General features: G+C 70.7%; 213 protein-coding genes, 3 pseudogenes and 1 riboswitch (2 of these 217 running past the window's edge). Of the genes and pseudogenes, 93 read left to right on the top strand and 123 right to left on the bottom strand.

Translation table 11 applies throughout. The annotated features are described in order from the left end of the window. Nucleotides 1-281 carry the 3' end of an ABC transporter ATP-binding protein gene (locus LJ657_RS08235; protein WP_232647728.1) on the top strand. It extends 406 nt beyond the left edge of the window, so only the last 281 of its 687 coding nucleotides appear in the window; its start codon lies off the left edge, out of view; the stop codon is at nt 279-281. Next, nucleotides 278-2,611, top strand: a complete 2,334-nt coding sequence (locus tag LJ657_RS08230) for an ABC transporter permease (RefSeq protein ID WP_232647727.1) — start codon at nt 278-280, stop codon at nt 2,609-2,611. Before LJ657_RS08235 ends, LJ657_RS08230 begins: the two co-directional genes overlap by 4 nt. Before the next feature lie 54 nt (nt 2,612-2,665). Here LJ657_RS08230 and LJ657_RS08225 read toward each other — a convergent pair whose 3' ends face one another. The 7 genes from LJ657_RS08225 to LJ657_RS08195 form a co-directional block, all read right to left on the bottom strand. Then, complete coding sequence (locus LJ657_RS08225; RefSeq protein ID WP_232647726.1) at nt 2,666-3,094, bottom strand: hypothetical protein; 429 nt, start codon at nt 3,092-3,094, stop codon at nt 2,666-2,668. Nucleotides 3,095-3,098: 4 nt separating this feature from the next. Then, complete coding sequence (locus LJ657_RS08220; RefSeq protein ID WP_232647725.1) at nt 3,099-3,491, bottom strand: roadblock/LC7 domain-containing protein; 393 nt, start codon at nt 3,489-3,491, stop codon at nt 3,099-3,101. A gap of 58 nt (nt 3,492-3,549) precedes the next feature. Further along, entirely contained in the window at nt 3,550-4,362 is an 813-nt protein-coding gene (locus LJ657_RS08215) for a MarR family transcriptional regulator (protein ID WP_232647724.1), read from the bottom strand. Nucleotides 4,363-4,498: 136 nt separating this feature from the next. Beyond that, nucleotides 4,499-5,827 carry an AI-2E family transporter gene (locus LJ657_RS08210; protein ID WP_232647723.1) on the bottom strand — a complete coding sequence of 443 codons (1,329 nt, stop codon included), beginning with the start codon at nt 5,825-5,827 and terminating at the stop codon, nt 4,499-4,501. 159 nt (nt 5,828-5,986) lie between these two features. Then, entirely contained in the window at nt 5,987-6,673 is a 687-nt protein-coding gene (locus tag LJ657_RS08205) for an aggregation-promoting factor C-terminal-like domain-containing protein (protein WP_232647722.1), read from the bottom strand. 428 nt (nt 6,674-7,101) lie between these two features. Further along, nucleotides 7,102-8,427 carry an RNA 5'-3' helicase PhoH2 gene (gene phoH2, locus LJ657_RS08200; protein WP_232647721.1) on the bottom strand — a complete coding sequence of 442 codons (1,326 nt, stop codon included), beginning with the start codon at nt 8,425-8,427 and terminating at the stop codon, nt 7,102-7,104. 310 nt (nt 8,428-8,737) lie between these two features. Next, the gene (locus tag LJ657_RS08195) at nt 8,738-9,511 is read right to left on the bottom strand and encodes an isoprenyl transferase (RefSeq protein WP_232647720.1); all 774 of its coding nucleotides are present in this window, start codon (nt 9,509-9,511) and stop codon (nt 8,738-8,740) included. Nucleotides 9,512-10,195: 684 nt separating this feature from the next. Here LJ657_RS08195 and LJ657_RS08190 point away from each other — a divergent pair. Then, nucleotides 10,196-11,350: a winged helix DNA-binding domain-containing protein gene (locus tag LJ657_RS08190; protein WP_232647719.1), complete on the top strand. Its 1,155-nt coding sequence runs from the start codon at nt 10,196-10,198 to the stop codon at nt 11,348-11,350. 3 nt (nt 11,351-11,353) lie between these two features. Here the strand turns inward: LJ657_RS08190 and LJ657_RS08185 are convergent, their stop codons facing one another. From LJ657_RS08185 to LJ657_RS08170, 4 genes and pseudogenes are all read right to left on the bottom strand, one after another. Next, nucleotides 11,354-12,145 (bottom strand): class I SAM-dependent methyltransferase, encoded by a 792-nt coding sequence (locus LJ657_RS08185; protein WP_232647718.1) that lies wholly within the window; start codon nt 12,143-12,145, stop codon nt 11,354-11,356. Nucleotides 12,146-12,263: 118 nt separating this feature from the next. Continuing rightward, nucleotides 12,264-13,136 (bottom strand): LLM class flavin-dependent oxidoreductase, encoded by an 873-nt coding sequence (locus tag LJ657_RS08180; protein WP_232647717.1) that lies wholly within the window; start codon nt 13,134-13,136, stop codon nt 12,264-12,266. A gap of 74 nt (nt 13,137-13,210) precedes the next feature. Further along, nucleotides 13,211-13,372 (bottom strand): annotated as a pseudogene (locus LJ657_RS08175) (dihydrofolate reductase family protein); the annotation flags it as partial. A gap of 97 nt (nt 13,373-13,469) precedes the next feature. After that, on the bottom strand, nt 13,470-14,264 hold the full coding sequence (locus LJ657_RS08170; RefSeq protein ID WP_232647716.1) for a prepilin peptidase: 795 nt from the start codon (nt 14,262-14,264) through the stop codon (nt 13,470-13,472). A gap of 135 nt (nt 14,265-14,399) precedes the next feature. Here LJ657_RS08170 and LJ657_RS08165 point away from each other — a divergent pair, with 135 nt between their 5' ends. Next, nucleotides 14,400-14,774: a DUF192 domain-containing protein gene (locus tag LJ657_RS08165; protein ID WP_232647715.1), complete on the top strand. Its 375-nt coding sequence runs from the start codon at nt 14,400-14,402 to the stop codon at nt 14,772-14,774. 50 nt (nt 14,775-14,824) lie between these two features. Here LJ657_RS08165 and LJ657_RS08160 read toward each other — a convergent pair whose 3' ends face one another. Further along, the gene (locus LJ657_RS08160) at nt 14,825-15,673 is read right to left on the bottom strand and encodes a LysR family transcriptional regulator (RefSeq protein ID WP_232647714.1); all 849 of its coding nucleotides are present in this window, start codon (nt 15,671-15,673) and stop codon (nt 14,825-14,827) included. A gap of 104 nt (nt 15,674-15,777) precedes the next feature. Here LJ657_RS08160 and LJ657_RS08155 point away from each other — a divergent pair, with 104 nt between their 5' ends. Then, the gene (locus tag LJ657_RS08155; RefSeq protein ID WP_232647713.1) at nt 15,778-16,503 is read left to right on the top strand and encodes an SDR family oxidoreductase; all 726 of its coding nucleotides are present in this window, start codon (nt 15,778-15,780) and stop codon (nt 16,501-16,503) included. Nucleotides 16,504-16,696: 193 nt separating this feature from the next. Here LJ657_RS08155 and LJ657_RS08150 read toward each other — a convergent pair whose 3' ends face one another. From LJ657_RS08150 to LJ657_RS08125, 6 genes are all read right to left on the bottom strand, one after another. Further along, complete coding sequence (locus tag LJ657_RS08150; RefSeq protein WP_232647712.1) at nt 16,697-17,227, bottom strand: GNAT family N-acetyltransferase; 531 nt, start codon at nt 17,225-17,227, stop codon at nt 16,697-16,699. A 92-nt stretch (nt 17,228-17,319) separates the two neighbouring features. After that, nucleotides 17,320-17,712, bottom strand: a complete 393-nt coding sequence (locus tag LJ657_RS08145) for a PIN domain-containing protein (protein WP_232647711.1) — start codon at nt 17,710-17,712, stop codon at nt 17,320-17,322. Further along, on the bottom strand, nt 17,709-17,993 hold the full coding sequence (locus LJ657_RS08140; protein ID WP_232647710.1) for an Arc family DNA-binding protein: 285 nt from the start codon (nt 17,991-17,993) through the stop codon (nt 17,709-17,711). The genes LJ657_RS08145 and LJ657_RS08140 overlap by 4 nt, the downstream gene beginning before the upstream one ends. A 128-nt stretch (nt 17,994-18,121) precedes the next feature. Continuing rightward, complete coding sequence (locus LJ657_RS08135) at nt 18,122-18,661, bottom strand: Uma2 family endonuclease (RefSeq protein ID WP_232647972.1); 540 nt, start codon at nt 18,659-18,661, stop codon at nt 18,122-18,124. Between the two features lie 94 nt (nt 18,662-18,755). Continuing rightward, nucleotides 18,756-18,950, bottom strand: coding sequence for a hypothetical protein (locus tag LJ657_RS08130; protein ID WP_232647709.1), 195 nt, complete (start codon nt 18,948-18,950; stop codon nt 18,756-18,758). 232 nt (nt 18,951-19,182) lie between these two features. Further along, nucleotides 19,183-19,521: a hypothetical protein gene (locus LJ657_RS08125; protein ID WP_232647708.1), complete on the bottom strand. Its 339-nt coding sequence runs from the start codon at nt 19,519-19,521 to the stop codon at nt 19,183-19,185. 161 nt (nt 19,522-19,682) lie between these two features. Between LJ657_RS08125 and LJ657_RS08120 the strand changes: the two genes are divergently transcribed. Beyond that, the gene (locus tag LJ657_RS08120; protein WP_232647707.1) at nt 19,683-19,970 is read left to right on the top strand and encodes a GntR family transcriptional regulator; all 288 of its coding nucleotides are present in this window, start codon (nt 19,683-19,685) and stop codon (nt 19,968-19,970) included. A gap of 78 nt (nt 19,971-20,048) precedes the next feature. Here the strand turns inward: LJ657_RS08120 and LJ657_RS08115 are convergent, their stop codons facing one another. The 14 genes from LJ657_RS08115 to LJ657_RS08050 form a co-directional block, all read right to left on the bottom strand. Then, nucleotides 20,049-20,702, bottom strand: coding sequence for an OmpA family protein (locus tag LJ657_RS08115; protein WP_232647706.1), 654 nt, complete (start codon nt 20,700-20,702; stop codon nt 20,049-20,051). 8 nt (nt 20,703-20,710) lie between these two features. Then, nucleotides 20,711-21,292 carry a hypothetical protein gene (locus tag LJ657_RS08110; RefSeq protein WP_232647705.1) on the bottom strand — a complete coding sequence of 194 codons (582 nt, stop codon included), beginning with the start codon at nt 21,290-21,292 and terminating at the stop codon, nt 20,711-20,713. Nucleotides 21,293-21,326: 34 nt separating this feature from the next. After that, on the bottom strand, nt 21,327-21,926 hold the full coding sequence (locus LJ657_RS08105; RefSeq protein ID WP_232647704.1) for a pilus assembly protein TadG-related protein: 600 nt from the start codon (nt 21,924-21,926) through the stop codon (nt 21,327-21,329). Beyond that, nucleotides 21,923-22,123: a Flp family type IVb pilin gene (locus LJ657_RS08100; protein ID WP_232647703.1), complete on the bottom strand. Its 201-nt coding sequence runs from the start codon at nt 22,121-22,123 to the stop codon at nt 21,923-21,925. The genes LJ657_RS08105 and LJ657_RS08100 overlap by 4 nt, the downstream gene beginning before the upstream one ends. A gap of 160 nt (nt 22,124-22,283) precedes the next feature. Then, a complete protein-coding gene (locus tag LJ657_RS08095) occupies nt 22,284-23,225 on the bottom strand; it encodes a response regulator transcription factor (RefSeq protein WP_232647702.1) in 942 nt (313 codons plus the stop codon). 65 nt (nt 23,226-23,290) lie between these two features. Then, nucleotides 23,291-24,844 (bottom strand): sensor histidine kinase, encoded by a 1,554-nt coding sequence (locus LJ657_RS08090; protein WP_232647701.1) that lies wholly within the window; start codon nt 24,842-24,844, stop codon nt 23,291-23,293. Nucleotides 24,845-24,905: 61 nt separating this feature from the next. Then, entirely contained in the window at nt 24,906-25,793 is an 888-nt protein-coding gene (locus tag LJ657_RS08085) for a DUF5936 domain-containing protein (protein WP_232647971.1), read from the bottom strand. 46 nt (nt 25,794-25,839) lie between these two features. Then, nucleotides 25,840-26,784 carry a type II secretion system F family protein gene (locus LJ657_RS08080; protein WP_232647700.1) on the bottom strand — a complete coding sequence of 315 codons (945 nt, stop codon included), beginning with the start codon at nt 26,782-26,784 and terminating at the stop codon, nt 25,840-25,842. 10 nt (nt 26,785-26,794) lie between these two features. Then, nucleotides 26,795-28,132, bottom strand: a complete 1,338-nt coding sequence (locus tag LJ657_RS08075; RefSeq protein ID WP_232647699.1) for a TadA family conjugal transfer-associated ATPase — start codon at nt 28,130-28,132, stop codon at nt 26,795-26,797. A 23-nt stretch (nt 28,133-28,155) separates the two neighbouring features. Further along, nucleotides 28,156-28,533 (bottom strand): TadE/TadG family type IV pilus assembly protein, encoded by a 378-nt coding sequence (locus tag LJ657_RS08070; RefSeq protein WP_232647698.1) that lies wholly within the window; start codon nt 28,531-28,533, stop codon nt 28,156-28,158. Between the two features lies 1 nt (nt 28,534). After that, the gene (locus LJ657_RS08065) at nt 28,535-28,933 is read right to left on the bottom strand and encodes a pilus assembly protein (RefSeq protein ID WP_372487828.1); all 399 of its coding nucleotides are present in this window, start codon (nt 28,931-28,933) and stop codon (nt 28,535-28,537) included. Nucleotides 28,934-28,938: 5 nt separating this feature from the next. Beyond that, a complete protein-coding gene (locus LJ657_RS08060) occupies nt 28,939-30,186 on the bottom strand; it encodes a CpaE/TadZ family protein (RefSeq protein WP_232647697.1) in 1,248 nt (415 codons plus the stop codon). 9 nt (nt 30,187-30,195) lie between these two features. Beyond that, entirely contained in the window at nt 30,196-30,903 is a 708-nt protein-coding gene (cpaB, locus tag LJ657_RS08055; RefSeq protein WP_232647696.1) for a Flp pilus assembly protein CpaB, read from the bottom strand. Nucleotides 30,904-30,996: 93 nt separating this feature from the next. Beyond that, complete coding sequence (locus LJ657_RS08050) at nt 30,997-31,857, bottom strand: hypothetical protein (protein ID WP_372487827.1); 861 nt, start codon at nt 31,855-31,857, stop codon at nt 30,997-30,999. Between the two features lie 265 nt (nt 31,858-32,122). Here LJ657_RS08050 and LJ657_RS08045 point away from each other — a divergent pair, with 265 nt between their 5' ends. The 3 genes from LJ657_RS08045 (at nt 32,123) to LJ657_RS08035 (ending at nt 35,834) form a co-directional block, all read left to right on the top strand. Continuing rightward, nucleotides 32,123-33,835 carry a chitinase gene (locus tag LJ657_RS08045; RefSeq protein ID WP_232647695.1) on the top strand — a complete coding sequence of 571 codons (1,713 nt, stop codon included), beginning with the start codon at nt 32,123-32,125 and terminating at the stop codon, nt 33,833-33,835. A gap of 160 nt (nt 33,836-33,995) precedes the next feature. Further along, nucleotides 33,996-34,508, top strand: coding sequence for a SigE family RNA polymerase sigma factor (locus tag LJ657_RS08040; protein WP_232647694.1), 513 nt, complete (start codon nt 33,996-33,998; stop codon nt 34,506-34,508). Nucleotides 34,509-34,583: 75 nt separating this feature from the next. Next, the gene (locus tag LJ657_RS08035; RefSeq protein WP_232647693.1) at nt 34,584-35,834 is read left to right on the top strand and encodes a hypothetical protein; all 1,251 of its coding nucleotides are present in this window, start codon (nt 34,584-34,586) and stop codon (nt 35,832-35,834) included. Nucleotides 35,835-35,858: 24 nt separating this feature from the next. Here the strand turns inward: LJ657_RS08035 and LJ657_RS08030 are convergent, their stop codons facing one another. The 8 genes from LJ657_RS08030 to LJ657_RS07995 form a co-directional block, all read right to left on the bottom strand. Beyond that, on the bottom strand, nt 35,859-37,181 hold the full coding sequence (locus LJ657_RS08030) for an Nramp family divalent metal transporter (protein WP_232647692.1): 1,323 nt from the start codon (nt 37,179-37,181) through the stop codon (nt 35,859-35,861). A 60-nt stretch (nt 37,182-37,241) separates the two neighbouring features. Then, nucleotides 37,242-37,724 (bottom strand): ATP-binding protein, encoded by a 483-nt coding sequence (locus LJ657_RS08025; RefSeq protein ID WP_372487826.1) that lies wholly within the window; start codon nt 37,722-37,724, stop codon nt 37,242-37,244. 77 nt (nt 37,725-37,801) lie between these two features. Further along, the gene (locus tag LJ657_RS08020; protein ID WP_232647691.1) at nt 37,802-38,713 is read right to left on the bottom strand and encodes an anti-sigma factor RsbA family regulatory protein; all 912 of its coding nucleotides are present in this window, start codon (nt 38,711-38,713) and stop codon (nt 37,802-37,804) included. 52 nt (nt 38,714-38,765) lie between these two features. Further along, complete coding sequence (locus tag LJ657_RS08015; protein WP_232647690.1) at nt 38,766-41,201, bottom strand: ATP-binding protein; 2,436 nt, start codon at nt 41,199-41,201, stop codon at nt 38,766-38,768. Nucleotides 41,202-41,823: 622 nt separating this feature from the next. Continuing rightward, nucleotides 41,824-42,378, bottom strand: a complete 555-nt coding sequence (locus tag LJ657_RS08010) for a hypothetical protein (RefSeq protein WP_232647689.1) — start codon at nt 42,376-42,378, stop codon at nt 41,824-41,826. 254 nt (nt 42,379-42,632) lie between these two features. After that, nucleotides 42,633-43,043: a RidA family protein gene (locus tag LJ657_RS08005; RefSeq protein ID WP_232647688.1), complete on the bottom strand. Its 411-nt coding sequence runs from the start codon at nt 43,041-43,043 to the stop codon at nt 42,633-42,635. Nucleotides 43,044-43,082: 39 nt separating this feature from the next. Further along, nucleotides 43,083-43,844, bottom strand: a complete 762-nt coding sequence (locus tag LJ657_RS08000) for an IclR family transcriptional regulator (RefSeq protein WP_232647687.1) — start codon at nt 43,842-43,844, stop codon at nt 43,083-43,085. Beyond that, nucleotides 43,841-45,130: a sugar kinase gene (locus tag LJ657_RS07995; protein ID WP_308117017.1), complete on the bottom strand. Its 1,290-nt coding sequence runs from the start codon at nt 45,128-45,130 to the stop codon at nt 43,841-43,843. Before LJ657_RS07995 ends, LJ657_RS08000 begins: the two co-directional genes overlap by 4 nt. Nucleotides 45,131-45,267: 137 nt before the next feature. On the opposite strand from LJ657_RS07995, the gene LJ657_RS07990 reads away from it, so the two are divergent. Next, a complete protein-coding gene (locus LJ657_RS07990) occupies nt 45,268-46,533 on the top strand; it encodes an amino acid deaminase (protein WP_232647686.1) in 1,266 nt (421 codons plus the stop codon). A gap of 26 nt (nt 46,534-46,559) precedes the next feature. Then, the gene (locus tag LJ657_RS07985; protein ID WP_232647685.1) at nt 46,560-48,191 is read left to right on the top strand and encodes an N-acyl-D-amino-acid deacylase family protein; all 1,632 of its coding nucleotides are present in this window, start codon (nt 46,560-46,562) and stop codon (nt 48,189-48,191) included. Nucleotides 48,192-48,200: 9 nt separating this feature from the next. Here the strand turns inward: LJ657_RS07985 and LJ657_RS07980 are convergent, their stop codons facing one another. Beyond that, on the bottom strand, nt 48,201-49,070 hold the full coding sequence (locus tag LJ657_RS07980; protein ID WP_232647684.1) for a S1 family peptidase: 870 nt from the start codon (nt 49,068-49,070) through the stop codon (nt 48,201-48,203). Between the two features lie 931 nt (nt 49,071-50,001). Here LJ657_RS07980 and LJ657_RS07975 point away from each other — a divergent pair. Next, complete coding sequence (locus LJ657_RS07975; RefSeq protein ID WP_232647683.1) at nt 50,002-51,213, top strand: pyridoxal phosphate-dependent aminotransferase; 1,212 nt, start codon at nt 50,002-50,004, stop codon at nt 51,211-51,213. Nucleotides 51,214-51,260: 47 nt separating this feature from the next. Beyond that, on the top strand, nt 51,261-51,677 hold the full coding sequence (locus tag LJ657_RS07970) for an SCO4983 family protein (RefSeq protein ID WP_232647682.1): 417 nt from the start codon (nt 51,261-51,263) through the stop codon (nt 51,675-51,677). Nucleotides 51,678-52,021: 344 nt separating this feature from the next. Here the strand turns inward: LJ657_RS07970 and LJ657_RS07965 are convergent, their stop codons facing one another. Next, nucleotides 52,022-53,845 carry a phosphoenolpyruvate carboxykinase (GTP) gene (locus LJ657_RS07965; RefSeq protein ID WP_232647681.1) on the bottom strand — a complete coding sequence of 608 codons (1,824 nt, stop codon included), beginning with the start codon at nt 53,843-53,845 and terminating at the stop codon, nt 52,022-52,024. A gap of 342 nt (nt 53,846-54,187) precedes the next feature. On the opposite strand from LJ657_RS07965, the gene trhA reads away from it, so the two are divergent. From trhA to LJ657_RS07945, 4 genes are all read left to right on the top strand, one after another. After that, nucleotides 54,188-54,934 carry a PAQR family membrane homeostasis protein TrhA gene (trhA, locus tag LJ657_RS07960; protein WP_232647680.1) on the top strand — a complete coding sequence of 249 codons (747 nt, stop codon included), beginning with the start codon at nt 54,188-54,190 and terminating at the stop codon, nt 54,932-54,934. 113 nt (nt 54,935-55,047) lie between these two features. Continuing rightward, nucleotides 55,048-56,595: an MFS transporter gene (locus LJ657_RS07955; protein WP_232647679.1), complete on the top strand. Its 1,548-nt coding sequence runs from the start codon at nt 55,048-55,050 to the stop codon at nt 56,593-56,595. 11 nt (nt 56,596-56,606) lie between these two features. Further along, a complete protein-coding gene (locus tag LJ657_RS07950; RefSeq protein ID WP_443735551.1) occupies nt 56,607-57,242 on the top strand; it encodes a TetR/AcrR family transcriptional regulator in 636 nt (211 codons plus the stop codon). A 33-nt stretch (nt 57,243-57,275) separates the two neighbouring features. After that, nucleotides 57,276-57,992 carry a Mut7-C RNAse domain-containing protein gene (locus LJ657_RS07945; RefSeq protein WP_232647677.1) on the top strand — a complete coding sequence of 239 codons (717 nt, stop codon included), beginning with the start codon at nt 57,276-57,278 and terminating at the stop codon, nt 57,990-57,992. Between the two features lie 11 nt (nt 57,993-58,003). On the opposite strand, the gene LJ657_RS07940 is transcribed toward LJ657_RS07945, so the two are convergent. The 5 genes from LJ657_RS07940 to LJ657_RS07920 form a co-directional block, all read right to left on the bottom strand. Next, nucleotides 58,004-60,409, bottom strand: a complete 2,406-nt coding sequence (locus LJ657_RS07940) for a galactose oxidase family protein (RefSeq protein WP_232647676.1) — start codon at nt 60,407-60,409, stop codon at nt 58,004-58,006. Between the two features lie 9 nt (nt 60,410-60,418). Next, the gene (locus LJ657_RS07935; RefSeq protein WP_232647675.1) at nt 60,419-61,654 is read right to left on the bottom strand and encodes a glycosyltransferase; all 1,236 of its coding nucleotides are present in this window, start codon (nt 61,652-61,654) and stop codon (nt 60,419-60,421) included. Further along, complete coding sequence (locus LJ657_RS07930; RefSeq protein WP_232647674.1) at nt 61,651-63,309, bottom strand: ArnT family glycosyltransferase; 1,659 nt, start codon at nt 63,307-63,309, stop codon at nt 61,651-61,653. The genes LJ657_RS07935 and LJ657_RS07930 overlap by 4 nt, the downstream gene beginning before the upstream one ends. Beyond that, nucleotides 63,306-64,574, bottom strand: coding sequence for a glycosyltransferase (locus tag LJ657_RS07925; protein WP_232647673.1), 1,269 nt, complete (start codon nt 64,572-64,574; stop codon nt 63,306-63,308). The genes LJ657_RS07930 and LJ657_RS07925 overlap by 4 nt, the downstream gene beginning before the upstream one ends. A gap of 191 nt (nt 64,575-64,765) precedes the next feature. Beyond that, nucleotides 64,766-66,799: a thioredoxin domain-containing protein gene (locus LJ657_RS07920; protein WP_232647672.1), complete on the bottom strand. Its 2,034-nt coding sequence runs from the start codon at nt 66,797-66,799 to the stop codon at nt 64,766-64,768. A 194-nt stretch (nt 66,800-66,993) separates the two neighbouring features. Here LJ657_RS07920 and LJ657_RS07915 point away from each other — a divergent pair, with 194 nt between their 5' ends. Continuing rightward, on the top strand, nt 66,994-70,194 hold the full coding sequence (locus tag LJ657_RS07915; protein ID WP_232647671.1) for a tetratricopeptide repeat protein: 3,201 nt from the start codon (nt 66,994-66,996) through the stop codon (nt 70,192-70,194). A 26-nt stretch (nt 70,195-70,220) separates the two neighbouring features. Here LJ657_RS07915 and LJ657_RS07910 read toward each other — a convergent pair whose 3' ends face one another. Continuing rightward, nucleotides 70,221-70,469 (bottom strand): hypothetical protein, encoded by a 249-nt coding sequence (locus LJ657_RS07910; protein ID WP_232647670.1) that lies wholly within the window; start codon nt 70,467-70,469, stop codon nt 70,221-70,223. Beyond that, nucleotides 70,462-71,343, bottom strand: coding sequence for a mycothiol conjugate amidase Mca (gene mca / locus LJ657_RS07905; protein ID WP_232647669.1), 882 nt, complete (start codon nt 71,341-71,343; stop codon nt 70,462-70,464). Before mca ends, LJ657_RS07910 begins: the two co-directional genes overlap by 8 nt. A 112-nt stretch (nt 71,344-71,455) precedes the next feature. On the opposite strand from mca, the gene LJ657_RS07900 reads away from it, so the two are divergent. Both LJ657_RS07900 and greA read left to right on the top strand, forming a co-directional pair. Further along, nucleotides 71,456-71,854, top strand: coding sequence for a DUF4307 domain-containing protein (locus LJ657_RS07900; protein ID WP_232647668.1), 399 nt, complete (start codon nt 71,456-71,458; stop codon nt 71,852-71,854). 261 nt (nt 71,855-72,115) lie between these two features. Further along, entirely contained in the window at nt 72,116-72,616 is a 501-nt protein-coding gene (gene greA, locus LJ657_RS07895; protein ID WP_232647667.1) for a transcription elongation factor GreA, read from the top strand. Nucleotides 72,617-72,706: 90 nt separating this feature from the next. On the opposite strand, the gene LJ657_RS07890 is transcribed toward greA, so the two are convergent. From LJ657_RS07890 to ilvA, 3 genes are all read right to left on the bottom strand, one after another. Next, entirely contained in the window at nt 72,707-73,564 is an 858-nt protein-coding gene (locus tag LJ657_RS07890) for an ABC transporter permease (RefSeq protein WP_232647666.1), read from the bottom strand. Further along, entirely contained in the window at nt 73,561-74,577 is a 1,017-nt protein-coding gene (locus tag LJ657_RS07885) for an ATP-binding cassette domain-containing protein (protein ID WP_232647665.1), read from the bottom strand. Before LJ657_RS07885 ends, LJ657_RS07890 begins: the two co-directional genes overlap by 4 nt. A gap of 190 nt (nt 74,578-74,767) precedes the next feature. Then, nucleotides 74,768-75,997, bottom strand: a complete 1,230-nt coding sequence (gene ilvA / locus LJ657_RS07880) for a threonine ammonia-lyase (RefSeq protein WP_232647664.1) — start codon at nt 75,995-75,997, stop codon at nt 74,768-74,770. Nucleotides 75,998-76,160: 163 nt separating this feature from the next. Here ilvA and LJ657_RS07875 point away from each other — a divergent pair, with 163 nt between their 5' ends. From LJ657_RS07875 to LJ657_RS07865, 3 genes are all read left to right on the top strand, one after another. Then, a complete protein-coding gene (locus LJ657_RS07875; RefSeq protein ID WP_232647966.1) occupies nt 76,161-76,667 on the top strand; it encodes a MarR family winged helix-turn-helix transcriptional regulator in 507 nt (168 codons plus the stop codon). Between the two features lie 172 nt (nt 76,668-76,839). After that, the gene (locus LJ657_RS07870; protein WP_232647663.1) at nt 76,840-77,343 is read left to right on the top strand and encodes a sigma factor-like helix-turn-helix DNA-binding protein; all 504 of its coding nucleotides are present in this window, start codon (nt 76,840-76,842) and stop codon (nt 77,341-77,343) included. Between the two features lie 25 nt (nt 77,344-77,368). Continuing rightward, nucleotides 77,369-77,617 (top strand): hypothetical protein, encoded by a 249-nt coding sequence (locus LJ657_RS07865; protein WP_232647662.1) that lies wholly within the window; start codon nt 77,369-77,371, stop codon nt 77,615-77,617. Between the two features lie 13 nt (nt 77,618-77,630). Here the strand turns inward: LJ657_RS07865 and LJ657_RS07860 are convergent, their stop codons facing one another. Beyond that, nucleotides 77,631-78,785 carry a cystathionine gamma-synthase gene (locus tag LJ657_RS07860; protein ID WP_232647661.1) on the bottom strand — a complete coding sequence of 385 codons (1,155 nt, stop codon included), beginning with the start codon at nt 78,783-78,785 and terminating at the stop codon, nt 77,631-77,633. Nucleotides 78,786-78,947: 162 nt separating this feature from the next. Here LJ657_RS07860 and LJ657_RS07855 point away from each other — a divergent pair, with 162 nt between their 5' ends. From LJ657_RS07855 to LJ657_RS07845, 3 genes are all read left to right on the top strand, one after another. Beyond that, entirely contained in the window at nt 78,948-80,066 is a 1,119-nt protein-coding gene (locus LJ657_RS07855) for a hypothetical protein (RefSeq protein WP_232647660.1), read from the top strand. Between the two features lie 125 nt (nt 80,067-80,191). Then, nucleotides 80,192-80,863 (top strand): HEAT repeat domain-containing protein, encoded by a 672-nt coding sequence (locus LJ657_RS07850; protein WP_232647659.1) that lies wholly within the window; start codon nt 80,192-80,194, stop codon nt 80,861-80,863. Between the two features lie 3 nt (nt 80,864-80,866). Next, complete coding sequence (locus LJ657_RS07845) at nt 80,867-81,874, top strand: MerR family transcriptional regulator (RefSeq protein ID WP_232647658.1); 1,008 nt, start codon at nt 80,867-80,869, stop codon at nt 81,872-81,874. A gap of 27 nt (nt 81,875-81,901) precedes the next feature. Here the strand turns inward: LJ657_RS07845 and msrA are convergent, their stop codons facing one another. Then, nucleotides 81,902-82,414, bottom strand: a complete 513-nt coding sequence (gene msrA, locus LJ657_RS07840; protein ID WP_037683774.1) for a peptide-methionine (S)-S-oxide reductase MsrA — start codon at nt 82,412-82,414, stop codon at nt 81,902-81,904. Nucleotides 82,415-83,081: 667 nt separating this feature from the next. After that, nucleotides 83,082-84,221 carry a winged helix DNA-binding domain-containing protein gene (locus LJ657_RS07835; protein WP_232647657.1) on the bottom strand — a complete coding sequence of 380 codons (1,140 nt, stop codon included), beginning with the start codon at nt 84,219-84,221 and terminating at the stop codon, nt 83,082-83,084. Nucleotides 84,222-84,529: 308 nt separating this feature from the next. On the opposite strand from LJ657_RS07835, the gene LJ657_RS07825 reads away from it, so the two are divergent. Continuing rightward, nucleotides 84,530-85,636 (top strand): serine hydrolase domain-containing protein, encoded by a 1,107-nt coding sequence (locus LJ657_RS07825; protein WP_232647656.1) that lies wholly within the window; start codon nt 84,530-84,532, stop codon nt 85,634-85,636. Between the two features lie 19 nt (nt 85,637-85,655). On the opposite strand, the gene LJ657_RS07820 is transcribed toward LJ657_RS07825, so the two are convergent. After that, the gene (locus LJ657_RS07820; protein WP_308117016.1) at nt 85,656-86,240 is read right to left on the bottom strand and encodes an SDR family oxidoreductase; all 585 of its coding nucleotides are present in this window, start codon (nt 86,238-86,240) and stop codon (nt 85,656-85,658) included. Between the two features lie 300 nt (nt 86,241-86,540). Further along, on the bottom strand, nt 86,541-86,924 hold the full coding sequence (locus LJ657_RS07815) for a VOC family protein (RefSeq protein WP_232647655.1): 384 nt from the start codon (nt 86,922-86,924) through the stop codon (nt 86,541-86,543). Here LJ657_RS07815 and LJ657_RS07810 point away from each other — a divergent pair. Then, nucleotides 86,812-87,327: pseudogene (locus LJ657_RS07810) on the top strand (iron chelate uptake ABC transporter family permease subunit); the annotation flags it as partial. The gene LJ657_RS07815 and the pseudogene LJ657_RS07810 overlap by 113 nt on opposite strands. Nucleotides 87,328-87,567: 240 nt before the next feature. Here the strand turns inward: LJ657_RS07810 and LJ657_RS07805 are convergent. Beyond that, nucleotides 87,568-88,608, bottom strand: coding sequence for an NAD(P)-dependent alcohol dehydrogenase (locus LJ657_RS07805; protein ID WP_232647654.1), 1,041 nt, complete (start codon nt 88,606-88,608; stop codon nt 87,568-87,570). Nucleotides 88,609-88,779: 171 nt separating this feature from the next. Here LJ657_RS07805 and LJ657_RS07800 point away from each other — a divergent pair, with 171 nt between their 5' ends. After that, on the top strand, nt 88,780-89,691 hold the full coding sequence (locus LJ657_RS07800; protein WP_232647653.1) for a helix-turn-helix domain-containing protein: 912 nt from the start codon (nt 88,780-88,782) through the stop codon (nt 89,689-89,691). A gap of 134 nt (nt 89,692-89,825) precedes the next feature. On the opposite strand, the gene LJ657_RS07795 is transcribed toward LJ657_RS07800, so the two are convergent. From LJ657_RS07795 to LJ657_RS07780, 4 genes are all read right to left on the bottom strand, one after another. Next, complete coding sequence (locus tag LJ657_RS07795) at nt 89,826-90,509, bottom strand: ABC transporter ATP-binding protein (RefSeq protein WP_232647652.1); 684 nt, start codon at nt 90,507-90,509, stop codon at nt 89,826-89,828. A gap of 307 nt (nt 90,510-90,816) precedes the next feature. Beyond that, nucleotides 90,817-92,277: an ABC transporter permease gene (locus LJ657_RS07790; protein WP_232647651.1), complete on the bottom strand. Its 1,461-nt coding sequence runs from the start codon at nt 92,275-92,277 to the stop codon at nt 90,817-90,819. A 147-nt stretch (nt 92,278-92,424) separates the two neighbouring features. After that, nucleotides 92,425-93,672 carry a L,D-transpeptidase gene (locus LJ657_RS07785; protein ID WP_232647650.1) on the bottom strand — a complete coding sequence of 416 codons (1,248 nt, stop codon included), beginning with the start codon at nt 93,670-93,672 and terminating at the stop codon, nt 92,425-92,427. A gap of 206 nt (nt 93,673-93,878) precedes the next feature. Beyond that, entirely contained in the window at nt 93,879-94,232 is a 354-nt protein-coding gene (locus LJ657_RS07780) for a hypothetical protein (RefSeq protein ID WP_232647649.1), read from the bottom strand. A gap of 109 nt (nt 94,233-94,341) precedes the next feature. Between LJ657_RS07780 and LJ657_RS07775 the strand changes: the two genes are divergently transcribed. Together LJ657_RS07775 and LJ657_RS07770 are read left to right on the top strand one after the other, a co-directional pair. Then, nucleotides 94,342-94,656: a hypothetical protein gene (locus LJ657_RS07775; protein ID WP_232647648.1), complete on the top strand. Its 315-nt coding sequence runs from the start codon at nt 94,342-94,344 to the stop codon at nt 94,654-94,656. Nucleotides 94,657-94,798: 142 nt separating this feature from the next. Next, nucleotides 94,799-95,125, top strand: coding sequence for a hypothetical protein (locus LJ657_RS07770; RefSeq protein ID WP_232647647.1), 327 nt, complete (start codon nt 94,799-94,801; stop codon nt 95,123-95,125). 60 nt (nt 95,126-95,185) lie between these two features. Here the strand turns inward: LJ657_RS07770 and hutH are convergent, their stop codons facing one another. The 3 genes from hutH to LJ657_RS07755 all read right to left on the bottom strand — a co-directional run bounded on the left by hutH (nt 95,186) and on the right by LJ657_RS07755 (nt 98,987). After that, the gene (hutH, locus tag LJ657_RS07765) at nt 95,186-96,724 is read right to left on the bottom strand and encodes a histidine ammonia-lyase (protein ID WP_232647965.1); all 1,539 of its coding nucleotides are present in this window, start codon (nt 96,722-96,724) and stop codon (nt 95,186-95,188) included. A 149-nt stretch (nt 96,725-96,873) separates the two neighbouring features. Further along, the gene (locus LJ657_RS07760; RefSeq protein WP_232647646.1) at nt 96,874-98,022 is read right to left on the bottom strand and encodes a GGDEF domain-containing protein; all 1,149 of its coding nucleotides are present in this window, start codon (nt 98,020-98,022) and stop codon (nt 96,874-96,876) included. Between the two features lie 170 nt (nt 98,023-98,192). Continuing rightward, a complete protein-coding gene (locus LJ657_RS07755) occupies nt 98,193-98,987 on the bottom strand; it encodes an enoyl-CoA hydratase/isomerase family protein (RefSeq protein ID WP_232647645.1) in 795 nt (264 codons plus the stop codon). Between the two features lie 177 nt (nt 98,988-99,164). Here LJ657_RS07755 and LJ657_RS07750 point away from each other — a divergent pair, with 177 nt between their 5' ends. Further along, nucleotides 99,165-99,725, top strand: a complete 561-nt coding sequence (locus LJ657_RS07750) for a hypothetical protein (RefSeq protein WP_232647644.1) — start codon at nt 99,165-99,167, stop codon at nt 99,723-99,725. A gap of 127 nt (nt 99,726-99,852) precedes the next feature. On the opposite strand, the gene LJ657_RS07745 is transcribed toward LJ657_RS07750, so the two are convergent. Beyond that, nucleotides 99,853-100,968 (bottom strand): adenylate/guanylate cyclase domain-containing protein, encoded by a 1,116-nt coding sequence (locus tag LJ657_RS07745; protein ID WP_115906251.1) that lies wholly within the window; start codon nt 100,966-100,968, stop codon nt 99,853-99,855. Nucleotides 100,969-101,090: 122 nt separating this feature from the next. After that, a complete protein-coding gene (locus LJ657_RS07740) occupies nt 101,091-101,951 on the bottom strand; it encodes a biotin--[acetyl-CoA-carboxylase] ligase (RefSeq protein WP_232647643.1) in 861 nt (286 codons plus the stop codon). 111 nt (nt 101,952-102,062) lie between these two features. Between LJ657_RS07740 and LJ657_RS07735 the strand changes: the two genes are divergently transcribed. The 4 genes from LJ657_RS07735 (at nt 102,063) to LJ657_RS07725 (ending at nt 104,840) form a co-directional block, all read left to right on the top strand. After that, nucleotides 102,063-103,655 carry an acyl-CoA carboxylase subunit beta gene (locus LJ657_RS07735; RefSeq protein ID WP_232647642.1) on the top strand — a complete coding sequence of 531 codons (1,593 nt, stop codon included), beginning with the start codon at nt 102,063-102,065 and terminating at the stop codon, nt 103,653-103,655. Nucleotides 103,656-103,663: 8 nt separating this feature from the next. After that, complete coding sequence (locus LJ657_RS07730) at nt 103,664-103,873, top strand: acyl-CoA carboxylase subunit epsilon (protein ID WP_232647641.1); 210 nt, start codon at nt 103,664-103,666, stop codon at nt 103,871-103,873. Nucleotides 103,874-104,032: 159 nt separating this feature from the next. Further along, nucleotides 104,033-104,161, top strand: coding sequence for a morphogenic membrane protein MmpB (gene mmpB / locus LJ657_RS48065; protein ID WP_269786181.1), 129 nt, complete (start codon nt 104,033-104,035; stop codon nt 104,159-104,161). A 61-nt stretch (nt 104,162-104,222) separates the two neighbouring features. Next, complete coding sequence (locus tag LJ657_RS07725) at nt 104,223-104,840, top strand: Maf family protein (protein ID WP_232647640.1); 618 nt, start codon at nt 104,223-104,225, stop codon at nt 104,838-104,840. Here LJ657_RS07725 and LJ657_RS07720 read toward each other — a convergent pair. After that, the gene (locus tag LJ657_RS07720) at nt 104,809-105,324 is read right to left on the bottom strand and encodes a hypothetical protein (protein WP_232647639.1); all 516 of its coding nucleotides are present in this window, start codon (nt 105,322-105,324) and stop codon (nt 104,809-104,811) included. The two genes, LJ657_RS07725 and LJ657_RS07720, sit on opposite strands and share 32 nt — an antisense overlap. Before the next feature lie 383 nt (nt 105,325-105,707). Here LJ657_RS07720 and LJ657_RS07715 point away from each other — a divergent pair, with 383 nt between their 5' ends. Beyond that, on the top strand, nt 105,708-107,480 hold the full coding sequence (locus LJ657_RS07715; RefSeq protein WP_232647638.1) for an acetyl/propionyl/methylcrotonyl-CoA carboxylase subunit alpha: 1,773 nt from the start codon (nt 105,708-105,710) through the stop codon (nt 107,478-107,480). A 263-nt stretch (nt 107,481-107,743) separates the two neighbouring features. Continuing rightward, nucleotides 107,744-108,292: a TetR/AcrR family transcriptional regulator gene (locus tag LJ657_RS07710; RefSeq protein WP_232647964.1), complete on the top strand. Its 549-nt coding sequence runs from the start codon at nt 107,744-107,746 to the stop codon at nt 108,290-108,292. A gap of 153 nt (nt 108,293-108,445) precedes the next feature. Here the strand turns inward: LJ657_RS07710 and LJ657_RS07705 are convergent, their stop codons facing one another. Continuing rightward, entirely contained in the window at nt 108,446-109,393 is a 948-nt protein-coding gene (locus LJ657_RS07705; protein ID WP_308117015.1) for a DeoR/GlpR family DNA-binding transcription regulator, read from the bottom strand. 166 nt (nt 109,394-109,559) lie between these two features. Then, on the bottom strand, nt 109,560-111,008 hold the full coding sequence (locus LJ657_RS07700; protein WP_232647637.1) for an NAD(P)H-quinone dehydrogenase: 1,449 nt from the start codon (nt 111,006-111,008) through the stop codon (nt 109,560-109,562). Nucleotides 111,009-111,114: 106 nt separating this feature from the next. On the opposite strand from LJ657_RS07700, the gene LJ657_RS07695 reads away from it, so the two are divergent. The 3 genes from LJ657_RS07695 to LJ657_RS07685 all read left to right on the top strand — a co-directional run bounded on the left by LJ657_RS07695 (nt 111,115) and on the right by LJ657_RS07685 (nt 114,290). Then, on the top strand, nt 111,115-111,552 hold the full coding sequence (locus LJ657_RS07695; RefSeq protein ID WP_232647636.1) for a gamma-glutamylcyclotransferase family protein: 438 nt from the start codon (nt 111,115-111,117) through the stop codon (nt 111,550-111,552). 144 nt (nt 111,553-111,696) lie between these two features. Then, nucleotides 111,697-112,521 (top strand): purine-nucleoside phosphorylase, encoded by an 825-nt coding sequence (locus tag LJ657_RS07690; RefSeq protein ID WP_232647635.1) that lies wholly within the window; start codon nt 111,697-111,699, stop codon nt 112,519-112,521. A 137-nt stretch (nt 112,522-112,658) separates the two neighbouring features. Then, the gene (locus LJ657_RS07685) at nt 112,659-114,290 is read left to right on the top strand and encodes a phospho-sugar mutase (RefSeq protein WP_232647634.1); all 1,632 of its coding nucleotides are present in this window, start codon (nt 112,659-112,661) and stop codon (nt 114,288-114,290) included. Between the two features lie 580 nt (nt 114,291-114,870). Here the strand turns inward: LJ657_RS07685 and LJ657_RS07680 are convergent. Beyond that, a complete protein-coding gene (locus LJ657_RS07680; RefSeq protein ID WP_232647633.1) occupies nt 114,871-115,572 on the bottom strand; it encodes a PH domain-containing protein in 702 nt (233 codons plus the stop codon). Between the two features lie 203 nt (nt 115,573-115,775). Between LJ657_RS07680 and deoC the strand changes: the two genes are divergently transcribed. From deoC to LJ657_RS07655, 5 genes are all read left to right on the top strand, one after another. Then, the gene (deoC, locus tag LJ657_RS07675) at nt 115,776-116,735 is read left to right on the top strand and encodes a deoxyribose-phosphate aldolase (protein ID WP_232647962.1); all 960 of its coding nucleotides are present in this window, start codon (nt 115,776-115,778) and stop codon (nt 116,733-116,735) included. A gap of 5 nt (nt 116,736-116,740) precedes the next feature. Beyond that, complete coding sequence (locus LJ657_RS07670) at nt 116,741-118,204, top strand: aldehyde dehydrogenase family protein (RefSeq protein WP_232647632.1); 1,464 nt, start codon at nt 116,741-116,743, stop codon at nt 118,202-118,204. Beyond that, nucleotides 118,197-119,102: an aldehyde dehydrogenase family protein gene (locus LJ657_RS07665; RefSeq protein ID WP_232647631.1), complete on the top strand. Its 906-nt coding sequence runs from the start codon at nt 118,197-118,199 to the stop codon at nt 119,100-119,102. Before LJ657_RS07670 ends, LJ657_RS07665 begins: the two co-directional genes overlap by 8 nt. A 127-nt stretch (nt 119,103-119,229) precedes the next feature. Next, nucleotides 119,230-119,478: a type II toxin-antitoxin system Phd/YefM family antitoxin gene (locus tag LJ657_RS07660; protein WP_208782558.1), complete on the top strand. Its 249-nt coding sequence runs from the start codon at nt 119,230-119,232 to the stop codon at nt 119,476-119,478. Further along, entirely contained in the window at nt 119,479-119,730 is a 252-nt protein-coding gene (locus LJ657_RS07655; RefSeq protein ID WP_232647630.1) for a type II toxin-antitoxin system RelE family toxin, read from the top strand. 77 nt (nt 119,731-119,807) lie between these two features. On the opposite strand, the gene LJ657_RS07650 is transcribed toward LJ657_RS07655, so the two are convergent. Next, on the bottom strand, nt 119,808-120,209 hold the full coding sequence (locus LJ657_RS07650) for a hypothetical protein (protein ID WP_232647629.1): 402 nt from the start codon (nt 120,207-120,209) through the stop codon (nt 119,808-119,810). A gap of 126 nt (nt 120,210-120,335) precedes the next feature. Between LJ657_RS07650 and LJ657_RS07645 the strand changes: the two genes are divergently transcribed. Then, nucleotides 120,336-120,971, top strand: a complete 636-nt coding sequence (locus LJ657_RS07645) for a uridine kinase family protein (protein ID WP_232647628.1) — start codon at nt 120,336-120,338, stop codon at nt 120,969-120,971. Between the two features lie 196 nt (nt 120,972-121,167). On the opposite strand, the gene LJ657_RS07640 is transcribed toward LJ657_RS07645, so the two are convergent. Continuing rightward, the gene (locus tag LJ657_RS07640) at nt 121,168-121,911 is read right to left on the bottom strand and encodes a SigE family RNA polymerase sigma factor (protein ID WP_232647627.1); all 744 of its coding nucleotides are present in this window, start codon (nt 121,909-121,911) and stop codon (nt 121,168-121,170) included. Nucleotides 121,912-122,165: 254 nt separating this feature from the next. On the opposite strand from LJ657_RS07640, the gene afsQ1 reads away from it, so the two are divergent. The 5 genes from afsQ1 to LJ657_RS07615 all read left to right on the top strand — a co-directional run bounded on the left by afsQ1 (nt 122,166) and on the right by LJ657_RS07615 (nt 125,985). After that, entirely contained in the window at nt 122,166-122,843 is a 678-nt protein-coding gene (gene afsQ1, locus LJ657_RS07635; RefSeq protein ID WP_030929935.1) for a two-component system response regulator AfsQ1, read from the top strand. After that, nucleotides 122,840-124,405, top strand: a complete 1,566-nt coding sequence (locus LJ657_RS07630; protein WP_232647626.1) for an ATP-binding protein — start codon at nt 122,840-122,842, stop codon at nt 124,403-124,405. The genes afsQ1 and LJ657_RS07630 overlap by 4 nt, the downstream gene beginning before the upstream one ends. After that, nucleotides 124,402-125,004 (top strand): hypothetical protein, encoded by a 603-nt coding sequence (locus LJ657_RS07625; protein WP_232647625.1) that lies wholly within the window; start codon nt 124,402-124,404, stop codon nt 125,002-125,004. Before LJ657_RS07630 ends, LJ657_RS07625 begins: the two co-directional genes overlap by 4 nt. A 130-nt stretch (nt 125,005-125,134) precedes the next feature. Then, nucleotides 125,135-125,686 (top strand): VanZ family protein, encoded by a 552-nt coding sequence (locus LJ657_RS07620; protein ID WP_232647624.1) that lies wholly within the window; start codon nt 125,135-125,137, stop codon nt 125,684-125,686. Nucleotides 125,687-125,781: 95 nt separating this feature from the next. Beyond that, nucleotides 125,782-125,985 carry a PspC domain-containing protein gene (locus LJ657_RS07615; RefSeq protein ID WP_232647623.1) on the top strand — a complete coding sequence of 68 codons (204 nt, stop codon included), beginning with the start codon at nt 125,782-125,784 and terminating at the stop codon, nt 125,983-125,985. Between the two features lie 80 nt (nt 125,986-126,065). Here LJ657_RS07615 and LJ657_RS07610 read toward each other — a convergent pair whose 3' ends face one another. Together LJ657_RS07610 and LJ657_RS07605 are read right to left on the bottom strand one after the other, a co-directional pair. Next, nucleotides 126,066-126,419, bottom strand: a complete 354-nt coding sequence (locus LJ657_RS07610; RefSeq protein ID WP_232647620.1) for an ATP-binding protein — start codon at nt 126,417-126,419, stop codon at nt 126,066-126,068. Nucleotides 126,420-126,559: 140 nt separating this feature from the next. Beyond that, nucleotides 126,560-127,717 carry an adenosine deaminase gene (locus LJ657_RS07605; protein ID WP_232647618.1) on the bottom strand — a complete coding sequence of 386 codons (1,158 nt, stop codon included), beginning with the start codon at nt 127,715-127,717 and terminating at the stop codon, nt 126,560-126,562. Between the two features lie 113 nt (nt 127,718-127,830). On the opposite strand from LJ657_RS07605, the gene LJ657_RS07600 reads away from it, so the two are divergent. After that, on the top strand, nt 127,831-128,592 hold the full coding sequence (locus LJ657_RS07600) for a prolyl oligopeptidase family serine peptidase (protein ID WP_232647617.1): 762 nt from the start codon (nt 127,831-127,833) through the stop codon (nt 128,590-128,592). Nucleotides 128,593-128,678: 86 nt separating this feature from the next. Here LJ657_RS07600 and LJ657_RS07595 read toward each other — a convergent pair whose 3' ends face one another. Then, nucleotides 128,679-129,650, bottom strand: a complete 972-nt coding sequence (locus LJ657_RS07595) for a LysR family transcriptional regulator (protein WP_232647615.1) — start codon at nt 129,648-129,650, stop codon at nt 128,679-128,681. Nucleotides 129,651-129,713: 63 nt separating this feature from the next. Here LJ657_RS07595 and LJ657_RS07590 point away from each other — a divergent pair, with 63 nt between their 5' ends. Then, the gene (locus tag LJ657_RS07590) at nt 129,714-131,018 is read left to right on the top strand and encodes an MFS transporter (RefSeq protein ID WP_232647613.1); all 1,305 of its coding nucleotides are present in this window, start codon (nt 129,714-129,716) and stop codon (nt 131,016-131,018) included. 174 nt (nt 131,019-131,192) lie between these two features. Further along, on the top strand, nt 131,193-132,197 hold the full coding sequence (locus tag LJ657_RS07585) for a sigma-70 family RNA polymerase sigma factor (protein ID WP_232647612.1): 1,005 nt from the start codon (nt 131,193-131,195) through the stop codon (nt 132,195-132,197). On the opposite strand, the gene LJ657_RS07580 is transcribed toward LJ657_RS07585, so the two are convergent. After that, a complete protein-coding gene (locus LJ657_RS07580) occupies nt 132,081-132,467 on the bottom strand; it encodes an STAS domain-containing protein (protein ID WP_232647610.1) in 387 nt (128 codons plus the stop codon). The two genes, LJ657_RS07585 and LJ657_RS07580, sit on opposite strands and share 117 nt — an antisense overlap. 144 nt (nt 132,468-132,611) lie before the next feature. Here LJ657_RS07580 and LJ657_RS07575 point away from each other — a divergent pair, with 144 nt between their 5' ends. Beyond that, complete coding sequence (locus LJ657_RS07575) at nt 132,612-133,532, top strand: AEC family transporter (RefSeq protein WP_232647608.1); 921 nt, start codon at nt 132,612-132,614, stop codon at nt 133,530-133,532. A gap of 7 nt (nt 133,533-133,539) precedes the next feature. On the opposite strand, the gene LJ657_RS07570 is transcribed toward LJ657_RS07575, so the two are convergent. The 8 genes from LJ657_RS07570 to LJ657_RS07535 form a co-directional block, all read right to left on the bottom strand. Beyond that, nucleotides 133,540-134,133: a Uma2 family endonuclease gene (locus tag LJ657_RS07570; RefSeq protein ID WP_232647606.1), complete on the bottom strand. Its 594-nt coding sequence runs from the start codon at nt 134,131-134,133 to the stop codon at nt 133,540-133,542. 94 nt (nt 134,134-134,227) lie between these two features. Continuing rightward, complete coding sequence (locus LJ657_RS07565) at nt 134,228-135,511, bottom strand: thymidine phosphorylase (protein ID WP_232647604.1); 1,284 nt, start codon at nt 135,509-135,511, stop codon at nt 134,228-134,230. Nucleotides 135,512-135,591: 80 nt separating this feature from the next. Next, nucleotides 135,592-135,993 (bottom strand): cytidine deaminase, encoded by a 402-nt coding sequence (locus LJ657_RS07560; RefSeq protein ID WP_232647602.1) that lies wholly within the window; start codon nt 135,991-135,993, stop codon nt 135,592-135,594. Further along, nucleotides 135,990-137,276: an ABC transporter permease gene (locus LJ657_RS07555; RefSeq protein WP_232647600.1), complete on the bottom strand. Its 1,287-nt coding sequence runs from the start codon at nt 137,274-137,276 to the stop codon at nt 135,990-135,992. Before LJ657_RS07555 ends, LJ657_RS07560 begins: the two co-directional genes overlap by 4 nt. Next, on the bottom strand, nt 137,276-138,400 hold the full coding sequence (locus tag LJ657_RS07550) for an ABC transporter permease (RefSeq protein WP_232647598.1): 1,125 nt from the start codon (nt 138,398-138,400) through the stop codon (nt 137,276-137,278). Before LJ657_RS07550 ends, LJ657_RS07555 begins: the two co-directional genes overlap by 1 nt. Continuing rightward, nucleotides 138,397-139,911, bottom strand: a complete 1,515-nt coding sequence (locus LJ657_RS07545) for an ABC transporter ATP-binding protein (RefSeq protein ID WP_372487824.1) — start codon at nt 139,909-139,911, stop codon at nt 138,397-138,399. The genes LJ657_RS07550 and LJ657_RS07545 overlap by 4 nt, the downstream gene beginning before the upstream one ends. 231 nt (nt 139,912-140,142) lie before the next feature. Next, nucleotides 140,143-141,201, bottom strand: a complete 1,059-nt coding sequence (locus LJ657_RS07540; RefSeq protein ID WP_232647596.1) for a BMP family lipoprotein — start codon at nt 141,199-141,201, stop codon at nt 140,143-140,145. 288 nt (nt 141,202-141,489) lie between these two features. Next, on the bottom strand, nt 141,490-142,710 hold the full coding sequence (locus LJ657_RS07535) for a M20 family metallopeptidase (protein WP_232647595.1): 1,221 nt from the start codon (nt 142,708-142,710) through the stop codon (nt 141,490-141,492). 247 nt (nt 142,711-142,957) lie between these two features. On the opposite strand from LJ657_RS07535, the gene LJ657_RS07530 reads away from it, so the two are divergent. After that, entirely contained in the window at nt 142,958-143,626 is a 669-nt protein-coding gene (locus LJ657_RS07530; RefSeq protein WP_232647594.1) for a class I SAM-dependent DNA methyltransferase, read from the top strand. Nucleotides 143,627-143,751: 125 nt separating this feature from the next. Here the strand turns inward: LJ657_RS07530 and LJ657_RS07525 are convergent, their stop codons facing one another. The 4 genes from LJ657_RS07525 to LJ657_RS07510 all read right to left on the bottom strand — a co-directional run bounded on the left by LJ657_RS07525 (nt 143,752) and on the right by LJ657_RS07510 (nt 149,026). Beyond that, entirely contained in the window at nt 143,752-144,834 is a 1,083-nt protein-coding gene (locus tag LJ657_RS07525; RefSeq protein ID WP_232647593.1) for a hypothetical protein, read from the bottom strand. Between the two features lie 51 nt (nt 144,835-144,885). Further along, entirely contained in the window at nt 144,886-145,824 is a 939-nt protein-coding gene (locus LJ657_RS07520) for an N-acetylneuraminate synthase family protein (RefSeq protein ID WP_232647592.1), read from the bottom strand. A 14-nt stretch (nt 145,825-145,838) separates the two neighbouring features. Beyond that, nucleotides 145,839-147,104 (bottom strand): acylneuraminate cytidylyltransferase, encoded by a 1,266-nt coding sequence (locus tag LJ657_RS07515; protein ID WP_232647591.1) that lies wholly within the window; start codon nt 147,102-147,104, stop codon nt 145,839-145,841. A 581-nt stretch (nt 147,105-147,685) separates the two neighbouring features. Continuing rightward, nucleotides 147,686-149,026: a DUF6716 putative glycosyltransferase gene (locus LJ657_RS07510; RefSeq protein ID WP_232647590.1), complete on the bottom strand. Its 1,341-nt coding sequence runs from the start codon at nt 149,024-149,026 to the stop codon at nt 147,686-147,688. A gap of 197 nt (nt 149,027-149,223) precedes the next feature. Here LJ657_RS07510 and LJ657_RS07505 point away from each other — a divergent pair, with 197 nt between their 5' ends. Together LJ657_RS07505 and LJ657_RS07500 are read left to right on the top strand one after the other, a co-directional pair. After that, nucleotides 149,224-150,210 carry a glycosyltransferase family 2 protein gene (locus LJ657_RS07505; RefSeq protein ID WP_232647589.1) on the top strand — a complete coding sequence of 329 codons (987 nt, stop codon included), beginning with the start codon at nt 149,224-149,226 and terminating at the stop codon, nt 150,208-150,210. Continuing rightward, nucleotides 150,210-151,541, top strand: coding sequence for an alpha-2,8-polysialyltransferase family protein (locus LJ657_RS07500; RefSeq protein ID WP_232647586.1), 1,332 nt, complete (start codon nt 150,210-150,212; stop codon nt 151,539-151,541). The genes LJ657_RS07505 and LJ657_RS07500 overlap by 1 nt, the downstream gene beginning before the upstream one ends. Before the next feature lie 258 nt (nt 151,542-151,799). On the opposite strand, the gene LJ657_RS07495 is transcribed toward LJ657_RS07500, so the two are convergent. Beyond that, the gene (locus LJ657_RS07495; protein WP_232647585.1) at nt 151,800-153,398 is read right to left on the bottom strand and encodes an acyl-CoA mutase large subunit family protein; all 1,599 of its coding nucleotides are present in this window, start codon (nt 153,396-153,398) and stop codon (nt 151,800-151,802) included. Between the two features lie 243 nt (nt 153,399-153,641). Here LJ657_RS07495 and LJ657_RS07490 point away from each other — a divergent pair, with 243 nt between their 5' ends. Then, nucleotides 153,642-154,469: a L,D-transpeptidase family protein gene (locus LJ657_RS07490; protein WP_232647584.1), complete on the top strand. Its 828-nt coding sequence runs from the start codon at nt 153,642-153,644 to the stop codon at nt 154,467-154,469. 209 nt (nt 154,470-154,678) lie between these two features. On the opposite strand, the gene LJ657_RS07485 is transcribed toward LJ657_RS07490, so the two are convergent. The 3 genes and pseudogenes from LJ657_RS07485 to LJ657_RS07475 all read right to left on the bottom strand — a co-directional run. Then, nucleotides 154,679-155,752, bottom strand: a complete 1,074-nt coding sequence (locus tag LJ657_RS07485) for a hypothetical protein (protein WP_232647582.1) — start codon at nt 155,750-155,752, stop codon at nt 154,679-154,681. Continuing rightward, nucleotides 155,752-156,414, bottom strand: coding sequence for an RNA polymerase sigma factor (locus tag LJ657_RS07480; RefSeq protein ID WP_232647581.1), 663 nt, complete (start codon nt 156,412-156,414; stop codon nt 155,752-155,754). Before LJ657_RS07480 ends, LJ657_RS07485 begins: the two co-directional genes overlap by 1 nt. A gap of 637 nt (nt 156,415-157,051) precedes the next feature. Then, nucleotides 157,052-158,398: pseudogene (locus LJ657_RS07475) on the bottom strand (AAA family ATPase); the annotation flags it as partial. A gap of 2 nt (nt 158,399-158,400) precedes the next feature. On the opposite strand from LJ657_RS07475, the gene LJ657_RS07470 reads away from it, so the two are divergent. Then, entirely contained in the window at nt 158,401-159,678 is a 1,278-nt protein-coding gene (locus tag LJ657_RS07470; protein WP_232647579.1) for a hypothetical protein, read from the top strand. A 70-nt stretch (nt 159,679-159,748) separates the two neighbouring features. On the opposite strand, the gene LJ657_RS07465 is transcribed toward LJ657_RS07470, so the two are convergent. Further along, nucleotides 159,749-161,221 carry an MFS transporter gene (locus tag LJ657_RS07465; protein ID WP_232647577.1) on the bottom strand — a complete coding sequence of 491 codons (1,473 nt, stop codon included), beginning with the start codon at nt 161,219-161,221 and terminating at the stop codon, nt 159,749-159,751. 74 nt (nt 161,222-161,295) lie between these two features. Beyond that, nucleotides 161,296-161,682: a hypothetical protein gene (locus tag LJ657_RS07460; RefSeq protein ID WP_232647576.1), complete on the bottom strand. Its 387-nt coding sequence runs from the start codon at nt 161,680-161,682 to the stop codon at nt 161,296-161,298. A 167-nt stretch (nt 161,683-161,849) separates the two neighbouring features. Between LJ657_RS07460 and LJ657_RS07455 the strand changes: the two genes are divergently transcribed. Beyond that, on the top strand, nt 161,850-162,344 hold the full coding sequence (locus LJ657_RS07455; protein ID WP_232647575.1) for a DUF1877 family protein: 495 nt from the start codon (nt 161,850-161,852) through the stop codon (nt 162,342-162,344). Between the two features lie 311 nt (nt 162,345-162,655). Here LJ657_RS07455 and LJ657_RS07450 read toward each other — a convergent pair whose 3' ends face one another. From LJ657_RS07450 to LJ657_RS07440, 3 genes are all read right to left on the bottom strand, one after another. Beyond that, nucleotides 162,656-163,213, bottom strand: coding sequence for a hypothetical protein (locus tag LJ657_RS07450; RefSeq protein WP_232647574.1), 558 nt, complete (start codon nt 163,211-163,213; stop codon nt 162,656-162,658). 96 nt (nt 163,214-163,309) lie between these two features. Continuing rightward, the gene (locus tag LJ657_RS07445; RefSeq protein WP_232647573.1) at nt 163,310-163,813 is read right to left on the bottom strand and encodes a hypothetical protein; all 504 of its coding nucleotides are present in this window, start codon (nt 163,811-163,813) and stop codon (nt 163,310-163,312) included. A gap of 117 nt (nt 163,814-163,930) precedes the next feature. After that, nucleotides 163,931-165,595: a beta-N-acetylhexosaminidase gene (locus LJ657_RS07440; protein WP_372487823.1), complete on the bottom strand. Its 1,665-nt coding sequence runs from the start codon at nt 165,593-165,595 to the stop codon at nt 163,931-163,933. Between the two features lie 164 nt (nt 165,596-165,759). Between LJ657_RS07440 and LJ657_RS07435 the strand changes: the two genes are divergently transcribed. From LJ657_RS07435 to LJ657_RS07395, 9 genes are all read left to right on the top strand, one after another. Further along, nucleotides 165,760-166,275 carry a 2-oxo-4-hydroxy-4-carboxy-5-ureidoimidazoline decarboxylase gene (locus LJ657_RS07435; protein WP_232647572.1) on the top strand — a complete coding sequence of 172 codons (516 nt, stop codon included), beginning with the start codon at nt 165,760-165,762 and terminating at the stop codon, nt 166,273-166,275. 255 nt (nt 166,276-166,530) lie between these two features. Continuing rightward, entirely contained in the window at nt 166,531-166,911 is a 381-nt protein-coding gene (gene sdhC / locus LJ657_RS07430; RefSeq protein WP_037884595.1) for a succinate dehydrogenase, cytochrome b556 subunit, read from the top strand. A gap of 5 nt (nt 166,912-166,916) precedes the next feature. Then, nucleotides 166,917-167,399, top strand: coding sequence for a succinate dehydrogenase hydrophobic membrane anchor subunit (locus tag LJ657_RS07425; protein WP_123967080.1), 483 nt, complete (start codon nt 166,917-166,919; stop codon nt 167,397-167,399). Between the two features lie 22 nt (nt 167,400-167,421). Further along, nucleotides 167,422-169,176, top strand: coding sequence for a succinate dehydrogenase flavoprotein subunit (gene sdhA / locus LJ657_RS07420; RefSeq protein WP_232647571.1), 1,755 nt, complete (start codon nt 167,422-167,424; stop codon nt 169,174-169,176). Beyond that, on the top strand, nt 169,176-169,949 hold the full coding sequence (locus tag LJ657_RS07415; RefSeq protein WP_232647566.1) for a succinate dehydrogenase iron-sulfur subunit: 774 nt from the start codon (nt 169,176-169,178) through the stop codon (nt 169,947-169,949). The genes sdhA and LJ657_RS07415 overlap by 1 nt, the downstream gene beginning before the upstream one ends. 194 nt (nt 169,950-170,143) lie before the next feature. Beyond that, nucleotides 170,144-170,554 carry a VOC family protein gene (locus tag LJ657_RS07410; protein WP_232647564.1) on the top strand — a complete coding sequence of 137 codons (411 nt, stop codon included), beginning with the start codon at nt 170,144-170,146 and terminating at the stop codon, nt 170,552-170,554. A 130-nt stretch (nt 170,555-170,684) separates the two neighbouring features. Further along, on the top strand, nt 170,685-171,080 hold the full coding sequence (locus LJ657_RS07405; protein ID WP_232647562.1) for a hypothetical protein: 396 nt from the start codon (nt 170,685-170,687) through the stop codon (nt 171,078-171,080). Continuing rightward, nucleotides 171,077-171,562 carry a thiol-disulfide oxidoreductase DCC family protein gene (locus LJ657_RS07400; protein ID WP_232647560.1) on the top strand — a complete coding sequence of 162 codons (486 nt, stop codon included), beginning with the start codon at nt 171,077-171,079 and terminating at the stop codon, nt 171,560-171,562. Before LJ657_RS07405 ends, LJ657_RS07400 begins: the two co-directional genes overlap by 4 nt. A gap of 11 nt (nt 171,563-171,573) precedes the next feature. After that, the gene (locus tag LJ657_RS07395; protein ID WP_232647556.1) at nt 171,574-172,308 is read left to right on the top strand and encodes a TetR family transcriptional regulator; all 735 of its coding nucleotides are present in this window, start codon (nt 171,574-171,576) and stop codon (nt 172,306-172,308) included. A gap of 5 nt (nt 172,309-172,313) precedes the next feature. Here the strand turns inward: LJ657_RS07395 and LJ657_RS07390 are convergent, their stop codons facing one another. Next, nucleotides 172,314-174,719, bottom strand: coding sequence for an MMPL family transporter (locus tag LJ657_RS07390; protein WP_232647959.1), 2,406 nt, complete (start codon nt 174,717-174,719; stop codon nt 172,314-172,316). 166 nt (nt 174,720-174,885) lie between these two features. Here LJ657_RS07390 and LJ657_RS07385 point away from each other — a divergent pair, with 166 nt between their 5' ends. Both LJ657_RS07385 and LJ657_RS07380 read left to right on the top strand, forming a co-directional pair. Beyond that, nucleotides 174,886-175,575 (top strand): response regulator transcription factor, encoded by a 690-nt coding sequence (locus LJ657_RS07385; RefSeq protein WP_232647554.1) that lies wholly within the window; start codon nt 174,886-174,888, stop codon nt 175,573-175,575. Beyond that, nucleotides 175,572-177,020 carry a sensor histidine kinase gene (locus tag LJ657_RS07380; RefSeq protein ID WP_232647553.1) on the top strand — a complete coding sequence of 483 codons (1,449 nt, stop codon included), beginning with the start codon at nt 175,572-175,574 and terminating at the stop codon, nt 177,018-177,020. The genes LJ657_RS07385 and LJ657_RS07380 overlap by 4 nt, the downstream gene beginning before the upstream one ends. Before the next feature lie 15 nt (nt 177,021-177,035). Here LJ657_RS07380 and LJ657_RS07375 read toward each other — a convergent pair whose 3' ends face one another. The 4 genes from LJ657_RS07375 to LJ657_RS07360 all read right to left on the bottom strand — a co-directional run bounded on the left by LJ657_RS07375 (nt 177,036) and on the right by LJ657_RS07360 (nt 180,838). After that, nucleotides 177,036-177,437 carry an ATP-binding protein gene (locus tag LJ657_RS07375; RefSeq protein ID WP_232647552.1) on the bottom strand — a complete coding sequence of 134 codons (402 nt, stop codon included), beginning with the start codon at nt 177,435-177,437 and terminating at the stop codon, nt 177,036-177,038. A gap of 96 nt (nt 177,438-177,533) precedes the next feature. Further along, nucleotides 177,534-179,090 carry an ABC transporter substrate-binding protein gene (locus tag LJ657_RS07370; protein ID WP_232647551.1) on the bottom strand — a complete coding sequence of 519 codons (1,557 nt, stop codon included), beginning with the start codon at nt 179,088-179,090 and terminating at the stop codon, nt 177,534-177,536. Nucleotides 179,091-179,305: 215 nt separating this feature from the next. Then, nucleotides 179,306-180,547: a metallophosphoesterase gene (locus tag LJ657_RS07365; RefSeq protein WP_232647550.1), complete on the bottom strand. Its 1,242-nt coding sequence runs from the start codon at nt 180,545-180,547 to the stop codon at nt 179,306-179,308. Between the two features lie 51 nt (nt 180,548-180,598). Then, on the bottom strand, nt 180,599-180,838 hold the full coding sequence (locus LJ657_RS07360) for an SCO4848 family membrane protein (protein WP_232647548.1): 240 nt from the start codon (nt 180,836-180,838) through the stop codon (nt 180,599-180,601). Nucleotides 180,839-180,929: 91 nt separating this feature from the next. Here LJ657_RS07360 and LJ657_RS07355 point away from each other — a divergent pair, with 91 nt between their 5' ends. Next, the gene (locus LJ657_RS07355; RefSeq protein WP_232647547.1) at nt 180,930-182,207 is read left to right on the top strand and encodes a D-alanyl-D-alanine carboxypeptidase family protein; all 1,278 of its coding nucleotides are present in this window, start codon (nt 180,930-180,932) and stop codon (nt 182,205-182,207) included. Here LJ657_RS07355 and LJ657_RS07350 read toward each other — a convergent pair. Then, the gene (locus LJ657_RS07350; RefSeq protein ID WP_232647545.1) at nt 182,155-183,198 is read right to left on the bottom strand and encodes a YihY/virulence factor BrkB family protein; all 1,044 of its coding nucleotides are present in this window, start codon (nt 183,196-183,198) and stop codon (nt 182,155-182,157) included. The genes LJ657_RS07355 and LJ657_RS07350 overlap by 53 nt on opposite strands. Nucleotides 183,199-183,417: 219 nt before the next feature. Here LJ657_RS07350 and dprE1 point away from each other — a divergent pair, with 219 nt between their 5' ends. Both dprE1 and dprE2 read left to right on the top strand, forming a co-directional pair. Next, entirely contained in the window at nt 183,418-184,779 is a 1,362-nt protein-coding gene (dprE1, locus tag LJ657_RS07345; RefSeq protein ID WP_232647544.1) for a decaprenylphosphoryl-beta-D-ribose oxidase, read from the top strand. Between the two features lie 121 nt (nt 184,780-184,900). Continuing rightward, nucleotides 184,901-185,656, top strand: a complete 756-nt coding sequence (dprE2, locus tag LJ657_RS07340) for a decaprenylphospho-beta-D-erythro-pentofuranosid-2-ulose 2-reductase (RefSeq protein ID WP_232647543.1) — start codon at nt 184,901-184,903, stop codon at nt 185,654-185,656. A gap of 33 nt (nt 185,657-185,689) precedes the next feature. Here dprE2 and LJ657_RS07335 read toward each other — a convergent pair whose 3' ends face one another. Together LJ657_RS07335 and trpS are read right to left on the bottom strand one after the other, a co-directional pair. Beyond that, nucleotides 185,690-186,268: a 2'-5' RNA ligase family protein gene (locus LJ657_RS07335; RefSeq protein WP_232647542.1), complete on the bottom strand. Its 579-nt coding sequence runs from the start codon at nt 186,266-186,268 to the stop codon at nt 185,690-185,692. Nucleotides 186,269-186,405: 137 nt separating this feature from the next. Continuing rightward, nucleotides 186,406-187,419 (bottom strand): tryptophan--tRNA ligase, encoded by a 1,014-nt coding sequence (gene trpS / locus LJ657_RS07330; protein ID WP_232647541.1) that lies wholly within the window; start codon nt 187,417-187,419, stop codon nt 186,406-186,408. A 131-nt stretch (nt 187,420-187,550) separates the two neighbouring features. Here trpS and LJ657_RS07325 point away from each other — a divergent pair, with 131 nt between their 5' ends. The 3 genes from LJ657_RS07325 to LJ657_RS07315 all read left to right on the top strand — a co-directional run bounded on the left by LJ657_RS07325 (nt 187,551) and on the right by LJ657_RS07315 (nt 189,871). Continuing rightward, the gene (locus LJ657_RS07325; protein ID WP_232647538.1) at nt 187,551-188,111 is read left to right on the top strand and encodes an RNA polymerase sigma factor; all 561 of its coding nucleotides are present in this window, start codon (nt 187,551-187,553) and stop codon (nt 188,109-188,111) included. Beyond that, nucleotides 188,098-189,060, top strand: coding sequence for a hypothetical protein (locus tag LJ657_RS07320; RefSeq protein ID WP_232647536.1), 963 nt, complete (start codon nt 188,098-188,100; stop codon nt 189,058-189,060). The genes LJ657_RS07325 and LJ657_RS07320 overlap by 14 nt, the downstream gene beginning before the upstream one ends. A 97-nt stretch (nt 189,061-189,157) precedes the next feature. Continuing rightward, nucleotides 189,158-189,871, top strand: a complete 714-nt coding sequence (locus LJ657_RS07315) for a hypothetical protein (protein ID WP_372487822.1) — start codon at nt 189,158-189,160, stop codon at nt 189,869-189,871. A gap of 55 nt (nt 189,872-189,926) precedes the next feature. Here LJ657_RS07315 and LJ657_RS07310 read toward each other — a convergent pair whose 3' ends face one another. Further along, on the bottom strand, nt 189,927-191,378 hold the full coding sequence (locus tag LJ657_RS07310; protein ID WP_232647533.1) for a glycine hydroxymethyltransferase: 1,452 nt from the start codon (nt 191,376-191,378) through the stop codon (nt 189,927-189,929). 43 nt (nt 191,379-191,421) lie between these two features. Continuing rightward, nucleotides 191,422-191,511, bottom strand: a riboswitch (ZMP/ZTP riboswitch). Between the two features lie 103 nt (nt 191,512-191,614). Between LJ657_RS07310 and rocD the strand changes: the two genes are divergently transcribed. The 8 genes from rocD to LJ657_RS07270 all read left to right on the top strand — a co-directional run bounded on the left by rocD (nt 191,615) and on the right by LJ657_RS07270 (nt 202,232). Further along, nucleotides 191,615-192,820, top strand: coding sequence for an ornithine--oxo-acid transaminase (gene rocD, locus LJ657_RS07305; protein WP_232647532.1), 1,206 nt, complete (start codon nt 191,615-191,617; stop codon nt 192,818-192,820). 241 nt (nt 192,821-193,061) lie between these two features. Then, nucleotides 193,062-193,904: a DMT family protein gene (locus tag LJ657_RS07300; protein ID WP_232647958.1), complete on the top strand. Its 843-nt coding sequence runs from the start codon at nt 193,062-193,064 to the stop codon at nt 193,902-193,904. 206 nt (nt 193,905-194,110) lie between these two features. Continuing rightward, complete coding sequence (locus LJ657_RS07295) at nt 194,111-194,689, top strand: putative antibiotic biosynthesis monooxygenase (protein WP_232647531.1); 579 nt, start codon at nt 194,111-194,113, stop codon at nt 194,687-194,689. Between the two features lie 40 nt (nt 194,690-194,729). Then, a complete protein-coding gene (gene pabB, locus LJ657_RS07290; RefSeq protein WP_232647530.1) occupies nt 194,730-197,018 on the top strand; it encodes an aminodeoxychorismate synthase component I in 2,289 nt (762 codons plus the stop codon). After that, entirely contained in the window at nt 197,015-198,625 is a 1,611-nt protein-coding gene (locus LJ657_RS07285; protein WP_232647528.1) for an AMP-binding protein, read from the top strand. Before pabB ends, LJ657_RS07285 begins: the two co-directional genes overlap by 4 nt. A 23-nt stretch (nt 198,626-198,648) precedes the next feature. After that, nucleotides 198,649-200,211, top strand: coding sequence for a class I adenylate-forming enzyme family protein (locus tag LJ657_RS07280; RefSeq protein WP_232647527.1), 1,563 nt, complete (start codon nt 198,649-198,651; stop codon nt 200,209-200,211). Beyond that, nucleotides 200,208-201,386, top strand: coding sequence for an FAD-dependent monooxygenase (locus LJ657_RS07275; protein ID WP_232647525.1), 1,179 nt, complete (start codon nt 200,208-200,210; stop codon nt 201,384-201,386). Before LJ657_RS07280 ends, LJ657_RS07275 begins: the two co-directional genes overlap by 4 nt. 51 nt (nt 201,387-201,437) lie before the next feature. Further along, entirely contained in the window at nt 201,438-202,232 is a 795-nt protein-coding gene (locus LJ657_RS07270) for an aminotransferase class IV (protein ID WP_232647523.1), read from the top strand. Nucleotides 202,233-202,283: 51 nt separating this feature from the next. Here the strand turns inward: LJ657_RS07270 and LJ657_RS07265 are convergent, their stop codons facing one another. Then, the gene (locus LJ657_RS07265) at nt 202,284-202,784 is read right to left on the bottom strand and encodes a carboxymuconolactone decarboxylase family protein (protein ID WP_232647522.1); all 501 of its coding nucleotides are present in this window, start codon (nt 202,782-202,784) and stop codon (nt 202,284-202,286) included. A 49-nt stretch (nt 202,785-202,833) separates the two neighbouring features. After that, the gene (gene pdxR, locus LJ657_RS07260; protein ID WP_232647521.1) at nt 202,834-204,234 is read right to left on the bottom strand and encodes a MocR-like pyridoxine biosynthesis transcription factor PdxR; all 1,401 of its coding nucleotides are present in this window, start codon (nt 204,232-204,234) and stop codon (nt 202,834-202,836) included. Nucleotides 204,235-204,281: 47 nt separating this feature from the next. On the opposite strand from pdxR, the gene LJ657_RS07255 reads away from it, so the two are divergent. Together LJ657_RS07255 and LJ657_RS07250 are read left to right on the top strand one after the other, a co-directional pair. After that, complete coding sequence (locus LJ657_RS07255; protein WP_232647519.1) at nt 204,282-204,779, top strand: carboxymuconolactone decarboxylase family protein; 498 nt, start codon at nt 204,282-204,284, stop codon at nt 204,777-204,779. 94 nt (nt 204,780-204,873) lie between these two features. Beyond that, a complete protein-coding gene (locus LJ657_RS07250) occupies nt 204,874-205,602 on the top strand; it encodes an isocitrate lyase/PEP mutase family protein (RefSeq protein ID WP_232647518.1) in 729 nt (242 codons plus the stop codon). On the opposite strand, the gene LJ657_RS07245 is transcribed toward LJ657_RS07250, so the two are convergent. The 8 genes from LJ657_RS07245 to LJ657_RS07210 all read right to left on the bottom strand — a co-directional run bounded on the left by LJ657_RS07245 (nt 205,603) and on the right by LJ657_RS07210 (nt 216,192). Further along, a complete protein-coding gene (locus LJ657_RS07245) occupies nt 205,603-206,568 on the bottom strand; it encodes an ABC transporter substrate-binding protein (RefSeq protein ID WP_232647517.1) in 966 nt (321 codons plus the stop codon). 1 nt (nt 206,569) lies between these two features. Beyond that, nucleotides 206,570-208,513, bottom strand: coding sequence for an ABC transporter permease (locus LJ657_RS07240; RefSeq protein ID WP_232647515.1), 1,944 nt, complete (start codon nt 208,511-208,513; stop codon nt 206,570-206,572). Beyond that, complete coding sequence (locus tag LJ657_RS07235; protein ID WP_232647957.1) at nt 208,513-209,556, bottom strand: quaternary amine ABC transporter ATP-binding protein; 1,044 nt, start codon at nt 209,554-209,556, stop codon at nt 208,513-208,515. The genes LJ657_RS07240 and LJ657_RS07235 overlap by 1 nt, the downstream gene beginning before the upstream one ends. Before the next feature lie 8 nt (nt 209,557-209,564). Next, nucleotides 209,565-211,094: a GMC family oxidoreductase gene (locus tag LJ657_RS07230; RefSeq protein ID WP_232647514.1), complete on the bottom strand. Its 1,530-nt coding sequence runs from the start codon at nt 211,092-211,094 to the stop codon at nt 209,565-209,567. 157 nt (nt 211,095-211,251) lie between these two features. Next, nucleotides 211,252-212,781: an aldehyde dehydrogenase family protein gene (locus tag LJ657_RS07225; RefSeq protein ID WP_232647513.1), complete on the bottom strand. Its 1,530-nt coding sequence runs from the start codon at nt 212,779-212,781 to the stop codon at nt 211,252-211,254. 181 nt (nt 212,782-212,962) lie between these two features. Beyond that, nucleotides 212,963-214,048: a serine/threonine kinase C-terminal domain-containing protein gene (locus LJ657_RS07220; protein ID WP_232647512.1), complete on the bottom strand. Its 1,086-nt coding sequence runs from the start codon at nt 214,046-214,048 to the stop codon at nt 212,963-212,965. A gap of 10 nt (nt 214,049-214,058) precedes the next feature. Then, nucleotides 214,059-214,424, bottom strand: coding sequence for a hypothetical protein (locus LJ657_RS07215; protein WP_232647511.1), 366 nt, complete (start codon nt 214,422-214,424; stop codon nt 214,059-214,061). Next, nucleotides 214,414-216,192 carry an AbeC-like domain-containing protein gene (locus LJ657_RS07210; protein ID WP_232647509.1) on the bottom strand — a complete coding sequence of 593 codons (1,779 nt, stop codon included), beginning with the start codon at nt 216,190-216,192 and terminating at the stop codon, nt 214,414-214,416. The genes LJ657_RS07215 and LJ657_RS07210 overlap by 11 nt, the downstream gene beginning before the upstream one ends. 140 nt (nt 216,193-216,332) lie before the next feature. Here LJ657_RS07210 and LJ657_RS07205 point away from each other — a divergent pair, with 140 nt between their 5' ends. Beyond that, on the top strand, nt 216,333-217,268 hold the full coding sequence (locus LJ657_RS07205; RefSeq protein ID WP_232647508.1) for a helix-turn-helix domain-containing GNAT family N-acetyltransferase: 936 nt from the start codon (nt 216,333-216,335) through the stop codon (nt 217,266-217,268). Between the two features lie 23 nt (nt 217,269-217,291). Here the strand turns inward: LJ657_RS07205 and LJ657_RS07200 are convergent, their stop codons facing one another. The 6 genes from LJ657_RS07200 to LJ657_RS07175 form a co-directional block, all read right to left on the bottom strand. After that, nucleotides 217,292-218,215 carry a serine/threonine kinase C-terminal domain-containing protein gene (locus LJ657_RS07200; RefSeq protein ID WP_232647506.1) on the bottom strand — a complete coding sequence of 308 codons (924 nt, stop codon included), beginning with the start codon at nt 218,213-218,215 and terminating at the stop codon, nt 217,292-217,294. 149 nt (nt 218,216-218,364) lie between these two features. Then, nucleotides 218,365-219,354 carry a malate dehydrogenase gene (locus LJ657_RS07195; RefSeq protein WP_232647505.1) on the bottom strand — a complete coding sequence of 330 codons (990 nt, stop codon included), beginning with the start codon at nt 219,352-219,354 and terminating at the stop codon, nt 218,365-218,367. A gap of 342 nt (nt 219,355-219,696) precedes the next feature. Then, on the bottom strand, nt 219,697-220,959 hold the full coding sequence (locus LJ657_RS07190; protein ID WP_232647504.1) for a helix-turn-helix domain-containing protein: 1,263 nt from the start codon (nt 220,957-220,959) through the stop codon (nt 219,697-219,699). Between the two features lie 365 nt (nt 220,960-221,324). Next, nucleotides 221,325-221,810: a helix-turn-helix domain-containing protein gene (locus LJ657_RS07185; protein ID WP_232647503.1), complete on the bottom strand. Its 486-nt coding sequence runs from the start codon at nt 221,808-221,810 to the stop codon at nt 221,325-221,327. Nucleotides 221,811-221,983: 173 nt separating this feature from the next. Then, nucleotides 221,984-222,418 carry a DUF3017 domain-containing protein gene (locus tag LJ657_RS07180; RefSeq protein WP_232647956.1) on the bottom strand — a complete coding sequence of 145 codons (435 nt, stop codon included), beginning with the start codon at nt 222,416-222,418 and terminating at the stop codon, nt 221,984-221,986. A gap of 76 nt (nt 222,419-222,494) precedes the next feature. Beyond that, a complete protein-coding gene (locus LJ657_RS07175; RefSeq protein ID WP_232647502.1) occupies nt 222,495-223,349 on the bottom strand; it encodes a bifunctional methylenetetrahydrofolate dehydrogenase/methenyltetrahydrofolate cyclohydrolase in 855 nt (284 codons plus the stop codon). 245 nt (nt 223,350-223,594) lie between these two features. Here LJ657_RS07175 and LJ657_RS07170 point away from each other — a divergent pair, with 245 nt between their 5' ends. The 3 genes from LJ657_RS07170 to LJ657_RS07160 form a co-directional block, all read left to right on the top strand. Beyond that, nucleotides 223,595-224,209: an RDD family protein gene (locus tag LJ657_RS07170; protein WP_232647501.1), complete on the top strand. Its 615-nt coding sequence runs from the start codon at nt 223,595-223,597 to the stop codon at nt 224,207-224,209. Nucleotides 224,210-224,246: 37 nt separating this feature from the next. Then, nucleotides 224,247-224,777, top strand: coding sequence for a hypothetical protein (locus LJ657_RS07165; RefSeq protein WP_232647500.1), 531 nt, complete (start codon nt 224,247-224,249; stop codon nt 224,775-224,777). A 131-nt stretch (nt 224,778-224,908) separates the two neighbouring features. Further along, a protein-coding gene (locus LJ657_RS07160; RefSeq protein WP_232647499.1) for an FHA domain-containing protein crosses the window boundary here: on the top strand, nt 224,909-225,369 show its 5' portion. 286 nt of this gene lie beyond the right edge of the window; 461 of the gene's 747 nt are visible here — the first part of the coding sequence; its start codon is at nt 224,909-224,911; its stop codon lies off the right edge, out of view.

Raw genomic sequence — 225,369 nt, 5'->3', positions numbered from 1 at the left:
TCGCGAAGAAGCGGCCCGGCGAGGTCTCCGGCGGGCAAGGGCAGCGCGTCGCCGTGGCCCGAGCCCTGGTCACCAGCCCCCGGGTGCTCTTCGCCGACGAGCCCACCGGCGCGCTCGACTCCCTGAACGGCGAGCGCGTGATGGATCTGCTCACCGAGGCGGCCCGCTCCACCAACGCCGCCGTCGTACTCGTCACGCACGAGGCCCGGGTCGCCGCCTACTCCGACCGCGAGATCGTCGTACGCGACGGCAAGTCCCGGGACATGGAGCGCATCGTATGAAGATGCGGCAGTGGGCCGACGATCTGGCCATGGGGGTTCGGTTCGCCTTCACCGGCGGACGCGAGGGATGGGTCCGGGCCCTGCTGACGGCCGTCGGCGTCGGGCTCGGGGTGGCGCTGCTGCTGCTCACCACGGCGGTTCCGAGCGCGCTGCACCGGCGCGACGAGCGCTCGACTGCCCGGGACGACTTCACGTACAGCCAGAAGACGCTGCGTAAGGCGGACAACACGCTCGTCATCGCCTCCGCCGACACGACGTTCCGCAGCAAGGACGTGCGCGGCCGGCTCCTGGAGCGCGAGGGCGCGCGGGCGCCCATACCGCCGGGCGTGGCGACGTTCCCGGCGAAGGGCGAGATGGTGGCCTCGCCGGCACTGAAGAAGCTGCTCGAGTCCGGCTCCGGCAAGCTGCTGCGTGAACGCATCCCGTACCGGATCACCGGCACCATCGGGAACTCCGGGCTGATCGGGCCCACCGAGCTCTCCTACTACGCGGGCGCGACGGGACTCGGGGATCATCTCGAAAACGGACGCGTCGAGCGCATCAACTACTTCGGCCCCTCACCCGGGCACCAGCAGAACCAGCTGGATCCGATCCTCATCCTGCTCATCCTGATCATCTTCGTGGTGCTGCTGCTGCCGGTCGGTGTGTTCATCGCCGCGGCCGTGCGCTTCGGCGGCGAGCGCCGGGACCGCAGGCTCGCGGCACTCAGGCTGGTCGGCGCGGACGGGGGGATGGCCCGCCGGATCGCGGGCGGCGAGGCCCTGGCCGGGGCCCTGCTCGGCCTCGTCCTCGGCACCGTCTTCTTCCTGGTGGGGCGTCAGCTGGCGGCCCTGCTGGACGTACGGGACATCAGCGTGTTCCCGAGCGACCTCAACCCCGCGCCCGCGCTGGTCGCCCTCGTCGCGGTCGCCGTGCCGACCGCGGCCGTCCTGGTGACGCTGTTCGCGCTGCGCGGGGTCGTCATCGAACCGCTCGGCGTGGTCCGTACGGCGAAACCGCCGCGGCGGCGCCTGTGGTGGCGGCTGCTGCTGCCGCTGGGCGGTCTCGCGCTGCTGTACCCGATGACGGGCCAGGGCAACCACAACGGGCAGTTCAACCAGTGGATGGTGATCGGTGGCACCGTGCTGCTGCTGATCGGCGTGACCGCGCTGCTGCCGTGGGTCGTCGAGGCCGTGGTGGCCCGGCTGAACTCCGGCTCGGTCTCCTGGCAACTGGCAGTCCGCAGGCTGCAGTTGAGCAGTGGCTCGGCAGCCCGCATGGTCAACGGCATCGCCGTCGCGGTGGCCGGGGCGATCGCCCTGCAGATGCTGTTCGCCGGGGTCGAACACGACTACACCAAGCGGACCGGCAACGACCTGAACCGGGCTCAGCTGCAGGTCATGGTGCGCGGCGACGTCCCGCTGAGCGAAGTCGGCCGGCAGCTCGCCCGGACCAAGGGGGTACGCCATGCGTCGGCCTTTTCGCAGGGCTCCGTCGGAGACCGGGCGAAGGATCCCAACACCACGCTGGAGGTCGCCGTCGGCAGCTGCGCCGAGCTGCGCGAGGTGTCGCGCCTGACGTCCTGCCGGGACGGCGACGTCTTCCGGATCCTCGGCGGCGAGTACGACAGCGACACGAAGAAGGCCACCAAGCCGGGCGGCACCCTGTACTTCGACCCGGCCTACAGCGGGACGACGAGCCACCCGGTGGCGTGGAAGGTGCCCTCGGGCATGAGGACGGCGGGACAGCACCAGGATCCCACCGGCTACGCGCGCAGCGGCCTGCTCTTCACGCCGGGCGCGCTGCCCGAGGCCGCGGCGGCCGGTCTGCGCCAGCAGGTGTACCTCTCGATGGACGAGTCGGTGCGGGACGCGTACGACTACGCGCGCAACACCGCCGCACGGCTGGACCCGCTGGCGGACGTGTACACGCTGGCGAGCAGCGAGCAGTCGCTGCAGTTCCGGTCCATCCGCAACGGTCTGTTCGTCGGCGCGACCTGCGTGCTGCTGCTGATCGGCGCGAGCCTGCTGGTCTCCCAGCTGGAGCAGCTGCGCGAGCGCAAGAAGCTGCTGTCCTCGCTGGTCGCCTTCGGTACCCGGCGCCGCACGCTGAGCCTGTCGGTGCTGTGGCAGACGGCGATCCCGATCGCGCTGGGCCTGCTGCTGGCGTCCGCGGTCGGGCTGACGCTGGGCGCGGTGCTGCTGCGGATGACCGGCGAGACGGTGACCGTGGACTGGGCGAGCGTGCTGTCGATGACGGGGATCGGCGCGGCAGTCGTCCTCGCTGTGACCCTGCTCAGCCTGCCCCCGCTGCTGCGGCTGATGCGCCCGGACGGGCTGCGCACCGAGTAGCGGGAACAAGCGGGCCCAGGGCCCCTCCCCGTTGCGGGGAGGGGCCCTGTCCGTTCACAGGCCGTACTCCCGCACCACCCGCCGTACCTGCGCGAACAGCATGCCCACGTTGACCGACTTGCGGCAGACGACGACGGCGACGACGTCCTGCTGCTCGTTCATGCGCACGAACAGATGCGTGAGGTTGTCGCTGTTGACCAGGATCTCCTGGAAGAAGTGGTTGTCGCTCTGGATCCCGCGGCGCTCCTTGAAGACGTCCTCGATCATCGCGACCGTGCGTCCCTGGAACAGGTCGAGGGTCGCGCCGGCCAGCAGGTCCAGGACCTCGGGCGGGTGGTTGTCGACGGTCTCGTACGAGAGCAGCATGCCGGTGGACATGTCGACGACGCCCGAGGCGACACAGTCGGGGGCATCGGTGCGGAGGGACTTGACCAGGCCCATCACCTGGTCGGAGAAACCTGGGGTCATACGCTTCGTCGCCATCCCTTCAGACTCCTTCAGCTGTCTTGTTCTGGTGCGTGAGGATCGAACCGATGCGGTCCAGGGCGGGCCCGCTCGCCCGGTGCAGGCGGTCCACGTCCATGCCCTCGTCGCCCAGCACCACCATCAGGGCGGTGTCGCCGACCGCGTAGAAGGCGGCGCAGCCGTGGCTGCCGTACGTCACGGTCTGGCGCAAAGTGCCGCGGGCGGTCGCCTGGGCGGTGCGGCGGGCGAGGCCGAGTCCGGCCGCGGCGAGGGCGGCGAGACCTTCGGGGTCGATGGAGTCGGCGGTGTCGGCCGCGATCAGCAATCCGTCCGCCGCCGCGACCGCGGTGTCGGTGATTCCGGTCACCTGCTCCCGCAGGCCGCGCATTTCGAGCGCCAGAGCTTCGCGATCCATATGATCAACTCCCCTATTTCTCTTGGTATTTGCGGTACTGAGCGGCTGCTGGGCCGGCTCATTTCGGGGTTCCGTTCCGCAGGCGGAAGAAGCCGCCAGGTCTGCGGCGGGGCAGGTCGACGGGTGTCTGCGGCTGCGGCGGGGGTGGCGGGGTGCGGTGGCGGATCCCGTCGGGAGCTGTCCGGACCGGGATCGGCGTGAGTACGGCGGGGCACTCCAGGAGCCCCTCGGCGAGCATGCGCGCCACCTCGACGGTGACGGTGTAGACGCCACGCCCGGCACGGAAGGCGAGGTCACGGGCTGTACGGCGGCCGTCGGCGTGGTCGAGCAGCGCCCGTTGCAGCGCGGTGAGCGGGCCGTCGGACCGCCGGGCGGGGACGGGCCGTTCACGGTCGGGGTGGACGGGGCGGGGCAGGGCCGCGAGGGCGGCGAGTTTGCGGGCCGCGTCCTCCAGGAGCCGGGCGGGCGGCTCGCCCACGGCGACCGGAGCGGGCGGTTCGGCGCCGTCCACGGCGCGCTCGCAGCCGTCGACGCGGCCCGCGACGATGGCGAACGCCGCGTCCTGCAGCGCCATCACGCACACCACGGTGAGCTGGGCGGCACCGGCGTACCCGTGGGCGATCAGCCCGGCAGCGGGCCAGCGCGCGCCCCCGGCCTCCCGGACCAGCCCGGCCCACTGTTCACCGTTCACCCGCCCGGACCGCAGCAGCAGCGTCTCGGGCCCCGGCGCGCCGGGCGACTCGGCGGCCACGACGAGCCCGTCCCTGAGGTGCAGGGCGCCGCCGGGCGCCCCGGACACACGCAGGACACCGGTCCACCCGTCACGCCCGCAGGCGGCGAGGGCCCGCGTCAGCAGGTCGTAGCCCGACATCACGCGGAAGGTGTATCAGTCCGAACGCATATTCCGGACGCAGATTTCCGACCTGTTCCCAGGTGACGGAAGTTGAGCCCCGGGATCGTTCAAATCGCTTTGTTCGGTGCGCATTTGATCGAGCGGTGCGCTTGTTTCAGGGGCTGTCGCTGGGGGCCGCGCCCTCAGGACCCCCTTCGGCCTGAACGACCGCGTCCTCGGACGCCGGACGGGCCGGATGGGCGTAGGAACGCAGATAACCGACGACCGTGTTCGACACCGCCACCAGCGGTACGGCGACCACCGCGCCGCCGATCCCGGCCACCATCCCGCCCGCGGCGACCGACAGGACCACCGCGAGGGGGTGGACGCGGACCGCGCGGCCGAGGATGAACGGCTGCAGGATGTGGCCCTCGATCTGCTGGACCGCGAGGACCACGAGGAGCGTCATCACCGCCGTGAACACGCCCTGGGTGACCAGCGCGACGACGACCGCCAGCGCGCCGGAGGCCACCGCGCCGACGAGCGGGATGAAGGAGAACAGGAAGATGAAGACGGCCAGCGGGACGGCCATGGGGACGTTGAGGAAGTAGATGCCCAGGCCGATGAAGATGGCGTCGATCAGGGCCACCAGCACCGTGCCGCGCACATAGGCGGTCAGCGTGCGCCAGGCCCGCGGGCCCGCGCCCGCGACACCGGGGCGGGCCGCCGCCGGGACCAGCTTCAGCGTCCACTCCCAGATGCGCCGGCCGTCGTAGAGGAGGAAGAGGGTCGAGAAGAAGGTCAGCAGGATGCCGGTGAGTGCCTCGACGACGACCTGGACGCCTTCCAGTCCGAAGGACGTGATCTGGTCGGTGTTCGCGCCGACCGCCTCGCGCAGGTTCTTGGCGATCTGGTTGATCTGCTTGTCGGTGACGTGGAAGGGGCTCTTCAGCAGCCAGTTGCGCAGGTCGTCGATGCCGTTCTGGATCTGGTTGGAGAGGTTGTCGATGTTCTCCATGATCTGCCAGGTCACGAACCAGCCGATCAGTCCCAGGACGACGAAGCCGAGGATCGCGGTGAGGGCCGTGGCGGGGCCGCGCGGCACGCCATAGCCCTTGAGGCGGGCCACCGTCGGCTGCAGCAGCGCGGTGATGAGCAGGGCGACGACGAAGGCGAAGACGACGAGCTGTACGGCGCTGATGATCCGCATCAGCACCCAGACCGTGCCCGCGAGCACCAGCAGCCGCCAGCCGGCCTCGGCGGCGACGCGCACGCTCCACGGCACGGCCTGCGCCGGGTCCGGGCGGACGGCGGGCGGGGGCGGCGGCAATTCGGCCGTGTGGTCCGGGGGCGGCGGAGGGTTCGCGGTGTTCTTGCGGGACGGACCCGGCGCGTCGTCCCCGGCGGTCTCGCGTTCCACCTCGGCGCGGCGCTCGTCCAACCGTTCACTCACCTCGGTCAGGCCGGCGCCGATACGGCCGAGCCACCCTGGCACTCGCGACATGATCCGTCCTCTTCCCCCGCGTCCCCGGGTGTTCCACACCACTCCCCCCTGGAGTCGTCGCATCGACCGTACAGGGCAACAGCCCCTCCCCCTATGACGGGGAGGGGCTGCACAAGGTTGAGAGGCGAGACCGTGGGTCTCGGCGGCTCCGCGCCGGGCCTAGTACCAGTGGTTCGCGGCCCAGAACGACTGCGCCTCGCACGGGCTGCCGTAGCGGCTGTTCATGTAGTTCAGGCCCCACTTGATCTGCGTGGCCGGGTTGGTCTGCCAGTCGGAGCCCGCCGAGGAGTACTTCGAGGCGGGCAGCGCCTGGAAGAGGCCGTAGGCGCCGGAAGAGGCGTTGACCGCGTGGTAGTTCCAGCTGGACTCGTGGTCCACGATGTAGCTGAAGCACTGGAACTGGCCGCTCGGCACCATCTGCCGGGCCATCGCCTGGATCTCGGCGGTGGAGTACGAGCTCTGGATCGGGAAGTCACCGGCGCTGCTGCGGCTGGCCTTCTCCTTGGCGTCGGCGCGCTCCTTGGCCTCCTTGGCTGCCTTTTCCGCCGCTGCCTTCTTGGCGATGGCGGTGTCGGCGGCAGCCTTGCGGGCGGCCTCCTCGGCGTCCTTCTTGGCGCTCGCGTCGGCCTGGATCGCCTGGGCGTCGGCCTGCTGCGTCAGGGAGGCGGTCTGGACGTGGGCCTGCTGGCCCGCGGGTATGTCCGCCAGGAGCGTCGCGTCGCTTGCCGTCGCCTCGGCGTCGTTGGGCACGGCGGTGCTGCCCGAGGCAACTCCGACAACGCTTCCGACGGCGGTGACCGCGGTGGCCGAGGCCACTGCGAATCCCCGGACCGAAATCCGGCTCACACGGTTTCCTTCCAGCATCGCCCGCTTCGGTGACCCTGGCGGACGCAATCTTGCCCCTGGCTCTGGCCTCCCAACTACGGGGTCACGGGAGGCGCTGACCCGGTGGGCAACTCCCGCGAGGGAGCGCCGCATGGTGCTCGGGCGGCATACGACGACGCTGTGGAGTTAGGGGTGGTGCTTCTGTGGTGCCGTACCGCTGGGGGTACAGATGTGTCGTATGCGGGGCCTGACAGGAGTGAGACTCTGCCGCACCTGGACGCCGGGTGGCAATTCCGAGTTGCGTGTGAAAGCTCACATCCCGTTTGACCCCAGGGATTTTGAGAAACAGCAACACGCGAAGGCGCCGCCCCGCTAGGCTCACGGCCTTTGCGGAACGGCGCCAACTGGCCTCTGTGCGGCCCCAATTGCCTCAGACTTGGCGGTCTGCCTCAGATCTGTCCGTCTTCCAGCATTTCGGTCACAAGCGCCGCGATCTGGGACCTCTCGGACCTGGTCAGCGTCACATGCGCGAAGAGCGGATGCCCCTTCAGCTTCTCGACCACGGCGACGACACCGTCGTAGCGACCGACGCGCAGGTTGTCCCTCTGTGCCACGTCATGGGTGAGAACCACCCGTGAATTGGCGCCGATTCGGGACAGAACGGTCAGCAGTACATTCCGTTCCAGTGACTGCGCCTCGTCCACGATCACGAACGCGTCGTGCAGCGAGCGCCCGCGGATGTGGGTGAGCGGCAGGACCTCCAGCATCCCGCGCGCGGTGACCTCCTCGATGACCTCGCGGCTGGTGACCGCGGACAGCGTGTCGAAGACCGCCTGCGCCCAGGGGCTCATCTTCTCGGCCTCGGAGCCGGGCAGATAGCCGAGTTCCTGCCCGCCGACCGCGTACAGCGGCCGGAAGACCATCACCTTCTGGTGCTGGCGCCGCTCCAGCACCGCCTCCAGGCCCGCGCACAGCGCCAGCGCCGACTTGCCGGTGCCGGCCCGGCCGCCCATGGACAGGATCCCGACGTCCGGGTCGAGGAGCAGATCGAGCGCGATCCGCTGCTCCGCGCTCCTCCCCTTGATGCCGAAGGCCTCCCGGTCGCCGCGGACGAGGCGGATGTTGCCCTCGGCGGTGACCCGGCCGAGCGCCTTGCCGCGCTCCGACTGGATGGTCAGCCCCGTGTGCACGGGCAGGTCGGACGCTTCGGGCGCGTACACATGCCCTTCCTCGAAGAGGATGTCCACCTGCTCGCCGGACAGGGTCAGTTCGGACATTCCGGTCCAGCCGGAGGAGTCCGTGATGGCGAGTTCCGCGCGGTACTCCTCGGCGAGGAGACCGACGGACGAGGCCTTGATCCTGAGCGGCAGGTCCTTCGACACGACGGTGACGTCGAACCCCTCGGCCTGCAGATTGCGGGCGACCGCGAGGATACGGGAGTCGTTGTCCCCCAGGCGGTAGCCGCTGGGCAGCACGCTGGGGTCCGAGTGATTGAGCTCGACACGGACGGTGCCGCCGAGTTCGCCGATCGGGATGGGGGCGTCGAGGCGACCGTGCCGGACCCGGAAGTCGTCCAGCAGGCGCAGCGCCTGCCGGGCGAAGTAGCCGAGTTCGGGATGGTGCCGCTTGGCCTCCAGTTCCGTGACCACGACGATCGGGAGCACCACTTCGTGCTCCTCGAAACGGGTCAGGGCGCTCGGGTCGGCCAGCAGAACGCTGGTGTCGAGAACATAGGTGCGCCGGTCTGGCTTGTGGCGCTTTGTGCTGGTCACCACGGAAGGACGTACCCCCTCGGATGAGGTCGGGGAGCGACGGAGTGGAGCTGGACCGGTCGACGGCCACGATGCACGGGCCGAAAACCGGCCCTCCGCCTGTTCTTCCGTGCTGGAACCGCACGGTCGGGCTGGTGCAAAGGGCCTCCCGGGCGGACGGCCCCGTGCCGCCCGCTGAGATCCGACACCCGTGGTTCGGGCATCGACCTGACTGGCTTATGCCCTCGAACACGCGGTGCCATGCCGACGCGTATGACGGCGCCCTGGTGAACTCCTTGTTACGTGCGCCCCAAGCGCATGGTCCCGACGCCCGTCAGCCGCCGTAACGCCGGTGGCGCGCCGCGTAGTCACGCAGGGCGCGCAGGAAGTCGACCTTGCGGAAGGCCGGCCAGAAGACCTCACAGAAGTAGTACTCGGAGTGCGCGGTCTGCCAGAGCATGAATCCGGACAACCTCTGCTCACCGCTGGTACGGATCACCAGGTCGGGGTCGGGCTGGGCGCCGGTGTAGAGGTGGCGGCCGATCATGTCGACGTCGACGGCCTCGGCGAGGTCCTCCATCGAGGTGCCCTTGTCCTGGGCGTCGAGGAGCATCGAGCGCACCGCGTCGGCGATCTCCTGGCGACCGCCGTACCCGATGGCGACGTTGACCAGTATTCCGTCGATGCCCGCGGTGGCCTCCTCGGCCTCCTTCAGGGTGGTCTGCATCTGCGGCGGGAGCAGGTCGGGGGTGCCGACGTGGTGCACCCGCCAGCGGCCGTCGCCGGCGAGGGTCCTCACGACGTCCTCGATGATGCCGAGGAGCGGGCCGAGCTCGTCCTGGGGCCGGTCGAAGTTGTCCGTCGAGAGCAGCCAGAGGGTGACGACCTCGACGTCCGTCTCGCTGCACCAGCCGAGGAACTCCTCGATCTTCTCGGCACCGGCTCGGTGGCCGTGCACGGTGGAGGAGCCCGCGGCCTTCGCCCAGCGTCGGTTGCCGTCCATGATGACGCCGATGTGCTTGGGCACCTGAGCGTGGTCCAGGTGGCCTTCCACCCGGCGTGCGTACAGCCTGACCAGCAGGCCGCGCAGCTTGTCGCGCAGGTTCACGTGATTGTCAGCCCCTCCGTACGGATCGGACAGGCGCGGCCCAGGAGTGTGGAGGGCGATCCTGTCCGTATGGCGGTCCCCGGACGCGAAGCCTACCCCCGGCTCCGCCACGGCTCCCCCAAGGGGCGGTTGGGCGCACAGAAAACGGGCCGGTCCGTGGGGGGGAGACGGACCGGCCCGAGGGGGGGTTTCCACCATAACCCTTTGTAAGTGCCGCTGGGTGCATCGGCGTGCCACAACTACTCTCCGAATTCGAACGGCGACGCGCCGATGCCCACGGAGAGGCACTTTCATGGCCGACTCATGGCCGGATCACAGCCGATTCCCAGGGAAATCGGGTGGATAGCGGAGTGATCCGGCGGTTTTGCCACACCTTGGGCCCCACTCGGCGAGTTGCCCCCGCATCCCCCAGCCGGGTGACCCGACCCGCGAACGCCGATTTGACGCGAATACGGCACCGCGCAGCCCCCTCCACCGCGCGGTGCCGCCGCGCCGCTTTGCTCACGCGAATTGCATTGGTCTGAACTTACGTGACGCATGGGGCCGGAATCGACTCGAGGGGATAACGATGTGAGAACCACCCGCGTCAGCACCCGTCAGCCCCGCCGGCCCCGGAACGGCGATCCAGGACAGGAGCCGCGATCTAGGCCAGAAACCGTCCTCATTCAGTCCTACGGTCGTCCCATGACCCTGAGGATCAGCTGGAACGAGGCGAGCGCGCGCCGACTGGAACGGCAGTTCCTGGCCACCCCCGCCGACCGGGGCACGGCGGTCGCCGATGTCGTCGACGCGATGCTCGCCGCCCATGCGCAGGTGCTGTCCGCCGCCGAGGTGTCGGTGGGGGTGCGGGCGGCCGGGACGACCCGGGCCGAGGTGCGCGCCGCGCTGTGGGACGAGCAGGCGCTGGTGAAGACGCACGGCCCGCGCGGGACCGTACATCTGCTGCCCGCGCGCGAGCTGCCCCTCTGGTGCTCGGCGCTGCCCGCCGTACCGTCGGCCGCGAGCCGGTCCGCACCGGACGTGCGGGTCACCGAGGAGCAGGCACGGCAGATCGTGGCCGCCATCGGGGAGGCCCTGGAAGGCACGTGCCTGACCGTCGACGAGCTGGGCGAGGAGGTCGTCGCACGCACCGGTTCCTGGGCCGGCGACCGGGTGATGCCCGCCTTCCAGGACCTGTGGCCGCGCTGGCGGCAGGTGCTGCACCGGGCCGGCCAGTCCGGCGCCCTCTGCTTCGGACCGAACCGGGGCCGCAAGGTGACGTACACCCGCCCGCCGCACTTCACGCCGCTGCCGCCGGACGAGGCGGTGCGCGAGCTCGCACGCCGTTACCTGCGCGCCTACGGCCCGGCGACGCCGCAGAACTTCGCCAGGTGGCTGGCGGCGCCCGGGGGTTGGGCCGTCAGGCTGTTCGGCACGCTCGCCGGGGCGGGGGAGATCGAGGAGGTCGTCTTCGAGGGGGCGACGGGGTGCTGGGTCGTGGCGGGCGACACGGAGTTCCCGCTGGGGCGGGTGCGCGGGGTCCGGCTGCTGCCGTACTTCGACGCGTACGGCATCGCCGCACAGCCGCGGGAGTTGCTGTTCCCGGGGGCCGCGTACCGACGTGCGCTGGCGGGCGGCCAGGCGGGCAACTATCCGGTGCTGCTGGTGGACGGCGTGGTGGCGGGGGTATGGCACCAGCGGCGCCGTGGACGTCGTACGACCGTCACCGTGGAGCCGCTCGGGCGGCTGACGGCGCGGCAGGAGCGGGAGGTGGGCGAGCAGGCGGAGCGGGTGGGTGAAGTGCTGCAGGCACAGGCCGAGTTGGTGGTGGGCGAGGTCGTGTCGGGCGCGCACGCGTAGGGCTCACCGGTGGTGCGGCTTGCGGGCCTCGACGAGGTGACGGGTGCTGTAAGCGACGAACGGACCGTCGGCCTCGATCTTTTCGTGCAGCGTGCGGAGCCGGTCGTCGTACGCCTCGGCCGTGAAGTCCGGGACCATCCAGATCACCTTGCGGAGGAAGTGGACGACGGCTGCGATGTCGTGGAACTCGATACGGAGCCGCTCGGCGCGCAGGTCGACGATCTCCAGGCCGGCGGCCTCGGCGCCGGCGCGTTCGCGGTCCGGGTGGCGGGTGCTGCGGGACGGGCCGGGCTGGGGGCCCAGGAAGTACTCGACGAGTTCGAAGACGCTGTTCGGGCCGACGTGCTGGGCGAAGTACGTGCCGCCGGGCTCCAGGACGCGGGCGATCTCCGTCCAGTGCGGGGTCACCGGGTGCCGGCTGCTGACGAGGTCGAAGGCGCCGTCCGCGAAGGGCAGCGGCGCGTCCTCGGGCACGGCGACGACCACCGTGCCGCGGGGGCGGAGCAGGGCGGTGGCCTTGGCGACGTTCGGCGGCCAGCCCTCGGTCACGGCGGTGACCAGCGGTGCCTTCTCGGCCCGGCCGAGCGCGAAGTGCAGGACCTCGCCTCCGCCGGTCTGGACGTCCAGCGCGGCGGTGGCCCCGGCGAGGCGGTCGGCGAGCGAGACGGCGTAACCCCATGACGGCCGCTGCTCCGTGGCGCGGCCCTCGAACCAGGAGAAGTCCCAGCCGTCGGTGGGGACGGTGGTGCCTTCGGCGAGGAGGGCCTCGAAGCGGCGGTTTTCCCTGCGGGGCATGAGTGATCTGTCCTGTCGGAGGTCTTGGGTCAGCTGCGGCGCCTTCGTGGCTGGTCGCGCCCGCGTGGCGGAGCCGCATATCGATGCAGCCCCGCGCCCCTTTCGGGGCGCGGCTCGGTCACGGGACCAGCGGTCTGACCTCTTGCGCCGCGAAGCGTACGAAGTCCTCGGGGTCGGGCTCGTCGGCCGTCGGCTGCAGGATCACGCTGTCGGCGCCTGCGTCCGCGAGGCGTTGTACGGCCTTGGCGACGGCACCGGCGTCTCCGGCGACCCCGACGTCGGGGACGGACTCCAGCCCCTCGTCGACGAGTTCGGCCCGGAGCCGGGCGGCGGCGTCGGGGCCGGTGGCGGTGAGGAGGTACACCACCACCTGGTGCGGATCGGTGCGCCCGGCCGTCTCCCGCCCCTCGTCGATGAGCCGACGGGCCCGCCGTACGCCGTCCGCCGTGGTCGACGCGGTGAGGACCGTGCCGTCGGCCGCCTCCCCGGCCAGCCGCAGCGAGCGCGGCCCGGTGGCACCGGCGAGCACGGGCACGGGTCCGGCGGGCGGCCAGTCGAGCGCGACGTCGTCGAGCCGGACGTACCGGCCCTCGGCCGTCACCCGCTCACCGCCCAGCAGGGCCCGCAGCGCGACAAGGTGCTCACCCAGCAGCGTGACGGGCGACTCGACCCGCGCCCCCACCTGCCCCATCCAGTCCTGCACCCCGTGCCCGACTGCGACGACCGGGCGCCCCGGGAACATCCGGTGCAGCGCGGCGGCCTCCATGGCGGTGATCGCGACGTTGCGCAGCGGCACGGGCAGCAGCCCGACGCCCACCCGCAGTCGCTCCGTCCAGGCGAGGGCGGCAGCGGCGGTGGAGATCCCACCCTCCCGGAAGCAGTCCTCCCAGAGCCAGAGTTCCTCGAGACCGCTCTCGTCCGCGAGGCGGGCGACGTCCCGAAGGCGCTCGGGGGGCAGTTGGGGTCGGAACACAGCGCCGAGTCCAGTCATGGCTTCTTCCTACCGGGGCGGGAACGAAACGGACAACTCCTTTATGCACCATCGCCGTTGGTGCCCGGCTCGTAGTACTCGTCGACGAGCCCGAGCCGCAGGAACTCCCCACCGAGCCCGAGATCCCCGCCCGACCGCTCCTTGAGCGCCCTGACCTCCTCGGGTACGACGTCCCGGACGACGGTGGTGTTCCACTCGGCGTGCTGGAGCGTCCGCGAGTACACGACCTTCGCCATCGGCCACCTCGCCCTGAGCTGTTCCCGGGCTGTCCCTCAGCGGTCGTCGCTGCTCACCGTACGCGGGGACCGGTCGTCCGCGCGGTGCCCCGCGCGGTCAGGCCGTCGCGAATGCGCCCAGCAGCAGCCCGGTGAACGCCCCGCCGATCATGAACGGGCCGAACGGAATGACCGACTTGCGGCCCGCGCGGCGTGCGACGACCGTGCCGAGGCCGTAGACCGAGCCGTAGAGAAGACCCGCGAAGGCCCCCGTCAGCAGGATCTGCCAGCCGTACCAGCCGAGGGCCGTGCCCAGGGCGAGGGCCAGCTTCACATCGCCGAAGCCCATGCCGGACGGGTTGACCAGGAAGAGGAGGAGATAGGCAGCGCCCAGGGCCAGGCCGCCGAGGAGGGCCGTGGGCCAGGAGCCCGTGGCGGAGGGGAGGGCGGCGGCGATACCCAGGAGCGCGGCGGTCGCAGCGGCCAGCGGCAGCGTAAGGACGTCGGGGAGGCGGTGCACCCGGTGGTCGACGAGGGTCAGCAGAACCGCCACGGGGGTGAGGAGCACCCAGACGGCCGTCTCGGGGTGGGGGCCGGCTGCGGCGGCAAGGACCGTACAGGTGAGGGCCGTCGTGGTGACGACGGCGACGGTGCTCGGACCGTACGGGCCGCACAGCCCTGTCCCCTCCGTCCCTGCCATTTCCCCGCCCTGTCGGCAGTCCGCTTCCCAGCCCTGTCGGCAGTCCGCTCTGCCGAGCCAGCCGGCGAAGGTGCCCGTGATCCGGTGTCCTGCCGGGCAGCGGTCGCTCCACGGCTGACCCGGGTCGACCGAGAAGCGGTGGGCCGCGCGGGGCACGAGCAGGCCCGCTCCCGTGCCCCACAGGGCCGCCACGAGGGTGAGGAGTGTGCGCACGGCGGGACCTTATGCCCGGCGCGGGCCCGGCGGCATGGGTCTCCGGGCCCATGCGGGGCCTACTCCCGTGCGCGGTGGAGCCGATACGTTCGGGACGGCCAGGAGACGGTGGCGGCGGTGGGAGGTGGCCTCGGGATGGGGCGGCAATGGCGGGACGGGCAGGGCAGGCTGATCGTGCGTACGGGGGGTGGGGCGGGCGCTGTCGCCGTTCCGCTGGAGGTCGCCACCTCCTACCGTGCCCGCACCAAAGGGCTGTTGGGGCGGGACTCGGTGGACGGGGCGATGCTGCTCTCCCCCGCGAACAGCGTGCACACCTTCCGGATGCGCATTCCCATCGACGTCGCCTACCTCGACCGCGACCTGACCGTGATCGCCGTACACACCATGAAGCCCTGGCGGTTGGGGCTGCCCAGGCTCCGCTCGCGGCATGTGCTGGAGTCGGCGGCCGGGGCGATGCAGGGGTGGGGGGTCAGGGTGGGGGTGCGGGTGGAGGTGGCGGTGGACGCCTGATTGAAGGGCCCGTGGGCCCGAATCCGCGCCCCGTCAGAACGTGCCGTCCGCTAGAGACGTGTCGCGGTACGGACGAGGCCGGCGACGGCCCGGGAGCGGCTGTGCGGTGGCCAGGCGATGACCGTAGTGACCGTCGGAGCGTCCAGGACCGGCACGGCGACGAGATCGTCGCGCAGTTGGGCCCGGCACGACTCCGGCGCGATCCAGCAGGCGCGGCCGAGCGCGATCAGCTGGAGCAACTGCGCATGGTCCCGGGCCTGCGGACCGGGACCGTCGGGGTACTTGCCGTCCCGGCCGGGCCAGCGCGGCATCGGCAGGTCGGGCAACCCGGTGACTTCCGCCATGTGCACGTGGGGCCGGCCGGTGAGAGGGTGCCCGGCCGGCAGGATCGCGACCTGTCGCTCCGTGCAGAGTTCTTCGGTGTCGAGCCCTGCCGTCGCGTCGAACGGCAGGTGCAGCAGAGCCACGTCGGCCCGGCCGTCGCGCAGCAGTCGTTCCTGCTCGCCGATTCCGCACAGGAGCACCTCGATGGTGACCGCGTCGGGTTCGGCGGCGTAGCTGTCGAGCAGTTTCGCCAGCAGTTCGCTGGACGCGCCGGCCTTCGAGGCTAGGACCGCGCCGGCCCGGCCGCTCGCGGCGAGCGCGGCGCGGCGGGTGCGACGCTCGGCGGCCTCGACCGCGTCCAGTGCGGCGCGGGCCTCCCGCAGGAGCACCGCTCCGGCCTCGGTCAGGCTGACCGTGCGGCTGGTGCGTTCCAGGAGCACCGCTCCGAGGCGCCGTTCGAGTTGGCTGATCGTCCGCGACAGCGGGGGCTGCGCGATCCCGAGCCGCTGTGCGGCCCTGCCGAAGTGCAGCTCCTCGGCGACGGCGACGAAGTACCGCAGCTCACGCGTCTCCACGGCGCCAGCGTACCGGCCCCGACCGGGATCGATACCCCTGCGGTATCGCTGGGCACCCGATCGGTGTTGGCCCGCTCCCGCCGGGCGCGGACAGGATGGGCCGTATGAGCGAACAGACGATCGCGCTGGTGACCGGCGCGAACAAGGGGATCGGGTACGAGATCGCGGCCGGGCTGGGTGCCCTCGGCTGGAGGGTCGGTGTGGCCGCCCGGAACGAGGAGCGGTGCGAGGCCGCGGTGGAGAAGCTGCATGCGGCCGGCGTCGACGCGTTCGGTGTACCGCTCGACGTGACCGACGACGCGAGCGTTGCCGCAGCCGCCGAGCTGATGGAGGAGCGCGCCGGACGACTCGACGTGCTCGTCAACAACGCCGGGATCACCGGCGGCATGCCGCAGACACCCACCACGGTCGACCCCGACACGGTGCGGGCGGCCGTGGAGACCAACGTGATCGGCGTCATCCGCGTCACCAACGCGATGCTGCCGTTGCTCCGCCGGTCGGCGTCGCCGCGGATCGTGAACATGTCCAGCAGCGTCGGCTCCCTCACCCGGCAGACCACTCCCGGCAGCGAAACGGGCCCGATCGCCGTCGCATACTCACCGTCGAAGACGTTCCTGAACGCCGTCACCGTCCAGTACGCCAGGGAGCTGCGCGACACGAACATCCTGATCAACGCCGCCTGCCCCGGTTACTGCGCGACCGACCTCAACGGCTTCCGCGGCGTACGCACCCCGGAACAGGGCGCGGCGATCGCCATCCGCCTCGCGACCCTGCCGGACGACGGCCCGACCGGTGGGTTCTTCGAGGACGCGGGGGAGGTGCCGTGGTGACGTGACCCGAACGTCCGGCTGGATCGGCGCCGCCGGGCACCGGCTCGACGGCGCTGCATGGCGGCGACGAGAACCGCGCCGAGGATGCCGCCGTTGGACCCTTCGCGTCAGCACGACGCAGCGGGTGGCTGCCTACGAGGCGAGGAAGCCATATGCTCCCGCCTCCGGCATGAGAGACCCCCAGCTCAGGTGCTCAGGCCGAGGGACTCAACTCAAGGCGCATGCGGACGTAGTTCGCGTCAGCCGGACCGGGCCGGTGGTGCCCGTCGGGCTTCCATCCGTGCCGGGTGTAGAAGGCGTGGGCCCGGCTGTTGCGCTCCCACGCTTCGAGCACGCCGGTCGTCAGGGACGCATCGCGAAGCCCCTGCACGAATGCCGCGTGCAGCCGGCTGCCGATCCCCTGTCCCCAACTCCCGGGGCGCACGTGGATCTGGTAGAGCTGGCCGGCAGTTGCGGCGTCCACGTCAGGATCCAGGGGCGGGCCCATCGCCAGGATGCCTACGGCCTCGCCTCCGCTCGCTGCGCACAGCACCGTGGTGGTGTCGTTCTCGAGGGCGCGCATCCACATCTCCCGCCGCCTGGAGCGTGCCTCAGGAGAGGTGAGCTCCGGCTCCGAGAACCCGCCTGCCTGGTAGTACGCGGTGCGTGCCTGGGTGTGCAGGTCGGTGATCCGGTCCAGGTCGTCGAGGCTCGCAGTTCGCAGCAGAATCCGGGAAGTCGTCACGATCGGACGACGTGGCCGGCCCGACTCATGGTTCCGCCGGAGCGCGTTGCCACCGGGGCCGCCCGGCGACAACGCAACATACCGGCAGTCCGTCAGCGATTCAGGTCCATGACTCCGACGCCGAGCCCCGAATAGGCCTCCGGCGCGACCGTGGCCACCACCGCACCCTCAGGGAGAGTCGGGTTCGGCCGCGCGGAATGTACGGCTGCCGCAACGCCGAAGCCGACGCCGTCCCGACACAGCTCGGCCACGGTCACCGCCATTGCGTAGTCGTCATCGATGACGCGAAGCACGTCCAGCAGCACCCCCGCGTGAGCGACGATCCCCGCGCGCTCGCGCTCAGCCTCCAGCAGACACAGGACCGGCACCCACAGGTAGACGTCATCGCTGGCCGCCGCCGCATGGATGAGACCGGAGACCTGCTTGTTGCCGCCCATTGCCTGCAGCGTGGCGCTGTCAAGGACATAGTGCTCGGCGAAGTTCAACGCGCCGACTCCTCCGCCTCTGCGTGCGCGGCCCGATGAGCGGCGGTGGCTTCTCGCATCTTGCGTCGCATTTCCGCGGACTCCTCGTCCGTCACGTAATGCCCGAACCGTTCGGCAAGCAGAGCACGGGTACGGTCGGCCCGCTCCTTGATCTGCTCCGGAGTCAGCGTCTGAGCAGCTATCTCCTGCATGAGGGCACGGAGACTGGTCCCCCTCGCCTCCGCCACGGCGGCGAGCTGGTCACGGACTTCTGCAGGTACGCGGATCATGACATCGGACACGCCGGGAGTATACGTCGCGTATACGCCTAGCGTCGAGACGCCCTCACCCTCTCTGCTCGTGAGTCAGCGTCCTGCTCAGTAACGGAGCTCTTGTACTGGAAGCCGTCTTCCGCCGGGTGAACCCGACTTCATCGCCCATCTGCGGCACGCGTGGGGAAAGTACCGGTGTCGATCTTCACCCGCTCCCCGGTGGCCAGTGTGAAACCGACCGGCTGCCCGTACGGGATCTCGATGACCCGCCCATACCCCGAGGCGTGCGGCTCCGACATCAGCGTGACCGTCTGCTTGAACGGGTCGGCGATCATGTAGAAGTCGACCCCGAAACGCCCGTACTTCCGGACGTTCCGCACGTAGTCCTTCTCGTCCTCCGGCTCGGACGGGACCTCGACCACCGCCAGCACGTCGATGCACGAGTAGCTGTTCTTCCGCCGCTCGGCGTCGAATCCGATGATCGTCAGGTCCGGCGCGGCGTCGTTCTCGCCGGGAAACGTGATGAGTACGTCGCCGAAGACCCGCTCACGAGCGATGCCCGCGGCCGAGACCGCACTCTCGACATCCCTGACGGTCCAGTGCCGCTCCGGACTCTGCGGGGTCATGATCACCCTTCCGCCGAAGACCTCGACCTTGAAGCCCTCGGGGATACCGCCCCGCTCGATCAGGTCGCTCATGATGGACACGGCCGTTCACCTCCTACCGGCATTATGGGTGGCCGGGCACGAGCCGCCCGTCCCCTTCCTCCACGGGACGAAAAGCCAGTGGCTGTCACCGCTCGCCCTCCCCGGTCAGGGGATGACAGTCGCAGCCGCACCGGCTTTCCAGCAGCAGCCCCGGACTGTGCGGGAGCACCACGTCCCGCAGCTGACGGCAGGCGCCGTGTACGTCCTCGTATCCGGGCCGCCCTGCCAGGGCGCACTCCGCCGACAGCACAGTCGCGTCCGCCGTACTGCGCGCCGTCACCGTTCACCCCCTGCTCGGGCTGACACGTCCGACGGCGGGAAGTACGAGGCGCACGCCCGACAGGCGTACACGGTGAAACCGGGCCCCGAGTTCTGGTGCACCACGCACACCACTACCGGGTTTTCGGTGGTCACCTGGCAGCGCACGCACATCCGTACGGGCGGTCGCGTCCCTGCCTGCCGCGCGGTGGTCGGACCCGGCTCCCGCTCTGCGCCCGGGTCTCGCGTCCCCATCACGCCGCCCTCTCCGCGCCGACCACGTGCCGGTCGAGGTCGATACCGAAGTCCGCCGCCAGGACCAGGGTGATCCGGCGCCGCCGGGCACACTCCCGCTCGTGGTCCCGTTCGGCCGCCAGCACGTATGGGCGGATCGGGGCGGTCGCTCGGCCGTCGAGAGGTACGGGCAGGCCGTACGGGGAGCGGTGAGTGGGAAGCGGCACGGATGTGGGGCGGGGCGGCTTCGCGGCTCGGGCGGGGGCCGGTGCGGCGGGGCGTCCGGTCGCTCGGCGGGTCCCGGTGCCGGGCGCGAGCACGCCCAGGATCCAGCGGGCCATCGCGTGGATAATGCTCACTGTCGTCAACCTCCATGGGGTTGGTGGCCAATGCCCCCGGACCGGTCGGACGGTCGCGGGGGTTCTTGCGTGAGCCAACGATAGCGTGACGCAGCTTGATGCATCTAGCTATAGCTAGAGCTGGAGATGCCGAGCATGGCACACCTACCTATGTTCGAGACATGTCTCTTGACCCCGAATCCGGCCGACCGCTCTACATGCAGCTCGCCGACGTGATCGATTCCAGGATCCGCAGCGGGGAATACGCTCCTGACCGCATGATTCCCGCATCACTCCGGCTCGCCGAGGAATACGGCATCGCCCATATGACCGTGCGCCGCGCCATGCGGGAGCTACGAGAGCGCGGCCTGATCTACACCGTGTCCGGTAAGGGGTCCTACGTGGTCCCCAAGCTGCCGACCGGTACCTCCGAAGCCGACGCAGCCGAGATCGACAAGGCCGACGGTTGACGGGACAACCGGGTCCGTCACTCGCACGCAACAGGGTGCGGCAAGCTCAGTTCGTTCCCGTATCTCGTGTGGTCTGCGTCAGTTACGGCTCTCACTCCGCGGGAACGTGACCTCGACCCTGCGGTTCTTCCTGCGGCCCGCCTCCGTCGAGTTGTCCGCGATCGGGTACTGCTCGCCGTAGCCGCGTACCTCGAAGGTGATGTTCGGGTCGTTCAGCTCCTGGTCCAGGACGTCCTGTACGGCGTTGGCGCGCTGCCGGGAGAGGACGTCACCGTGGGCGGAAGAGCCCAGGTTGTCCGTGAAGCCGAAGACGCGGACCTTCGTCGCGTTCTGCTTCTTGATCTCCTCCGCGATCCCGGCGATACGGGACTTCGCCTCGTCGCTCAGCTTCGCGCTGTCCTTGCTGAACAGGACCTCGGCCTGGAGGGCGAACTTGACGTCGGAGTTGGTGTCCTCACGGCGTTCGTCGCCGCTCTGGTCCTCTACGACGGACTTGATGTCGAGGACTTTGGGGGCGGCGAGGGTGGCGCCCTCGGGGAGTTTGAGGTCGGGGTCGTTGGGGTCGACCTTGACCGGGGCCGAGGCCGATGGTTCGGTGCCGGGCGGGATGCTCGGGGTGTCGTCGGCGCGGGCGGTCACGGCGCCGACGAGGTTGGTGGCGACCATGAGGGAGGCGGCGGTGATGACCAAGGCCAGTCGCGGCGCCCCCGCTCGCGGTGAAGTGTGGGTCATTGTGCGCCTCACCCGGAGATCTCGATCGAGGCGGAAGCGAACGTCGGCAGCTGGAAGGTGACTTGGGTGGTGCTGGTCGGCGGTGCCGGGAACTGCATGAACACGGCCATCGATTCGCCCGCCTTGAGCGAGGTGAAGCCCGTCGTCGTAAGGGGCCGCCCTTCCGTGTCACGCAGCACGTAGTAGCGCTTCTTGCTCTGGCTGTCGACGAGAGTTGCCCCGCCGAACGACATTCCGTTCCGGATGATCTCGGTCTCGTTGCCCCGCACTGCTGCGGGCACCGTGACCCTCTGAGCACCATCGTTCTTCAGGGTGCCGCTCACAGTGACGAAGCCGCCGGAATCTCGCTGGGCAGAGGTGATCTGCAGAAGCAGCCCCTCCGAGCCCTTCAATTCGGCCAAGGGCGTGTCCGATTGCCCCTGCTGAGCGCTCGGCTGAGATCCGCTGTTGTGAGAAGCGGAGGCCGACGACTCCGGCTTCTTGCCGTCGTCTCCGCCTCCGCCGCAGCCGGCCACACCGACGGCCAGTCCCGCCGCAACGGTCAACGCGACCATCCCCCTGCGGGCCTTCGTTGTGAACCGAATGCTCATGCCTCTGCTTCCTTCGTCACTCGTCGTTCGCTTGTCAGTCGGCCAGATGGACGTCGAAGAGGTCCTTGGGCTCTGGTAGACCAGCAGGGTCGTCCGGTTTCAGAACCCAATTCCTGTCCTTACAGGTGAGCCCCGGCAAAACAGCATCCCCGGCGTGCTCACCGGGGAGGTCGAACGTGCAGAGTGGCTCGATCACGGCCTTGGCGGATGCCGTGGAGTGCTTGTTCTCCGTACCAGGGACGATCGACTCTCCGACGGACTTGTCCGTCTTGACCTGGACCGTGTAGCTCAGGTTCGACAGTTGCCCGTCGCAACCGAGCATCTGCGCGTCGTTCTGCGCCGCAAGCTGGTCCGCACGCGGACAGCCGTCGAGAACCGCCGCTCGTCCGTCAAGGATGTCCTGCCACTTCGTGGGGTCGCGTACGACGTCCAGCCACTGTCCTGCGAGTGTGTCCCGGGTGTCCTGCGCCGCCGCGAGAGCAGCCGCGTCGGCTGCCGTCTGGGCCCCGTTCCGATTTGCCGCGGCCTGGCCGACCGCAAGGTACGCGAACGCGAGAAAGAGCAGGCCCGCCACCACTGTGATGTAGATGGGGAAAGCCTGCCCTGCGTCGTCGTACCTACGAGGCAACTTCATCCATTGCCGATGACCTGGTTGATCTTGTCCGTGATCGCGGTGTAGATCGTGTTGCCGATGTCCGTCCCCGTAATGGCCAACACGATCGCCACAACCACCGCGATGATCCCCAGATACTCCACCGCCGTCTGCCCCTTGTCGTTGCGGGCGGCGCGGGTCTGCAGGTAGGCGACAGTGGTGTTGATCCAGTTGCTCATGGTGTTCCCCTCCGGGTCGGATCTCCGTGCCGCTCTCGGCACGAGAACCGTACGGTGCAACACCCCTCCCGTTGAAGGGCCCCAGGGCCCAATCAAGGGCCCAGAGCATGGTCCGGCCACGACCTCGTGGCTTCCCGTTCCCCCCTGCCGTCACCTCTGGTCACCCCACCCCTCGGCCTGAACCGGGCGCGGTGCCGAGCCACTTGGCGGCCGCCTCCGAGCGGCTGGTGCTGTGGAGTTTCGCGAAGATGCGGTTGATGTGGTTCTTGACCGTCTTCTCGCTGATGAAGCAGGTGGCGGCGATCTGCTGGTTGTTCATTCCGGACGCGATGAGGTCCATGATCTCCGCCTCCCTCGTGCTCAGTTGGAACCTTGCTCTGTCGGGAGCAGCCGCAGCACGGCCACTCGACCACCCAGACGACGACTGTCCCATATGCGGTTGCATCTGCGAAAGGTTTTTTGAAGAAATAGTGGAGGTCGGAGTGGGAGGTGCAGCTAAGTCTGCTGGTGGGATGGGATTTTGAGTAGGCGAATGCGAATGTGCTGGGTGCTCATCATCGTATGCAGTTGCACTACCCAGACCCTCTGGAAGCGGCGGGCCTCCTTGCCCCTGGCGCAGCTGCTCCAGCAGAGCCCCCGCCGCTGTCGGGGTGAAGTGGGCCCTGCCCTCCTTGATGCCCCATACCGCCGCGACCAGTTGGTCCGCCGTGAACTCGCCGTGGACCAGGTAGCCGCCGGCGCCCCGGCGCAGGGCCTCCTCGACGATCTCCGACTCCCTGCTGTACGTCAGCATGACGACCGGCGCGATCCGCACCAGGTACGGGAGCGCCGAGATGCCGTCCACCCCGGGCATGCGCACGTCCAGGAGGACGATGTCCGGGTGGTGCTGCAGGGCCGCTTCGTAGGCCTGGCGGCCGTCGGCCGCTTCCGCCACCACGGTGATGTCGGCGCGGCCGGAGAGGAGAGCCGTCAGGCCCGCTCGGACGACGGGGTTGTCGTCCGCCACCACGACCTTGAGCGGCGCGGGCGGCGGGGATGCCTCGAACGGGTTGTGGGGTGGCGTCTGTTGGGGACCTGGGTGGGGAGTCGTGGGGTCCGGCATCGGGCGGCCTCCTCTCTCGTCTTTTCGTCTGGTCGTGTGTGGGGGGATGGGTGCGGAGGCGATGTCTACGTCGTCAGCGCCGCCAGCGGGAGTTCCAGGCAGACCTCCGTGCCGTTGGGGTGGGCGCCGCGGCCGATGCTGATGTGGGCGCCGACGGTCGCCGCCCGTTCGACCATGCCGACCAGGCCGAAGTGGCCTGCCCGGCGTAGTTGTTCGAGGGTGGTGCCGGGGGGCAGGCCGCGGCCGTCGTCCTGGACGGTGATGCGGAGGATGCCGCCGTGGACGCCTGCGCGGACGTCCACCCGGGTCGGGGCGGCGTGGCGGTGGGCGTTCTCCATGGCCTCCGAGGCGATGGTGAGGAGCTGGCGGGCGACTGCGGGCGGGACGGGCGGGACGGAGTCGTCGCCGGTGAGGCGGTACGCGGCCGGGACGCCGGTGCGGCTGCTGAAGTCCCTTGTGCAGGCGGCCAGTTCGACCAGTACGTCGGTGGCGTGGTCCGGGTCGGATTCGCGGCGCAGGTCGGCCAGGAGCTCGCGGGACTCGGCGGCGGCCCGGCGGGCCGAGCGGGCGACCAGTTCGGCTTGTTGTTTGACGAGCTTCGCGTCCAGGTGGGGGCTGCCCGCCGAGCCCGCCAGGGCGTCCGCGGCCAGCGCCACGCCGTGGAGGGTCTTCGCCACGGAATCGTGCATCTCCCTTGCCAGGCGCGCCCGTTCGGCGCCGATCGCCTCCGTCACCGCCAGGCGGGCCTGCACGGTGGTCAGGGCCTGGGTCGCTGCGCCGAAGCGGAACATGAGGTTGCGCAGGGCCGAGCCGACCGCGCCCGCGATCACACAGAGTCCGGGCAGGAGCAGGGTCTCCGCGGGGCCGGTGTGCAGGTGCTCCTTCGACGCCGCGTGCACGAAGAGGAGGATCAGGGACTGGAGGGACGCGAAGACCGCGGCACCTCGCCAGCCGTAGACGATGCCGGCCAGGAGCGGGGTGCAGACGCTGACGTAGGCGAGGGTGGTGTCCGGGCCCGCGGAGACGAGGAGCAGGGAGCCGAAGAGCATGTCCAGGGCGAGGAGCGTGGGGTGCCGTAGGAGCAGGGGGCCGAAGCGCTCCCAGTCCCTGAAGAGGACGTAGGAGCCCATGAAGGTGACCACGACCGCCGCGCCCACGAGGCGGGTGGCCAGGCCCGGTGCGGCGTTGAGGAGGGCGGCGGGAGCGGCCAGCGCGATCATGGCGAGGCGGAAGCCGAACACCTGCCTGCACATGGCCTGGAGGGCGTTGACCTGGAGGGGGATGGTGATGTCGCCGGGCGCGGGTTCCGGTGCGGGTGCCTGTGCGGGTGCCCCTGCGGGTGCGTGGGTGGGTGCGTGGGTGGGCGCCCGGCCTTCGGACGGGCTCGGGTTCCCAGCCGCACCACCCGTACTGCTTTCCTCGTCGAGTGCGAGTGGCCCCTGTGGGGGTTGACCGCCATCGGCGACTACCGGTCTCCGGGTGTGCGGTTGCGCGGGCAGGGCAGGCAGAGGGGCGTGGGGCGGCAGGGCCGTGCCCGCCGGTGGGGTCGTGATCGCCGGGGACTTCCGGCGTCGTCGTAGCAGCCGCGTGCGTCCCTCGCGTTCCTCTGTCGTCGCCATGGCTCTCGTCCGTCCCTCGCGTTCCTCTGTCGTCGCCATGGCTCTCGTCCGTCCCCCGTCCCTACTTGCCCGTGAGCGAGCCGAAGTCGGTGCCGGAGCCGAGGATCAGGCCGGCGCCGAGGAGGATCATCGTGGCCGGGACCATGAAGGTGGTGATCATCATGGTGGCCTTGGGGACCGCGCGGGCCGCCTTGCGCCGGGCGTTCTGTGCGTCCGTGCGGCGCATGTCCTTCGCCAGGGCCACGAGTGTGTCGACGATCGGGGCGCCCAGTTCCTCCCCCTGCTGCAGCGCCGACACGAACATCGCGACCTGTTCGGAGTCGTTGCGGCGACGCAGTTCCGCGAAGGCCTGGCGGCGGCTCATGCCGAGGTCCATCTGGCGCAGGGTGATGCGCAGTTCGTCCGCCCAGGGGCCCTCGTACTTCGAGGCCACCCGGTCCAGTGCCTGACGGAAGCCGAGGCCCGCGCTCACCACGACCGCGAGCACGTCGAGGAAGTCCGGCAGCGTGCGCTCGATGACGTCCTTGCGGATGCGGATCGCCGACCAGATGCCGACCTCCGTCCAGAAGGCGCCGAAGGCGAACAGGACGACGGCCAGGATGAAGTTGCCCTTCATCAGGAACACCAGGCCGCCCACGGCGCCCAGGAAGCCGTAGACCGCCCGGCGGGCCGCATAGCGGTCGATGGTCAGGCCGCCGGGGTTGCCCGCGAGGTCGATCTTGCGGCGGTACCTGGAGACCAGCTTCGGGCCCATCAGGCGCAGGACCGCGGGCGCGTACCGCATGCCGAGGCGGTCGATGAGCGAGTCGACCGCGCCGGTGCGGGTCGAGCCCACCTCCAGGGCGAGCAGCAGGTCGCCGGGCAGCTTGACGTCCGCGCGGTACATGCGGATGCCGGCGAAGATGCCCCAGACGCTGAGGCCCATCACCAGTGCCAGCAGAAGTCCCAGTCCCATGGCCGTCCTCCCTCCAGAGTTCTCGGAACGCTCGGGCGTCTCAGACGTCGATGCGGGACAGGCGGCGGATGAGGATGAATCCGACCGCGTAGAGCGCGAAGGCGATGATCACCGCGGCCTGGCCGACGGGGGAGCCCGTCATCCGGTCCAGGGCGCCGTGCTTGACGCCGTTCATCAGGAACAGGGAGCCCACGCCGAGCACCGGCACGGCGTACGACGTCATGTTGACCTGGGAGAGCTGGGTGCGGACCTCACGTCGCGTCTCCTTCCGCTCCTCCAGCGTGTCCGTGAGGTTGCGCAGGGCGGTGACCACCTGGCCCCCCGCCCGGTTCGACAGCACCAGCGTCGTCACGAGTACGACCAGCTCGCGCGAGGGCAACCGCTCGGCCAGCTCGCCCAGGGCGTCGTCCATGGACGCGCCGAGCGCCAACTGGTTGGCGACCTTGGCGAGTTCCTCACCCGCGGGCGCCTCCAGCTCCTCCGCCGCCATCCCGATCGCGGTGCGCAGCGCCAGACCGGCCTGGGTGGCGTTGGCCATGATCCGGGCCAGCTCCGGCAGCTGGTTGATGAACTTCTCGATCCGCTTCTGCCGCTGCCAGTTCAGGAACTGCAGCGCCAACCAGATGCCCAGCAGCCCGGCCAGCGGTCCGAAGAAGGGCGCCAGGGACGCCTGGCCGATCAGCCACAGGCCCGCCACCGTCGCCAGCATGTAGACGAAGAACTCGCCCGGCGTGATGTCCAGGCCCGTCGCCGCCAGCCGCAGTTCCAGCTTCTTGCCGAGTCCCGTACGGCGCAGGCGGCGGTCCAGGTTGCGGAAGCGCCGCCGACGGCCGCCCACCGGTATCTGCCCGGCGGCAGAGAGGCGGTCGACCAGTGCCTGGCGCTGGGCCTTGCCGGTGGCGTAGGAGTGCAGGCCCATGACCGCCAGGACGCAGGTCAGCAGGGTGATGCCGGTGGTGAGCAGGACTAGGGTGTGCAGATCCATCGGACGGTTCCTACCTGGCTTCTCGGATGGCGAGCTGTGCTGCGGAGTCGGCGACTCCGAACGCCTGAGGGACCGGCTGGCTCGCCATGTAGAGGCGGTCCGCGGTGCGGCGTGGGAGCGGGAAGTATTCGAAGGCGCCGTAGACGCGGCCGTCGGCGGCCATCGGCTGTGCGTTGAACCGGGCCACCGTCGCCAGGCGGTACGGCTCGCTGCCGTGGCTGTCGAGGATCGCGATCTCGGTGATGCGGCGGGCGCCGTCGGCGAAGCGGGTGAGCTGGATGATCACGTCGATGGCGCTGTTGATCTGGTCGTGCAGCGCCTCGAAGGGGACCTCGACCTCGGACATCGATGCCAGGGTCTTCAGCCGCATCAGCGCGTCCTCCGCGCTGTTCGCGTGCACCGTGGCCAGCGATCCGTCGTGGCCCGTCGACATCGCCTGGAGCATGTCCAGGGACTCGCCGCCTCGGACCTCACCGACGACGATGCGGTCGGGGCGCATACGCAGCGAGTTGCGCACCAGGTCGCGGATGGTGACCTGGCCCTTGCCCTCGACGTTCGGCGGGCGGGACTCCAGCCGGATCACATGCCCCTGCTGCAGCTGGAGCTCCGCCGAGTCCTCGATGGTGATGATGCGCTCGGTCTCGGGGATCAGGCCCGACAGCGCGTTCAGCAGTGTCGTCTTGCCCGTGCCCGTCGCGCCGGACACGATCACGTTGCACTTCGCCTGCACCAGGCCCGCCAGCAGATACAGGATGGGCTCGTCCAGCGAGCCGAAGCCGATCATCTCCTGGAGCGTGAAGGAGCGCGGGAAGCGGCGGATGGTGAGGGTGGCGCCCGTGAGGGACAGCGGCGGGATGATCACGTTCACTCGCTCGCCGGACGGGAGGCGCGCGTCGACCATGGGGTTCGATTCGTCCACGCGCCGGTTGACCGTCGACACGATCCGCTCGATGGTCTGCATCAGCTGGTCGTGCGAGGGGAAGCGGAGGGGCAACTGCTCCACCCGGCCGCCTCGTTCGACGAAGATCGCGTCCGGGCCGTTCACCATGATCTCCGTGATCGACGCGTCTTCGAGCAGCGGCTCCAGGATGCCGAGGCCCAGGGCCTCGTCCACCACCCTGCGGATCAGCTGCGAGCGTTCGACCGTGGACAGCACGGGGCCCTCGCGGCTGATGATGTGCCCGAGCACCCGCTCCAGCCGGGCGCGGCGCTCGGCCGCGGCCAGCGCGCTCATCTCCGCGAGGTCGATCTCCTCCAGGAGCTTGGCCCGGTAGGAGGCGACCAGGTGGCCGTCCTCGCCCCGATGACCGTTCTCCTCGGGGGTGTTGATGCGTGCGCGCAGGCTCATCGTCGGTGCTCCTTGTTCCCGCGTCAGCCGGTGGTCGAGTGGGTCGAGTCGAGCGGCATGGTCGCGGTCTTCCTGGCGGGGTCGAAGTCCCAGCCGGGGACGATCGACGGGATCTGGACGGTGGCGGTGACGGTGACCGTGTCGGCGTTCGGCGCGGCGGTGCAGGAGACGGACAGCCCGCCGCTGATCGCGTTCACACAGCCGTCCTGAGCCGTCCCCGGGTTCAGCGACTCCGCCCGCGCCCCGGCCCGTGCCGCCGTACCGGCCTGCTGTGCGGTGTACGCGATCAGCCCGAGCTGCACGACCGCCATGCCGACGATCAGGAGGACGGGCAGGAATCCCAGGTACTCGATGGCGACTTGGCCGCGGTCGCGGACGCGCACTCTGCGGGCGTACGGCATGTCAGTTCTTCGCCTCCTCTACGGCACCCGCGTGGCCCCGCACGGTGAACGGGAGGCTGATCGCGCCCGGGAAGAGGACGGGGACGTGGATGCTGACGTCGGCTTTGACATAACCGTTCCCGGTCGTGCAGCCCGCCTCGGCACCCTCGCTCCATGCGCCCCCCAGCTTGGCCAGCCCCGCCTGCCGGCACTTGCCGTCACGGTCGACCTTCGCCGCCGTGCCCGCCCGTACCGCCTCGTCCGCAGCATTCCCCGCGAGGATGAAGGCGTACCCCACCAGCACGAGCTGCCACAGCACCACCAGCGTGATGATGATCGTCGGCATCATGCCCAGGAACTCGATGGTGACCTGCCCGCGGTCCCGGTCCCGCTCTTTGGGCAGCAGCCTCCGCATCCCCATCCCCATCAGTCCCTGCGCCGCCGGAAACTCACCGACCCGCGGTCCCCCCGGAACCGCCCGCCGCCCCGCTGCGCCCCCTCCGCCGCCTTGACCAGCCCCAGCTCCCCCGCCAGCGCCCACAGCGCCTGCTTCACCGCACCCCTGCTGTCCAGCTCGTGGACCCGGCCCGCGTCCACCGCCCCCTGCAACTCCTTGAAGTTGGCGGGGACGACGGTCCCGGCGACCGCCGTGCCCGTGATCTTCTGGATCAGCGGCGGCTGGATCTCCGTACCGCGCGAATGCCGGTTGACGACCACCGTGGTCTCCTCGGCCTTGCGGATCTGCAGCCGGTCCCACATCCGTACGGTCCGCTTGGCGCCGCGCACCGCGACCACGTCCGGTGTCGCGACCAGCAGCGCCGTGTCGGCCATCTCCACCGCGGCCGCCCCCGCCCCGCCCAGCTGGGCACCGCAGTCGACGACGACGACCTCGTAGCGGGAGCGCAGGGCGCTGACGATCTGCCGGGCCGCCCGGTCCGTCACCTCCTCGCCGCGTTCGCCCTCCCCCGGGGCGAGCAGCAGCGCGAGGCCCGTGTCATGGCGGAAGACCGCGTCGGCGAGCACGCGCGGCGAGATGTCGGTGATCGCCGCCAGGTCCACCACCGAGCGGCGGAACTGGACGTCCAGATACGACGCCACGTCCCCGGCCTGCAGATCCATGTCCACCAGCACGGTGCTGCGCCCCGAGGCCTGTGCCGCCAGCGCCAGTTGGACGGCGGTCAGGGTCGCGCCCACGCCGCCCTTCGCGCCGCTCACCGTGACGACGGTGCCGCCGACGCCGGTGAAGACGTCGCCGCCGGAGCCGAGATGACGCCGTACACCCACCGACCACTGCGCGACGGCCTGGACGCGGCTGGCCAGCTCCTCGTAGCTCAGCGGTAGGGCCACCAGGCCCCGGGCGCCGTAGTCCATCGCCGCCTGGAAGAGGCCGGGGCTCGCGTCCGAGGTGACGAGGATGACTCCGACCGCGGGAAAGCGCAGGGCCACCTCGCGGATGAGCTCCAGTGCCGGGACCGGGCCGATCCGTTCGTGCACCACCACGACCTCGGGCAGCTCGTCGACGGACTCGGCGGCGAGACGTGCGAGGGTGTCGACGAGCTGCGTCGAGTCGACGACCGGGGTCACCGGCTCGGCGTCCGGGAGCTGGCTGAGCAGTGTCGTGATGGACCGGACCGCGTCCACGTCACCGACTGCCGGGAGGATCCTCGTGGGCATAGGGGCCTCTCACTTGTCCTTGGCGAGTTGGTACGTGCGGTCCTGCTCGGGGATGGTGCCGGTCTCGCTCGGCGCGACCAGCGCGAGCCGGACCCGCTTGGCGAAGGACTCCGCGTACGTCAGGCGCTGGGCGTCCAGCGCGGAGAGCGCGAAAGTGATGGGGACGGCCTTGGTGAACTGGCCGGTGCGGTTGTCGGCGTCGGGCTGGAGCGAGGTGAGGTCGCCGACGTCGAGGACCCTGGCGTTGGTCACGATGATCTTGGACAGATCGGGGTCGCCCTGCTTCTGTCCCTCGAAGGTGGCGTAGACGTTGACCTTGGAGTCCGGCGTTATCTTGCCGGCGACGCCGGTCGCCGCATCGATCATGATGGCGACCTCCTGCTGGCCGGGCTGCAGAGCGGGCTGATCGGCGATCATGTCGCTCTGCAGCAGGGAGCCCTTCTTGAGCGTCGTCATGGCGACCTTGCCGCGGATGCCGGCGAGATCGGTGACCGCGTTCGCCGACAGCCACCGCTTGGGCATCTCGGTCTTCACGAACTGGTCCGCGCGGAGGCCGGCGTACGGCTTGATGTCGCTCTTGACCTCGTACGCCGTGACCTTGGGCCCGACCTGGGACTTCACGTCACTGATGACGGACAGGACGCCGACGAACGCGCCGAGGGCGCAGACGACCGACAGAAGCAGGAGTAGCACGCCACGGCGCTGACGGGAGTTCATGAACCGTACAACCTCATTGGGGGATATCGGTCGAGCGGACGGGATGGTGCGGGCGGTACGCCTACGGCGGGGCGGGCCGCCGGTTCATGCCGTTCAGGAGCCTCTCCCCGCGGGGAGTTGGTTCTGGTTCTCCAGGACGGGTGGTGGGCCGGCGGAGCAGAAGACACAGCGGTCGCCGATGACGTCGATGCCGCACCAGTGGCAGGAGCCCTGCCGTACCGAGGTGACCAGCTGGTACAGCACGGACAGGTCGGGCAGGAAGGCGGCGAACTCGATCAGCTTGCCCGTCCCCCACCAGGCCGCGGACTCGGCCGGCAGCACCGTCTCGCGCAGCCCCTGGGCGTTCCACTGCGGGACGAGGCTCGCGGTGACCCAGTCCGACTGCAGCTGCCCCTTGGCGACCAGCATCGAGGTGCCGAACTCCGGGCCCGCCAGGGTGATGCCGGGGGCGAGCTTCACCAACTGCGGTTCGGGATGGGCGAGGACGGCGAAGTGCTGGCCCGGCACCCAGGACTTGGCGTGCTGCCTGAGTCCGACGTGGACGCGGTCGAGGCGGGCGACCGAGCCGAGCAGCGCTCCGGCGTGGATGTAGTGGGTGAGCAGACGGCCGGCGGAGGCGAGCACGCCGGGGCCGAGGTCGCAGGAGGCCAGCTGCCGCAACTGGCGGGCCAGGACGGCCAGTCCGAGTGGTGGCAGAGCAGGGCGGAACAGGGCGATACGGTCGGTTTCCAGGAGAGAGCGGATCGTGTGGAGCCGTCGGCCCGTCTCCGGCGAGACCGCCTGTGAGCAGACGACGATCAGATGCCCGTGCTGGTCGATCAGACCCTGCACACCCGCCAGCGCCTGTTCCAGCGGCTGCTTGTCCAGGTCCTGCAGGACGACGGCAGGCAGGGTCCGCTCGTCCTGCGGTGGCAGCGCCATGTCGGCACTGGTCACGGCGATGGCAGTTGGCACGCGCAGCTCCCCGTGGTACGCCCGTCGGCGAACCGGCCGCGTTACTCCGGTACACCGAGGTGACTTCACTCCGTGACTACCTCAGCACTGTATCCACGCCTCTGTGGCCGGAGAACAGCGTTTGTGTAGCTGATGGGCAACTGCCGATTCACAAGTTGCGTCAAAACGGGGCAGGTTCGAGCATCTCGCCGATCCCGAACCGAACCCCGGGACCGTTTGGTCTGGACCTCTTGACAGGCGGATTGGTCTGGACCAACTTGTTGTCATGTCCCCACAGAGACGATCGGCAGCACGGCTGTCGACAGCGCGGCTCCTGTCAGGAGCCGTCACCGCCGCCCTCGCCCTCACCTTCGCGGGCACGGGCCAGGCGTCCGCAGCGGACGTCAACAACGCCAGGAACGCCGGCTTCGAGTCCGGCCTCGGCAGCTGGACCTGTTCCGCGAGCAGCGGTACGACGGTCTCCTCCCCCGTGCACGGCGGCGCGGCCGCGCTCAAGGCCACCCCGGCCGGGCAGGACGACGCCCAGTGCAGCCAGACGGTGGCGGTGAAGCCCAACTCGACGTACTCGCTGAGCGCCTGGGTGCAGGGCGGCTACGCCTTCCTGGGCGTGACCGGCACGGGCACCACGGACGTGTCGGCCTGGACCCCGGACTCGTCCTCCTGGAAGCAGCTGACGACGAGCTTCACGACGGGGTCCGCCACGACCTCCGTGACGGTGTACACGCACGGCTGGTACGGCCAGGCCGCGTACTACGCGGACGACGTGTCGGTGTACGGCCCGGACGGCGGCGGAGGCGGCGACCCGGCACCGACGGTCCCGTCCACGCCGGGCGGTCTGTCGGTGTCCGGTACGACCTCCTCCTCCGTCTCCCTGGCCTGGAACGCGGTCTCGGGCGCGACCGGCTACAACGTCTACCGGGACGGTGCGAAGGTGACGGCGGTGACGGGGGCTTCGGCGACCGTGACCGGCCTCGCGGCCTCGGCCTCGTACTCCTTCCAGGTCAGCGCGACCAACTCGGCGGGTGAGTCGGCCAGGTCGACGGCGGTGACGGGCACGACGACCGCGTCCTCCGGGGGCGGCGGTGGCACCGCACTTCCCAAGCACGCGGTCACCGGCTACTGGCAGAACTTCAACAACGGCGCCACGGTCCAGAAGATCTCCGACGTCCCGTCCCAGTACGACATCATCGCCGTGGCCTTCGCCGACGCCACGACGACGCCGGGTGCCGTGACCTTCAACCTGGACTCGGCGGGGCTCGGCGGCTACACGGTCGACCAGTTCAAGGCGGACATCAAGGCCAAGCAGGCGGCGGGCAGGAAGGTCGTCATCTCCATCGGCGGTCAGAACGGCACGGTGTCGGTGAGCGACTCGACGTCGGCGACGAACTTCGCGAACTCCGTGTACTCCCTGATGCAGACGTACGGCTTCGACGGCGTCGACATCGACCTGGAGAACGGTCTGAACGCGACGTACATGTCCCAGGCGCTGCGGTCGCTGTCGTCGAAGGCGGGCTCGTCCCTCGTCATCACGATGGCTCCGCAGACGATCGACATGCAGTCGACGTCGAACGCGTACTTCCAGACCGCACTGGACGTGAAGGACATCCTCACGGTCGTCAACATGCAGTACTACAACAGCGGTTCGATGCTGGGCTGCGACGGAAAGGTGTACAGCCAGGGGTCCGTGGACTTCCTGACGGCACTGGCCTGCATCCAGTTGGAGGGCGGCCTGTCGCCGTCCCAGGTGGGCCTGGGCCTTCCGGCCTCGACGAGCGCCGCGGGGAGCGGCTACGTCTCCCCGACGGTCGTGAACAACGCCCTGGACTGCCTGACGGCCGGCACGAACTGCGGCTCCTTCAAGCCGTCGAAGACGTACCCCGGCCTGCGGGGCGCGATGACGTGGTCGACCAACTGGGATGCGGCTGCGGGGGATTCGTGGTCGGGCTCGGTGGGCGCGCATGTGCATGGGCTGCCGTAGCAGCCTTGGACTGAGGTGTCTTGGTGCGGCGCCGCCGAACGTGCGGCGCCGCAGCCGGGAGCAGCCGCCGCGAAACATTTCCCCGGTCCCACCGCGTCAATGAAGTGAGGACAATGAAGCGGGCGGTGCCGGGCACGGGGCCGTGGGCAGGGGGACGTGGATGAGACAGGCACGTGCGGACGAGTACGCGGAGTTCGCTGCGGTGCGTGCCGGGCATCTGTACCGGTCCGCCTGTCTGCTGACCGCCGGTGACACACATCTGGCCGAGGATCTGGTGCAGGAGACCCTCGGGCGGCTGTACGTCAGTTGGAGGCGCGTGGCCCGCGTGGAGAATCCCGCGGGCTACGCGCAGACCGTTCTCATGCGTACGTTCCTCACCCATCAGCGCAGGCGCAGCAGCACCGAGCGCGCCACCGACGTGCTGCCCGACGTGCCCGACGACGGGGCGGGCCGTGACATGCCGCTGCGGCTGACCCTGCTGGAGGCCCTGGCCCGGCTGCCCGCCAAGGACCGGGCCGTGGTCGTTCTGCGGTACTGGGAGGACCGCTCCATCGAGGAGACCGCCCAGGCCATGAACGCCAGTTCGGCGGCCGTGCGCACGCGGTGCGTCCGTGCCCTGGGGCGGCTGCGGGAGCTGCTCGGCGAGGACCTCGGCGAGTACGCCCGCCCCTGAACGGCACCTGTACCGCCCTGTGCAGCCGCCCTCTTCATCCTCTTCTTCATCCTCTTCGCGAAACGGTGGTCCGTCATGCCCTTCGACCAGCACGGCACTCCCTTCGAGGAACGGCTCTCAGCCGATCTGCGGCAGGCCGTCGACGCCTTCGACACCGACCGGCTCGCGCTCGTCACCGCCGGTGAACTGCGGGGGCGGCGGCGCCTGCTGCTGCGGCGGCGGGCCGCCGTCGCGGGCGGGGTCGCCTCGCTCGCCCTGGTCGGCGTGGGCGGCGCGTTGCTGGGGCCCGGCACCGGATCGTCGGCCCACCGGGACGGAGCCTCGGTCGGCACCGGCAGACACACCGCCACCGCCGCACCCACCCCCTCGCCCGTCTCCGGCGACCAGATGATCCGCACCCTCGAAGGTCTGCTTCCCAAAGGCAGGTTCAGCAAGGCGGAGGCACGCGGGACGAACGACCGGCCGGGGCCGTACGTGCAACTCGTGTACGACGACGGAAAGGGCGCGGCGGCCATCAGCGTCGGCCTGGGGCGGGTCGAGCCGGGGAGTGACGAGGCGCGCGCGACCACCGAGTGCCCGCGGAAGGTGTTCGTCCACTACGACGCCTGCAGCACGACCCGGCTCACGGGCGGCTCGGTGGTCATGGTGCTGCAGGGCTACGAGTATCCGGACCGACGGGTGGACACCAAGTGGTGGAGCGCCGAGCTCGTCACGCCGGAGGGCCACCACGTCAGCGTGAGTGAGTGGAACGCGGCGGCCGAGAAGGGCGCGCCGATCAGCCGGGCCGAACCACCGCTGTCCGCAGCGCAGTTGAGGAAGCTCGCCGCCGCCGGTGCCTGGCGGGACGCCATCGACGCGATGCCGCCGGACACGCACAAGCCGGCCCCGCAGCCGACCGCGACGGCCGACTCCGTGGCGATCGCCCCGACCCTCAGTTCACTGTTGCCGAAGGGGGTTTTCAAGGTGTCCGAAGACAGCGGTGACGACTCCGGATACGGCTACCTCGTCCTCGACGACGGCAAGGGCAAGAACTTCGTCCAGGTCAACGTCCAGGCCGACATGTCGGACGCCGAGGGCGACCTCTTCGGCTCCGACGCGGAGGTGCTGGCCGACGGGACGAAGGTCGCGACGCACCAGGTCCCGAGTGAGAAGGGCGGCGCCGGAGCCGTGATGTGGACCGTCGACACCATCCGGACCGACGGCAGGCGGGTGGTGATCGGCGAGCTGAACTCCGGCGCCCCGAACGAGGACGCGACCCGCAAGACCCCCGCGCTGACCATGGGACAACTCCGCGAGATCGCGCTCAGCCCGAAGTGGTGGCTCTGAGGGTGCTCGGCGACTTTGACGGCCTCAGAGGAACTCCCCCCACGGCTGGTCCCAGACCTGCTTCACACACAGGATCAGGAACAGCAGCCCCGCGAGGGCCAGCATCGCGTTGCTCAGCGGACCGTTGCGCCACTCGCGGGGGGTGCGGACGGAGTTGAGGAGCCAGATCAGGGTCAGGGCGAGGAAGGGGAGGAACGCCGCACCCAGGACGCCGTAGAGGATGATCAGGCGGAAGGGCTGGCCCTGGAAGAGCAGGACGATCGGCGGGAAGGTCAGCCACAGCAGGTACGCGCGGAAGGGCCAGGAGCGTTCCCGCTCCCCCGAGGCGACCTCCTCGCCGCTCGCTGCCGCGCGACCCCGGTACCGGGCCACGAAGTCCGCGAACATCAGGCTCACGCCGTGCCACACGCCGATCAGCGAGGTGAAGGACGTCGCGAAGAAGCCGATCAGGAAGAACTTCGCCGTCCCCGAGCCGTACTCCTTCGCCAGGATGTCGCTGAGCTGGATCAGGCCCTTGTCGCCGCCGGCGATGGCCACGTTCGCGGAGTGGAGCAGTTCGGCGCCGACGAAGAGCATGGCGACGACGAAGACGCCCGTGGTGGCGTACGCGACGCGGTTGTCCAGCCGCATCACCTTCATCCAGCCGGTGTTCGTCCAGCCCTTGGCATTGACCCAGTAGCCGTACGCGGCGAGGGTGATGGTGCCGCCGACGCCGCCGATCAGGCCCAGGGTGTTGAGGATCGAGTCCTTCTCGTCCGGGAGGACCGGGAGCAGGCCCGCCAGCGCGTGCGGCAGGTTCGGCGTGACCCTGATGGCCAGGTACACCGTCACCACGAACATGACGCCCACCAGGACCGTCATGACCTTCTCGAAGACCTCGTACTTGTTGAACCAGACGAAGACCAGGCCGACCAGGCCGCAGACGATGCCCCAGCCCTTCAGGTCCAGCAGGTCCGGGAAGAGCGCCTGGAGCGGGAGCGCGCTCGACGACATCGCCGCGGCGCCGTAGACGAAGCCCCAGATCACCGCGTAGACGACGAAGAAGTACGTCGTCCAGCGGCCGAGGCTCGCCCAGCCGTCGAACAGCGTGCGCCCGGTGGACAGATGCCAGCGGCCGGCCGCCTCGGCGAGCGAGATCTTCACCAGGCAGCCGAGGACCGCGGCCCAGAGCAGGGTGTAGCCGAAGTTGCTGCCCGCGATGAGCGTGGCCACGAGGTCACCGGCGCCGACCCCGGTGGCGGCCACGACGATTCCTGGGCCGATGTGGCGCCAACTGGATTTGCGGGGGATCCGGTTCGTGTCGGATGGGGCCTCGGTGTCAGTGGGGTGTCCCGTGGTGTCCGCCACGAAGGTCAACAAACCGCAAAGAGACGGTAATGACAAGAGGGCGGCCTGCGCGGCCTGCCCCTACGGGTCCCGCTGGCCGCAGCCGTCCGCCTTGCAGGTGCCGAGTTCGAACCAGACCGTCTTGCCCTGCCCGTCCTGGTGGCAGCCCCAGCGTCCGGCAAGCGCGTTCACCAGGAACATTCCGCGACCGCTCTCCGAGGCGCCCGCCTCCAGCACCTGCGGAGTGCGCCGGCCGCCGTCCCGCACCTCGCAGCGCAGGACGCCGTGCGCGGCGGACAGCGTGAGCCGGAAACGGCTCGCGGCGTGCAGCAGGGCGTTGGTGGCCAGCTCGCTGACGAGGAGTTCGGCGACGTCCACCAGGTCGTCCCGGTCCGTCAGCCCCCACACCTCCAGCTGCCTTCGGACCTCCGCACGGGCCTCGCGGACGGCCGTCGGGCGCGGATCGTACTCCACGCTCGAATGACCTGCCCGCAAGGGCGGCTGGGGGTAAGCGGCGAATTGAGGGTCCGAGTCCGGGTGGGGGGTCCCGGAGAGATCCAGCATGGTTTCAGAGTGTCCTCCCCGGCGCCGCGGCAAACGGGGAGGACTACCTGTTTCCATACCTGCGTACGGGCAAGCGGTTACCCGTACTGCAGCCGTACGGTCGTCCCCGCTCCCTCGTCACGGACGTCGACGTAGGCGCACACCTGTCGGGTGAACCAGAGGCCCTGGTCCGGTTCCAGTTCGGGGGTGGGCGGGGGGACGAAGCCGGCCAGCGGATCGTCGAGGCGATGCGGCGCGCGGAGTTCGCAGACGCAGGCGGGCGCCCGGCCCCACATCAGGGCGTCGGTCACGGAGCCGAGGGCGGTGGCCGCAGCGGTGACCGCCTCGGCGAACAACTCCGCGTCCGCGGGCGCCAGTCCACGGGCGGCGGCCCCCGCGCGAACGGCCTCCGGGTACGGCCGTGCGAGCGGTTCCGCGGCGGCCGGGGGCAACGACAGCGGTACGGAGTCCAGTTCGGCCGTGAGACGGACCGGGTCCTCGTAGACGGCGGTGTCCGGGTGGGCGCGGCGGGCCGCCTCGATGATGGCCGCGCCGGCGGTGCGGGTGTCGTAGGCGCACAGGGCCGTCGTCGCCAGCGGGGCGAAGAGGAGGTTGGCGAGGGCCTCGTAGCGGATCCACTCGGTGGTCTCCCGGACGGAGCGTCCTGCGCGGCCGTTCCACACGGGTTCCATGAGGAGGTGGATACGGCCGCCGGGGCCTGCGTGCGCCGCGAGGTAACCGGCGCCCTGGGCCACGGCGTTGGCGGCCGAGCCGGTGTACCACTCGGTGTGGGGGACGAAGGTGACGCTCGACGCGTCACCGCCGAGGGCGTCGCGCAGCAGGTCCAGCTTGTCGGGGGCGGCGATGGCCACCGGCGGGGGTTCGCCGGGGGCGCCGAGGCCTTCGACGAGGAACGGCAGCGCGGCGGCCACGAACTCGTCGTCCGCGCCGTACACGGCCATGCGGTGGTCGAACGGGGTGGGGGTGGGGCCGTGATGTGTGCTGGTCATGGTTCTCCTCTCTGGGGGGCGTGGAGGTCCTGGAGGGGAGCCTGGACGGGGCTCAGTTCTGGGCGGTCACCCAGGCGGCGATCTGGCTGCGGTTGCTGAAGCCGAGTTTGCTGAGGATGCGTTCGACATGGCCTTCGGCGGTACGGCGGGCGATGAAGAGCCGGTCGGCGATCTGCTGGTTGGCGAGGCCCTGGGCGACGAGTGCGGCGACCTCGGTCTCGCGGCGGGTGAGCGTGCTGCACTGCGCGGGCCGGGATCTGCGGCGGCCATTCATCTCCCCCGCGGCGGTGGAGTGTTGGGGCTCTTTGCCCTCCGTCGCGTACGCGACGAGCTCCGCGAGACCGAGGGCGCCTCCTTTCTCGTACGACCGCTCGAAGCCGGCCCGTCCCAGGGCGGCCAGCGCCCGCTCGCCGCTGCCGCGGCGGATGGCGCCCAGGGCGGCTGAGCCCCAGCGCTCCCGGTCGATGTCGGCCCAGGTGCGGTCGGCGCCGCCGAGCAGCGCGGCCGCGTGGTCGTGGGTGCCCTCCCGGGCCGCGATGTGGGCCAGCAGGTCGAGGGTGAGGGCGATGCCGGTGACGTCGTGCACGGCGAGTTTCAGGCGCAGCGCCTCGCGGGCGTGCCGTCCGGCCTCAGTCCAGTCCTCCTTCACGGTGTGGGCGAGGGCCAGCATCCGCAGCACATACGAGCGCACCCACTCCTCGCCGTGCTCCTCGCACAGCCGGCGGGCGCGCTCGCAGACCTCGACGGCGCGGTCGGCCTCGCCCAGGAAGCCCAGCGCGCAGGCGAGTTCGACCTGGTCGAGGCCGTGCAGGCTGAGGTGCTGGCCGGGGACGGGCCCGCGGGCGACGGTGGCCTCGAAGTGCTCCAGGGCGGCCGGCAGTTCGTTGCCGAACAGGCGGATGACGCCGATGACGTATGCGGCGTGCGCGGCCTCGGCCCTGTCACCGAGGTGCTCGGCCAGTGCGTGGGCGTCCCGTGCGCGGCGCAGGCCTTCGCTCATGTCCTGGGTGGCGGCGGCGAGGAGTCCGGCCACCCACAGTCCACGGGCCCGCTCACCCGTCGGTTCGGGGTTGGCGTCCAGGGCCCGTTCCATCCAGTAGCGGCCCTCGCGGGGTGCCCCGCAGGCGTGCCAGTAGAACCACAGGGTGCCCGCGAGGCGCAGCGCGGCGAGGCGTTCGCCGGGGGTGGTGAGGCTGAAGTCGAGGGCGGCGCGCAGGCCGTCCTGGTCGGCCCGCAGCCGGGCGACGATCTCCCGCTGCCCGGGCCCGAACCAGGCGCGTTCGCAGTCCGCGGCCCGCCGCTGCATCCAGTCGCGCTGACGGCGCCGGGTGGCGTCCTCCTCCCCCTCCAGCTGCCGCAGCCGGTCGAGGCCGTAGTGCCGCAGTGTGTCCAGCAGCCGGTAGCGCACCCCGTCCGGCCCCGTCTCCCTGCCCAGCACGGACTTGTCGACCAGCCCCGCGACGGCCTCCAGGACGTCGTACGGCCGTACGGACGCCCGGCCTCCAGCCGGGGGGACCCCCGTCTCGCTTCGCTCGCCGTCCGCGCAGACCGCCTCCGCCGTCTCCAGGTCGAAGCCGCCGGACAGGACGGAGGCCCGCGCCCACACCAGCTGCTCCTGCCCGGTGCAGAGTTCGTGGCTCCAGTCGACGGCGGCGCGCAGGGTCTGGTGGCGGGGCAGGGCCGCGCTGCTGCCGGCCGTGAGGAGGCGGTAGCGGTCGTCGAGGCGCTCCAGGAGCTGTTCGACGCCGAGGACGCGCATGCGTACGGCGGCCAGCTCGATGGCGAGCGGGAGTCCGTCCAGGCGGCGGCACAGGCGGGCCACGGCGGCCCAGTTGTCGGCCGTGATGCGGAAGCCGGGGACCACGGCGGCGGCGCGGTCGGCGAAGAGGGCGAGGGCCGGGTAGCCGTCGGCGGCGGTGAGCGCCTGTCCGGGCGTCGCGGCGCAGGCGGGGGTCTGCGGACGGGCCCCCAGGTCGCCGTCCGGGTCGGGGACGGGTAACGGCCTCACCTCCATGAGGTGTTCCTCGGTGAGCGCGAGGCGGTGCCGGCTGGTGGCGAGGAGCCGGACGCCGGTGGTGCCGCGCAGCAGGGCGGCGGCAAGTTCGGCGCAGGCCTGCAGCAGGTGTTCGCAGTTGTCCAGGACCAGCAGCAGGCGCCGGTCCCGTACCTGCTCGACCAGGGCGTCCAGCGGCGGCCGCGCGGAGTGGTCGTGCAGGCCGAGGGCCTCGGCGGCGGCGAGGGGGACGAGCGCCGGGTCGTGCAGTCCGGCCAGGTGCACGAAGCGCACACCGTCGGGGAAGGCCCGTTCGACGCGGGCCGCGAGCCGTACGGCGAGCCGGGTCTTGCCGACGCCGCCCGGTCCGGTCAGCGTGACCAGGCGCGCCCTGGCGAGCAGTTCGCGGCCCGCGGCCTGTTCGCCGCGCCGGTCGACGAAGCTGGTGGTCTCGACCGGCAGGCGACGGTCCCGTCGCGGCGCTGATCCGCCCATGATCAGCCTCCCTTGCTGCATTTTTCCGGGGGCCGCCCCCGGGCCCCCAGCAGAAAAGCAGGCCGGCCAGCGCGACCGGCGCAGACATCGCTAGGCGAACCTGAGTGAAGCGGAACATCACTCTTCTCCGTAATCGGCATATATGCACGTTCAGGTCACACCCGCGAGTGCACTTCGCCGGAGGGCGCCTCCGCGGTGACGGCTGCGCGTACACTCCGCAACCCGCCACATCTTGACGTGTCCATGCCATTACATGACGATGACGGCACCCGTCTCGGCCACCGCCAGCAGTGTCCACAAGCCGACGCCTTCGGCCGACGAGGGCGGCGAGGGCGGCGAGCAACCAGCGCACAGAGAGCTGGTACTGGTCCTCGCCGGCCCTGGTCATGACTCCGGCTCAGCGGGACGAGCACACAGCGGTGAGCGTCTTTTCCCGCTCAGCCCGCCGGTTCTCCTCGACCCTGACCTTTCCGATGCGGACGCGTTCAGCGAGATCGGCCCGCTGGTGGCGCCCGCTGTCTCATGATCCCGGGAACCGGCCCCGTTCACCCATACCAGAGACAGGGCGGCCAACCATGGCCAACAACTGCTCACCCGCCGACCAGGCCGACCAGTACTGCGGTTAGCCGGCGTTCTCGTCGAAGTAGGCGTCCAGCACCGCGTCCAGCTGCTCTTCCCACTCCGTGAAGAGACTCCTGGCCGTCGCCTCGATCTCGATCGGGTACCAGCGGCGGTCAGGGGTGTGGACCGTGATGGTGAAACGCTTGCCGAAGCGGGGGGACTCCGTCTCGACGGCGCCGATCTCGTCCCAGCGGAACTCGCACTCCTGGTCGTCCAGGGTGAGGCGGACGCCCTTGTGGTCGGCGACGACCTTCGCGCGACGGTCGGAGGCCTCGAAGACGGGGCCTTCGGGGGCCTCTTCCTCGTCATCGGCAGAGTCCTCGCCGTCGTACGCAGAGGCCTCGTCCTCCGCGGCCGGCTCCTCGGTCTCCGCGTCCCCGGACTCGACGTGCTCGCCGTCGGCCTCGTCCTCGGCCACGGCGTCTTCCGCCTCGACCTCCTCCGGTTCCTCGGACACGGGTGGGGTGAGCCCGGGAATGAAGGCCGGGTCGAATCCGGCACCGGTCACGGGCTCGCCCTTCAGGGGCTGGCTGCTCGATCCTATGCGCTGCTCCACAGCGGGCAGTATGGCTGACAACTCTGTGCCGGGCACAGCCAGCCCCAACTTCGTTTTGGCTTCCTCCCCACAACGTTATGGTGCGGGGATTCCAACCAGCGGTGACGCCGATTGGTGCGGTCCCCTCGCGGGGCCGCTGGTTCCTGCCTCTACGCATACGGCTTTCGGGCAGGGGGTATCGCGGTACGGCGTCCCGGGGATGACGGGCGGCGCCGTACCGTGAGTGCTTACGGTGTGCGGGAGTTGAGGGGGTGTCAGCCCAGAACGGCCAACGCGTCGATCTCGATGAGGAGACCCGCGGGCAGACCGACGTAGACCGTCGTGCGCGCGGCGGGCGGCTGGGTGAGGCCCTGCTCCTCGAAATAGGTGTTGTAGATGCCGTTCATCTCGGCGAAGTGGTCGACGTCCGCGAGATAGACACGGATCATCATCACGTCGTCCCAGCTCGCGCCGCCCTCCTCCAGGATCGCCTTGACGTTGGCGAGGGTCTGGAGGGTCTGTTCGCGCAGGGTCGGGCCGGCGGGTGTGGGGGGCCTGCCCTCCTCGGCGGGCAGGAAGCCGACCTGGCCGGCGACCTGGAGGATGTTGCCCTTCCTGACGCCGTGGGAGAACTTCGCGGGCGGGGTGGTGTGGGTCTTGGGGGTGAGTGCGATCTTCTCGGTCACGGGCTGTCCTTCACTGACTTGTCCTTCACCGGCTGTCCTTCACCGGCTGTCCTTCACCGGCGTTCTTCCGGAGTACTCCCCGCTGATCGCGTCGGCCGTGCGGCGCACCAGGGGGAGCAGGGTGAGGAGTTCCTCGGCGGTGACGACGACATTCGGCGCGGAGACCGACATCGCGGCGACGACGCGGCCGTCGGCACCGCGGATCGGCGCGGCGACGCAGTTGATGGACTCCTCGTGGCCGCCGAGGTCGGTGGCCCAGCCCTGTTCGCGCACCTTGTCCAACTCCCGTAGGAAAGCAGGGGCGTTGGGGGTGGAACGGGAGGTGTACATGGGGTAGTCGAGCTTGTCGGAGAGCGCCCGGCGCTCTCCTTCGGGGAGGTCGGCGAGGAGCAGCTTCGCCACCGCGGCGACGGTGATCGCGACCGGCTTGCCGATCCGTGAGTACATCCGGACCGGGTACCGGCTCTCCACCTTGTCGATGTAGAGGACCTCGGACTCCTCGTACACGGCGAGGTGGACGGTGTGCCCGCACTGCTCGTTGAGGCGTACGAGGTGGGGGTGGGCGATCTCGCGGATGTCGAGGTTCTCCATGGCCTCCTGGGCGAGTGCGATGAGGCGGGCGCCGAGGCGGTAGCGCTGGTCGGACTGCCGGTAGACGAGGCCGTGCTCGTGCAGTGTGCGCAGCAGGCGCAGGGCCGTGGACTTGTGCACGTCCAGGCGGTCGGCGACCTGGCCGAGGTCGGCGGGGCCCTCGGCGAGCAGCGGCAGGATGCTGAGCGCGCGGTCGACGGTCTGGCTCATGGCGTACGTACCTCCTCGTCGGCCCGATCGACGGCTCGCTGCACGGCGTGATCATCGGCATGCGTCCAGCCGGGGCCGAGTCGAAGTCTCCCCCACGCGTCGTCGTCGAGGGCGGCGAGGCGGTCGGCGTGGGCGCGGGCGGGGGGTGGGGCGAGGTCGCCCGGGGCGGTGAGGGCGGCTGCCGCCGTGAGGTGGCCGTGGCGTAGGCAGGTTGCCGCCGGGAGGCCGCGCAGGGCTGCCGACAGGAAGCCGGCGGCGAAGGCGTCTCCGGCGCCGATGGTTGCCACGACGTCCACGGTGAGGGCGGGGACGAAGGTGCCCGGCGTCGGGGCTGAGGCAGGGGCGGTGTCGCCGGCCCGCGCTTGCGGGGTGCCGCCTCTCTTCGGGTCGGGAGCCGCCCCAGCGGCACGACTGCCCGCAGGCGGCACGGCGTGGCCGCCGGGGGACCCGAGGGGCGCGGGACGGTGACATGTGCGGCTCCGCCGCGTGGGCGCGACCAGCCCACGACCGCCCGCGGCCGACACGAAAGCCGTAGCCCCCGCTCCTCCTTGTTTGACCACCAACACCCCCGGCTCGGGGAGTGCGGCACGAACCGCCTCCGGTCCGCCCGTCACTCCCCACGCTTCCTGCGCCTCGTCCTCGCCCACGAACACGACGTCGGCGCCACGCGCCAGCTCCAGCAGCACCCCCGATCCGTCGGCGTCCGCCCACAGCCCCGCCCGGTAGTTCACGTCGAACGAGACCAGCGGCCTCCCGGAACCCGGCGCGGTCAGCTCGCGCAGCAACCCCCGGCAGCCCTCCGACAACGCTGCCGTGATCCCCGACAGATGCAGGACCCGGCCCGCGCGCACCGCGTTCAGGTCCGTGTTCTCGACGGTCATCGCGGAGGCGGCGGAGCCGGTCCGGTAGTACGCCACCTCGTGGGCGTCGGTCGCCCGGTCGCCGGCCGTACGGAAGTAGATGCCGGTCGGGCGCGCCGGGTCCCGTCGTACGGCGGTGACGTCGACGCCGTACGCGCCGATCGCCTCGACCAGGTGGTCGCCGAACCCGTCGGCGCCGACCCTGCTCACCCAGCGCGCGGAGTGCCCGGCGGCCGCCAGGGTGCATGCCACGTTGGATTCCGCGCCGCCGATGGCGCGGTCGAAGGAGGGGACGTCGGCGAGGCGGCCGGGACGCGAGGGCAGGAACGTGACCATGGACTCGCCGAGCGTGACGACATCGACGGCATCGACGGCGTCGACGGCCTCGGCGCCGTCTGGGGCATTGCGAGGTCCGGTCGCGGTCACGATCGTCGTAACTCCTCGATGTCCTGGCGGGTACTCGGTTGTCGTTGACCCAGCATTGGCCGAGATGTTAGACAGCGAAAAGCGATATACGCAACGAGCATTGCAACTAATGCAACGCACCTGATCAGGGAGGCCTCATGGGCACGGAAGCCCTCGCGCGGCTCGCCGGGGAACGCGTCGACCACCGCTTCAAGGGCCTCCCGCCGGACGCGGACGGTCTGACCGTCGGCGAGCTGGCGGCCCAGCGCCGCAACCTCTTCACCGGCGGCTTCGCGACCCCCGTCCTCGCCCTGTCGGCCGAGCGACTGGAGCACAACCTCGCGCTCATGGAGACGTATGCGACGCGCCACGGCCTCGCCTTCGCCCCGCACGGCAAGACCACCATGGCGCCCCAGCTGTTCCGGCAGCAGACCGAGCGCGGCGCCTGGGGCATCACGCTCGCGGTGCCCCACCAGGTGCGCGTGGCGCGGGCGTTCGGGACCCAGCGGGTCTTCCTCGCCAACCAGCTCGTCGACCCGGCCGCCCTGCGGTGGATCTCGGCCGAGCTCGATGCCGACCCCGGGTTCCGTCTCGTCTGCTACGTCGACTCCGTGCGCGGGGTGGAGCTGATGGACGCGGCGCTCCAGGGCGCCTCGCGTCCGCTGGACGTCGTCGTCGAGCTCGCCGCCGGTGAGGGCGCCCGTACCGGCGTCCGTACGGAGACGGAGTGCGCGGCGGTCGCCGATGCGGTGTCCGGTACGCGGACGCTGCGGCTCGTCGGTGTCGCGGGCTACGAGGGCGAGGTCCCGCAGGCCGACCCGGAGCGTGTGCACACGTATCTGCGCCGTCTGGTCGCGCTGGCCGCGGACTTCGACAAGGCGGGGCGGTTCGCGGGGCTGGACGAGATCGTCGTGAGCGCGGGCGGCAGCGCCTGGTTCGACGCGGTGGCCGACGTGTTCGCGGAGATCCCCGGGCTCTCCGCCCCGGTACTGAAGTTGCTGCGCTCCGGCGCCTACGTCTCCCACGACGACGGCCACTACCGCAAGCTCACCCCCTTCAACCGGGTCCCGGAGGAGGGTGCCCTGGAGCCCGCCTTCCGGCTCTGGACGCAGGTCGTCTCCCGTCCCTCCGCCGAGCAGGCCTTCGTCAACGCGGGCAAGCGGGACGCGGCCTACGACCTCGACCTGCCCTTCGCGCAGGTCGTCCGGCGGAACGGCGCCGAGCGCCCGGCCACCGGCATCTCGGTGACCGCGCTGTCGGACCAGCACGCCTGGTTGCGGACGACCGAAGAGGCGGATCTGGAGGTCGGGGACTGGCTGGGCCTGGGTCTGTCCCACCCGTGCACGTCCTTCGACAAGTGGCAGCTGATCCCGCTGGTCGAGGCGGACGGCACGGTCGTCGACTACATCCGCACCTTCTTCTAGGAACAGCCGGGGACAGGAGGCCGATCGTGGAGGAGCTCGTCATCCGGGACGCGGACGTCGTGGACGGCAGTGGTGAGCCGTCGTACCGCGCGGACGTGGTGGTCGACGGCGGCAGGATCGTCTCGATCGTCAAGGAGGCGGCCGCCGCGGGCTGCCTACGCCCCAAGGCGCGGCGGGAGCTGGACGCGGAGGGGCTGGTCCTCTCCCCCGGCTTCATCGACATGCACGCCCACAGCGACCTGGCGGTGCTCCGCGACCCGGACCACAGCGCCAAGGCCGCGCAGGGGGTCACGCTGGAGGTCCTGGGCCAGGACGGGCTGTCGTACGCCCCCGTCGACGACCGCACGCTCGCGGAGGTGCGCCGCGCGATCACCGGCTGGAACGGCCACGGCGACGACATCGACTTCGACTGGCGTTCGGTGGGCGAGTACCTGGACCGGCTGGACCAGGGGGTCGCGGTGAACGCCGCCTATCTGATCCCCCAGGGGACGGTCCGCATGCTCGCCGTCGGCTGGGAGGAGCGCGAGGCGACCCCGCAGGAGCTCGACCGGATGCGGCAGTTGGTCGCCGAGGGCATGGAGCAGGGCGCGGTCGGCATGTCGTCCGGGCTGACCTACACGCCCGGCATGTACGCCAAGGACGCCGAACTGACCGAGCTGTGCCGGGTGGTGGCGGAGTACGGCGGCTACTACTGCCCCCATCACCGCTCGTACGGGGCAGGCGCCCTGGAGGCGTACGAGGAGATGGTGACCCTGACCCGGGAGGCGGGCTGCTCACTCCATCTCGCCCACGCCACCATGAACTTCGGCGTGAACGAGGGCCGGGCACCGGAGTTGCTGTCCCTGCTGGACGAGGCGCTGGCGGCCGGGGCCGACATCAGCCTCGACACGTACCCCTACACGCCCGGCTGCACAACTCTCGTGGCGCTGCTGCCGAGTTGGGCGAGCGAGGGCGGACCCGAGGCGGTCCTGAAGCGGCTGGCGGACGACGAGACCGCCGAGCGGATCCGGCACCACATGGAGGTCGTGGGCGCGGACGGCTGCCACGGCGTCCCGATCGAGTGGGACACGATCGAGATCTCCGGCGTGGCGGACGCGGCGCTGGGCGATTTCGTCGGCCGTACGATCCGGCAGTCGGCGCAGGCGCGCGGCGAGGCCCCGTGGGCCACCGCCCGTCATCTGCTGCTGGCGGACCGGCTGGGCTCGACGATCCTCCAGCACGTGGGCCACGAGGAGAACGTCCGGGCGATCATGCGGCACCCCGTCCACACCGGCGGCTCGGACGGCATCCTCCAGGGGACGAAGCCCCATCCGCGCGCCTACGGCACCTTCCCGCAGTATCTCGGCCGGTACGTACGGGAGCTGGGTGTGCTGTCGCTGGAGGAGTGCGTCGCCCATCTCACCTCGCGGCCCGCCGCCCGGCTGCGACTGCCGGACCGGGGACTGGTCCGCGAGGGCTGCAAGGCCGACCTGGTCCTGTTCGACCCGGAGACGGTCGCGGCCGGGGCGACGTACGAGAATCCGCGCACGCTCCCGACGGGCATCCCTTATGTCCTCGTCGGCGGCCGGTTCGTCATCGAGGACGGCCGGCGGACGGATGTGCTGGCGGGTCGGGCGGTCCGTCGCAGTCCCGTGCGACGGAACGCCACCCGGCGGTGAGCTACGGGACTACGGCTTGGGCAGCGTGCAGCCGGCGGCGCTCAGGTCCAGCTTGTTGCCGGCTCCGAAGCAGGCCGGGATCTGGTAGGTCTCCTCGGCGTAGTTGATGCCCTGGCGGACGGTCACGTTGCCGCTCGCGTCGACCTCGCAGGGGTTGTTCTCGGTGCAGCGTTCGCCGTCCTCGTTGCCGGTGTTGTTGACGGCGACGACCTTGCCGGTGGCGTTGTCGACGACGGGCGAGCCCGAGGTGCCGCCGATGGTCTGGCAGGCCGAGGTGTAGCGGAGCGAGTCCTTCCAGGTCCAGTCGCCCTCCTTGAGGCGGTAGACGAACCCGTCGACATTGCAGGCGTACGTCTTCTTCCAGTAGCCGGAGACGACCGTGATCGCGGTGCCCGCGGTCGGGTGCGTGTCCTGCACGGTGAGCGGGCTGATGCCGTACGTGCTCTTGATCTTCGCGTAGGTGGTGGTGAGCTGGTAGATCGTGACGTCCGTGTCCGTCATCGTCGAGTACGCGACCTTGCTGGCGCGCAGCGTCCCGACCTTGGTGGCCGAGGCGTTGAGCAGACTGAAGCTACGGCTGGAGGCCTGGTCGACGATGACCTCGCCCGCCGCCGGGAACCCGGTCTCCAGGCAGTGGCCGTTGGTCATGACGAGCGCCGGGTCGGTGTCCGCGGAGTTCGGGAAGCGGATGACGGAGCCGGAGCAGTTGCTGAGCGCCACGGTGCCGGCGAAGTTGACGGCCTTGATGGTGGGCGTGGCCGCCTTGGTCGTCGTCTTCGTGGCCGCGCCGTCCGTGAGCAGGGGCGCCGCGACCGCGGGTGCCATGCCCGCCCCGGTTATCACCAGGGCCGAGAGCACGGCGAGGAGAGGCTTCTTCATGTGGGGGTCCCCTCTTGCGACTTGGGCGACCGGAGATTTTCCGGCCGCCCATAGATTTGACATGTGCATTCTGAGGGGAGAGGGGTGGTTGGGCAAGAACCTATCCAGCCCTACGGCTGCTTGGGCCCCTTCGTGCCACCCTGCCCGTGCCCGGGGTTACCGCCGGAGCGACCCGGACCCGACGCACTCGCGGTGGGGGCGGGTGTCGCCGTGACAGCCGTGGTGGAAGTCCCGGCGGAGGGCTCCCGGGTCCCGCCTTCGGACGCGGACGCGGTGCGGCTCGGAGAGACGCTCGGGCTCGGGGAGGCCGCCGGGGCCGATTCCGCGCCACTGCCGGAGGACGGGCCGGCAACCACCCCGGCGGAGGACTCCGAAGGGGGCGCCTTCGGGGCAGTGCTCTCCTTCTTGCCCTGCGCACCACCGGAGGGCGAGGAGGAAGACCCGGCGAACGAGAACCCGACAATCAGGGCGCCCACGACACCCCCGGCAACGACAGCCCCCTTGAGGGGCGCGGGGAACTGCGCGACCAGCCCCCACGGACCGCCGGACGACCGACGACCATTCCCCCGCCTCCCCGCGGCGCGTTTGGGTTTCCGCCGGGAAGGCCTGTCCGCCAACGGAGGGGCCACATACGTCTCGTCCACCACCGGAGACATCTCCCGCGTCTCGTCATACGCGTTCAGCCACCCGTGCGCGACGGCCGGGTCCGCGTACTCCTCGTACGAGGGGGCCGGATCCGGCTGCGGGTGGTACACGTTCGGCGGACCCTGAGGTGTCCCGTGCTCGTACTCGGGTGGCCTGGACATGACCGCGCATTGTAGAGACGGGCGGGACCCGTGGGACAGCTACCGGCGATAACAGCCCAAACCGCATGTCTCACGTGGCGGATAACACGGGCCAAGACGCGTTACCGGGCCGTAAGCTCCCAGACATGCAGGTGATCCAGTCGACGAAGCTCGCCAACGTCTGTTACGAGATCCGGGGCCCGGTGCTCGAGGAGGCGATGCGGCTGGAAGCGGCCGGGCACCGCATCCTCAAGCTGAACACCGGCAACCCGGCGGCGTTCGGCTTCGAGTGCCCGCCCGAGATCCTGGAGGACATCCTCCGCAACGTGTCGACGGCGCACGGCTACGGCGACGCGAAGGGCCTGCTGGCCGCCCGCCGGGCGGTCGTCATGCACAACCAGACCCTCGGCATCGAGACGGACGTCGAGCACGTCTTCGTCGGCAACGGCGTCTCCGAGCTGATCGTCATGGCCATGCAGGGCCTGCTCGACGACGGCGACGAGGTCCTCGTACCGTCGCCCGACTACCCCCTGTGGACCGCAGCCGTCTCGCTCTCCGGCGGCACGGCCGTGCACTACCGCTGCGACGAGCAGGCCGACTGGATGCCCGACCTCGCGGACGTCGAGCGCAAGGTCACCGACCGCACCAAGGCGATCGTCATCATCAACCCCAACAACCCGACGGGGGCCGTGTACGACGAGGCGATGATCAAGGGGCTCACCGACATCGCACGCCGCCACAACCTGCTGGTCTGCTCGGACGAGATCTACGACAAGATCCTCTACGACGGCGCCACCCACACCCCGACCGCGAAGGTCGCCCCGGACCTGCTGACGCTCACCTTCAACGGCATGTCGAAGGCGTACCGGGTGGCGGGCTACCGGGTGGGCTGGATGTCGATCTCCGGGCCGCGCGCGCACGCGGACTCGTACATCGAGGGCCTGACGATCCTGGCGAACATGCGCCTGTGCGCGAACATGCCGGGGCAGCACGGCGTGGTCGCCGCACTGAGCGGGCGGCAGACCATCAAGGACCTGGTGCTGCCGGGCGGCCGGCTGAAGGAGCAGCGGGACGTCGCGTACGAGCTGCTCACCCAGATCCCGGGCGTGAGCTGCGTGAAGCCGAAGGGCGCGCTGTATCTCTTCCCGCGCCTGGACCCCAAGGTGTTCAAGATCAAGGACGACCGGCGGATGGTCCTGGACCTGCTGCGCCGCGAGAAGATCATGGTCGTGCAGGGGACCGGGTTCAACTGGTCCGAACCCGACCACTTCCGGGTCGTGACCCTGCCGTCGGTCGGGGATCTGCGGGACGCGGTCACCAGGATCGGGAACTTCCTCGATGGCTACAGCCAACTTTAGACGAAATCTAAGCTAGGATGGTTTCCTGACAGCACAGGAGGCCATCCATGTACGAACCGATCCGCACCAAGTCGGTCCACAGCACGATGGCCGGCCCCGCCTCCGACTTTCCGCACCGGTCCCGTGAGGAGGAGCTGGACATCCAGCTCGCGGGTCACCTCGCCGCGCTGCTCGCCGTCACGGACGAGCTGCGCGCCGCGAGTCCCTCCGGGGATCTGGACACCACGGCCGAACGGCTCGCCGCGGAGGTGACGCGGCTGCGGGGCGGACACCCGCCGGTTCGCATGTCCGCGGCACCGGCCGACGAAGACGCCATGACCCTGCACCGGCGGGCCCATGCGCTTGCCGGGCGGGCGCTGCTCGTGGCGGCGTCGCGTGCGGACACGGCGGCTGCGATTCTCGCCGCCGAGCAGATGGACGTGCATGCGGCGGCGCTCGAGCCGCGCGAGCTCGCGTCCCACTGAGCCCTCCGGGCTCCCTTGACGGCCCCGGTCCGCGTGCACCCGCAGCGACGCGCGGACCGGGAGCCACAGCACTGCGCCGGCTTGGGCGGGGGCGCTTGATCGCCTCGGGGTTCGCCATATCCAGCGGCTGCGGGTCGTGTGTGGCTGAGCGCGCACCCGGCAGATCACAGACACCCGACGACGAAGGCCTGTCTTCACCTGTCCGTCGGGGCGGACGGACAGGCGACGACAGGCCAGGAGCCACGTACGTCGTTGTACGCGGCCTCGCCGAAACACACCGCGGCCGGCCGTGACGATCACTGGTCAGGGCATCCGTGCCGACCGCGGAGTCTGCGGGGTGGGGCTCAGCCCAGGCGCTCCACCAGCGCGCGGTACTCGTCCCAGAGTTCCTTCGGGGTGTGGTCGCCGAAGGTGTTGAGGTGCTCGGGGACCAGGGCGGCCTCCTCGCGCCAGACCTCCTTGTCGACCGTGAGCAGGAAGTCCAGGTCGGAGTCGGACAGGTCGAGGCCGCGCGTGTCGAGGGCCTCCTTGGTCGGCAGGATGCCGATGGGGGTCTCGACGCCCTCCGCCCGGCCGTCGAGGCGGTCGACGATCCACTTCAGGACGCGGCTGTTCTCGCCGAAGCCGGGCCAGACGAACTTGCCCTCGTCGTTCTTGCGGAACCAGTTGACGTAGTAGATCTTCGGGAGCTTCGACTGGTCCTTGTCCTTGGCGACGTCGACCCAGTGACCCATGTAGTCGCCCATGTTGTAGCCGCAGAACGGCAGCATGGCGAAGGGGTCGCGGCGCAGCTCGCCGACCTTGCCCTCGGCGGCGGCGGTCTTCTCGGAGGCCACGTTGGCACCGAGGAAGACGCCGTGGTTCCAGTCGAAGGACTCCGTCACCAGTGGCACCGCGCTGGCGCGGCGGCCGCCGAAGAGGATCGCCGAGATCGGCACACCCCGCGGGTCCTCCCACTCCGGCGCGATGATCGGGCACTGCGCGGCGGGGGTGGTGAAGCGGGCGTTCGGGTGGGCGGCGGGCGTTTCGGACGCCGGCGTCCAGTCGTTGCCCTTCCAGTCCGTCAGGTGGGCCGGAGTCTCCTCCGTCATGCCCTCCCACCACACGTCGTTGTCGTCGGTCAGCGCCACGTTGGTGAAGACCGAGTTGCCCCACAGCGTCTTCATCGCGTTGGCGTTGGTGTGCTCACCGGTGCCGGGCGCGACGCCGAAGAAGCCGGCCTCGGGATTGATCGCGTACAGGCGGCCGTCCGCGCCGAAGCGCATCCAGGCGATGTCGTCGCCGATCGTCTCGACCGTCCAGCCGGAGACCGTGGGCTCCAGCATGGCGAGGTTCGTCTTGCCGCAGGCGCTCGGGAAGGCTGCGGCGACGTACTTGGACTCACCGGTCGGCGGGGTGAGCTTCAGGATCAGCATGTGCTCGGCCAGCCAGCCCTCGTCGCGCGCCATCACCGACGCGATGCGCAGGGCGTAGCACTTCTTGCCGAGCAGGGCGTTGCCGCCGTAGCCGGAGCCGTAGGACCAGATCTCGCGGCTCTCGGGGAAGTGCGAGATGTACTTGGTGGGGTTGCACGGCCACGGCACATCCGCCTCGCCCTCCGCGAGAGGGGCGCCGAGGGTGTGCACGGCCTTGACGAAGAACCCGTCGGAGCCGAGCTCGTCGAGGACCGGCCGGCCCATGCGCGTCATCGTGCGCATGGAGACCGCGACGTAGGCGGAGTCGGTGATCTCGACGCCGATCGCGGAGAGGTCCGAGCCGAGCGGGCCCATGCAGAACGGGACGACGTACATCGTCCGGCCCTTCATCGAGCCGCGGAAGACGCCCTTCTCACCGGCGAAGATCTCCCGCATCTCCGCGGGGGCCTTCCAGTGGTTGGTGGGGCCCGCGTCCTCCTCCTTCTCGGAGCAGATGAAGGTGCGGTCCTCGACGCGCGCGACGTCGGTCGGGTCGGAGGCCGCGTAGTAGGAGTGCGGGCGCTTGATCGGGTCGAGTTGCCGGAAGGTGCCCTTCTCGACGAGCTCCCCGCACAGGCGCTCGTACTCGGCCTCGGATCCGTCACACCAGACCACGTTGTCCGGCTGGGTCAGTGCTGCGATCTCGTTCACCCACGAGACCAGTTCCTGATGTTTGGTGGGAACGACGGGGGGAGCCGCGATGTCGCGCGCCACGATTGCTCCTAAATGAGGGATTTTTGTTTTTGGAGGCCCCGTGGGGGCTGCGACCCGGATGCTTCGTGGCTGGATCATCAGCGCTCATCCGGTGCCGACCGCACTCATTTGATCATCCGTCGCGAGCGCCCATCTGTCCAGAGGGCCTCACAGGTGAGCGGAGTGGGGATCGTCACGCAGCAGAGTGTTTCCAAGCGTGTTTTTGCGTGCACGTTGAGTTCACCTGAAGGTTCTTTTGCCTGGCGGCCGGGACACCAACTCCCGTGAGATGATGGCCACTCTTGGCCCGTTCTCGGCCCGCGCTCATCCGCAACTTACGGGTCCGTAGGTACGATGCGAGGCATGACTGCGCCCGTCCCCGACGCGCCAATGGACACGCCGGCCGCCGGCCGCGGTTCCGATGCGTCCTCCATCCCGCACCAGATCAAGCAGCACGCCCAGCAGCTCGCCGAGCCGATCAAACCGAAGCTGCGCGGCTGGCTGCACCTCGGCATGTTCCCCGCCGCACTGATCTCGGGCCTGGTGCTCACGGCCCTCGCGGACTCCACCAGAGGGCGCATCGCCTGCGGGATCTTCGCTCTGACGGCCTGCCTGCTGTTCGGTGTGAGCGCGCTGTACCACCGGGGCAACTGGAGCCCCCGCATGGACGGCATCCTGCGCAGGCTCGATCACGCCAACATCTTCCTGATCATCGCGGGCACGTACACACCACTGACGATGCTGCTGCTGCCGGGCGCGAAGGGGCAGTGGCTGCTGTGGGGCATCTGGGGTGCCGCGGCGGCGGGCATCGTCTTCCGGGTCTTCTGGGTCGGCGCCCCACGCTGGCTCTACACCCCCTGCTACATCGCGATGGGCTGGGCGGCCGTCTTCTTCCTGCCGGACTTCATGCGCGCGGGCGGCATCGCGGTGCTGGTCCTGGTGATCGTGGGCGGTCTCCTCTACAGCGCGGGCGGCGTGATCTACGGCATCAAGCGGCCGAACCCGTCACCGCGCTGGTTCGGCTTCCACGAGGTCTTCCACTCGTTGACGCTGGCCGCGTTCGTCGTCCACTACATCGGTATCTCGCTGGTGGCGTACCAGCACGGGTAGTCAGCACCTCGCGACACCCAGCAGCCCCCAGGGCCACGGCTTCAGAGCCGTGGCCCTTTTTGCATGTCCAATCCGATTGACACCACCTACATTTTGAGAGTTACTCTCATTTTATGGTTACTTCCACTTCTACCCTGGACCCGCGCCGCTGGTGGGCCCTCGGCGCCCTGGTCGCGAGCATGCTCACGCTCGGCTTCGACATGACGATCCTCAACGTGGCGCTGCCGACCATGGCCGGCGAGCTCGGCGCGACCACCGGCCAGCAGCAGTGGATGGCGGACGCGTACGTCGTCGTCTTCGCGGCACTGATGCTCCCCGCCGGCCTGCTCGGCGACCGCTTCGGACGGCGGCGGATGCTGATCGCCGGGCTCGGCGTCTTCCTGGTCGGCTCGCTGGTCGGCGCACTGGCCGGGGATGTGAACTGGGTCATCGCGGCCCGGGCGTTCATGGGCATCGGCGGTGCGCTGATCACCCCGCTGGCCCTCTCCGTGCTGCCCTCGCTGTTCGGCCCCGACGAGCGCACCAAGGCCGTCGGCATCATCTCCGCCGCCTCCGCGCTGGGCCTGCCGCTCGGCCCGATCATCGGCGGCTGGCTGCTGAACCACTTCTGGTGGGGCTCGGTCTTCCTGGTCAACGTCCCGATGGCCGCGATCGGCATCGCCGCCTGCGTGTTTCTGCTCCCCGAGACCAGCGACCCCGCCTCTCCCAGGGTCGACGCCCTGTCCACCGCGCTCACTGCGACCGGACTCGGCGCCCTGATCTACGCGATCATCGAGGCGCCCGACCGCGGCTGGGGCGACCCCCTGGTGCTGGTCATGTCCGCCGCGGCGGTGGTCCTGATCGCCGCGCTGGTGCTGCGCGAGCGGCGTGCCGAGCGGCCGATGCTCGACATGACCCTGCTCGCCCACCGCGGCTTCCTGTTCAACACACTCGCCGCGACCCTGGTGATGTTCGTCCTGTCGGGCCTGCTGTTCGTGCTCCCGCAGTACCTCCAGGCCGTTCTCGGGCACGACGCCTTCGGCACCGGTCTGCGGCTCCTGCCGATGATGGGCGGTCTGATGGTCGCCGCGCGGGGCGCGGGGCCCGTCGTCGCCAGGTTCGGTCCGCGCGCGACGGTGAGCGCCGGTCTGGTGGTGCTGGCCTTCGCCGCGCTGCTCGGCAGCCGTACGACGGTCGGCTCCGGCTACGGCTTCACGGCGCTGTGGCTGTCGATCACCGGATTCGGCTTCGGTTTCTCCGTCGTGCCCGCGATGGACGGCGCCCTCGGCACCCTGCCCCGCGACCGCGCGGGCAGTGGCTCCGGGCTGCTCATGACGCTGCGCCAGGTCGGCGCCGCGATCGGCATCGCCCTGCTGGGCAGTCTGCTCTCCGGCATCTTCCGCGACCGGCTCGACGTCACGGGGCTGCCCGCACAGGCCGCCGACACGGCCGGGGACTCCGTGGTCGCGGCGCACATCGTCGCCGAGAAGGCGCACTCCGCCCACCTGGCAGCCTCCGCGAACAGCGCGTATGTCCACGGCATGAGCGTCGTCCTGCTGGTGTGCGGTGTCGCCGCCCTGGTCTCCGCACTGCTGGCGGCGGCCCTGCTGCCGCGGGGGACCGCCGAGCGGCAGGCGGACAGCACCGAACCCGGCTTGGTCGCCACCGCGGAGGATGCCTGACAATGAACCCCATGACGGCCGCACGCTCCCCCTACTCCTCCCCCGCCGACCGACCCCAGCTCGGTCTGCGGGAACGCAAGAAGATCAAGACCCGTGAGGCGATCCGCGCCGCGACCTACGGGCTGATCAAGGAGCAGGGCTACGACGCCACCACGATCGAGCAGATCGCCGACCGGGCCGAGGTGTCGCCGTCGACCGTCTTCCGGTACTTCCCGGCCAAGGAGGACATCGTCCTCACGGACGAGTACGACCCGCTGATGGCCGAGGAGTTGCGGGCACGGCCGGCCGGTGAGTCGTGGATCGACTCGGTGCGGCACGTCATGCACCTGGCCATCGACGCGAACAACCGGGAGGACCCGGAGGTGGCCCGCATGCGGGCCCACCTCGCGGCCCAGGTCCCCGCCGTCCGCTCCCGCATGGTCGAGAGCATGTCGCAGACCGGCCGCCTGCTGCGCGAGGCCATCGCCGAGCGCCACGGCCTGGACCCGGACAGCATCGAGGTCCGCGTCTACGCGATGTCCTTCATCGGTGGCCTCATGGAGACCTCCATGTACTGGGCCGAGAACGGCTTCAAGGGCGAGCTGAGCGACCTCGTGGACCGCGCCCTGGACGTCCTGGAGCATGGCCTTCCCACCGAAAAGCCCTGAGCCCCGCGCTCCCACTCGTGACATCCTGACCGGGTGAACGGTCCCGAGATCCACGTCGAGTTCGCCCCCGACCTGGCCGTGTTCGTCCAGCGCGGGCCGCACCGGACGCTCGTCACCGACGGCGCCTCCTCCCTCGGCCATGTCGTCGAGTCCGCCGGCGTCCCGCTCACCGAGGTCGGGACCCTCTGGGTCAACGGCCGCGAGGTGCCGCGCTCGTACGTAGCCGTGGCGGGTGACACCGTGGAGGTACGTCCGGTCGAGCGCCCCCAGCAGGTCCCCGGCGCCCCCCTGCGCTTCCTCCTCGACGTCCACCTCGGCACCCTCGCCCGCCGGCTGCGGTTGCTCGGGGTGGACACGGCGTACGAGTCGACGGACATCGGCGACCCGGCCCTCGCGGCCCGCTCGGCCGCCGAGCAGCGGGTCATGCTCAGCCGCGACCGGGGCCTGCTGCGCCGCCGCGAGCTGTGGGCCGGGGCGTATGTCTACAGCACCCGGCCCGAGGACCAACTCCGGGACATCCTCGACCGGTTCCGGCCCGAGCTGCGGCCCTGGACACGGTGCACCGCCTGCAACGGGCTGCTGAGGCAGGCCACCAAAGAGGAGGTGGCCGACCAGCTGCACGGCGGCACGCACCGGTCGTACGACGTCTTCGCGCAGTGCCGCGACTGCGGGCGCGCGTACTGGAAGGGCGCGCACCACGAGCAGCTGGTGGCCATCGTGACGCGCGCCCTGGAGGAGTTCGCGAGTTAGCCTCCGGACAGTCAGCCCTTTCTGACGTCCGCCTTTCCGCAGGCCAGCCCGTCCTTGTTGGGGTCGAGGCCCAGCGGGTCGTCCCTTCCGTTGACCTTCAGACGGCCGTAGTGGTTCGTCCTCAGCCAGCCGCACCGTGAGGCCGTCGTCTTCTTCACGCCCTTCGGGAAGACCGTCGGCACGCACACGTTGACCGAGCCGTAGTGCCGGTCGCAGCCGGAGATGGTGACGGGGACCTTCACCGAGGTGCGCTTCTTGCCGGGCCCGGTGACCTTGCCCGACAGGGAGTCCGCGAAGGCGTGGACGTGCGCGTCGGCGGTGTCGGCGCTCAGGGCCTGCGGGCCCTGGAGGTGCACCCACTTGGCCACCGAGGGGACGCCGTTGGCGTCGACGGCGAAGAGCATGTACCAGCCGGGCGGGGCCACGTTCGGGTTGCTCGTCACGTTCAGGTCGACGTTGTCGCCGTCCACCGACAGCGGCAGGTCGACGAACCGCTGGTTCGGGTCGGAGGAGTGGGTGACGGCGGCCGGGCGGATCAACTCGGCCTTGACGACGGGGTGATCGACCGTGATCCGCTGGGTGTCGCCGTAGTGCCACTCCGTGTTGATCATCGAGGTGATCGTCGGGCGCTCGCCCTTGAGCAGATAGGGCGGCGTGTAGATCGACACGTTGTGGTTCCAGGTGCCGTTGCCCGGGTTGTCGCCGGTGGCCATCACCCGGCCGTCGGGCAGCAGGAACGCGGAGGAGTGGTAGCCGCGCGCCTCCGGGTCGGCGGCCACCGGGTCGAAGGTGTTGGTGTCCGGGTCGTAGAGCGAGGCCTCGTGCACCGGGTTGGCCCGGTTGTGCAGTCCGCCGCCGGTCTCCAGGACCTTGCCGTCGGGCAGCAGGACCGCGGAGACGTACATCTTGCCCTGGTTGCCGGTCTCGGGGACCGGGCCGCTGCCGAGGTCGACCGTGCCCTGCGGGATCGGGGGCCCGGCGACGTACGACGGGTTGGCCTGCTTGAGGTCGATGACGTCGGTGAGGCGGCCCGCCTCCGGGTTGGAGTCGATGTTGCCGCCGCCGAGGGTGAGGACCTTCTGGTCCTGCGCCGGGGGCAGCAGCACGCTCGCGGACTGGTCGCGCTCGTCCTTGTTCTGCAGGCCGGGGACCTGCGTGATCGTGTTGGCGTTGTAGTCGTAGATCGCCGAGCCGGTCCCCGGGATGTTGTTGCCGAAGACATGGCTGCCGGTGTAGAAGAGGCGGCCGTCCTGCATGAGGATCATCGACGGGTACAGGCCCCAGTACGACCAGGTCTGGTTGACCTGCCACAGCGCCAGCCACTTCTGCTGGGCCTGCGACCAGTACTCGGCGGTCACCGACCCGGTCGAGTCCTCGCGCAGCCCGCCGAAGGAGACGACGTCACCGTTGCCGAGCTCGGTCGCCGACGGGTACCAGTGGCCGTCGTTGAGGTCGTTGGTCCTGCTGTAGGTCTCGGTGGCCGGGTCGAAGATGTACGAGTCCTTGTAGCCCTCGTAGCCGTGCGAACCGTCGGCCGCCGGGAACGCCTTGTTGCCGCTCAGCACCAGCACCCGGCCGTCCTGGAGCTGGATGTGGCCGGAGCAGAACATGTCCTTCGGGGTCGGGATGACCTTGTAGGAGCCGTCGGCGGGGTTGTAGACGGCGGAGGTGAAGGTCCCCGCGTTGAAGTTCTCCTCGCTGTTGCCGGAGCCCGCGATCAGCAGCACCTTGCCGTTGTTGAGGACGACGGAGTGCATGGAGCGGACCGGGTTCTGCGTGGGCAGCACGTCCCAGCGGCCGTTCGCGCACTCGTCCGCCGTGCCGGTGCAGGTGGCGGGCGGGGTGACGTCGGGGACCTGGTCCATCGTGTAGTCGTCGGTGGTCGCCGAGCCGGTGCCGTAGACGGAGACACCCCAGGTGATGCGGTCGGTGCCCGCCGGGACCTCGGGGGTGCGGACCGTCGCCGGCGTCCAACTTCCCTGCATCTCAAGCGTCTTGAGGTCGGTCCAGTACTGCCAGCCGGCCGTGGCGTCGTGCCGGAACAGGGTGATGTTCGCGTCCGGAGTGGTCGTCTTGTACCAGAGCGAGAGGTCGTACTGCTTGCCCGCGCTCACCACGGGCGCGCAGTCCGTCGACTCGGTGATCAGCGCCTTGCGGTCGCCGTCGACGCGGCGGGTCAGCGACACCTTCATCGCCTTGGACCCGCTGTGGGCGTCGCTCGTCGTCTCGAAGGTGAAGTCGTTGTCGCCCCAGCCGGACTTCTCCCAGCAGTACGGCATCCCTCCCGTGCCGTCCGTCTCGAAGCCAGGGTTCTTCACGAGGTTGGCGGCCTCGGCGGGCTGGGGTGTGGTGAGGAGCAGACCGGCGGTCAGGGCCCCCACCCCGAGCAGTGCGGTTCTCCTGCGGTGCTTTTTCACACGGCTCTCCTAGCTGCGGTGCTCTTCCCGCGCGCTGTACTGGATTTTTCGGCCTCCGGGGCGCTTGAGCCGGGGTCGAGCCCCTTTGGCCCTGCGTGGGAGGTAGACCAGCGCTTCGGTCCCGACGAAGCGCAGGACGAACGTCGTGACCAGCGCGAGCGCGGTGGCGGTGAGCGCCCCCATCCCGAACCGGTTCACGAACAGCGCGATCAGCGGGATGCGCAGCACCAGGTCGGCGTTGGCGAGCAGCGCGAACCGGCCGACGCGGTCCCACCAGCGCCGGTGGGCGCGGCGGTCGCGGAACAGCAGATGCTCGATGAGCACGAAGTTCCAGGCGACACCGAACTGGTTGGCGAGGATCTCGGCGGGGACGTAGTGCAGACCGGCGGCCATCAGGGCCCACAGGCCGACCAGGTTCGGCAGGAAGCCGCTGGCCCCGATCAGGCCGAAGGCCACCATGCGGGCGAGGGGCGAGGCGGTGCGCAGTCCGACGAGGTGGCGCAGGAAGCGGAAGCCCTCCTGCGCGGACGACTTGGACTCCCCCGCGAAACGGTCCTGGAAGACGAACGGCACCTCGGTGACCTGGCGGGGGCGGCTGCGTACCGCCAGCTCCAGGAGGATCTTGTAGCCGAGGGGCTTGAGAGCGTCCGCCGCGATGTCGCTGCGGCGGATCGCGAAGAAGCCGCTCATCGGGTCGCTGATGCCGCGCAGTCTGCGCGGGAACAGGGACTTCGTCAGCCAGGTGGCCCCGCGGCTGACGGCCACCCGGTAGCTGCCGGCCAGTCCCGCGCGGCTGCCGCCCTCGATGTACCGGGAGGCGACGACCAGCCCGGCGTTCGTGCGCTCGCCGGTGGCCACCAACTCCGGTACCAGGGACGGCGGATGCTGGCAGTCGCCGTCCATGACGACGATCCAGTCCGACGCCGCCGCCTTCATACCCTCGACGACCGCGCCCCCGAGCCCGCCGACCGGCTCCTCGCGGTGCAGGACGGTGACCGGGAAGGGGCAGTCCTTGGCCGCCTCGTGGATCACCTCGGGGGTGTCGTCGGTGGAGTCGTCGACGAAGACGACCTCGCAGGGCAGGCGGGACGGCACCGACTCGGTGATCCGGTGCAGGAGTTGGCGGACGTTCGCGGACTCGTTGTACGTCGGTACGACGATCGTGACCGCGCCGGGCTCGGCGACCTCGGCGGCCCGTACGGCCGGGTCGTTCAGCTCACCGGGAGCGGTGTACTCGTGGGTCATCGGACGCCTCCCACTGCCGTACCGGTCGTCTTGATCCGCCGGATCTCGATGCGGTCGGGTCCGGTGCCGAACGTGGCGACCGGCTTGGAGTGCTCGATGGCCGCCTTGACGTTGGGCAGGTCCACCGCGTCGCGCCGCACCGTCGGCGAGGCGACCACGTAGTCGAGGTCCTTCCAGCCGTGCGGCAGGGTCTTGGTGACGGCCGGGTCGAGGTCGGCCTTGTAGAACCAGATGACGCCGAGCCCGGGCCGGTACCCGTCGTGCACGAGGTCCAGCCAGAGCGCGTCGTCGACCAGGACGCGGGTGTCCTTCGGGTCGGCGACCTCGGTGGACAGCCACTTGGAGGCGGACCGGTAGGGGGCGTTGGCGTCGGCGGTGACGGCGGTGCGGTCGCCGTCGTACCAACGCGGGAGGACGTACGCTCCCGCGGCGAGCGCGAGGACCGCGGCGAGCGCGTAACGGCCACCGGTGAGATACCGCTTCTCGCCGTCCGCCCGCCATCTGCGCAGCACCACCTGGGCGACGGAGGCGGTGCCGCCGGCGAGGACCAGGGCGAGGAAGGGCAGCGCCTGGATCACGTACATCGCGGGCAGATAGCCGCTCGGCCGCAGGGCCAGCCCGGTGAGGATCGCTACCGTGAGGGCCGGTCCGGCCAGCGCCCGGGCGGTGACCGACCAGCGCCAGGTGGCCACCAGCAGCAGCGCGCCGGCGAGGCCGCCCAGCGGCAGGACGCGGTCGTAGTACAGCCATGAGTGCAGTACGCCGTACGAGCCGGAGCCCTGGTCGAGGATGGAGCCCGAACCCGGCCTGGTCATCTGGTAGGTGATGCCCTCCCAGAGCGAGACGTGGCCGCCGCCGGGGAGCAACTCGCCCTTGAGCAGGGCGAAGAGCGGGTAGCTGAAGCCGATCAGGGCGCAGGCCGTGACGGCTCCGGTCATCGCGAACTTGCGGGTGTCGCGGTGGCTGTGCCGCCACATGGTGACGAACAGCGCCGGGAGGACGACGAGCATCGTCTCCTTGGTGAGCACGGCCGTGGCGGCGGCGAGTCCCGCGCCGAAGTGGTGCCAGAGGTGGCGGCTCGGGGAAGCGGCGAGGGTGAAGGCGAGGAGCGTCCACATCACCGCGAGGTTGTCGAGGAAGATCTCCCGCTGGAGCACCACGGACAGCGGCGAGAGGCCGAACAGCGCCATCGCCAGCCCCGCGGCCCAGCGCGGCAGCGAGAGGCGGCGGGCGAGGACGTAGACGAGGACCGCGCTGGCCGCGGAGACGATCAGCATCACGACACGCATGGAGCCGACGGTCATCGAGCCGGGGCTGAGCCAGGACGGGATCCAGGTCAGCACGGCTATCTGGATCCAGCCGAGGGGCGGATGGTCGTACCAGTAGGTGTAGTGGGCCAGGCCCCGGCCCTGCTGGACCGCCCAGGCCTGGGCGAGGTAGGTGCCCTCGTCGTCGCTGAGCGTCGGGTAGTCGGCGATGTTCCAGCCCTGCACGGCCAGGATCGCCACGAGCAGCGCGCCGCACAGCAGGAGGTCGGGGCGGGAGGAGCGGAGGCGTCGGGGGGTCACTGTTCGACCGGTCGAACCGGTCGTGGGCGCAGGCTGCCGCTGCGCGGGGACCTTCTCAGTGGTCACCGCGGGAAGGGTGGAGGTCACGCAGGGACGTCCTCTCGGATTGCCGCTGTGTCGTTCAGATGCGCGCCGACGTGGCTGGTCAACTCCCAGTCGTTGCGGCCGCGTTGCTCACGCCATACGGCGCGGATCGCGGCCCCGGCGAGGAGGACCTGGTAGAAGGGGCCGCCCACGACCAGCTTGAGGTAGTGGACGAGGCGGACGCGAAGCCCGTACTGCTTGCCGAAGTCGTGCAGTCCGACGATCTCGAAGACGAAGGTGACCGCCGCGGTGACCAGTGGGAGGAAGGTGAGGAAGGCGATCCCGACAGGCACGTCCAGGAAGAGCGCGACCGCCGCGTTGAGCGGGATCACCACCCCGGAGAAGGCCTGCAGGAACGGGGTCATGAGCGTGTACCGGGCGAGCAACCGCTGCCCGAAGCCCGGGAGTTGCCGCCAGTCCTTCTTCCGGTAGACCTGAAGGAAGCCCTGGTTCCAGCGGGTGCGCTGCTTGAGCAGCGACATCAGCGAACCCGGGGTCTCCTCGCGGGTCACCATGTCGGAGTCGTAGGCGACGACCACCTTCTTGCCGACGGACGACAGCCGCACGCCCAGGTCGCAGTCCTCGGCAAGGCAGTCGGGATCCCAGCCGTCGGCCTCCCTGAGCACGTCCGTCCGTACGAAGACGGTGTTGCCGCCGAGCGGGATGAACCCCTTCTGGGCGTGCAGGTGCAGCCGGGAGCGGAACCAGAAGAAGTACTCCAGGCAGTTGCGCAGGGAGTACCAGCTGGAGTGGAAGTTGATGAGCTGGACGCCGCCCTGCACCACGTCCGCGTGCGTGGTGCGGAAGGCGTGGTCGACGTGCGCGAGGAGCTCGGGGTGGACCTGGTCCTCGGCGTCGAAGACCCCCACGACGTCGCCGCGGCAGTGCGGCAGCGCCGTGTTCATGGCCTTGGGCTTGTTCTTCTTCTCATGGGTGTCGACGACGACCCGGACGCGCGGGTCGCGTTCGGCGGCGGCCTCGGCCACCGCCGTGGTCTCGGGGTCGTCGTGCCCCACGATCACGATGATCTCGAAGTCGGTGTGCGTGGACTCCAGCAGCCGCTGGATCGTGTGGTCCAGCACGGCCTGCTCGTGCCGCGCGGGCAGCAGCAGCGAGAAGGAGACGTGCTCGTCCCCGTCCGGCCTGCTGAAGCGGGTGGAGGCGAGCACTTCGGGCGTACGCCACGCGTGCATCTGCCACCACAGGGTGAAGGCCGCCATCCAGAACAAGGCCAGCGAGACGGCAGCGATGAAGACAGACGTCAGCAACAGATCCCCCCAGATCCCCAATGCCCCCTGCCGCGACAGCACGTCACATCTGTCGCGGAACTGTGTAGACGTTAGGGGCGATCTGTGAAGTCCGCAGGCCGTTTCAATGAAGAACACATTTCTTCACAACGCGTCCCGAGAGTGAACAATTCGAACACCGCTTACGTAACTGCCCCTTACCGGCTGTCGTTTCAGCTGGTCAGCGCGGTCCGCAACCGTTCAGGATCGGTGGTCGGCGCATCACAGGTGAAGTTACGGCAGACGTAAGCCGCAGGTTGACCGCCGACCAGCGGACGATCGGCGAGCAGCGGGAACTCGCCACTCTCCGCAGCACCCACCGCGACGACGGCGCCCGGGGCACCGCCCAGAAGCGCCGTGCGGTGCAGGGCCCTTGTGGCGGGGTCGTCGAGCGCCGGTCCGACGATCGCGACCTCTCGCGGCCCGTCGAGGCCGGCCTCGGCCACCGCGAGCCCCCAGCCGATGAACCGCGGCACCCGCGGGCCGAGCGCCTTGACCACGCCCAACGCCCTTTCGGCAGCGGTGCGATGAGCCTCCGACCCGGTGTGGGCGGCGTAGCTCAGCAGGGCGCCCGCGGCGGCGGTCCAGCCGGACGGCGTGGCGTTGTCGGTGGGGTCCTGCGGCCTGCGGATCAGCTTCTCGGCGTCGGCGGCGGTGTCGTAGAGGCTGCCGGACTCCACGTCGACGAAGCGGGCCAGGACGTGGTCGAGCAGGAACCCGGCGAACTCCAGCCAGACGCCCTCGCCGGTGACGGACGCGAGCGCCAGGAAGCCCTCGGCGACGTCGGCGTAGTCCTCCAGCACACCGGTGTGCGCGCCGACCCTGCCGTCCTTGCTGGTACGGGCGAGGCGGGCCTGCTCGTCCAGATGCAGCCGTACGAGGAGATCGGCGGCGCCGACCGCGGCCTCGACCAGGTCGGGGCGGTCGAAGTAGGCGCCGGTCTCGGCGAGGGCGGCGATGGCGAGACCGTTCCAGGCGGCGACCACCTTGTCGTCGCGGCCGGGGGCGGAGCGCTCGTCGCGGCTGTCGAGCAGTCGCTGACGGATGGAGGCGATCTTGTCGGCGTCGAACAGGCCGTCGTGCTGCGGCAGTTGGAGGACGGACTGGCCGTGCTCGAAGGTGCCGTCCTCGGTGACGCCGAAGTAGTGGGCGGCGAGCTGGGCGTCCTCCTGGCCGAGGACGTCGGTCAGCTGCTGGGGAGTCCACGCGTAGTACGCGCCCTCGACATGCCTGCCCGTCCCGTCGTCGCTGTCGGCGTCGAGGGCGGAGGCGAACCCGCCCTCGCCGGTGCGCAGTTCACGGACCATGAAGTCCGCGGTCTCCAGGGCGACGCGGCGGGCGAGTTCGGAGCCGGTGGTACGCCACAGGTGCGCGTACACGCGGCACAGCAGGGCGTTGTCGTAGAGCATCTTCTCGAAGTGCGGAACGACCCAGTCACGGTCGACGGAGTAGCGGGCGAAGCCGCCGCCGAGCTGGTCGTAGATGCCGCCGCGGGCCATGCGTTCGCAGGTGTCCACGGCCATCTGCAGGGCGCCCTCGGCGCCGGTCCGGGCATGGTGCCGCAGCAGGAACTCGATCACCATGGACGGCGGGAACTTCGGCGCGCCGCCGAAACCGCCGCGCTGCGGGTCGTACTCGCGGGTGAGCCCGAGCAGCGCCTGCGCGAGCTCCTCCTCGCCCGGGACGCGTGCGTCGCCGTACGAGATCTCCCGCCCGGCGAGGTCCCGCACGATCTTCCCGGCGACCTCGGCGACCTCGTCCCGCCGGTCGGACCACGCGGACCGGACGCCCTCCAGGACCTGCCGGAAGGAGGGGCTGCCGTGGCGCGGGACGGGCGGGAAGTAGGTGCCGAAGTAGAAGGGCTCGGCGTCCGGCGTGAGGAACACGGTCATGGGCCAGCCGCCCTGGCCGGTGGCGGCCTGGACGGCTTCCATGTAGACGGCGTCGACGTCGGGGCGTTCTTCGCGGTCGACCTTGATGTTGACGAAGTGGGCGTTCAGGAAGTCGGCGGTGGCCTGGTCCTCGAAGGACTCGTGAGCCATGACGTGACACCAGTGACAGCTCGAATAACCGACGCTCAGCAGAACGGGCTTGTTCGCCTCCCGGGCCTCATCGAAGGCCTCGGGCGACCAGGGCCACCAGTCGACGGGGTTGTCGGCGTGCTGGAGCAGGTAGGGGGACGTCTCATGAGCCAGTCGGTTCGGCATGAGGTCCATCCTGCCGCAGTACCCCTGGCATCGGACGTCAGGCATGTCCCGGGCGGGTGACGTCGGGTTTTCCGGTGCCCGCGCCCGGAACAGGTCCGGCTCGACGGAGGCCGGTGATCGCGGCCCTCTCGCGCTGACGGCTTCCCCGAAGGACACTCATAGGCAAAGGAGTTGCCGCCGGAGGGGGACGTGACATGCGGGACAGCCATCGGGCGGACGCCGAACGGCTGTTGGCCCGGGCCGTGGAGGAAGAGGTGCGACGCTCCGGCGGACGCACCGACGGGACGGTGCTGCTGTCCCGGTCGCGCGGCGCGCTGGACTCGATGGCGGAGACGGCCGCCGAGGAGTACGAGGCCTATATACACGCCCTGGACGAGGCGGAGGGTGACCGGCTCACCTTCGGGCAGCGATACGCCAGGGAGGGGTCCGGGACTCCCTTGCTGGTGGCGGCCGTTGCTGCCGTCGCGGCGGCACTGGCCGACCTGGCCTTCGGCACGGACACCGGCACGGCGGTGGGAGTGGGCGTCACGGTCGGCGTGGTCGGCGCCGCGGCGACCGTGATCAAGGTGGCCGGCTCCCATCTGCCCGCCGCGCACCAGCGGGCCGGCGCCGCGAGCCAGCCCGGCGGGCCGGAACAGCTGCGGCTGCAGTGGATGACGGCACTGGAGGTACGCGGCATCCGCCCGTTCCTCGACCAGCAGCGGGTGCGCGCCGCGTCCACCGGCCCGAGGAAGCCGGGCCCGCAGCTGCGCGGCACGGACAAGAGCGCGGCGGCCCGCGGGCGGAATGTGCTGGCCCAGTCGTTCGCCCAGCTCCCGGAGCCCGCGGGGGCGTTCGCGGGGCGGCGGCAGGAGATGGCGCGGATCCGGCAGTGGGTGCAGGCGTCTCGCGCGACCACGGACACCCGCCCGACGGTGGTGATCCTGCACGGGACGCCGGGCAGCGGCCGTACGACCCTCGCGATGCGCGCCACGCACGACCTGAAGGACTACTTCCGCGGCGCCTGCGTGGTCGACCTGCGCGGCGGCAGCCCGGAAGAGCCGCCGCTGTCCACCCGGGACGCCCTGCTGCATCTGCTGAACCGGCTCGGCGCACCGCGCGAACAACTGCTGTTCCGTGAGCGGTCCTCCCCCGAGCAGCAGGTCAAGCGGCTTGGCGAGCTGTACCACCAGCACCTGACGGGCCTGCCCGTGACCGTCGTCCTCGACGACGCCTCGGACCCCGAACAGATCCGTACGCTCGTCCCCGAGCGCTCCGACAGCCTCGTGCTGGTCACCGCCCGCGAGCCCCTGGAACTCCCCTCCGACCTGCAGGCCCATGTCCACGCACTGCCGGTCGAGGCGCTGGATCCGGCGGGCGCCGAGGAACTGCTGGACGCGGCGGCGCAGGACAGCTCCGGGCCGTACGACGCCGATTCGGCGGACCGGATCCGGGAGTTGTGCGGCGGGCTGCCGCTGGCACTGAGCATCGCGGGTTCGTCGCTGGGCCCGCGCTCACCGCGGCAGCTGGCCACGGATCTGGCGGCGTACGGCCCCGTCGAACCGAGCGAGCGCGTGCTGTGGCTGCGTTACACCGACCAGTCGGAGGCGGCCCGCCGGCTGCTGCGCCGGCTGGCCCTGGCCGGCCGTGCCTCCCTCGGCGCCGCCGCGGCCGCCTCCCTGCTGGCGACGGACGAGACGGAAGCCACCCGCCACCTGGTGGCGCTCTCCCGGGCCGGCCTGATCGACCATGTGCGCGGCAGCCGCTACCGCCTGCACGACCTGGTGCGGGCCTTCGCCCAGGCCCGGCTCCTCGACGAGGAGGAGGCGACCGAGCGCACGGCCGCGCAGGAACGCCTGATCGTGAACTACGCCGACCTGGCGGACTCGGTGCTGCGGCTGGTCGACGGCAACATGTCGACCCGCTCGGACCGCTTCAGCCCGCACGGCTTCACCTCCCTGGACGAGGCGCTGCGCTGGCTGGACGACGAGTCGAGCTTCATCACCTCCACGCTGCGGCACGCGGAGGGCGTGAACCAGGCGGCTGTCCTGAACCTGCTGGGCGCACTGTGCGACTACTGCCTGCTGCGCGGCGACCTCTACCGCCTGGGCGAGATCAGCGAGCTGGCGCAGGCCGTCGACCAGGGCCTGCTGGTCCGCTCGGTGCAGTGGCGCACGGGCATCGCGGCCCGTCAGCTGGGCGAGCTGGACAAGGCGCGTACGACGCTGACGTCGGTGGTCGACCTGTACATGGAGGCCCACCACGACGCGGGCGCGGCCCGCGCCCTGTGCTCCCTGGGCATCACCCTGCACCACCAGGGCAATCTCACGGAAGCGGCGGCCAAGCTCCGCGAGGCACTCGACCTCCAGGCGGCCCCCGAGCTGGCGACGGACCGCGGCTGGACGATGCACGCCCTGGCCGCCGTGGAGCGCGACCAGGGCCATGTGTCCGAGGCACTGCGGCTGCTCGCCGAGTCCCTGGTCCTGCATCGCGCCGGGGAGTCCGTGCACGGGGAGGCCTGGGCCCACTTCCAGCTGGGCCAGCTGTCGCTGCGCATGGGCGACGTGCCGCGCGCGGAGTCCGAGCTGAACGCGGCCCTCGACCGCTACAGCCGCACCCGCGACGCCCGCGGCGAGGCCTGGGCCCTCACACAGCTGGCCCGCGCCCGCCTGGTTGCCGGCGACCCGTCCCAGGCGGTGGACGGCCTGCGCCAGGCGGCGTCCCGGCACCGGGAGAACGAGGACGCCCGCGGCGAGGCCTGGACGGTCTACTACCTGGGCCAGGCCCTGGAAGAGACCGGCAACCTCGACCACGCGGTCCGCGAACTGGAACGCTCCCGCACGATGTTCTCCCGTATGCGCGATGTCTACGGCCTGGCCTGCGCCCGCCACCACTCGGCCAGGGTCACCCGCGACCAGCGCGCCGCCCAGACGGGCTCACTCAGGAACTCCGGTTTCGCCCGCCAGCTCCTGGTCGACGCCCGGGCCGACTTCCAGCGCATCGGCGTCGCCCACGGCGAGGCGTGGACCTGCCTGGAACTGGCGGTCGTGGACGCGGGCAATGCCCGTAACCCGCAGGCGCTGGCACTGTGCGACGAGGCGGTGGACCTGTTCACGTCGTACGGCGACCACCGCGGCGAGGACTGGGCCCGCTTCCTGCGCTGCACGCTGCTCCCCTACGCGGCCCCCGGCGGCGTGGAGATCGGCGCGGCGGTCGCCCAGGAGGAACTGGCCCAGCTCTCCCGCGCCGGCCATCCCCTGCGGGACCGGAAGCTCGACGACTACGTGGAGGCGTATCAGCTGCTGCTGGAGCGGGGCGTCGACCTGGAGGAGGGCTGGCAGGCCTGGCGGCTCGGGATGGTGCCGAGCCGGCATGCACGGGAGGTGATGGGGGTGGCGGTACCGGCCGGTCACTGACCGCCGGCCACCCCCGTCCCCCTGCGTCAGCTCCGGCGCGCCTCGGAGTCGGCTGCGGACTCCGCGGACGTGGTGTCCGCGTCGGCCGGCTCCTTGAACTTCACCTTGCCCATGTGCCGGTTCATGGACTTCATCAGGCCCCACACCGCCAGGGCCATCGCCGCGAAGACGATGAAGCCGAGGACGCCGGGGGTGACCTTGTTCTCGTCCACCTCCTTGGCGAGGGGGACGAGGTGCGTCATTGCCAGGCTCACGCTTGCGCTCATGTCAGGCATTCTCGCGGACGCCCGCGAAGAGGTCGTCCTCGGGGAGGGAGGTATCGACGAGGGACTTCGCGAGCTCGTACTCCTCCGTCGGCCAGACCTCCTTCTGGATCTCCATCGGGACCTTGAACCAGCCCCCGTCGGGGTCGATCTGCGTGGCGTGCGCGATCAGCGCCTTGTCACGGATCTCGAAGAACTCGGCGCACGGAACGTGCGTGGTCAGCGTGCGCTCGACGCGCTCGAACTCGCTCCAGCGCTTGAGCCAGTCCGCGTACGGCGACTCCAGGCCGCGATCGAGCAGCGCGTTGTGCAGCGCCTCCGTGCGGGGGCGGTTGAAGCCCTGGTTGTAGTAGAGCTTGAGCGGCTGGTAGATGGGGCCGAACTCGGACTCCGGGTACTTCTCGGTGTCCGCCGCGCCCTCGAACGCCACCATCGAGATCTTGTGGGTCATGATGTGGTCGGGGTGCGGGTAGCCGCCGTTCTCGTCGTAGGTGGTGATCACCTGGGGACGGAAGGAACGGATCTGCCTCACCAGCTCTCCGGCCGCCTTGTCGACGTCCTCCAGGGCGAAGCAGCCCTCGGGCAGCGGGGGCAGCGGGTCACCCTCGGGCAGACCGGAGTCCACGAAGCCGAGCCACTCCTGGCTCACCCCGAGGATCTCGCGGGCCTCGTCCATCTCCTTCTTGCGTACCTCGTGGATGTGCTCCTCGATGTACTTGTCGCCCTGCAGCTTGGGGTTGAGGATGGAGCCGCGCTCCCCGCCCGTGCAGGTCACGACCAGCACGTCCACCCCCTCGGACACGTACTTCGCCATGGTGGCCGCGCCCTTGCTCGACTCGTCGTCGGGGTGGGCGTGCACGGCCATCAGTCGCAGCTGGTCAGTCAAGACTCAATCCTCGGTAAGTCGGCGCCCGGTGTGAAGCGGCGCAATCGGCGCTTCTATAGTGACCGAACCGGGGGGCGAAAAATTCCAGGGTCCGGTTTCCGAGGGGATGATCATGAGTACGGCGAGCACGCGGCTGCCCGAGGGCCGCTACGGCCGCTCCTCGGACGAACGCGCCGACCGCAAGCTCAAGATCGCCGGGACCGTGCTCGGTGCCTTCCTGCTCGTGCTGATCGGCTACTTCGCCTACCACTACGTCGCCCAGAACAAGATCAGCGCCGAGGTGATCACCTTCGACCCCAAGAAGGACTCGGTGCAGGTGCATCTGGAGGTCCGCAAGGACGCCGACGCCACGGGCTACTGCACCATCCGCTCCCAGGCGAAGGACGGGTCCGAGGTCGGCCGGGCCGACTTCCGCTTCGGTGGACACGCCACACGCATCGACCGGCTCGTCACGCTCCGTACGACAGCCGAGGGCACCACGGCGGAACTGCTCGGCTGCCACGCCGACTGACGCCGGCCACGAGCCGGGCCCACACGGACCTGAAACGGGCTGGAGCGGGCAGGAGCGGGCAGGAGCGGGCTGACCCACGTCGGCGCCGTCCCGTCTCGGCCGGAATACACCCGCCGTGACCTGCATTGACGTAATTCTGATGGCTTATGTCCTCCCCCTTCAGCCGCTGAATTGTTAGGCTCGTGGTTTCGCCCATCCGTGAAGGAACATTCTTCTGGGTAGGGCGATGCTTTGTATTCCCAGTACCTACGAGGAGCACCTGTGACCCAGACCAGCGAGAACGTCACCTGGCTGACCCAGGAGGCGTACAACCAGCTCAGGGCCGAGCTGGACTACCTGTCTGGTCCTGCGCGCACGGAGATCGCCGCCAAGATCGCGGCCGCGCGCGAGGAGGGCGACCTGCGTGAGAACGGCGGGTACCACGCGGCCAAGGAAGAGCAGGGCAAGCAGGAGCTCCGTGTGCGCCAGCTGACCCAGCTCCTGGAGAACGCCAAGGTCGGCGAGGCCCCGGCGTCGGCGGACGGCGCCGTGGCACCCGGCATGGTCGTGACGATCGCCTTCGACGGCGACGAGGACGACACGATGACCTTCCTGCTCGCCTCGCGCGAGTACGCGAGCTCCGACATCGAGACGTACTCGCCGCAGTCCCCGCTGGGTTCCGGCGTGATCGGCCACAAGGTCGGCGAGGACGCGGAGTACGAGCTGCCGAACGGCAAGAAGGCCTCCGTGACGATCCTCAAGGCCGAGCCCTACAACGGCTGACCCTGGCCGCCGAGCCGAGCCCGGCAGCCCGCACGTCCTTGGCGAGCCCCCGGCGTCCTGGTGACGCCGGGGGCGTCGTCATGCTGTCGGTCATGCGGTCGCCGAGCGGTACTTCCGTACCGACAGCGTCCTGAATATGACGATGATCAGGGCCGAGTAGATCAGTGAGGCCCACACCGGGTGCACCATGGGCCAGGCGTCCGACGGCGACTGCCCCGGGTTTCCGAAGAGCACACGGCAGGCCTGGACCGTGGCGCTGAAGGGGTTCCACTCGGCGATGTGGCGCAGCCACGGGGTCATATGACTGGTGTCCACGAACGCGTTCGAGATGAACGTCACCGGGAACAGCCAGATGAGCCCGCTGGACGTGGCCGCCTCCGGGGTACGGACGGACATGCCGATCAGGGCGCCGATCCAGGTGAACGCATAGCCGAGCAGGAGCAGCAGGCCGAAGGCGGCGAGCACCTTCGCGGCGTTCGTGTCGCCGTCCGTCCCGACACGCCAGCCGACCAGCAGGGCCACCAGCGCCAGGACGACCAGAGTCAGCGCCGTCTGCACCATGTCCGCGAGCGTGCGCCCGGTCAGCACCGCGCCGCGCGCCATGGGCAGGGAACGGAAGCGGTCGATGAGGCCCTTGTGCATGTCGTCGGCGATACCCGCACCGGAGCTTGCGGTGGCGAAGGTGACGGTCTGCGCGAAGATGCCCGCCATCAGGAAGTTCTTGTAGTCGACGGCGCTGGTGCTGCCACCGATCTGCATGGAACCGCCGAAGACGAAGGTGAAGAGCACCACGAACATGATCGGCTGGATGAGGCCATAGATGATCATTTCGGGGATGCGGGACATACGGATCAGGTTGCGTTTCGCGACGACCATCGAGTCCCGGAAGGACTGACTGAGGGGGTTCGTGGTCGGCGCGACCCGCAGGGCGTCGGGAACGGCGCTCACTTGGTGGCCTCCTTCTTGTGCTTGCGGTCCTTGGCGGCCGCGCCCGCCGTCTCGCCGTTCTCCTCGGGCTTCTCCTCGGCCACATGTCCGGTCAGGGACAGGAAGACGTCGTCGAGGGTGGGGCGGCGCAGGCCGATGTCGTCGATCTCGACGCCGCGGGTGTCCAGCTCCCGGATGATCTCGGCGAGCAGCTTCGCGCCGCCGGTGACGGGCACCGTGAGCCTGCGGGTGTGCTCCTCGACGGTGAGCTCGCCCTTGCCGTAGCCGGTGAGGACCTCGCCGGCGGTCGTGATGTGCTCGCGCTCGTGCACCACGACCTCGACGCGCTCGCCGCCGGTGCGGGCCTTGAGCTGGTCGGAGGTGCCGCGGGCGATGACATGGCCGTGGTCGACGACCACGATGTCGTGCGCGAGGTGGTCGGCCTCCTCCAGGTACTGGGTGGTGAGCAGCAGGGTCGTGCCACCGGAGACGAGCTGTTTGATGACCTCCCACAGCAGCTGGCGGTTGCGGGGGTCGAGGCCGGTCGTCGGCTCGTCCATGAACATCACGGGCGGTGAGACGACCAGGGCCGCCGCGAGGTCGAGCCGGCGGCGCATGCCTCCGGAGTAGGTCTTCGCGGGTCGGTCGGCGGCGTCCGCGAGGTCGAACTGGTCCAGCAGCTCCCCGGCCCGGGCCTTCGCAGCCTTGGCCTTCATCTGGTAGAGCTGCCCGACCATCTGGAGGTTCTCTCGTCCGGTCAGGTATTCGTCGACCGCGGCGAACTGGCCGGACAGGCCGATGGAGCGCCGCACCTCGTTGGGCTGCTTGAGGACGTCGAGGCCGGCCACGACCGCCCTGCCGCTGTCGGGGCGCAGCAGAGTGGTCAGGCAGCGGACCGCCGTCGTCTTGCCCGCGCCGTTCGGCCCGAGCAGGCCCAGCACGGTGCCCTCGGGGACATCGAGGTCGACGCCGTCCAGAGCCCTTACGTCGCCGAAGGTCTTGACCAGGCCTTCGGCATAGATGGCGCCTGGCATGTGAGTCTCCACGTCGTCGGGGATTCTTCGGAAGCCTTGGTTTGCGCACTTGCTCCGCCTGGCGGTGACGCGGCAGACGGCCACGACACTCACCATAACGCGATGTATCGCGTCTCTCAACGCATTTGTCGGTTCGAGTGACACAGAGCCCTGAGCTGGGGTTCTCGCTGAAACCGGGTCGCCCGGCGGCTCAGTCGATGACCGTGTAGCCCGCCTCGCGCAGCGCCCGGCCGACCTCGGCGCAGTGCTCCCGCCCCTTCGTCTCCAGGTGCAGCTCGACCTCCGCCTCCGTGAGCCCGAGCCGTGGATCGGTCCGTACGTGACTCACATCGAGGACGTTAGCGTCCACCACTGACAACACCCCGAGAAGCGTCGCGAGCGCCCCCGGCCGGTCCGTCAGCCGCAGGCGTACGGCCAGGTAGCGGCCCTGCGCCGCCATGCCGTGGCGCAGGACGCGCTGCATCAGCAGCGGGTCGACGTTGCCGCCGGACAGCACCGCCACCACCGGGCCCTCGAAGGCTCCGGGCTCACTCAGCAGCGCCGCCACCGGACTCGCACCGGCCGGTTCGACGACCAGCTTGGCCCGCTCCAGGCACAGCAGCAGCGCGGTGGACAGCGCGTCCTCGGAGACCGTGCGGACCTCGTCGACCAATTCGCGGATGATGCCGAACGGCACGTCGCCGGGCCGCCCGACCTTGATGCCGTCGGCCATGGTCGCCGGGTTCTCGACTGACACCGGGCGCCCGGCCGCGAGCGAGGGCGGATACGCCGCCGCGCCCTCCGCCTGCACGCCCACGATCCGCACGTCAGGGCGCAGCGCCTTCACCGCGATCGCGATACCGGCCGCGAGGCCTCCTCCGCCGATGCCGACGACGACGGTGCGCACCTCCGGGCACTGCTCCAGGATCTCCAGCCCGACCGTGCCCTGGCCCGCGATGATGTCGGAGTGGTCGAAGGGGTGGATGAACACCGCGCCGGTCTCGGCCGCGTACGCCTGCGCGGCGGCCAGCGTCTCGTCGACGACCTGTCCGTGCAGGCGTACCTCGGCGCCGTACTCGCGGGTGGCGCTGATCTTCGGCAGCGGGGCGCCCTGCGGCATGAACACCGTCGCCCGCACGCCGAGCAGCGAGGACGCCAGGGCGACGCCCTGCGCGTGGTTGCCGGCGCTCGCCGCCACCACCCCGGCGGCCCTCTCCTCGGGCAGCAGTCCGGCGATACGGACGTAGGCGCCGCGCAGCTTGAAGGAGCCCGTCCGCTGGAGGTTCTCGCATTTGAAGTGCACCGGCGCGCCCACCAGCTGGGACAGGTGCCTGCTGCCCTCCATCGCCGTCACCCGCGCCACGCCCGAGAGCATCTTCTGGGCGCCCCGCACGTCGTCGAGGGTCACGGGCCGAAAGGAGTCAGCCGTGCTGTAGCTCATGACTCAAGCATCGCAGTTCACAGGGGCCCGCGGCCGGTGTGACCAACGTCCGAGACTGGTTTGCGCAGCGCCGGTACGGCTTGCCCCCCGGCCGCGTACTCTGTCCCCCATTCACAGACCACCTTCATGAAGCGAGCCTCCGGCCATGCCCACAACACCTGAAATGTCGATGGACATGACGACCGTCGGTGACACCGGTCTCCTCGACACGCTGCAGCACGAGGTGGCGGTCTTCGCCCGCCGTGCCGAACAGACCCGGCTCGGCGGCGTCGGGCAGGTGCGCAACTCCATGGACCGCGCCGCGTACCTGCTGCTCAACCGCCTCGACAAGGAAGGCCCGATGGGCGTCAAGGCGCTCGCGGCGAGCATGGGCATCGACTCGTCGACGGTCACCCGGCAGGTGGCCCCGCTGGTGGACACCGGGCTCGTCAAGCGCACCTCGCACCCCGAGGACGGCCGCGCGGTGGTGCTTCAGCTGTCCCCGCGCGGGCAGTCCCGGCTGGAGGAAGTGCGCTCCTCGCGGCGTCAGTTGATGGCCGAGTTGACGGAGGACTGGGCGCCGGAGGAGCGCAAGGCGTTCTGCACGCTCCTCACGCGCTTCAACACCGCGCTCTCCTCCCGGATGACGGCCCCGGGGATGCCGGGGCCGGAGGCTTCGTCGGCCTCGTAGCCGCCGTCCGCACACCTGCTCGCCGGACTCGGTACGCGCGCGTGCCGCGCAGCTCTTGACCGAAAGGCCACCCCTGGCCTCAGATGAGACCGGGTCCCCGTCGTACGCGGTTCCGCATCGCGTACGCGGCCGGGTCCCGTTCCGTCAGGGGCGCGTCAGGGCGGGAGGCGCGGTGAGACAGCGGCAGACGTTCCAAGGCGCCCGCCGCGCCCGGGAGTTCGAAGCGTTCGTCGCGGGCGCGGCAGGGCGGCTGCTGCTTGCCGCCACGCTGCTCACGGCGGAGGCCCCGGACGACAACCCGCGCGCGCGGCGCCTGCTGACGCTGGCCCTCGCGCACACGTACGCGTACTGGGACCGGCTGCGCGGGGAGGACCCGTACGACCGCACCCGTCAGTACCTGGCGACCCGCTTCGCGCGCGGGGCATGGCACCAGTACGGCGGTTTCGGCCGGGCCCGCCCGCATCCCGGCAGTCCGCTGGCCCGGCTGGCACCGCAGGAGCGCCTGATCCTGGTCCTCAGGTTGTACGAGGGCGTCGCCGAGGAGCAGACGGCGGCGCTGCTCGGCCTGCCGGCGGAACGCGTCCGGACGATCTGCGAGCGGGCCACGGCGACGCTGCTGCATCCGCCGCGGAACCCGGCGCCGGCGGTCGGCGGGGCGAAGGTGGCGCCGTCATGAGGCGCCCGGGCGGAGGGGGCCGCGCATGAACCGGGCCCAGCGCGAGGCCGCCGCACGACGGCTCCTGGAGCAGGTGCCGCCGCCGGTGCCGCCGGACCTGTACGGGGAGGTCATCCGCCGCGGTGCCCGCAGCCTGCGCCACAGGACGCTCGCCCGCCGCCTGATGTGGCTGCTGCTGTGCGCCGCGAGCCTGGCGTTCCTGGTGTGGGCCCTGACGGCCCGCCCGTGGGTGGAGCCGCCCTCGCAGACGACTCCCCCGTACACGGGCTGGTGAGCGGGCCTTTCGGCTAGCCGAGCGCCTGCTGCAGGTCCTCCAGGAGGTCGTCGACGTTCTCGATGCCCACGGAGAGGCGTACGAGATCGGCGGGCACCTCGAGGGCGGAGCCGGCCACGGACGCATGGGTCATGCGCCCGGGGTGCTCGATCAGGGACTCGACGCCGCCCAGGGACTCGCCGAGTGTGAACACCTTGGCGCGGTTGCAGACCTCGACGGCCGCCTGCTCGCCGCCCTCGACCCGGAAGGAGATCATGCCGCCGAAGGAGCGCATCTGCTTCGCGGCGACCTCGTGCCCGGGGTGCTCGGGCAGGCCCGGGTACAGGACGCTCGTCACGCGTGCGTGCCGGGTGAGCATGTCCGCGACCTTCGTGGCGTTCTCGCTGTGCCGGTCCATGCGCACGGACAAGGTCTTCGCGCCGCGCAGCACCAGCCAGGAGTCGAAGGGCCCGGCGACCGCGCCCATCGCGTTCTGGTGGTACGCCAGTTCCTCGCCGAGCGCCTCGTCGGCGACGACCAGCGCACCGCCCACGACGTCGGAGTGGCCGCCCATGTACTTGGTCAGCGAGTGCACGACGACGTCCGCGCCGAGCGCCAGCGGCTGCTGCAGATAGGGCGTGGCGAAGGTGTTGTCGACGACGAGCTTCACGCCCGCGTCCCGGGCGATCTGGGCGACCGCGGCGATGTCGGTGATGCCGAGCAGCGGGTTGGAGGGGGTCTCCACCCACACGGCCTTGGTCTTCGGGGTGAGGGCGGCCCGTACGGAGGACGGATCGCTGGTGTCGGCGACCGACCACTCCACCCCCCACCGGGCGACGACCTTCGCGAACAGACGGAACGTGCCGCCGTACGCGTCATTGGGGATGACCACGTGGTCGCCGGGGCTGAGCAGCGTACGCAACAGGCAGTCCTCGGCCGCCAGTCCGGACGCGAACGCGAGGCCGCGACGGCCGCCCTCAAGGGCTGCGAGGTTCTCTTCAAGGGCGGTCCTGGTGGGGTTGGCGCTGCGGCTGTACTCGTAGCCGCCGCGCAGTCCGCCGACGCCGTCCTGCTTGTAGGTCGAGACCTGGTAGATCGGCGGGACGACCGCGCCGGTGAGGGGATCGGCGGTGTTGCCCGCGTGGATCGCGAGGGTCTCGAAGTGCTGACTGATGTGCCTGTCGCTCATGGGCACCGAGGGTAGTGCGCTCGCGGCGCGGGCGCCGGACGGCGAGGCGCGGGAGGCCGTACTGCCGGGTTTTCCCTCGGTTCCGGGTCCGGGCTCAAGGAGTTTTCCACAGGCCGCCGACCGGGTTCGCCAATTGTCGGCGGCGTCTGGAACGCTTGAGCCATGGAATTTCTCTGGGTCCTGATCGCGGCCGTCATGCTGGGCTTCGTGCTGCTCCCCGTCATGCGGCGCAGGCGGGGCATGATCGAGCAGGTCCCGGCCGGCCACCCGGACGCCGCCGACCCCGCGAACTACGGGTTCGTGCGGGAGGAGGAGCTGGACGTCCGCATGCCCGGCCCCGACCAGGACCTGCTGGACGTCCTGGACCTGGTGCAGCGCACCCAGGAGCACCGCGCGGCCTCGCAGCTGCTGGCGGGCACGGAGTCGGAGGGCGAGCTGCGCTGGCAGCGCGTGCAGGCCTTCGCGGGCGCCGCGTCGCTGGAGCTGCAGCAGCGGCCCGGCGGGGTCAGCGAGACGCCTGGCGGTCAGTGGCTCAGGGTGTGGCGGGCCGAGCAGCCCAAGGACGCGGGCGGCGCGGCGGTGCACGCCGAGTTCCTGGTGCAGCAGGCGTGGCGGACGTCGACGCGGGGCACGGACGAGTTCCGGATCATCATGGAGGAGGCGAGGGCGGCCTGCGGGGACGCGGCACTGCTGGCGCCGGGAGACCCGGTCCCGTACATCGTCGAGCTGTCGGTGGCCCGCGGGCTGGCGTACTCCCAGCCGGAGTTCGAGCAGCTCTGGCTGAAGATCCTGGACCGCGCCCCGGCCCACATGGGTGCCCACCTGGCCGCCCTGCACTACTGGTGCGAGAAGTGGCACGGTTCCCGTGAGCTGGCGTACTCCTTCGCGGAGGCGGCGGCAGCGCGCGCCCCCCAGGGTTCCCTCCTCGCCGCCATGCCCCTGTTCGCGGTCTTCGAGCACCTCCCCGAGGTGAACCTGGTCAGCAGCTTCTACCGGAGCGAGGTCGTCACGAAGGCGATCCACGGAGCGCTGCACGCCGTCCACTCGGCCCGCCCCGACGACCCGATGCTCGCGCACGTACGCCATCTGCTGGTCTTCTTCCTGGTCCGCTCGGAGCGCTGGGCGGAGGCCATGAACCAGCTCATACACATCGACGGCCATGTCGGCGCCCTGCCCTGGACGCTGTCCGCCGACCCGGCGGCGGAGTTCGCGGTCTACCGGGCGCTGGCCGTCGCGGGCTACGAGGCGAACGGCGGCAGCCCGGCGACGCTGCCGCACTGAGCGGGCATCGCCGCGGCTCCCCGGCCGGCCGGCGGGGTGCCGACGAGGAGGGGAAGCCGCCCCGGTGAGCATTTGACCTTGACACGGTGACAAGGCCTTCACTGCTTGCCGAGGAGGTGGTCTCGATGACCACGGGACAGGACACGGATGCGATACGAGCGCTCCAGGGCCACCTGGAGGACGGCCGTTCGTCGGTGCGGCTGCGGGCGGCTCTGGCGGCCGGGACGACACCGGAGCCGCGCTTCGTCGACAAGCTCGTCGAGCGATGCGCGGTCGAGCCCGACTTCTTCGTCCGCGAGATGCTGACCTGGGCACTCACCCGGCACCCGGTGTCCGTGACGCTCCCCGGGCTGCTCCGCGAACTCCGCTCGGAGCAGGCGCAGGCACGGAGCCAGGCACTGCACACGCTGTCGAAGATCGGGGACCGGCAGGCGTGGCCGGCGATCACCCGGGCACTGCTGACCGACGCCGACGACGAGGTGGCGCGGAGCGCCTGGCGGGCCGCGGTCGTGGTCGTGCCGGAGGGCCAGGAGTCCGGACTGGCCTCGCTGCTGGCGACGCAGCTCGGGCGCGGTGAGCGGGAGACGCAGCTGAGTCTCAGCCAGGCGCTGGTCGCGCTCGGCGAGGTCGTCCGGCCGGTTCTGCGTACTGCGACGACGGCTCCTGCCCAGCGGGTCCGCACGCACGCGCTCGCCACCGAACGGCTGCTGCGCGACCCGGACGCCGGATTCGAGTTCGCGATCGAGGAGGCGAAGCGCTTCGTGGCCCTCGGCGGGGCCGGCCAGGAGGGACGGTAGGACGTGCTGATCGGTGAGGTGGCGCGACGGTCCGGGGTCAGTGCCCGCATGCTCAGGCACTACGAGTCGCTCGGCCTGCTGCGGCCTTCGGGTCGTACGGGCTCCGGCTATCGGGAGTACTCCGGCGAGGACATCAGGCGGATCCTCCACGTCGAGAGCCTGAGGTCGCTGGGGCTGTCGCTGCGGGAGATCGGACGCGCGCTGGACGATCCCGGCTTCACGCCCTCGGCGCTCGTCGACGACCTCATCCGTCAGACGCGCGAACGCATCGCGGCCGAGACCGAGTTGCTCACGCGGCTGTGCCGGATCGGTGCCGCGGAACCCGCCGGCTGGGAGGACGTCCTTCAGGCCGTCGCGTTCCTCCGGGCGCTGGGGTCGAAGAGCGCCGCCGCGCGTCAGCGTGCGGCGCTTTCCTCGGCTTCCTCGGTCGACGAGGTCCCGGTGGAGGCCCTGGCCGAGGCGGTGCTCAGGGAGGCGGATCCGAACGTCGCCGGAGCCCTTCGGTGGGCCCTGGCGCGATCGGGCGACGGCGGCACGGCACTGCTGGCGGAGGGCCTCTCCTCACCGGAGGCCGCGGTGCGGGAACGTGCCGTTCAGTCCCTCGCGGAGCTGCCCGGGGGCGAGGCGGCCGCCCGGCTGCGGGACGCACTCGCGCACCCCGATGCCGTGGTCCGCGGCCATGCGGCCCTGGCGCTCGGGACACAGGGGGTGGCCGACGCGGCCCCGACGCTCATCGACATGATCGTGGCGGGCAGGAACGACACCGATGCGGCCGACGCACTGAGCATGCTGGCGAGCGACAGGGCGACGGCGGACCGGATCGCCACCGGGCTCGTCGACCACCTGGCCCACGACACCACTGAGGCACCGGCCCGCGTACGGCTGACCCAGGCGCTGGCGGACATCCCCGGGAGCACGGCGTCACGTGCCCTCGTGGAGCTGTCGGGCGACGGGGACCGAGCCGTCGCGCTGACTGCGACGTACCTTCTTCAGCTGCGCGACGGACGGTGACGGTCTTCCGAGGTGCCTCGTACGAGGTCAGCCCTCGGCGCGGGCGGGCAGCCGCCATCCCGGGCGCGGGAAGTGGCAGGTGTAGCCGTCCGGGTAACGCTGCAGGTAGTCCTGGTGCTCGGGCTCGGCCTCCCAGAACGGACCCACCGGCTCCACCTCGGTGACGACCTTGCCCGGCCACAGACCGGAGGCGTCCACATCCGCGATCGTGTCCTCGGCGATCCGCTTCTGCTCGTCGTCGACGTAGTAGATCGCCGAGCGGTAGCTGAGGCCGATGTCGTTGCCCTGGCGGTTCTTCGTGCTCGGGTCGTGGATCTGGAAGAAGAACTCCAGGAGCGCGCGGAAGTCGGTCTTCGCGGGGTCGAAAAGGATCTCGATGGCCTCCGCGTGCGTGCCGTGGTTTCGGTACGTCGCGTTCGGCACGTCACCCCCGGTGTATCCCACCCGGGTCGCCGTCACGCCCGGAAGCCGGCGGATCAGCTCTTCCATCCCCCAGAAGCATCCGCCCGCCAGCACGGCCCTCTGCGTCTGCGCAGCCATTGCAGCCCTCCTCTGTCTGTCAGCCGGGGCACTCGGGCGACGCTGCTCGCACGCCCCGGCATCCCGTGCCCACCCTGCTCAACGCGCGAGGGTTCCAGGCGATTCCGCGCCCGTCCGTCCGGGCGCGCGGGGGTGGGCCCCGCCATGCTGCCGGGTAGCTGTCTCCGACCGTGCGTCAGCCTCTCGATTCGTGTCCGACCTGCCCGAACACTCCAGTGCGATCACCGACGCGGGGGTCGATCACGGCGGCCCTCACCCTGCGCCCCGCGCTGTGCGCACCCGGGATGAGCGCTGAGAAGCTGATGATGCGCGACTTGCATCCGCGCCGCCTTGACAGCCTTCCCGCCGAACAGCACGTCAGCCCCGGAGGGGGCCGGAACCGGTCCTCGGACAGGCGGGCAGAAGCGGCGCTGGTGGCGGCGACGCAGCTCGCCGCACACCACCGCCGGGCCACGAACAGGCTGAACGCCGCTGGCCGGAAAAGGCCGTGAACACGGCTTGACGTGGGTCATCAAGCCACGTTGGCAGACGACCGCCGCCGGCAGCGTCCGGACGCGGGCTGATCCACTCCGCGTCGATGCCATGGTCCCGGATGATCTCTTTCAAGCCGCCGTACGTCTCACCGCGGACGAAGTCCCGGAGGCAGACGGGCAACCCGGCAGCGCCGTCAGCCCGTGACCGTCATGCTCTCGACAGCGGGAAACCCCTTGTCCCACCAATGTCCGTAACGCCGGTAGACAGACGGATCGCGGTTGACGAGAAATGCCGACAGCCTCTGCGCCTCCTCCGTCAGACCTTGCCACGCTGCCTTGTCGAGTTTTCGGAAGGTGGTCAACTCCAGCCCGCCGCCCACGGCACGCCATACTCCGGCGACCTGCCCGTCGACGAGCAGACAGGGCAGCACGTCGCCATTGCGCCGGACGACCAGGGGCCGGTATTCCTCGGGCATGACACGACCGGGGACCACGTGGGCCAACAGCGTGCTGTCCCACATCGGCAGCAGCCTCGCGGGCGCCGGGGTGTCCTCCGCGGGCAGGGTGGCGTCCACAAGGTCGAACAGGGCGGCGCGGCCGGGCCCGGCCACTGGTACCACCCGGTCGCCGAGCTTGTGCAGCGCCTCGGTTATGACGGGACTCGTCAGCAGGGTGAACCGGGCGAAGTCCCGGGCCGACGCCGGCCCGAACGCCCGTAGGTAGGACAGCAGCAGTCGCTGAACCCCAGCGTCCGATTCTGCCGGAACGGGTCCAGGGGCGGTTGGGGAGACCCGGTAGCTGTTCGGCGTGGTGAACGACCACGGGCCGCCCGTGGGCACATGATGCACGGGCGCGTACGTGCGCAGCGCCCACCACACACGGTGCGCGTGCTCGCCGAACGTCCCCTTGACGTGGTCCTCCACCTCGGCGCCGGTGCGGGGCTGCTCCAGGAACCCGGCGAGTTCGTGGAGCAGCGCGTCGGCGTCGGTGGGGGACAGTCCTGTCGCGGTGAAACGCCGGTCGTACAGCCGCGACGCCCGCAGAGTGCTGAGCATGGCGGAGCGATAGGGCGCGTAGTCCTCGGCATGGACGGCATGCAGCGTGAGCCGCATGAGGGTTGCCTTCACGATCCGGCGGTCCGTGAACGCCGCGTCGAGATCCTCGGGCGCGAAGTCCTGCACGCGATTCCACAACGCCAGATACGGCGATGCCGGCGTCTGCGCCTGGAGAGCACAGATCCGGCGAACCGTCTCCGTCACATCGAGGCGTTGGCGTTCGAGCAGGAGCTGACGGTCCAGGGTGGCCAGGGCGAGCTGCCGGGCAGTGACTGTCACGCCCGGATTATGTCTCTCCCCCGGCGCCCCGGGGATACAGGTGAGGCCGTACGACGGTATGCGGACGAGTGGACGGTCTCCTTCAGTGATGTGACCCCACTCGCACGGGAGACAGACGCGTACGCAGACAGCGGCGGCCTCGATGCGGCGGCCCGGCTGATCCCGCAGGAGTGCCCGTACCCTGCGGCGGACGGACTCCCGGCCCATCCGCGTCCGTCGGACGCATCCGGCCGCCCGCTCGACGAGCGCCGGCGGACGGCCGCAAATTCAGTTGCCGCGTCGTGTGCCGATGCGGGCTAATGCCACGCATGGCTGACATTCAGGGCTCGTACGACGGTCTGTTCGCCGCGGTGCCGAATGCACTGGCGGAGCTGCTGGACGCCGGGGACACAGGCGGCTCGGTGGCCGTCTTCGTGGACGGCGAGCCGGTGGTGGACGTGTGGGGAGGGTTCGCCGACACGGAGCGGACGGTGCCCTGGGAGCGGGACACGATCGTCAACGTCTACTCCGTCACCAAGACCATGACGGCGCTGTGCGCGCTCGTCCTGGCCGACCGTGGCGAGCTCGACCCGGATGCGCCCGTGGCCGTGTACTGGCCGGAGTTCGCCGCGGCGGGCAAGGAGCGGGTCCTGGTACGGCATCTGCTCTCGCACACCGCGGGCCTGCCCGACTGGGACGGGCCCGTCGAGGAGATCTACGACTGGCCGGCCGCCACGGCGCGGCTCGCCGCGCAGGCGCCGCAGTGGGAACCGGGCAGCGCGGCCGGCTACCACTCGCTCACCCAGGGGTTCCTCGTGGGCGAGGTCGTCCGGCGGATCAGCGGGCGGAGCGTGGGGGAGTTCCTCGCGGACGAGATCACCGGGCCGCTGGGGGCCGACTTCCACATCGGGCTGGCCGCCGAGCACGACCGGCGCGTGGCGCTCACGGTGCCGCCGCCGGGACACGACGAGGAGTACACCGCGAGCGCGCCCGGCAGGGGGTCGGCCCCCGCCGCCGGGACCCCCCTCCGGGTCCGGGACGGCAACAGCGTGGCCTGGCGCCGTGCGCAGATCCCGGCGGCGAGCGGATTCGGCAACGCACGGTCGGTCGCGCTCGTGCAGTCGGCGATGGCCTGCGGCGGGACGCTGCGCGGAGTGCGGCTGCTGTCGCAGGCAGGGCGCGACCGCGCCTGGGAGGAGCAGTTCAGCGGCGACGACCGGGTGCTGGGCATGCCCGTGCGCTGGGGCCTGGGCTACGGGCTCTTCGGCAACACCTACGGATGGGGCGGTTGGGGCGGCTCGCTGGTGATGATCGAACCCGAGGCCCGCCTGGTGGTGGCGTACGTGACGAACCAGATGCGCGAACCCGCCCATGACAACCGGGGGTTGGAGATCGTCATGTCCGCCTACGACGGTCTCGTGGGGCTGCGGGCTTGAGAGAACCGATCGGTACGGATCACAGTCGCTCCGCCAGGAATTCCTCCCACGTCCGCTTCCCGACCTCCGCGCCCACCAGTGTGAGGTTCTCCCCCGCCCGGTACGCCCGCCCCGCCTTCCCCGGGATGCGGACGGGCAGCTTCGGACGTGGGCGCCTGCCGCGGAGTTCGAGGTACGGACGGACCAGGGCGGGGAGGTCGTAGAGCCTGGGGCCTGCCATGTCCGGGACCAGGCCGGCGGGCTCGCCCAGGGTCAACTCCACCAGTCGGGCGGCCACTTCGCGGGAGTCGACCGGCTGGAGGCGAAGGCCGCCCGGGGCCGGGAGCACGGGCAGCCTGGTCAGCTTCTCCGCCATCGTCGGAGTGAGGTCGTGGGTGCCGTACGCCCGAAGCCTGCGCCGCCCGTAGGAGGTTGCGGGTCGCCGGTCGTCTCCCTTCTGACCGCCCGCGGGGTGCAGGACGGTGTCCGTGCCGGAGACGGCGGCCTCGATGCCCTCCCCCTCCAGGAGGTCGGCGCTGACGTACTCGACGCCGTCCGCGGCGGGACGGGCGCTCCGGCTCAGCACCCGCACCCCGCGGCCGGCCGACTGCAGAAGGGGGACCACATGGCCAGAAGGGGGACCACATGGCCGCCCAGGGTGCCGGTGCCGCCCGTGACCAGGGTGGGGGCCGTCATGATGCACTGCTCCAGATCCCGTGACGCCCGGAGCCGCGGTTCCGAAGCGTCTGCCGTCTTGCCTTCGCCGCTATGACGCGGTGCGGCGCGGTGATGTGACAGGCGCTTCTGGTTTGTGGTGGGCTGACGCCCGCTCATCAGGAGGCGTTCACCGCATGCCTGGACCAACTGCCGTCTGTTCCCGCCGAGTTCGTCATCCCGCACGCAGGTTTCTCGGCCGGGGCCGAGGTCAGCTCCCGCTGCCGTACGGCCTGGTGATGATCTCCAGGTTGTGGCCGTTGGGGTCGTCGAAGTAGGCGCCCCGCCCGCCGTCGTTGTGGTTGATCTCGCCGCGGCGGTGGTGGTACGGGTCCGCCCAGTAGGGCAGTCCCGCGTCCTGGATGCGGCTGAAGATGGTGTCGAAGTCGCCCTCGGACACCAGGAACGCGTAGTGCTGCGGCGTGATGTCGCCGTCCGTCTCCATGTAGTCGAGGGTCACGCCGTTCGGGATCTCGACGGGGATGAAGGGGCCGAACTGCGGGCTCGGTTCCAGCCCCAGGATGTCGGCGAGGAACTGGGCCGAGGCCTTCTTGTCGTGCGCGGCGACGATGGTGTGGTTCAGCTGCACGTTCATCGTGTGGGCCTCCTCATGCCCAAGATACTCCGACGGGCAGATAGGTAAGGCTTGCCTTCTGACCGGGCGGGGCCGGGAGCAAGCGGGGCCCCTGGGCGCCGTACCGCTGGTGTCGTTGCCCGCGCCGGTGTGGGCGGGCCGGGTGCGGCGGCCGCTGGGGCTCGACCCCGGCACCGCGGCCGGCCTCGGGGTGCGGGTGGACCGGGTGCGGCTCGGTGTCACCGTGCCCGGTGTCGTGCTCGGTGTCGTGCTCGCCGCTACGGCCACGGGGGTGGCGGGGCCGATCGGGTTCGTGGCGCTCACCGCCCCGCTGGCCCGGCGGTTCACCCGTACGCCCCGACTGCCGCTTCTTGACGCCGCGTTGACCGGGGCGGTCGTCCTCGTCGCCGCCGATCTCGTCGCGCGCACCCTGCTGCCGCCGCTGGAGATCCCGGTCGGCGCGCTCACTTCGCCAGTCGGCGGGGGGGTATCGGCTGTGGTCGCTGGGGCGGCGCACCGCCACACGCCGAGGGGCCCCGGCGTAACCCTGCGCCGGGGCCCCTCGATCGCATCGATCAGAGTGTCTGAGCTGTCAGAACTGACAGAGCTGTCAGGGCTGTCAGGGCTGTCAGGGCTGTCAGGGCTGTCAGGGCTGTCAGGGCTGTCAGATCGTCTCCGTGTCGATCACGAAGCGGTACCGGACGTCGCTCGACAGCACCCGCTCGTACGCCTCGTTGATCTGGTCCGCACTGATCACCTCGATCTCGGCGCCGAAGCCGTGCTCGGCGCAGAAGTCGAGCATCTCCTGGGTCTCGGCGATACCGCCGATCATGGAGCCGGCGAGGGTCTTGCGGCCGGCGATCACCGAGAAGAGGTTGAGGGCGATCGGCTCCTCGGGGGCGCCGACGTTCACCAGCGCGCCGTCCCGCTTCAGCAGCGACAGGAACGCGCCGAAGTCGAGCGGGGCCGAGACCGTGGAGAGGATCAGGTCGAAGGAGCCCTGCAGGTCCTTGAAGGTCTGCTCGTCGCTGGTCGCGTAGTAGTGGTCGGCGCCCAGCTTGAGGCCGTCGTCCTTCTTGCGCAGGGACTGCGAGAGCACCGTGACCTCGGCGCCGAGCGCGTGGGCGATCTTGACGCCCATGTGGCCGAGACCGCCCATGCCGAGGACGGCGACCTTCTTGCCGGGGCCGGCGTTCCAGTGCTTCAGCGGGGAGTAGGTGGTGATGCCGGCGCACAGGAGCGGCGCGGCCACGTCCAGCGAGAGGGCGTCGGGAATGCGGACGACGAAGTTCTCGTCGACGACGACCTTCTCCGCGTAGCCGCCGTAGGTGGGCTCGCCGTCCTTGCCGATGGAGTTGTACGTGCCGACGTTGCCGCCGGTGCAGTACTGCTCCTCGCCGGCCTTGCAGCTCTCGCACTCACGGCAGGAGTCGACCAGGCAGCCGACGCCCACCCGGTCGCCGACCTGGTGCCTGGTCACGCCCGCGCCGACCTCGGAGACGATGCCCGCGATCTCGTGGCCGGGGACCATCGGGAAGATCGCCTCGCCCCAGCCCTCCCGTGCCTGGTGGATGTCGGAGTGGCAGATACCGGCGAACTTGATGTCGATCAGGACGTCGAACTCACCGACCTCGCGGCGCTCGATGGTGGTGCGCTCCAGCGGAGCCTTCGCGGCGGGGACGGCGTAAGCGGCGACAGTGGTCATGCCGAGGGGTCTCCTAGCAGTGGTTACGCGCCCGGCTGCCTTCTGACCGGGCGTGTTGTCCAGCATGCCGGACCGTACGGACTTCACCCAGCCCACGCTCGTGCGTACGTCCGCTGTGCCTACCACTGGCGGGGTCAGGATGGTGTGCGTACGACGGTGAATACTTGAGGCATGGACGAACAGCCCGAACCCGCACACGAGCCCGCCGGGGCTCTGGACCGGCGTGCCGAGCTCAGCGAGTTCCTGCGCACCCGGCGGGCCCGGCTGAAGCCGGAGGACGTGGGGCTGCCGGACTTCGGGCGGCACCGGCGGGTGCCCGGGCTGCGCCGCGAGGAGCTGGCGCAGCTTGCGGGGGTCTCGGTGGCGTACTACACGCGGCTTGAGCAGGGCAACGGGCGGAACGTGTCGGCGGAGGTGCTCGACTCCATCGCGCGGGCGCTGAGGCTGTCGGACGCCGAGCACGCGCACCTGACGCACCTCGCGAAGCCGAAGCAGCACAAGAAGAAGCCGGCGGCGCGGTCGCAGCAGGTGCGGGGGACGCTGCTGCAGCTGCTGGACTCGATGGACGGGGTGCCGGCGTACATCTCCGGGCGGCGCTCCGACATCCTGGCGTGGAACCGGATGGCGGCGGCCGTCTTCGGCGACTGGGGGGAGCTGCCGGCGCAGGAGCGGAACTGGGCGCGGCTGGTGTTCCTGAGGCCGCAGTACCGCGAGCTGTTCTTCGACTGGGAGCAGAAGGCGAGCGACGTGGTCAGCTTCCTGCGGATGGACGCGGGCTGCTATCCGGACGACCCGCGGCTGTCCGCCCTGGTGGGCGAACTGTCCGTGAAGAGCGAGGAGTTCAGACGGCTGTGGGCCACGCACGACGTCAAGGAGAAGGGCTACGGCGTCAAGCACCTGCACCACCCCCTGGTCGGCGACCTGACGCTCAACTTCGAGTCGTTCCGGTCGGCGGACGACGACGGTCAGGCGCTGCTGACGTACCACGCCGAGCCGGGGTCCGCGTCGGCGGACGCGTTGCGCCTGCTGGCCAGCTGGGGCGCCGACGCCACCAGGGCGGGGCATTCGGCGCCGTCGGCCTGAACGGCCTCGTCCTCCAGGTCTGCGGAGCATTCGTCGACTGCTCCGGCTGCGCGGACGCCGGGCCGGTCATGCCCTCCCCCGGGGCCACGCGGCCGCCGACACAACGGTGGCCGCGTCCGTGCCGTCCCGCGCGGTCACGCGCCCGCGTTCTCCTTGACGGTGAGCCTGCCCTTGCGGATCGTCGCCAGCCGCGGGGCCTTCTTCGCGATCGCGGAGTCGTGCGTGACCATGATGAACGTCAGCCCGAGCTCCTTCCACATGCGCTCCAGGACCTCCATGATCTCGTCGCGCATCGACTCGTCGAGATTTCCGGTGGGTTCGTCGGCGAGCAGTACCTTCGGCTGCTTGACGAGTGCTCTGGCTATGGCGACGCGCTGCTGCTGTCCTCCGGACATCTCGCCGGGCAGGTGTCCCAGCCGCTCGCCGAGACCGACCGAGGTCAGCGCCTCGGCGGCGCGTTCGCGCCGCTCCTTCGCCTTCACCCCGAGGGGTACGAGGGCTGTCTCGACGTTCTCCTGGGCGGTGAGCGTCGGGATGAGGTTGAAGCTCTGGAAGACGAAACCGATGTTCTCGCTGCGGACGTTGGTGAGCTTGGCTTCGGAGAGCCTGGCCAGGTCGGTGCCGTCGAGGACGACTTCACCTTCGGTGGGCCGGTCAAGGCCACCGAGCATCTGGAGGAGGGTGGACTTGCCGCCGCCGGTGGGGCCTTGGATGACCAGCCGGTCGCCGTCGGCGATGGAGAGGTCGACGCCGTCGAGGGCGTGGACGGTGTCCTTGCCTCGGGTGTAGCGCTTGGTGACGTTTCTGAGTTCGTACATGGTGACTCCTGGGTGGTTTTTCCGGCGGGCGTGCGTGTCGTGTTCGGCTGCGGGTGAGTGGGGGCTGATCGCGCAGTTCCCCGCGCCCCTCAGGTCCGGCTGCAGCCAGGTCGGCCGCGACTGCGGGCACTCGTCCCGTCAGCCGCGGGCATTCGTGCCGCCTAGGCGGCACGGGTGGGCGCGGGCGGCATCCCGTGGCGCCGGGCTGCGCGCCCCATCCGGCCATCGGCGAGTACGCCCGTGCCGGCCGCCTCTTCCTGAGCCGTGCCGTGCGTCATCCCACCCCTCCGCCACAGCCGACGCCGGGCTACTCGACGCGGCGAAGCGCGTCCGCCGGCCGCAGCCGCGACGCCCGCCAGCCGCCGAAAGCCCCCGCGATCAGCCCGCCAGCCACCGCAAGAGCCACCGCCAGCACGATCGTCGTCACGCTCACCGGCGCGGTCAGCGCAACCTCCAGCGTCTTCGCCGCCCGCCGGCCGGGCCCATCGAAGCCGCCACCAGCGCCACCGAAACCGCCCGTGCCGCCCCCGCCGCCCAACTGCGCCTGCAGCGTCGGACTCACGCTGGTCACGGCATACGCCCCCGCCAGCCCCAGCCCTATCCCCAGCGCACCGCCCAGCAGCCCGTTCACCATGGCCTCACCCACGACCTGCCGGGTCACCCGCCCCGACCTCCACCCCAGCGCCTTCAGCGTGCCGAACTCCCGCACCCGCCGCGAGACGGCGGAGGACGTCAGCAGCCCCGCGACCAGGAAGGCGGCCACCAGCACCGCGATCGACAGCCACTTGCCGACATTCGTGGCGAGTGACGACGCCGTGGACAGTGAGCCGGAGACCGTCTTCGCGAGGTCCGTCGACGTCGTGACCGTCGTACCCGAGACGTTCTTCTGGATGGTCGACTTGACGGAGTCGATCTGCTGGGAGTCGGTCGCCTTGACGTAGACCGTCGTGATCTTGTTCTGCTCGCCGGCCAGGGTCTGCGCCTGCTGCAGCGGGATGTACAGGTTGGCCGCCGCGTCACCGCTGTCCGCGGTCGCGATGCCGATCACCTTGAACTTGACGCTCTTGACGGTGACGGTCGAACCGACCTTGTACTTCTTCTCCTTGGCGTACGCGGAGTCCGCCACGACGACCCTGGCATCGGTCTCGGTCGCCTTGAAGGTACGGCCGCTGGTGATCTTCGACGAGGTCAGCGGGCCGAGCGCGGACTTCGTGACGTCGGTGCCGTACACCGTGTACTGGTTGATGTCGAAGTTGGCGCCGCCGCCGCGCACTTCGCCCTGCGGCTGCCCGGTGCCACCGCCCGCGCCGCGACCGCCCTGGCCGTTGCCGGAGTTCTGGTTCTGCCGGAACTGCCCGCGGGTGAACTGGCCGTCGACCTTCACGACGTTGAGGCTCAGCCCGCCCACCGCGGACGAGACGCCCTTCTGGCCCGCGACCTTGCTGACGGTCGAGGAGGCCAGGGTCGTGAAGCCCTGCACGATGACCCGGTCGCTGCTCTGCGTGGAGTCGTCGCCGTTGTTCCGCGCGTCGAACTGGAAACGCGGACGCTGGGAGTTGCTCGCCGTCGGCGTCGCGGCCTTGGTGACCGTCATGTCCGTGCCCAGCCCGTACAGCGACTGGAGGACCTTGTCCTGCGCCCTGCCCATGCCGGACGACACGGAGCTGACCACGATGACGAGCGCGATGCCGAGGGCAAGACCGGAGGCGACGACGAGGGCCGCCTTTCTGCGGCGGCGCAGTTCGCGCCTCAGGTAGGTGAAGAACATGCGCCGCAAGCTAGGGACGTCCCGTGATGACTCGATAAGGCCGGCATAAGAGCTGCATGAGAAGCCTGTGGCGGGAGGGGGAAAGGGCTGGAAAACACCGATGCCGCCCCTGGGGGCGGCATCGGAAAGCTGTGAACCGACAGTGGGTCAGACGGCCGAACCGGCCTTCCAGTCCGCCCAGCTGAGGTTCCAGCCGTTGAGGCCGTTGTCCGGCTGGACCGTCTTGTCGCCGGTGTTGGAGATGACCACGACGTCACCGACGATCGAGTGGCTGTACATCCAGTAGCCGGCCGTGCCCGTGTCGTTGGCGCCCTTGGTGTCCGAGAGGCCCACGCAGCCGTGGCTGGTGTTCACGGAGCCGAAGATGGACTTCGCGCCCCAGTAGTTGCCGTGCAGGAAGGTGCCGGAGTTGGTGAGGCGGATGGCGTGCGGCACGTCCTTGATGTCGTACTCGGCCTTGCCGTCGTTGTCCGTGAAGCCGACGGTCGTACCGTTCATCCGCGTCTGCTTGTACTTCTCGGACATCACCATGACGCCGTTGTACGTCGTGTGCTCCGGCGAACCGGCCGAGATCGGGATGGTCTTGATCGTCTTGCCGTCCTGCGTGACCTTCATCTGCTTGGTCTTGGCGTCGACGTACGAGACCTGGTTGCGGCCGATGTGGAAGGTGACCGTCTTCTGCTGCACGCCGTAGACCCCGGAGGCGCCCTCGACACCGTCGAGCGCGAGCTTCAGCGTGACGGTGGAGTTCTCCTTCCAGTAGTTCTCCGGGCGGAAGTCGAGGCGGTTGGCGCCGAACCAGTGTCCGACGACCTGCTGGCCGCTGCTGGAGGAGACCGTGATGCCCTTCTGGACCGCGGCCTTGTTGGCGATCGCCTTGTCGAAGTTGATCGACACCGGCATGCCCACGCCGACGGTGGTGCCGTCGTCCGGTGTGTAGGTGCCTATGAAGCTGTTGGCCGGGGCGACCGTGGTGAACGAGGCGTTCTCGTGCGCGACGCGACCGCCGGAGTCCTTCGCCACCGCCGCGACCTTGTAGGTGGTCGAGCGCTCCAGCTGGGCGTTCGGCTTCCAGCTGGTCTTGTCGGCGGAGAGCGTGCCGGCGACGGCGGTGCCGCTCTCGGTGGTCATGGTCACGCCCGTGAGCGTGCCCTTGCTGACGGTGACCGCCGCTGAGTTGTTGATGGAGGCGTTGTCGGAGCCATCCTTGGGCGTGATCTTGATGTCGGCCTCGGACGACTTCTTGGCCGCCGCCTCGTCGGCCTTGGCCTGCGAGGTGTCGTTGTTCCCGCCGGAGGCCTTGTCGCTGCCGCCCGAGCACGCCGAGAGCACCAGAACCCCGCCGAGCAGTGCGGACGCGGCCGCCAGGCCCTTGCGCCGCTTACTGTTCGTCATCACACGCTTCTCCATCGTCGCCGTATCCCCAAAAAACCCCGAGAGTCCCCGTTAACGAACTTCAACGCTACGACCGGTTGGTCCCGTTCCACATATCCCGTAGGTGTGGGGCACACCACGTCCGCCGAGACGGGTGGGTGCACGGCTCGGGACGCAGAAAACCCCGGACGGCGGTCGCCACCCGGGGTCACGTTTTCCCAAGCCGCTCAGGAGACGCCGTCGGCCCCCTCGTCTTCGTCGTCTTCGTCGACATCATCCTCGTCCAGGTCCCAATCCGGCGAATCGGGGTCGTAGTCGACGGGCTCGCTCGACCAGGAGGCCTGTGCGAGGTCGACCCCCGGCACCTCACTCACCAGGTCGAACGGGTCGACGAGATACGCGAGGGCCTCCGCCGTGTCTTCCGTCACAGCACCCTCGACGCGCACCCGCTCGTCGGCCGGCAGGTCGGTGTCGGCGGCCAGGCGCCGCAGCGCCGCCTTGGTCACGGCGCCGGCGTCCTCGATTTCAAGGACGAGTTCCACCCGAAGGCGGACAAAACGTGATGTCTCTTCAGTGTTCATGCCCGGAGCGTAAGGCCCGGGGCTCCCGTGACTTTCCTGTGACCCGCGCCTTTCACTAACATCGCCCCACACGGCCAATTCGCCAGCGCCACAAGGGGATCGATATTCCGTGTCATCCGCTCGTCGTCCGTTGCTGACCGCCACCGCCGCAGGCACCGTCCTGTGCGCCCTGTGGTTCGTTCCCTCCGCCAAGGCGACCGGGGACGAGCCGGCGAGAACAGCGCACTCCGCGACCCCGACGTCGCAGGTCACAGCGCAGGCGCGGGCCGTTACGGAGACCACGGACAACTCCGGTCCCGGGACCCAACTGGCCGACACGGGAAGCCCCGACACCACTCCGTACGTCGTCGGCGGCACCCTCTTCCTCGGGATCGGCGCCGGGTTCGTGGCGTATTCGGTGCGCCGGGAACGCCTCGGTTTTTGAATTCGCTCGGCGTTTCCCTGACGCGGCCCGCCGCGGTGGCAGCCCAGCAGACACGGCACAGTCCGCGCTTGAAGAGATCATCGAGGGTGCGTGCGGGCGCCACGGTTGCCGTGAGCGCGCTGTCGCTCGCCCTCATCACGGGTTGCGGAAGGCGCTCGGCGCGGCCGAGCTGAAGAAGCGCATCACCAGCGGGGCGGCCCTCGACGCCGCCAAGGGCCAGGACACCCAGAACTTCACGAAGGTCGCCGGGGCGAAGTCCGCCGGCAGCGGTGACGGGTCGGCGGCGTTCGCCGTGACCGGCAGGACCGAGGGCGACACGACGACGGTGCACGGCGAGGTGGTGCGGCACGGCGCCACGGTCGCCACGTACTACTCGGTCAGCCTGGCGGCCCTGGCGGGCAGGAAGGACAGGTACGGCGTCCCCGCCGAGACCGTCAAGGCGCAGGCGGCCGTGCTCCGCCGGAGCTGACGCCCGGGGAGGGCCGCCGCCGGGGGGAGGCAGCGGCGGCCCTCGTACCCGTAAGAGCGGTCAGGCGAGCGGTCCCGTCACGCGCTCCACCGCGGCGACCAGACGCCCGTCGCGCACGAAGGCGTCCGCGGCGGCGAGGTCGGGGGCGAGGAACCGGTCCGGGCCGGGCCCCTGGACCCCCGCCGCCCGTACGGCCGTGATGGCCGCCTGCGAGGCGGCCGCGGGGGTCAGGCCCTCGCGCAGTTCGATCGCGCGGGTGGCGGCGTACAGCTCGATGGCGACCACGCGCGTGAGGTTGTCGACGGCCGTACGCAACTTGCGGGCGGCCGACCAGCCCATGGAGACGTGGTCCTCCTGCATGGCGGAGGAGGGGATCGAGTCCGCGGAGGCCGGTACGGCCAGCCGCTTCATCTCGCTCACCAGCGCCGCCTGCGTGTACTGGGCGATCATCAGCCCCGAGTCGACCCCGGCGTCGTCGGCCAGGAACGGCGGCAGGCCGTGGCTGCGGTTCTTGTCGAGCAGCCGGTCGGTGCGCCGCTCGGCGATCGACGCGAGGTCCGCGGCGGCGATCGCGAGGAAGTCCAGGACGTACGCCACCGGAGCGCCGTGGAAGTTGCCGTTGGACTCGACGCGCCCGTCGGGCAGCACGACCGGGTTGTCCACGGCCGACGCCAGCTCGCGCTCGGCGACGAGCCGGGCGTGCGCCATGGTGTCCCGTCCGGCACCGGCGACCTGCGGGGCGCAGCGCACCGAGTAGGCGTCCTGGACGCGCGGGGCGTCGTCCTGGTGGTGCCCGGTGAGCTCTGAACCCTTCAGCACGGCCAGCATGTTGGCGGCGGAGGCGCCCTGCCCCGGGTGCGGGCGGATGGCGTGCAGCTCGGGTGCCAGCACCTTGTCGGTGCCGAGCAGCGCCTCCAGCGACAGGGCCGCGGTGATGTCGGCGCACTTGTAGAGGGCGTCCAGGTCGGCGAGGGCCATGACCAGCATGCCGAGCATGCCGTCGGTGCCGTTGAGGAGGGCGAGGCCCTCCTTCTCGCGCAGCTCCACGGGGGCGATCCCGTGCTCGGCGAGCAGCTCACCGGCCGGGCGGACGCTCCCGTCCGGCCCTTCCGCGTCCCCTTCGCCCATGAGCGCGAGGGCACAGTGGGACAGGGGCGCGAGGTCACCGGAGCAGCCCAGGGAGCCGTACTCGTGGACGACGGGCGTGATCCCCGCGTTGAGCACGTCGGCCATGGTCTGCGCGACCTCCGGCCGCACCCCCGTGTGCCCCGAGCAGACGGTCTTGAGCCGCAGGAACATCAGGGCCCGTACGACCTCCCGCTCCACCCGCGGCCCCAGGCCGGCGGCGTGCGAGCGGACGATGTTGCGCTGCAGCTGAGCGCGCAGCTCCTGGCTGATGTGCCGGGTCGCCAGCGCACCGAAGCCGGTGCTGACGCCGTAGACGGGCTCGGGCTTGGCCGCCAGCGCGTCCACGATCTCGCGGGCGGCGGCGAGGGCCGCCACGGCCTCCGCGGAAAGCTCGACCCGGGCGCCGCCGCGTGCCACGGCGAGAACGTCGGACGCGGTCACCCCGGACGTCCCCACCACCACAGTGTGCATATCCATATTCAGGAGCGTACGCAGTGAAGACGAAGATGTCACTACCGGGTCGCGGGTAAGCCCCTTACAGCGCCCTCCGGCCCGTCCGGCGTTTGAGGGCGAGGCCGTTCAGGCCGATACGGGGGCCTGGGGGCGGGGCCCCCAGCACGTCACCCCGGACGCCCCCGGAACCGCCGCCGCTCGGCCGGCACCCGCGGCGAAGGCTCGTCAGCCAGCCGCACGACCGGATCGTCGGGACCCTCCCGCCCCGCCACGACCGGCTTCCCCGAGCGGAGCGCCTTCGCCCGGTACTGCGCGGCGTCCGCCAGCCGGAACAGCCGCCGGGAGGACCGCACGGGCCCGATGGGATCCTCGGTGGAAGCGACCCCGCAGGCGACCCCGTCGCCGAGCTCCAACTCGGCGGCGCGACGGCAGAGTTCACCGGCGGCCTTGACGGCCTCGTCGGCCGACGGACCGACGGAGAGCAGACAGAACTCGTCGCCGCCGAGGCGGGCGGCGAGCGCGCCGGGGAGCATGGCGCCGCACAGGGAGAGGACGGAGCCGAAGCGTTCGAGGAGACGGTCGCCGACGGCATGCCCCTGGGTGTCGTTGACGCGCTTGAGGCCGTTGAGGTCGCAGACGACGAGGCTGACGACGGTGCCATCGGTGCGGTGCCGCTCGACGGCCTCGTCGAGCTTCACATCGACGGCGCGGCGGTTGGCCAGGCCGGTGAGGGCGTCCGTGTAGGCGAGCCGCCTCGCCTCCTCCAGCCGCTCGGCCTGGGCGATCCCGGCGGCGACCACGGCGGCCAGAACGGTCGCGAAGTCGGCGTCGCCCCGGTCGAAGACGGGAGCACCGGCGGGACGGGCGACGTAGAGCTCGCCCCAGGCGCGCCCGTTCAGCACGATCGGGGCGACGACGCAGCAGCCCCGGCCGCGGCGGCGCAGGGCGGCGACGCGCTGGTGGACATAGCCGGGGCGGCCGCCCGCTGCGGGCCCGTGCGCCGTCTCGACCCATGCGTCGGGCTCGCCGCCGCCGGCCCACCGTTCGTGCAGGAACTCGGTGATCTCGGGGAACTGGTGCACGGGGTACGACTCGTCCTCCGGGAACTCCTCCTCCCCCTCGACCCGCTCCCCCACGTTGGCGAGGACCCGCAGCCGGCCGAGCTCCCGCTCCCACACCGACAACGCGGCGAAGCTCCCGCCCAGCGCCCGGCACCCCCCGGCCGCCGCCGCACGCCACGCCTCGCGCGAGCCGTGGGCTGCCGCCATGCCCTGCGCGAGCGCGACGACGGCCGCGAGCCGTTTGTCATCACCCATTACTCCAGGTTAGGGAGGTTTCCACTGGTTTGTTCTCTTGATACGGCGGTGGGGTGACCGGCCCTCGGGGCTCTGCCCCCAGGGCCCGGATCGACCCTCGATGGGCCTCGTCCTCAAACGCCGGACCGGCTGAGTGATGCCGACCGGCGCTCAGAAGCCGCTCCCCGGTTTCACTCCCCGGGCCACTGCGGCTTCCGCTTCTCGTTGAACGCCGCCACTCCCTCCGCCCGGTCGCCCGAGAAGGCCACCGACCGCCACGCCGCATCCTCGACCTCCAGCCCGGCCCGCAGATCGAGCCCGTGCCCCAGGCGCAGCGCCCGCTTGGCGGCCCGCAGGCCGACCGGTGAGTTCGCGGCGATACGTGCGGCCAGGTCGAGCGCCGCCTCCCGGTCCCGGCCCTCCTCCACCAGCTCGTCCACGAGCCCCAACTCCCGTGCCTCCGCGGCCGGCAGACGCCGCGCGGTGAAGACGAGCTCGGCCGCCCGCGCGGCCCCCACCCGCCGCGGCAGCAGCTGCGTACCGCCGCCGCCCGGGATGACGCCCACCGACACCTCCGGCAGCCCCACCACGGCGGTCCGGTCGGCCACGATCAGGTCGCACGACAGCGCCAGCTCGAAGCCCCCGCCCAGGGCGAACCCGTGCACCGCCGCGATCGTCGGCACCGGCAGCTCCAGGACGCCGGTGTAGGCGCCCCGCGCGACCGGCCGCTGCCGCAGCAGATCGGCGTCGGTGAAGGAGTTCCGCTCCTTGAGGTCCGCCCCGACGCAGAACGCCCGCTCGTGCGTGGACGTCACCACGACCACCCGTACGTCACGGTCCGCACCGAGCGCCGCGCAGGCCCCGGCGATCGACCGCGCCATCTCGCTCGACACCGCGTTCATGGCCTTGGGCCGGTCGAGGACGAGCTCCGCGACATGCCCGTGCCGCCGCACCACCACGAACTCCCCGAACCGCTCCTCGCTCATGACACCCTCCGGTTAACGCGGGTTAACAACCTTCGGCCCGATCATCGCAGGGTTTCGTCCCGTTGTCCCCGTTCGGGTGACATCCCACCCAACTCCCTCCGCACCGCCCACGGGAGCGCATACCGTGCGTCCGCCACGGCGCACAGGGGAGCGCGGGCGCAACGGGGAGGGGTCACGATGACGGAGACGGCGGAGACATCGGTGAGGCGCGGCCGGCATCGCAGGCCCCGCCCCCGCAAGGTGCTGTTCGCCGTCAGCGGGCTGGCCCTCGCCGCCGGCGCGCTGAGCCTCGTACGGATGGCACCGGATCCGGCGGGCGGCGGACTCGGCACCGCGGAGGCGGACCCCCACCAGGACCCGGCCACCGACACCGACCGGTCGAGCAAGGCCGTGGCAGCCGTCGAGGCCCTCCCCCGGGTGAGCCCGTCGGCGACCTACGCGATGGGCGGCGCGAACACGAAACCGACGACGCGTGCCACCCTCGTACCGCCCGAACAGGCAGCACCGTCGGCGAACCGGGCGACCACTGCGGGCACCACGACAATCCCGGTCACGCCGAACGCCCCGGCGCCCACGACCACTCGACAACCGCCTACGACGACGACCCCCGCCCCACGGCCGACACCGACACCCGGCCGGACGACACCCCCGCCGCCGCAGCAGCCGGGCGAGACGGACGAGCCCGGCCTGTGCGTACCGGTCATCGGCCTGTGCGTGGACCACCCCGCCGCCGACTGAGAACGTGTACGGGGCCTCGACCTTGCCCTGAAGGGGCGCGGGGCTGTGCCGGTATGCGGCTCCGCCGCGTGGGCGCGACCAGCCACGACGGCGCCGCGGACAACCAACGCCCCACCCGGAGGGACCCTCAGCCCCGCCGCGTGAGCAGCCACGGCTCAACCACACCGAGCCCCCGCACCGGCCGCTGCCACATCGGCTGCAGGGCAAACCGGTACACCGGAGGCTCCTCCCCCTCCTTCTCCGCCGCCGCGGCGGCTTCCGCCGCCTCGGCCTCGGAGGCCGGTGCCTCCCCGGTGCGGATGAGTTCCTGGGCGAAGTCGGCGTCGACCAGGACGGCGTCGCGCGGAGCTATGGACGTCAGCCGGGAGGCGAGGTTCACCGTCGTACCGAAGACATCGCCCATACGAGTGGTCACGGTGCCGAAGGCGATGCCGACGCGCAGCTCCGGCATCGTCTCGTCGTTCGCCATGGTCTCTATGAGACGCAGCGCGATCTCGGCGGCGATCCCGGCGTCGTCGGCCGCGTAGAGCACTTCGTCACCCAGCGTCTTGACCAGCCGGCCGCCGTGCGCGGCGACCAGGTCGGCGGCGGTGGTCTCGAAGGCCTCGACGAGCTCGCCGAGTTCCTCCTCCTCCATACGCCGGGTGAGGCGGGTGAAACCGACGAGGTCCGCGAAGCCGACGGCCAGGCGCCGGTCGACCATCTCCTCGTCGTCGGCGGCCTGCACGACCCGCCCGGCCGAGGCGGCGAGCTGGCGCCGCCAGACGTAGACGAGGAACTCCTCCAGCTCGGGCAGGAGCAGTTCGACGATCGGGTACGTCACCTCGGTGCGGGTCATCCCGGGTTCCGGGGGCTCGGTCAGGCCCTCCAGGAAGGAGTCGATCTGCCACTCCGCCAGACGGGCCGTGGTCTGGCCGGTGGAGCGGGCCACCTGCACGGCCATCGCCTCACTCAGCAGCCCGGCCTCGACGAGGCCGGACAGGCGGCGCAGCGCGAGCACGTCGGCCTCGGTGAGCGCCTTGGCCTGCCCGATGTCGGCGAAGCCCATGGCCCGCCAGAAACGGGTGGCCAGCTCCACCGAGACACCCGCGCTGCGGGCCGCCTGGAAAGGGGTGTAGCGCCGCTCGGCGCCGAGGATCAGGTGTTCCAGGCGCAGGGCGAGCGGGTCCTCGCCGGGATCGGCGGCGTGGGGGTCCACCCGGCCGTCCGCGCCCGTGCCGGAGCCCGTGTCGTCGACGGTCACGCCTGCTGCCCTTCCGATCTGCCACGGTCAGGTATCGACCGGCCTCAACTGTACGGCAGGTGTGCCCTAGCTCACTCCCGGGAGTCGTGCACAGCTGCAGGCAGCCGTGCATCCACCCTCGGTCACAGGGGCCTCAGATGCACGATGTCCCCGGCACCCACCGGCTCCTGGACGCCGTCCTCCGTCGCGATCACCAGCCTTCCGTCGCCATCCACCGCCACCGCCTCCCCGGTGATCGACCGGTCGCCCGGCAGCTCGGCCCGCACTGTCTTCCCCAGCGTCGCGCAGCCCGCCGCGTACGTCTCCTGCAGCCCGCTGACCGCCGGATCGCCGCCGGCCTCCCTCCAGCGGCCGTACCACTCCTCCAGGGAGCGCAACATCGCCCTCAGCAGCGGATCGCGGTCCGTGCTGACCGCTCCGGCGAGCGCCAGCGAGCCCGCCTGGGGAACCGGCAGTTCGTTCTCACGCAGGGTGACGTTGATACCGACGCCGACGACCACTCCGCCGTCCCCGGCCCGCTCGGCGAGGACGCCGCCGGCCTTGCGCTCCTCGCCGCCGATGGACACGAGCAGGTCGTTGGGCCACTTGAGTGCCGTGTCGACGCCCGCGGAGCGGGACAGCCCGGTCGCCACGGCGACCCCGGTGATCAGCGGCAGCCAGCCCCAGCGGGCGACCGGCACCTCGGCCGGGTTCAGCAGCACGGAGAAGAAGAGGCCGGAGCGGGCCGGAGCGGTCCACTGGCGGTCCAGGCGGCCCCGCCCCGCGGTCTGCTCCTCGGCGACCAGGACCGAACCCTCGCCCGCCTTGCCCGCGCCCGCCAGGGCGACCAGGTCGGAGTTGGTGGAACCGGTGCTCTGCACCACCTCCACCTCGCGCCACAGGCCGCCCTCCTGCACGAGCCCGCGCCGCAGCGCGGCGGCATTGAGCGGAGGCCGGTCCAGATCGGACCAGCGGCTGTCGTCTGAAGCATCTCGCGGCGTCATGCAAGCCACCCTAGGTGTGTGAAACGCCGCACTGCTGATTCGTAGCGCCGCCACTACTCTACGGATGAGTAACCGTCCCCCCTTTTGAGCAGGCAGGGAGCCGCGATCCCGATGTCGGAGCCGGAAGAGATCGATATTCACACCACCGCGGGCAAGCTCGCGGATCTCCAGCGTCGTATCGAGGAAGCGACGCACGCCGGCTCGGCACGCGCCGTCGAAAAACAGCACGCCAAGGGCAAGTTGACGGCCCGTGAGCGGATCGAGCTCCTGCTGGACGAGGGCTCCTTCGTCGAGCTGGACGAGTTCGCCAGGCACCGCTCGACGAACTTCGGTCTGGACAAGAACCGTCCGTACGGGGACGGCGTGGTCACCGGATACGGCACGGTCGACGGCCGCCCGGTCGCCGTCTTCTCCCAGGACTTCACCGTCTTCGGCGGCGCGCTGGGCGAGGTCTACGGCCAGAAGATCGTCAAGGTCATGGACTTCGCGCTGAAGACCGGCTGTCCGGTCATCGGCATCAACGACTCCGGCGGCGCCCGCATCCAGGAGGGCGTGGCCTCCCTGGGCGCGTACGGCGAGATCTTCCGCCGCAACACGCACGCCAGCGGTGTCATCCCGCAGATCAGCCTGGTCGTCGGCCCCTGCGCCGGCGGTGCGGTCTACTCCCCGGCGATCACCGACTTCACGGTCATGGTCGACCAGACCTCGCACATGTTCATCACAGGGCCGGACGTCATCAAGACGGTCACCGGTGAGGACGTCGGCTTCGAGGAGCTGGGCGGCGCCCGCACCCACAACTCCGCCTCCGGCGTGGCCCATCACATGGCCGGGGACGAGAAGGACGCCATCGAGTACGTCAAGCAGCTGCTGTCGTACCTGCCGTCCAACAACCTCTCCGAGGCCCCGGTCTTCCCGGAGGAGGCGGACCTGGCGGTCACGGCCGAGGACCTCGAGCTGGATGCGATCGTGCCGGACAGCGCGAACCAGCCGTACGACATGCACACGGTGATCGAACACGTCCTGGACGACGCCGAGTTCTTCGAGACGCAGCCGCTGTTCGCCCCGAACATCCTCACCGGGTTCGGGCGGGTGGAGGGACACCCGGTCGGCATCGTCGCCAACCAGCCGATGCAGTTCGCGGGTTGCCTCGACATCGACGCGAGCGAGAAGGCGGCGCGCTTCGTGCGCACCTGCGACGCCTTCAACGTCCCGGTCATCACCTTCGTCGACGTGCCGGGCTTCCTCCCGGGCGTCGACCAGGAGCACACCGGCATCATCCGCCGCGGCGCCAAGCTGATCTACGCCTACGCCGAGGCGACGGTCCCGCTGATCACGGTCATCACCCGCAAGGCCTTCGGCGGCGCCTACGACGTCATGGGCTCCAAGCACCTCGGCGCGGACATCAACCTCGCCTGGCCGACCGCCCAGATCGCCGTCATGGGCGCCCAGGGCGCGGTCAACATCCTGCACCGCCGCACCATCGCCGAGGCCGAGGCGAACGGCGATGTGGAGGCGACCCGCGCCCGTCTGATCCAGGAGTACGAGGACGCGCTCCTCAACCCCTACATCGCGGCCGAACGCGGCTACGTCGACTCGGTGATCATGCCGTCCGAGACCCGCCGGCACGTCGTGCGCGGCCTGCGTCAACTGCGCACCAAGCGGGAATCCCTGCCTCCGAAGAAGCACGGCAACATCCCCCTCTAGGAGTCGATGTGACGATCAAGGTCGTACGGGGCAACCCGACCCCGGAGGAGCTGGCCGCCGCCCTGGCGGTGGTCCGCGCCCGCGCCGCGGCGGAGGCCTCCGTCCCGCCCGGCGCGACACGAGACAGGGACTCCTGGTCGGACCCGGCCAGGATCGCGTCCCACCGCTTGCCGAAGCCGGGCCCGACGGCGTGGACCCGCACCTACTGGCCGGGGTAAGGACCTGTAGGGGCTCGGGGAACTGCGCGATCTTTCAGGGGCGCGGGGAACTGCGCGACCAGCCCCCACCGGGCCCGCAGACGAACAACAACGTCTGCGGGCCAAACTTGAGTACGCGTACTCAGGCACGGCCCCCCGCCCTGGCCGCACGCTGGTGGCATGCTGTGGTCCGACCCTGAGAACGAGCCCCCCAAGGAACTCCGCGACACCCAGGAGATGCTGCGGCGGCTCGGCCTCCTCATGGCGTTGGCCATGATCCTCGCGATGGTCGTGATCGGCCTGAGGTGACCCCCGCCGCCGCATCGATGTGCGGCTCCGCCGCGTGGCACCGCGCGGCTACGCTGACCGCATGACAGACGCGCCCCGCCGCCTCATCCTGGCCTCCCAGTCCCCCGCCCGGCTGAACCTCCTGCGCCAGGCAGGCCTCGCACCGGAGGTGATCGTCAGCGGCGTGGACGAGGACGCCGTCACCGCCCCCACTCCGGCCGAACTCGCCCTCGCCCTGGCGGAGGCCAAGGCTTCCGTCGTCGCCGCCAGGCCGGAGGCACACGGCGCTCTGGTGATCGGCTGCGACTCCGTGCTGGAGCTGGACGACGAGGCCCTGGGCAAGCCCGCGGACGCCGAGGAGGCGACGGCCCGCTGGAAGTCGATGCGCGGCCGGGCGGGCATTCTGCAGACGGGGCACTGCGTCTGGGACACGGCGAACAAGCGGTACGCGTCCGCCACCGCCTCCACGGTCGTCCGCTTCGGCGACCCCACCGACGAGGAGATCGCCGCCTACGTCGCCTCGGGCGAACCCCTCCATGTCGCGGGGGCGTTCACGCTCGACGGCCGCAGCGCGCCGTTCATCGAGGGCATCGACGGCGACCACGGCAATGTGATCGGCATCAGCCTGCCCCTCGTGCGCCGGCTGCTCGCCCAGCTGGGCGTCGGCATCACGGAGTTGTGGGCGCCGGCGGAGAAGTGACGGGAGAGCCCCCTTCGTCCTTGCCGCCCTCGTCCCTGCCGCCGTCGTTCTCGGGGCCGGGCGCCGCGGGCGGGACCGCGTCGCTGGGTTCGGCCGGGCTGTCGTACGTCATCAGGAGCAGCACTATGAGGGCCAGCACGACCACCATGAACAGGAACGCGGTCCAGCCCACCAGCCCCCACGCGAACGCCCCCAGCAGCCCGTGCACGACCGCCGCGCTGATCAGCAGGATGCGCCCGAAGCCGGCCGGCGGGCGGTCACGGACCGCCACGAGGAGCGCGACCAGGCCGCACAGGGCGAAGTAGAGGCCGAAGACGACGCCGCCGATCTTCGAGGACGCCGACATCATGTCCGGGTCGAGGCCGGCCAGGGACATGTCCTGCCGGTCGACGACGACCCCCAGGAACCAGTTCAGCGCCGCGATGCCGAACGCCTCCGCGAAGAGCACGACCGCCACGACCCATGCCACCGGTCTGCGCACCACCGGTCCCACCCACTTTCGACTGCCGCCCGAGCGGGTCGGACAACCCTGTTGTCACCTCGAGTACGTACGAGACATCGCGAACGCTACTAACGGGTAAACCCTGGGACAAGGGTTCGGCGGGCGGCAAAGATTCGTTGGGCCATTCGTAGGGACTCCACAAAGAAACCGAGTGGCCCGCAGCACGCTCTCACAGAGACCTTGACCACATGGGAGAGCTAGGGTTTCCGAGAGGAGTCCTGCGTACCGAGGTGCGACAAGGGATTTCCCGGGTCGAGCAAGCCTCGCATCACGCTCCGTGTGGGCAAGCTCACCACTGGGGACGGGTCGTAGTGCCGTGTAGCCAGTCCCTAAACTCGGCTTGTTTCAAGGAGGGAGCCTCAATCGTGCGCAAGGTGCTCATCGCCAACCGTGGCGAAATCGCTGTCCGCGTGGCCCGGGCCTGCCGGGATGCCGGGATCGCGAGCGTGGCCGTCTACGCGGACCCGGACCGCGACGCTCTGCATGTCCGCGCCGCGGACGAGGCGTTCGCCCTGGGCGGTGACACCCCGGCGACCAGTTACCTGGTGATCGACAAGATCCTGAACGCGGCCAGAGAGTCCGGCGCGGACGCCATCCACCCCGGATACGGCTTCCTCTCCGAGAACGCCGACTTCGCGCAGGCGGTCCTGGACGCCGGGCTGATCTGGATCGGCCCGCCGCCGCAGGCCATCCGCGACCTGGGTGACAAGGTCGCCGCCCGGCACATCGCCCAGCGCGCCGGCGCCCCGCTGGTGGCCGGCACGCCCGACCCGGTCTCCGGCGCGGACGAGGTCGTCGCCTTCGCGGAGCAGCACGGCCTGCCGATCGCCATCAAGGCCGCCTTCGGCGGTGGCGGCCGCGGCCTGAAGGTCGCCCGCACCCTGGAAGAGGTCCCCGAGCTCTACGACTCCGCGGTCCGCGAGGCCGTGGCCGCCTTCGGCCGCGGCGAGTGCTTCGTCGAGCGCTACCTGGACAAGCCGCGGCACGTGGAGACCCAGTGCCTGGCCGACAGCCACGGCAACGTGGTCGTCGTCTCCACCCGTGACTGCTCGCTCCAGCGTCGCCACCAGAAGCTGGTCGAGGAGGCCCCGGCGCCGTTCCTGTCCGAGGCGCAGGTCGCCGAGCTGTACTCCTCGTCCAAGGCCATCCTCAAGGAGGCCGGCTACGTCGGCGCCGGCACCGTGGAGTTCCTCGTCGGCCTCGACGGCACGATCTCCTTCCTGGAGGTCAACACCCGCCTCCAGGTCGAGCACCCGGTCACCGAGGAGGTCGCCGGCATCGACCTGGTCCGCGAGATGTTCCGCATCGCCGACGGCGAGGAACTCGGCTACGACGACCCGGAACTGCGCGGCCACTCCTTCGAGTTCCGCATCAACGGCGAGGACCCGGGCCGCAACTTCCTCCCGGCCCCCGGCACCGTCACCACCTTCGCCCCGCCCACCGGCCCGGGCGTCCGCCTGGACGCGGGCGTCGAGTCCGGCTCGGTCATCGGCCCGGCCTGGGACTCCCTGCTCGCCAAGCTGATCGTCACCGGCGCCACCCGCGAGCAGGCCCTGCAGCGGGCGTCCCGCGCCCTGGAGGAGTTCCAGGTCGAGGGCATGGCGACGGCGATCCCCTTCCACCGCGCGGTGGTCAAGGACCCGGCCTTCGCGCCCGAACTGACCGGCTCCGGCGAGCCGTTCACGGTCCACACCCGCTGGATCGAGACCCAGTTCGTCAACGAGATCCCCGCGTTCGCCGCCCCGGCCGAGACCGAGGCCGAGGACGACTCGGACCGCGAGACGATCGTCGTCGAGGTCGGCGGCAAGCGCCTGGAGGTCTCACTCCCGTCCTCGCTGGGCATGTCCCTGGCCCGCACCGGCCTCGCCGCCGGCGCCAAGCCGAAGCGCCGCGCCGCCAAGAAGTCCGGCCCGGTCGCCTCGGGCGACACCCTCGCCTCCCCGATGCAGGGCACGATCGTCAAGATCGCCGTCGAGGAAGGCCAGGAGGTCAAGGAGGGCGACCTGGTCGTCGTCCTGGAGGCGATGAAGATGGAACAGCCGCTCAACGCCCACAAGTCCGGCACCATCAAGGGCCTGTCCGCCGACGTCGGCGCGTCCGTCAGCTCCGGCGCCGCGATCTGCGAGATCAAGGACTGACGCAGCACGGTCGTTCCGTACGACATCCCGAGGCGCCCGGCGGACTGGAGCAGTCAGTCCGCCGGGCGCCTCGTTCTTCCCGTTGCTTCTCCCGCCCGGCAAGACGGGTACGGCCTGCGGGAGGCCCGCTCGCGCATCCTCGATGGCATGCTGGAGGCAGACAGGGACGCGCGCGAGGGCAGGTGGGAGGCATGGTGGGCACGACGGCGGCGGGGACCGCGGCGAACGGCGGCGCAGAGGTGACGCCGGCGCCCCCGCGTGTCATGCGTGCCGACGCCCGCCGCAACTACGAGCGGCTGCTCACCGAGGCCCGCGCCGCGTTCGCCGCGCACGGCACGGACGCGTCCCTGGAGGACGTGGCCCGGCGCGCGGGCGTCGGCATCGGCACCCTGTACCGCCACTTCCCCAACCGCCACGCCCTGTTGAGCGCCGTCTTCGAGGAAGCGGTGAGCGACCTCCTGGACCGCTCCCACGCACTCCTGGGCGCCCCCGAGCCGTGCACGGCCCTGGTGACCTGGCTCCGCGAGATCATCACCCACGCCGGCGAGTACCGCGGCCTGGCCCTGGCCCTGATGTCCGTCACCTCCGACGACACCTCGGCACTGGCCAACTGCAGCGGCCCGATGCACGAGGCGGGCGCGGCCCTTCTCAGTCGCGCACAGCAAGCGGGCAACGTCCGCGAGGACGTCACGATCACCGACCTTCTCCAACTGACCAACGCGATCGCCTTGGCAGCGGAGGAATCACCGGCAGACCCGGACTTGGCGGACCGCTTGCTGACCCTCACCCTGCGGGGCCTGAGGGCCGGTTGAGCCATAGCCGACCTGAGGGCAGCGGCCTTCAGGGGCCGCGGGGCTGTATCGATTTGCGGCTCCGCCGCGGGGGCGCGACAAGCCACAACCAACCCGCACCCGCACCCGCACCCGCCCAACATGACGAACCCCTACGGCGAATGGGCAGAAACCCTAACGCCGCCGCAGATCCGCAACCCGAGCCCGCTCCCGCTCCCCCCCGGAGGGGTCAAGCACGGTTGCCGCCCGAAGGCCGGAGGCCTGACCGCGCCGCGGCCCAGGCAGCGCCACGTCCCGGCGCGGCTGGCGCGGGGGGACGGAATCACCGCCCGAGTTCCCGGCCGCCCCGGCCACCGCGATCTGCACGCCCTGGTCGGCGAGAGCCTGCAACTCCGTGCCGGCCCGGTCGTCATGAGGCGGCGGCTCGTCCGTCACAAGACGGGTGATCACATCCGTGGGCACGGTCTGGAACATCGTGTCCGTACCGAGCTTGGTGTGATCGGCGAGGACGACGACCTCCGCGGCCGCCTGCACCAGTGCCCGGTCCACGGACGCCGACAGCATGTTGGACGTGGACAGCCCGCGCTCGGCGGTGAGCCCGCTCCCGGACAGGAAGGCCCTGGACACCCGCAACCCCTGCAGTGACTGCTCGGCACCGCTGCCCACGAGGGCGTAGTTGGAGCCGCGCAGGGTGCCGCCGGTCATCACGACCTCCACGCGGTTGGCATGGGCCAACGCCTGGGCGACCAGCAGGGAGTTGGTGACGACGGTCAGCCCGGGGACCCGGGCGAGCCGGCGGGCCAGCTCCTGGGTGGTGGTACCCGCCCCGACCACGATGGCCTCGCCCTCTTCCACGAAGTTGGCGGCGAGGTCGGCGATGGCCGTCTTCTCGGCGGTCGCGAGATGTGACTTCTGCGGAAAGCCGGACTCCCGCGTGAACCCGCCCGGCAGTACCGCACCGCCGTGCCGGCGGTCGAGGAGTCCTTCTGCCTCCAGTGCGCGCACGTCCCGCCGTACGGTCACTTCGGAGGTCTGGACGACGCGGGCGAGCTCACGGAGCGACACGGCCCCGTTCGCTCGCACCATTTCGAGGATCAATTGGCGACGTTCTGCAGCGAACACGAAACTGACAGTAACCCCAACGACCGTCTGCTTTCAGCTGTTTGCGCCGAATAGCAGAAGTTGTTCGCACACAAGGGCGGGAAGTGGTATAGGGCCTACCCGCCCCGCCTATGCCGTACGCATGCTCGACAACTCCCTGTGACCAGCTAGGAGTCGGTTTCGGCCGTCAGACTTCGCCGCCGGTCTTGCGCGTGTGGAGCTGCCGGGCGACCTCCGCGATCGACCCCGAAAGGGAGGGGTACACGGTGAATGCGTTCGCGATCTGTTCGACCGTCAGATTGTTGTCGACGGCGATCGAGATCGGATGGATCAGTTCCGAGGCGCGCGGGGAGACGACCACACCGCCGACCACGATGCCCGTGCCCGGACGGCAGAAGAGCTTCACGAAGCCGTCGCGAATGCCCTGCATCTTGGCGCGCGGGTTGCGCAGGAGCGGGAGTTTGACCACTCGGGCGTCGATCTTGCCCGCGTCGACGTCGGCCTGTGTGTAGCCGACGGTCGCGATCTCGGGGTCGGTGAAGACGTTGGACGAGACGGTCTTCAGATTCAGCGGGGCCACCGCGTCGCCGAGGAAGTGGTACATGGCGATGCGTCCCTGCATGGCGGCCACCGAGGCGAGGGCGAAGACGCCCGTCACGTCACCGGCGGCGTACACGCCCGGAGCGGTCGTCCGCGAGACCTTGTCGGTCCAGATGTGCCCGGACTCGCGCAGCCTGACGCCGGCCTCCTCCAGGCCCATGCCCTCGCTGTTGGGGATGGCGCCGACGGCCATCAGGCAGTGGGATCCCGTGATGACACGGCCGTCGGAGAGGGTGACCTCGACGCGGTCGCCGACCCGCTTGGCGGCGGCGGCGCGGGAGCGGGCCATGACGTTCATGCCGCGGCGGCGGAAGACGTCCTCCAGGACGGCGGCGGCGTCCGGGTCCTCACCCGGCAGCACGCGGTCCCGGGAGGAGACGAGGGTGACCTTCGAGCCCAGGGCCTGGTAGGCGCCGGCGAACTCGGCACCGGTCACACCCGAACCGACCACGATGAGCTCCTCGGGGAGCTCGTTCAGGTCGTACACCTGCGTCCAGTTGAGGATGCGCTCGCCGTCGGGCTGGGCGTCGGGCACCTCGCGCGGGTGGCCGCCGGTCGCGATCAGCACGGCGTCGGCGACGAGGGTCTCCTCGGTGCCGTCGGCGGTGGAGACGATCACCTTGCGGGAGCCGTCGAGGGCCTGCATGCCCTCCAGACGGCCGCGGCCGCGCATGACCCGGGCGCCGGCGCGGGTGACGGAGGCGGTGATGTCGTGGGACTGGGCGAGGGCGAGCCGCTTCACACGGCGGTTGACCTTCCCGAGGTCCACGCCGACCACCCGGGCCGCCTGCTCCAGCGGCGGGGTGTCGTCGGCGACGATGATGCCGAGCTCTTCGTACGACGAGTCGAAGGTGGTCATCACCTCGGCCGTAGCGATAAGGGTCTTCGACGGTACGCAGTCGGTCAGCACCGACGCCCCGCCCAGACCGTCGCAGTCGACGACGGTCACCTCCGCGCCGAGCTGGGCGGCCACCAGGGCCGCCTCGTATCCGCCGGGTCCGCCACCGATGATCACGATCCGAGTCACGTACCCCATTGTCCCGCACCGCTCAAGGTGCCACTGCCTCGGGGCGGGGCAATGGGTTGGCAAGGTGCCCTTGATACGTCAGGGGCGCCCGTGCCGACTGCCGTACCCTCGACCCATGTCGCTCTACGCCGCGTACGCCGGCAACCTCGACGCGCGGCTGATGACCCGCCGCGCTCCGCACTCGCCGATGCGCGCCACGGGCTGGCTGAACGGCTGGCGGCTGACGTTCGGGGGCGAGCACATGGGCTGGGAGGGTGCCCTGGCGACGATCGTCGAGGACCCGTTCTCGCAGGTCTTCGTCGCGCTGTACGACATCGCGCCGCTGGACGAGGAGTCCATGGACCGCTGGGAGGGCGTCGGCCTGGGCGTCTACCGCCGGATGCGGGTGCGGGTGCACACGATGGAAGGCGAGGAGTCGGCGTGGACGTACGTCCTCGACGGCTATGAGGGCGGGCTGCCGTCTGCGCGGTATCTGGGCGAGATCGCCGATGCCGCCGAGTCCGCGGGCGCTCCGCACGACTATGTGATGGAGCTACGGAAACGCCCCTGCTGAAGCGCGGCAGGTTCACAGTCGGACCACAGGGGCCGCAAAGGTCCCGTTGTGTCACGTGCTTCGTTGGAAACGACAAGACAACGATCGCCATCCCGTGAGCTCTGCCATCTACGCGCGTAGGCGTTGAGCGGCTACTCTCGACGCGTGAACGCATCTCTTCTTCCGGACGACATCCAGGGCGACCCTCACGCCGCCGCCGACGCCGCCGCCGCGCGCCTGCGCGAACTGACCGGCGCCGAGACCCACGACGTCGCCCTCGTGATGGGCTCCGGCTGGGCACCGGCCGTGGACGCCCTCGGTGCACCCGACGCCGAGTTCCACGTCACCGAGCTGCCCGGTTTCCCGCCGCCGGCGGTGGAGGGGCACGGCGGCAGGATCCGCTCGTACAAGATCGGCGAGAAGCGGGCCCTGGTCTTCCTGGGCCGTACGCACTACTACGAGGGCCGCGGGGTCGCCTCCGTCGCGCACGGCGTCCGCACCTCCGTCGCCGCCGGCTGCAAGACCGTCGTGCTGACCAACGGCTGCGGCGGGCTGCGCGAGGGCATGCGGCCCGGGCAGCCGGTGCTGATCAGCGACCACATCAACCTGACGGCGACCTCGCCGATCGTCGGCGCGAACTTCGTCGACCTGACGGACCTGTACTCGCCGCGGCTGCGCGCCCTGTGCAAGGAGATCGACCCCAGCCTGGAGGAGGGCGTCTACGCCCAGTTCCCCGGCCCGCACTACGAGACGCCGGCCGAGATCCGGATGGCCCGGGTGATCGGGGCGGACCTGGTGGGTATGTCGACGGTGCTGGAAGCCATCGCGGCGCGGGAGGCGGGTGCCGAGGTGCTGGGTATTTCTCTCGTGACGAACCTCGCCGCGGGGATGACGGGTGAACCGTTGAACCACGAGGAGGTTCTGCAGGCCGGGCGGGACTCGGCGACTCGGATGGGGTCGTTGATCGCTCAGGTGCTCGGCCGGTTGTAAGGGCGGTACTGCTCGGGGCGGTGCGGCATTTTCAGCCCGTCCGGCGTTTGAGGACGAGGCCCTTCGGGCCGAAGGGGGGTCCGGGGGCGCGGCCCCCAGGGACCCGCACCACGAGACAACGAGAGGCTGACCCGGACGTGCACGACGAACTGCTCACCCGCGCCAACGCATGGCTCGCCGAGGACCCCGACCCGGAGACCCGCGACGAGCTCGCCAAGCTCATCGAGGCCGGCGAGGCCGCGGAGCTCGAAGAGCGATTCAGCGGCACCCTCCAGTTCGGCACCGCGGGTCTGCGCGGTGAGCTCGGGGCGGGGCCGATGCGGATGAACCGTGCGGTCGTCATCCGTGCCGCCGCCGGTCTGGCCGCGTATCTCAACGCCAGGGGAGAGCGCGGCGGTCTCGTCGTCATCGGCTACGACGCCCGGCACAAGTCCGCGGACTTCGCCCGCGACACGGCGGCCGTGATGACGGGCGCGGGCTTTCGCGCCGCGGTACTGCCCCGGCCGCTGCCCACCCCCGTGCTCGCCTTCGCGATAAGGCATCTCGGCGCGGTCGCGGGCGTGGAGGTCACCGCCAGCCACAACCCGCCGCGCGACAACGGCTACAAGGTCTATCTCGGCGACGGTTCGCAGATCGTGCCGCCGGCCGACGCGGAGATCGCCGCCGAGATCGACGCGATCGTCTCCCTGGACGACGTGCCGCGTCCGGAAGCCGGCTGGGAGATCCTCGACGACAGCGTCCTGAACGCCTATCTGGCCCGCACGGACGCGGTGCTCGCCGCCGGTTCCCCGCGCACCGCCCGCACCGTCTACACGGCGATGCACGGCGTCGGCAGGGACGTCCTGCTCGCCGCGTTCGCCCGCGCCGGTTTCCCGGCGCCCGTCCTGGTCGCCGAGCAGGCCGAGCCCGACCCGGACTTCCCCACCGTCGCCTTCCCCAACCCGGAAGAGCCGGGCGCCATGGACCTCGCCTTCGCGCAGGCCCGCGCGACCGACCCGGACCTGATCATCGCCAACGACCCCGATGCCGACCGCTGCGCCGTGGCCGTGAAGGACGGCGGCGACTGGCGGATGCTGCGCGGCGACGAGGTGGGCTCGTTGCTCGCCGCCCACCTCGTCCGGCGGGGCGCCCAGGGCACCTTCGCGGAGTCGATCGTCTCGTCGTCCCTCCTCGGCCGTATCGCCGAGAAAGCAGGCCTGCCGTACGAGGAGACGCTGACCGGCTTCAAGTGGATCGCCCGCGTCGAGGGCCTGCGCTACGGCTACGAGGAGGCCCTCGGCTACTGCGTCGACCCGGACGGGGTGCGCGACAAGGACGGCATCACCGCCGCGCTGCTGATCACCGAGCTGGCCTCCGAGCTCAAGGAGGAGGGGCGGACCCTGCCGGATCTCCTCGACGACCTCGCCGTCGAGCACGGGCTGCACGCCACCGACCAGCTCTCGGTCCGGGTGGAGGACCTCACGGTCATCGGCCGTGCCATGGAGCGGCTGCGCGAGCAGCCGCCGACCGAGCTCGCGGGCCTCGCCATCACCAGGGCCGAGGACCTCACCCGGGGCACCGACAGGCTGCCGCCCACCGACGGGCTGCGCTACACGCTCGACGGCGCCCGCGTCATCGTCCGCCCGAGCGGCACGGAGCCCAAGCTGAAGTGCTACCTGGAGGTCGTGGTCCCCGTCGCCGCGCACACCGGTCTTCCGGCGGCCCACGCCACCGCGAACGACCTCCTGGCGGCGATCAAGCGGGACCTGTCGGCGGCGGCCGGCATCTGAGCCACGCCGCAAGCAGGATCACGCGCTCGGTCACCCGCACGGGTGCGCCTGCCTCCGGCGGCGGGTGTGCGTGCCTTCCCGCGGCGGGCGGGCAGCCGTCGGGTACCGCGGCAGCGGGCGACTGCCGCGAACGCGCAGTCGCCGTTTCCCGGCCCCTCAGGACCACCGAGCCGGCAGTGGCCCCTGGTTTCCGTCGGGGTAGGGGATGGCCGTCGTGGCCGAGGTATGAGCTGAGCATGCCGAATGAAGCCGCGAAGCGGTAGCCCGGAGCCCACGGCCGGGCTTTACCGCACCTGGGGCCTGAGCGGGGCCGGGCCCGGACTGGGCCCGGCAATCCGAGCCAGAAACCAGCGGCCCAAGCCGAATCCCAGCTGCCCAGGCCAACGACCAGCCGCACAGGCCAGCAACCAGCAACCAGCAACCAGCAACCAGCAACCAGCAACCACCCAAACAAACCCCAGGCCATCCGGCCAGAAACCAGCAGCCCAAGCCGAATCCCAGTTGCCCGGGCCAAAGCCCGGCGGTCCACGTGGCCTCGTCAGCCCCGGGCCGGGCCCCGGACCGCCGTATCAGGTGCGGGTCAGCCCGTCGCCGCGAGGATCGCCAGCAGTACCGCCCCGGCCAGCGCGGGCCCCGCGATCTCGTACGCCCAGCGCACCGTCACCTCGCCCTGCGCCGTCTCCGCCTGCTCATGGGCTTCGAGCAGCTCGCGCAGGTCGTCCATGACCTTGTCGCTCTCGGCTCGCGGGGACCCCTCAGGGACCGCGGCACCGCCCGAGAGCCCGCTGGGCCCGAAGACACCGCCCAGACGGCCCCGCCGGCCCCCTCCGCTCGCATCCGCGGCCCGGTCCGCCTTCGCCCTGGCCCCCTGCCGCGCCGCCCTCTTCCGCGCCCGCAGCGAGACGGGGACGGCCCACAGCTGGTACTTGCCGCCGGACTTCACGACGACCTCGTTGGAGTAGCCGGACCGCAGCGTGGCGGCCTCCCCCCAGGGCACCACGACGATGCGGAACGGGTTGCGGATGCGCAGCCGCTCCTCGTTGGCGTGGACGGCGGGGCGCAGCGTGAAGGCGACGATCAGCGGCACGACGAGGATCAGGGTGGCGAGGGCCAGCCATGGGGTGCGGCCGTGCCCGGAGACGATCGCGTCGATGCCCAGCCAGCCCGCGAGGGCAAGCAGCAGGACCCCGCCGGCGATGCCCCCGGACGACCGGTACGCCCGGTCCTTGAACTGGGAGGCCGGGGGCGGCGGTGCTGGGGAGTCGTGGTCCGGGGTCGTCATGCTGCCGATTGTGCCTCAGGCTGTGGGCGGGGTGGCGCCCAGGCACCGTGGGGGGACACGCCATGCGCGGGCGCGGCTTGTCTGTGGCTGGTCGCGCAGTTCCCGGCGCCTGTTGAGGGGCGGGCCGCTCCCCCGCGTCGCACAGAGCCGTTCCTTCCGGGGTGTACAGCCGCTACGCGCGTAGATATGCTCGTCTGGTGACCATGCCCACCACTGCACCCACAGCACATGCTCTCGCTGACGTCGCCGCGTCCGACAGCACGCTGCGCCGCTTCCTCCACGGGCTGCCCGGCGTCGACGCGGTCGGCCTGGAGGCGCGCGCCGCCTCGCTCGGCACCCGTTCCATCAAGACGACCGCGAAGGCGTACGCCATCGACCTCGCCATCTCGATGGTCGACCTGACGACGCTGGAAGGCGCGGACACCCCGGGCAAGGTCCGGGCACTCGGCGCCAAGGCGGTCCACCCCGACCCCACGGACCGTACGACCCCCGCGACCGCGGCCGTCTGCGTCTACCCCGACATGGTGCCCGCCGCGAAGGAGGCCGTCGCCGGCTCCTCCGTGAAGGTCGCCTCGGTCGCCACCGCCTTCCCGGCGGGCCGCGCCCCGATCGCCGTGAAGCTGGCCGACGTGCGCGAGGCCGTCGCCGCGGGCGCCGACGAGATCGACATGGTCATCGACCGCGGGGCGTTCCTCGCGGGCAACTACGTGAAGGTGTACGACGAGATCGTCGCCGTACGCGAAGCCTGCGGCACGGCGGCCCGCCTCAAGGTCATCTTCGAGACCGGCGAGCTGTCGACGTACGACAACATCCGCCGCGCGAGCTGGCTCGGCATGCTGGCGGGCGCGGACTTCATCAAGACGTCCACCGGCAAGGTCGCGGTCAACGCCACCCCCGCCAACACCCTGCTGATGCTGGAGGCCGTGCGCGACTTCCGCGCGCAGACCGGGGTGCAGGTGGGTGTGAAGCCCGCCGGCGGCATCAGGACGACCAAGGACGCCGTGAAATTCCTCGTACTGGTCAACGAGACCGCCGGCGAGGACTGGCTGGACAACCACTGGTTCCGCTTCGGCGCCTCCTCGCTCCTGAACGACCTGCTGATGCAGCGTCAGAAGCTGGCCACCGGCCGCTACTCCGGCCCCGACTACGTGACGGTGGACTGATCACCATGGCATCGGCATTCGAATACGCACCCGCACCCGAGTCCCGCGCGATCGTCGACATCGCGCCCTCGTACGGCCTGTTCATCGACGGCGAGTTCACCGACGCGGCCGGCGGCAAGGTCTTCAAGACGGTCTCCCCGAGCACGGAGGAGGTGCTGTCGGAGATCGCCCAGGCCGGTTCCGAGGACGTCGACCGCGCGGTGAAGGCCGCCCGCAAGGCCTTCGAGAAGTGGTCGGCGCTGCCCGGCTCGGAGCGCGCCAAGTACCTGTTCCGCATCGCGCGGATCATCCAGGAGCGCAGCCGTGAGCTGGCGGTCCTGGAGACCCTGGACAACGGCAAGCCCATCAAGGAGACCCGCGACGCCGACCTCCCCCTGGTCGCCGCGCACTTCTTCTACTACGCGGGCTGGGCGGACAAGCTCGACCACGCTGGGTTCGGCCGGAGGACGACGAATGGACACAGCGGCCCCGCCCCGCGCCCCCTGGGCGTGGCCGGCCAGGTCATCCCCTGGAACTTCCCGCTCCTGATGCTGGCGTGGAAGATCGCCCCGGCGCTCGCCACCGGCAACACGGTAGTGCTGAAGCCCGCCGAGACGACCCCCCTGTCCGCCCTGTTCTTCGCGGACATCTGCCGCCAGGCCGGCCTCCCCAAGGGCGTCGTGAACATCCTTCCCGGCTACGGCGACACGGGCGCCGCGCTCGTCGCCCACCCGGACGTCAACAAGGTCGCGTTCACGGGGTCGACGGCGGTCGGCAAGGAGATCGCCCGCACAGTGGCGGGCTCCCGCAAGAAGCTCACCCTCGAACTGGGCGGCAAGGGCGCCAACATCGTCTTCGACGACGCCCCCATCGACCAGGCCGTCGAGGGCATCGTCAACGGGATCTTCTTCAACCAGGGCCAGGTCTGCTGCGCGGGCAGCCGGCTCCTCGTCCAGGAGTCGATCCAGGACGAGCTGCTGGACTCCCTCAAGCGCCGCCTGTCCACGCTCCGCCTCGGCGACCCGCTGGACAAGAACACGGACATCGGCGCGATCAACTCCGAGGAGCAGCTCTCCCGCATCACCACCCTCGTCGAGCAGGGCGAGGCGGAGGGCGCCGAACGCTGGTCCCCGGCCTGCGAGATCCCGTCCTCCGGCTACTGGTTCGCCCCGACGCTCTTCACGAACGTCACCCAGGCGCACCGGATCGCCCGCGACGAGATCTTCGGCCCCGTGCTGTCCGTCCTCACCTTCCGCACCCCGGACGAGGCGGTCGCCAAGGCCAACAACACCCCGTACGGCCTGTCGGCGGGCATCTGGACGGAGAAGGGCTCGCGCATCCTCGCCGTCGCGAACAAGCTCCGTGCGGGCGTCGTCTGGTCCAACACGTTCAACAAGTTCGACCCGACCTCGCCGTTCGGCGGCTACAAGGAGTCGGGCTTCGGCCGCGAGGGCGGCCGCCACGGCCTGGAGGCGTACCTCGATGTCTGAACCGAACCGTCTGAGCGTCTTCAAGACCTACAAGCTGTACGTCGGCGGGAAGTTCCCGCGTTCCGAGAGCGGCCGGGTGTACGAGGTGACGGACAAAAAGGGCAACTGGCTGGCGAACGTGCCCCTTTCGTCCCGCAAGGACGCCCGTGACGCGGTGGTCGCCGCCCGCAAGGCGTTCGGGGCGTGGTCAGGGGCCACCGCCTACAACCGCGGCCAGGTCCTCTACCGCATCGCCGAGATGCTGGAGGGCCGCCGCGAGCAGTTCGTGCGTGAAGTGGCCGACGCGGAAGGCCTGTCCAAGTCCAAGGCGACCGTCATCGTCGACGCGGCGATCGACCGCTGGGTCTGGTACGCGGGCTGGACCGACAAGATCACCCAGGTGGTCGGCGGCGGAAACCCGGTCGCGGGCCCGTACTTCAACCTGTCCTCGCCCGAACCGACGGGAGTGGTGGCCGTCCTGGCCCCCCAGGAGTCGTCGTTCCTCGGCCTGGTCTCGGTGATCGCCCCGGTGATCGCGACCGGCAACACCGCGGTCGTGGTGGCCTCCGAGAAGTCCCCGCTCCCCGCGCTGTCCCTGGGCGAGGTGCTGGCCACCTCGGACCTGCCCGGCGGCGTCGTCAACGTCCTCTCCGGCCGTACGGCGGAGATCGCGGCACCACTGGCCGCGCACCAGGACGTCAACGCGATCGACCTCGCCGGCGCCGGCAACGACGACGGCCTGGCGAAGGAGCTGGAGATCGCGGCGGCGGACAACCTGAAGCGGGTTCTCCGTCCACAGCCTGTGGATGAAGCCGACTGGTCGGCGACGCCTGGCACCGACCGCATGACGGCGTTCCTGGAGACGAAGACGGTCTGGCACCCCACGGGGTCGCTGGGCGCGTCGGGCTCGGCGTACTGAGCCCTCACCAGCCGAGCCGCGCCTCTCCTCCGTCCGGGGGAGGCGCGGCTCTCCTGCCGAGGTGAGCCATGCAGGCCTATAGTCATATGAATTGCACACTAGAGTAATCTTGTGTCACCATGTGCGCATGGTAGAGATCGCCATCAGCGCAGCCCGCTCCCAGCTCGGCGACCTGGTCCGCCGCGCCGCCCACGGCCGCGAGACCATCGCCCTCACCGATCACGGACACGTGGCCGCTCTCCTCGTATCGCCGCAGGTGATAGAGGATCTCGAAGACGCCCTGGTGTTCGCGGACTACCAGCGGCGCAAGGCAGAGGGAACGCTCGAACCGGGCATCCCTCACGAGGAAGTCGGCCGGATGCTGGGGCTGCGGTAAGTGGCCTACGAGATCATCTGGGAGCCCGGTGCCACGAGCACGGCCGTGCGGTTCCTCAAGGAGGACCCAGCCGGCTTGTCCGCCGTATACGAGGCCGTAGACGCCTTGGCCACCGACCCACGCCCGCCAGGTTCCATCCCCTACGGCTCCCCCGATCTTCGCCGCTGGCACGTCGGCGACTACCGGGTGCTGTACATCATCGACAACGACGTGATCCACATCATGGTCACCCACCTCGGCCGAACCGCCTGATCAACGATCAGGCAAACCTGAGAGCCGCGCCCTCCCCCGTCGGGGGAAGACGCGGCTCTGTCATGCGCGGGCCGGATTCAGACCACCCGAGGGCCGCCCAGCAGCATGGCGGCCGTCTCCAGCGCCGCCGGAACCGAACCGACCGGGCTTTCCTGACTCAGAGCGGCCAGTCCGGAGAGCGGGCCGGCGATGTGGTTGTCCGTCGGGCCGACGGTGTTGCGGGTGAGGGCGCCCCGCTTGAGGCCCTGAACGGAGCCGGTGACGGACCGCACCTGGCCGGTCGGGCCCTGGAGGCTCTTCTGCGGGTCGAGCTTGCCGAGCGCGTCGGCCGCGGTGGCCGGCGACAGCGGCACCTTCACGGCCGCGGTGGAGTCCGCGGACGCCGTCGCCGCGCTCGCGCCAAGTGCCGCCGAGACGGTGGCGAGGGCGATCAGGGCGCGCCGGGCGTGCGGCTTGGAGGGGGAAGCGTGTCGTGCCATTGCAGTAGTCACCTTGGATTCGCTGAGTAATCAGGTCGACACGAAGGGTAGTTGAGATGTGATGCGCACACCAAAGCCGACCCGCGGGGTCGGCAGGACGTACGGAATACGTCAAACTGGTGTCCCGTGAGCATCCATCTCCCCGCCGCCGCCCGCGTCGTGCTGCTCTGCGGCCCCTCGGGCTCGGGCAAGTCCCTTGTCGCCGCCCGCTCCGGGCTTCCCGTGCTGCGCCTCGACGACTTCTACAAGGAGGGCGAGGACCCGACGCTGCCGCTGGTGGCGGCAAGCTCCGACATCGACTGGGACCACCCGGACTCCTGGGACACGGACACGGCTGTCGCCGCGATCGCGGAGCTGTGCCGCACCGGCCGTACGAAGGTCCCCGTCTACGACATCTCCCTCTCCGCCCGCACCGGCGAGGAGGCCGTCGACATCGGCCGGACACCACTGTTCATAGCGGAGGGCATCTTCGCGGCCGAGATCGTCGAGCGCTGCCGGGAGTTGGGACTGCTGGCCGACGCGCTGTGCCTGAACCGAGGCCCGGTCCGCACCTTCCGCCGCCGCTTCCTGCGGGACCTCAAGGAGGGCCGCAAGTCGGTCCCGTTCCTGCTGCGCCGCGGCTGGCGCCTGATGCGCCAGGAACGCTCGATCATCGCCCGCCAGACCGCACTCGGAGCCCACGCCTGCGACCGGGACGAGGCCCTGGGCCGACTGGCCGCGGCCGCGGTGGGCCGGCGCCCCGCGGCGACTCCCTCACGCTGACGGCACCCACGAGAACGGGAGCACGGCAGCGGGAGCACACAACAGAAAGCGGGACTGGACGGACCCCCCGGCCCTCCAGTCCCGCTCTCCCCCGTTCCCCCTCGGTGCTTCCCCCATGAACCCCCGTGGGTCCCCCCGGTTACCGCTCCCCCGTACTTCCCCCGTACTTCCCCCGTTACTTGCTTCCCCCCAACCCTCAGGCGACGAGCTCCCCGAAGGCGTCCTCCTCGTCACGGCCGAAGCTGAGGACCTCGTCCTCGCGCAGCCGGCGGAGCGACCGCCAGATGCTGGACTTCACCGTGCCGACACTGATGTCGAGGATCTCCGCGATCTCCGGGTCCGTGCGGCCCTCGTAGTAGCGCAGGACCAGCATGGTGCGCTGGAGTTCGGGGAGGCGGGCGAGCGCCTGCCACAGGACCGCGCGCAGCTCCGTGCCGCGCATCGCGTCCGTGTCGCCGGGCGTCTCCGGCAGTTCCTCGGTCGGGTACTCGTTCAGCTTGCGGCGGCGCCACGCGCTGATGTGCAGGTTCGTCATGGTGCGGCGGAGGTAGCCCCCGACCGCGGCCTTGTCGCTGATCCGGTCCCACGCCCGGTACGTCGAGAACAGCGCGCTCTGCAGCAGGTCCTCGGCCTCGAAGCGGTCACCGGTCAGGTGGTAGGCGGTGGCGTACAGGGAGGCGCGGCGCTCCTGGACGTAGGCGGTGAACTCCGCCTCCGACAGCGAACGACGCTCCCCCGTGTCCTCCCTGTACGCGCTTCCCCCGTGCGTTTCCCCCGTGAGGTTGTCAACCACCGTCATGTACGCGGTGTGCTGACGCCCGGCGCCGCGAGCGCACCCCCGCCCGCTCACGGCACCGGACTTCTCAGAACCCCGGCCCCCGTTCACATCGTGCAGGCGCGTGATCACTGCGCTGGTGCTCGTGCTGTGCAGCATGTTCATCTCGCGCCCCCCGTCGTGGACTTCCGGTGTTCGGCTTGCTCAGGCGGTGGATCTCTGCGGTGCTTCCTTGCCTGTGCCGAGAAGCTTGCCCGCGCACCTTCATGGCGGTGTCCGCCGACTGTCACAGACCTGTCACAGGGGTCGGCCATCGGGAAGACACAGCGCGGTCACAGAGGAGAGCGGTACGGGCACGCAGGCATACAGGTCCGCGGCAGGAGTCGAAACCCCGACCCACCATGGGCCAGAATGAGCGCGTGCCTACCCTGTTGCTGATCGAGGATGACGACGCCATCCGTACGGCCCTGGAGCTGTCTCTTACGCGCCAGGGACACCGGGTTGCCACCGCTGCCACCGGTGAGGACGGTCTGAAGCTCCTGCGGGAGCAACGGCCGGACCTGATCGTGCTGGATGTGATGCTGCCCGGCATCGACGGGTTCGAGGTGTGCCGGCGCATCCGGCGCACGGACCAGTTGCCGATCATTCTGCTGACCGCGCGGAGTGACGACATCGATGTGGTCGTGGGCCTGGAGTCCGGCGCGGACGACTATGTGGTCAAGCCGATCCAGGGACGGGTGCTCGACGCCCGGATCCGGGCCGTGCTGCGGCGCGGGGACCGCGAGTCGACCGACGCGGCGAGCTTCGGCAGCCTGGTCATCGACCGCGCGGCGATGACCGTGACCAAGAACGGCGAGGACCTGCAGCTCACACCGACCGAACTCAGGCTGCTCCTGGAGCTGAGCCGGCGGCCCGGCCAGGCGCTGTCCCGGCAGCAGTTGCTGCGTCTGGTGTGGGAGCACGACTACCTGGGCGACTCCCGGCTGGTGGACGCGTGCGTCCAGCGGCTGCGCGCCAAGGTCGAGGACGTGCCGTCGTCCCCGACGCTGATCCGTACCGTGCGGGGCGTGGGCTACCGGCTGGACACTCCTCAGTGACAACTGCGCAGGGGGGGGTTCGCGGCTGGGCCGCGACCCGCAAGGGACATCTTTCACGGCTGCGCTTCACCAGTCTGCGGCTGCGCCTGGTCGTCGTCTTCGGACTGGTGGCGCTCACCGCCGCCGTGTCCGCGTCCGGGATCGCCTACTGGCTCAACCGCGAGGCCGTGCTCACCCGCACCCAGGACGCGGTGCTCGGCGACTTCCGGCAGGCGATGCAGACCCGGGCGGGCACCCTGACCGCGCACCCCACGCAGGACGAACTGCAGCACACCGCGGGCCAGATGGCGAACAGCAGCCAGCGCTTCAGCGTGATCCTCGTCGCGCAGGACGCCGACGGCAGGACGGTCTACGGCAGTTCGGGCGGCCTGGACGGCTTCTCGCTGCGGGACGTGCCCGAGCCGCTGCGCGCGGCCGTGAACAAGAAGCAGCAGGTCGACTCGGGCAACAAGTACGCGTACCACCTGTACTGGCAGCGCGTCGTCGTCCACGGCACGCCGTACCTGGTGGCGGGCACGAGGGTGATCGACGGCGGGGCGACCGGGTACATGCTCAAGTCGCTGGAGCCGGAGGCCAAGGACCTCAACTCCCTGGCCTGGTCGCTGGGGATCGCCACCGGGCTGGCGCTGGTCGGCTCGGCGCTGCTCGCGCAGGCCGCCGCCTCCACCGTGCTCAAGCCCGTGCAGCGGCTCGGGGCCGCCGCCCGCCGGCTCGGCGAGGGCAGGCTGGACACCCGGCTCAGGGTGTCCGGGACCGACGAACTCGCCGATCTGTCACGGACGTTCAACTACGCGGCCGAGGCGCTGGAGAAGCGGGTCGAGGACATGGCCGCACGGGACGAGGCGTCCCGGCGGTTCGTCGCCGACATGAGCCATGAACTCCGTACGCCGCTCACCGCGATCACCGCCGTGACGGAGATCCTGGAGGAGGAGCTGGAGGCTGAGAACGGGTCGATGGACCCGATGATCGAGCCCGCCGTACGGCTCGTCGTCAGCGAGACCCGGCGGCTCAACGACCTCGTCGAGAACCTCATGGAGGTCACCCGCTTCGACGCGGGCACCGCACGGCTGGTCCTGGACGACGTCGACCTCGCCGACCAGATCACCGCCTGCATCGACGCCCGCGCCTGGCTGGACGCGGTCGACCTGGACGCCGAGCGCGGCCTCCACGCCCGCCTCGACCCGCGCCGCCTGGACGTGATCCTCGCCAACCTGATCGGCAACGCGCTCAAGCACGGCGGGTCGCCGGTGCGGGTGTCGGTGCGGCCCGAGGACGACCGGATCGTCATCGCGGTGCGCGACCACGGGCCGGGCATCCCCGAGGACGTCCTGCCGCACGTCTTCGACCGTTTCTACAAGGCGAGCGCGTCCCGGCCGCGCTCCGAGGGCAGCGGCCTGGGCCTGTCCATCGCCCTGGAGAACGCCCATATCCACGGCGGTGAGATCATCGCCGCCAACTCCCCCGACGGGGGTGCGGTGTTCACGCTGCGGCTGCCGCGGGACGCGTCGGCGCTGACGGAGGAGTCCGAGAAGGACACGGGGAAGAACGGGAACGCCTCATGACCGTACGACGTCTGCTGGCGCTCCCCGTCCTGGCCGCGCTGCTCACCGGCTGCGGCATCCGCTCCACGGAGGTGCCCACGGACTTCGGGGCGGCGCCCTCCCAGGTGCAGTGCTCGCCGACCGAGCCGGAGGTCTCCACCCAGGCGTCGCGCGGGCTGCCGGTGCAGGTGTTCCTGCTGTGCGGCTCCTCGCTGGTCGCCGTGGACCGGACGGTTCGGGTCCCGGACGGCTCCCCGGACTCGCGGCGGCGGGTGCTGGTGGCGCAGGGGCTGCTCGACCAGCTCGCGGCCACGCCGTCGGCCGCGGAGAAGGAGGCCGGGTACACCACGGACGTACGCGGCGGCATGACCGTGAGCGGCCCCCGCTCCGGCGACCCCGACGACACGCTCCGGCTGAGCAGTCCGCCCGGTGACCTCACGTCCTTCGCGCTGGCCCAGGTCGTCTGCACGTTCTCCGACTCGGCGGCGGCCCAGGGCGACGGCTCGGTCATCCTCGGCGGTCCCGGCAAGGAGCCCCTGCTCCGCTACGAGTGCACGGACGAGGTCCGCTCCCGTCCGGGCACCGAGCAGCCGCCGTCGAGCGGGGTCACGGGCGGCTGACGTACGCGAGTGAGCCGGAGGGGCGCCCCGGAGGTGAACGAGCCGTGAAAGGGGCGTGTGGCGCAAGCCTCATGCAGGTACCTGCGGGCAAGCCGGAACCGATCCCGCCGCGGGCGGCGTCTACGGGGGCGTGCAGCGTCAAGGCTCCATCGGCGACAGCGCCGCGATCCGTATCCGTGTGGCAGGGGGTGTCCTCCTTGTCGCACACCTCGCGTTCGTCGCCTGGTTCACGCTGCGCCCGCTGGACGTGCCCTGGGTGATGCCCCCCAACCTGCATCCGTTCGCCGGCATCCGCGCCGACCTGGCCCTGGGCCGGCCGGAGGCGGCCCGCCGCATCGGTGAGGGCGTCGGGCTTCTCGCGCCACTAGGCGTACTGCTCCCGATGGCGCACGGCAGGCTCTGGGCCTTCCCGTTCGCCTCGTTCGTCCGTACGGTCGCCGCGGGTGCGCTGGTCTCCCTGGGCATCCTGCTGCTGCAGACCGGGGTGCCGGGCCGGGTCCCGGACGTCGACTCGGTGCTTCTGAACACCGCGGGTGTGGGCCTCGCCCACCTCGCGGTCGTCCCCGCGGCCCGCTCCCGGCTCCGCCGCAGGTCCGAGCGGAGTGAACGGGCAGCCATCCGTCAGGAGGAAGCGGTTCAGGGTCGGACCCCGACGTTTCCCAGGGTCGGGATCGCACCGTAGAGCGACGCTTTGCCCCCTTCGTCTCCGTAGCGTGGAAGGCAGATGAGGCAGCCGCCAAGAGGCCGCCCCCACCGACGCTCACGAAGGAGCCGCACATGTCCGCCCTCGTCCGCCCCACCCACGGCCGCATGATCGGCGGCGTGTGCGCCGGTCTGGCGCGGCGCTTCGGCACCTCCGCGACCACGATGCGCGTGATCTTCCTGCTCTCGTGTCTGCTGCCGGGCCCGCAGTTCCTGCTCTACATAGCGCTGTGGATCCTGCTGCCCTCCGAGGACAAGGCGGCCCGCACCGCCTGGTGAGCCCCTTCCCGCAGGTACGCCGATGGGGCGCACCCCCTGCCCGGGGGTGCGCCCCATCGGCGCGTTCGAAGGGCGGCGGCTCAGCCGATCGGCATGCCGTTCACGGGCAGGCCGTGCGTGGGCAGGGTCGACTGCACCGGCAGACCGCCGAGCAGTCCGGCGACCGGCGCGGACGGGCCGTCGGCGAGCGCACGGGCGGACGGCTGCACGGAGGAGAGACCGCGTTCGAGGGCGGGCTTGCCCTGGGCCACCGCCGCCTGGGCACCAGGCAGCGCCTGGGAGACGTTCTGCGCCGGGAGCGCGCTGGTGACGGAGTCCAGCGTCCCGGTCGCGTCCGGGACCGCCGGGGCCGCGTTCGCGGCGCCCGCGCCCGTGGCGGCGAAGGCGGCACCGAGAGCGGCGACACCGAGGGTCTTGGCAGCAGACTGCTTCATGAAATGCGTCCTCGAAATGGGGTTGGGGAAATGTGAGCGGTGTCCACGACCGTAAACACGGGCACCCGCCCGCCGCAAACATCGAAATGCGAACGGGTTGTGAATACCCGTCCGCATTCCATACACCCCGATATCCCGGGTTACCCCTCCGAGTCCACGGAACCGCTGGTGGAAGCGGTCTGCTGGAACAGCCATTCGGACTTCAGCTCGGCATATCCGGGCTTGATCACGTCATTGATCATCGCCAGTCGTTCATCGAAAGGAATGAACGCTGATTTCATCGCATTGACGGAGAACCACTGCATGTCGTCGAGCGAATAACCGAAGGCGTCGACAAGGTGCTCGAATTCCTTGCTCATACTTGTGCCGGACATGAGTCGATTGTCCGTATTCACGGTTGCACGGAAGTGCAGTCGGCGCAGCAGACCGATCGGGTGTTCGGCGTACGACTCCGCCGCGCCGGTCTGGAGGTTGGAGCTGGGGCACAGTTCGAGCGGGATGCGCTTGTCCCGTACGTACGAGGCGAGCCGCCCGAGCTTCACCGAGCCGTCGGCGTGCACCTGGATGTCGTCGATGATGCGCACGCCGTGCCCGAGCCGGTCGGCGCCGCACCACTGCAGGGCCTGCCAGATGGACGGCAGCCCGAAGGCCTCACCGGCGTGGATCGTGAAGTGGTTGTTCTCGCGCTTCAGATACTCGAAGGCGTCGAGGTGCCGGGTGGGCGGGTAACCGGCCTCGGCACCCGCGATGTCGAAGCCCACCACCCCCAGGTCCCGGTACCTGTTGGCGAGTTCGGCGATCTCCAGGGCGCGGGCCGCGTGCCGCATGGCGGTGAGGAGGGCGCCGACGCGGATCCGGTGACCGCTCTCCCGCGCGAGCCGCTCCCCTTCCCGGAAGCCCTCGTTGACGGCCTCGACGACCTCTTCGAGGCTGAGCCCGCCCTCCAGGTGCTGCTCGGGCGCGTACCGCACCTCGGCGTAGACGACGCCGTCCTCGGCGAGATCCTCGGCGCACTCGCGCGCGACCCGCACCAGCGCGTCCCGCGTCTGCATCACGCCGACGGTGTGGGAGAAGGTCTCCAGATACCGCTCCAGCGAACCGGAGTCGGCGGCCTCCCGGAACCAGACACCGAGCTTGCCGGGGTCGGTATCGGGGAGGCGGTCATAGCCCGCGTCACGGGCCAGTTCGACGATCGTCCCGGGGCGGAGGCCGCCGTCGAGGTGGTCGTGCAGCAGAACCTTCGGCGCCCGGCGGATCTGCTCCGGCGTCGGGGTGTTCGAGATGGTCTGGCTCGTCATTTCCGCACTCTACCTCCTACGCGCGTAGATCGCCCGCTTTACAACGCCGTCGATACGTAACGGTGACCGCAAGGACGGGGCACGTACACCAACCCTTCTGACACTGTTCTGTCATGGCACACCAAGCGACGCCGGTTCGACGGGCCCGGCTGGGGAGGGCGCTCGGCCCGGAGCCGACGGCGGTCAGCGGAGTGGTCCTGCTGCTCCCCGGCGGCGACGAGGAGTCGGCCCGCAGACCGTCCCCCATGCTGGCGACCGCCTCCGTACGCGCACTGGGCCGCCGACTGGCCCGTGCGGGACGGGAGGAGGGGCTGGCCACGCATGTAGTCCACTACCGCTACCGCGGCTGGAACGGCAGCGAGGCACATCTGGCGCGGGACGCCTCCTGGGCCGCGGACGAAGCCGTACGACGGTACGGCGACGTCCCCGTCTGCCTCGCCGGCCTCGACATGGGCGGCCGGGCCGCCCTGCGCGCGGGCGGGCACGAGGCCGTCAACTCCGTACTGGCGATGGCTCCCTGGCTGCCCGAGGAGGACGTCGCCGCTTCGCCTGAACCGGTGAAGCAGCTGGCTGGGCGGCGCGTGCTGATAGTTCATGGCACGAATGACGAGCGGACCGATCCCGAACTGTCGTTTCGGCTGGCGGCGCGGGCGAAGAAGGCGAACCGGGACGTGTGCCGGTTCGAAGTGCACTCCGACGGCCATGGGTTGCATCAGTACCGGAGTGAAGTGCACGCGCTGGCCGAGGACTTCGTGATGGGGGCGCTGTTCGGGCGGTCGTTCTCGCGGCCGGTGGAGGATGCGTTGGCGGCTCCGCCTCCTTTGGGGTTGCGGATGCCGTTGGCTGCGGGGTTCGGCAAGTCTCTGCGCCGGTGACAGCTCGGGGTTCGGGTCGTGTGCGGGGTGCGGGTGGGTCGTGGCTCGTCGCGCAGTTCCTCGCACCCCTTGAGGAGCCCTGCTGCTCAGGCCGGCAGCAGGTTGCCCCTTCTTGAGATCAGGAACTTCTTGAAGGCTGCCACCGGAGGGGTGTCCGGGTGGCCGTCGAGCCATGCCACGCCGATTTCGCGGGCCGCTCTCGGGGCTGTGACCGCAAGTTCCACAACACCGGGGCGAGGGAAGGCGGGCGGGGGCAGAAGAGCTACCCCCAGGCCCGCCGCCACCAGGCCCCTCAGGGTCTCCGCCTCCTCACCCTCGAAGGCGATACGGGGCTTGAAGCCGGCCTCCTTGCAGAGGTCGTCCGTGATGCGGCGCATGCCGTAGCCCGGTTCGAGGGTGACGAAGGTTTCGTCGGCTGCTTCTGCCAGGCGGATGCGGCGGCGGGACGCCAGGGGGTGGTCCGCGGGGACGACCAGGCGGAGTTTCTGTTCGTCGAGGCGGCGGGCCACCAGGTCGGGGGCGTCGGGGACCGGGGAGGTCAGGCAGAGGTCGAGTTCGCCCGAGCGCAGCTTCTCCAGCATCGCCTCGCCGTAGTTCTGGACGAGGCTGAAGCGGACGCGAGGGTGGTCGGCCCGGAAGGCGTGGATGAGGCCGGGGACCGTCTCGGCGCCCATGGTGTGCAGGAAACCGAAGGCGACCTTGCCGGTGGCCGGGTCGGCGTCCGCGCGGACCTCCTCGGCGGCACGCTCGATCTCGGCGAGGGCGCGTTCGACGGAGCCGAGGAAGGAGCGGCCGGCCGGAGTGAGCGAGACGGTGCGGCCGCGGCGGGCGAACAGGTCGACGCCCAGGTCCTGTTCGAGCCGGACCATGGCCCGGGACAGGGTGGACTGCGGGACCTGCATCTCCTGGGCCGCGCGCGTGACGTGCTCGGTACGGGCGACGCCGGCGAAGTGGGCGAGGCGCGGGGCGAGCAGCGAGACGATGTCGTTGGCGGCCTTGGCGTCTTTTGTGTCACTGGACGGTGACACGCGAGCTTGTGACCTCTGCTGATGCACCATGGGAACGATTATGGCGATTCCATGCATTGGACGGATGAGCGGGGCCGTACGTAGTTTCGTGGCATGTCTCCCGCCAGTACCGGGGCGCCCACCGTCGTGGGCGCCGCATCCGTTGTCCCCGTCGTCCCTGCCGTCGATTCCCGTATGACGCCGGGCGGCCCCGGCTACCGCCGGATGAGCTTCGCCCTCTTCCTCGCGGGGGTCGCGACCTTCGCGCTGCTGTACTCCACGCAGGCCCTGCTGCCGCTGATCTCCGGCGAGTTCGGGGTGGCGGCGAGCGAGGCGAGCTGGACGGTGGCGGCGGCGACCGGTGGTCTGGCGCTGTTCGTCCTTCCGATGAGCGCGCTGTCGGAGCGGTTCGGGCGCCGTACGGTGATGACGGGATCGCTGGCGGTCGCGGTGACGGTGGGGCTGCTGGTCCCGTTCGCGCCCTCGCTGACCGCGCTGGTGGTGCTGCGGGCGGTGCAGGGGGCCGCGCTGGCCGGGCTTCCGGCGTCGGCGACCGCGTATCTCGCCGAAGAGGTCCGGCCGAAGGCGCTGGTCACGGCGATCGGGCTGTTCGTCGCCGGGAACAGTGTCGGCGGGATGAGCGGCCGCGTCATCACCGGGTGGGTCGCGCAGGAGTGGGGCTGGCGGGTCGCGGTCGGTGTGATCGGGGCGATCGCGGTGGTGTGCGCGGTGGCGTTCCGGCTGCTGCTGCCCGCGCCGCAACACTTCAGGACCGGCTCGCTGCGGCCGCGGGTGCTGGCCCGTACGGTCCGCGGCCATCTGTCGAACCCGCTGCTGTGCCGGCTGTACGCGATCGGTGCGCTGTTCATGACGGTGTTCGGCGGTGTGTACACGGTGGTCGGTTACCGCCTGACGGAGGCGCCGTTCTCGCTTCCGCAGGGCATCGTCGGGTCGGTCTTCCTGGTGTACCTGGTGGGTACGGTGTCCGCCTCGACCGCGGGCCGGCTGGTCGGGCGGCTGGGCCGCCGTGGGGCTTTGTACCTGGCGGGCGGTACGACGGCGTCGGGCCTGGTCCTGTCCCTCGCGGGGTCTCTCGTGCCGGTGCTGCTGGGGCTGGTGCTGATCACCGCGGGGTTCTTCGCCGGGCACGCGGTCGCGTCGTCGGCGGTGAGCAAGACGGCGATGACGGGGCGTGCGCAGGCTTCCGCCCTGTACCAGTCGGCGTACTACATCGGCTCCAGCGCGGGCAGCACGATCGGGGCCATGGCCTTCCACGCCGGCGGCTGGACCGGAACGGTCGGGGTGGGACTGCTGGCGGTGCTGGGGGTCGTGACGATCACGGTGTTCGGGACGCGGGCGGCACGGGTGGCCGCGCGACGCGAACGCCGGCCGGCATCTTTCAGCCCGTCCGGCGTCTGAGGACGCGGCCGTTCGGGCCGAAGCGGGGTCCAGGGGGCGCAGCCCCCTGGCGACGGCACCCCCACCCACCTGCGCATTCCCCCGCCCGGCACGCCATTGTCAGTGCCCTGCGCTAGCTTCGGACGTGCTGGGCGCAAAGGCGCGACACAGAACGGCCACAGGGGTGGGTGGACGATGACGACAGACCTCGACGTCAGGCTCGAGAAACACCGCGTCGAGCTGACCGGTTACTGCTACCGCATGCTCGGCTCCTCCTTCGAGGCCGAGGACGCGGTACAGGACACGATGGTCCGCGCGTGGCGCAGTTACGAGAAGTTCGAGGGCCGCTCCAGCCTCCGCTCCTGGCTGTACCGCATCGCGACGAACGTCTGCCTGGACATGCTGACCGCCGGCAACAAGCGCGCCCGCCCGATGGACCTGAGCGAGTCGACGCCCCTCGCCCGGGCTGCCCTCTCCCCCCGTCCGGACAACACCTGGCTGGAGCCGATGCCGGACGCCCGCGTGCTGCCGACCGTCGAGGATCCGGCGGAGGCCGCCGTCGCGAAGGAGTCGGTGCGGCTCGCCTTCATGGCGGCTCTGCAGCAGCTGCCCGCCAAGCAGCGCGCGGTACTGATCCTTCGCGAGGTCCTCGCGTGGAAGGCCAGTGAGGTCGCCGAACTGCTGGATACCTCGGTGGCGTCGGTCAACAGCGCCCTGCAGCGGGCCCGGGCGACCCTCGCCGAGCGCGAGCAGGGCGACAAGGCGGCGGGCGCGGCCGTCTCCGACCCCCTCGACGAGGAGCAGCGCAAGCTCCTGGACCGCTATGTGGCGGCCTTCGAGGGGTACGACATGACCGCGCTGACGGCGTTGCTGCACGAGGACGCGGTGATGACGATGCCGCCGTTCGACCTGTGGCTGACCGGCCACGACGACATCACGGGCTTCATGACGACCCTGGGCTCCGCCTGCGAGGGCTCCCGGCTGCTGCCGGTCCAGGTCAACGGCCTGCCGGGGTTCGCCCAGTACAAGCCGGACCCGGAGAAGGGCGGCTTCACCCCCTGGGCGGTGCAGGTGCTGGAGATATCAGAGGGCGGGCTCTCCGGGTTCCACTTCTTCCTCGACACGGAGCGCTGGTTCCCGCTGTTCGGTCTGCCCCTCCACCTCGAAGCGGAGCCCGACCAGGTCGAGGAGGGCGTGTAGGGAGGGAGCCGGCTCGCGCAGCCGTATCCGGCCCCCGGCCCTCCGGGCGGCCAGCTCCAGCCGCGCCAGCAGATCCACGGCACCCAGACCCGGCGGCCCGATCGCGGCGACGTCGACCACCACGACCCCGGCAGCAGTGGTCTCCAGCAGCGCCCGCACGTCGTCGCACAGCCCGGTCACCTCGTCACGGGTGACGGGGCCGGACAGCACGAGTACGGCGGGGGTCATCGCATCCACGAGCGGTAGACCGGGCGGGCGGGCGGAACTCATCGCGGCGCACACGCCTGCCGGGCGGGTTCGCCGACCGGGATCACATTGACCTGCCGCCCTCCTCCCCCGGAGGGTTGGGTGTATGCCCCAAGCATCAGCACCGCCCCGGATACCCGACGGCCTCCTCCCCGCCGAGGGGGCACCGTGCAGGGAGTGCTGACGGGCTTCGCGGTCATCGCGGTGGTCATCGGTGTCGGCTATGTGATCGGACGGCAGGGCCACCTCGGGGAGCACGGGCGCGAGGTGCTGACCAAGCTGGCCTTCCATGTGGCGTCCCCGGCGCTCCTGTTCACCACGCTCGCGCGGGCCGACCTGTCGGTGATCTTCTCCAGCCGGCTGCTCGTGACGGCCATGAGCACGGCAGCCGCGGCCGGTGTCTTCGTCGCGGTCGGTGCCGTACGGGGCTGGGGCGTGGGCCGCACCACGATCGGCGCCCTGTGCTCCAGCTACGTCAACTCGGGCAACCTCGGCATCCCGATCGCCGTGTATGTACTGGGTGACGCCTCGCTGGTGGCGCCGGTGCTGCTGTTCCAGATCATCGCGGTCACCCCGATCGCCCTGACGATCCTGGACCTCTCCGGCAAGGGCGAGAAGGGGCCGCTGTGGCTACGGCTGCTCACTCCGCTGCGTAACCCGATCGCGGTCGGTTCCCTGGCCGGTGTCGCGGTGGCCGCGACCGGCGTTCATGTCCCGGGCCCGGTCATGGACCCGCTGACCCTGATCGGCAACATGTCCGTCCCGGCAGTCCTGTTGGCCTTCGGCATCTCCCTGTGCGGCAGCACCATGCCGGGGCGGGGCGCCGACAGGTTCCCCGTGTTCCTGTCGGTCGCGCTGAAGGCGGTGGGGCAGCCGGTGGCTGCCTGGGGCCTGGCGGTGGGGGTGTTCGGGCTGCGCGGCCACCAACTCCTCGACGTGGTGGTGACGTCGGCGCTTCCGGCGGCGCAGAACCTGTACACGTACGCGAGCCGCTATCGGGTGGCCGAGGGGTTGGCGCGGGACTCGATCCTTTTGTCGACGGTGTTGTCGGTGCCGGTGCTGGTGGCGGTAGCGGCGATGTTGGGATGATCAGGTGTCAGCTGAGCGGGAAGATGCCGGTGTCGAGGGCCAGCTTGAACGGTGCGGGCAGCGTCAGCTCCTCGCCGTACTCCACCGACGCGAGGACTCGGTATGTGCCGCTTTGCGGTTCCCCGTAGAGCGTCGCCGTCGGACGCCCCGACTGCCAGGCGTCCAGGAGGAGATAGAGCGGCACGCCCGCCACGGCGTAGCCATGGGCCTTCTTGATGCGATCGTGGTTCGCATTGCTCCGCGATGTGACCTCGACGACCAGTTCCGCCTCGCCGGCGTGCACGCGCGTTCCGCGACGCAAGGCAGCTCTCGGTACCACGCACAGGTCGGGAACGAACAGGCTGCCCGTCTCTGGGCACGTCAGCCCGAGCGTCTGATAGATACCCCACTCGCAGCCAGCAGGTCGTGCCCCGTACAGGAGCTCGTGAAGCAGCTCAGCGGTGTCGTTGTGCTCTTCGGACGGCGGAGGCGACACGGTGACGATCCCTTCGATGATCTCCACCTTGCTGCTCTCGGGAGCGTCCGTCTCCTCCCAGACACGGACGATCTCGTCCCAGTCCGCGTCCCTGGGGGGCCCGGACTCGGCGGCGAGTGCGCTCATGGCGGTCTCCATTCGGTCGTCACCGATCCCAGCATGCCGAACGGGACCGGCGGCGGTCCACCGATCCCGTTGACCCAAACGAGGAAACTGCAGGTCAGGCGATACGTTCCAGCACCACAGGCGAAGCCGAGAACTCCGTCCCCGCCGCCCCGATGTCGTAAGACCCCTCCACCGCCTGGAGCGCGTACTCGAAGCGCTCGGGGGTGTCGGTGTGCAGGGTCAGGAGGGCCTGGCCCTCCGTCACCGTGTCACCCGGCTTGGCGTGCATCTCGACGCCCGCGCCCGCCTGCACCGGGTCCTCCTTGCGGGCGCGGCCCGCGCCCAGGCGCCAGGCGGCGACGCCGATGCCGTACGCGTCGAGGCGGGTCAGGACGCCCGAGGACGGGGCCTTGATGACGTGCTGCTCGCGAGAGGTGGGCAACGGCGCGTCGGGGTCGCCGCCCTGGGCCGCGATCATGCGGCGCCAGACGTCCATCGCGGAGCCGTCGGCCAGGGCCTTCGCCGGGTCGGCGTCCTTCACTCCGGCCGCGTCGAGCATCTCGCGGGCGAGCGCGATGGTCAGTTCCACCACGTCCGCCGGGCCGCCGCCCGCCAGGACTTCCACCGACTCGCGGACCTCCAGGGCGTTGCCTGCGGTGAGGCCCAGCGGGGTCGACATGTCCGTCAGCAGCGCGACCGTCTTCACACCGTGGTCCGTGCCCAGGCCCACCATCGTGGAGGCGAGTTCCCGCGCGTCCTCGATCGTCTTCATGAAGGCGCCCGTGCCCACCTTCACGTCCAGGACCAGGGAGCCGGTGCCCTCGGCGATCTTCTTGGACATGATCGAGGACGCGATCAGCGGGATCGCCTCGACCGTCCCGGTCACGTCACGCAGGGCGTACAGCTTCTTGTCCGCCGGGGCCAGGCCGTCGCCCGCCGCGCAGATCACCGCGCCGGTCGTGTCGAGGACGTTCAGCATCTCCTCGTTCGACAGCAGCGCGCGCCAGCCGGGAATCGACTCCAGCTTGTCCAGGGTGCCACCGGTGTGGCCGAGGCCGCGGCCCGAGAGCTGGGGGACGGCCGCGCCGCAGGCCGCGACCAGGGGCGCCAGCGGGAGCGTGATCTTGTCGCCGACGCCGCCCGTCGAGTGCTTGTCGGCCGTCGGGCGGGACAGGGAGGAGAAGTCCATGCGCTCGCCGGAGGCGATCATCGCGGCGGTCCAGCGGGCGATCTCGCGGCGGTTCATGCCGTTGAGGAGGATGGCCATGTTCAGCGCGGCCATCTGGTAGTCGGCGACCTCCCCGCGGGTGTACGCGTCGATGACCCAGTCGATCTGCTCGTCGCTGAGCTCACCGCGGTCCCGCTTGGTGCGGATGACGGAGATGGCGTCCATGGCCATGGGGTGCGTTCCTTCCGAGGTTCATGGAAGTGTGCGGCCCCTCCGTTCGAAGGGTTCGAGCCGGAGGGGCCGTACGGGAGTTACTTGGTGAGATGGCCCGGCCCGAAGGCCTGGGGCAGCATCTCCGAGAGGGGGAGGATTCCCGCCGGGGTCTCCAGGAGGAGTTCCGGGCCCCCGAACTCGTACAGCAGCTGGCGGCAGCGGCCGCACGGGACGAGGATCTCGCCCCGGCCGTCGACGCAGGTGAAGTGCGTGAGCCGGCCCCCGCCGGTGCGCTGCAGCTCCGAGACCAGCCCGCACTCGGCGCACAGGCCGAGGCCGTAGGAGGCGTTCTCGACGTTGCAGCCGGAGACCGTACGGCCGTCGTCGACCAGGGCGGCGACCCCGACGGGGAAGCCCGAGTAGGGGGCGTACGCGTGGGACATGGCCTCGCGGGCCAGGTCCCGCAGCGCCTCCCAGTCGACGGCGGCCGGCGGGGTCACTTGCCCTGGCCCTTCCGGTAGCGCATGCCGTCCGCCTTCGGCATCCGCAGGCGCTGCGCGGACAGCGACAGCACCAGCAGCGTGACGACGTACGGGGTGGCGCCCACGAAGTCGCTCGGGACCTCGTCGGTGACCAGGTACCAGACCAGGACGCCCGCGCCCACCATGAGGCTGATGCCGCCCTGCCAGTGCGCCTTCTTGTACAGCTTCCAGCCCGCCATCGCCATGAGCAGCACCACCAGCAGGAGCAGCAGCGCGTGGACGGTCTGGCCGCCGTTGCGCAGCTGGAGGGCGTCGGAGTAGCCGAACAGGCCGGCGCCCATCGCGAGGCCGCCCGGTCGCCAGTTGCCGAAGATCATGGCCGCGAGACCGATGTAGCCGCGCCCGCCGGTCTGGCCCTCCAGGTAGGTGTGGGAGGTGACCAGCGCGAGGAAGGCGCCTCCCAGGCCGGCGAGGCCGCCGGAGACGGCCACGGCCGCGTACTTGTACCTGTAGACGTTGACGCCGAGGGACTCCGCGGCGATCGGGTTCTCACCGCAGGAACGCAGCCGCAGACCGAACGGGGTGCGCCACAGCAGCCACCAGCTGCCGACGAACAGCAGGATGGCGAAGACCGTCACCACCGACAGGTCGGTGACCAGGCCGCCGAGGATGCCCGCGATGTCGGAGATCAGGAACCAGTGGTGGTTCTCGATGGAGTGCAGCCCGCTGGAGAGGCCCGGGATGTCGAAGTTGGGCAGCGTGTCGACCGGCGGGGACTGCTTCGGGTTGCCGCCCGCGTCGGCCGCCTTGCCGTTCGTGAAGAACAGCTTGGCGAGATACTGGGTGGTACCGAGTGCGAGGAGGTTCACGGCGACACCGGAGACGATGTGGTCGACGCCGAAGGTGATGGTCGCGACGGCGTGCACCAGGCCGCCGAGGACACCGAAGCCGATGCCGCACAGCAGGCCGAGCCACGGGTTGGACTGCCAGCCGATCCAGCCGGCGCCGAAGGTGCCGAGGATCATCATGCCCTCGAGGCCGATGTTGACCACACCGGACCGCTCGGACCACAGGCCGGCCAGACCGGCGAGGCCGATCGGCACCGCGAGGCCGAGGGCGGCGGAGACCTGGCCCTCGGAGGTGAGCTGATCGGAGCCGGTGATGACGCGGACCGCGGCGACGAGCAGCAGCGCACCGGCGACGATCATGAGGATCTGGCCGAACGAGCGGCCTGAGCGGCCACGTTCGGTGTCCGCCTTGGGAGCCGCGGGGGGCGGCGTGTCGGTCATCGTGGCAGTCATCACGCCACCTCCTGCTTCTGGGTCGTGGCGGCCTGGGCGGCGAGCTCGGCGCCGACCCGCTGCTGCTGGCGCCTGAGGCCGTAGCGGCCTACGAGCTCGTAGGCGATGACGACGCACAGGACGATCACGCCCTGGATGACGCCGAGGATCTCCTTGTCGTACCCCTCGAACTCGAGGTGGTTGGTGGTGCGCTCCAGGAAGCCCCACAGGAGCGCGCCGAGCGCGATGCCGACCGGGTTGTTGCGGCCGAGCAGGGCGATGGCGATACCGGTGAAGCCGATGCCCGTCGGAAAGTCGTTGCTGAACTGGTGGCTGTCGTTGAGCAGGGTGGGCATGCCGATCAGACCGGCCACCGCACCCGAGATGACCATGCTGGTGGCGATCATCTTCTTGACGGAGACACCGCTCGCCATGGCCGCGCTCTCGGACTGGCCGACGGTACGCAGGTCGAAGCCGAAGCGGGTGCGGCCGAGCACGAACCAGTAGGCGACGCCGACGACCACGGCGATGACGATGAAGCCCCACAGCTCGCCCGCCGCACCGGTGTTGATCTGGAAGAAGTACGAGGACGACGGCAGCGGCTTGGTGGAGATCACCGTGCCGCCGCTCTGGAGCTCGGCGAGCTTCCCCGGCTGCAGCAGGTAGGCGATGATCGCGGTGGCGATCGAGTTCAGCATGATCGTCGAGATGACCTCGCTGACACCCCGGGTCACCTTGAGGACGCCCGCGATGGCCGCCCACAGGGCACCGGTCGCCATGGCGCACAGGATGATCAGCGGGATGGAGATCCAGCCGGGCGTGGTCAGCGCGCCGCCGAGGACCGCGGCGAAGAACGCGGCGATCCGGTACTGGCCGTCGACGCCGATGTTGAACAGGTTCATCCGGAAGCCGATGGCCACCGAGACACCCGCCAGGTAGTACGTCGTCGCCTTGTTGAGGATGTAGACCTGGCTGTCGCTGGCGGAGCCGTAGGTCACCATGTCGCTGAAGGCGGAGCCCGGGTTCTTGCCGGTGGCGAGGATGACCAGGGCGGTGACGACGAGCGCGGCGACGATCGCCAGCAGCGGTGCCGCGATGCCGAGGAGCAGCCGCTCCTTGTCGATGCGTTGGGTCAGCTTGTTCATCGGGCGTCGTCCTCGTGGTCCTCGGCGGAGTCCTCGGTGTGCTCCAGGTGGCCGGCGGCCGCACCCGTCATGGCGGAGCCCAGCTCCTCGGGGGTGATCGTGGCGGGGTCGGCGTCGGCGACCAGTCGGCCGCGGTACATCACCCGCAGGGTGTCGGACAGGCCGATGAGCTCGTCCAGGTCGGCGGAGATCAGCAGTACGGCCAGGCCCTCGCGGCGGGCCTCGCGGATGTGGTCCCAGATCGCGGCCTGTGCGCCGACGTCCACACCGCGGGTGGGGTGGGCGGCGATCAGCAGCTTGGGCGCGTGGCTCATCTCGCGGCCGACGATCAGCTTCTGCTGGTTGCCGCCGGAGAGGGAGGCGGCGGTGACGTCGATGCCGGGGGTACGGACGTCGTACGCCTGGATGATGCGCTCGGTGTCGGTGCGGGCGGCCTTGATGTCGAGGAGCTGGCCGCGCGAGTTGGGCTTCTCGGTGACATGGCCGAGGATGCGGTTCTCCCACAGCGGTGCTTCCAGGAGCAGGCCGTGGCGGTGGCGGTCCTCGGGGATATAGCCGACGCCGGCCTCGCGGCGGTTGCGGGTGGGGGCGTGCGAGATGTCGGTGCCGTCGAGGGTGATGACGCCGGCGTCCGGGTCTCGGATGCCCATGATCGCCTCGACCAGTTCGGACTGGCCGTTGCCCTCCACGCCGGCGATGCCCAGGACCTCGCCCTTGTGGATGGTGAAGGAGATCGCGTCGAGGATGACGCGCTCGACGCCGTCGAGGTCGGTCTGGCTCAGGTGCAGGCCGTCGATCTTGAGCAGCGGCACGTCCGTGACCGTCGACTCCTGGGTCTCCGGGGTGGGCAGTTCGCTGCCGACCATCAGCTCGGCGAGCTGCTTGGGGGTGGTGCCGGCCGGTTCGACCGTGCCGACGGTGGTGCCGCGCCGGATGACGGTGATCTCGTCGGCCACCGACAGGACTTCGCCCAGCTTGTGGGAGATGAAGATGACCGTGAGGCCTTCGGCCTTCAGCTCGCGCAGGTTGTCGAAGAGTGCGTCGACCTCCTGCGGCACGAGGACGGCGGTGGGCTCGTCGAGGATGAGCGTCTTGGCGCCGCGGTAGAGGACCTTGAGGATCTCCACGCGCTGGCGGTCGGCGACGCCGAGCTCCTCCAGGAGGACGTCGGGCCGGACGTTCAGGCCGTATGCGTCGGAGATCTCCTTGATCTTCGTACGGGCCTTGGCGCCGATGCCGTACAGCTTCTCGGCGCCCAGGACGACGTTCTCCAGGACGGTGAGGTTGTCGGCGAGCATGAAGTGCTGGTGCACCATGCCGATGCCGCGGGCGATGGCGTCGGCGGGGTTGTGGAAGGTGACCGTCTCGCCGTTCACCGTGATGGTCCCCTCGTCCGGCTGCTGCATGCCGTAGAGGATCTTCATCAGGGTGGACTTGCCGGCGCCGTTCTCACCGCACAGGGCATGGACGGTGCCTGTACGGACGGTGATGTCGATGTCCTTGTTGGCCACGACACCGGGGAATCGCTTGGTGATGCCGCGCAGTTCGACGGCAGCGGGAGGGCTGGACGCGTTGATGGCGCACTCTCCTCGGGGACAAAGGGGCTGAGGGGGAGGGCAGGCGTCGGCGACGCTAGCGCGGCAACTCCATGCTACACGCGTAGAGTTGACACATTGTTATGGCTCGGCGAGGGGCTGTGGGACACGCCCTCGCCGAGCCGGGGTTCGGCGGGAACCGTCAGGTCACGGGGCGGTCTTGACCTTGACGGTGCCGTCGACGATCTTCTTCTTCGCGGCGTCCAGCTGGGCCTTGATGTCGTCGATGAAGCCACCGCTGGTGGCCAGGCCGACACCGTTCTTGGCGAGCGAGTAGACCTGGTTGCCGGTCAGCGGCTTGCCGTCGTGCACGGACTTGATGAAGTCGTAGACACCGACGTCCACGTTCTTGACCATCGAGGTCAGGATCGAGCTCTTGTAGGCGGCCAGACCCGGGATGTTGTACTGATCCGAGTCCACGCCGATCGCCCAGGCGCCCTTGGCACCGTGGACGGCCTCGATGGAGCCGTTGCCGGAGGAGCCAGCCGCGGAGTAGATCACGTCGGCGCCGTTGTCGAGCATGCCCTGCGCGGCCGCCTTGCCCTTGTCGGGGCTGGAGAAGCCGGAGGTGTCCGAGCCGTGGGTCAGGTACTGGACGTCCACCTTGACCTTGGCGTTGGTGTCGTGGACACCCTGGACGTAACCCGCCTCGAACTTCTTGATCAGCGGGACGTCCACACCACCGATGAAGCCGACGTGGTCCTTCTTGGTCTTCAGCGCCGCCGCGACACCGGCCAGGTAGGAGCCCTGCTCCTCGGTGAAGGTGATGCTGTCGACGTTCGGGGAGGTCGCGACCGAGTCGATCAGACCGAAGTTGACCTTCGGGAACTGCTTGGCGACCTTGTCGACCGAGGCGGCGTAGGAGAAGCCGACGGCGACGATCGGGTTGTAGCCCGCGCTCGCCAGGTCGGTCAGGCGCTGCTCGCGGTCGGCCTCGGTGTCGGAGGGCTTGGCGGTCAGCTCCTTGATGGAACCGTTGAACTCCTTCACAGCCTTGTCGGCACCGCGCGCGGCGGAGTCGTTGAAGGAACGGTCACCACGGCCGCCGACGTCGTAGGCGAGACCGATCTTGATGCCCTTGCCGCCGCCGGAGGAAGCGGAGGACGAGCTGTCGTTCTGGGACGAGGTGCTGCCACAGGCTGTGGCAGTCAGTGCAAGAGCTGCGGTGGCGATACACGCAGCGGAAAGCTTGGCTACCCGGCGCACGGGAGGCTCCTTCACCTGACCTGAGCGCCTTGTCGGCGCTTCATGTGAGCACCATGCCAGTGCTCGGGCCCGGACGCCCCTGCGGCGTCGGCTTCGCGGCATCGTAACGCGCGTAGATGTCAGAAAAACACCCCTCTCGAAGCCGTTATCGATTCGAGGCAAACACCGTCTGAACTCATGCTCCGCCGCCGTCACACACACGGATTTCGATGCGCGCACGATTGGCTTACGAGCAGGTTGCGCCGGTCGGCGGAACGGCCCCCGAGGGGGCCGTTCGACGCGCTGGGATCAGTTCTCCGCGTCCAGCAGGGCCGCTGCCGTGAACAGCTCGACACCGACCGTGATCGCCGACTCGTCGGCGTCGAAGTCGCCCTGGTGCAGGTCGCGCACCGTGCGCTCGCCCGGGGGGCGGACGCCGAGACGGGCCATGGCGCCGGGGACATGCTCCAGGTACCAGGAGAAGTCCTCGCCGCCGAGGCTCTGCTCGGTGTCCTCGACGGACTGGGCGCCGCGGCGGGCGGACATGGCGTCGCGCAGCAGGTCGGTCACGTCCGGGTCGTTGACCACGGGCGGGACTCCGCGCACGTAGTTGATCTCCGACTTGGCGCCGTGCAGGTTGGCGACCTCGTCGATGGCGGCGACCACCAGGTCCGGCGCCTGCCGCCAGGCCTCGATGTCGAGGCAGCGCACGGTGCCGGAGAGCTCGGCGTGCTGCGGGATGACGTTCGGGGCGTGGCCCGACTCGATGCGGCCCCAGGTGATGGCGAGCCCGCTGCGGGTGTCCACACGCCGGCCGACCAGGGCGGGCACGTCGACGGCGACGCGGGCGGCGGCGGTGACCAGGTCGGTGGTCAGATGCGGGCGGGCGGTGTGCCCGCCGGGTCCGTCGAGCGCCACCTCGAGGCGGTCGCAGGCGGAGGTGATGGCGCCGTGCGTGAGGCCGATGCGACCGGCGTCCACCCGGGGGTCGCAGTGCACGGCGATCATCCGTCCCACCCCGTCGAGCACCCCGCACTCGATGGCGTCGGCGGCGCCGCCCGGCAGTACTTCCTCGGCCGGCTGGAAGACCAGCCGTACGGGCCGCGGGAGCTTCCCCTGCTTGTGCAGTCCGGCCAGGACCAGACCGGCGCCCAGCACCACGGTCGTGTGCACGTCGTGACCGCACGCGTGCGCGCGGTCCGGCACGGTCGAGCGGTACGCGCACTCACTCTTCGTGTCCGGGATGGGCAGGCCGTCGATGTCGGCGCGCAGGCCCAGCATGGGCCGCCCGCCGTCCCACTCCCCGATGTCACAGACGAGCCCGGTACCGGTGGCGAGCACACGCGGCCGGAGGCCTGCCGCCTCGAGCCGCGCCTTGATCGCCGCGGTCGTACGGAACTCCTGGTTGCCGAGCTCGGGGTGCATGTGCAGGTCGCGCCGGAAGGCCACGAGTTCGGCACGCAGCGTTTCGGGCAGCGTGCCGGGGAGCACGGCTTCCCCGGGGTGATCGGCCTCGGACTCTGGGGACATCAGTTGCTTCACCCTCTAAAGCGTAGGACGCCGGGGTGGCCAACTGCCCCTCGATCAACAAAAGTTCAACCCGTCAGGGGAAGAAAATCTGGCCGCACGACGCATGGGCAAGGGTTGAGGTGGGTATACCTTGCTTTTCTCTACGCATACCACGCCTCGCCCCTCCCCGGTGGTTCCGTTCCGCCTGTCGGGACCGCACTGCCGGAGATACGGGCCCGGATCCCGGCCGCCAGTAGGGTGCGGGCCCGTGAGCTCCGCGATACCGGGCAGCCCGGATTTCCTGCATGCCACCCGAGCCTCGTACGACGCGATCGCCCGCCCGTACAGCGAGCAGTTCGCCGACCATCTGAGCGGCAGACCGCTGGACCTGGCCCTGGTCACCGCCTTCGCCGAGCTCGTCCGGGCGGCCGGTACGGCTCCTGTCGCCGATGTCGGAAGCGGGCCCGGTCATGTCACGGCGCGGCTCGACGCGCTCGGTGTGCCGGCCTTCGGGGTCGACGTGTCGCCCGGCATGGTGGCGCTGGCCCGGCAGGCGTATCCCGGGCTGCGCTTCCATGTGGGCTCGATGACCTCGCTGGACCTGCCGGACGAGACGCTGGGCGGTGTGCTCGCCCTCTACTCGGTCATCCACGTCCCGGACGACCACCTGCCGGCGGTCTTCGACGAGTTCCGCCGCGTGCTGCTGCCCGGCGGCCATGTGCTGCTGTGCTTCCAGAGCGGCGCTGAGGACGGGCGTATGCACCTGGACGAGCGCTTCGGTCGCGAGATCTCGCTGGACTACTACTGGCGTACGCCGGATGCCGTGGCTGAGCGGCTGGTCAAGGCGGGTCTGCGGGTGCAAGCCCGCGTCCTGCGGGAGCCGGATGGCGAGGAGACACGGGCGCGGGCGTTCTTGCTGGCGCGGAAGGACAGCTGAGGGGTCGCTCCGCGGGTTGTGCAGTTTTGTCTGCGGCATCGTTGTGGCTGGTCGCGCAAGTCCCCGCGCCCCTTCAAGGGCGCGCCCACGCGGCGGAGCCGCATATCGACACAGCCCGCACCCCTTCAGGCCGCGGTGACCGCCGACAGTCGTGTCACGTCCCGCGCCGTCCCCGTGACCCCCGACAGGAAGCCCTGTGCCCGTGGTGAGGCGTTCTGGGTGAGCCAGGCCGGGTCGATGTCGCAGACGGCGACGCGGACCTCGGTGCCTGTCAGGGCCAGCGGGAGGGTGTGGACGACCGTCGAGGGGAAGCTCAGGATCGTGCGGCCGATCGGGCCGCGGCGGGCGATCAGCTCCAGGGGGAGGTCGGGGCGGACGATCTCCAGGCCCGTCTCGGCGGCCAGCCGGTGGAGTTTGTCCGTGCGCTCGCGACGGTGGGCGAAGTAGCGGGTGGCGCCGTGGGCCTTCGCCAGGGTGCGGACGGCCTCCAGGTAGCGCTCGCCGTCCACCACACCGGTCTCCACCAGTGAGGTGCCCACCATGTCGGCGCCCTTGGTGATACGGGGCGGACCGAAGCGGGCCCGGGTCCAGGCGAAGTCGTTCGCCGTGACCGTCACCCCCTCCGGCTTCTCGTCCATCGGCATGGAGGAGAAGATCTCCACGTGCCGCTTCGCGCTGGGGGTGAGCCGGCGGCGGGCCGAGGAGGAGACGGGCGCGAAGATCAGGTCCCGCGCGCCGATGCGGCCGCCCTTGCGGTGCCAGCGGACGAGGCGTTCGCCGCGGGCCAGCTGGGCGACGAACTCCATGGTCGCCGTGCCGTCGTCGACGACGACCAGCTCACGCGCCTTGGTGATGGTCAGCAGGAGCTGTACGTAACGGGAGAACGGGTCGCCCATCACGACCCGGCGGGCCCGCCGCAGCAGCGGGGTCAGGCCGCCGATGGTGTGGAAGGGGGCGCCCGGCCCTCCGCGCGCCTCCTCCCAGCGGACCGCGTACCCCTCGTCCCGGGCCAGCTCGGCCATCCGGCGCAGCTGGCCCCGGGTCATGGGGTCGTTCGGGGACAGGACGACGAGGGTGAGTCCCGGGCCGGGTGCCTCCTGGGCCCCGAGGGCATGGAGGTGCGCCCACTCCAGCACGTTCAGCAGCTGTACCGGGCTCTCGACGAACGCGAGAGTGTGGGGGCCGGCTGACCCGGCGCGGCGGCTCATCCTTCGTACGACCGTCCCGTCGTAGGGCGTTACAGGGTGTTCGGATCAGAGTCAGACCGAGACCGGCTCGCCGGCGGCCGCGGCGATCTCCGCCTCGGCGACGACGCCCGTGACGCGGCGCAGCTTCTTCATGGGGCCGAGCTCGGAGTCGTAGACCTTCTTGACGCCGTCGCCGAGGGAGGCCTCGATGGTGCGGATGTCGCGGACGAGGCGGGTCAGGCCCTGCGGCTCGACGGAGGCGGCCTGGTCGGAGCCCCACATCGCGCGGTCCAGGGTGATGTGGCGCTCGACGAAGGTGGCGCCGAGGGCGACCGCGGCGAGGGTCGTCTGCAGGCCGGTCTCGTGGCCGGAGTAGCCGATCGGAACGTTCGGGAACTCGGCCTGCAGGGTGTTGATGACGCGGAGGTTGAGCTCCTCGGCCTTCGCCGGGTACGTCGAGGTGGCGTGGCAGAGCAGGATGTTCTCCGAGCCGAGGACCTCGACGGCGTGGCGGATCTGCTTCGGGGTCGACATGCCGGTGGAGAGGATGACCGTGCGGCCGGTGGAGCGCAGGGAGCGCAGCAGCTCGTCGTCGGTCAGGGAGGCGGAGGCGACCTTGTGGGCGGGAACGTCGAACTTCTCCAGGAAGGCGACGGCCTCGGTGTCCCACGGGGAGGCGAACCAGGCGATGCCCTTCTCCTTGGAGTACTCGTCGATCTGGCGGTACTCGTCCTCGCCGAACTCCACGCGGTGGCGGTAGTCGATGTACGTCATCCGGCCCCAGGGAGTGTCGCGCTCGATGTCCCACTGGTCGCGCGGGGTGCAGATCTCGGGGGTGCGCTTCTGGAACTTGACCGCGTCGCAGCCGGCCTCGGCGGCGGCGTCGATCAGCTTGAAGGCGTTCTCGAGCTCGCCGTTGTGGTTGATGCCGATCTCGCCGACGACGTAGACGGGCTGACCCGGGCCGGCGGTCTTCGAACCGAACGTGCGCAGACGGGAGTTGGTGCTCATGGCAGGAACTGTCCTTACTTGTTTAGGGAGTCGAGAGAGGGGCCGAGGATCCAGCTGGCGATCTCTCGGATCGCGCCGTCGCCACCGGGGACGGTGGTGACCGCACGTGCGGCGCCGCGTACCACGTCGTGGGCGCTCGCGACCGCCACGGGCCAGCCCACGAGGGCGAAGCACGGGAGGTCGTTGACGTCGTTGCCGACGTAGAGCACGCGCTCGGGCGCGATGCCCTGCTCCTCGCACCACTGCTTCAGTGCGAGGTCCTTGCGGTCGATGCCGTGCAGGACCGGGATCTGCAGCTTCCGGGCCCGGGCGGCGACGACCGGGTTCTGCTCCGTGGAGAGGATCAGCATCTTGAGCGTGCTCTTGCGGAGCGCCGCGATGCCGAGGCCGTCTCCGCGGTGCACGGAGACGAACTCCTTTCCATCGGCGTCGATCAGCACCCTGTCGTCGGTCTGGGTGCCGTCGAAGTCCAGTACGACCGCGTCGATGTCGTCGGCGGTCGGGAGGGCGCCGGGCCGGTCGGCGTCGAACAGAGGTGCCAGGGCCCGGGCCCGCGCGAGGTCGTGCGGGTCGTCGATCTCCAGAACCCGTGCCGGCTCGGTGCGGACGAGTTCCGTACGGCCGAAGAAGCGGTGCTGGTGCTTGCGGAAGCCGGGGGCGTCCATCGCGTAGGCCGCGCCGGTCTCCAGGAGGTCCTGGGGGCGGTCCTGACGGCGGGGGCGGTACGACTTGTCGTGGTTGACGCCGTAGCCGCCGCCGGTGGCCGCATCGGCCTCCGCGACGGTGCCCGCGACGACCTCGTCCTCGGCGTCCCGCCAGATGAAGCCGTGGAAGGGGGCCACGGTGACGGCCGTGTCCGCGCCGTTCTCGACGACCGCGGCCGCCACTCCGTCGATGTCCTCGCGGATGATGAACGGGCTGGTGCACTGCACGAACACCACCACGTCGACGGCGGCGCCGTGCAGGGCCTCGTGGGCGTCCATGGCGTGCAGGACGGCCGCCTCGGAGGTCGCCGTGTCCCCGGCGATGGCGGCGGGCCGCAGCACGACCTCGGCGCCGGCCTGCCGGGCCGCCGCGGCGATGGCCTGGTCGTCGGTGGACACCACGACGTCGGTCACCAGACGGGTCGCCCGGCACTCGCGCACCGCCCGCGCCACCAGCGGTACTCCGCCGACGGGGGCGAGGTTCTTCGCGGGCACACCCTTGGAGCCGCCGCGCGCGGGAATCACCGCGAGCACCCGGCGCACGGAAGCGCCTTGGCCCGCTTGCGGGTTGGACATGGGGTCTACTCCTTGGGCTCCTTGCGGAGGAATCGGGGCGAACGCGGCTCGCGCTCCGGTCGGTTCTGGGGCGACCGCGGCAGGCAGGCCGGTCGGGACCGGGCCGTCCGTGGTCCGCGGAGCGGCGGAACGTGCGGCGCCCGCGGCCGGCACACGGGACGAGACCGCAGCGGGCACGGCCGGCACTCCTGTCGCGTTCCGGGCGACCGCGCTCCGGGCACCGCCTGTCGCTGAAGCGCCCACAGCCGGGGCCCCTGAGACGCCCGCGGCCCGAGCGGCTGCCGCCGGAGCAACGACGCCTCCGCTTCCTGCGCCTGCCGCGCCCGAGGCACCCACAGGCCGAGCGGCCGCACCGGCCGAAACCCGAGCGCCCGTCGGTTCGGGGGCGTCCGTCGGTTCGGGAGCGCCGGTCGGTCCGGCAGCACCCGTCAGTCCGGCGACACCCGCCAGTCCGGCAGCACCGGCCGGTTCGAAGGCAGTGTCCGGATGCAGTGCGCCTGTCTTCGCGGTGGACACCGCTCGCGCGACGGCCGCTTCTGCGGCGTCCGCGGGCGGGGTGGGCACGTTCGTCCGCTCGGTGCTCACAGCTCCCCCATCCGCCGGATCACCGGAGCCACCCGCTGGACCCCGTGCCGGTAGGCGCCGCGCGCCGCCCGGCGGACGATCTGCCGGACCGGGCCCGGCTCCCTGTCGGCGGCGGGGGCGCCGGGCAGCGGACTGCCGTCGGGGCCGAGGTGGTGGCGGGCGAGGATGCCGGGCAGGTAGCCGGGAGCCGTCGCCGGTGTGTAGTACGGGGTGAGGGGCGACGGGCCGCGGTCGAGCAGCTTGGCGATGCGTTCGCGGGCCGCGTCGAAGGCGGTGGCGTAGGAACCGTCCGCGGCGACGCCCTGCCGGGACACCCACTCCTCGTCGGCCGTCGGCCGGTGCCCGGCGTCCAGCTCGTCCCAGGAGGCAAGGCATCCGGAGCCCACGAAGTGGTGGTTGCCGAGCACCTCGCGCACACCCAGGTCGGTCAGGACGACCGTCGGGATGCGGCGGTGCAGGGACTCCAGTGCGGCCGTCGAGCTGATGGTGACCAGCAGGTCGGTGCGGTCGAGGACCTCGCCCATGTTCCCGTACACCAGGCGGAAGTTGGCCGGCGGATCGAGCCGCTGGACCAGCTTCTGGTAGGGCTGCTCCTCGATGTGCGTGGTGTGCTCGCCCGGCTTGGAGCGCAGCTTCAGCAGCACTTCGCGCCCGGGGTGCAGCCGGGCGTGCTGGATCAGCCGGTTCAGCAGGTAGGTGCGGTCCTTGCGGGAGTCCGGGACGGACGGCTGTACGGCGAACACGACGGTGTACGGGTCGTGTTCACCTTCGTACGAGGAACCGCCGAGGAACGGGAGTGCCACCTCGGTCACCGACGAGGCGTCGGCGCCCACCCCCTCGTACACCGCCCGGAAACGCTCCGCGTCCTGGCGGGAGTTGGCGAGGACGAGGTCCGCGCCGTGCCGCAGCAGGAGGCCGTCGGCGAGCTTCTCGTAGACGACCCCGACGTAGCCGGTGACGACGACGGGGCGTCGCTCGCGGCCCTGCCACACATGCGCCAGGCCGTGCAGCATGGCCTGTACGCCGCCGCCGACGAGGGCGAGCACGACGAGGTCGTACTCCTCCTCCCCCATGGCGCGCAGGAACTCGACGGCCGTGACCTCCCTGAGGGAGTCGGCGCGCACACCGACCTCCGCCAGCTGGCGGGCGGTCGGGGTCGCCCGCCCGCGCAGCAGGAATCCGCTCAGCTCGAGACCGACTTGCGCGTCCTCGCGGGGAGCGGTTTCCATGGACGGGCCCGGGGCGATACGAGCCGCGGTCAACGCACCCCATTTCCAGCGGGTGTCGGAGTCCGCGAGCACGGCGATTCGCGTGGGCTTCGAGGTACTTGGTGGCACGACGAAGACGGTAAGAAGCAATTCCGAGGCGCGGCCCAACCACACCTCAACAAAAAGTTAACAACACCCCGCCGAGAGCCGAACTGGCCCGCGAAATCCCCGGAGCTACAGGTGATGCACCGTTCCGACACATTGAGTTCACCCCCTGTACGGGCACCGGAAAGTTACGCCGCCGACCTGCCTCTTACTCTTCTCGTGTGCCAAAGCTTTCCGTGATCGTGCCGTTCTACAACGTGCAGCAATACGCCCCGGACACCCTCAAAAGCCTCCGCCTGAACGCACAACGGGATTTCGAGTTCGTACTGGTCGACGACCATTCGAAGGACGAAACTCCGGCGATTCTCGAACGCGCGGCCGAGGAACTCTCCGACGTGGCGCAGGTGCGGTATATCCGCCATGAGAAGAACGGGGGACTCGCCACCGCCCGCAACACCGGACTGGACGCGGCGCAGGGCGAGTACCTGACGTTCCTGGACGGCGACGACTGGCTGGCTCCCGGCTACTTCGCCGAACTGGTCGCGGCCATCGAGGGGTTGGGCGTCGACTTCGTGCGCACCGACCATGTGCAGGCGACCGCCCGCGCGCGCAGCGTGAGCAGGGTCCCCATCGGGCGCCGCTGGGAGGCACTGAACCCGCGCGCGGCGATCCTGCCCGCCGACCGTTCGACCTCCGTGGACTACGCCTTCGCCTGGGCGGGCGCCTACCACCGCCGGCTCCTCGACCAGGGCCTGCTGCACTTCACCGACGGGCTGCGCACGGCCGAGGACCGGCCGTGGATCTGGAAGCTGCACCGCGAGGCGGAGTCGTTCGCCGTGGTGAGCCTGCTCGGCGTCTTCTACCGGCGCGGGGTGGCGTCCTCCCTGACGCAGATCGGCGACGTCCGCCAGCTCGACTTCATCCGCGCCTTCGACCAGGTCATCGAGGAGACGGCCAAGGATCCGGACGCGGACCGGCTGCTGCCGAAGGCGGTGCGCACATACTGCGCGATCATCGCCCACCACGTCTCGGACGAGGACAAGTGGGAGCCGTCCGTGTACCGGCAGCTGCGGGCCCGCAGCGCGGCCGCCATCCAGCGCCTGCCGCAGGACATGCTCGGCGACGTACTCGAGACGATGGACCTGCACCGCTCCTCCAAGCTGCGGCGACTGCGGCGCAGGATCACGACAGCGAAGGCGGCTGCCTGATGCCCCGTACCACCCGCATCTACTGCGTCTCGACCCTGTACGGCGCCGCCACCCTGGCCGCCGCGCTGGACTCGGACTGCTTCGAGGACGAGGACCGCAGCCTGCTGCTGGTCTTCAACAACTCGGCGACCCCGGAGACGACGGTGCCCGTCGACGAGATGCCGGGCTTCGAACCGCTGCGCGACCACTTCGACGAGGTCCTGTCCTGGAACGAGGCCATCCGCCCCTTCCACCCGGGCGCCTGGACCCCGCGCCAGGACGACATCCCGCTCTTCGAGCGCTATCTGCGTCTGCTCTGGGGCCTGGGCGACGACCGGGTGGAGCTGGTCGTGGAGTCCATCCAGGTCGCCCCGGCGCTGACGGTGGCGCAGCTGTTCACCGACGCGCCCGTGCACGTCTACGCCGACGGCCTGATGAGCTACGGCCCCACCCGCAACAAGATCGACCCGCTGGTCGGGACACGCGTGCGGCGGCTGCTCCACCTGGACCTGGTGCCGGACCTGACCCCGCGGTTGCTGACCGAGTTCGACGTCCCGGCGGAGCTGGTGCCGACCGAGGCGTTCCTGAAGGTGATGGGCGAACTCACCTCCTCCGTACGGGACCTGCCCGTCCTGCCCGAGAACTCGGCGCTGCTGCTCGGCCAGTACCTGTCCGCACTGGGCATCCTCTCCCCCGAGGAGGAGGAGGGCCTGCACGTACGGATGATGCGCGGGGCGGTCGAGCGCGGGCACCGCTCGATCGTCTTCAAGCCGCACCCCACCGCGCCGGCCCGCTACAGCCGCGCCCTGGAGACCGAGGCCGGGAAGCTGGGCGTCGACCTCACCGTCCTCGACATGCCGGTCCTCGCCGAGGTGCTGTTCGAGCAGTCGCCGCCCGCCCTGGTCGTCGGCTGCTTCTCCACGGCCCTCTTCACCGCGTCCGCGTTCTACGGCCTCCCGGTCGCCCGCATCGGTACGGCACCGCTGCTGGGCGGGCTCACGCCGTACCAGAACAGCAACCGGGTGCCGGTCGTCCTCGCCGACGCGCTGCTGCCGGACCTGGAGCGCGGCAAGGGCGAGAAGACGCTGCCCGCGAGCACCCTGGACGGTCTGCTCGACACGCTCAGCTACACGATGCAGCCGCAGATCTACCCGTCCCTGCGGGCGGCTGCGGAACGTCATCTCTCCGAGCATCTGTCCGTGCGCACCAAGCGGTACTTCAGGCGCAAGCGCCTCACCGCGCTGGGTCTGCCGGGGGGGCTGCCGGAGCGGCTGGCGTTCATTCCGCGGAACTCCACGGCACGGAGGGTTGTGCGGCGGGCTCGGGCGCTGCGGAGGGCTGTGCAGCGCTAGAGGGGATGGGCCGTCTTCTGTCCACGGCGCCGTCGTGGCTGGTCGCGCAGTTCCCCGCGCCCCTTGAAAGCCCTGCTGGACCGCCCTGTGGCAGCACGAAGCCCCTTGCTGTCGCGCGAGGTTACGAACCCTCGCGCGACCGCAAGGGGCTTTCCCTGCTCAGGGGATGCCATCGCGGTATCGGTATGCGGCTCCGTCGCGTGGTCGCGGCCAGCCACGGCGCAGCCGTCAGACGGTCAACGGACCGCGAGCGCCGGCTCAGAACGCGTCCGACGGGACATACGTCCCCCAGACCTCCCGCAGCGCGTTGCACACCTCGCCCACCGTCGCCCGCGCCCGCAGCGCGTCCTTCATGGGATAGAGGACGTTGTCCTCGCCCTCCGCCGCCTTCTTCAGGGCCGCCAGGGCGGCGTCCACCGCCGGCTGGTCCCGCTGCGCGCGCAGCTTCGCCAGGCGTTCCCCCTGCTGGGCCTCGATGGCCGGGTCGACGCGGAGCGGCTCGTAGGGCTCCTCCTCGTCCAGCTGGAAGCGGTTGACGCCGACCACGACCCGCTCGCCGGAGTCGGTCTCCTGGGCGATGCGGTAGGCGCTGCGCTCGATCTCGGACTTCTGGAAGCCGTGCTCGATCGCGTTGACCGCGCCGCCCATCTCCTCCACCTTGGCCATCAGCTCGACGGCGGCCGCCTCCACCTCGTCGGTCATCTTCTCGACGACGTAACTGCCCGCGAAGGGGTCGACGGTCGCCGTCACGTCGGTCTCGTAGGCCAGCACCTGCTGGGTACGCAGGGCCAGCCGCGCGGACTTGTCGGTCGGCAGCGCGATCGCCTCGTCGAAGGAGTTCGTGTGCAGCGACTGCGTGCCGCCGAGGACCGCGCCGAGGCCCTGGACGGCGACCCGGACCAGGTTCACCTCCGGCTGCTGGGCCGTCAGCTGGACCCCCGCCGTCTGCGTGTGGAAGCGCAGCATCAGCGACTTCGGGTTCTTCGCGCCGAACTCCTCCTTCATCACGCGGGCCCAGATACGCCTGGCCGCACGGAACTTGGCGACCTCTTCGAGGATCGTCGTACGGGCCACGAAGAAGAAGGAGAGACGCGGTGCGAAGTCGTCGACGTCCATACCGGCGGCGACCGCCGTACGGACGTACTCGATGCCGTCGGCCAGCGTGAAGGCGATCTCCTGAGCGGGCGAGGCACCCGCCTCCGCCATGTGGTAGCCGGAGATCGAGATCGTGTTCCACTTCGGGATCTCGGCCCTGCAGTACTTGAAGATGTCGGCGATCAGCCGGAGGGAGGGCTTCGGCGGGAAGATGTACGTGCCCCGCGCGATGTACTCCTTCAGCACGTCGTTCTGGATCGTGCCGGTCAGCTTGTCGGCGCTCACGCCCTGCTCCTCACCGACCAGCTGGTACATGAGCAGCAGCAGGGCCGCCGGGGCGTTGATCGTCATCGACGTCGAGACCTTGTCCAGCGGGATCCCGCCGAACAGCACCCGCATGTCCTCGACGGAGTCGATCGCCACGCCGACCTTGCCGACCTCGCCGTGCGCGATCGCGGCGTCGGAGTCGTGGCCCATCTGGGTCGGCAGGTCGAAGGCGACCGACAGACCCATCGTGCCGTTGGCGATCAGCTGCTTGTAGCGGGCGTTGGACTCCGTCGCCGTGCCGAAACCGGCGTACTGGCGCATCGTCCAGGGGCGGCCCGTGTACATCGACGGGTAGACACCGCGGGTGAAGGGGTACCGGCCGGGCTCGCCCAGCTTCTCCGCCGGGTCCCAGCCCGCAAGGTCCTCAGGCCCGTAGACCGGTTCGATGGGCAGTCCACTCTCAGTAAATCGAGCACTGCCCGACTCGCGCGCCATGGTGTGATGCCTCCCGCTGAGTTACTGGCCAGTACAGACCGACCCTCCTGCGGACTGTAGCGGGGTGCGTGCAGTCGGTGGAGGGGAGCACGCTGGGAGCTTCCTCACAGCGGTTTTGCGGTCTCCGTCACAACCATGCCCCGCCGTTCGCGACCCGTCATCCGCGGGCAGCATCTCAGGTGACACGCGGGTCTATCGGTTCCACCGGTGAGGACGACGGGGGTCGCAGTGCGTATGACGGGCATGGGGAGATCGATCGCCGCCGCGGCGGCACTGGCGGCCCTGGTCACCGTGTGCGGCTGCACCGTGCAGGGCACGGACGGCAAGGGGCACTCGCCCGTGCACATCCGGCTGCCGGACAGCAAGGCGTCCTCCGGCGAGCCCGGCTCCGGCTCCGACGGCAGGCCGAGCCCGTCCCCCTCCACCTCCACGGCCGGCCCCGCCGTCCTGTGGTCCCGCGGCGACTTCGGCGACGACGTGCGCGAACTCCAGGCCCGGCTGCGTCAGGTCGCCTGGCTCCACGACGGCCCGACCGGGACGTACGACGACCTGACCGAGGACGCGGTCAGGGGGTTCCAGGGCAAGCGCGGGCTGCCGAGGACCGGGGAGACGGACACCGCCACCTGGCAGCGGCTGCTGGGGATGACGCACGAGCCCGGGAAGTGGGAGCTGTATCTGATGGGCGGCCAGAGCGCCGGCCCGGCCGATCCGCGGTGTCTGACCGGGCGGGTGCTGTGCATCGACAAGACGAGCCGCACCCTGCGCTGGATGATCGACGGGCGGACGGTGTCGACGATGTCGGTCCGCTTCGGCGCGACGGGCACGCCCACCCGCGAGGGCGTCTTCCACGTGTACTGGAAGTCCCGTCACCACTGGTCGACGCTCTACGACTCGTCCATGCCGTACGCCATGTTCTTCAGCGGCGGCCAGGCCGTGCACTACTCGTACGACTTCGCGGCCCGCGGTTACGCCGGCGCCTCGCACGGCTGTGTCAACGTCCGGGACGAGACGGCGATCGCCGGTCTGTACGCGCAGGTGGACAACGGCGACAAGGTCGTCGTGTACCGGTGAGTCCCGGAACCGGGAGAAGAAGTGAGTGGGGCGCGGGCGGAACCGGGGGAACGTGTCCCGCCCGCGCCGATGCACGAGCCGTGGGTACGGGGGGAACCCCGGCTCTGTGCGACGGCCGATGACCAGTCGGCTCACTCAGTACTGCGTGGGTGGGGCCGAAAACGTTACTGGCGGCGCAAAGATAATTTTCGGAGCTGCAAAACCGCAGGTCAGAGGGTGCTGTGGGGCGGCTTCGGGGACCGGTGCGGCGTCGGGACCAGCTGCCTCGGCAGGAGGCTCGGGAGGGGGGACGGTGTGATGGCGGGGCTGCCGGGGGCTATGTGGTGGCCGTCGCCGTCACCGCCCTGGTTCCCCTGGCCGCCGCCTTTGCCGTTCTGGTCGCCCTGGCCGCCCCTGCCCCGGCCGCCGCCCTTGTCGCCGTCGCTGCGGGACGTGCCGTCGGTGCCGGCGAGGACGACCTTGCAGTACTTGCGGACGCGGGCCGGGCCGGAGCCGCCCGCCGCGCCCTCCAGGGCCCGCCTGCGGTCGGCGGTGAGTTCCCTGCCGTCGCGCATGTCGCGGCAGGCCGACGGGGCCCCCAGCCACCAAGCGCCGCCGGCGGCCCGCTCCTCGTCGGAGCCGGAGCCGGGCTCGGTCGAGGAGCCGCCGCCCGTCGAGCCGTTCGGGGTCGTCGGGCCGGTGGAAGGGGAAGTGGAACCGTCGGGGGTCTGGTCGCCCAGGGCGCTGTTCTGCGAGGGCGACACGAACGGGCGGTCGGGGCTCGCGGCCGCCGAGACGGAGGCGACGGGGCCGGGGCCGGGCTCGTTGTGGCCGAACGGCGTCGGGAGCACTCCGGTCGTCGCCGCGAACGCGACACCGCCGACCATGCCGGCGGCCAGTACGGCCGTCAGCCCGAAGCGCGCGGGCCGGCCCCAGCGGGAGCGCCCGGGGTCCGGGGCGGAGCCTCCGATGCGGACGAGCCCGGCGTCGGAGTCCCCGGCACGGTTGCGGCCGGCGGCGGCCTGCTCGGCGCGCGCGCCGGACCGGGCCGCGCGAAAGGCGGCCAGGGCGGCGGCCTCACCGGGGAGTTCGGCGCTCGGCGGGGACTCGACGATCAGCCCGTCGAGGGTCTTCGCGAGCCGTTCGGCCTGGTCGCGGGAGGCGGCGTCGACCGTTTCGAGTGACTCTCCGCGCAGCAGGAGTTCCGCCGTTTCGCGGTCCAGCCACCGGCCGGGGGGCCGGCCCCCGGCGGAGCCGCTGGAGGGCTCCGCGTCCCCCGGAAAGGCACAGCGCTCGTCGGCCATCACATGTCCTTCTGCGTCCGCGCAACGCTTTGCGTCACACTCGCGGACGTCACCGCGCGGCCGCGCGGTTCCCTCTGGGGCGGCAGCCCGTCCAGCCCGACAGTCGATTCCGGATCCTCGCCGAGCAGTTCCGCGAGCCGCTTCAGACCGCGGTGCGCCGCAGTGCGTACGGCACCCGGGCGCTTGCCGAGCGTCTCGGCGGCGGTCTTGGCGTCGAGGCCCACGACCACGCGCAGCACGACGGCCTCGGCCTGGTCCTGCGGCAGCCGGGCGATCAGCGAGAGCGTGTGGTCGGTGGCCAGGGACTCCATGGCCTCGCCGGCGGTGTCGGACTCGGCGGCCCGGCCGGTCAGTTCCGTCTCGTCGCCGCCGATCGCGGGGCGGCGGCCGCGCATCCGTATGTGGTCCAGCGCCCGGTTGCGGGCTATCCGGGCGGCCCAGCCGCGGAAGCGGTCCGCGTCGCCGCTGAACCGGTCCAGATCACGGGCGATCTGCAGCCAGGCCTCGGACGCGACGTCCTCGGCGTCCGGATCGCCGACGAGCGTGCGGACGTAGCCGAGCAGCCGCGGATGCACGGCTCGGTACACAGTCCGGAACGCGGTCTCGTTCCCGTCCTGTGCCGCAAGCACCGCGGCGGTCAGCTCCGCGTCGTCCCCCAGCACCCGATGGTTCCTCGTTCGATGGTCGCGGCGTCCAGGCCGCCGATCGTTGCGATGGTCTGCGATGGTCATTCGTCTTCCGCGCCCGGCGCGAAAGGCACGTTACGACCTGAAACCGCTGCTCGTCCATGTCCGTACCCCATGCAACCACCTTGCGAAGGTGCGCGCCGTACCCGGGGTGTGACAGATACCGCACTCACGGCGCTGTAGAGAGTACGGGCCGCCGCGCGGCCCGACCGCGCGACGGCCGGGGCCTCTCCTGTGGGGGGTGGCGGCCCCGGCCGTTGCTTCGGTTTTGGGACTCTGACCTGGGGCGATGCACGGAACCCGGTCAGTTGACTCCGATATCTGACGGTGCGGCCGCCACCGGCCGGCTTTGGCAACGCCCCAGGTGCGCGAGCAGGAAACCTTGTCACCTGGTCGGACAGCCCTCCGTCTCCCGCCGGTGACCGCTGACCCGGCGAAATCCCATTGCCTGGCAGCGGGGTGCCACTACGTGCGGCTCGGAAAGTCATCGCTGCAGGCCAGAGAGGAATGCGGCGTGCGGAGCCAACTGCACCGGTGGCTCGCATGGCTTCGGCACGCGCCCCGCCGGCAGGCACCCGCGCTCGCCTCGTTCAGAGACTGGCGCCCCTTGGTGTCAGCTGCCGTACAGGGTGGCCAGGTCGACCAGGAGAAGATCGTCACGATGGTCGGCCAGTTCGACCAGGTCGGGATAGAAGCCGTGCAGGGAGTACAGAGCCAGAGTGGTGGCATCGGTGTCGTACCCCTGATCTGCGAGCAGACCACGAATACGTTCCAGTCGCTCCAGGTCACCGGTGCCCCGGCGGGCGGCCGTCGCCTTGGCCTCGCCCAGCAGCGCGATCCTCGCGCGGGGAGCCTGCGGGCGCTCGCCTGCGGCCAGGGCGATGACATCGACCTCGTGCTTCGTCCGGGCGGCCTGGTCAGCAACCTCGGTGGTGCCGACAGGGCCGGGCAGTCCACTGGGCAGCAGGGTGTGGGCGAAACGACGCGTGAAGTCGCGGGCCAGATCCTCGAAGTGCGGCCCGAGAATCCTGGAGTTGAAGGTCGGAGCGGCCTGCTGCCACACCTGCTCGGCGAAGCCCTGCTCCACGGCGGCGGCCTGCGGGAGGGTGACGAGCTGGTTGAAGCGGATGACGGGGTCGGCGAGGGTAATGACGGGGTGCCTGGAGCGGAGGATGTCCTGTTCCCGCCGGATGTAGCCGGTGGATTCGAGCACTCCGAGCGGGTGAGCGACGGCGTTGCGCTGGCGCTCCAGGGCGGCCCCGATCTTGCTGGGTGTGGTGGCCCCGTTCGCGATCGCGGTGAGGATGTCGTAGTACAGCGTGTGCTGCGTGATCCTCGGGTCCTCACGCAGCAGGTACTCGGTCTCGGTACGCGAGTACACCGCCCGCCCCGGGTCCAGCAGCGTCCGGGCGAGCCAACTGTCGAAGCCGTCGTCCGGATGCGGCCGAGCAGCCACCGGCCGGTAGCCAGGAGCTCCGCCCAGGACCGCGTGCACCTTCAGCGCGGTCAGCGGGTCGGTGATCTGCCAGAAGGCCCGGCTCTCCCGGTAGTCGAAGGCACCCAGCCGTAGATCGACAACGGCGCGTCCTCGTAGCGGCTTGGTCCCCGAAAGCAGTTCGTGCATGACGCTCATCGCCGATCCACAGAGGATCAGCCGCGGCCCCGGCCCGGCACCGGACCGGGCACCCCGCTGGCGTTCGTCGTAAAGCTGTTGCAGCAGCCCCGGGATTTCAGGCGAGTGCTGAAGCAAGTACGGCAACTCGTCGATCACCAAGAGCGGGTGGGACGAACGGGCGGTCACATCGAGGGCGTTGGAGAGGACGTCACGCCAATCGGTCAGACGCAGGCTCCCTGGCCTGAGACCGGCGTGGGCGGCGACCGCGTCGCTGAACCGCTGGATCGCGGGCAGCCGCCCCTCCTCCCGCACCGCTGTGACGTACAGGCCACGGACCCGCTCGGAGCATGAGACGACGGGCGTGGGTCACGCTCGGCGCGGTGGTACTGGGAGGCGGGGGCGTGGTGACGTACGCCGTCGCCAGCCCGTCCTCCCACCACGGACAGGCCAAGCGACCGGTGCGGGTCTACGACCTGGCCCTGAAGAGCACGGCGAGCGGCAGACGGGAGCTGCCGCGCACGGAGACGAGGCAGTTCTCGATGCTGGGTGTCTCCTGGACGGGGGCGACCAAGCGGCTGCACGGCGCGGCCCAGGTGCGAACCCGCAGCAGCGCGACCGGTGAGTGGACCGCCTGGAAGGACCTGGAGGCGGACGTCGACCCCCTTCAGGACCCGGAGGCGGGCGCCGACGCACGCGGCGCGTCCGAGCCGCTGTGGGTCGGCCCCTCCGACGGCGTCCAGGTCCAGGTCGTCCACAAGGACGGCTCCACCGGCTCGGGCCTGCCCAAGGGGCTCGAGGTCGACCTGACGACCACGCCGGGTTCGCTGATCTCCAGGTTCGAGCTGCTGGTGGACGGCAAGGTCGCCGCCACCGCCTCCGGCACGTCCACCTCGGTCGGCGCGACCCTCGCCCTGGGCACCCACACCGTCGCCGTGCGGGCCGTGCACCAGTCCGGCAGGACCACGACGACGGCCGCGCTGAACGTCGTCGCGGAGACGACCGCGCCGGCCTTCACCACCGCCCCGAAGCTCTCCCTGCGCACCGGCACGGTCAACACCAGCGCCGTCCCGGTCACCCTCGGCTGGAAGGCGACGGACAACGCCGCCCTCAAGTCGGTGAGCCTGCTGACCCCGACGACCGCCGCCTTCGGCCCGACCACCACCGGCTCCAGCCGCACCGCCGCGTCCGGCACCGCGAGCACCTGGTCGATGAAGGCGTACGACTACGCGGGCAACACCCGTACGTCGTCCGCGTCGTTCACCCCGGTGATCCTTCAGGAGACCTCGGCCACCAGGTCCGGCAGCTGGACGGCCCGTTCCTCCACCGGCTACCTCGGCGGCAAGTCGTACTCCAGCGGCTCGAAGGGCGCGAGCCTGACCTGGACCTTCACCGGCCGCTCCGCCTCCTGGGTGGTCAGCCGCGCCTCCACCTCGGGTCAGGCGTACGTCTACGTCGACGGCGTGAAGGTCAGCACCGTCGACCTGAAGTCCTCGACCACCCTGTACCGCCAGGCGATCTGGACGAGGACCTGGTCGTCCAGCGCCAAGCACACGGTGAAGATCGTGGTGGTCGGCACCAGCGGCCGCCCGACGATCACGACGGACGGCCTGGTCTACATCAAGTAGCGATATCAAGTGACGCTGTCGAGTGGCGCTGTCGAGTGGCGCTATCAAGTAGCCGTCACCACAAGACAGTTCACATCGCCGTGTCCACCGGTTCGGGCGTCCGCTCCTGCGCAGCTTGCGGGGTGGGCGCCCGGTCCGCGTTCACGACAAGGCCCGCGATGGCCGCGGCCAGCAGCAGCGACCCCATCGCCCACCAGGTGGCGACGTTGAACCCGTGTACGGTCGCCTCCGCCTGCAGCGAGCGCGGGTTGACCCCCGGCCCCGCATGCGCCGTCAGATAGCGCGCCGTCACCGTCGCGGCGATGGTGTTCAGCAGCGCCGTGCCGATCGAACCGCCCACCTGCTGGGCGGTGTTGAAGGTGGCGGAGGCCGCTCCCGAGTCACGCGGCGCGACGCTTCCGGTGGCCAGCGAGACGGAGGTCATCATCGCGGTACCCATGCCGAGTCCGAGCATCAGCATGCCGGGCAGGATGTGCGAGGCGTAGGCCGGTTCGGTCCCCACCTGGGCGATGATCGCGAGCGCGCCGGCCGCCACCAGCAGCCCCGGCACCATCAGCATCCGCGGCGGCACCTTGCCCAGCCCCCGGGCCGCGATCTGGGTCGATCCGACGATCATCCCGGCGGTGATGGGCAGATACGCGACACCCGTCTTGACCGGCGAATATCCGAGAACGCCCTGCATGTAGTACGTCAGGAACAGGAACACGCCGAACATGCCGATGGTCACGAGCAGCGTCGCGAGGAAGGCACCGACCCGCTGACGGTCCTTCACCACGGACATCGGCAGCAACGGCACCCGCGCCCGCGTCTGCCAGAACCCGAACGCCGCGAGCAGCACGACCCCGCCGACGAGCAGCGTCAGCACCAGCCCGTCGTGCCAACTCCGCGACTCCGCCTCGGAGAAGCCGTAGACGAGCGCGAGCATTCCGGCCGAGCCGAGCAGCGCGCCGGGCACGTCGAGGCGCGCGTCGGGGTGGCGCTCGCCGGGTGCGAGCAGGGCCAGCGCGCCGAAGAAGGCGACCAGTGCGATGGGGACGTTGACGTACAGGCACCAGCGCCAGTTCAGGTACTGGGTGAGGAAGCCGCCCGCGAGCAGGCCCACCGCGGCGCCCGCGCCGATGATGGCGCCGAAGATGCCGAAGGCCTTCCCGCGGTCCTTCGGGTCGGTGAACGTCGTCGCGAGCAGCGACAGCGCGGACGGGGCGAGCAGCGCGGCGAACACGCCCTGCAGGGCCCGCGCCCCGAACAGCATCCCGGAGTTGACGGCCGCCCCGCCCAGCGCGGAGGCGGCGGCGAACCCGAGCAGCCCGATCACGAAGGTGTTCCTGCGGCCGACCAGGTCGGCGACCCGTCCGCCGAGCAGCAGCAGCCCGCCGAAAGCCAGGGTGTACGCGGTGATGACCCACTGCCGGTTCCCGTCCGACATGTGCAGCGCGGCCTGGGCCGAGGGCAGGGCGATGTTCACGATGGTCATGTCGAGGACGACCATCAACTGGGCGAGCGCGATGACGACGAGAGCCCACCAACGACGGTTGTCAGCCATGACCCCATCGTGCTCCCGCCCCCTCCACTTTGGGAACGCCAGCGTCTCTTATTACGGCGATTTTGCCGCCTCGGTCATGTGCGGACGGTCGCATCCCGGCACAGCAGCCGCAGCGAACCGTCTCCGTTCCAGCAGCGCCGGGCCTCGTCGAAGGGGTCCCACATCCGCCCGTCCGGGGTACGTATCCAGTGGTCGCCGCCGGTCGTCCACCACTCGGCGCCGGTCTGACGGGCGATCACTTCACCGGCGTAGGCCCCGAAGCCGCGCAACACGCTCTCCACGGCGGCGTACGGCGCCCCTTCCTGGCGTATCCCCTCGATCATCCGGTCGACGCGCCACAGGCTCTGCGCCGAGTAGTCGAGGCGCAGCCGTGCGCCCTCACGCATCGCGGCGACCGCGTCAGCCGCCCACCGCACGGGCTTCGTCGCCGCGCTCGGCCTGGTCTCGTGGAAGGTAGTCACATACACAGGAGCGGGGTCGGCAGCCCATCCGTCACGCGTTTTCCGGGAAGTTCCCTGGAACGGTGCAGGACCGCCCCATAGCCGCCGCAGTACGGCCACAGGCCCCCCTCACGTGCGAGTTCTGCCCGGGAGTGACGCTTCGCCCCTTCCGTGCGCTCCTCTCACTGATGAGCCTGTACTTCCATCTCCGCGCGGTGCCGCCCTCGGCCCTGCGCAACAGCGCGAACTGGCTGCAACGACTGTTCCAGGACGACTGGGACACCGTGCGCCTCCGGATCGACCGCCACCGGGAGGAGATGCTGGACCACCACTACGCCGACCACGACGCCCTCTACGCGGGAGCACCCCCGCACCGCGCCGAGGAGGGTCCCCGGTCCCACGTGGTCCTCGGCGGCCGCCCGGTCCCGCACCACGACCCCGGCGAGCCCCCCTTCCTCCTCCTGACCGCCGCCCAGACGGCCCAGGTGGCCGTGTTCCTCATATCGGCCGACGTCGAAGCCCTGTGGAGCGAGGCCCGCGCCGCACTCCTCCCCCGCTACGGCGGCCCCGCCACGGAACAGGAAACCCACGCCCTCTTCACCACGACCCACCGCGACCTGACGACCTTCTACACCCAGACGGCCGACTACGGCGACGCCGTGGTGAAGTGCCTACTCCGCTGACTCCCCACCTCAGACGTGCAGGCCGCCGCCTCCCGGGGGCGGCGGGCAGCGACTTTCCCGGGGCGCGGGAGCGGCCGTCCCGCGGACAACACGGACACGACTTTCCCGGGGGCGCGGCAGCGGCCTTCCCAGGACGCGGACAGCGGCCGTCCCGGGGACAACACGGACACGACTTTCCCGGGGCGCGGCAGCGGCCTTCCCGCAACGCGGACAGCCGCTTTTCCGGGGACGCGGACAGCGGCTTTTCAGGGGCGCGGGGAACTGCGCGACCAGCCACAACGAACCCGCAGCCGCCCACCAACCGTCACCCCCTACCCGCGCCGCGCCCGACGCGACACCACCGCCTGCAAAACCCGCCGCCCCTCGATCGACACCTCCAACGCCCGCCGCAACCCCCCCGCCCCATGCCCGGCAAGCAACTCAAGTACGGCGACCTGTCGCCGCAACTCCGCAGCGACGAGCGGCGACATCCCCTCCGTACGCCCCTCCCGACGCGAGTCGACCGAAGACGCCTCGTCCACCAGGGGATCCAGCAGCCGATGTATCTGCAGCGCAGCGACCGAGCAGGCGTCCGCCCACACCCGTACCTGCCCGGCGGTCGGTTCGGCCGGCGCGGCGGCCAGCATCCGGCGGGCCAGCAGTGCGGCCTCGCCCTCGCCGGGCTCCTCGGCCCCGCCGAGCCTCCCGCGCGCGTATTCCAGCCGCTCACCCCAGTCACCGACGTCGCCGGAGTCCGCAAGGCTGGCCCACAGGGGCCGCAGGACCTCGTCGTCACCACCCAGAAGTGGCACACACCGATCCAAACAAGCCAACCCGCTGGCGGCCAGTCCGCGTTCGTCGGCCTGAGCGATCAGTTCCACCAGGCTCATCCACGCCTCCTTCTGCGGGTCCCGTACCGGGCCCAGCAGGGCTCTTCCCTTACGGAGCCCACACTTCCCCTTACTGCGTGCGACGGCCCGGGAGTGTCACAGCGGTACCACACCGAGCCGGTCGAGCAACTGGAAAAAGAGGTTTTCGGCCAACGGATCGGCGTCGGCGGTCAGAACGTCGAGCAACGGCCCGGTGTCCGCGTCGTGCCCCGCCTCGGCGGCCCAGGCGACCGCCCGGCCGGCGGCGTCACGCGGCTCCAGGAAGTAGTCCTCGATCGTGAGCCCCTCGCTCGCGGCGCCGAGGTACCCGGCCATCGCGGCCCGCGCGAGGCACGTCGTCCACGCCCCGCTCTCGGGCGCCGCCGCCTCCACCACAACACAGTCGCTGTCCATGACGTATCCGAAGAGCGCGGGCGCCCCGGTATCGGCGGCGAGGACGTTCATGTTCCCGACCTCGCCGTCCCCGCTCGGGTACTCCCACACCTGCCAGCCACCGGCCGCAGACGACCGCTGCAGCATGCCCTTCGCCCCCGCGAGCGCGTCGAGCTCGGCAAGCGGCCGCTCGCTGCGGCCCACGACGAAGTACCCCCAGTAGCCCATCCCGGCCCCCCACGGCTGTCTCTGCTTCGGCCCGCGCCGAATACACCACAGTCGTACGCCCGTTCGCAGGCGTATCGGCCAAGAGGCCCCGGGCGGCCGGGCGGCGGCCGGGCGCGCTCAGCCCAGCTTTCCGGCCAGCGCCTTGAACTGCGTCCACGACAGCCCCGGCCGCCCCGGATCCCACAGCTTCTGCACGGTCGCCCGCAGCGGCATCCGGATCCCGGCCGCGACCTGGTCCTGCGTCTGGGAGTTCGACAGGTCGCACCACACGGCGAAGGACCCGCCGAGAATCTGCCCGTCGTACTGCGCCGGCACCGCCTGCGTGCCGCGCACCACGCGTGGCGTCCACTGCTCGTAGATCCGCTGCCCGGTCGGATAGACGAAGTTGTTGGGCTGTCCGAGGACGTAGTACAGGAACTCGTCGTTGTAGTTGATCAGCTTCCGCCCGGCACTCAGATACTCCACCGGCTGCCGCGCGCCGATCTCCTTGCCCGTCCAGTACGCGACCTGCAGATCCTTCGCGGGCTGCACGGACGCCCCTCGGAAGAACCCGTCGTTCCACACCCGCATGGTCCGACCGTGGGCGCGGATCGTGGCGGCCCGGTCGTTGAGCCACCCGGTGGTCAGATCGGAGACGGTGCCACCGGACCCGTACTTGTTCACGGCCGCGGCGGCGAGCTGCGGATAGGAGGCGGACGGGTTGGACACCATCAGCGCCAGGTACTCGTCGCCGCCGAGATTCCACTGGTTGCCGGGGAAGAGACCGGCGTACTCGTTGAGCAGATCATCGACGATCTTGGCGGCGGCCGGCTTCGAGATGTCGACGGCCCCCTTCGCCGCCACGCCCTGCGCGTTGCGCAGCTGCAGATCGGGGTGGGCGGCGATGACGGCCCCCAGATGCCCCGGCGAGTCGATCTCGGGCACGACGGTGATGTGCCGACTGGCGGCGAGATCGACGATCTGCTTCACCTCGGCCTTCGTCAGATGCTGCTGCGACACGATCTCGGGATGCGTGTCCGACTCGATACGGAACCCCTGGTCGTCGGAGAAGTGCAGCCCCAGCTGGTTGAACTTCAGGTCCCCGAGCTCCCGCACCCGGTCCTCGATCCAGCTCGCGGTGAAGTGCTTGCGGGCGATGTCCAGCATGAACCCGCGCACCGGCTTGGCCGGCTGGTCGTTCACGACCCCCTCGGGCGCGGTGCCCCCGCCGTGCACCTCCTGCTTGAGCGTCCGCGTGCCGTAGAACACACCGGCATCCGTCGGCCCGCTGATGTTCACCCGCCCACCGCGCACGGTCATCGCATACGACTCCGGGTTCGCCCCCTCCCCGTCGCCCAGCGCCAGTCGTACGTCCCCGGCCTGCACGTCCTGCTTCTCACCCGCGTACGTCAGCCCGAGCTCACCGGCGATCAGGCGACCCTCGTCGGCCAGATCGGCGTCGTTCACCACGACGCGCTCACCCCGCACCGGACGCCAGCCGGGACCGCGCGCCGCGGTGTGGGAGCGCACGGCGGGGATGGTGCGGGGAGCCTGTGACAGGGGGTACGAACGGGTCGGGCGGGGCGCCGCACTCCCGTCCTGCGAGGCGCCGGACGCCGCCGCGGACCGGGCGGCGGACGGCGACTGCTGCTGCGCCGACCCGGCCGGCCCGCTGTCGTCGCCGGAGGCCCAGAGCCCCAGGCCGATCCCGAGCGCGACGGTCCCGGCGATCGCACTCGCGATGATCACGCGCCGCTGCTGCTTCACGTTCTGCGCCGGAGACCGGCGCCGGTGCTGGCTCACGGCTTCAACCTAAAGCCCACAGACAACACGACGCGTCCACCACGCGTTCCAAAACTCTCTCTTGCGGGTGAAATTCGGGCATCCGTCGGACACGGCGCGCCCCATATCGATAACGTAAGACCACATCTCTCGCAGCTCCCACAGCATCCTCTGCCGAAACACACGTGACGCCCACACACCTTCCTGGCCGAGTCGCCGCCATACCGGCGCTGCCCACCATCCTGGACGCCTTCAACGTCGCCCCCGCGTACGAGGCCCGCAAGCTCCTCCTGGGCTGCCTCCGCAGCCTCCGCTGGGCCCACCGGGTGGCAGACCACCGCCCCTACCCGGACATCGACGCCCTACTCGCCGCATCGGACGAGGCCGCGTACGACCTTTCCCCGACGGACCTGTCGGAAGCCCTGGCGGGCGAGACACTGCCGCCATTGCCGGACGAAACGTACGCAATCGCCTACACGGCCCTGAGCGCGGCCCACGCGGCCTACGAGGCGAAGTTCGGCCACGCCTTCGTGATCTGCCTGGAGGGCCTGCCCCCGGCTGAGGCCCTGGATCACGCTTTGGCAGGCATCCGCTCACGCCTCACAAACGATCCGGAGGAAGAACGCGTAGTTGCGGCGGAGGAGCTCCGGCGCCTTGCAAGAGGACGCGTGGTCCACCTCCTCAGGGGCGCGGGACTGTGACGATTTGCTGCTGCCGCCGCGTGGGCGCGACAAGCCCCGACGGCGCCGCACCGAGCAAATGAACCAGGACACCCCACCTCAGAAGCCGCATACGCTAACCCATCCGCGTGCCACTTTGATCACACCGGTAGGCCCCCTGTAAGCACCAAGGCGGCGGCTGGCTACCATGCTGGGGGCCGGTGGACCGTACCCGGCCGGGCCCGACCGACAGGCAAAGCCGGCGCGGCCCCAATCCCCGCTCCCGGAGGGACTTCCGTGCCGGCTGGAACGCTGTACCGCGGCCGGGAAGGAATGTGGTCCTGGGTGGCTCATCGAGTCACCGGCGTCCTCATCTTCTTCTTCCTGTTCGTTCACGTGCTGGACACCGCTCTCGTCCGTGTCTCACCCGAGGACTACGACAAGGTCGTAGCCACGTACAAGACCCCGATCGTCGCTGTGCTGGAGTACGGCCTCGTCGCCGCCATCCTCTTCCACGCACTGAACGGCCTGCGCGTCATCGCCGTCGACTTCTGGTCGAAGGGCCCGCGCTACCAGAAGCAGATGCTCTGGTCCGTCGTGGGCCTGTGGGTCGTGCTGATGCTCGGGGCGATCTACCCCGTCCTCGGCCACGCCGCTCGTGAACTGTTCGGGAGCTGAGACCGATGGCCACCACTGAAACCACCGCGTCCGGGATCGGCCCCGTCGAGGGCGGCTCCGTCCACAACGTCGACAACCCGGCGCCCCTGATCGAGGCCCCGCGCAAGCGCACCAAGAAGTCCCCGAAGTCGACCCGGGGCAACTTCGAGATGTACGGCTGGCTCTTCATGCGCCTGTCCGGCATCGTGCTCGTCGTCCTGGTCCTCGGCCACCTGCTCATCCAGCTCGTGCTGGACGGCGGCGTCTCGAAGATCGGCTTCGCCTTCGTGGCAGGCCGCTGGGCGAGCCCGTTCTGGCAGGTCTGGGACCTGCTCATGCTGTGGCTCGCGATGCTGCACGGCGCCAACGGCCTGCGCACGGTCATCAACGACTACGCGGAGCGCGCGAACACCCGGCTGTGGCTCAAGGGCCTGCTCTACACCGCCACGGTGTTCACCATCCTGCTGGGCACGCTGGTGATCTTCACCTTCGACCCGAACATCCGCTAGGCACGGGGCTGAGGCAACCACCATGAAGATCCACAAGTACGACACCGTCATCGTCGGCGCCGGCGGCGCCGGTATGCGCGCCGCCATCGAGTCGACGAAGCGCAGCCGCACCGCCGTGCTGACCAAGCTCTACCCCACCCGCTCCCACACGGGCGCCGCGCAGGGCGGCATGGCCGCCGCGCTGGCCAACGTGGAGGAGGACAACTGGGAGTGGCACACCTTCGACACGGTCAAGGGCGGTGACTACCTGGTCGACCAGGACGCCGCCGAGATCCTGGCGAAGGAGGCCATCGACTCCGTCCTCGACCTGGAGAAGATGGGCCTGCCGTTCAACCGGACGCCCGACGGGACGATCGACCAGCGGCGATTCGGCGGCCACTCCCGTAACCACGGTGAGGCGCCCGTCCGCCGCTCCTGCTACGCGGCCGACCGCACCGGCCACATGATCCTCCAGACGCTGTACCAGAACTGCGTGAAGGAGGGCGTGGAGTTCTTCAACGAGTTCTACGTCCTCGACCAGCTGATCACCGAGGTCGACGGTGTGAAGCGCTCGGCGGGCGTCGTCGCGTACGAACTCGCCACCGGTGAGATCCACGTCTTCCAGGCGAAGGCCGTGATCTACGCGTCCGGCGGCACCGGCAAGTTCTTCAAGGTGACGTCGAACGCGCACACCCTGACCGGTGACGGCCAGGCCGCCGTCTACCGGCGCGGGCTGCCGCTGGAGGACATGGAGTTCTTCCAGTTCCACCCGACCGGCATCTGGCGCATGGGCATCCTGCTGACGGAGGGCGCCCGTGGTGAGGGCGGCATCCTCCGCAACAAGGACGGCGAGCGCTTCATGGAGAAGTACGCGCCGGTCATGAAGGACCTCGCGTCCCGTGACGTCGTCTCCCGCTCCATCTACACGGAGATCCGCGAGGGCCGCGGCTGCGGTCCCGAGGGCGACCACGTCTACCTGGACCTCACGCACCTCCCGCCGGAGCAGCTGGACGCCAAGCTGCCCGACATCACCGAGTTCGCGCGCACGTACCTCGGTATCGAGCCCTACACGGACCCGATCCCGATCCAGCCCACCGCGCACTACGCGATGGGCGGCATCCCGACGAACGTCGAGGGTGAGGTCCTCAGCGACAACACGACGGTGGTCCCGGGCCTGTACGCGGCCGGCGAGGTCGCCTGTGTGTCGGTGCACGGCGCCAACCGCCTGGGCACCAACTCGCTGCTCGACATCAACGTGTTCGGCCGCCGGGCCGGCATCGCGGCGGCGGAGTACAGCCAGACGGCGGAGTACGTCGAACTCCCGGAGAACCCGGCGGAGCTGGTGGTCTCGCAGATCGAGCGGCTGCGTACGTCCACCGGTACCGAGCGCGTGGCGGTCCTGCGCCGCGAGCTGCAGGAGACCATGGACGCGAACGTCATGGTGTTCCGCACCGAGCAGACGATCAAGACGGCGGTCGAGAAGATCGCCGAGCTGCGCGAACGCTACAAGAACGTGTCGATCCAGGACAAGGGCAAGCGGTTCAACACCGACCTGCTGGAGGCCGTCGAGCTGGGCAACCTGCTCGACCTGGCCGAGGTCATGGCCGTGTCCGCCCTGGCCCGCAAGGAGTCCCGCGGCGGTCACTACCGCGAGGACTACCCGAACCGCGACGACGTCAACTTCATGCGCCACACCATGGCGTACCGCGAGGTGGGCGACGACGGCGCCGAGTCCATCCGTCTCGACTACAAGCCGGTCGTCCAGACCCGCTACCAGCCGATGGAGCGTAAGTACTGATGGCAACCCCGACTCTGGAGAAGGCGGACGCGGCCCCCGAGCCCGGCTTCGCCGACTCCCCGTACATCACCGTCACCTTCCGCGTCCGCCGGTTCAACCCGGAGGTCTCGGCCGAGGCGGTCTGGGAAGACTTCCAGCTGGAGATCGACCCCAAGGAGCGCGTCCTCGACGGCCTCCACAAGATCAAGTGGGACGTCGACGGCACGCTGACCTTCCGCCGCTCCTGTGCCCACGGCATCTGCGGCTCGGACGCGATGAGGATCAACGGCAAGAACCGTCTTGCCTGCAAGACCCTCATCAAGGACATCAACCCCGAGAAGCCGATCACGGTCGAGCCCATCAAGGGCCTGACGGTCCTGAAGGACCTCGTGGTCGACATGGAGCCGTTCTTCCAGGCGTACCGGGACGTCATGCCCTTCCTCATCACGAAGGACACGAACGAGCCCACCCGCGAGCGTTTCCAGACGGCCGAGGACCGCGAGCGCTTCGACGACACCACGAAGTGCATCCTGTGCGCCGCGTGCACGTCGTCCTGCCCGGTCTTCTGGAACGACGGCCAGTACTTCGGTCCGGCCGCCATCGTCAACGCGCACCGCTTCATCTTCGACTCGCGCGACGAGGCCGGCGAGCAGCGCCTGGAGATCCTGAACGACCGTGACGGCGTGTGGCGCTGCCGCACGACCTTCAACTGCACGGACGCCTGCCCGCGCGGTATCGAGGTCACGAAGGCGATCCAGGAAGTGAAGCGGGCACTGATCACGCGCCGCTTCTGACCTCCTTCCCGAGGTCTCCCGTACGTCGCGTACGTCGCTGAGGGCCCCGCTCCCGGAATCCGTTCCGGGGGCGGGGCCCTTGCTCGTACGCGTCCGCTGGGACCCGGCTCCACGAACGGTGTCGCTCGCCCCAATGAGTGACCCCGCACGGCCGGTCCCCACCGAGCGCGCGCCGCCCCTCCTATTCTGACGGTATGTCAGATGACCAGTCGTACGAACTGCTCGGATTCGACAACGTCCTGCTGCCCGTCGGGAACCTCGCCGTGGCGATCGATTTCTACGAGCGCGCCGGGTTCACGGTGGGCTTCCGGTTCGACGAGGCCGGGATCGCGCTGCTGAAGGTCGGGGGCGAGACACCGGGGCTTCTGCTGCGGCAGGAGGAGGAGCTGGGGCACCGGTCTCCGCCGTGGCCCTCGACGCGTGTGTGGATCGAGGTGGCCGACGCGCGGACCGCGGCCCGTTCCCTCGCCGCGGCGGGCATCCCGCTCCTCGACGACCCCTTCTCCGTCGCCACCGGCTGGACCGCCGAGATCGCCGACCCGTGGGGGAACGTCATCGGGTTCACGGACTACAGCAAGCGCCCGGAACTCGGCCGCAGGCCCTGAGGCCGCGGACCCCCCGAGCCACCCCCGCGATGCCGCGTCTCGCGATGCCCCATCCGACTTGAACGTGTTCAAAAACAGGTCTACAGTCACCCCTGTCAGCGTTTTGAACGCGTTCAAGAAGGGGTGGGGCATGGACCGCACGGTCATCGCCTACGTCATCTACCTGCTGGTCAGCATCGCGCTGACCATCTGGGTGGCCCGCACGCTCAGCCGCAACGGGCGGATCTTCCTCGCCGACGTGCTGAAGGGGAACGAGAAGCTCGCCGAGGCCGTCAACCACCTCCTGGTGGTCGGCTTCTACCTCGTCAACCTCGGCTTCGTCGCCCTGTACCTGAGCGGCGACGAGACCATCGAGGACACCCGGGAGATCTTCGAGGCCCTGTCGACCAAGCTCGGCGTGGTGCTGCTGGTGCTGGGTGTGATGCACCTGGGCAACGTGTACGTCCTCAACAGGATCCGGCGGCGCGGGATGCTGGAGCGGGAGCAGGTGCCGCCGGTCGCGCCGCAGGACTGGGTCGGGGCATGAGCGAGGCGACTGCCACGAAGGCGGACCGGGTCCCGGTCCGCCGGCTCACCGTTCTGTACGACGCCGAGTGCGCGCTCTGCGCCTTCCTGCGCGACTGGCTGGTACGGCAGCCGCAGCTGGTGCCGCTGGAACTCGTGCCCGCGGCATCGGAGGAGGCCCGGCGGCGCTTCCCCGGCCTCGACCACGGCGCCACCCTCGACGAGATCACCGTCGTCGGCGACGCGGGGCAGGTCTACCGGGCGGCCGCCGCCTGGATCGTCACCCTGTGGGCGCTGCGCGAGCACCGGCCGCTCGCCCACCGGCTCAGCACGCCGTCGGGGGCGAGGCTCGCCAGAGGGGCGGTCCTCGCGGCCGCGAAGTGGCGGGGCGCCATGTGGGGCGGGCAGGTGTACCGCCGCGCGGACGGGTGGGCCTACCAGCCGGGGCAGGGCTGGACGTACAGCGCACCGGGCTGCGACGGCGGCTCCTGTGCCACCCCGTAGGCTCTCTTTCCGTGCCTGCGAAGAACGACGGCCCCGACGAGGGCGGCAACCCCAGCAAGTCCGAGCAGACCCGTGCGCTGATCCTGGAGACCGCGATGCGGCTGTTCCAGGAGCGGGGCTACGAGAAGACGACGATGCGGGCCATCGCCCAGGAGGCCGGGGTCTCCGTCGGCAACGCGTACTACTACTTCGCCGGCAAGGAACACCTGATCCAGGGGTTCTACGACCGGCTGGCCGCCGAGCACCGGGCGGCGATCCGGGAGGTCCTGGACCGGGAGACCGACCTGGAGGCGCGGCTCGCGGGCGTCCTGAAGACGTGGCTGGACATCGCCACGCCGTACCACGAGTTCGCGGTCCAGTTCTTCAAGAACGCCGCCGACCCGGACAGCCCGCTCAGCCCGTTCTCCGAGGAGTCGGAGCACGCACGCGTGGAGGCCATCTCCGTCCACCGGGAGGTGCTGGAGGGAGCGACGAAGACCAAGGTCCCGGAGGAACTCCGCGATGTCCTGCCCGAGTTGATGTGGCTCTCCCAGATGGGACTGGTCCTGTACTGGATCTTCGACCGGACCGAGGGCCGGGAGCGGAGCTACCGGCTGGCCGAGCGGGGGGCCCGGCTGACGGCCCGTGGTGTGTCGCTGGCCAGGTTCCGAGTGCTGCGGCCGCTGGTGCGGGAGGTGCACGAGCTGTTCACGGACTTCCTGCCGGGGATGACGAAGGTGCTGCCGACCCCCGGCAAGTCGTCCTGACGCGGTCAGTTCACCGCGTCCACCTCCCCCTCCGCCAGCTCCACGTCGTACACCAGTGGTCCGCCCGCCACCACGACCTGTGCCGCCCGTGAGCCGTACGCCGTCGCCGTCGTCGCCAGCAGATAGGTCCCCGGCGCCGGTACCGACACGATGTACGAGCCGTCCGCCAGTGACGTCACCCCGTCCAGCCGCCGCCCGCCCTTCGACAGCAGCATCACCGAGGCGCCGTCCACCGGTTCGCCGTCAGCGGTGCGTATGAAGCCGTGGACCACGGAGGCCGGGCCGTCCGAGGCCGGCGCTTCGAATCCCTCCTCTTTCGACTCGACCGCCAGGTGCGGAAGCCGTTTCTCCAGCCACTCCGGCAGCCACCAGTTGGAGTTCCCCAGCAGATGCATCGCGGCCGGCACCAGTGCCGTACGGAGGATGAACGCGTCCAGGGCCACCGCGGCGGCCAGGCCCACGCCCGCCATCGCCGCCCCCGAGTCACCGCTCAGGACGAAGGCCAGGAACACGCAGACCATGATCAGGGCCGCGGAGTTGATGACCCGGCTGGTCTCCGCCAGGCCGACGCGCACCGCGCGCGCGTTGTCGCGCGTGTGCACCCACTCCTCGTGCATCCGGCTCACCAGGAACACCTGGTAGTCCATCGAGAGGCCGAAGAGGAGGGACAGCATGATGACCGGCAGGAAGGCGTTGATCGGGCCCTCCTTGCCCAGGCCCAGCAGATCCAGGCCCCAGCCCCACTGGAAGACCGCGACGAGGACGCCGAAGGAGGCCGCCGCGGCGATCAGGTTCATCAGGGCGGCCGTCAGCGGTACCACCAGGGAGCGGAAGGCGATCAGCAGGAGCAGGAAGCCGAGGCCGATGATCGTCGCGATGAACAGCGGCAGGCGGTCGCCGGTGACGGAAGCGAAGTCCTTGGACACCGCCGTCACACCGCCGACATGGGCCTGGGCCCCGGCCTTCGGGATCACCCGGTCCCGCAGGGTGTCGATCAGATCGTCCGTCTCCTTGGACTGCGGTGACGTCTTCGGTACGACCTGGATGACCGTCACGCCCTGCGCGGGCGGCAGTGCGGCCACTCGGGCCACCCCGGGGGTCGACTCGATGCCCTTGACCAGGGTGGCGGTGTCACCGCTCACGCTGACCACCTGGAGCGGGCCGTTGAAGCCGGGGCCGAAGCCCTCGGCGAGCAGGTCGTACGCCTTCCTGGTGGTCGTCGAGGCGTCGTCGTTGCCCTGGTCGGTGGCGCCGAGACGGAGCGACAGCACCGGAATGGCGAGGACGGCCATGACGACCAGGGCGAGTGCCGCGATCCTGCGGGGGCGCTTCTCGACGTTCGTCGACCAGCGGGCCGCGAGGCCGCTCGCCCGCTCCGGCTCGGGGCCCTCGGCCGCCAGGCGGCGGCGCTGGCGGCGGCTGAGCACCCGCGGGCCCAGGAAGCCGAGCAGGGCCGGGAGCAGGGTGGTGGCGGCCATGACGCTGAGCACGACCGTCAGGGACGTTCCGATGACCACCCCGTCCAGGAAGCGCAGCTGCGTCACGAGCATCCCGGCGAGTGCGATGCAGACCGTGCCGCCCGCGAACAGCACCGCCCGGCCCGAGGTGTTGAGGGCCGTGACCGCGGACTCCTCGGGGTCAAGGCCCCGCAGGATGCCGCGCCGGTGCCGGGTCACGATGAACAGCGCGTAGTCGATGCCGACGCCGAGGCCGATCAGGGAGGCGAGCAGCGGGGCGATGTCGGGGATGTCGGTGGTGTGGCTGAGCAACTGGGTGGAGAACAGGCCCATACCGACGCCGAAGACCGCGATGGCGATCGGCAGCATCATCGCGAAGAACGAGCCGAAGGCCAGGAACAGCACGACGGCAGCCGCGACGATGCCGACCATCTCCGACAGACCCTGCGGCGGCGCCTGGACGCGCTGGATGGCCTGGCCGCCCAACTCGACCTGCAGACCGCCCTTCTCAGCCGCCCGCGCGGTGTCGACGACCTTCTGGACGAGATCCTTGGGCACCTCGTTCGCACGCTTGGCGAAGGTCAGCTGGGCGTACGCGATCTTGCCGTCACCGCTGATCTGCGCGGCTCCCCGGGCTCCGGTGTACGGGCTGGTCACCGCGCCCACGCCGGTCATCTTCGCGATCCTGTCGAGGGCGGGCGTGATCCGGGAGCGGACCGCCTGGTCCCTCACCGAGCCCTGGTCGGTCTTCCACACCACCGTGTCGGTGTCGCCCGAGGTGTTCGGGAAGGCCTTCTCCATCAGGTCGTACGCGCTCTTGGAGTCCGTGTCCGGGAGGGAGAAGACGTTCGCGTAGTTCGTTCCCGCCGTCGAGGCCGAGAAGCCCAGGCCGAACAGCGCCCCCACCCACAGCAACAGGACCACCAGCCGGTGCCGATAGCACCACCGTGCCAATGCCGTCACGATTCAACGCTCCTTGTCGGTCGTCGGTCGGTCCCCCAGGTCCTGGGCAACAGGATTGGGGGCGCGGCTCGCGCGAGGGTGGGCTGCGCCATGACTCTCAAGGAACTCCAAAGACGGATCCGGCCCCACTGTCAGTGCCCCGCCCGATACTGGGGGCATGACGACGGCTCCAGGCACCGTGCTGGTGGTGGAGGACGAGCCGAGCATCGCGGACGTCCTCGCCATCGCCCTGCGCTACCACCGGTTCGAGGTGATGATCGCGGGCACCGTCCGCGAGGCCCTCGCGCTCGCCGAGCGCACCCGGCCCGACGCGGCGCTGCTCGACGTCATGCTCCCGGACGGGGACGGGCGGGCGCTGGGGCGCGAACTGCGCGCCAGGCGGCCCGACCTGGCGCTGGTCTTCCTGACCGCGCGCGACTCGCCCGCCGAGGTCGTCGGCGCCCTCGGCTTCGGCGACGACTACATCACCAAGCCGTTCAACATCGACGAGGTCGTCGCCCGCATCACCGCGGTGCTGCGGCGCACCCGCACGGCCGACGTCCTGCCGCAGCGGCCCCCGCTGCGCTACGGCGACCTTGAGCTGGACGAGACGACGTACAGCGTCCACCGCGCCGGCCGCACCGTCGAGCTCACCCCCACCGAGTACGCCCTGCTGCGCTTCCTGGTGCGCAACGGCGGCCGGATCGTGCCCAAGGAACAACTCCTGCGCCATGTCTGGCAGTACGAGCACACCCCGCCCGAGTCGACCGTCGTGGAGACCTACATCAGCTATCTGCGGCGCAAGCTGGACGCGCTCGGCCCGCCGATGATCACCACGCGGCGTGGTGTGGGATACGGGCTGGCATGAGGATCCGGTGGCCGCACTGCGAGCGCGGCATCCATTCGCTGCGCGCCAAGCTGACGCTTGCGAACGTCGCGCTGCTGGCCCTCGGCATCGTCGCGGCGACCGCGGTCAGCCTGATGGGCATGCGGTACTACCTGCTGAACCAGGTCGACGCCAACCTCAACAAGACCCGGCAGTCGCTGGGCGGTTCGCTCACGATGGACCAGATCGACGCGCTGGGCGCGCTGGCGATCGTCCGCGACCGGTTCCTGCCGCAGCACGACGAACAGGCCCGGCCGGACTCGATCCTCACCGCCGTCGACGCGCACGGGAAACCGGTCTCCCTGGCCCGTTTCGCACCGACGGACACCCAGCGCGCCCTCGCGAGCGCGGTGGACGATCCCCGCGCCCTCGCCGCGGCCGCCGACCCGCACGACATCGAGGTGCACGGCGCCCGCTACCGCGCCACCGCGACCCGCCTCGCCGACGGCACGTACATCCTGTTCGCCACCTCCACGGACGCCCTCCACAACGGCATGCTCAAGGCCCTCAAGCTCGACCTCGCCATCGGCACGCTGCTGCTGGCGCTGCTGGCCTGGCTCACGATGATGAGCGTCAGCCGCCGGATGCGGCCGCTGGAGGACATGGTGGAGACGTCGACGGCGATAGCCGAGGGCGACCTGACCCGGCGCGTGCCCTCCAGCCACCATCCGACCGAGGAGGTCGAACAGCTGCGGCTCGCCCTCAACTCGATGCTCCACCAGGTGGAGTCGGCGTACCGCACGCGCGAGCACAGCGCGGCCCAGCTGCGCCGCTTCGTCGCCGACGCCTCGCACGAGCTGCGCACCCCGCTGTCCGCGATACGCGGCTATCTCCAGCTGTACGACAAGGGCATGCTCAGCGACCCGGACGAGCGCAAGCGGGCCTGGGAGCGGGTGCTGGCGGAGACGGACCGCATGGGGCGGCTGGTCGACGAACTGCTCACCCTGGCCCGGCTCGACCAGCAGCCCGAACTGCGCTTCCGGAACGTCGACGTGAGCCGCCTGGTGCGGGACGCGGCCGAGGACCTGCGGGTGCAGCAGCCGGACCGGCCCATCAAGGTCGCGGCCGACGGCTCCGTGCTGGTGCACGCCGACGAGTCGGGGCTGAGACAGGTGCTGGGCAACCTGGTGGGCAACGTACGCACGCACACGCCCGCGGACGTGGCGGTGCGGCTGGGTGTGGAGCGGGAGGACGGGGTCGTACGGGTGTGTGTCGCGGACGAGGGTCCGGGGCTGTGCGAACAGGACGCGGCGCGGGTCTTCGACCGCTTCTTCCGGGCCGGCGGCGGTGCGGGCAGCGGGCTGGGCCTGGCGATCGTGCAGGGGGTGGTGCAGGCGCACGGCGGGGAGGTCGCGGTGTGCACGTCACCGGGCCAGGGTCTGGCCGTGACGGTCACGCTGCCGTCCCGTACGGCGGAACGGACGTAACTCTCCCATCGGTGTTCAGCCGTTGGTCATGACGAGGGCCCACACGGTCTTGCCGTGGCGCCCTCTGCTCCACACCCCCCAGGCCGCGGCGACGGTCTCCACCAGATGCAGGCCGCGGCCGCTCTCCTCCCGATCGCCGACCAGCCGTAATCGGGGTTCCAGCTGCCCTTCGTCCGAGACCTCGATGAGACAGGAGCCGTCGGCGAGTGCGGTCACAGCCACCTCGAACTCCCGCTCCAGGAGCGGCCCATGGCGTACGACGTTGGTCGCCGGCTCGGACACCAGCAGTACCGCGTCCGCCAGCGCCGGATCGTCCGGGCCGTGCCCCCAGTCGGCCAGATGGTCCCGGACCCGGCGTCTGGCCAGAGCGACGGATGCCGGATGCCGGGGCAGCCGGAAGGAGTTGCGTCTCAACACGTCTGCTCCTCACCCCGCGCACACCTCCGTCACATGGCCGTGCGTCAGGTGAGCGTCCGACGTCACCGGGGCGAATGTCAACGCCGCGCGTTCGCGTCAGATCCAGTTGAGGGTCCAGAGCCTGAACACACCGGTGCCGTCGTCGAGATACTGGCCGCCGCCGACGTCCTCGGTGCTCAGGACGTACTCCTTGCCCTGCCACAGCGGGATGACCGGCACGTCGTGGGCGACGTCCTGCTGCAGCGTGCTGAAGTCCGAGGCGGCGTCGCCGCGGTCGGCGTACCGCTGGCTGGCCTGAATCAGCTGGTCGACGGCCTTGTTGCTGTAGCCGGTGTTCATGGTTCCCTTGGTGCCGACGAGCGGCGCGCCGAAGGTGTCGGGGTCCGGGTAGTCGGCGACCCAGCCGACGGCGTACGCGTCCAGCTTGCCGGTGGCCCAGGCCTCCTGGAAGGCGGTCCACGCGTAGCCCTTGAGGGTCACCTTGAACAGGCCGCTCGCCTCCAGCTGCTTCTTGATGGCCGTGGCCTCCGCCTCGGAGGAGCCGCGGTTCTCGGCGTAGCCGTAGGTGAAGCGGACCGGCGTCGTCACCCCGGCCGCGGTGAGCAGGGCCTTCGCCCTCTTCGCGTCCTGCTTCGGGTAGGCGTCGAAGAAGGACGTGGTGTGGCCGGTGATGCCCGTCGGGATCAGCGAGTACAGCGGGTCGACGGTCCCCTCGTACACCGTGGCGGCCAGCTCCTCGCGGTCGATCAGCCACGCCATGGCCTGCCGGACCCTGCTGTCGTGCAGGGGCGCGTTCGCGCGGGTGTTGAGGTAGAGGTTGCGGGTCTCGGAGCTGTCGGACTCGGAGAGGCGCTGGTTCGGGTCGCTCGCCGAGAGCCCGGACAGGACCTTGGGCGGCAGCTGGCGGGTGGCGACGTCGATCCGCTTCGCGTTCCAGGCCTTGTCGAGGGCGTCCGAGTCGACGTAGTAGAGCAGGTCGACGGGCCGGCCCGTCTTCTGGACGGCGCCCTGGTAGCGCGTGTTCGGCGCGAGAGCCGCCTTCTTGCCCTTCGTGTACGCCGTCAGCTCGTACGGGCCGGTGCCGTCGGCGCCGGGGTCGGTCCTCAGGTGTTTCTTCGGGTACTTCTGGCTGTCGACGATCGAGCCCGCCCCGGTGGCCACCTTGAACGGGAACGTGGCGTCGGGCGAGGACAGGTGGAAGGTGACCGTCAGGCCGCTCGCGTCGACCGAGCGGAGCGTGCTCAGCAGCGAGGACGGGCCGACGTCGGACTTGATCGCCTTGACCCGGTCGAAGGAGTACTTGACGTCCTCGGCGGTCATCGTGCGGCCGCTGGGGAAGGCGAGTCCCGTGTGCAAGGTGCAGCGGTAGGTGGTCAGTTGACTGCCCACGAAGTCGCAGCTCCTGGCCGCGTCCGGCACCGGTGAGGCGCCGCCCGGCTCGAAGGTCAGCAGTGACTGGAAAACGTTGCTGAACAAAGCCCAGGATCCCGCGTCGTAGGCGCCGGCCGGATCGAGCGAGGTGACCTCGTCCGTCGTGCCGACCTCGATGGTCCTGGCCGTGTTCTCCTGCGACGGCAGCAGCTGCCAGCCGCCCACCGCCACACCCGCCAGTACCAGTAGCGTCGCAAGAATCCGCATGCGAACCGAGCGCATCGGTTGCCCTCCCCGGGCCCGACAGGCCCCACCCCACATGCCACTCCCCTAGTGGCGGGGCTCACCTAATCACAGGAGTTTCACCTGGGGGAAGAGGGATTTGACGAGTTGAGAAAGAACTTACCGCAAGGGGTTTCCGTCATGTTTCACAAGGCCCGCACAGGGTCTGCTGCGCACGGTTTCAGCCAGCGTTTTCTATCGGGCTCGCCGCCGGCTCAGGCGTGCGTCGACGCCAGTTCGATCACGGTGATGTCCGACGGTGCGCCCACGCGCGTGGGCGGCCCCCAGGCGCCCGCGCCCCGGCTGACGTAGAGCTGCGTGTCGCCGTACCGCTCCAGGCCCGCGACGGTCGGGTTCGCGGCGGCCGCGATGAAGTTGCCGGGCCAGAGCTGGCCGCCGTGGGTGTGGCCGGAGAGCTGGAGGTCGACGCCGTGCCTGACGGCGTCGTGGATCTGGACCGGCTGGTGGGCGAGGAGCACGCACGCGCGTGCCGTGTCCCGGTCGCCGAGCGCCTTGGTGAAGTCGGGGCCCTGGCCCTCGCTCTCGCCCGCGATGTCGTTGACACCGGCGAGGTCGAACCAGGGCAGCTCGGTCCGGGCGTTCTCCAGCGGGTGCAGCCCGAGCCGCCGTACCTCCTCGACCCACTGCGCGGCGCCGGAGAAGTATTCGTGGTTGCCGGTGACGAAGTAGGAGGGGGCCTTGAACTGCGACAGCGGTGCCGCCGCGGGGCCGAGGTTCTTCACGCTGCCGTCCACCAGGTCGCCGACGACCGCGACGATGTCCGGCTGGGTGGAGTTGATCGTGTCGACGACCTTCTGGGCGAAGCCCCGGCCGAGGATCGGGCCCAGGTGGATGTCGCTGACCACGGCGATGCGGTAACCGTGTGCCGCGCGCGGGAGCTTGGCGAGCGGCACGGTGACGCGCTTCACACTCGGACCGCGCAGGACGCCGTACGTGCCGTAGCCGACCGTTCCGACGGCGGCGGCGGTGGCGGCTCCCGCTACGACGCGGGAGACGAAGAGGCGGCGGGACGGCTCCGCGAGCGGTGCGGGCCCGGCGTCGGCCGCCGGCGTCTTCGGCGGTACCGATCCCGCCGGTACCGGCTGCGGCTGGGGTACGGCCGTTGTGGCGCGCGCCCGCCGTTCCAGCAGGCGGCGCAGCAGGGGCCGTACGACCTCGCCCGCGACGACGGCCAGCAGCAGATAGATCGACAGCGCCAGCCACAGGAAGCCCGGCCAGGCCAGGACCTGCTGCAGCCAGAAGGGCGCGCCCGCGCGCTCGCCCACGACGGCGCCGACCGCCAGCACCCAGCCACCCGCGATCCCCACCGCACCCGCGCGGCGCGCGAGGCCGGGGCCCCGGGTGGTGTCGCGGAACAGACGGCGCCACAGGTACCAGTTGCCCGTGACGAGAACGCCGAGCGCGAGGAGCGCGAGTACCCCGAAGACGACGACCATCGTGCCGTGACCCCCGTTGCCGGTTCTGCCGTTTGTGTGTATTTGCCGCCGTTATGAGGTCTGGCGCAAAGCACGCAGTCCGCGCAACCCGATGCCCCCGATGACCGTCCCCAATACGAAGGAGACGACGGCGAGCGTCAGATGCACCCAGAAGTACGCCGTCGGGTGACCGTGGTCGAACGCGAGCCCGCTGCCGTCCTTGATGAGATTTTTAACGAAAGTGACCCAGATGACCCAGGACCACACCCCGAAGGCGAGCAGGAACCAGGAGACCGGGCGGCTGAGCTTCATGAGTTCAGTATCACCGCCGCCCGTTCCGTTCCGTGCCCGGGGTGGGGTGGGAGGCGGGACTTCACGGCCCGTGCCATGTACTTTCTCGTCCGTGTCCGCTCCCCAGAAGACCGTCAGGCGATCCCTGCTGGTCACCTCCGCCGTCCTGTCCTCGTTCGCGCTGACCGCGCCCGTCTCCTTCGCAGCCCCGAGTCCCTCGCCGAGTCCGACGGTCACTCCGCCGGCGGACATGTCGTCCGTGGGCGGCGCCCGTCTCGGGCAGCCGGGCACACAGGTCGATCTGGGCAGCGGCGCCCCCGTGCTCCCCAAGGACATCACCGCGCGCTCGTGGATCGTCGCCGACGCCGAGTCGGGTGAGGTGCTCGCCGCGCACAACGCGCACTGGCGGCTGCCCCCGGCGAGCACGATGAAGATGCTGTTCGCGGACACGGTGCTGCCCAAGTTCCCGAGGACCCAGCAGCACGAGGTGGCGCCCTCCGACCTGGCGGGCATGGGTGCCGGGTCCAGCATGGTCGGGATAAAGGAAGGCGAGACGTACACGGTGCGCGACCTGTGGCTCGGCGTCTTCCTGCGCTCGGGCAACGACGCCGTGCACGTGCTGTCGGCGATGAACGGCGGCGTGGAGAACACCGTCAAGGAGATGAACGAGCACGCCGAGGAGCTCCAGGCCCTCGACACCCACGTGGTTTCGCCCGACGGGTACGACGCCCCGGGGCAGGTCTCGTCCGCGTACGACCTGACGCTGTTCGCCCGCTCCGGGCTGCAGAAGAAGGACTTCCGCGAGTACTGCTCGACGGTGCGCGCCGACTTCCCGGGCGACACGACGGAGAAGAAGGGCAAGTCGGTCCGTGAGTCCTTCGAGATCCAGAACACCAACCGGCTGCTGAGCGGCGACTCCGACGTCCCCGTCTACCAGGGCATCGCGGGCGTCAAGAACGGCAACACGACGAACGCGGGCGCGACCTTCACCGGTGTCGCCGAGCGGAACGGCAGGGTGCTGCTGGTCACCGCCATGAACCCGCAGAAGGGCGAGCACAACGAGGTCTACAAGGAGACCGCCAGGCTCTTCGACTGGGGCTTCCAGGCGGCCGGGAAGGCTCGGCCGGTGGGTGAGCTGGTGGCGCCGAGGAGCGCCGCGCAGTCGGGCGGTCGGTCCGGCGGGAACACGTCGGCGGGCCAGACGGGCGAGGCCGCCGGCAAGGCGTCCGGTTCGCCGGTGGCGAGCGCCTCGGCCGCGGGACGCTCCGGCGGCATGGGGGTTGCCTTCGCCATAAGCGGTGGGGTGCTGGTGCTGCTCGCGGCGGCCGCGTTCCTGGTCAACCGCCGCTGGCCGCTGCCCGATCTGGTACGCCGCCGGTCCCGTCCGTGAACTCTTTCCGCTCGGGCCCCTCGGCACCCTCGTCCCGCTGATCCTGTTCGGCCAGCTGGACCCGCTCGTCCTGCTGGACCCGCTCGTCCTGCTGGACCCGCTCGCCCTGCTGGGCCCGCTCGCCCTGCTGGGCCCGCTCGCCCTGCTCGCTCGGCGTCGCCGTCCAGGAGGCGCAGAACAGGACCAGCTTCGAGGTGAAGTTGATCCACAGCAGCAGGGCCACGGGCACGCCGAACGCGCCGTACATGCTCTTCGCCGCCACGCCCTGCATATAGCCGCTCAGCAGCGTCTTCAGCAGCTCGAAGCCGACCGCGCCGATCAGCGCGGCGACCGTCAGCCGGCGGCGCGTCGGTTCGACGCCGGGCAGCAGGGTGAGGACGTACAGGAGCAGCAGGAAGTCGGCGAGCACGGCGACGGCGAACGCGGCGACGTACAGCAGCGCCCCGCCCCAGCCGCCGTTGTCGATACCGGTCTGCCGGGTGATCCAGCCGACCATCGCGGAGGCGACGGTGGAGGCGGCGATCGTGACGAGGACGGCGCCGCCGAGACCGACGAGGATGCCCAGGTCCTTGGCCTTGCGCAGGAAGGGGTTCTCCTCCTCGTCGGGCAGCTCCCACACCGCGCGCAGGGAGTCGCGCATCGAGCCCGCCCAGCCGATGCCGGTGAACAGCAGGGCGGCGGCCGCGATGAGGCCGATGGTGCCGGCGTTCTGGACCAGGTTCTGGATGTCGAGCTGGTCGGAGATGCCGGGCACCTGCTCGGCGAGCTTGCTCTGCAGGTCGTTCTGCTGCTGCTTGCTGAGTGTGGCGGCGGCGATCGCGGCGGCCACGGTGAGCAGCGGGAACAGCGCGACGAAGCTCGTGAACGTCATCGCGGCGGCCAGCCGGGTCCACTTCACCCGGTCCAGACGTTCGTACGACCGCCACGCGTGCGTGAGCACGAGGCGCGCCACCAGCGGCCCGACGACGGGGAGTTTCTTCAGCCAGTCCATGATCAGACTCTCCCCCAGGTGTGGAAGACCAATGTGCGAGTACCCCGAAAACCGGGCACAGTGCCGTGCGGCGGTCGGTGCGAGCGCGCCGAGGGCTCCTCATTTCAGCCGAGGGCTCCTCATTTCATCAGTGAGCGACATCCCATTAATCGCCCATTTCGGGTAGAAGAGTCATGTTTCAATGCTGGCCGGTTATATAGGGGCGATACGGTCACCGATATGTCTGCCGACACCGCTCCGGTCACCGTCACCGTCACCGGCTGGGGCCTCACCGCTCCCACCGCGGCCCATGTGATCCGCCCACGGACGTACGAGGAGGCCGCGGCCGCCGTCCGGGCCTGCGGGGTCCGCGGCGGCATCCCCCGGGGCCTGGGACGGGCGTACGGGGACGCGGCGCAGAACGCCGGCGGGGCGGTGCTCGACATGACGGGCGTGGACCGCATCCACGCGATCGACGCCGACGGCGGCACCGTGCTGTGCGACGCGGGCGTCTCCCTGCACCGTCTGATGGAGGTGCTGCTGCCGCTGGGCTGGTTCGTGCCGGTGACGCCCGGAACGCGCCATGTGACGGTCGGCGGTGCGATCGGCGCGGACATCCACGGCCGCAACCACCACGTCTCCGGCTCCTTCTCCCGGCACGTCCTGTCGCTGGAACTCCTCACCGCCGACGGCGGGATCCGCACGGTGAGCCGCGGCACTCCCCTGTTCGACGCCACCACCGGCGGCATGGGCCTGACCGGAGTGATCCTCACGGCCACCGTCCGGCTCCTGCCGGTCGAGACCTCCCTGCTGTCGGTGGCCACGGAGCGCGCCACGGACCTCGACGACCTGATGGCGCGCCTGACGGCCACCGACCACCGCCACCGCTACTCGGTCGCGTGGATCGACCTGCTGGCCCGCGGCGCGGCGACGGGACGCGCGGTCCTCACCCGCGCCGACCACGCCCCGCTCGACGCACTGCCCGCACGCGCGCGTAGAGCGCCACTGGCGTTCCGCACCTTGCAGTTCCCTCCTGTCCCCGCCCACCTCCCTCAGGGCCTGCTCGGCCGCACCACCGTGGGCCTCTTCAACGAACTCCGGTACCGGACGGCGCCACGCGCGCGTACCGGCCGACTTCAGCGGATCTCCACCCTCTTCCACCCCCTGGACGGCGTGCCGCACTGGAACCGCGTCCACGGCCGTGGCGGCTTCGTGCACTACCAGGTCGTCGTCGGACGCGGCCAGGAGGACGCCCTGCGCCGGATCGTGCGGCGCATCTCCGCGCGGCGCTGCCCGGCCTTCCCGGCCGTCCTCAAGCGCTTCGGAGAGGCCGCCCCGGGGTGGCTCTCGTTCCCCGTGCCCGGCTGGACGCTCGCCCTGGACCTGCCCGCGGGCCTGCCCGGCCTCGGCGCCTTCCTCGACGAACTCGACGAGGAGGTCGCCACGGCCGGCGGCCGCGTCCACCTCGCCAAGGACTCCCGCGTGCGCCCCGAACTCCTCGCCGCGATGTACCCGCGCCTCGACGACTTCCGGGCCCTGCGCGCAGAACTCGACCCGCGCGCGGTGTTCACGTCCGACCTGTCCCGCCGACTCGCCCTCTGAGCCCCGAGGAGGTGTCGTTCAGGGGCTCCGGCGGAGGCCCCACGGCCCCGCCCGGCGCGGCCAGGACGCACCGCTCCCCACAGCCGACCCGATCCGAACAACACCCCTAGGAGCTGCTGTCGTGAAGGACGCCTTCGGCCTCCCCCAGTCCCTGCTCGTCCTCGGCGGTACGTCCGAGATCGCGCTCGCCACGGCCCGACGTCTCATCGCGCGCCGCACGCGCACGGTGTGGCTCGCGGGACGCCCCTCGCCCGCCCTGGAGCAGGCCGCGGAGCAACTCCGCGGCCACGGCGCCGACGTGCACACCGTCGCCTTCGACGCGCTCGACCCCGACTCCCACGAGACGGCCCTCGGCAAGGTCTTCGCGGAGAGCGACGTCGACATGGTGCTGCTCGCCTTCGGGATCCTCGGCGACCAGGCGCGCGACGAGCGTGAACCGGCCTGGGCGGTGCGCGTCGCACAGACCAATTACACGGGCGCGGTGTCGGCGGCCCTGGTGAGTGCCCGCGCGCTGCAGACGCAGGGCCACGGCTCGCTGGTGGTGCTCTCCTCCACCGCGGGCGAGCGGGCCCGCCGCAGCGATTTCATCTACGGCTCCAGCAAGGCCGGCCTGGACGTCTTCACGCAGGGCCTGGGCGACGCGCTGTACGGAACGGGCGTGCACGTCATGCTCGTACGCGCCGGGTTCGTACGGTCGAAGATGACCGCCGGTCTCGAGGAGACACCGCTCGCGACGACCCCGGAGGCGGTCGCGACGGCCGTCGAACTGGGACTGCGGCGGCGCTCGGAGACGGTGTGGGTGCCCGGCACGCTGCGCGTGGTGATGTCGGCGCTGCGGCACGTGCCGCGCGGGCTGTTCCGCCGGTTGCCCCTGTAGTTACCGCGCACCCCCTGGTTGCCGCGCCCCGAATCACCGGGTCGGCAGGGAGCCGCGCTCCACGTGCCCGGCCTGCGGCGGCACCACGGAGCCCCCGAAGGCGTACTCCCGCAGCTTGCGCCACACGCCGTCCGCGCCCTGCTCGTAGAGGGCGAAGCCGGTGCATGGCCAGCCGGCCTCGTAGCCGGCGAGCTCCTCGAAGGCGCGGTCCATCGCCTCGTCGTCGATGCCGTGCGCCACCGTGACATGCGGGTGGTACGGGAACTGCAGTTCACGCGGTACGGGGCCGGCGGGGTCGCGGAGCTGCTTCTGCAACCGGGTGCAGGCCTCGGCGCCCTCGGCGATCCGCACGTAGACGACGGGTGACAGGGGCCGGAAGGTGCCCGTGCCGGACAGCCGCATCGGGAACGGGCGGCCGGCCGCGGCGACCTCGGTCAGGTGCTCCTCGACGGCCGGCAGGTCGCCGCCGTCGATCTCGGTCGGCGGCAGCAGGGTGACATGCGTGGGGATGCCGTGAGCAGCGGCGTCGCCGAAGCCCGCGCGCAGCTGTTGGAGCAGGCTGCCGTAAGGCTCCGGGACCGCGATCGACACGCCGATCGTTACGGTCCCCACGTCGTCTCCTGTCGTCGTGACGGTCTTGTTCTCAGCCGTCGGCTACCGACTGTACGGCCACGGCTGTGTCGCGGGCAGGCGCAACCGCAGTGATGTGGAGCGCTCTGACCAGTGGTCCGTGCGCGCGCCGGTGTGCGTCAGTGCTTGGCGGGCAGGAAGCCCACCTTGTCGTAGGTCTGGGAGAGGGTCTCCGCGGCGACCCCGCGCGCCTTCTCCGCGCCCTTGGCCAGCACCGAGTCCAGCGTCTCCGGATCGTCCAGGTACTGCTGGGTGCGCTCCCGGAAGGGCGTCACGAACTCGACCATGACCTCGGCGAGGTCGGTCTTGAGCGCGCCGTACATCTTGCCCTCGTAGTCCCGCTCCAGCTCGGCGATCGACCTGCCGGTGAGGGTCGAGCAGATGGTGAGCAGGTTGCTGACACCGGGCTTGTTCTCGGCGTCGTAGCGGATGACGGTGTCCGTGTCCGTGACCGCGCTCTTGACCTTCTTCGCGGTGGCCTTCGGGTCGTCGAGGAGGTTGATGAGGCCCTTCGGCGTGGACGCCGACTTGCTCATCTTGATCGACGGGTCCTGCAGGTCGTAGATCTTCGCCGTCTCCTTGAGGATGTACGGCTTGGGGATCGTGAAGGTGTCGCCGTAACGGCCGTTGAAGCGCGTGGCGAGGTCGCGGGTGAGCTCGACGTGCTGGCGCTGGTCCTCGCCGACCGGGACCTCGTTGGCCTGGTAGAGCAGGATGTCGGCGACCTGGAGGATCGGGTACGTGAACAGGCCGACGGAGGCGCGGTCGGCGCCCTGCCGGGCGGACTTGTCCTTGAACTGGGTCATGCGGGAGGCCTCGCCGAAGCCGGTGAGGCAGTTCATGACCCAGGCCAGCTGGGCGTGCTCGGGCACATGGCTCTGGACGAAGAGCGTGCAGCGCTCCGGATCGAGACCGGCCGCGAGCAGCTGGGCGGCGGCCAGCCGGGTGTTCGCCCGCAGCTCCGCCGGGTCCTGCGGAACGGTGATCGCGTGCAGGTCGACGACCATGTAGAACGCGTCGTGGGACTCCTGCAGGGCCACCCACTGGCGGACGGCGCCGAGGTAGTTGCCGAGGTGGAACGAGCCTGCGGTGGGCTGGATTCCGGAGAGCACGCGAGGTCGGTCAGAGGCCATGTTCACCATTCTCTCAGGTCTGTCGAGGCGATCCGGAACTGGTCGGAAACAGGTGGGAACCGATCCGTCTTCCGCGGTGTAACAAGAGTGTGAGAACGCGGGAGGGGGGCCGCATCATCGATGAGGCCGCGGTGATCGCACGTGTACGCGCCGGGGAACCGGAGGCGTATGCGGAGCTGGTGCGGGCCCATACGGGGATCGCGCTCAGGGCGGCCGCGGCGCTCGGGGCGGGTGCGGACGCGGAGGACGTGGTGCAGCAGGCCTTCGTCAAGGCGTACTGCGCGCTGGGCAGGTTCCGGGACGGCGCGGCCTTCAAGCCGTGGCTGCTGTCGATCGTCGCCAATGAGACGAGGAACACAGTGCGTACGGCGGCGCGGCAGCGCACGCTCGTCGGCCGGGAGGCGGCCTTCGTGGAGGCGGAGCCGCTGATACCGGAATCGGCGGACCCGGCGGTGGCGACGCTGGAAGGTGAGCGCCGTGCGGCGCTGCTGTCCGCCCTGGAGAAGCTGAGCGAGGAGCACCGCCTGGTCGTCACCTACCGCTATCTCCTGGAGATGGACGAGCCCGAGACGGCCCAGGCGCTGGGCTGGCCCCGCGGGACGGTCAAGTCCCGCCTGAACCGCGCTCTGCGCAAGCTGGGCCGACTGCTGCCGGATTTCAGGCCTCGGGAAGGGGGTGATGAGCGTGGGTGAGGGACGCGGTGCGTACGAGGGTGAGGGCGGCCGTGGTCCGGGGCCACGCGGGCGTGACCGCGGGAGGGCGCGCGAGGGCGGACCGTCGCGGCTGCCGGAGGAGCTGCGGGCCCTCGGCCGCTCGCTGGACGCGCCCGGGAGCGACGGCGCCGACGGTTCTCTCGGCGCCGAGACGATGGTGGAGCGGGTGCTGGGGCAGATACTGGCCGAGCATGTGCCGGTGCCGGTGGCCGGGCCGCGGGGCAGCCGTGAGCGACTGGGTGCGGTCCGGCGTTGGACCCGGCTGCGGTGGCGCTCGCTGACCGCGGTCCTGTGCGGTCTGCTGACGGTTCTCGTGCTCACGCCCCCGGTGCGGGCCGCGGTCTTCGACTGGTTCGGCTTCGGCGGGGTCGAGGTGCGGTACGACCCGTCGGCGGTGCCTTCGCCGGGCGCCTCGGTGCCGGGCTGCGGCAGATCGGTGTCGCTCGGGCAGGCCGAGCACCGGGCGGGCTTCGAGCCGCTGGTGCCGGACGCGTTCGGCGCGCCGGACACGGTGACGGTGACGAGCGGGCCGCACGGGCGGTTCCTGGTGAGCCTGTGCCGGCGGGAGCGCGGGCACACGGTCCGGCTGGACGAGTTTCCGGAGCGGCTGGACGTCGGCTTCACCAAGGTCCTGCGCGAGGCGCCGGAGTGGATCGGGCTGGGCGCAGAGCCCTCGGCGGCCGGTGTGCAGGACTACGCCCTGTGGTTCCCCCGCCCCCACCTGCTGAGCTTCTGGCTGGTCGACGCGGACGGGAACCGTTTCACCCGCAGGGAGCGGACCGCGGGGCCGACGCTGCTGTGGACCCACCGGACCGGCGCGGGGGCCGTGACACTCCGGTTGGAGGGGATGGCGTCCAAGCGCCGGGCCGTGGAGATCGCCAAGTCGCTCGAAGCGCCCTCCGAGTCGTCGGAGAAGCCTTCCAAATAGTTCACGGACGGTGGGAACCCCGGCAGGGCGGGCGGTGTACCAGAAGTGACACGCGGCCCGGGGCGGGCTGCAGGGGACCGACTGGCTGGGGGACGGAATGCGTGGGTGGAGGCACAGGGCTCATGAACTGGCCGCGCTGACAGGGGCGTTGGCGTTGGTACTCGCTGCAGCGCAGACGCGAGCGCAGGCGGACGGTCGGGACATGCCCGACCTGGCGATGATCATCGCGGGTGGCACAGGGCAGACGGTGGTGCTGCGGTCGGGCGAGCCTGCCTTCGCCCACCTGCGGCAGCTGCTGCAGCCCGCCTACACCGGAACGGAGCGGGTGCCGGTGGCCTGGACCGAGGACAGTCAGCCGCCCGTGGTCTTCACCGTGGTCTGGGGACTCACGGGAGTCGGAGGCTGGCCCCGGACGAACCGGCCGCCGGGTGGAGACGTGGCCGTCGAGCGGCAGGACCAGCTGTTCGTGGCGGCGGACGGCACGCCCTGGATACGGACGGATCCGTCGCCGGAAGTGCAGGACGACGACATCCGCTGGCACCGCGCGCCACGTTCGATCTTCGTGCAGCTGGAGCGGGAGAAAGTGCTCGCCGGGCTCGGGCAGGGAGCCGCTGCGGCCGGTCCCGCCGGGGACGCCGCCTCGATGGCAGGGGCCGGTCGGGACACGGGCAGTGCCTGGTGGGTGGTGCCGGGACTGGCGGTGGGGCTCGCGACCGGAGCCGGCGGCACGCTGCTGATACGCCGCGCGACGGCCCGACAGGGTGCCGGACCGCCGCGGGAGGAGCCACGACAGGAGCTCATCGATCTCTGAGAATCACCGATCTCCGAAGGTCGACGATCTTTGAAAACTCAAGAGAGAGCGTGGATCAGCCGAGGTCGATCTCCGGGTACAGCGGGAAGCCGGCCACGAGGTCGGTGGCGCGGCGGGAGATCTCGTCCGCGATCTTCGGTTCGAGGACGTGCTGGGCCTTGGACGGGGCGCCCGACTTGGTGGTGCCCGGCTCGGTGGTGGTGAGGACGCGGTCGATGAGGCCCGCGACCTCGTCCATCTCGGCGGTGCCCAGGCCACGCGTGGTCAGGGCGGGGGTGCCGATGCGGATGCCTGAGGTGTACCAGGCGCCGTTGGGGTCGGCGGGGATGGCGTTGCGGTTGGTGACGATGCCCGAGTCGAGCAGGGCCGCCTCGGCCTGGCGGCCGGTGAGGCCGTAGGAGGAGGCGACGTCGATCAGGTTGAGGTGGTTGTCCGTGCCGCCGGTCACCAGGGTCGCGCCCCGGCGCATCAGGCCCTGCGCCAGCGCCCGTGAGTTGTCGACGATGCGCTGGGCGTAGTCCTGGAAGGAGGGCTGACGCGCCTCGGCGAGAGCGACGGCCTTGGCGGCCATGACGTGCGGGAGCGGACCGCCGAGGACCATCGGGCAGCCACGGTCGACCTGGTCCTTGAGGGAGTCGTCGCACAGGACCATGCCGCCGCGCGGGCCGCGCAGCGACTTGTGGGTGGTGGTGGTGACGATCTGGGCGTGCGGGACCGGGTCGAAGTCGCCGGTCAGCACCTTGCCCGCGACCAGGCCGGCGAAGTGCGCCATGTCCACCATCAGGGTCGCACCGACCTCGTCGGCGATCTCGCGCATGATGCGGAAGTTCACAAGACGCGGGTAGGCGGAGTAGCCGGCGACGATGATCAGCGGCTTGAACTCGCGGGCGGAGACGCGCAGGGCCTCGTAGTCGATGAGGCCGGTGGCGGGGTCGGTGCCGTAGGAGCGCTGGTCGAACATCTTGCCGGAGATGTTCGGGCGGAAGCCGTGGGTGAGGTGGCCGCCGGCGTCCAGGGACATGCCAAGCATGCGCTGGTTGCCGAAGGCCTGGCGGAGCTCTGCCCAGTCGGCCTCGGTGAGGTCGTTGACCTGGCGGACGCCGGCCTTCTCCAGGGCGGGGGTCTCGACACGCTGGGCGAGGACCGACCAGAAGGCGACGAGGTTGGCGTCGATGCCGGAGTGCGGCTGGACGTAGGCGTGGCGGGCGCCGAAGAGCTCCTTGGCGTGTTCGGCGGCGAGGGACTCGACGGTGTCGACGTTGCGACAGCCGGCGTAGAAGCGGCGGCCGATGGTGCCCTCGGCGTACTTGTCGCTGAACCAGTTGCCCATCGCGAGGAGGGTGGCCGGGGAGGCGTAGTTCTCGGAGGCGATCAGCTTGAGCATCTCGCGCTGGTCGTGCACCTCCTGGCCGATGGCGTCGGCGACGCGCGGCTCGACGGCGCGGATCACGTCGAGGGCGGCACGGAAGGCGGTGGACTCGGTGGAGAGGGGCTGCTGCTCTGACATGTCGTCGGCCTCCGGGTGGCGTGGCTTGAAGCGTTCACGGTGCACGGTTGGCCCAGGCGCACGGCACTCGCTCACTCGCAGGCCGCTCCCCGATGGTCGGTCCCATCCCAGCGCGCCAGTCACGGCCCGCAGGTCAGCCTACCGGGCGCGCCGGAACGCGGAGGTCCCGCGTCCACCATGCGAGCGAGGATAAGAAAGGGGCACCCGCACCGCACCTGGCACCTTCGGGAGATCCCGTGACCGCTACGGAGACACTCATCGCCGCCGCCGACGCGCACAGCGCGCACAACTACCACCCATTGCCCGTGGTCGTCGCCTCGGCGGACGGGGCGTGGATGACGGATGTCGAGGGACGGCGCTATCTGGACCTGCTGGCCGGTTACTCGGCGCTCAACTTCGGCCATCTCAACCGGCGGCTGGTGGAGGCGGCGAAGGCGCAGCTGGAGCAGGTGACGCTGACGTCGAGGGCGTTTCATCACGACCGGTTCGCGGCGTTCTGCTCCGAACTCGCCGAGCTGTGCGGCATGGAGATGGTGCTGCCGATGAACACCGGCGCGGAGGCGGTGGAGACGGCCGTGAAGACGGCCCGCAAGTGGGGGTACCGGGTCAAGAAGGTGCCCGCGGAGATGGCGAAGATCGTGGTCGCGGGCAACAACTTCCACGGCCGTACGACGACCCTCATCAGCTTCTCCACCGATCCGGAGGCGCGGGCGGAATTCGGTCCGTACACGCCGGGCTTCGAGATCGTGCCGTACGGGGATCTGACGGCGATGCGGTCGGCGGTCACGGAGAACACGGTGGCCGTGCTGCTGGAGCCGATCCAGGGCGAGGCCGGGGTGCTGGTGCCGCCGGCCGGTTATCTGCCGGCGGTGCGGGAGCTGACGCGCGAGCGGAACGTGCTGTTCGTGGCGGACGAGATCCAGTCGGGGCTGGGGCGGACCGGAAAGACCTTCGCGTGCGAGCACGAGGGCGTGGTGCCGGATGTGTATGTGCTCGGGAAGGCGCTGGGCGGCGGGATCGTGCCGGTGTCGGCCGTGGTGTCGTTGGCCGATGTGCTCGGCGTGTTCCGGCCCGGTGAGCACGGTTCGACCTTCGGCGGGAATCCGCTGGCCTGTGCCGTGGCGCTGGAGGTGATCGCGATGCTGCGGACGGGCGAGTTCCAGGCGCGGTCCGCGGAGCTGGGCGGTCATCTGCACCGGGAACTGGGGGCGTTGACCGGCACGGGGCGGGTGACGGCGGTGCGCGGGCGGGGTCTGTGGGCGGGCGTCGACATCGCGCCGCGGTACGGCACGGGGCGGGAGGTCTCGGAAAAGCTGATGGAGCGGGGGGTGCTGGTGAAGGACACGCACGGGCCGACGGTGCGGATCGCACCGCCGTTGGTGATCGGGAAGGAGGATCTGGACTGGGGGCTCGCGCAGTTGCGGGCTGTACTCGGGCTCTGAGCGGCTCCGCCGTGATCGGATAGCCCGTCGAGGGGCTTCGGAGCGATGGTGGAAATCTGCCACCCGGGTCGTGGACGGTGGTTCGGGGAAGCCGAGCCGGGCGGCAGGAGAGGCAGGGGCAACGCCCCTCTCCCCCAGGCACCTTGTGCCCATGGGGACAGCCAACAGATCGGTGAGAGTGGACGCCTGGGAATCGCCGCTTCCTGTGCGCTTCCCCTACAGTCGCTTTGTGATCTTTGGGATGGTGTGCGCGCTGGGCGCGGCGGTCTGCTTCGGAACCGCGACGGTCTTGCAGGCGGTCGCGGCGCGATCAGCCGGTACGGGTGGGGGCGGAGAGGCGGCGCTGCTGCTGCGGGCGTTGCGGCAGTGGCGCTATCTGGCGGGGCTGGGACTGGACGGGCTGGGGTTCCTGCTCCAGATCGTCGCCCTGCGCTCGATCCCCATCTACGCGGTCGCCGCGGCGCTCGCGGCCAGCCTGGCGGTGACCGGGGTGGTCGCGGCGCGACTGCTGCAGGTGCGGCTGAGCGGGACGGAGTGGGGTGCCGTCGGGGTGGTGTGCGCCGGGCTCGCCATGCTGGGGCTGGCGTCCGGGGCCGAGGGGCATCGCGAGGGGTCGACGGCGCTGAAGTACGCGATGCTCGCGATCGCCGTCGCGGTGCTGCTGCTCGGTCTGTTCGGGGGGCGTTGGTCCGGGCGGGGGCGGGCGCTGGTGCTCGGGCTGGGGGCCGGGTTCGGGTTCGGGGTGGTGGAGGTGTCGGTGCGGCTGATCGACTCGCTCGCACCGTCGGAGCTGCTCACCAACCCGGCGACATACGCCCTCGTGATCGGCGGAGGAGCTGCCTTCCTGCTGCTGACGTCGGCCTTGCAGCGTGGCTCGGTGACCACCGCCACCGCCGGGATGGTGATCGGCGAGACGATAGGGCCCGCGGCGGTGGGCGTGGTGTGGCTCGGTGACCGTACCCGGGAGGGGCTCGCCTGGCTCGCGGTGCTGGGGTTCGTGATCGCCGTCGCGGGAGCTCTGGCGCTGGCGCGGTTCGGGGAGGCGCCGACGACGGACGCCCCGACAACGGAGGCGGCGGCCTGAGCCAATGCCCGCCCGGCTGCTTGTCCACTGGTAAATGCGATGCATGGTCATTTATACGCGGTCGTTTATACGCGGTCATTTATTTCCGCACGGAATCAAGGCATCCGAAAGGCCACCAAAGGGGCACGATCCAGACAGCTCCGGACAGCTGAAAAAACTTCGTTGAATATTTGAACGTGCTGTGGATTTCTTGCGTACTGGGTGGCGTGACCAGTAATCCCGTCACCGTCACTGTGGCCTATCACGTGGTGTCGGGCCGCGAGCCCGAGTTCCACTCGTGGGGGTGGGCCATGCTCGGCGCAAGCTCGCAGCAGCCGGGCTTCCTGGGGGGTGGCGTCCTTGTCGACCAGGAGGCCGAGTGGCATGTGGTCTATCGCTTCGCCACCGAGGGAGAGGCGCGGGCCTGGGAGGACTCGACCGCGCGGGCACAGTGGGACGTATGGGCTGTGGGGTTCGCCCGGCAGATGGAGCGCACGAGCGTGCGGGGCTCCAAGGTGTGGTTCGACTCCCAGACCAACGCGCCGAAGGCGCCCACCCCGCCACCGAAATGGAAACTGTGGTTCATCAACATGAGTGCGGTGTTTCCGCCGGTGCTCCTGTTCAATCTGATCGTCATTCCCTATCTCGGCGGCCTCAATCCGCTCGTCCGCACGCTGCTGTTATGTCTGTGCGTCACTGCGCTCGTCACCTGGATTCTCATGCCGCGACTTCAGCGTTTCTTCAAGAAATGGCTGTATCCGCCGCTCCAGGCACTCCGTGGACGTCACAAAAGACGGACCGCATAGCGGCCGCACCGGCCCGGAACGACCCAAGGGAGGTGGGCGGGTGAAGACCCTGCTCATCGACAATTACGACTCGTACACGTACAACCTGTTCCAGCTGATCGCCGAGGTCAACGGCGAGGAACCGGTCGTCGTGCTGAACGACGCCGGCGACAGAGTTCTGGACCTCGCGGAATTCGACAACGTCGTGGTGTCGCCGGGGCCCGGGCACCCGGCCGAGCCCGGCGACTTCGGCCTCAGCGCCGCCGTACTGGCCCAGTCCGCCATCCCCGTGCTCGGTGTCTGCCTGGGCCACCAGGGCATCGCGCTCGGCGAGGGAGGCGGGGTGGCGCCCGCCCCGGAGCCACGGCACGGGCACCTGTCCGCGGTCCGGCACGACGGGCGGGACCTGTTCCAGGGGCTGCCGCAGGACTTCACCGCGGTCCGCTACCACTCGCTCGCCGTGTCCGAGCCGCTCCCGGAGACTCTGGAGGCCACCGCCTGGGCCGAGGACGGGGTCCTGATGGGGCTGCGGCACCGCAGCCGGCCGTTGTGGGGGGTGCAGTTCCACCCGGAGTCCGTGCTCACCGAGTACGGCCACCGGATGCTGGTCAACTTCCGTAATCTCACGACGGCACGGGCCCGCAGGACTCGTACGAAGAACACCGCCGTCACCCCGGACGCGGCCGCGTTCCCCGCGCCCTTCGCGACCATCCCCCGGCCTCGGCGGGCGACTCCCGCCTACCGTCTGCACACCCGGCGGATCGTCGGCGCGGTCGATGCGGAGGCCGCGTTCACGCGGATGTACGGGGCGTCGCGGCGGGCGTTCTGGCTGGACAGTTCGCTGGTCGAGGAGGGGCTCTCGCGCTTCTCGTTCTTCGGTGACGACAGGGGGCCGCTCGCGGAGTTCGTGCGCTACGACGTCGGGAGCGGACGGTGTGAGATCGAGCGGGCGGGACGGCCGCCGCGCAAGGTCGCGGCGAGCGTATTCGACTATCTGCGACGGCAGTTGACGAGCCGTCGGGTGGATGCCGGCGGGCTGCCCTTCGATTTCACCGGGGGGTATGTCGGCTACTTCGGCTACGAGTTGAAGGCCGACTGCGGCTCACCGAACCGGCACTCGTCCGAAGTACCGGACGCCTGCTGGCTGTTCGCGGACCGGCTCATCGCCGTGGACCATCTGAAGGGGTTCACTTACGCGGTCTGTCTCGCGGAGGACACCCCGCAGGGCACTAGGCAGGCCGAGGACTGGCTGGAGGGCGCGCTGGCACAGCTGAGCTTCGTTTCGGCCGCCCCCGAAGGCGTAAGCGGCCTCAGTGAACTCCGCGGCGGTTCGACAGCGCCCCAAAGGGGCGCGGGGAACGGCGCGACCAGCCGCGACGTCGCCGCGGGCGCAAGACGGCCCGACGCCGCACATCCCGCGGAGCGCTTCGGTGCGGCCGAGCCATGGCTGGTGCGGGACCGGGCGGCGTATCTCGCGGACATCGAGGCCTGCCGGCGGGAGTTGCGGGCGGGGACGAGCTACGAGATCTGTCTGACGAACACCGCCCGGTTACCCGCCCCGCCGGACGCGTACGACTTCTACCGGGTGCTGCGCCGGGTCAACCCGGCCCCGTATGCGGCCTTCCTGAGGTTCGGGGACGTCGACGTGGCCGGCTCCTCCCCCGAGCGGTTCCTGCGGATCACCCGGGACGGGGTCGCCGAAGCCCGGCCCATCAAGGGCACCGCACCCCGCGGGGGCGGGCCCGAGGAGGACGCCCGGCTGCGGGACGCGCTGGCGGCGGACGCCAAGACGCGCGCCGAGAACCTGATGATCGTCGACCTGCTCCGCAACGACCTGGGCAGGGTCTGCCGGACGGGGTCGGTGCGGGTGACGCGACTGATGGCCACCGAGACGTATGCGACCGTGCACCAGCTCGTCTCCACGGTGGAGGGGCGGCTGCGGGAGGGCACGGACGCGGTGGAGTGCGTGCGCGCCTGCTTCCCCGGCGGCTCGATGACCGGGGCGCCGAAGCTGCGGACGATGGAGATCATCGACGAGCTGGAGACCGAGGCCCGTGGCGTGTACTCCGGCGCCATCGGCTACCTCGGGTGCAGCGGGGGCGCGGATCTCAACATCGTCATCCGTACGGCCGTGTTCGCGGACGGGCTGATGCAGCTGGGCGCCGGCGGGGCGATCGTCCTCGACTCCGACGCGGTCGCCGAGTACGACGAGATGCTGCTGAAGACCGCGGCCCAGATGCGGGCCCTGAACCTGTACACCGCGGACCGGATACGGGAGCAGCGACAGCACACGTCGGCACGCGCCGACGTCCGCCGGGCGCACACCACCAGTGAGGAGCCGGTGCGATGACGACTCCGCGGTCCGCGGCGGCCCCACTGCGGGCGACCGCCGTTCCTCAGCAGCGCCGGGCGTCCCGGCCCGCCGCCGCGCAGCACTCTCCCGCCGGCCTCGCGCAGGCCCCGGCCGACTCCGGCGCACCGGGCAATCTCGCCGCCCAGCTCGCCGGGCTGGCCGAGCGGCGCGGGTGGACGGACCGGGCCGCCTTCCACCAGGGCCACCGCGCCTGGACCCACGGCGAGGTCCATGCGCTCGCGGCCCGGGCCGCGACGGTGCTCGCGGATCACGGGGTGCGTGCCGGTGACAGGGTGGTGCTGGCGCTGCCCGACGGGATCGCCTGGGTGACGGCCTTCCTCGCCACCGCCCGGCTCGGAGCCGTGGCCGTCCTGCTCAACCCTGAACTGCCCGCCGCGGACCACGCGTTCATGGCCGGGGACACCCGGGCTGTGCTGTGCCTCACGGGGCCGGGCCTGGAGGACCGCTTCCCCGACCGGGCCCGCCTCGGCGCCGACCAACTGCTCGCGCTCACCCCCGTCGCCGAGCCGGCCGCCGCGCATCCGGTGGACGCGGACACTTTGCTGTACGTCCAGTACACCTCCGGCACCACGGGCCGCCCCAAGGGCGTCGTGCACACGCACGGCGACCCGAAGACGTACCACGACCTCATCGGACGGCGGCTGCTGCGGATCACCCAGGACGACGTCACGCTGTCGGTGTCGAAGCTGTACTTCGCCTACGGCTTCGGCAACGCCTTCGTCTTCCCGCTCTTCTCCGGGTCCTCGGCCGTACTGGTCGACCGGCGTCCGACCCCGGCCGCCGTGGACGGACTGGTCGCCCGGCACCGGGTCACCCTGCTCTACTCCGTGCCGGCCGCGTACGCCGCGCTGGTGGCCGACCGGGGCAGCGGGCACGAGGCATGCTTCGCCTCGGTACGGGCCGCGGTGTCGGCCGGTGAGGGGCTGCCCGACGGGCTGGGACGGCAGATCACCGAGCTGCTCGGTGCGCCGGTCCTGGAGCAGATCGGTTCGACCGAGGCCGGGCACGCCTTCTGCGCCAACAGCTTCGACCACAACGCTCCGGGCACCGTCGGCCGTCCCGTCCCCGGCTTCGAGGTGGAGCTGCGCGACCGGGCGGGCCGGCCGGTGCCGGACGGCGAGGAGGGCGAACTGTGGGTCCGCGGACCGACGGTGACCCCCGGCTACCTCGACCGGCCCGAGGCGACCGAAGGCACCCTCGTCCGCGGCTGGCTGGCCACCCACGACCGCGCGGTCCGCCAACCGGACGGCGCCTACCGCCACTTGGGCCGCACCGACGACATGGAGATGGTCGGCGGCATCACCGTCTCCCCGCTGGAGGTGGAGGCCGTGCTGCGGCTCCACCCGGCGGTGCGGGAGGTGGCGGTCGTCGCCGTCACCGACGGGCGCGGCATGGGCAGGTTGCGCGCCTTCGTCGTACCCGTCGCGTCCGTGCCGGCCGGTCTGGCGGACGAGCTCGTGCGGCTGGCCCGTGAGCACCTGGCCGCCTTCAAGGTCCCCCGCAGCGTCAGCTTCGTCCCTTCGCTCCCCCGCACGCCCACCGGCAAGCTCCGCCGCCATCTGGTCCGCCGGGGGGCCTGGTGACCACCACGGAAAGGAAGGGCCCCATGCGACAGCAGGACCCTCTGCTCGCCGACCGCGGCTTCTCGCTCGGGCCGGTGTTCCGGCGGGCCGCCGACCGCCACGGAGCCGTCTTCGTCACCCTGGACCGGCCGCTGGACGTCAACCCCTCGCTCGGCGTCGACCTCAGCTACACCGTGCTGGCCGAGGTCGTCGAGGAGCTGTCCGGCCGGCTGTGGGAGGCCGGGGTGCGGCCCACGGAGCAGGTGGTCGTGCACAAGACGGACAACGTCGACATCATGTTGCTGACCTGCGCTCTCTCCCGTATCGGCGCCGTGCCCGTGCTGCTCTCGCCGGGTCTGGCCCCAGAGGTGGTCGGGCAGTTGGTGGAGCGTCTGCGGCAGCCGTGGCTGATCACCGACCGGGCCAAGCTGGAGGGCCCGTTGAAGGGCGTCGGACTCGCCGTGCGGCGGACGCTGTCGGTGGACGACGCGCCCGGAGCCGAACCCCTGGAGAAGTACGCCGGCGCCGAACCTCCCGCCTCGGTGCGGCTGCACCCGCGCGAGCCCTCCCTCATCACCCACAGTTCGGGCACCACCGGTGTCCCCAAGCTCGCCGTGCACTGCGCGCACGCCATGTGGAACCGGCTCGTACCGCAGAAGGCGATGGGCTGGCCGACGCGCGGCGAGACGGCGGCGCTGCACATGTCGTTCGTGCACTCGCGCTTCTACCATCTGCTCGGCGTGCTCCTGTACTTCGGCAGCCCGCTGGTGCTGATCACCGACCCGGACCCGGCCGCGGTGGGCCCGCTGCTGGTGCGGCACCGGCCCGGCATCGTGGAGACGCACCCCAACACCTTCGTGCTGTGGGAGGAGCTGGCGGACGCGCCCGGTGCGCCGCTGTCCCGGGTCAGGTCGTACGGCTCCACGTTCGACGCGATCCATCCGCGCACCGTACGGCGGCTTCTGGGCGCCTCACAGCGCCGTACGCCCTGGCTGATCCAGCTGTACGGGCAGAGCGAGACGGGCCCGGTCGCGTTCCAGTGGTTCACCCGGCGCAGTGCGGCGCGCGCAGACGGGCGGCGGGTGGGGATCGGGATACCGGGCTTCACCCGGGTCCGGGTCACCGGTCCGGACGGGCGGCCGACGGCGCACGGGACCCCCGGGCGGATCGAGGCGCGTACCCGCGGCCGCATCCTCACCTATCTCGGCATGCAGGACCGCTACGACCGTCAGCTCACCGACGGCTGGTGGGAGATGGGCGACCTGGGCTACCGGAGCCGGCTGGGCGCCCTGTATCTGATCGACCGGGAGATCGACCGGATCGACTCCGTGCACAGCAACCTGGAGGTCGAGGACGCCCTCATGGAGCGCCTGGAGGAACTGCGGGAGGTCGTCATCGTGCCCGGCGCGGACCGCGAGCCGGTTCCGGTGGTGTGCGTACGCGGCGAACGGCCCCTCGATCCCGAGCGCTGGCGGGAGGCGACCGCCGATCTGCCCGCCATGGCCGAGCCCCGGCAGTGGCGGTTCGAGGAGCTGCCGATGACCGCGACCTGGAAGGTCAAACGGGTGGAGATCAGCCGGATGCTGGCCGCGGGCACGCGCGCGTGAACCCGGTCGTGGTGGTCGGCGCCGGGCCCGTGGGTCTGTCGGCGGCGCTCGGACTGCGGGCCCGGGGGCTGCCGGTCGTCCTGCTGGAGGCGGATCCCGAGGGCCGCGAACGGCCCGGCAGCCGGGCCCTGTTCGTACACCGGGAGACCCTGGCGCTGCTCGACGGGATGCAGCCCGGCCTGGCCGCCGAGATCACCTCGTACGGCCGGACCTGGCAGACGAAGCGGACCCTCTACCGGGGGCGCGAGGTGTACTCCCGCACCTTCCCGCCCCCTTCCGGACCGCCGCCCTTCACCAGCCTGCGCCAGGTCGACACCGAACGCTTCCTGCGGGCCGCCTGCGAGCGGGCCGGGGTGGAGTTCGTCTGGGACGCGCGGGTGAGGGGCGTCCGCACCACCGAGACGGGCACCTTCCTGACCTGCGCGGACGGGCGGGAGTGGAGCTGCGAGTACGCCGTCGCCGCCGACGGGGCACGCTCCGCCGTCCGGCGCGGACTGGGCATCCCCATGGAGGGCGAGCGCGGCGAGGGCTTCCACGTGGTCGTCGACATCGCCGATCTGCCGGGCGCCGAGCTGCCGTCCGAGCGGATCTTCCACTACGGGCATCCGGGCGTCGGCGGTCGCAGTGTGATGCGGGTGCCGTTCACCGGCGGCTTCCAGATCGACCTGCAGTGCCGGGACGACGACACGCAGGAGGACTTCGGGACCCGGGAGGCGGTGGGGCGGTGGCTCCCTGCGGTCGTGGGCGACGGATACGCCGATCGTCTGCTGTGGGTGTCGACGTACCGCTTCCTGCGCATGGTCGCGGCCTCGTTCACCGACTCACACCGGCGGGTGCTGCTGGTCGGGGAGGCGGCGCATCTGTTCCCGCCGTTCGGGGCGCGCGGCATGAACAGCGGGATCGCGGACGCGGCGGCGGCCGCGGAGGCGATCGGGGCCGGGACGGCGGAAGCGGTCGCCGCGTTCGCGGAAGTGCGGCGCGCGGCGGGCCTGTTCAACAGCGCGGCGGCCGGTACCGCACTCGACCATCTGCGGCCGCGGCGCCGGACGGTACGGCTGAGGCAGCGGGCGGCGGCGGCGCTTGCGCCGGTCCTGCCCTCCTGTGGATCGTGGCTGGAGCACGCGCCGTACGGGCCCCGGGGCGGGGCGCCGGCCGTGGCGGGCGGAAGGTACTGAGCACTCGGGAGGAACGGCCGTGGCGGAACCCGGCGGCGGAAAGGTGCGGTCATGACAGAACCGGCAGTGGCGGAAGGCCTGTGGGGATGGTCGCCGGCCGCCGGGCTGCGGCCCGTCGAGGAGGCGGGGACCGCCGGACCGCTGCTCGTCGCGGACTCCTGGCTGGTACGGGACGGCAGGGTGCGCGGCCTGGACCGGCACCGGGAGCGCTTCGTACGGTCCTGCGGCGAGTGCGGAGGGCCGCCGTCGTACCGGCTGCTGCAGTTCTGGGAGGTCATGACGGACGCGCTGCCGCGCAGCGGCGAGTGGTTCCCGCGGGTCGAACTCACGCCCCGTCATGTGAGGCTGCGGCTGCGGCACGCGCCGCCGCTCGGTTCGGAGGTGCGGGTCTGGGCGGCGGGCCAGTCCGATCCGCGTACCGTCCCTCGCCGCAAGGGCCCCGACCTGGACGCCCTGGCCCGGGTTCGCAGACGGGCGTCCGACGAGGGTGCGCAGGAGGCGGTGCTCGTCGCACCCTCCGGCATCGTCCTGGAGGCGGCCACCAGCAGCGTGCTGTGGTGGGAGGACGACACCCTCTGCCTGCCCTCGCCTCAGCTGCCGGTGCTGCCCGGAGTGACGGTCGCCCTGATCCAGGAACGCGCCCGGCGCGAGGGCACCCGCATCGCCCACCGCGAGCGGACGGTCGCCGAGCTGGACGGCCGTGAGGTGTGGCTGGTGAACGCACTGCACGGGATCCGCCCGGTCACGGGCTGGGCGGGAGGACCGCTGCAGGCAGCTCCGCCGGTCCGCGCACCGGAATGGCGGGCCTGGCTGGACGACATTATGGAGCCGCTGCCGGAGAAATAGGGAAACAAAAAGCAGGGCATCGGCGCCGACCGCCGATGCCCGCATTCCGCATTATTTCCTGGCCGGCTGATAAGCCCCCGGCACCATCCGCGTCGCGATCGCGATCCGGTTGTACGCGTTGATGACGGTCGCCGCCCAGATCAGTGCCGCGATCTGCTGCTCGTCGAAGACCTCGGCGGCCTCGGCGTAGACCTCGTCCGGGACACGGCCGTCGTGGACCAGGGTCACCGCCTCGGTCAACGCCAGTGCGGCGCGCTCCCGTTCAGTGAAGAAGGGGGTCTCCCGCCAGGCGTTCAGGGCGTAGACGCGCTGCTCGGTCTCGCCCGCCGCACGGGCGTCCCTGGTGTGCATGTCGAGGCAGAACGCACAGCCGTTGATCTGCGAGGCACGGATCCTGATCAGTTCCAGGAGTTCCGGTTCGACCTTGGCGTCCTGTGCCGCGGAAACAGCGGCGGCATGCAGGGAGCCCATCGCCGCGGACACGTCGGGGGTGGTTTTCTTGAGGGCCACACGGGATATCGATTCACGGGACTTGGAATCATGATTGCTCATGGGATGACTCTATCCGCGCGTCCGTATTCAGGAATGACGAACAGCGCAATTACGGTCCCTCCGATTCCGGCAGCGCCGCGCACAGTGCGTCCAGAGTCCCCGCCCAGGCGCTCTCCGGTGATGTCCCGTAGCCCACCACCAGCGCGTCGTGCGGCTCCACGGTCGCTTCCGGGTGCCGGTAGCGGTGCAGCCCGTGCACCGCGAGCCCCTGCCAGGCCGCCGCCCGCAGTGTCGCCTGCTCGGTGCCCGGCGGCAGCCGCAGCACCACATGCAGGCCCGCCGCGATGCCGGCGGCACCGACCTGCGGGGCCCGCCGCGCGAGTTCCGCGACGAGCGCGTCCCGGCGGCGGCGGTAGCGCAGCCGGGCGGCGCGCACATGGCGGTCGTAGGCGCCGGAGGTGAGGAACTCGGCGAGCGTCAGCTGGTCCAGGGCCCCGCAGGAGTCGATGTGGCCCTTCGCCTTCGCCACCTCCTGGGCGAGGTCCGGCGGCAGGACCAGCCAGGCCAGTCTGAGACCGGGGGCGAGGGACTTGCTTGCCGTGCCCGCGTAGACGACGTGGTCGGGGTCCAGGCCCTGGAGGGCGCCGACGGGCTGGCGGTCGTAGCGGAACTCGCCGTCGTAGTCGTCCTCGACGAGCAGGCCGCCGGTGCGGCGCGCCCAGTCGACGACGGCCGCCCGCCGGTCGCGGTGCAGGGTGCCGCCCATCGGGAACTGGTGGGCGGGCGTGAGCAGGACCGCATCCTCGTTCGTCAACTCTCCTGGGTTCGTGCCCCGTTCGTCGAACGGCAGCGGGACCGTCCGCAGACCGGCCTCCGCCAGCAGGTCCCAGTGCACGTACAGGCCGTACGACTCCACGGCGACCGTGCTCGCGCCGCGCGCCCGCAGTACCGCGCCGAGAATGCGCAGGCCGTGCGAGATACCCGCGCACACCAGGATGTGTCCGGGGTCGGTGCGCACGCCCCGGGCGCGGGCGAGGTAGCCGGCGAGCGCGGTGCGCAGTTCGATGCGGCCGCGCGGGTCGCCGTAGTCGAGGGCCTGGTACGGGGCCGCGGCGAGGGCACGGCGGGCCGCCTTGAGCCACTGGGCGCGGGGGAAGGAGGCGAGGTCGGGGGTGCCGGGGACCAGGTCGTAGGCGGGGCGGCCGAGGGCGCGGGGGCGGGGTGCGGGCGCGGCGGGCCGGCTCACCGCCCGGTCGGCCACCCGGGTGCCCGAGCCCTGGCGCGCGGTGAGCCAGCCCTCCGCCACCAGGTCGGCGTAGGCGTCGGCGACCGTGTTGCGGGCGATGCCCAGGTCGGCGGCGAGCGTGCGGGAGGAGGGCAGCCGGGTGCCGGGGGCGAGCCGGCCGGTGCGGACGGCCTCGCGCAGGGCGTCGGTCAGCCCCCGGCGCACCCCTGGACCGGTCGGCTCCAGGTGTAGGTCGACGCCCAAAGTGGCCCAGGATTCTGCCATGGGAATGGACCATACCGCTGGGCTGCCTCGGTTCTAGGGTCGAGGGCATGACGACAGAAGAAGCCACCGCGTACGCACCCGAGCGGCCCGCCCGGCTGGCCTGGGCCCAGCACGCCCCCGAGGTCTACAAGGCGATGGTCCGCCTCGACGCGGCCGCCCGGCGGGGCCTCGACCCGAAGCTGCTGGAGCTGGTGAAGATCCGCGTCTCGCAGCTCAACCACTGCGCGTTCTGTCTGGACATGCACACCAAGGACGCGCTCGCCGCCGGTGAGAGCGTCGAGCGGATCGTCCAGCTCGGCGCGTGGGAGGAGTCGAAGCACTTCTACACGGAGAAGGAGCTCGCCGCCCTGGAACTGGCCGAGGCGGTCACCGTGCTGACCGACGGCTTCGTCACGGACGCGGTGTACGACCACGCGGCCAAGCACTTCGGGGAGCCCGAGCTGGCGCAGCTGATCGCCGCGATCACCGTGATCAACGCGTGGAACCGGTTCGGCGTGACGTGCCGCATGGTTCCCGGCCACTACGAGGCGGGACAGCACCAGTGAGCCCTACGACCCTCCTCGGCAGGGGAGGGTACCTGCCCGACGAGACGTGCACGACCGCGGCCAAGCACTTCGACGAGCCGGGAGGTCACACGCCATGAGCAAGGTGGATGCCTTCCGCGCGCTGCACGAGGGCCGCACCCCGGACGACCCGCTCGTCCTCCCCGGCCCCTGGGACGCGGTGAGCGCCCGGGTGTTCGTCGAGGCCGGTTTCCCCGCGCTCGCGACGCCCAGCGCGGGGATCGCCGCCTCCCTCGGACACGAGGACGGGTCCACGCCGGCCGACGAGATGTTCGCCGCGGTGGCGCGCATCGCACGAGCCGTGGACGTACCGGTGTCGGCGGATGTCGAGGACGGCTACGGGCTCGCGCCCGAGGAGCTGGTGGAGCGGCTCCTGGAGGCGGGCGCCGTGGGCTGCAATCTGGAGGACTCGAACGGAGGTGTCCTCAAAGACCCGCACGAGCACGCCGAGTGGCTCGCCGAGGTGCGGTACGCGGCGGGCGGCCGGCTCTTCGTCAACGCGCGCGTCGACACCTTCTCCCACGGGGACGGCGATCCCGAACGGGCCGTCGAGCGGGCCGCGTTGTACGTCGCCGCGGGCGCCGACTGCGTCTATCCGATCGGCGCCCCGGCGGACGTACTGCCCCTCCTGCGGTCCGGGATCCAGGGGCCGATCAACATGCACGGCACGCTGGACGGCAGGGGCCCCTCGCCCACCGAACTCGGTGAACTCGGGGCCACCCGCATCACCTTCGGACCCGGGCTGCAGCGCTGGGCGGCGCTGGCGCTGCAGGGGATGGCCGGGCAGCTGAGGAAGCTGAAGTGATCAGGACAGCCACGCCTTCCACGTCGACGCGTGGCTGTCCACCCACTTCTTCGCCGCCTGCTCCGGGGTCAGCTTCTGGTCGGCGATCATCAGGGAGACCTCGTTCTGGTCCTCGGTGCTCCACTTGAACTTCTTCAGGAAGGCCGCCGCGTTGCCGCCCTTCTTCGCGAAGTCCGCGTTGAGGTACTTCTGCAGCGGGGTGTGCGGGTAGGCGCAGGCGACCTTCGCCGGGTCCGTGTCGCAGCCCTCCTTGTACGGCGGCAGCTTCACCTCGGTCATGGGGACCTTCTTGAACAGCCACTGCGGGGAGTACCAGTACGTCAGGAAGGGCTTCTTCTCCTTGGCGAACTGTTTCATCTGCGTGATCTGCGCGGCCTCCGAGCCGGCGAACACCACCTGGTAGTCCAGCTTCAGGTTGTTCACCAGCGCCTTGTCGTTGGTGACGTAGGACGGTGAGCCGTCCATCAGCTGGCCCTTGCCGCCGCTCTCCGCGGTGCGGAACAGCGACGAGTACTTGTTGAGGTTCTTCCAGTTCGTGATGTCGGGGTGCTGCTTGACCAGGTACGTCGGCACGAACCAGCCGATGTGCCCGGTCACCCCGAGACCGCCGCCGCGCGCGATGGTCTTCTTGTCGTCGACGTAGCGCTTCTCCTGGTCGGGGTGGCCCCAGTCCTCCAGGATGGCGTCGACGCGGCCCTGGCTGAGCGCGTCCCAGGCAGGGACCTCGTCGACCTGGACGGTGTCGACCCGGTAGCCCAGCTTGTGCTCCAGGAGGTACTGGGCGACGGCCACGTTGGACTGCGCGCCCACCCACGACTGGACGGACAGGGTCACGCTCTTGGCGCCCTGCGCGTTGGCGAACGGGGACGCCTGCTTGGTCATGTCGGCGGCACCGCAGCCGGTGAGCAGCACCAGGGAGCCCACCACGGCGGTCGTAGCCACACTCGTACTCATACGACGTCGCATGTCACGCTCCCTTCTTCGCGCGACGTTCGGTCGGCTGGGTGACCCGGTCGAGCATCAGCCCGAGGCAGACGATCGCGGCGCCCGCCACCAGGCCGGTCGCCAGGTCGCCCTGCGCCAGGCCGAAGACGCTGTCGTAGCCGAGCGCACCACCGCCGACCAGGCCGCCGATGACGACGACGGCGAGGACGAGGACCACGCCCTGGTTGACGGCGAGCAGCAACGCCGGGCGGGCGAGCGGGAGTTGCACCTGGCGCAGCTGCTGGGCGGGCGTCGCGCCCAGCGAGCGGGCCGACTCCAGGGCGGCCGGGTCGACCTGTCGCAGGCCCTGTGCGGTGATGCGGACGACGGCGGGCAGCGCGTAGACGACGGCTGCCGCGGCGGCGGGCGCGCGGCCCACGCCGAACAGAGCGACCACCGGGATCAGGTACACGAACTGCGGCATCGTCTGGAAGACGTCCAGGACGGGACGGAGCAGGCGCTCGAACCGGTCGCTGCGGGCCGCCGCGATACCGGTCGCGAAGCCCAGGACCAGGGTGACGGCGACGGCCGCCAGCACCTGGGAGAGCGTGTCGAGCGAGGGCTGCCACACGCCGAGCACGCCGATCGCGGCCATGGCGAGGACCGCGGTGAGCGCGGTGCGCCAGGTGCCGATCAGCCAGGCCAGAGCGGCGACGACGAGCAGGACCGACCACCAGGGCAGCCCCTGCAGGCCGCTGCGGACCGGGTTCAGCACCCAGGTCGTGAAGTGGCCCGCCCAGTCGGCGGTGCCGCCCACGACGGGCACGCCCGAGTACAGGTGCGCGGTCATCCAGTCGACGGCGCGGTTGACCGGCTCGGCGATGTCGAACGTCCAGGAGTCGGGCCAGTCGAGGCGGCCCGCCAGCCGTCCGGCGAGCGCGACGGCCACGGCGGCGGCAGCGGCGTAGAGCCACGGCCTCAGGCTTCGGGACTCCTCACCGGCCTGCTCGCCCGCGGCGCCCGTCACGCGGTCCAGTACGACGGCGAGGAGCACGATCGGGATGCCGGCCGCGAGTGCCGCGCCCACGTCGACCGAGGCCAGCGCCTGGTAGACGCGGTCTCCGAGGCCGCCCGCGCCGATCACGGAGGCGATGACGGCCATCGACAGCGCCATCATGATCGTCTGGTTGAGGCCCAGGAGGAGCTCCTTGCGGGCCAGCGGGATCCGGGCGGTCAGCAGACGCTGGGGCGCGGTGGCGCCGAGCGAGTCGACCGCCTCCAGGACCTCCTTGTCGGCGCCGCGCAGGCCGAGGGCGGTGAGGCGGGCCATGGGCGGGGCGGCGTAGACGACGGTCGCCAGGACGGCGGCGGGGACGCCCATGCCGAAGACGAGGACGACGGGCAGCAGATAGGCGTAGGCCGGCAGCACCTGCATGGTGTCCAGAACCGGACGCAAGCCGCGGTCGAGGCGGTCGGAGAGCCCGGCGGCGAGCCCGAGGACCACTCCGACGACGACCGACACGAGCACGGCCACCACCATGAGCGCGAGCGTCTGCATGGTCGCCACCCACATGCCGAGCAGGCCGCAGGCCAGGAACGCGGCGGCGGTGCCGAGGGCGAGCCGGACCCCGGCGACCCGCCAGGCGACGAGCGCCCCGAGGGCCGTGACCCCGGCCCAGCCGGCGGCGAGGAGCACCAGGTACACGGCGTGTACGGAGATCACGACCGCGTTGCTGATGTAGCCGAAGAAGTAGAGGAACAGCGGGTTGCTGTCCCGGTTGTCGATGATCCAGTTGCTGGCACTGGTCAGCGGCTTGGTGAGGTCGACGGTGAGGGCGGCGGGCCAACTGCCGCTGGCCCAACGGGCGTTGGCGAGGGGAACGAGGATCGCGGCGACGAGGGCGAGGAGCAGCAGCTTCTGCGCCGCACGGTGTTTCAACAGACCGCCCGGCAGTGCGCGCGGGGCGGATGCGGTGACGGTTGCCATTACGCCGCCTCCTTCCGCGGCTCCGTTCCGGCGACGACGCCGAGGAGCCTCTCGTGGTCGACGACACCCAGGCAGCGGCCGTTGTCGACCACACACGCCGGCTTGCCGCTCCTGGCCACGACCTTGATCGCGTCGGCGACGAGCTCGTCGGGGGCGAGCGCACCGGGATGCTCCGTGCCGCCGCAGTCCCCGGGCCGCATGGCCGTGCCTACGGTCATGACCTGCTCGCGGGAGACGTCCCGGACGAACTCGCGGACGTAGTCGTCGGCGGGGCTGCCCACGATCTCCTCCGGGGTGCCCAGCTGGACGACCTTGCCGTCGCGCATCAGCGCGATGCGGTCGCCGAGCTTCAGGGCCTCGCTCAGGTCGTGGGTGATGAAGACCATCGTGCGGCCCTCCTCGCGGTGCAGGCGGACCACCTCCTCCTGCATGTCCCGCCGGATCAGCGGGTCGAGGGCGCTGAACGGCTCGTCGAAGAGCAGGACCTGGGGGTCGACGGCCAGCGCGCGGGCCAGACCCACGCGCTGCCGCTGACCGCCGGACAGCTGGCTCGGGCGCCGCTGCTCCATGCCTTCCAGGCCGACCTTGGCGACGACGTCCTGGGCGCGCGCCCGCCGCTCGGACCTGCCCACACCCTGGATCTCCAGGCCGTACGCCACGTTGTCGAGGACCGTGCGGTGCGGCAGGAGACCGAAGTGCTGGAAGACCATCGCGGCGCGGTGGCGGCGCAGTTCGCGCAGCCGGGACTTGTCCATGGCGCGGACGTCCTCGCCGTCGATGGCGATCGTGCCGGCCGTCGGCTCGATCAGCCGGGTCAGACAGCGCACCAGCGTGGACTTGCCGGAGCCGGACAGCCCCATCACCACGAACACCTCGCCCTTGCGCACGTCGAAGGAGACGTCACGGACGGCGGCGGTACAGCCCGTGCGGGCGCGGAGTTCGGCGGGCTCCAGCGAGGTCAGCCCGGGATCGGCGGGGACGCTGTCGGCCTTCGGGCCGAACACCTTCCACAGTCCCTCGACAGAGAAGACCGGCTTGTCCATTACGTTCATCACGCATCACTTCCGATCAGGTCGACGGCTTTCTCCCCGACCATCAGCACTCCGATCATCGGGTTCACAGCGGTCATGGTCGGGAACACGGAGGCGTCCGCGATGCGGATGCCGTCCAGACCGCGGATCCTCAACTGCGGGTCGACGACGGCCAGTTCGTCGTCGCTCGCTCCCATACGGCAGGTCCCGGCCGGGTGGTACACGGTGTGCGCGACCTTGCGCGCGTACTCACTCAGCTCCTCGTCGCCGGTGACGTGCGGGCCGGGGGCCACCTCGCGCTTGAGCCAGCTCGCCAGCGGCTCGGTCTGCGCGATCTCGCGGGCGATGCGGATGCCGTCGACCAGGGTGCGGCCGTCGTAGTCGTCCTCGTCCGTGAAGTAGCGGAAGTCGAGGGCGGGCTTGGCCGACGGGTCGGCGCTGGTGAGGTAGAGCCGGCCGCGGCTCCTCGGCTTCGGGATGTTGGGCGTCATCGAGACGCCGTGGCGCGGCCGTTCGTAGCCCAGCCGCTCCGGGTTGTCGGTGAACGGCACCTGGTAGAAGTGGAACATCAGGTCCGGGCCCTGGTGTTCGGGGTCGCGCCGTACGAACAACCCGGCGTCGCTGTCCATCGCGGAGTTCTCCGGGAGGGGGCCGTGGGTCTCCCAGACGATCACCGACTCGGGGTGGTCGAGGAGGTTCTCGCCGACGCCCGGCAGGTCGAGCGCCACGGGTATGCCCAGCGCCTCCAGGTCCTGACGAGGACCGATGCCCGAGTGCAGCAGCAGCCGCGGGGAGTCGACGGCGCCGGCGCAGAGCAGGACCTCGTTGCTGGCCCGTACGAGGATCTCCTCGCCGTCCTTGGTGCGGACGTGCACGCCCTCGGCCCGGGTGCCGTTCAGCTCCAGCTTGTACGCCCAGGTCTCCAGGAGGATCGTCAGGTTCTCGCGTTCGTCCATCACCGGGTGCAGATACGCCACCGACGCCGACGACCGCTTGTTGTTCTCCGGGTGGTAGGCGAGGTCGAAGAAGCCGGCGCCCTCGGTGAACGGCGAGCGGTTGAAGCCCTCGATCCGGGGGACACCGACCGCGTGCTGCGCGGCGTCGACGAAGTCCTGGGCGATGTCGTTCCGGTCCTTCTCGTCGACCGGGACGATGTTGTTCTTCAGCCGGGCGTAGTACGCCTCCATGGGCACCGCGCCCCAGCCCTTGGCGCCGGCCTCCTCCCACTCGTCCCAGTCGGACGGCAGCGGCTTGAAGGCGATCAGCGTGTTGTGCGAGGAGCAGCCACCGAGCACACGGGCCCGGCTGTGCCGGATGTGCGAGTTGCCGCGGGGCTGCTCGGTCGTCGGGTAGTCGTAGTCCAGCTCGCCGCCGAGAAGGCCCATCCAGCGGCGCAACGTCAGCACGTCCTCACGCCCGACGTCACTGGGCCCGCCCTCGATGACGGCAACGGTCACATCCGGGTTCTCGGTGAGCCGGGAGGCGATGACGGACCCTGCGGTCCCGCCGCCGATGACGACGTAGTCGTAGATCTGCGTGTTCTCGGACATGGGGGTGGTAACTCCAGGGGGATCAGGAGCGCCCCATAGGGGCGCGGGGCTGTGTCGATATGCGGCTCCGCCGCGCGGGCGCGACCAGCCACGACGTGGCCTGCGGACGACCGACGGCCTGCCCACGGCACCCAGCGGAGCGCCGCGCAGCGCAGTCTCAGCCGCGGAACCAGCGCACAGCCTTGGGCGCCAGGTTCTGGTACACGTGCTTGGTCTCGCGGTACTCGGCCAGCCCCGCAGGACCGAGCTCTCGCCCCACCCCGCTCTTGCCGAACCCGCCCCACTCCGCCTGCGGAAGATAGGGATGGAAGTCGTTGATCCAGACGGTGCCGTGCCGGAGACGACCGGCCACGCGCCGGGCCCGCCCCGCGTCGGCGGTCCACACGGCCCCCGCGAGGCCGTACTCGGTGTCATTGGCGAGGGCGACGGCCTCGTCCTCGGTGCGGAACGTCTCCACCGTGAGGACAGGCCCGAAGACCTCTTCGCGTACGACGCGCATCTCGCGGTGGCACTGGTCGAGGACCGTCGGCTCGTAGAAGTAGCCGTCCGCGGGGCGTTCCGGCGACTGCTCGGGGCGCTTGCCGCCGGTGCGTAGCACCGCACCCTCGGAGAGCGCGGAGGCGACGTACGCCTCGACCTTGGCGCGCTGCTGCGCGGAGACGAGGGGGCCGCACTCGACGCCGTCCTCGGTGCCGCGGCCCAGGCGGATCCGGCCGGCCCGGCGGGCGAGTTCGGCGACGAAGCGCTCCCGCAGGGATTCCTCGACGATGAGGCGGGAGCCGGCCGAGCAGACCTGGCCGCTGTGGATGAAGGCCGCGTTCAGGGCCTGGTCGACGGCGGTGTCGAACCCCTCGTCCGTCGCGCAGGCGTCGGCGAAGACGACATTGGGGTTCTTGCCGCCGAGTTCCAGGGCGACCTTCTTGACGCTCGGGGCCGCGGCCTGCGCGACCTTGGTGCCGCTGACCAGACCCCCGGTGAAGGAGACCAGGTCGACGTCCGGGTGCTCGGCGAGCCGGGCACCGACCGTGTGGCCGGGGCCGGTGACGATGCCCGCGACACCGGTGGGCAGCCCGGCATCGGAGAGCAGGTCGATGAGCGCGATGGTGGTGAGCGGGGTGATCTCGCTCGGCTTGATCACGAAGGTGTTGCCCGCCGCGAGAGCCGGGGCGATCTTCCAGCTGGCCTGGAGGAGTGGGTAGTTCCAGGGCGTGATCAACGCGCAGACGCCGACCGGTTCGTGCACGACGACGCTGTGGATGTCGGGCGAGCCCGCGTCGACGACCCGGCCCGGGGCCTCGCCGGCCACCAGGTCGGCGAAGTAGCGGAAGGCGTCGGCGACGCAGTCGATGTCGACCCGGCCCTCTTCGACGGTCTTGCCGGCGTCGCGGCTCTCCAGCAGCCCGAGCCGCTCACGGTCGCGCACGAGGAGGTCGGCGACGCGGCGCAGCAGCGCGGCGCGCTCGGCCACGGAGGTGCGGGGCCAGTCGCCGTGGTCGAAGGCGTGCCGGGCCGCCGCGACCGCCAGGTCCGTGTCCTTCTCGTCGCCCTCCGCAACCAGAGCGAAGCCCTGGCCGTCCGCGGGGTCGATGATCTCGCGCGTGGCGCCGGAGACGGCTTCCCGCCACTCCCCTGCCACGTGGATGGTCGCCTGCGCGTCCAGCCCCTGGGTTTCCGCTCTCTCCGCCATGATCCGTATTGCCTTCCGTTCCTGTTCGGTGCCCCTGAGTGACACATGTGTCCCTCACGAGGACCGTGAGCGCCTGCCCCCCGCCTCCCGTTGCATGCGCAATCCATGGCGGAAAGTGCGCTGCGTCACTGAAAATGCGGACAAATGGGGCGAAACGGAATGGAAATGAAACGGAGAGCGGTCAGTCGGTTCCCGGGTCCGGGCCGCAGGTCGTGTAGGGCGGGCAGAACCACTTCAACGCCGTGGTCAGGTCGGCGAGTTGGGCGTCGTGGCCGGTGGAGTCGGGGCCGTACGAGGCGATGGCGTAGATGTTGCCGTCCGCCGCGACGAAGCGCTCGTCGTAGACGTGCCAGGTGCCGACGTCGGGCTCACCCTTGATCGTGCCGGCCTGATACTCCAGCCGTGAGCCGGTGAACCGGCCGTCGTCGAGCTTCTGCAGATCGAGCTTCTTGAAACCGGCGGGCTTGGGGGTCTGGTCGGACAGGTACAGCTTGAAGGAGGCGTCGGGGGACGACTCCTGCACCTGGTACACCTGCAGCCGCTGTTCCCGGTCGGCGCTGCGGTAGTTGACCACGGCCATCCCGTACACCGAATCGGTGCTGCTGCGCGACCACCCCTGCGGTATCGCGATCCGGAACCCCTCCGTGTCGTCGCGCAGCTCGTATCCCGCGGGTGGCGCGGAGGCGGAGGGGGACAGCGACCCCGTGTCGTCGGCGTAGGGCGAGGGCGACACGTCCGGCGACGCGGAGTCCGTGGACGGCGTGGACGGCGTGACGGAACTCGCCGCCACGGGCTTCTTCCCCGACCCGTCGTCCTTTCCGACCACGAGGGTCAGTACGAGGCTCACGGCGACCCCGACGACGGCGGAACCGACGACCACGGACCAGACGAGCCGCCGGTTGAGCCCTCCGGCAGGGGCAGGCGCCGGGGCGGGGGCGGGGGGCGGCCAGGACGCACCGGTGGACCACTCCGGCACGGGCCCCTCGGCCCCCGGACCGTGCCAGGCGCTGTCCGCGCCGCCTCCGGGCCAGCCCTGCGCCCCCACGGTGGGGGGCTGCGTCCCCACGGCGGGAGCCTCGGACTCGACCGTGGGAGCCGCCGTCCCCACGGTGGGCGTCGAAGCCGGAGGGGCCGGGTAGTCCGGGCCGGAAGGCGGCGGCCCCTCCTCCACCGGCGTCGGCAGCGTCGGTTCGGCCGCCGGGCTGCCGCCCGTGCCGTCCTCCCAGCGCTGGGTGTCCTCGTTCCAGTACCGCTCGCCCCCGCTCATCGTGTCCCTCTCACCGCCCCAGCAGGCCGGCCAGGGCGCCGGCGGAGGAGAGGAAGGTCACCAGGGCCTGGGAGTCGGTGAGGAGTTCGCGCAGGCGCTGACGGCGCGTGGGCCCCGCCTGACCGGTACTGGTGATCTCGGTCTCCGTGTCGGCCAGCGCCTGGCCCAGCGCGACGGTCTGCCCGGTGCTGTTCACCAGCGCCAGGTCCTGCCTCAACTTCCGCACTGCTGCGAGGAGTTGCCGGGTCTCCTCGTCCGACGGCACCCCCGGGCCGTGGTGCACATGGCTCTCGGCGCTTGCGTTGTTGCCGGCGGCGACCGCGTTGTTGCTGCCCGAGATGTCGCCGATGGTGATGCCCTGGTCTTCACTGGCCATTGCTGTCGGCCCCCTTCTGCGGCGACGCGCCGCCCGAGACGTTGGAACCCGAGGAGCTGGACGACGAGGCGGAGTTCTGCATGCCTGCCGCGATCGAGTTGTTGCTGCCCGAGATATTGCCGATGTTGACGTCGCCGTTGCTGATGTTCACGATCTTCTGCATGAACTCCCCGGTCTCGTAACCGGCTTCGGCGAGCGCCGCCCGCACCCCGCCCGCGACCCGGTCCTGCACACTCTTCAGATAGCGCGCCACGTCCATCTCCTGGAAGAGCGAACCGGCCGTCACCGAGCCCAGTTCGCGCACCGACAGCGCCGGACCGTCGGGCAGCGCGCCCGCGTACCCGCCGGTCAGCAACCGCCACACGTAGACCAGGCCGCGGCCGAGCTGGGCGAGCGAGCGCCCCGCGGACCCGGGGACCAGGACGACGGCACCCGCCGCCTTGCCGAGCACGTTGTTGTTGCGGAACCGGTGGGCCGTACGGTCCGCGTCCTTGAAGTCCTGACGCACCGGCGTCAGCACATGCGGGGCGATCTCCAGCATCAGCATCCGGCCCTGGGTGTGGATGCGCACGAAGACCGTGACGACCAGCTCCTCCTCCCAGCCGCCGACGCGGATGCGCAGGAAGTGCCGCCGTTTCTCGGCGCCCTCCTCGACCGCGCGGGCCCGGTGGTCCTCGAAGGCCTGCGGGGTGTACGGCGCCTGGTCCCGGGTGAGCAGCCCCTCCGCGGGCAGGAACACGCACTCGTCGATCTCCAGCCAGCGCAGCCGGTCGCGGACGCCGGGGCCCGCGTACTCGGCCGGGACGCGGAGCTGTTCGAGCAGCGGGCGGACCCGCTCCAGGACCGCGCGGTTGCTGAGCGGCTGCTGCTTCTTCAGCTCGTCCCGCCGCAGCTCAACGGCTAGCACCCAGGTGTTGTACGCCGCTCCGGCCCCGCAGAACGGGCGGGCCTCGTGGTACATGACCAGCGGTGCGTGCTGCTCGACGCGGATGCGCTGCTTCAGCCGCTGGAAGCGGGCGTTCTCGGCCTGCTCGGCGGGGTCGGAGGCGGCGTCCGGGAAGCGCTGCGGGGAGAGCTCGGCGGCCAGCGCCCGGCTGAACTGGTGGCGCTGGGCGTGCACGCACCAGGCGATGAGCGCGAACACGGCGAGCGTGAGCCAGGCCTGCCACGGCCTGATCGCGTCGGCGATGTTGTTCGGCGAGAACACGTCACCGGCGCTCGGCGAGTCCGAGTAGCCGTAGTCGGAGCCGTACGAACCGTACGAGGAGCTGTCGTTGGAACCGCCGCCGAACGCCGCGACGACGATGAGGAACAGCACCACCGCGAAGAACGTACGGCCCCACCAGCGGACGAGGAACGCGGCGATCCGGCGGTACACCGGCGGCCGTTCGCCGCGGCCCCTGACCCACGGGGCGAGCGCGAGCAGCACGCTCGGCCAGAGGAAGAAGAGCAGCAGGCCCGCGCTGAGAGCCGAGCCCACCACCCACAGCCCGATGATCGCTCCGGCCCACAGCAGCTCCTGGCGGCGGGCGCGCAGGGCATGCGCGAGAACGCGGGCGGCGTCGAAGCCGAGCGAGGGCGCCACGATCCGCTGCTCGTTGAGGTGCAGTTCCTCGATGACGCGGTCGCGGTAACCGGAGTCCAGATAGGTGCCCGCGCACAGCAGCCGGGTCGCCTCGCTGGCGTGCGGCGGAGTGGGCGGTGGTGTGGGTGGCGCCCCTGCGGGCGTCGTCGGCTGCGGTTGCTGTGGCACAAATGCGGTGCTCACGCGAACTCCCCCGATGCGTGGAAAGACCGTTGTCAGACGTTCAGTTGACAAACCATCAGCATAGAGGGGCTGCTGGGACCGGCGGTAGCGGAATGCCGAGGGATGGACCGCTCCATGTTCTTTGACTAAAGTCAAAGAACATGGAGCCAGGACGTACGGAGCCGGTGTCCACACAGCCGGTGCCGGCGGAGCAGGTGGCGGCCCTCCGCCGGTTCAACCGCTACTTCACGCGCCGTATCGGGGCGCTGGAAGACCACTACCTCGGCCAGGACCGGCCCCTCGGTGAGGCCCGGCTGCTGTTCGAGATCGCCGAGAGACCGGGCGGGGTCTCGCTCCGGGAACTCAGGAGCCGCCTCGGTCTCGACGCCGGGTACCTCAGCCGGATGACGAAGGCGCTGGAGGCGCAGGGCCTGGTCCGGCTCAGCGCCCACCCGGACGACAACCGGTTGCGCATGGTCGAGCCGACACCCGCCGGACGCGTCGAGGTCACGGAGCAGAACCGCCGGGCCGACGCCCTCGCCGCGGGCCTGCTGGACGCCCTCGCCCCCGGCCGGCGCGCGCAGCTCGTCGAGGCGATGGCCACCGCCCAGCGTCTGCTGCGCCTGGCCGCCATCACCGTCGACCTCGTCGACGGCGCCTCCCCGGACGCCCGCGCCTGCCTGGACGCCTACGCCGCCGAGATCGACGCACGCTTCCCCGAGGGCTTCGACAAGTCCGACCTGGTGGGGCCGGCGGAGGTGTCAGGGGAGGCGGGCGCGTTCTTCGTCGCCTACGAGGAGGGCCGCCCGGTGGGCTGCGGCGCGCTGCGGCGCCTGGAACCCGGCGTCGGCGAGATCCGGCACGTGTGGGTGCATCCCGAAGCCCGCCGCCTCGGCCTCGCCCGCCGGATCCTCGCCGCCCTGGAGGAGGCGGCGACCGCCCGCGACTGCACCGTCGTACGACTCGACACCCACGCGAGCCTCACCGAGGCCCAGGCGATGTACCGGGCGTCCGGCTACACCGAGATCCCCGCATACGTCGACCACGTCTACGGCGACCACTGGTTCGAGAAACAACTGCCCGGCCCGGCCGTCTGACCACTCGGCCGACAGCCAGGGGGCTACGAGCAGTCGGCGTCCTTGGGGCAGAAGTACCGCACCGCCGTCGCCAGCGGCTCCCGTACCAGCGCGGGGGCGAGCTGCGCGGGGCCGCTGGAACGGATCGCGTACAGGGTGCCGTCGGCGGCCTCGAAGCGGTGGTCGATGACCTGGCGTGCGCCCTCGTCCTTGTCGTCGTAGCGGTACGACAGCTCGGCCCAGGTGTCGCCGCGATCGCGTTCGACGACCTGGTAGCCGGGCTGCGCGGCGAAGCCGTAGCCGGGGTCGGTCTCCGCGAGGGTCAGGGACTCGTAGGGGGTGGACTCGGAGATCTCGAAGATCTGCAGCCGGCGGCCGTCGGCGGGGGCGTCGTAGGAGACGACGGGGGCCGACTGGCCCTGCTTCTGGCGGCGGGTCCAGCCCTGGGGGACGTCCACCCCGTAGCCGACGGGGTCCTGGGAGCGGCGGTAGCCGGCCGGCGGGGAGGAGGACGCCAGGAGCGAGGCGGACGCGGTGGGGGTGGGAGTGGGGGTCGGGGTGGTCGTCGGGCTCTGCGGCGGGGTGGTGGAGACCGTGACGCTCACGCTCGTCGCGGGCGTGGCCCCGGTGCCGGGCGAGTGGTCGCGGGTGAGGTACCAGGCGCCCGCTCCGGCGCCCGCACCGAGGACGAGGGTGGCCGTGAGGACGGCCAGGACGCGGCGGGCGCCAGGGCGCGGGTTCGCGGGAGGCGGCGGTGGCGGCCAGGTCGGCGGCAGGACGCCGCCCGTGTGGGTCGGCGCGAAGGCCCAGGGCGGTGGTGCCTGGCCCGTCTGCGTCTCGGCCGACGCCCACGGTGGTGGAGGTGCCGGCTGCTGGGCGGCCCAGGCCGCCCGGCCTCTCTCCTCGCTCGGTTCGCGCTCCGGTCCGGAACCGGAGCGGCCGTCGTCGTAGCCGTCCCAACTGTTCATGGCACGCCCCCCGAATCACCCCATTGGGTACCGCTTCTGACGGTAGCGGCGAAAACGGCCACGGGCCTCGTTCCGGAAGGAACCGGAACGGGGCCCGTGCAGGGTCGTGACAGAACCGTGAAGCCGTATGGCCCACTTGGCTCCGTGGATCAGATGAGGCCGAGGCCGCGGACCGCCTCGCGCTCCTCCTCGAGCTCCTTCACGGAGGCGTCGATGCGGGCGCGGGAGAACTCGTTGATGTCCAGGCCCTGGACGATCTCGTACTGGCCGTCCTTGGTGGTGACCGGGAAGGAGGAGATCAGGCCCTCCGGGACGCCGTAGGAGCCGTCCGACGGGATGCCCATGGAGGTCCAGTCGCCGTCCGCGGTGCCGTTGACCCACGTGTACACGTGGTCGATGGCGGCGTTGGCGGCCGAGGCGGCCGAGGACGCGCCGCGGGCCTCGATGATCGCCGCGCCGCGCTTGGCCACGGTCGGGATGAAGTCCTCGGCCAGCCACTTCTCGTCGTTCACGGTCTCGGCGGCGTTCTTGCCGGCGACCGTGGCGTGGAAGATGTCCGGGTACTGGGTGGCGGAGTGGTTGCCCCAGATCGTCAGGCGCTGGATGTCGGCGACCGTCGAGCCCGTCTTCTTCGCGAGCTGCGTCAGCGCGCGGTTGTGGTCGAGGCGGGTCATCGCGGTGAAGCGCTCGGCCGGTACGTCCGGGGCGGCGGCCTGCGCGATCAGCGCGTTGGTGTTGGCCGGGTTGCCGACGACGAGGACCTTGATGTCGTCCGCGGCGTTGTCGTTGATGGCCTTGCCCTGCGGCTTGAAGATGCCGCCGTTGGCGGAGAGCAGGTCACCGCGCTCCATGCCCTTGGTGCGCGGGCGGGCGCCCACCAGGAGGGCGACGTTGGTGCCGTCGAAGGCGACGTTCGGGTCGTCCGTGATGTCGATGCCCTGCAGGAGCGGGAACGCGCAGTCGTCGAGCTCCATGGCCGTGCCCTCGGCGGCCTTCAGCGCGGGTGTGATCTCCAGCAGGCGCAGCTTGACCGGCACGTCCGCGCCGAGCAGCTGGCCGGAGGCGATGCGGAAGAGCAGGGCGTAACCGATCTGGCCGGCCGCGCCGGTGACGGTGACGTTCACGGGAGTGCGGGTCATGGCGTTCTCCGTATGACAGCTGGCGGTGGGCGTCCTTGCCCTGGGTGCCCTGGGGTGCGGACGTACAAATGATCGATCTCTTGGTATCAAGAGATCCACCGGTCAGGCTATCGCGCATCCGGGATGCCGGACGTCCGGGTCCGTGTGGCCCGCCCCACAGAGTGAAACGGGTGGGTCGACCGGCTCGGAAGAAATGTGAATCGGGATGTGGATGGGAGGAATAGTCGTCCCCATCCCGGGCACGCGAACCGTACCCCCACGGGAGTCCGGCACGGTCGGTCCCCCCACGGCGGCCGCCTCAGTCCCCCCTCTCCCGGACGGGCGGCCGCCGCTTTTCCCGCCCTACGTCGTGCACCCCTTCCGCCCCGACGCCAGCGTCGCGCACGCCTTGGCCTCGCCCGCGTCCTTGACCGCGACCATCGGCGTGTAGGCGATGTTGTCCCCGGTGGCCGTGATGCCGTCGCTCTCCTTGGCCTTGCCGGCGGCCACCTGGACGGAGTCCCCCTGGGTGGCCTGGGTGATACGACCCCAGGCCGCACCGCAGATCTTGCTGTACCGCACCTCGACCGTGGTCGTGCCGACGACGGCGGTCTTGGCGGTCGTGACCGAGGCGGCGTCCTTGGTGCAGCCCATGGCCTCCGCGTCCTTGCCGGTGCAGGAGGCGCCGCTGCACTTCACACCGGCCGGCAGGTCGGTCCGGGCGCTGACGGACGGGGACGGCGAGGCGCCGCCCTCGTTCTTCCTGCCCGAGCCGTTGTCGGTCAGATAGAACACGGCCGCTATCACCACGAGCACCCCGACGAGCCCCGCGAGGAACATCGTCAGCTTCCGCCTGCCACCGCCGGAGGAGGCGCCCCCGCCGGGCCGCGGGCCCTGCGGCGGCTCACCGGACGGGCTCGGTGTCCCCCGCGTCCAGCCATGACCGTCGGCCGCCGGCTGCGGCGCCGGTGCCGGAGCCGCGGCTCCGGGAGCACGCGCACCGGTCTGCGACGGGCCCTTGTACCCCGCCAGCCGCCACGAGTTGGCTCCCGAGGAGCTCTCCGGCGCGTCCGCGGAGGGCGCATCCGCGGGGGGCGCGCCCACGGAGGGCGACGCGCCGCCCTCCCGCACCGCGCCCGCCGCGTCCAGCACATCCGGGCTCGCCGGCTGCGGCGGCACCGTCGGCGCCACCCCCGCCGGTCCCGCGATCCCCGGCGTCGCCGTCGCGCTGCCGGACCTGCGGGCCGTCGTGCCGCCCTTGCTGCTCGCCTTGCCGCTTGCCTTGGCACTGGCGGGAGGCGCCCCGAACTCACCGAGCGCGGCGCGCGCCTGGGAGATGCGGATGGCCTCCATGGTCATGTCGTGGCGCATCTCCGAACGGCTCCAGGCCCGTTCGGCGAGCTCCCACATGGTCGTCAGATGGATCGGATTGGTACCCGTGACCTCGGCCAGCGCCACGATCGCGCCCTTGGGCGCGAGCAGCCGGCCATTGAGATACCGCTCCCAGGACGTCTTGCTGTAGCCCGTGCGGTCGGCCACCGACGCGATACTCAGGCCACTGCGGTCCACGAGCCGCCGAAGCTGGCTCGCGAACTCCCTGACCTGCGGATCGAGTTCGTCCGGCAAGGCCCTCCAACGAGGCATTGCTTCCCCCCTCTTCCCCCGGTTGGTGCTGGTGTTCCTCGCGTTCCCCCGCGCGCGGTGCCCGTTCTGGCCTACCCACAGGGATGCGCCCAGTAAGGATCCCAGTTCCCGGGATGGGGGCGCACGGGAGCGTTGGGGCCGTTCGGCATGCACCGATGCACGCCGTTCCGGCCGCGGTCCGGTATCCCCCCGGCAGCCCCCTCCGCCGCCCGGCCGGACCCGCCCACCCTAGGGCCCTCGTCGAACAACCCCGTGTCAAATCCGCAAACTTGTCAATACATCGACACCGCAGACACACATGGACAACCTCCCCCGCCACGGGCGCATTCACCCCACCCATGGGCAACTCACCCGAGCGCGAGGACGCCCACGACCGCGATCAGCAGCATGAGGAGCAGAAGCAGCACGGCGTACAGCAACAGCCGCCCGCCCGGCCGCCGCCGGGTCTCCTCGGGCGTGTCCCACCAGGGCAGGGTGGGATCGTCCTCGTACTCCTCACCGACCGAGGCCCCGGAGCCCCCGGCGTCCTCGGTCGGTTTCACGGGGAGCGCGGCCGGGCGCGGCCAGGCCTGCACGGCCAGTTCCCAGCGCACCGCGAAACGCTCGGCCTCCGTGTCGGCGAGGCCCGCGATCCGGCACAGGGCGGCGACCGCCTGCCGCGGCGGCGGCTGGGTGGCGTTGAGGTAGCGGTGCCAGGAGGACTTGCTGTACGCGGTGCGGGCACCGAGCGAGACGAGGCTGAGCCCTGTCCGGTCCTTGAGGAGCCGCAGCTGCTCCACGAAGTGCCGCACCTCCGGCGGCAGATCGTCCGGCAGCGGCTGCCAGCCGCCCATCGCCCACCTCCACCAGATCCTTCGCGTTACCCGCCCTGACCAGGTGACGAAGCCGGGCCGCCGTTGGTTCCACCGGCGGTTGAGCCGCGCACTCAGGGGCGTGGGGAACCGCGCGACAAGCCACGATGGCGCCGCAGCCGAAAACCGACCCACTCCGCAAGCCGGCGGAGCGGTCAGTTGCTCACCGTGAGATGCAGCGTGTCCTTCAGGAACGGGATCTGCAGCCACGGATGCGGCTGCACCATCAGCGCCAGCAGCACGATCGCGAGGCCCAGCACGCCGTACGTGACGATGTCCGTGAAGCGGGAGCGTACGGCGAGCATGCCGACGTCCGGCAGGATCCAGCGCAGCGCGGCGCCGAGCACCAGGGCGACGCCGATCAGCAGCGTGCCGTACCGGAAGACGTCCAGCGCGGTCAGCAGCAGACCGAGCCCGACCAGGCCGAGGACGGCGAGGATCGGCCACTGCCGCGCGGGCGCCGGGGCGCCGCTGGGGGCGGCCCTGCCGCCGCCCTCCGGACGCGCAGTGTCCTTCGTGAACAGCGGGAAGCGGCGCGTCACGCGGCGCGGCCTGCCCTCGGCGTCGGGTGCGCTGATCGCGTCGCGCACGGTCTCCTCCGCCTGCCGCTCGGGGGCCTCGACCTCGCGCTCGGGCTGCTTCGCCGCACCCTCGGGGTGCTTCGCCTCAGCCGGCACTGCGCTCCGCCGCCTCGACCACGTTGACGAGCAGCTGGGCGCGGGTCATCGGGCCGACACCGCCGGGGTTCGGCGAGATCCAGCCGGCGACCTCGGCGACGCCCGGGTGGACGTCGCCCACGATCTTGCCCTCGGCGCTGCGCGAGACACCGACGTCGAGGACGGCGGCGCCCGGCTTCACGTCCTCGGGCCGGATCAGATGGGCCGAGCCGGCGGCGGCGACGATGATGTCCGCGCGCTTGAGGTGCGACGACAGGTCACGGGTGCCGGTGTGGCACTGGGTCACGGTCGCGTTCTCGCTGCGCCGGGTGAGCAGCAGCGGCATCGGGCGGCCGATGGTGACACCGCGGCCGACGACCACGACCTCGGCGCCCTTGATCTCGACGCCGTACCGGCGGAGGAGGGTGAGGACGCCGTTGGGGGTGCAGGGCAGCGGGGCCGGCTCGTTCAGGACGAGACGGCCGAGGTTCATGGGGTGGAGGCCGTCGGCGTCCTTGTCCGGGTCCATCAGCTCAAGGATCCGGTTCTCGTCGATGCCCTTCGGCAGCGGCAGCTGGACGATGTAGCCGGTGCACGCCGGGTCCTCGTTCAGCTCCCGGACGACCGCCTCGATCTCCTCCTGCGTCGCCGTGTCCGGCAGTTCACGCTGGATGGAGGCGATGCCGACCTGGGCGCAGTCGCGATGCTTTCCGGCTACGTACTTCTGGCTGCCGGGGTCGTTCCCGACGAGGATCGTGCCGAGGCCGGGCGTGACGCCCTTCTCCTTCAGCGCCGCCACGCGGGCGGTCAGATCGGACTTGATCGCGGCTGCGGTGGCCTTGCCATCGAGAATCTGGGCGGTCATGACCCCATCCTCGCGGATGACCGCCCCCCGGTTCCAATCCGGGTGCCGTACCGGCCCGGCGGCCATGATCAGCAACATTGCACTTGCACAACACATGCGAAATGCCACTGGACAAGGCGAGCGGCCGTAAAGAACGATGAACGGCGCAGTATCGCGGTTCGTGTTCGGGGGGCAAACCGCTCACATCATGAGATTCCTCCGCGCAATCCGCATCGTCCCCATGTGTGCAACGGAGGAATCCCGCCATGAGTTACGGCGACCCGAACAACCCCTACGGCCAGCCCCAGCAGCCGCCGCAGCAGCCCGGTTACGGCTACCCCCAGCAGCCCGGACAGCAGCAGCCCTACGGCTACCCGCAGCAGGCCCCGCAGGGCGTGCCGCCGCAGCAGCCGGGCTACGGCTACCCGCAGGCGCCGCAGGCCCCGGCCGGCTACGGCTACCCGCAGCAGCCGGGTTACGGCATGCAGCCGCCGTACGCGAGCTGGGGCCAGCGTTTCCTTGGGCTGCTGGTCGACATGCTCGTGTTCTTGCCTCCCTACATCATCGTCGTCATCGGGGGGGTCTCCAAGATCTGGGCCCTGGTGATCGTCGGTTACCTCGCCGTCCTCGGCGTGGCGATCTGGCAGCTGGTCAGGGAGGGCAGCACCGGCCAGACAGTCGGCAAGCAGGCGGTCGGCATCCGCCTGGTGAAGGAGACCGACGGACAGCCCCTCGGTTTCGGCCTTGCCTTCGTCCGCCGGCTCGCGCACTTCCTGGACAGCATCGCCTGCTACATCGGCTGGCTGTGGCCGGCGTGGGACCCCAAGCGCCAGACGTTCGCCGACAAGATCTGCTCGACCATCGTGATCCGCACGAACTGAGCACTGCTTCACCCCATTTCCCGGAGGAACACCCCCCATGAGTTTCGGCGGCCCCAACAACCCCTACGGCCCGCAACAGGGCCAGCAGCCGGGCTACGGCTACCCCACAGCTCCCCCGGTGGGCCCCTACGGGGGCGCTTCCGTGATGACGACGATGCCGGGCACCGTGAGCGTGGGTCGCGTGCTGCTGTGGGTGATCGTTCCCCTGCAGCTCATCGGCGTGGCCCTGTTCGCCTTCGTCGCCGGGGTCGTCCGCAGGACGTCGAGCGCCGGAGTCGAGAACGACGCCTCCTTCGAGAAGATCAAGGAGTACTCGTCCGGCGTGCTGTGGGCGATGGTGGTGTTCGCGCTGGCCTGGGCGGTGTTCGCGGCCGTGCTGGCGTTGAAGTTCAGCGACGGCGGCAACCGTGTCCGGGTCACGGCCATCGTCTTCGGCGTCATCACCGCGATGCTGGGCATCTACCCCTTCGTCGTCGTGGGCCTCCTCCACACGGTTCTCGGCATTCTGATAGCCGTGTTCGCCGGCAACGCGAACGGAACCGCCTGGTTCAACCGCGTAAAGCAGTGAACCGCCCGGCGCCACTGAACAGTTCGCGCCAATAAATCGCCAAGGGCCGTGTCTCCCCGTCCGAGGGGGACACGGCCCTGGCGCGTCGCCCTACTCTGACGTGGGTAGCCGGCAGGCACGGGAGACGCACCTTGTACAGCATCATCGTGGTACCTCCGCCGACCACGGAGGACCAGTCCACTCGCACCCAGCTCAAGCTCGCGCCCGGTGAGCGGCTGACCTTCGGGCGCAGCGCCGACTGCGACGTGGAGATCCCTCACAAGGGTGTCTCCCGCAGGGCCGGTGAGATCACCGCGCAGGGCGCCTTCTGGATACTGAGCAACCTCAGCGGGGAGCAGACGTACGTCGTGGAGAACCCCGAGGGCGCCGGTGAGCACATGAAGGTCGGGCCGGGCCGCCTCGACGCCCCCGTCCCCTTCGAGTTCTCCCGGATCGTGCTGCCGGCGGCCGGGGACCTCCTGGCCGTCGAGGTGTGGGCTCCCCGCCACGACTACCTCCGCTCCGAGGGCGGCCTCGACGGCGCCACCACCGCCCCGGCCTTCTCCGTCGACCGCACCAAGCGCTACTTCGCGGTCCTCGCGGCCCTGTGCGA

This window comes from Streptomyces guryensis (assembly GCF_021261325.1).
Classification (GTDB): Bacteria; Actinomycetota; Actinomycetes; order Streptomycetales; family Streptomycetaceae; genus Streptomyces; species Streptomyces guryensis.
This window is presented reverse-complemented; position numbering and strand designations above follow the sequence as displayed.

Excerpts from the sequence above, each read along its gene's own strand:
- LJ657_RS08230 (WP_232647727.1), top strand. The coding sequence starts at position 278 with ATGAAGATGCGGCAGTGGGCCGACGATCTGGCCATGGGGGTTCGGTTC.
- LJ657_RS08225 (WP_232647726.1), bottom strand. The coding sequence starts at position 3,094 with ATGGCGACGAAGCGTATGACCCCAGGTTTCTCCGACCAGGTGATGGGC.
- LJ657_RS08220 (WP_232647725.1), bottom strand. The coding sequence starts at position 3,491 with ATGGATCGCGAAGCTCTGGCGCTCGAAATGCGCGGCCTGCGGGAGCAG.
- LJ657_RS08215 (WP_232647724.1), bottom strand. The coding sequence starts at position 4,362 with ATGTCGGGCTACGACCTGCTGACGCGGGCCCTCGCCGCCTGCGGGCGT.
- LJ657_RS08210 (WP_232647723.1), bottom strand. The coding sequence starts at position 5,827 with ATGTCGCGAGTGCCAGGGTGGCTCGGCCGTATCGGCGCCGGCCTGACC.
- LJ657_RS08190 (WP_232647719.1), top strand. The coding sequence starts at position 10,196 with ATGACCCTGAGGATCAGCTGGAACGAGGCGAGCGCGCGCCGACTGGAA.
- LJ657_RS08185 (WP_232647718.1), bottom strand. The coding sequence starts at position 12,145 with ATGCCCCGCAGGGAAAACCGCCGCTTCGAGGCCCTCCTCGCCGAAGGC.
- LJ657_RS08180 (WP_232647717.1), bottom strand. The coding sequence starts at position 13,136 with ATGACTGGACTCGGCGCTGTGTTCCGACCCCAACTGCCCCCCGAGCGC.
- LJ657_RS08165 (WP_232647715.1), top strand. The coding sequence starts at position 14,400 with ATGGGGCGGCAATGGCGGGACGGGCAGGGCAGGCTGATCGTGCGTACG.
- LJ657_RS08155 (WP_232647713.1), top strand. The coding sequence starts at position 15,778 with ATGAGCGAACAGACGATCGCGCTGGTGACCGGCGCGAACAAGGGGATC.
- LJ657_RS08135 (WP_232647972.1), bottom strand. The coding sequence starts at position 18,661 with ATGAGCGACCTGATCGAGCGGGGCGGTATCCCCGAGGGCTTCAAGGTC.
- LJ657_RS08120 (WP_232647707.1), top strand. The coding sequence starts at position 19,683 with ATGTCTCTTGACCCCGAATCCGGCCGACCGCTCTACATGCAGCTCGCC.
- LJ657_RS08115 (WP_232647706.1), bottom strand. The coding sequence starts at position 20,702 with ATGACCCACACTTCACCGCGAGCGGGGGCGCCGCGACTGGCCTTGGTC.
- LJ657_RS08110 (WP_232647705.1), bottom strand. The coding sequence starts at position 21,292 with ATGAGCATTCGGTTCACAACGAAGGCCCGCAGGGGGATGGTCGCGTTG.
- LJ657_RS08105 (WP_232647704.1), bottom strand. The coding sequence starts at position 21,926 with ATGAAGTTGCCTCGTAGGTACGACGACGCAGGGCAGGCTTTCCCCATC.
- LJ657_RS08100 (WP_232647703.1), bottom strand. The coding sequence starts at position 22,123 with ATGAGCAACTGGATCAACACCACTGTCGCCTACCTGCAGACCCGCGCC.
- LJ657_RS08095 (WP_232647702.1), bottom strand. The coding sequence starts at position 23,225 with ATGCCGGACCCCACGACTCCCCACCCAGGTCCCCAACAGACGCCACCC.
- LJ657_RS08090 (WP_232647701.1), bottom strand. The coding sequence starts at position 24,844 with ATGGCGACGACAGAGGAACGCGAGGGACGCACGCGGCTGCTACGACGA.
- LJ657_RS08080 (WP_232647700.1), bottom strand. The coding sequence starts at position 26,784 with ATGGATCTGCACACCCTAGTCCTGCTCACCACCGGCATCACCCTGCTG.
- LJ657_RS08075 (WP_232647699.1), bottom strand. The coding sequence starts at position 28,132 with ATGAGCCTGCGCGCACGCATCAACACCCCCGAGGAGAACGGTCATCGG.
- LJ657_RS08070 (WP_232647698.1), bottom strand. The coding sequence starts at position 28,533 with ATGCCGTACGCCCGCAGAGTGCGCGTCCGCGACCGCGGCCAAGTCGCC.
- LJ657_RS08065 (WP_372487828.1), bottom strand. The coding sequence starts at position 28,933 with ATGGGGATGCGGAGGCTGCTGCCCAAAGAGCGGGACCGGGACCGCGGG.
- LJ657_RS08060 (WP_232647697.1), bottom strand. The coding sequence starts at position 30,186 with ATGCCCACGAGGATCCTCCCGGCAGTCGGTGACGTGGACGCGGTCCGG.
- cpaB (WP_232647696.1), bottom strand. The coding sequence starts at position 30,903 with ATGAACTCCCGTCAGCGCCGTGGCGTGCTACTCCTGCTTCTGTCGGTC.
- LJ657_RS08045 (WP_232647695.1), top strand. The coding sequence starts at position 32,123 with ATGTCCCCACAGAGACGATCGGCAGCACGGCTGTCGACAGCGCGGCTC.
- LJ657_RS08040 (WP_232647694.1), top strand. The coding sequence starts at position 33,996 with ATGAGACAGGCACGTGCGGACGAGTACGCGGAGTTCGCTGCGGTGCGT.
- LJ657_RS08035 (WP_232647693.1), top strand. The coding sequence starts at position 34,584 with ATGCCCTTCGACCAGCACGGCACTCCCTTCGAGGAACGGCTCTCAGCC.
- LJ657_RS08025 (WP_372487826.1), bottom strand. The coding sequence starts at position 37,724 with ATGCTGGATCTCTCCGGGACCCCCCACCCGGACTCGGACCCTCAATTC.
- LJ657_RS08020 (WP_232647691.1), bottom strand. The coding sequence starts at position 38,713 with ATGACCAGCACACATCACGGCCCCACCCCCACCCCGTTCGACCACCGC.
- LJ657_RS08015 (WP_232647690.1), bottom strand. The coding sequence starts at position 41,201 with ATGGGCGGATCAGCGCCGCGACGGGACCGTCGCCTGCCGGTCGAGACC.
- LJ657_RS08000 (WP_232647687.1), bottom strand. The coding sequence starts at position 43,844 with ATGAGCCAGACCGTCGACCGCGCGCTCAGCATCCTGCCGCTGCTCGCC.
- LJ657_RS07990 (WP_232647686.1), top strand. The coding sequence starts at position 45,268 with ATGGGCACGGAAGCCCTCGCGCGGCTCGCCGGGGAACGCGTCGACCAC.
- LJ657_RS07980 (WP_232647684.1), bottom strand. The coding sequence starts at position 49,070 with ATGAAGAAGCCTCTCCTCGCCGTGCTCTCGGCCCTGGTGATAACCGGG.
- LJ657_RS07975 (WP_232647683.1), top strand. The coding sequence starts at position 50,002 with ATGCAGGTGATCCAGTCGACGAAGCTCGCCAACGTCTGTTACGAGATC.
- LJ657_RS07970 (WP_232647682.1), top strand. The coding sequence starts at position 51,261 with ATGTACGAACCGATCCGCACCAAGTCGGTCCACAGCACGATGGCCGGC.
- trhA (WP_232647680.1), top strand. The coding sequence starts at position 54,188 with ATGACTGCGCCCGTCCCCGACGCGCCAATGGACACGCCGGCCGCCGGC.
- LJ657_RS07955 (WP_232647679.1), top strand. The coding sequence starts at position 55,048 with ATGGTTACTTCCACTTCTACCCTGGACCCGCGCCGCTGGTGGGCCCTC.
- LJ657_RS07950 (WP_443735551.1), top strand. The coding sequence starts at position 56,607 with ATGACGGCCGCACGCTCCCCCTACTCCTCCCCCGCCGACCGACCCCAG.
- LJ657_RS07935 (WP_232647675.1), bottom strand. The coding sequence starts at position 61,654 with ATGACCCACGAGTACACCGCTCCCGGTGAGCTGAACGACCCGGCCGTA.
- LJ657_RS07920 (WP_232647672.1), bottom strand. The coding sequence starts at position 66,799 with ATGCCGAACCGACTGGCTCATGAGACGTCCCCCTACCTGCTCCAGCAC.
- LJ657_RS07915 (WP_232647671.1), top strand. The coding sequence starts at position 66,994 with ATGCGGGACAGCCATCGGGCGGACGCCGAACGGCTGTTGGCCCGGGCC.
- LJ657_RS07910 (WP_232647670.1), bottom strand. The coding sequence starts at position 70,469 with ATGCCTGACATGAGCGCAAGCGTGAGCCTGGCAATGACGCACCTCGTC.
- LJ657_RS07900 (WP_232647668.1), top strand. The coding sequence starts at position 71,456 with ATGAGTACGGCGAGCACGCGGCTGCCCGAGGGCCGCTACGGCCGCTCC.
- LJ657_RS07885 (WP_232647665.1), bottom strand. The coding sequence starts at position 74,577 with ATGCCAGGCGCCATCTATGCCGAAGGCCTGGTCAAGACCTTCGGCGAC.
- ilvA (WP_232647664.1), bottom strand. The coding sequence starts at position 75,997 with ATGAGCTACAGCACGGCTGACTCCTTTCGGCCCGTGACCCTCGACGAC.
- LJ657_RS07875 (WP_232647966.1), top strand. The coding sequence starts at position 76,161 with ATGTCGATGGACATGACGACCGTCGGTGACACCGGTCTCCTCGACACG.
- LJ657_RS07865 (WP_232647662.1), top strand. The coding sequence starts at position 77,369 with ATGAACCGGGCCCAGCGCGAGGCCGCCGCACGACGGCTCCTGGAGCAG.
- LJ657_RS07860 (WP_232647661.1), bottom strand. The coding sequence starts at position 78,785 with ATGAGCGACAGGCACATCAGTCAGCACTTCGAGACCCTCGCGATCCAC.
- LJ657_RS07855 (WP_232647660.1), top strand. The coding sequence starts at position 78,948 with ATGGAATTTCTCTGGGTCCTGATCGCGGCCGTCATGCTGGGCTTCGTG.
- LJ657_RS07850 (WP_232647659.1), top strand. The coding sequence starts at position 80,192 with ATGACCACGGGACAGGACACGGATGCGATACGAGCGCTCCAGGGCCAC.
- msrA (WP_037683774.1), bottom strand. The coding sequence starts at position 82,414 with ATGGCTGCGCAGACGCAGAGGGCCGTGCTGGCGGGCGGATGCTTCTGG.
- LJ657_RS07825 (WP_232647656.1), top strand. The coding sequence starts at position 84,530 with ATGGCTGACATTCAGGGCTCGTACGACGGTCTGTTCGCCGCGGTGCCG.
- LJ657_RS07815 (WP_232647655.1), bottom strand. The coding sequence starts at position 86,924 with ATGAACGTGCAGCTGAACCACACCATCGTCGCCGCGCACGACAAGAAG.
- LJ657_RS07805 (WP_232647654.1), bottom strand. The coding sequence starts at position 88,608 with ATGACCACTGTCGCCGCTTACGCCGTCCCCGCCGCGAAGGCTCCGCTG.
- LJ657_RS07800 (WP_232647653.1), top strand. The coding sequence starts at position 88,780 with ATGGACGAACAGCCCGAACCCGCACACGAGCCCGCCGGGGCTCTGGAC.
- LJ657_RS07795 (WP_232647652.1), bottom strand. The coding sequence starts at position 90,509 with ATGTACGAACTCAGAAACGTCACCAAGCGCTACACCCGAGGCAAGGAC.
- LJ657_RS07790 (WP_232647651.1), bottom strand. The coding sequence starts at position 92,277 with ATGTTCTTCACCTACCTGAGGCGCGAACTGCGCCGCCGCAGAAAGGCG.
- LJ657_RS07785 (WP_232647650.1), bottom strand. The coding sequence starts at position 93,672 with ATGACGAACAGTAAGCGGCGCAAGGGCCTGGCGGCCGCGTCCGCACTG.
- LJ657_RS07780 (WP_232647649.1), bottom strand. The coding sequence starts at position 94,232 with ATGAACACTGAAGAGACATCACGTTTTGTCCGCCTTCGGGTGGAACTC.
- hutH (WP_232647965.1), bottom strand. The coding sequence starts at position 96,724 with ATGCACACTGTGGTGGTGGGGACGTCCGGGGTGACCGCGTCCGACGTT.
- LJ657_RS07760 (WP_232647646.1), bottom strand. The coding sequence starts at position 98,022 with ATGGGTGATGACAAACGGCTCGCGGCCGTCGTCGCGCTCGCGCAGGGC.
- LJ657_RS07755 (WP_232647645.1), bottom strand. The coding sequence starts at position 98,987 with ATGAGCGAGGAGCGGTTCGGGGAGTTCGTGGTGGTGCGGCGGCACGGG.
- LJ657_RS07750 (WP_232647644.1), top strand. The coding sequence starts at position 99,165 with ATGACGGAGACGGCGGAGACATCGGTGAGGCGCGGCCGGCATCGCAGG.
- LJ657_RS07740 (WP_232647643.1), bottom strand. The coding sequence starts at position 101,951 with ATGACGCCGCGAGATGCTTCAGACGACAGCCGCTGGTCCGATCTGGAC.
- LJ657_RS07735 (WP_232647642.1), top strand. The coding sequence starts at position 102,063 with ATGTCGGAGCCGGAAGAGATCGATATTCACACCACCGCGGGCAAGCTC.
- mmpB (WP_269786181.1), top strand. The coding sequence starts at position 104,033 with ATGCTGTGGTCCGACCCTGAGAACGAGCCCCCCAAGGAACTCCGCGAC.
- LJ657_RS07725 (WP_232647640.1), top strand. The coding sequence starts at position 104,223 with ATGACAGACGCGCCCCGCCGCCTCATCCTGGCCTCCCAGTCCCCCGCC.
- LJ657_RS07710 (WP_232647964.1), top strand. The coding sequence starts at position 107,744 with ATGCGTGCCGACGCCCGCCGCAACTACGAGCGGCTGCTCACCGAGGCC.
- LJ657_RS07700 (WP_232647637.1), bottom strand. The coding sequence starts at position 111,008 with ATGGGGTACGTGACTCGGATCGTGATCATCGGTGGCGGACCCGGCGGA.
- LJ657_RS07695 (WP_232647636.1), top strand. The coding sequence starts at position 111,115 with ATGTCGCTCTACGCCGCGTACGCCGGCAACCTCGACGCGCGGCTGATG.
- LJ657_RS07680 (WP_232647633.1), bottom strand. The coding sequence starts at position 115,572 with ATGACGACCCCGGACCACGACTCCCCAGCACCGCCGCCCCCGGCCTCC.
- deoC (WP_232647962.1), top strand. The coding sequence starts at position 115,776 with ATGCCCACCACTGCACCCACAGCACATGCTCTCGCTGACGTCGCCGCG.
- LJ657_RS07670 (WP_232647632.1), top strand. The coding sequence starts at position 116,741 with ATGGCATCGGCATTCGAATACGCACCCGCACCCGAGTCCCGCGCGATC.
- LJ657_RS07665 (WP_232647631.1), top strand. The coding sequence starts at position 118,197 with ATGTCTGAACCGAACCGTCTGAGCGTCTTCAAGACCTACAAGCTGTAC.
- LJ657_RS07660 (WP_208782558.1), top strand. The coding sequence starts at position 119,230 with ATGGTAGAGATCGCCATCAGCGCAGCCCGCTCCCAGCTCGGCGACCTG.
- LJ657_RS07650 (WP_232647629.1), bottom strand. The coding sequence starts at position 120,209 with ATGGCACGACACGCTTCCCCCTCCAAGCCGCACGCCCGGCGCGCCCTG.
- LJ657_RS07640 (WP_232647627.1), bottom strand. The coding sequence starts at position 121,911 with ATGAACATGCTGCACAGCACGAGCACCAGCGCAGTGATCACGCGCCTG.
- LJ657_RS07625 (WP_232647625.1), top strand. The coding sequence starts at position 124,402 with ATGACCGTACGACGTCTGCTGGCGCTCCCCGTCCTGGCCGCGCTGCTC.
- LJ657_RS07615 (WP_232647623.1), top strand. The coding sequence starts at position 125,782 with ATGTCCGCCCTCGTCCGCCCCACCCACGGCCGCATGATCGGCGGCGTG.
- LJ657_RS07610 (WP_232647620.1), bottom strand. The coding sequence starts at position 126,419 with ATGAAGCAGTCTGCTGCCAAGACCCTCGGTGTCGCCGCTCTCGGTGCC.
- LJ657_RS07605 (WP_232647618.1), bottom strand. The coding sequence starts at position 127,717 with ATGACGAGCCAGACCATCTCGAACACCCCGACGCCGGAGCAGATCCGC.
- LJ657_RS07600 (WP_232647617.1), top strand. The coding sequence starts at position 127,831 with ATGGCACACCAAGCGACGCCGGTTCGACGGGCCCGGCTGGGGAGGGCG.
- LJ657_RS07595 (WP_232647615.1), bottom strand. The coding sequence starts at position 129,650 with ATGGTGCATCAGCAGAGGTCACAAGCTCGCGTGTCACCGTCCAGTGAC.
- LJ657_RS07590 (WP_232647613.1), top strand. The coding sequence starts at position 129,714 with ATGTCTCCCGCCAGTACCGGGGCGCCCACCGTCGTGGGCGCCGCATCC.
- LJ657_RS07585 (WP_232647612.1), top strand. The coding sequence starts at position 131,193 with ATGACGACAGACCTCGACGTCAGGCTCGAGAAACACCGCGTCGAGCTG.
- LJ657_RS07580 (WP_232647610.1), bottom strand. The coding sequence starts at position 132,467 with ATGAGTTCCGCCCGCCCGCCCGGTCTACCGCTCGTGGATGCGATGACC.
- LJ657_RS07570 (WP_232647606.1), bottom strand. The coding sequence starts at position 134,133 with ATGAGCGCACTCGCCGCCGAGTCCGGGCCCCCCAGGGACGCGGACTGG.
- LJ657_RS07565 (WP_232647604.1), bottom strand. The coding sequence starts at position 135,511 with ATGGCCATGGACGCCATCTCCGTCATCCGCACCAAGCGGGACCGCGGT.
- LJ657_RS07555 (WP_232647600.1), bottom strand. The coding sequence starts at position 137,276 with ATGACTGCCACGATGACCGACACGCCGCCCCCCGCGGCTCCCAAGGCG.
- LJ657_RS07550 (WP_232647598.1), bottom strand. The coding sequence starts at position 138,400 with ATGAACAAGCTGACCCAACGCATCGACAAGGAGCGGCTGCTCCTCGGC.
- LJ657_RS07535 (WP_232647595.1), bottom strand. The coding sequence starts at position 142,710 with ATGTCCCCAGAGTCCGAGGCCGATCACCCCGGGGAAGCCGTGCTCCCC.
- LJ657_RS07525 (WP_232647593.1), bottom strand. The coding sequence starts at position 144,834 with ATGAGCCGCCGCGCCGGGTCAGCCGGCCCCCACACTCTCGCGTTCGTC.
- LJ657_RS07520 (WP_232647592.1), bottom strand. The coding sequence starts at position 145,824 with ATGAGCACCAACTCCCGTCTGCGCACGTTCGGTTCGAAGACCGCCGGC.
- LJ657_RS07515 (WP_232647591.1), bottom strand. The coding sequence starts at position 147,104 with ATGTCCAACCCGCAAGCGGGCCAAGGCGCTTCCGTGCGCCGGGTGCTC.
- LJ657_RS07500 (WP_232647586.1), top strand. The coding sequence starts at position 150,210 with ATGCCCCGTACCACCCGCATCTACTGCGTCTCGACCCTGTACGGCGCC.
- LJ657_RS07495 (WP_232647585.1), bottom strand. The coding sequence starts at position 153,398 with ATGGCGCGCGAGTCGGGCAGTGCTCGATTTACTGAGAGTGGACTGCCC.
- LJ657_RS07490 (WP_232647584.1), top strand. The coding sequence starts at position 153,642 with ATGGGGAGATCGATCGCCGCCGCGGCGGCACTGGCGGCCCTGGTCACC.
- LJ657_RS07485 (WP_232647582.1), bottom strand. The coding sequence starts at position 155,752 with ATGGCCGACGAGCGCTGTGCCTTTCCGGGGGACGCGGAGCCCTCCAGC.
- LJ657_RS07470 (WP_232647579.1), top strand. The coding sequence starts at position 158,401 with ATGAGACGACGGGCGTGGGTCACGCTCGGCGCGGTGGTACTGGGAGGC.
- LJ657_RS07465 (WP_232647577.1), bottom strand. The coding sequence starts at position 161,221 with ATGGCTGACAACCGTCGTTGGTGGGCTCTCGTCGTCATCGCGCTCGCC.
- LJ657_RS07455 (WP_232647575.1), top strand. The coding sequence starts at position 161,850 with ATGAGCCTGTACTTCCATCTCCGCGCGGTGCCGCCCTCGGCCCTGCGC.
- LJ657_RS07450 (WP_232647574.1), bottom strand. The coding sequence starts at position 163,213 with ATGAGCCTGGTGGAACTGATCGCTCAGGCCGACGAACGCGGACTGGCC.
- LJ657_RS07445 (WP_232647573.1), bottom strand. The coding sequence starts at position 163,813 with ATGGGCTACTGGGGGTACTTCGTCGTGGGCCGCAGCGAGCGGCCGCTT.
- LJ657_RS07425 (WP_123967080.1), top strand. The coding sequence starts at position 166,917 with ATGGCCACCACTGAAACCACCGCGTCCGGGATCGGCCCCGTCGAGGGC.
- sdhA (WP_232647571.1), top strand. The coding sequence starts at position 167,422 with ATGAAGATCCACAAGTACGACACCGTCATCGTCGGCGCCGGCGGCGCC.
- LJ657_RS07415 (WP_232647566.1), top strand. The coding sequence starts at position 169,176 with ATGGCAACCCCGACTCTGGAGAAGGCGGACGCGGCCCCCGAGCCCGGC.
- LJ657_RS07410 (WP_232647564.1), top strand. The coding sequence starts at position 170,144 with ATGTCAGATGACCAGTCGTACGAACTGCTCGGATTCGACAACGTCCTG.
- LJ657_RS07405 (WP_232647562.1), top strand. The coding sequence starts at position 170,685 with ATGGACCGCACGGTCATCGCCTACGTCATCTACCTGCTGGTCAGCATC.
- LJ657_RS07400 (WP_232647560.1), top strand. The coding sequence starts at position 171,077 with ATGAGCGAGGCGACTGCCACGAAGGCGGACCGGGTCCCGGTCCGCCGG.
- LJ657_RS07385 (WP_232647554.1), top strand. The coding sequence starts at position 174,886 with ATGACGACGGCTCCAGGCACCGTGCTGGTGGTGGAGGACGAGCCGAGC.
- LJ657_RS07380 (WP_232647553.1), top strand. The coding sequence starts at position 175,572 with ATGAGGATCCGGTGGCCGCACTGCGAGCGCGGCATCCATTCGCTGCGC.
- LJ657_RS07370 (WP_232647551.1), bottom strand. The coding sequence starts at position 179,090 with ATGCGCTCGGTTCGCATGCGGATTCTTGCGACGCTACTGGTACTGGCG.
- LJ657_RS07365 (WP_232647550.1), bottom strand. The coding sequence starts at position 180,547 with ATGGTCGTCGTCTTCGGGGTACTCGCGCTCCTCGCGCTCGGCGTTCTC.
- LJ657_RS07360 (WP_232647548.1), bottom strand. The coding sequence starts at position 180,838 with ATGAAGCTCAGCCGCCCGGTCTCCTGGTTCCTGCTCGCCTTCGGGGTG.
- LJ657_RS07350 (WP_232647545.1), bottom strand. The coding sequence starts at position 183,198 with ATGGACTGGCTGAAGAAACTCCCCGTCGTCGGGCCGCTGGTGGCGCGC.
- dprE1 (WP_232647544.1), top strand. The coding sequence starts at position 183,418 with ATGTCTGCCGACACCGCTCCGGTCACCGTCACCGTCACCGGCTGGGGC.
- trpS (WP_232647541.1), bottom strand. The coding sequence starts at position 187,419 with ATGGCCTCTGACCGACCTCGCGTGCTCTCCGGAATCCAGCCCACCGCA.
- LJ657_RS07320 (WP_232647536.1), top strand. The coding sequence starts at position 188,098 with ATGAGCGTGGGTGAGGGACGCGGTGCGTACGAGGGTGAGGGCGGCCGT.
- LJ657_RS07315 (WP_372487822.1), top strand. The coding sequence starts at position 189,158 with ATGCGTGGGTGGAGGCACAGGGCTCATGAACTGGCCGCGCTGACAGGG.
- LJ657_RS07310 (WP_232647533.1), bottom strand. The coding sequence starts at position 191,378 with ATGTCAGAGCAGCAGCCCCTCTCCACCGAGTCCACCGCCTTCCGTGCC.
- LJ657_RS07300 (WP_232647958.1), top strand. The coding sequence starts at position 193,062 with ATGGTGTGCGCGCTGGGCGCGGCGGTCTGCTTCGGAACCGCGACGGTC.
- LJ657_RS07285 (WP_232647528.1), top strand. The coding sequence starts at position 197,015 with ATGACGACTCCGCGGTCCGCGGCGGCCCCACTGCGGGCGACCGCCGTT.
- LJ657_RS07280 (WP_232647527.1), top strand. The coding sequence starts at position 198,649 with ATGCGACAGCAGGACCCTCTGCTCGCCGACCGCGGCTTCTCGCTCGGG.
- LJ657_RS07270 (WP_232647523.1), top strand. The coding sequence starts at position 201,438 with ATGACAGAACCGGCAGTGGCGGAAGGCCTGTGGGGATGGTCGCCGGCC.
- LJ657_RS07265 (WP_232647522.1), bottom strand. The coding sequence starts at position 202,784 with ATGAGCAATCATGATTCCAAGTCCCGTGAATCGATATCCCGTGTGGCC.
- pdxR (WP_232647521.1), bottom strand. The coding sequence starts at position 204,234 with ATGGCAGAATCCTGGGCCACTTTGGGCGTCGACCTACACCTGGAGCCG.
- LJ657_RS07255 (WP_232647519.1), top strand. The coding sequence starts at position 204,282 with ATGACGACAGAAGAAGCCACCGCGTACGCACCCGAGCGGCCCGCCCGG.
- LJ657_RS07250 (WP_232647518.1), top strand. The coding sequence starts at position 204,874 with ATGAGCAAGGTGGATGCCTTCCGCGCGCTGCACGAGGGCCGCACCCCG.
- LJ657_RS07245 (WP_232647517.1), bottom strand. The coding sequence starts at position 206,568 with ATGCGACGTCGTATGAGTACGAGTGTGGCTACGACCGCCGTGGTGGGC.
- LJ657_RS07240 (WP_232647515.1), bottom strand. The coding sequence starts at position 208,513 with ATGGCAACCGTCACCGCATCCGCCCCGCGCGCACTGCCGGGCGGTCTG.
- LJ657_RS07235 (WP_232647957.1), bottom strand. The coding sequence starts at position 209,556 with ATGGACAAGCCGGTCTTCTCTGTCGAGGGACTGTGGAAGGTGTTCGGC.
- LJ657_RS07230 (WP_232647514.1), bottom strand. The coding sequence starts at position 211,094 with ATGTCCGAGAACACGCAGATCTACGACTACGTCGTCATCGGCGGCGGG.
- LJ657_RS07225 (WP_232647513.1), bottom strand. The coding sequence starts at position 212,781 with ATGGCGGAGAGAGCGGAAACCCAGGGGCTGGACGCGCAGGCGACCATC.
- LJ657_RS07220 (WP_232647512.1), bottom strand. The coding sequence starts at position 214,048 with ATGAGCGGGGGCGAGCGGTACTGGAACGAGGACACCCAGCGCTGGGAG.
- LJ657_RS07215 (WP_232647511.1), bottom strand. The coding sequence starts at position 214,424 with ATGGCCAGTGAAGACCAGGGCATCACCATCGGCGACATCTCGGGCAGC.
- LJ657_RS07205 (WP_232647508.1), top strand. The coding sequence starts at position 216,333 with ATGGAGCCAGGACGTACGGAGCCGGTGTCCACACAGCCGGTGCCGGCG.
- LJ657_RS07200 (WP_232647506.1), bottom strand. The coding sequence starts at position 218,215 with ATGAACAGTTGGGACGGCTACGACGACGGCCGCTCCGGTTCCGGACCG.
- LJ657_RS07195 (WP_232647505.1), bottom strand. The coding sequence starts at position 219,354 with ATGACCCGCACTCCCGTGAACGTCACCGTCACCGGCGCGGCCGGCCAG.
- LJ657_RS07185 (WP_232647503.1), bottom strand. The coding sequence starts at position 221,810 with ATGGGCGGCTGGCAGCCGCTGCCGGACGATCTGCCGCCGGAGGTGCGG.
- LJ657_RS07175 (WP_232647502.1), bottom strand. The coding sequence starts at position 223,349 with ATGACCGCCCAGATTCTCGATGGCAAGGCCACCGCAGCCGCGATCAAG.
- LJ657_RS07170 (WP_232647501.1), top strand. The coding sequence starts at position 223,595 with ATGAGTTACGGCGACCCGAACAACCCCTACGGCCAGCCCCAGCAGCCG.
- LJ657_RS07165 (WP_232647500.1), top strand. The coding sequence starts at position 224,247 with ATGAGTTTCGGCGGCCCCAACAACCCCTACGGCCCGCAACAGGGCCAG.